The organism is Sungkyunkwania multivorans, assembly GCF_042675645.1.
In the GTDB taxonomy this organism is placed as follows: domain Bacteria; phylum Bacteroidota; class Bacteroidia; order Flavobacteriales; family Flavobacteriaceae; genus Sungkyunkwania; species Sungkyunkwania multivorans.
Map to the genome: position 1 here is coordinate 737,684 of NZ_JBHTJH010000004.1, position 228,001 is coordinate 965,684.

Consider the following 228,001-nt stretch of genomic DNA (forward strand, 5'->3'; position numbering starts at 1 on the left):
AATCACGTAGTTGCTCGTCCAGTCTATATTCGTCTGGGAGTAAATATTCAAATTTCTCGATAGTATGCTCGGCGATCAGTTTTTGGAGATTCTCAGCAAGGCTTTGCGTATTGTCATCATCATTGATGTAATAGTATTTCACCTCATGTCCCTCATCCTTTAGCCAAGAACTGAATTCACGCATCGCAAGGAAGAATGCTACCACTTTTTGTATATGATGTGTGACATAATCGGTTTCTTGTCGCATTTCCATCATTACATAAAGCACATCTTCATCGCTCTTTTTGAACCATGAATGTTTACTGTTGAGTTGGTCGCCTAAAATGAGTCGTAGTGTTTTCAAAATAATACATTTTGTAGCCAAAGCCTTTGAAACTTGCCATGCGGGTCGTATCGCTCTGCTTGCAATTTAGTGTTGAATTTTCTGTCTCGTGGATCGTTGCCTACGCCAGCCACATACATCCAGTTGCCATAGTTGCTATGTACATCATAGTCAAGCAGCATAGATTCGAAGTAAGCGGCTCCGATGCGCCAATCCAACAGAAGGTTTTTAGCAAAATAACTCGCAACATTTTGACGGCCTCGATTACTCATCCATCCGGTATGCTTGATCTCGAGCATATTGGCATTAACAAAATCGTCAGGAGTAGTACCATTTATCCATTGCTCCACCAGCTGTTGGTCGGTTTCCCAATGGAGCTCTCGATGCAGAATGCCTTCTAATTTGAAAATATCGTTACCATGCTTGAAGGAAACAAATTTGAAATAGTCGCGCCAGATCAGCTCAAAGACCAACCAATAGGTACTTTGATTCTTTATAACGGTCTTTTCGTACTTTTTTATTTCCCAATAGATAGTTCTTGGAGAAATGCTCCCATTGGCAAGCCACGGAGAAAATTTAGAGCTATAATCCGCACCTACCAGCCCGTTTCGTGTTTGTTTATAGTACGATAAGCGCCTAGTCCCCCAAAAATAATCATGGAGTCTTTTTAGTGCAGCTCGTTCACCTCCTGAAAAGGGAAATGCGGTTCTATCATCCGTTAGAAAGGGCTCAAACCCAAGATCGGAAATGGAGGGGAGCTCATTATCGACCTCTAATAGATTACTTTTAGGGAGACGTTCAGCGCTTTTAGGTTCGGGGCGAACCTGACTATATTTTTCACATTTTTTTCTAAAATTGGTAAAGGACTGCGGTATCTGTTCAATTTGAAATGGAATATCTTCTGGGTGAAATAAAAATTGGTCGTACGACTCGACCATCTTTACCTTGTCAGAAAGGCTATCGGTAACATTTTGAAGAACCTCTACTTCTTCTGAGGTCCATTCTCCCTGAAGATAAACATGCTCGATCTGGTATTCTTCGACAAGTCTACAAATAATGTTCTCCGGTTGATTAATATAGGTAAGTAAGGTGATATTTAATTCTGCGAGACTCGCTTTGAGATCGGTCACCGTCTCTAATAAAAACTTTGCTCTATATCGCTCTGTTTTTTTAAAACCAAAAGAATTTCTTGTAAACTGACGCGGATCAAAAAAATAAACGGCTATCACATGTCCGCCAGCATCAATGGCTTTGGCCAAAGAAGCATTGTCCCGAATCCGTAAGTCGTTCCGGAACCAAACTAAGCTGTTGTCTTTGTTTTGTTTCGTCTGCATCGTTCACTACAATATTTGACATCTTCCCATACGTCTGTCCATTTCTTGCGCCATTTGAAGGGACGCTGACAAACGGAACACACTTTTTCTGGAAGATGTTGCTTTTTCATTATCCGAGCGCTTCTATTTTTTTTGCTATCTGGTCTGCTTCATAATACTTCTCATCCCCAAGCTTGCGGTTGGTTTGTGAAAGCCGATGCGCATCTGCCATGAGCTTTTGATACTTTTCTTGTAATTGTTCTTTTTCTGACTTCTTTTTAAATAGACCGAACATATTATATTAATTTAGAGTTTAGCGTTTAGCGCTGTTAGTTATTGGATTATTTATTTGCTGGTTATCAGTTATCAGTTATCAGTTATCGGTTGTCAGTGGTTTATTATCAGCAGTTTGTTGTCTTTGTTCTTTTACCAACGCTGGACTCATCATTCTTAATTTCATGATCTATCATCCATCATCCCTGCCTGCGGTAGGCAAGCGTCACTCAACAATCAATTTTCGTTCGCTACTGCCACTGCTCACTGCTACTACTTATTGGTCATGGGTCTTGCGTATGCTTCTCTCTGCAGCATGGTTGGGGTGGCATATCCATCTAGGCCATTGATCGCGACCACCGCATTCTTCCCTAAATCGACAAAGCCATCATCACAAAGCATGTTTTCGTCGACGTGCAACTGTACTATGGTTCCTACCACAAGGATGGTATCATTCTCTTCAATAGGATATTCATTCATATATTTCATCCCAATTTGCAAAGGACATTCTTTTACATATGGCGCGAAGAAACCATTCTTATATTCCGCTTCTAACCCAGTAAAATCAAATTCCGATTCGCTTTCCTCATATTTTGCCGACGTGTGATGCGCATCTTTGACCATGGTACTGGTAAATGCGTTAAGCGTATAGTATCCCATTTGCCTTATATTGGCATAGGTATGTCTTGGTACCGTTGTAGGGCGAAGAATAAATCCATATAGTGGTGGGTGCGCCCCCAAATGCACAATAGAACTAAAGACCGCCACATTTTCAACTCCGTCATCACTCACTGTAGCAATAAGATTCGCCGGTTTAAAACCAGTACTGCTATTGATGAGGTTTGAGCGAAACCTTTTCTCCAAAGCATCGATATCTTCCCTAGAGAAAGATCTCATTTAAGCTACCTTTTTATTGTTTGGAAGATACTTGCGAAAATTATTCACATCGACTTCAGCCTTTAGGTCATGTAAGAGGTTATACAAACCAAAGAAGGTACGATTGATATACAAAAAGTGTTTGGAACCTCTATTACCATTCAATTTTCTCAATTGTGTGTCATTGGAGAATTGCTCACTGAGCGAAGCGATGCGTCCCCAGAAATGGTCATCTGCAAAATCAAAGGTCTCGCTATTGAAAGGTTCCGTGAATAAGCTAAGCATCTGATGGAAGATATCGGTAAAAAATGTGATCTCCTCGGGAGAATCATTAGCGAGTAATATTTCTAGCTCGTACAATTTCTCGGTGAATATCTTCGGATTATTTATGTTGTCGGCTTTGGCCAACTCAAAGTATGGAATATAGAATTCGTCCGGCACTTTTTTGATACAACCGAAATCTATGGCGATCAACTCCTTGTTTGAGTCGATCAAGAAGTTTCCAGGATGTGGATCGGCATGAACCATACGAAGGCCATGCATTTGAAACATATAAAAGTCCCAAAGTGCCTGTCCGAGGATATCACCTTCTTCCTTGGTAAAATCCGTTTTTGCAAACTCCGAAAGATGAAGACCTTCCATCCAATCCATGGTAATGATGCGCTCTGACGACCATTCAGGATAATATGTCGGAAATTTTATATTAGGAATATGACTACAGGCATGCGTGATGCGCTGGCTCTGTTCTACTTCTAAAATATAATCGGTCTCTTCGAGTAATTTATTCTCGACCTCTTTAAAGTATTTCTCCGAGTCTTTCCCCCGAAGATTGAACATTTTTATGGCGATAGGCTTTACCAAGGCAAGGTCCGAAGAGATGCTGTTGGCAACTCCAGGGTATTGAATTTTCACAGCAAGTTTTTTCCCATCCTTCTCTGCTTGATGCACCTGACCGATGCTTGCAGCATTCACAGAATTGGGAGTGAAGTTATCAAAGATCTCTTCGGGGTAATTGCCTATATATTTTTTGAATGTCTTTCGTACAAGAGATGCCGATAGTGGTGGAACGGAAAATTGTGCCAATGAAAATTTCTCTACATATGCATTTGGCAGTAAATTCTTTTCCATGCTCAGCATTTGTGCTACTTTAAGAGCACTTCCTTTCAACTGCTTCAGGCCGTTATAAATGTCTTCTGCATTGTTTTCGTTCAGTCGTTCCTTGGCGTTTTCTGGGTCGACCACTTTGTCGCCATAGTATTTGAGATAGTTGACGCCGATTTTGGCGCCAGTGCCAACTAATTTACTGGCTCTCTCTAATTTGGATGTAGGTATTTTATCTAGTGTCTTCACAGGTCTTGTTTATGCCATTTGTTCTTTCCAGAGAAACTTTCCGAGGTCGATGATGCTATCTAGCGGGGTGTTGTCGAACACATCAAAAGCAGTGTTCACCGATTTTTCTATGGCCGCGTCCGTTTTTTCAAAGCCTGCTGAATTATCTTCCATCCAGAACTTCAATAAGAAAAGAAATTGTAGCCAGGTCGCTTCAGAGAACAAACCTTCTGGTTGCTTTAGGATCTTTATCTGCTTTTGCTCATTTCCTTCTTGAATAAGTCCTTTGGCGAAGTCTCTCATATGCTTGCGAAGACCTTTCAACTGTTGCGCGTTTCTTAGCATATTCTTCTGAGCGCTCAAAGTGTAGAGCACGTAACTTCTGTTCAGTGTTAACAGCTCAAAGAATGTAAAGAAATAGGTGAGGAGTTTTTCCCTGTTGGAATAATTTTCATAGTCCTTGGTCTTTTCTATTAAGTCGGTTGTTTCAATATGAAAGCGATTCCAGATTCCATCTCGCAGTGATTCAAAAGAACCGAAATACTTATAAAATTCCTCTTCTTTGATCTTTTGGGTCTTGCAGAACTTGTAAATGGATTTTGGAACGTCTTCGTTCTCAAGCACATACTCCATATATCTGGAAATGATGTCCTTTTCTGAAATGGGATTTGCTTTTGCCATGATATCTTGCTGTTTTAGACAAAAATAATAAATGTTTAAAGTTTATTGAAATTTGCTAAACAAAAATTGTGTTAATCTTCTTTCAAGAAAAATGAAAAAACCACGAACGCGTAGCATGTCATTCGTGGTTGGTTTAGACAATGCAGTAAAATGAAGAAACTAACATTGCCAGTACTTTAAAGTGATGATTTCTTGCGGCTACATCTCTGGCATGTCATAGAAGAACTGTTCGTTGACGATCTTGCCATCTTTCACCTGAAAGACACAGACTTCTTTCATTTGTGCACGCCCGCGGTCCTTGAAAGTTACATCGTAATCCATGGTGCAGGTAAAGTGATCGCCGGCGATGATAGGATCGCTGATCTTCCCTTCGTGAAACTCCTCAACATTCTCCAACCATTTTTCACTTTTTTCATAAACAGCCTTAATTCCTGAAACGACCGAATCTGGCATTCCTGGCATTTCGCGACTAACGATATCATCAGCATAAAGCTGCTCTATCGCTTCCAAATTTTTACCTTCTCGACACATGCTTACTAGCTTGTCTGCAACCTGCTGTGTGGTCATAAGTTGTTTGTTTTTAATTGATTATCGTATTTGTAAAAATAAGAAATACCAAGTCCTGATGATAGTGGTCGATGTTAATTTTATTGCAACTATGGAATCTTTAGACATAAAAAAGATAAAATCAATTACCTCCAGCTATGGCGTAGATCAAGTTGGTGAACTTAGATGTAAGCCAAAGATGGGAATTGACCAATACGAACGAAGGAAAAGAAATTACTGATTTACCGCCTTTTTATACACTTCTAGACAGCGCTCTCTGGCCATTTTGTGATCGACCATTGGCTGTGGATAGGTGAGCTCTTGAAAGTCGGGCACCCATTGGTTAATATATTCCAATTGTTTGTCGAATTTTTGTATTTGTGAAGTAGGATTGAAGATCCTAAAATAAGGAGCCGCATCCACACCACTTCCAGCCACCCACTGCCAGTTTCCAACGTTGCTGGCCATCTCATAATCCAACAACTTTTCGGCAAAATAGGCCTCTCCCCAGCGCCAATCGATCAATAGGTGCTTGCAAAGAAAACTTCCTACGAGCATGCGCACACGGTTGTGCATGAAGCCGGTTTGATTAAGTTGGCGCATCCCAGCATCGACCAAGGGGAAACCGGTGTTTCCTTCACACCAGCGTTTAAATTCATCTTCGTCGTTACGCCATTCGATACGGTCGTACTTAGTTTTGAACGATTGGTCCTTGGTCTGTGGAAAATGCCATAGGATCTGCATGAAGAACTCTCGCCATATCAACTCTTTGAGAAAGGTTATGTTTTCTTCCTTTCTTGCCTTGTCAACCATCTTTCTAATGCTGACGGTTCCAAACCGTAGATGCGGTCCTAGTCTCGAGGTCTGGTCCTTCGCGGGAAAATTTCTGGTCGCCTCATACTCTTGAATCAATGTTGGGGTCACTTCGCAAGCAGGCACTTTGATCGAAGACGCCGTAAAACCAATGTCGGTAAGGGACAAGAATGGAAGTTCGCTTTGTTGCAGAAGATTGTTTAAATGCTTTTCTGATGGATAAAATTCTAAATCTTCCTTTTCAAATGCGGATAACCATTTCCGCGAATAAGGGGTATATACAACATAAGGTTTGCCATCATCCTTTACAATTTCATCCTTTTCAAAGATCACTTGGTCTTTAAAAGTTTCAAAAGCCACCTCATGTTGTGCTAGAAGAGTGGAAATTTGATGGTCTCGTTCTAAGGCATAGGGTTCATAATCACGATTGGTGATCACTTTTTCAATGCGGAACGCTTCCAGAAGTTTTTGGAATACTTCAATGGGTTTTCCATGATATATTGCAATCCCGCTTCCTTTTTCTTTGAAAGAAGATTGCATTTTGGATAGCTCATCATGGATAAAATTTACACGAGCATCATCTCTAGGAAGTTCTTCCAAGATATCTGAATCGAATATGAATATTGGTAGGACTTGTCGACCATCCGTGAGCGCCTTATAGAAACCTCGATTATCTGCTATCCGTAGGTCTCTTCTAAACCAGAATACAGTCAATGCTTCGGACATGATCACGTAAGGTTCAAGGTAGATATTCCTCCATCAACACCAATCACCTGCCCCGTGATCCAAGAGGCATCATCGCTGAGTAGATAGGTAGCGGCCTTTGCTATATCTTCTGGTTTCCCCACTCGCTTAAGCGGATGGCGTTCATTCATTTTCTCACGCTTATTATCATTGTTGAGCAAGCGTTTTGCTAAAGGCGTGTCTACCAGTGAAGGCGCGATGACATTCACCCTTACCTTCGGCGCATATTCTGCCGCCAAAGAACGCGCAAAACCTTCTATGGCACCCTTGGAAGCTGCCACACTGGTATGGAAAGGCATACCACTTTGCACCGCGACCGTGCTAAAAAGCACCACACTGCTCTGTTGTGCCATTTTGGGCATGACCGCCTTTAGAGAGCGTACCATCCCTAAAAAATTGATGTCAAAATCTTCTTGAAAAGCCTCCAGGTCTAACATCTTGAACGGCTTTAAATTGATGCTTCCCGGGCAATAGACGAAACCGTGAATTTCGTCTGGCAATTTAGTGGAATCGAACGAATCCCGAGAAGCATCGAATTCTATATATGTGAGATTTGGGCTTTCTCTGCCATCAAATGTTCTGGAGGCTGTAAAAATATGATAGTCGTTTCCTAGTTCATTAATTATTGCACTACCGATACCGTAAGAGCCACCGATGATAAGGATGTTTTTCTTCATTCTATTAATTAAATTGATTTCATTTTTATGACCTTACTTTGGTCTCCATATTTACCAAAGAGCTCAATTAAGCGCTGCTCTCGAAATTCGAAAATCTCTTTCAGTTTCTTTCGTACGACCAGCGAATGCATCAGCTGTCCTAAAATTCCAAATGGTAGTTTGTAGTCAACAATATCTTCCATTTCCACGCCGCCGTCGATCTCCTTTAAAAAATGCTTGTGATGCCATAAGGCATATGGACCAAATCGCTGCTCGTCAACAAAATATTGCTTGTCTGCAACATGCGTAATTTCAGTAACCCATTTCATTCTAATCCCAGGGAAAGGAGAAACTAGATATTGAATGATCTGTCCTGGAAACATTGGTCTTTCTACGCCCGACAAGATCTCAAATCCCATGTCTGGAGTGATCTTGGCCAAATTCTTTGGGCTGGAAAGGAATTCCCAAGCCTCTTCTAGGGTGATCGGTAATTGTTGTTTGGTATGTAGTTGATAGAGTTTCATTCTAACTTTTTACCAAAGCTACAATTATTATTTGTTTAATTAAAAAAATAAATAGTTAAACAAAATATAATTTATGGGAGGACGGAATTCTTTATGCTGGTAGCATTCAACTCTGTGACTCCGGAGAGCTTTTTAAGGCTTTCTTTGGCCTCTTCGATCGAAGAATCGAACATTTCGATCACGTCCTCGTCAAAATTTTCGATATGCTCTGCTTCCAATCTCATGATATGCAGTTGATTCAAAAGATTGTTAAGTACATGATGGGCTACATAATTCATGCTTTTGAAAATGTCGCGCTCTGCTTCTATTTTCTTCTTTTTCAATCTGTAGAAAGCAAAATCGATCACTGCCAAAGGCAAAAGAATAAGAAGTACTAGGATGATCTCGTCTATTTCGGTTGACTCTAGTTTTTCCATCTGCATGACGAACTTTTCAAAAAGGTCGATATCAAAGACAAAGTTGAGGGCGAGGTAAAGAGCGGCAATTAAGATACCCATCTTTAATAAGGGGAAATCAATGGTTTTCATTGGGTTGGTTGTCTATGGTTGCAGGTTAAAGATAGGAAAAAAAGGTTTTTGTAGGGTTTTAGTCGCAACATTGGTCATCCTTCACCAATTTACAACTTGCCACAGCCAGCACTGCTCCGATGATCGGCGCGGTCAGATAAAGCCATAAATGTTCAAAGTGCCCAGAAATTAAGGCTGGGCCGATAGAACGAGCTGGATTCATGGAAGCTTTGGTCACAGGACCGGCAAACATGGCCTCGAGAAGAATAACTCCACCAATGGCGATTCCGGCCATCGTACCTACTTCTTTACTTCCTGTAGAGACATTGATGATCACCACCATCAAGAAGAAAGTGAGCAAGAGCTCTAGGATAAACGCTCGCCAAGCATCGATGGATGGAATGGTCGCCCCATACAATTCGGCCTCCGGAAATAGCACCCATAGCGTTGCGCTTGCAGCGATAGCGCCCAAGATTTGAACGGCAATATATTTAGGGACTTCTTTCCATCGAAATTTTTTGGAATACGCAAAAGCGATGGTCACTGCAGGATTAAAATGAGCACCAGAGATTTCACCGAACGCATATATCATGGCCATAACAATGAGACCCCAAGTAATGGCGATTCCCACATGCGATGGATCGCCTGTGAGCTCATTGATGGTCATAGCTCCTGTGCCGCAGAACATTAAAGAGAAAGTGCCGATGAATTCCGATACATAATTTTTCACAGCGAACAAATTTTTGACAAAGCTACGCAATGGTATTTTAAGGATTTGTTAACAATGCAAGCTTGTGTTTCGTTGTACCTTCGTTCAAACTAAATCAATTAACACTATACAAAATGAAAAAACTTGCCTTAGTAGCCTTTATGGCCATCGGCGCTTTTGCACTAAATGCACAAGTGACCACACCACAACCTAGCCCATTTGCAAAGGTGGAGCAAAAGGTAGGATTAACAGACATCACCCTTGAATATTCTCGACCAGGAGTAAAGGGTAGAACTATTTTTGGCGATCTGGTCCCTTATGGCAAAATGTGGAGGACTGGTGCAAATAAAAATACAATGATTTCTTTCAGTACCGACGTTAAGGTAGGAGGTAAAGACCTAAAGGCAGGCAGCTATGCCATCTTTACACAACCGAATGCCTCTTCATGGGATGTATTTTTCTACAGCGACACCAACAACTGGGGAACACCTCAGGAGTGGGATGAGAGTAAAGTTGCTGCGAAGGTCTCTGCGCCGGTTTCAGCGATGCCTATGAGAGCTGAGACCTTCACGATCAATTTTGGCCAACTTACGAACAGCAGTACAGAGCTCGGTTTTATTTGGGCTAACACCTATGCTGGTCTAAAGATTGAAGTACCTACGGACAATGCGGTGCAAGCTAGTATAGAAAAGACCATGGGCGGACCTGGACCTAATGATTATTTTTCTGCCGCTGTTTATTACTTGCAAGAAGGAAAGGATATCAAAAAGGCGATGACTTGGATCGATAAGGCGGTAGAGATGACCAACGATAAGCCACGATTTTGGTATTTGAGACAACAATCGTTGATCCACGCGAAAGCAGGAAAGACCAAGACTGCCATCAAAGCCGCCAAGAAATCTATGGAATTGGCCGAGAAAGCGGGTAACGCAGACTACGTAAAAATGAATAAGGACTCATTAAAAGAATGGGGAGCGTTGTAATTTGAATTACACATAAAGAATTAGGATTGACCTCACAGATCTACAACAGCTGTGAGGTTTTTTTTACGAATAAGACAATCCGATTTTATCGCGGATCTCATCGAGAAGTCGCATCAATTTTAGACTATGATCAAACGGCATCATTGGGCTTTCGGTTTTTCCTTCTCGGATCAATTGACCAAAATGTGCCGCTTCGCGATAATAACCTCTTCCCATTTTTTCAAAGGATAATCGCTCCGTCTTTCCGTCGATTGTAATGCTGACCTCAGAAATTTGATAGAAGTTGGTATGCATGATAAGGGTCGCCTTTTCATATTGAATCACGGCTTGCGTGGGCGTATGTTCTTTAAAGGTGCTGTACAACTTGGAAATTGCCTTATTTTTATGGGTCAGTCTAATGTTCAAGATCTCATCCACCTCCGTCGGTGCAAACTGGGCATCGGCCTCAATTTTTTCGGGGTATCCCAAAAGCGACAGTGCAAGAAAAATAGGGTAGATGCCGATATCCAATAGACTTCCTCCACCCAATTCCTTATTGTAGAGTCGTGAGTTGGCATCAAAAGGTACTTGAAAGCCAAAATCCGCCTCCATCTCTTTGATCTCGCCCCAAGTTTTTTGCCTTGTATGGTGCAACACATATTCATAATTTGGTAAAAAACGCGTCCAGAGGGCCTCCATCAGCAATACCTTATTAGTTTTTGCTTTAGCGATCATTTTCTTTACCTCTTTGGTGTTCATCGCAAATGGCTTCTCACATAGCACGGCTTTGCCATTTTCTAAACAAAGCATGGTATTTTTACAATGGAATGGGTGTGGGGTGGCGATGTAGATGGCTTGTACCTCTGGATCACTGGCCAGTGCTTCATAAGAGCCGTAACTCTTTATTGCTCCGTGTTTATTGCCAAAATCTCGCGCTTTATCAGTATTTCGAGATGCCACGGCATACAATTGGGCATTTGGGACTACCTTTAAGTCTTCGGCAAAATGGTCGGCTATATTGCCACAGCCAAGAATGCCCCATTTGATGATACTATCCTGCTGTTCCATGTTTTCTAGCAAATCCTTGTAAGACAACTGCGATAAGCATCACCAAGGCACAACCAAATAGATTCAGCCATAAGTACGGCATCCAATCGAACCACCATCCGACAACCACGATCAGTTGCGTAATGATGGCGGCCGTAAAAACGGCTCTCGCCTTTACATATCTAACGAAAAAGGCCAGAAGGAAGATTCCTAAGACATTGCCATAAAAGATCGACCCGATGATATTTACCAATTGGATAAGATTTTCTGCCAGACTTGCAAAACAAGCGACAATGATCGCGAGAATTCCCCAGATCAAGGTAAACAACTTCGTCGAGTTCACATAATGATGGTCTTCTTTCGCTCCCTTTAGATTTCTTTTGTAAAGGTCGATAGACGTTATGGTGGCCAAAGCATTTATTTCAGATGCCGTGGATGACATGGCGGCCGATAGGATAACGGCTAGCAGCAATCCGATCAGTCCCTTTGGAAGATTGTTCAAAATAAAGGTGATGAACATATAATCGCGGTCGTTGGTCTCTACCTCTTCATCTGCTTTAGAAATGATCGTCTTGGCCTCGGCCCTCAGCTTCTTTTCTTCGATATTGATCTGAAGAAGTCGTGCCTTGGTCGTTTCATTATTATCGCCATTCACAAAAGCCAAGCTGCGTTCGGCCTTTTCTTTTTCAAGAAGATTCAGTTGCTCTTGAAGCGTTCTGTATTCATCTGCATATTCAGAGGATAATACCACTTCTTCGGCCACAGGATTAAAATTCAAGGGTGTTGGGTTGAACTGATAGAAGACGAACACCATCACACCCACCAGAAGAATAAAGAATTGCATAGGAACTTTCAGCAGGCCGTTAAAGATCATGCCCCAACGCATTTCCTTTACCGACTTTCCAGAGAGGTACCGTTGTACCTGACTCTGATCCGTACCAAAATAGGCGAGGGCCAGGAAGCTGCCACCGATGATACCACTCCAAAAGGTGTATCGATTCTCTAGGTTGAACGAAAAATCAAGTACTTCCATCTTCCCGCTGGCTCCTGCAATATCCAAAGCGTTGGTAAAGGTGATTTCTTCAGGAATTAAATCGAGGGTGATAAAGAAGGCCGCGAACATCCCTGCAAAAATGACAAACATCTGTTGTTTTTGGGTGACGCTTACCGCTTTGGTTCCGCCAGTGACGGTATATATGATGACCAGCAGGCCAATTCCAATGTTTAGCCATACCAAAGGCCATTCTAATACAACAGAAAGAATGATAGCCGGAGCGAAGATAGTGATCCCTGCCGCCAATCCCCTTTGGATAAGGAACAGAATGGCGGTAAGCGTTCGTGTCTTCAGATCAAAGCGATTTTCGAGAAATTCGTAGGCTGTAAAGACCTTTAGTTTGTGATACAACGGAATAAAGACCAAACAGATGACCACCATCGCTATCGGTAATCCAAAGTAGAACTGTACAAAGCCCATTCCGTCGGTAAAGGCTTGTCCGGTAGTAGACAAGAAAGTGATCGCACTGGCTTGCGTGGCCATGACGGATAGTCCTATCGTCCACCATTTTGCCGAGCTTCCTCCGCGGATATAATCGTCGATGTTTCTATTCTTTCGTGTGACCCAGGAACCATAACCTACAATAAAGGTAAGGGTAGTGATAAGGACGATCCAGTCGAGTTGTTGCATCAATACATCATTGCTGTCATTCCTGAGAAGGCAAGAATCCAGATAGATCTCCCTTCATTGAGAATGAATTGTTAGTTAGCTGTTGTTTAGTTGAAAATGGTCATCAAAACGTAAAAGAATATGATGTAAATGGCATTGGCCACCAATACCACGGTATACATCTTCTCCCATGTAAATTTAGTACCCTTGATCATCCTTTTATCTTTTCGGTAGTTTCTACTTGATCTTTACCAATGGACAACATGTTTGCAAACAGCTTATAGGCTCCTGGTACGCCGGCAGGGAGTTCTCTAAAGAAACTAAGTCCGGTGTAGATGTAATGTCCTTCGCCGTATTTTGCAACCAACAAACTTCCATTCTTTGGACTTTCACCTTCATCATTCGTAGAAAGAATAGGCGTGAATTCGCTACCCCATTCATTTGGGAAATAGAGTCCCCGTTCTTGTACCCAACCATCAAAGTCCTTTTCGGTGATCGTATTTGGAAAGTTGACCAGTGAATGGTCTTTTGCCAGGATTCGCACATCGGCATTCTCATCGGTAACGCGATCTCTGGAAAGGCTTAGTTCAAATGGAGCCATCACATCTACACGGCGACTTGTATTGTACTGCGTGATCATAGTGCCACCATTCTTCACATACTCAAGCAAATACTTTTGTTTGAACTTCAATTCATCCACAGTATTATATGCGCGGATCCCAAGGACCACCGCATCAAATTTATCTAAGCTTGTCTCATCGATCTCTTTAGGGTCAATGATGGTCACGTGATATCCAATTTGCTTAAGGCTTTCCGGCACTGAATCACCCGCACCAACGATATAGCCAATATGCTCACCGCTTTTTTGAATGTCCAATCTTACCACCTTCGCCTCTGAAGGCAATAGAACCGATTGAAAGGGAATATGATCGTAATCGATCTCTACCAGTTCTTTGGTGTAGGTCCTGTCACCTACCTTCACGATTGGTGAGATTAGGCCTTCACTTTGGTCTTTAGGTGGCGTCACCGTAAAAACCACGGTTTTTTCTTCTCCTTTTTGATCGGTTTTAAAGTCGATGCTTTTAGGGGAGATGCGCCACCCCTTGGGATGTGCAAGCTGGATGTTTCCATCGATGTCTTCGCCTCCGGCCTTGATCGTGACTGGGATCTCTCTGGGGCCATTGGCAAAGATGATCACCTTCTCCTTGATGCTCGCCGTGACTTCCGGAAGGATCTCAAAAGGCTTGTAAAGTTCACCTTTATCTGGTTTGGAGTATCTGTAGACCACCGGTCTTTCAAATGGAATTACTACATTTTGAAATTTAAGTTTTATATCAGCAACAAGGGCTCTCGGGGTCTCTGGCTTTCCGATCAGCATCTTATCTCTAACTGCGTACATTCCAAGCGAAGCTTTTTCTTGTAGCCAGTAGGGCGCAGTGTTTTCCCATTCGGGATTGACACATACCTCTTTCTTCGTGGTAAATTTTTGATTGTCTTTCAAGGGTTGATTAAAAAGCAAACGGTTTTCCGGACATCCCCGGAAATTCACCTCCAATAATTGGATATTTGCATTGCTTCTGTTCAAGGCCTCAATATTCACTTCGATGCTTCCGCCTTCAGAAACAAAGGAATCAGCTGCTGAAGCCTCCAGATAGAGTCCAGCGCAAGCCGCGATGATCTCTTTGATCTCTTTAGATTTGATCGCTTTCCAGTGTTCGTCCTCCAGTTTACCGATCAATTGATATGCTCTTACCAGTTCTTCAATATGGATTGATGGATTGGCAAAGTTGAAGTTGTCTTCAACCTTTTTTAAGATCATTTGAATGGCCTTACCTCCTTTGACCCTTGTCCAAGTTGTATTGATGCCATCAAAGATGTTGTCTTTATCTTTTGGAAGGTCGCCTTTAAGCAATTCTACATATTCTTCCTGCGTACCGCGCGTGCTGAGGCGACCAAAACCTTGACACAGATGTTGACTGCTGGCGATGGAGGCCAATTCGTTATTGGATAGTCCTTTCATTGGATAATAGACCCCAATGTCCATGCTCAACATATTGGATTTATCCGCTTTCTCAAAATTTTCTTGACTTCCATAAAACCACCATGAGGTATTGAAGAATAGACGTTTGGGCTGCCAAGCGTCAACATGGTCCAACTGACTTGGATATTTTGATCTATCACCTACTAGGTCAAAGGCTTCCATACTTAACATGGCCGAAGCGGTATGATGGCCATGGGTTCGGCCAGGCGTGCGATGGTCAAAACGGTTGATGATCACATCGGGTTTAAACTTTCTGATGGCCCAAACCACATCGCTCAGCACTTCGTCCTTATTCCAAATGGCCAAGGTCTCATCGGGATGTTTGGAGTAACCAAAGTCATTGGCACGAGTAAATAGCTGTTCGCCTCCATCGACACGACGTGCAGCCAACAGTTCTTGTGTTCGAATTACACCTAGAAGTTCTCGTAACTCTGGACCTATCAGATTTTGTCCTCCGTCGCCTCGTGTCATCGAAAGATATGCGGTACGGGCCTTTACATGGTTGGATAGATATGAAATGAGTCGTGTATTCTCATCGTCGGGATGTGCAGCGACATACATGGCGCTTCCTAAGAAATTTAGCTTTTGGATCTTCTCGTAGATGGCAGTGGAAGACGGCTTTTCGGGCCGTTGCGCTTGTACATTGAAGACAAAGCACCAACCAAGGGCCAACAAGAGGAATATTCTGTGCATAACTAGAGTTTGGTTAGAATCCTTCCAAATATATAAAAGAAACGAGCGGAGACTTATTATTTATCTTTTCTTTAACGCTTGCTAAAGGCTATCACTACCATCATCCTGATAGGCATCTTTTTCGACGATTGAAACCGCTTTTTGAAGCAAGAGGTTATTTGGGTAGGTAATGATCTCACCCGCATCTGTTCTTAGCAAAAGATGAAAGGATTTAATGTCCTCAATCAATGCTTCGATCGGATGATCTTTGTCATGGATCTTTATTTTGTCTCCGATCTTATAGGGAAATGAAAAGAATAGGATGACCCCAGCGGTGATATTGCTCAAAATAGACCAGATGGCAAATAAGGCCACACCTACCACAGCGAAAACGGAGGAGAGTATTACGCCGAGCGATTGAAAATTGACACCCCAAATAAGCAGAGCGATGGCAATGGCGGTCAGTAAAAAGAGAAAATTGAAATATTTTCCCATCAGCAGCATACGGGCCTCATTGAAATCACTTCGTTGTCCAATTTTCTTGACCGTTTTTCTGAGAATTACTCTGATCAGTACGATGACGACCAAAATGATACCGCTTTGTATCAGTTGGTCTTTATGGGCAGTGATAAATTCGTTCATATTAGTCCAATCCTAAAGTATCTCGCAAAGATACATAGGCGTTGGAATTTTTTGACCAATAGGGAGATTTTATTGTTTTGATCTTTTTTGCCGTGGTGACCATTTCCTTCGCGTTGGGGCCAAAGCCACTTTTAAAAGTTTCTTTCCAGCTGATGACCTCGTATGGAAATTGATTGTTAAAGAGTATTTCCAAAGACCTGTTGAGCGAGGGATACACGAGCGAATAACGCATGGACGTTTCTTGAGTAGCTTTTTTAATTTCGACCTCGTAAGGCTTTAATTCGATATGCCTTAAGCGTACATATTCGAAGGAAGGAATCATCTTCAATTTGCCTGTTGGTAGGTCATTGGGATTGATTCTGATCTTCTGCCATATCTCATTCTCTAGCAAGGTCTTGTTCAAACTAAAATTCTGATCGCCTTCACTCTGGAAATAGGACCGGCTTTCCACTTCAAACTGCTCGCGATTGTTAAGCTGTGTAAAGACATGTCCACACCATTCTTGCATACTCATGGTAATTTTCATCGCATGTTGGCCATCAGTGACAGGGTAGAAGGTGCTGGTCATTATGGAATAGGGATAGATGCCAGTATTAAAATTTTTCGTAGCATTCAACTTTAATACAGAGGTGCTTTTTTCGTTACTAGGATAATCGGACTTCACTTGATCTTTATCAGAGAACGGCTCAGTGACATAGACAAGAACCGCTTTACCATCTCTTAGTTCGCCATAACGCGCCTGTTTTAGTTCGTAGGAAGTGATCTCGGCCTCACCAGCGTACCAGTATTTTTTAAAGGCTTCCGATACTGGTTTGGCCGCTTCTTTTGAGGTTGTAGCATTCAATTCAGTCGTGGAGGCTTTGGCGACCAAATCCTTCTTTTTCTGTTTCTTTTCTGAACAAGAGACCGCCGTCGCGATCGTTGCGATGATCAGGAAGATCCCTATTTCTAAACGGATATATCTTTTGATGAATGACATAGCTAGAAGTTTATGAGTTTATAGTTGAGCGTTTAAAGTTTAGTAGCGAGAGTCCAGAGTCAAGAATCATGAGCGACTAAAGGCATCAACCCATAAGACAATAAACTCATTTAGCTGTAAAGGTACACTCAAAACCTTAGTCGACCATGCTCATTAACGTTTTGTAAACAAGATGTACTGGCAAGCCCATGACGTTGAAATAGGAACCTTCTATCTTATCTACGGCGATATAACCGATCCATTCTTGGATGCCATAGGCCCCAGCTTTATCGAAAGGTTGGAAGGTATCAACATAGTATTGGATCTCTTTGTCGGTGAGCTCCTTAAAATGTACTTTGGTGATTGCATTCACCGTCTTTTCCAGGGTGGTGGTCGTAAAACAGACCGAAGTGATCACCTCGTGGGTATCGCCCGAAAGCGATCTGATCATCGCAAAGGCCTCCTCGGCAGAACGTGGTTTGCCCAGCGCTTTATCCTTGTGCCAAACAATGGTGTCTGAAGTGACGAGGATATCATTTGTTTTGAGTTCTTCTTTAAAGGGAAGTGACTTCAATTGTGCCAAATAATCCGAGATTTCATAATGCCGAAGTCTTGGAGGGTATTCTTCTTTGATAGGTTTTAGACGGATCTCAAAGTCCAGTCCAAGGTCTTTAAAGAATTGTTGGCGTCTTGGCGAACCAGAAGCGAGGATAAGGTGGTGGTCTTTTAGTTTTTCGGTGAGCATTTGTCAATTCTATTGATATTTATGTTATATCTAGTGCTTTGTGGCAAACCATTTTTGTATTTCTCTATGCAACTCTTCTTCGCTTATCGTTTCATTATTTCTAGATTTTTTGATACGTTCTTCTAATTCATTAATAAAAATTCTATCAAAGTAAGGCATATTAAAGTTTGTTTTTAGCAATTTGTTATGTGGTATTCCTTATGAGAAAAATTAAAGATATCAAGGAAGTTGTATTTAAACTAAATAAGAATCAATTTGTTTCCTTAAAAGCATAATATAAAACGATCACCGAGAAGATACCAAATAACATGACCACCTTTAAGACGGTGCTCAATTTTCTAAAATCCTGTTTCTTCTTGGCATTCCAGCTATTGATCACAAAATAGAACAATGGTCCAAAGACGAAGAGTAAGATATAACTCAACACACCTTGTTTGTCATATAAATATTTATAAACGAACAAAAAGATAACGACCATGACTGCCATCCCCAGTACAGCAACCAGCTTTGCCGTTCGTTCCCGACCCAAAAGAATGGGCAAGGTATTCATACCGCCGCCATAATCTCCATCTATATCTTCGATATCCTTGGTGATCTCGCGAAGTAAATTCACCAGAAAGGCAAAGAGCGCGTAGATGGCGAGCACCTTCAATGTCCATTGAGCCGCGGTCAGGTTGTGCTCATCGATCATTGGATAGATCTCAAAAAGTCCAACGATGAGAATGCTAAAACCGACCAAAGCGGAAACCAAGAGATTCCCAACTAGCAATAGCTTCTTTAAACTGGTCGAATAGATATATAACAAACCTGAGATCAGTACAAAGATGACGGCCATATTGTTCTTTCCGACCGTATTCGAAAGGTAGAGACCGATCACCACACCAACCACATTAAAACCGATAAAGAGATTATTCGCTAAGCTTTCCGAGATGCTTTTAGAAACGATGACCTTTTTGGGCTTGTTTATGAGGTCGATATTGACATCGTTGATGTCGTTGATGATGTTTCCAGCAGCTGCAATACAAATCGTAGCCAATACCAACAAAGCAAACTGCCAATCGTTCAATGCCGAGGCCTTCATCATCGGATCCACCACAAAATACTTGAAGACATACTGCGTGGCAGCGATGATCAGTAGGTTGGGGTAGCGGATGAGGTTGAGGATGGGGAGCATTTGCTAATTGAAGGTTTATAGTTTAGAGTTTATGGGTTTAAGGTTGTTTTGTGATTTTGTCCTTTTGTTTTCCCAATTTAATTCCATTCATGACCACGGTCTAAATTTACCCTGATGGTCAATCCTACCGAAGAACAGAAATTCTTCAATTGTAAGACTTCCTCACCAATTAATGTTTTCAGCTCTTTGTTCATTTCTATTTTTGAAACTAAATATTGCGTGACCGACATCAATAATTCGGAAGGGGTGCTCGAACTATACTTAAAGGATTTTATCATGTTCGCCTCAACCCTATTATTCTGGCCGAGTCTATGTGCTATATCTTCTATATGCGCTAAATAATCCATATCAAAAATCGTAAATCGTATTTCGTTATTTCATTTTCTCACGCCTTATGTAATAGACACTCTAACTGTTTCAGACAGTTTGCTTCACCTCCTTGCCTCGGCGTCGCAAAGACGTTGTTATGAGCAAAATGAAGATGTCATTCGTCTTTTATCTTTGTTCTTTTCTCTTGTTTCTAAACTCTAAATCCATAAACTCATAACCTCAAAAAACATAACTTTCTCAATCGTATCTCGCATCGATATTCCCATTCCATTTGCCTTGCACCTTCATCACCTGCTCGATCACATCCCTTACGGCGCCTCGTCCGCCTCTTTTGTGCGAAATGTATTTGCTGGCATCTTTTATCTCTGCAACGGCATCATTGGGACAGCAGGGCAATCCTACCATTTCCATCCCAGGAAGGTCGGGAATGTCATCGCCCATATAAAGTACGTTCTCGGCTTTGACATTACGTTTATCAAAATATTCCTGCAAGCGTTCGGTCTTTCTTGAAACACCCAAGTGGATATCTTTGATTCCGAGTCCTTCAAGACGCAATCGTACGCCTTCATTGCTTCCACCCGAAATGATACAGATGTTATAGCCTTTGTCCACCGCGGTCTTTAACGCATACCCATCCTTGATGTTCATGTTTCGCAGTTGTTGTCCATCTGTAGTGACCATGATCGTCCCATCGGTAAGGACCCCGTCCACATCAAAGACAAAGGTGGTGATATGTTCCAAGTATTCTTTATAGCTCTTTTCCTCCATAAGTATTGCTGATCGAATTGGTAAGCAATTCGTAAATTTTCCTATAAGTTGAATTGCTCAGCGAATGTACGTGTTTTTTGATAGTTTCTAGATCGTTTCGTTTGGCTGGACCCGTCTGCGCCTGCTTGGGTGATAGCGTCACCACTTTCTCTGCCGTCTCTTGGATGAGCGGTTTTAGCACTTCGAAAGGCACATCGTGCTCCGTACATATGTCACTTCCAATATGATACAGATGGTTCACGAAATTATTGACAAACACGGCCGCTAGATGCAGCGCCTTGCGCTGTTCCGAATCGATATGATAGACCTTTTCTGAAACTGCCTTCGCCAATTTTTCAAGTAGTTGTAGGTCTTTTTCGTCTTCCGCTTCCAAACAAATGGGAATCGTCTTAAAATCAAGGTCCTTTTCCTTAGAAAATGTCTGCAACGGATAGAAGACGCCTTTTCTGTTGTTGCTCGCAAGTCCTTCCATCGCCACGCTTCCAGAGGTATGTACCACCAGCGCGTTCATCGATCTGATCTCCGAAGAAACTTTGGCAACAGCGTCGTCACTCACGGCAATGATATACACATCGGCCATTGGCAACTTAGCGAGATCACTTCTGCTGCTCACTGCGCGAACTTCAACCGCATTTGAGGCTTTGAGTGCTTTATGTAGATGAAAGGCTACATTGCCAGTACCGATGATCACCGTCTTGAACATTCTTCTGTTTTATGCGAAAATAACAACAATTCTGTTAGCCGCTTTAGTATTTTTACGGCAGATCTTCAACTTGCAAAATGCCAAAGAAGAAAATAGAAAATAGAGAAGATGTGTTCTTGTTGGTGTCCAGCTTTTATAAAAAGGTGCGGAAAGACGCCTTGTTAGGGCCGATATTCAATACCCATATTAATGATTGGGACCACCATTTGCAGCATCTCACCGATTTTTGGGAAGGCAATCTCTTCTTTATAAAACAGTTTGAGGGCAATCCGCTCAAAAAGCATATCGAAGTGGATCAAAAGGAGGGTCACACTATTGAAGCACAGCATTTTGGCGTATGGTTGCATCTTTGGTTTCAGACCATCGACGAACTTTTTGAAGGCGAAAACGCCTATATCGCAAAGAACAGAGCCAGAAAGATGGGCACCTTCTTTCACCTTAATATCTTTCAGGCGAGACAGCAAAAGTGATGGTGCAATTGATTTCAATTTTGTTGAAAGAATATTAACATTCCCTTAGATTCTTTCAATTAAAGATTATCCCAAAAAATCCTCCAAATACACTATTTTTGCACACTGATTCCGATACTGGTCGGAATTCTTTAGGGAAACAATACAATGTACAGTTAGCAATGGACAAATTTCTTTCGAAGACCCTTTTTTCTACTCGTTTAATGGCCGTTTTATTTGTAGTCTTTTCAGTGGCGATGATCGTCGGTACTGGCATCGAAAGCAAGTACAGCACAGACACCGCACGCATTTGGATCTATAATGCCAAATGGTTTGAGGCGATCATGGTCTTCTTTGTGATCAATTTTTCTGGAAATATTGTCCGATATCGCTTATATAAAAGAGAGAAGTGGGCCACGCTACTGATCCACCTCTCCTTTATCTTTATCATCGTTGGGGCATTTATCACTCGTTATATCAGCTATGAGGGTATGATGCCGATCGATGAAGGTGCTACAGAAAAGGTATTCTATTCTGAAAAGACCTATCTCACCGTTTGGGTGGATGGCGAGATCAACGGGGAACCGAAGCGTCGCGTACTCCAAGAGGCCATCTTGGTAACGCCTGAAGCCATTAAAAGCAGCTTGCCATGGAACAAAGATTTTAACGGAGTGCCTTTTAGCGTCTCCTACGAAGGTCTTATCGATGGCGCTAAAGAAGGGTTGGTCGAAGATGCAAATGGAAAGCGCTACCTCAAAGTGGTGGAAGCCGGTGGCGGTTCACGTCATGATCACTATCTGGAAGAGGGAAAAGTGTCTAGCATCCACAACGTGCTTTTTGCGCTGAATGAACCTACCCAGGGCGCGATCAACATCACCATCAACGATTCTATATCGACCATCGAATCGCCTTTTGAAGGCAATTTTATGCGTATGGCCGATCAACTGCAAGGGCCATTGGTGAAAGACAGCGTGCAACCTTTGATGTTCCGTTCGTTGTACAATGCCGCGAATATGCAGTTCGTATTTCCAGATCGATTGGTACAAGGACGCTATGATATCGTAGAAATTCCGAAGGAAGAAAAGACCGATAACGACCAAGACGCATTGATTTTAAATGTATCCGCAAACGGAGATTCCCAGCAGGTGAAAGTAATGGGCTCTAAAGGAAATTCCAATCCGCCGAAAACGATGACCATCGGAGGCTTCGATTTTCATATTATGTATGGCTCCCGAATCGAGGAGTTGCCATTTAGCATCACCCTGAATGACTTTATCGCCGAAAAGTATCCCGGTACCGAGCGAAATCCCACACCAAGCTACTCTGCCTTTAAAAGCAAGATCACTGTAAACGACGAACGTCCGTTCGATTACGATATCTATATGAATCACGTCTTGGATCATAAAGGATTCCGCTTTTTCCAAGCATCCTTCTTGCCAGATGAAAAGACGACCATCCTCTCGGTCAATCACGACTTTTGGGGTACGTGGATCACCTATATTGGGTATTTTCTACTCTACGCCGCCTTGATGGCGATCATGTTCTTTGGAAAGACCCGATTCAAGGATCTAAGCAAGATGCTAAAAAAAGTAAAGGAGAAGAAAAAAGGGGTCGTTTCCATCGCGCTATTATTGATCGGCTTTCACGGTTTTTCGCAGGACGGACATCAGCATACCGAAGATGACGGCCATGATCATAGCACACATACGGTGGTAAAAGCACCATCCGAGGCAGAGATCGACTCTGTGCTACTAAAGAATCCTGTGAGCAAAGAACATGCGGCCAAGTTCGGGAAATTGGTCATTCAGGATCTGGGTGGACGAATGAAGCCAGCCAATACCTTTGCATCAGAATTGCTGCGAAAGGTAAGCAAGCGCGATAACTACAAAGGGCTTAATGCCGATCAGGTGTTGCTTTCCATGACCGAGAATACCTTTGCTTGGTACAACGCACCATTGATCTATCTAAAATGGCAAAATGATAGCATCCGTAAGTTGATCGGCGCCGAAGGGAAAGGGAGTCGCTTGTCACTGACCCAATTCTTCACCGAAAAAGGCGAGTACAAATTGGCACCCTACTTACAAGCGGCCTATCAGGCGAAAGTGCCCAACTCGTATCAGAAAGACATTATCGATACCGATCGCCGCGTTAATTTGCTGTATTCGGCCTTGGATGGCAGCATTCTACGTGTGTTTCCAGTGCCTGGTGACGAAAACAATACGTGGGTCTCTTATCCCGAGTTGGACCCTTCCAATATCAAAGGTACGGATTCGCTTTATGTAAAGAACATCTTGCCTTTGTACGCCACCGCTTTGCGAAACGCCAGGAAGACGGGCGATTATAAACAGACGGATGAGTTGTTGGAAAGCGTGAAAGCGTTCCAGAAAAAATACGGAAGCGAGGTATTGCCTTCCGAACAACAAATAGAGACCGAAGTGCTCTACAACAAATTGAACATCTTTAACAAGCTATATCGCTATTATGGGATGTTTGGGCTGTTGCTTTTTGTCTTTCTGATCATGCAGATCTTTAAGGACCGAAAGTGGTTGCGCATCGCGATCAATAGCGGGAAGGCGATCATCATTGCGTTGTTCCTGGCACATACCGCCGGACTCCTTGCGCGTTGGTATATCTCGGGACACGCGCCTTGGAGTAATGGCTATGAGGCTATCATCTATGTGGCTTGGGCCACGATGGGCTTTGGCTTGGCCTTTATCAAGAAATCGAATTTGACGCTGGCAGGAAGTGCCTTTGTCACTTCAATCCTTTTATGGGTGGCCCACCAAAGCTGGACGGACCCAGAGATTGCCAATCTGCAAGCTGTTTTGGATAGCTACTGGTTGATGATCCACGTTGCGGTGATCGTTGCCAGCTATGGTCCCTTTACTTTAGGGGCGATTCTAGGCATCACCTGTTTGTTGCTGATCTTGCTTACCAACAAAGAGAACAAGAAACGCATGAAGCTCAATATCGAGGAGCTGAGCATCATCAATGAGTTGTCGTTGACGGTAGGTTTGGTGATGTTAACCATCGGGAACTTTCTTGGCGGACAATGGGCCAACGAGAGCTGGGGCCGCTATTGGGGTTGGGACCCGAAGGAGACCTGGGCGCTGATCAGCATCTTTGTCTATGCCTTTGTGATTCACATGCGATTGGTGCCAGGACTCCGTGGCCGCTTTGCCTTTAATATGGGCGCGATCATCGCCTTTATGTCGATCATCTTTACCTATTTTGGAGTGAACTTTATCCTCTCGGGGCTGCATTCCTACGCTAGCGGAGATGCGATCATCGGTATTCCCTTCTTTGTTTGGTATACGGTGATCTTTGCAGCCATCGGTGCTGCGGTATATCCAAAGTATCGGAAGTATTATAGGAAGTAAGAGGCTGACTGTATTTGGAAGATAGGAGCTAATTATTATCGAAGAAGGCTTCGTAGTTTTCATCGGTGCGATCCAAGATGACTTCTGAGGCTCGCTTTCTGCTAATTTTCCTGTAAGTAATAAAATAACTGTCATTGGACATTAGCGTGAATCGCGATTTCCCGATCCTTTTGACTTTAAATTTCATCACATCCTCCGAATTGTAGTAATAAATATTTCCCATTCTTATAATACCACTTACTTTACCAATATCTGGAGGTATTCTTATTTCGGTCGTACCGAAGCCGACATAACTGAATTTTAGGATTCTGGTCCTATTGATTCTTGGTAGGTTGAACTCGACAAAGCCGTCAAAATCGGATTGCCAGTTGGCCTCTTCCTTATCTAAATTGCATTTAACTCCAGGAAGAGGATATTTGCTATAAGTCTCGAAGATTTGTAGTCTTATCTTCAACGAATCTGAATCGGTTTTTTCAAGCTTTACATTACGCTGCAGCGTCCCTAGTTTATCGGTGAATCGTAAGTTTAAGGTGTCATTGACCAATTCGTATTCGCCACTTCCAAAACCACTTCCAGTACAACCGAAAATTGAATAATTGAATTGTTGATTAATCTTAAACTCAAAGATTTCGGAAGTGAAGCTGATATCCTTGTTAGCAGTATAATATATACCTAATTTAAAATCTTGGCAACATATTAGGGTTGAATAGAATAAAGCTACTAGCAGGATGGGATTTTTCATGTTGGTTGTTCCAAATTGTCAAGTCAAAACTACTTATTTTGAGAATGAAAAGAAATCATGAATGAGTGAGTGGTGTTTCTAGGTGAGGGAATGAGTTTTCAGCTTTAATTTGGGAATAGTCAAGATTTTACGTATAAAGTCAGTGACCGTTGGGCTCTTTGATGTCCCAATTAAAATTTAACGCTTTGCACTTTGGGCATACGACATACTCACCCGAAAGATCATCCATACCACAACGGTTACATTTCCCATGTGTTCCATTGATGTGCAAAAGAATGAATTTGGCGTTTAGCATAGGCATGTTATCTATAGATTCTATTCTTTCTAGTAACTCGGCAAGTTGATAATTTGCCTTCAAATTCGTCAATGTTCTTTTTTCCTCAAGTGAAAAATCCGGAACATCAAATTCTCTGTCCAAACATCGTTGACATTTCATTTTCATTTTAAATATTTGTAGTTTTTACCGGTTTTGACTGCACTTATTACTAATAAAATTATTAAAAGCAATTGAATGGCCAATAAAACATAATAGGTCGTATTCCATGCATTTCCACCATTTTCTATGATTTCACTGTTTAATGAAGAGTTTTCGAGCTTACTAGGAATAGCTCGTATAGAATGCACTATGGCAATCAGGGTGGTGAAGATCAAGATAAGGATACTGCTTGCACTGATAAAAATTAGATTAGCAATGATGTTCTTAAATTTTTGGCTAAGCATGCGGATCAGATAGACAACGAAAAAAATGAACGTTAAAACAAAAACGAACAGTGCGAACCTTGGAAGGATATAATAGGTGTCATATACGTTAATATCTGTCGTTGAACTTAGGTCGAAATCGCTAAAGCCTGAAGGTGCAAAAAAGAGTGCAAACGCTAAAAGTGTGCTTCCAAGGAGCCAGTATGTTTCTTTTTTTGTCAAGGCTTATGCAGATTTAGTTTTATAGGAAACGTTAATAAGCAACCCATCTGAATCACGCTTTCGGACTCGTTACTTCTAGCCATTCTCATTGCTACTCTTTATTTCAATATTTCATTTAACTTTTCTAATAACCAATTTGAGGCAATTAGGACTGCTTGAAAATCATCATTATTAATTTCTTTTGCATGAGCATCGACTCGATGTCTATTTATTAAGGTTAAGTATATGTCAAATAACTGTTTGTCAATGAAAACCTTTTCGAAAATATTCCATTTTTGAAGTACGAACTTTTTTAAGTCATCTAGATAAATTTCATTTTTACCATCTAAAATTTCATCTAAGTTTAATGCGGATAATCTTTCAAATCTTCTTGAACTAGAATCAATTATTTTAAGGAATTCGATTCTTCCTTTAACATTTCCAAACTGTAGTTTCAAGTTCAATTTGATTAATTCTCGAAGCTTTTGTTCTCCCAACCCTCTTTTTTCGGTTATTTTTTTCCATTTATCTGAGGTCGATATGTCTGCTGGTACTTTTTGAGTTTTATTTTTTATATAGTCTCTTATAATGTCTATTTTTATGAAATAATTGTCATTATCTTTTTCTAATAAATTATAACCAATAAGATGTTCCGTAATAATGTCACTTTCGGATGTTTTTAAATTTGCTTTACCTAAAGCGAAATGCTCCAATAGTTCATACTCCTCTGGGTACCAATTTTTTAATACTTGAATGATTAGGTCGATATAGTCTACTAACCTTTTATCGAAAATTTTTTTCTTTGATTTGTAGTAAAACTTTGTTGCTCTAGTCGGTCTTGATTTTGTCAAATCATTATGCATAAAACTACAAACTTGTCTGATTAAAAAAGGATGACCTCCAAATTCTTCAGTCAAGTAAGTATATATTTCTTCATCATACGTAATCCCCATATAATTACCAATTGTACTCACCATTTCTTTTACTTGCTCTACATTAAAGAAATTCAAATATTTCGGCGTAATCATACGGTAAATTGGATTGTCAAAACCGTTGACCTCACCTGTTTCAATAATTTTTGGATTTACTCCAGAGATAAGAAATGAAAATAAATAATTATTTGCTTGATATGCAGACCTTATAGTTTGCCAAAAACTCATATAATCTTCTCCACTTTTCCAATGCTCTGTAGAACTCAACGAAAATGTTAAGTTTTCTATTTCGTCGAATATTATTAGTAGTCTTTTATTATTTAATGTTTTGTATGCTTTTTTTAAATCAGAAACAAAAGAACTCGAAGCATTTTTTTCTGAGTAGTCAGTCTCTAAGTCTATTTCATAGTTAAATTTAGATTTAAGCTTAGTCGATATTCTATGCATAATATACTCGATTGTTTCATACCATCTTCTTTTATGTAAAGAAGGGTCTTGGCAATCAATAAAAATTGAAAACTCGTCTCTAGCTATAAGCTGTCTTTCTAAAGCATAAAGTACTGATGTTTTACCAATTTTTCGTAAACCAAATAATCCAGAATTTTCACCTGTTCGGTATTTATCATAAAAAAAATGTACAAATTCATTTCGCCCAAAAAAATAGGTGTCGTTTTGAAGTGGTGATTCAAATGAAAATAAATCACGTCCATAAAAATGCTCTTTTAATCTATTCCAAATAGTTTCTTGGGTATTCTCTTGAAAAAACTCGTCATAGTGATATGGTACAATAATTCTTGATTCTGGTTCTCTAAGTGTTAATTCTTTTATTTTTTCTTGAATATTTTGGTCATTACTGACCAAAAGAAAACATAATTTATCGAGTCGGTTTGTATATTCAAACATTAGTTTATCTACAAAATCTAATATTCTCGTATCAAATGTGTCATACCTAAGCATTATGACTAGAATTTCACGTTCCAATCTAAATGCTTCTTGAATTCTTTCAGTGGGTCTTAGAAAAGCAAATGAATAATCAGAGCCTTTAAAATTTTGATATTTAGCAAAAGTTACGAACCAAAGTTGTTTTAATTGCCAAACTAGATGTTTTTCAGACCTAAAAAATCCGGCTTTGTTTAAATCAATATTTCTATGTATTCCTGGTTGTAATTTATCTGACATATTGCGTTTTGGGTTATCTTTAACTATTTTATAAAAGCAATGGCATTTGTTTCGTGGATAATATATTTTGATGAAGTTTATCTACCTGTATAGTTAGGATAAACTCCATTCGTACTTTGTCTCGCCATAAAATTATAAACTTCGCTTAAGCTTTTGTTACGGTTTTCCCGTAATTCCAGGTGATTGTTAATAGTTTATTGTTATTTGTTAATGATTGTCGATTTTCCAAGTTTAAAGTGGATAGTTGATAAGTTTAGTGATATTCCAGCTCCTTTTTGTCGATCTGATTACAAGTTGAACGCAACTTTTATATCTTCTTTTTTGCATTGCCCAAAAAAGAACCAAACCTGCCCGTACCGAGCGGCACGTTCGGGCGGGAAACGCTAGCCTGATGACTCTTCTTCACCCGTTATGAATTCTATTCAAGACCAAACACAACTCGTCTTCGTGGAAGACTCAAACAGTATTTGGTCTGTTTTGAATCTTCATTCATCGGGTCCCGAAGTCGAATCGTAGGGCGGTATTGAATCGTAAATGTTCTATTCTATTTTTTTCTCTCTTTTCTTATGTCCGGTCTCTTGCATCTTGTCGGTTTTTTCCAAGTTTAAAGTTGCCAGTTTATGAGTTTAGCCATATTCTTGTTCCTTGTCGTCAATTTTTAAAAGTAAGCCTCTAAACGCATCAACTCGACACTTTTTAATTGACTATTTTTTTAAGTTTAAAGTTTATGAGTTTAGTGATATTTCTGTTCTTTATCGTCAACCTCTTAAGCCAAACTCCCACACTTATAAACTCATTAATTCTTTCCTATCTCTTTTCTGTTGTCTGTAGTCTGTTTCTGTTTTGCCTGTTAGCTGGTAATTTATGACGGTATTTCAGGATATCTAGTCGCAGCCGCTAAAGCAGCCTCCTTGTTTATCATGGCAGCAAACGCATCCGTCAGAGCAATCGCATAAGATCTTATTCGCCTCATTTTTACAAATACCACAATCGAAGATAGCCCTGCATGCTGTGTATTTTACCATTCCTCTAGCACAGCAAATTGAGAATCCATCACTCGTGCCTGTATGTTCCGAGGAACTCAAAATTTGCACGGCATAGCTCTTCATTAGACCATTCAATCTTGGGTTATCATACGCAACTTTTATAAGCCTTTCTTCATCCTGTTCCCAGTTTGACTCTTTATTTAGTGAACCATCTTTCATTTTCCGAAGGAACATGCCTAGCTTGTCGTCATTGAGTTCCAATAATTTATCGAATGCAAAAGCGACTGCTAGCGTATCCAGTTTCGTAATTCCGTTAGCGTTATCCTCTATCACTTGAGTGTTTTTGTTGCAACCAAAGAAGATCATGGTCAAAATATAAACAATGATAATTTTAGTTTTCATCGTGATTAATATTAAAAGGTTATTTTTCTAGATGGTGTCTCCATTACTTGTCTCTTGTCTATTTTTCAAGTTTAAAGTTTATGAGTTTGGCGATATTCTTGTTCCTTGTCGTCAATTTTTGAGGGTAAGCTCTTAAACGTCTAAACTCCTAAACTCACCCTCAATGCAACACCTGCCCGCCAGCGACCACATTGCGGTTGCGGAGATTGACCTCGGAACTAAAGGTCTCCAACACAAAACTTAGCTTGAGGTTTTGTGCGACGACCAAGCCCAGTGTCAACTGTCCAAAGGTGAAATGGGTCTTGTCCACCCCCAAATTATCCCTGAACACACCGGTGCCATACACCTGACTCATATTAAAGTTAAAAAAGAAACGCAAGGCATTGTTGCTCAAGGAAGCATCGCCATACAGGTCGATACCTACCGAGGCGCTTCCGGCCCAATCTTCGGTGGTGGTGCCAAACTCTGGGAAATCGGCCGTGCCCTTGGCCACCAAACGCGAGATCAGATTGTATTGCTGATTGCTGGAATGCGCATATAATAACGGATATTCAAAGGTCAAAACTGTGTTTCCACCGTAGGTCACCAAGCGTTGAAAGGCTTCCGATTCCTTACTGTCCTGTAAGCTGTCGGAGGTACTGTTAGCGATCATGGTGCCCAAACTTACCCTAAAGACGCCCAGATTTCCGCTTACCAATTCTGAATAGATCGATCCGGTGTTGTCCCCGATATTGAGTCCGGTGTTGTTGAGCACCTTAAAGCGTTTGCCATCGTGATTATAGATCAGGTCAAAGAAAGCGGCAGAACGCACCGGTCCAAATGATAAGGCGTTGAATTTCTTATAAGTAAGATACTCTTGGGTGTATTCGAAATATAGGGAATCGAGTTTCTCCACATCGGTGGCAATCTCCTTTTTTAGATTGCGGATGCTGTCTTCCTTTCTTTTGATCACCGAAGCATTGTAAAAGTTGCTCGGATCGGTTTGTAGCGAATTGTCATACAGCTCCTTGATCAGCTTTTTATAGATCGAGTCTTTGGCCTTTTTCTCGGTATGGAGATAGTTGTACTCGATGATCTCCAAGGTTTTATAGACTTTTTCATCCTTGTCTTCTAATTTTATAGTGGTAGTGTCTCTTATACTTGAAGTCATTTTAGAGAATCGGAAGTCTGGCGATTGTGCATAGGCCGAAAAACTAAGCAGCGAAAGGACGATGAAGATGGTTGTTTTCATGGGATACGGTGATTGATTTTAAAGGCAAATTAGCAATTCTCTTTGTAAGAAAATCAACCGTTTTTGAAATGGGGTGTTTATACGTAGTGAAGGGATTACAGGTTGAATGTTGAATGTTGCCTGCCTGCCGCAGGCAGGGATGTTGGATGTTAAATGTTGGTGATTGAGGAGTTGAGTGTTCGTCTTTGATTGACGACAGATGACAGATGACAGATGATAGATGATAGATGACAGATGACTGATGATGGCAGGGTGGTGACAATTAAGAAAATTGAATGTCTGGTCTTGGACACTTCAAATCACAAAAAGACCACAGCTATGTTAATGTTTTAATAAACAGCCACGTGATGTTTAACAGTTAATTATATTTGTTAAACAAAACTAACTTTATACAGGTCATGAAATCACTTTTCTTCAAATTCAGTTTGCTCACACTCTTAGGACTCTTGTCGTACACACCGGCTCTCGAAGTCCAGGAGTTCCAAGGTCAGGCGACCTACTTTGCGAAATCCTCCATGGAATTGGGAAGGTGGGGAGCACGAATGAGCGAAGCACAAAAGAAGCAAGTACAGGCACGCCTAAAGAATCGTTTGGAAAAAACCTATGTGTTGAATTTCAACAAGGAGGAGTCTGTTTTTAACGAGGAAGAAAAGCTCGATGCCATGTCTGGCGCTACCGATTCTTGGGGAAAGAATTTCTCACCCGGGGAACAATACAAAAATGTAAAGGAAAACAAATTGGTACAGAGTCAGGAGTTCTATGGCAAACGATTTCTGGTGAAAGATGAATTACTATCCTTAGATTGGCAAATGGGTAAGGAGTCCAAACAGATAGGACAATATCTTTGTTTTAAAGCGATGGCCCTTATTCCAAAAACTGACCTCAAGTGGTATGACTTTTCTTGGGGCGACTTACGACGTGCAGCCCAAAAGGAAACCGATTCTACCAGTACCGAATCCACTATGCCCGAAATTGAAATGGTGCAGGTAGAGGCGTGGTACACACCTCAAATTCCTGTTGGTCATGGCCCGGGTGAATTTTGGGGTCTTCCAGGATTGATATTAGAAGTGAGCGCTGGAAATACTACCATGTTATGCTCTAAAATTGTGATGAATCCAAAGGAGAAGCTCAAAATTGAAGCGCCGGAAAAAGGCAAGGTCATCACGAAGAGTGACTATAAAGAAACCATCACGGCAAAGATGCAAGAGATGCGCGACAATCGTGGGCGAAGACGAAGTTAACAACGATCGCATTGAAAACGATCCTCCATTTCCATTCGGCACATTACATTCTCATGAAATATTTATGTTGCATCGCACTGCTATTGATAGCGAGTGTTTCTTTTGCGCAGATCACCTTCGAAGGCGTCGTCCGCGATAGCTTGAACAATCCCTTGGAATTAGCCAATGTCATTGCCATTAATAAAGCCACCAGCGGTTTGGAGTCCTATGGCATTACCAATGGTGAAGGTAAATTTAAATTGGAATTGGGCAAGAATGGTAGCTACGAGATCCAGATCAGCTATGTAGGCTTGAAAACCTTAAAGGAAACCCTTTCGACAGCTGAAAGCGATATCACCAAAGATTATATACTTCAAGCAGAAAATGCCTTAGACGAGGTAGAGTTGGTCTATGAAATGCCAGTAACGGTCAAAGGGGACACTTTGATCTATAACGCCGATTCCTTTCAGAATGGTACCGAAAGAAAATTAGAAGATGTCTTGGAAAAGCTACCTGGCGTGGAGATCAACGAAGAGGGCCAGATCGAAGTAGAAGGGAAGGTGGTCAACAAGTTAATGGTGAATGGAAAGGACTTTTTTGATGGCGACACCAAATTGGCGACCAAGAACATTCCGTCTAAAGCAGTTGATAAGATACAGGTGTTGCGAAATTATTCTGAGGTGGGTCAATTGAGCGGAGTGACCAACAATCAGGATAATGTAGCGATGAATATCAAATTGAAGGAAGGAAAAGAAAATTTCTGGTTTGGCAATGTTACCGCGGGCGGAGGCGCAGCGCCGAATAACGAATTGTACTTGTTGCAGCCCAAACTATTTTACTATAGTCCTGAATACAGCCTTAACTTTATCGGAGACCTGAACAATACAGGAGAAGTGGCATTGACGCGCCGCGACATCAGGAACTTTGGGGGTGGTTTTCGTGCACCGAGTAGGAGTAGCGGGACCAATATCAATCTTGGAGACAATAGCCTTAATTTTTTGACAAGTCAGGGCAATGCGCTGGAAATAGAGAATAAGTTGGCCACGGGTAATTTTAGCTACTCGCCATCGTCCACGCTGGACCTAAGTGGATTTCTGATATACAATAGCGGTCGTATCCTTTCAAAACGCACAAGTCTCATCCAATACACCGATGCCGATCTTGGAATTCCTGATGAAGCTACCGAAGAGTCCAGCAGAGAGCGTTCGGATCAAGGATTGCTGAAGCTCAGCGCCTCTTATCAACCCAATGTGAGCAATCAAATGGATTACGACATTCTGGCGCGTGTCTCAAATGACCGCCAGAATCAGAACCTGTTCTCCTCGGTAATCGGCAATACGCGTCAACTGGACGAGGTGACGCCCTATAGCATCAATCAGAATTTGAATTATTACTATACCCTCGATGAGGACAATATCTTTGCTTTTGAGGCGCAGCATTTGCTAAAGAACGAAGACCCATTTTACAATGCCGTATTGGTCAATGATCCCAATGGTGCCGACGCCTTTGATACGACTGCTGATGCCCTTGGACTGGACACCTCTTTGAATAATTATGACCTTGGACAGAACAGACGTATCAAGTCCAATCAGTTGGATGCCAAATTGGATTATTATCATATCCTGAATACCAAAAGCAACATCAACTTCACCTTGGGTACGATATTGAGTCGTCAGGACTTCGATTCCAATATTTTCCAGTTCCTTGCGGACGGGTCTGAGTTCGATCCAACACCGACCTTCAATGCTGGTCGCGCGACTAACGATGTCACCTACAATTTCAGTGATGTTTATTTAGGCGTACACTATCGATTTAAGACCGGCATATTCACCATTACACCTGGCTTTTCTTTACACGCCTACGGGAATAAGAATACGCAGTTTGGTGAAACCTACAAGGATAATTTCTTTCGATTCTTACCAGATTTTGAGACCCGACTTCAACTAAAGAAGAATGAATCGCTGACCTTGCGGTACGAGATGCGGAATCAGTTCACGGATGTCACACGGCTGGCAGAAGGCTTGGTGTTGAATAATTTCAGTAGCATCCAATTTGGGGAACCCGAACTTCAAAATGCCTTGTCGCACAATGTGAGCTTGTTTTACAGAAGCTTCAACCTTTTTAACTATACCAATATTTTCGCCAGGGCCGCGTATTCGAGCAATATCGATCAGATTCGCAGTTTGACCAATTTTGAGAACGTGATCCGGACAAGTACTTTTTTCAACTCGAACTTTGCCGATGAGAATGTCAATGTCTTCGGTCGCGTGCAGCGCACCTTTGGTAAGATCAGAGCTACTTTGAATGCCAGTTTCAACTATAGTAAGATCAATCAGTTCATTCAAGGACGGCAATCATTGAATGAAGGATTTACGCAGACCTACACGCCTGGCATTCGTACGAACTATAAAATAGCACCCAATGTTAGCTTTCGGTACCGCTACAGCGTGACCAACAACAATCAGGGAGGTCGTGAGACGAAGTTTGTGACGAATGCACCTTCCATTAATTTTGATGCCTATATCTGGAAATCGGTGACCTTGCGATCCGATTATACCTATACCAATCAAGATCTTGGTAATGGTGAATCACAGTCATTCCAAAATTGGGACGCCACGCTTAGTTATAGAAAGGACAGGAATGCCAAATGGGAATACGAGATCAAGGCGACCAATCTTTTGGACATCGACTCTCAAGTGCGAAACAACGCGAATAACTTATCGGTATTTGCTTCAGAGACCTTCATTCAGCCCCGGTTTGTGACCTTTCGGTTTGTGTATACTTTATGATGCAGTCCATTGGAAGAACAGGAAAGTTACAGTTCCATACCCCAATGTCAGTTCGAGTGATTCTGAATGAAATGAGGAATCGTATCGAGAACATTTCGAAACCAACGAAGCTCCGGAGGAACAAATACTTCTCGATACACTTCTCTTCCGAATCTTCGGAATCGAAGCACTCGAAGTGACAATCGACCTCTATGTTAGTTCCTTGCCTGCGCACGGGCAGGGAGTTCACCAAAGGTGAGTATCGAGAACGACGTTGTAGTAGCGTAGTTTCTGATGATAACTTTAATTTAGTTTTGCTTGCGATTCTGTCCTGTGAAATACCCCTTCACGCTACCGATTCCTTCTCCCTGGGGAAGGTTAGGATGAGGGGTCTATCTATTGCCTTATCTTAATTCAGGCAAAACCCCCACATTTTTGAGGAATAAGACGGTTGTTCGTCGCTACCTTTTAGAGGTTATTTGCAACATCAAAAACCAAAAAACAAATCCTATGGCAACCGTAGAGTACATCAAAAAATATGACATCGCCTATTACGGTGGTGGAAACAACAGTAAGAATTATGCGTATAGAGCGATCATCGGCCTAAGGCGCGACAACAATTCCTTGATCGGAGCGGCCTATTTTCATAGAGATGCGGCCACTTTACCTAATACCGATTCTATCAGTACCTCGGGTTATATTTCGGTGCATTATGGCGAATCAGATTTTGAACGTATCGTTGATATGCTTCGCAATGAGGATCCGGTATATATCCGTTATGTGAACGGTTGGGATATGGCATCGATCAATACGTCCTTAGAGCCGGTAGGCGAGGAGGAGTTCAACGCCTAACAATTAGAAAACCCTAACCAATATCTAGATAACGCAATAGTGTTCTTATAAAGCAGTCGGTAGTTGATAAGGATGGGCTGTTTTATAAAAATGACAAAAATTCTTGTCAGTCACTATTGCGTTTCAATTTTTTTGGCTGAAGCTATATCGCTGGTCAATTGTCTCAATTTATGAAGCATCCATAATCCTATCAATAGCCTCATAATGGGTTGATAGATGATGCTGAAGAGTTCTATGGATTGTCCCACTGTTTCGGACATCCAGAATTCATTTCCGAAGGCGATGAGATTACCAACACCCCATACCAATAATAGGTAGGCAAGAATACGGTCTAGTCTGGAATTGTTCAGCAGGCTGATTCCGTAAAAGATGTTTCCCAAGGCAAATGCCACAATGAACAAACCAAACAGTGCATAACCGATCAATCCTGCATGGTCAATATTGATTTGGATCATTTGCTGAACCGCAATATCATCGGTTTCGAGATAGGATCTGCGAAGGTTGTTCATATAGAAAAGAACAAACATTTGTCGAAAGATCTCTGTGAATGAGAACACCGCAAAAAAGACAAAGCCCAACACCGTAAACCCAGGACTCTTTTTATATTGGATGAATAAAAAACCGAGCATAGAGATCAACACAAATAGGCAATGAGCGATTATCCAAAACCGTGTCATCATATAAGTTGAATTTTCAAACAATCTGATGCGCTCCTCGGCACTTAGATCACCCAGATCAAATAGACTCGAATGGATTCCTACTGTAGTGATTACGGACAGCAGGCAGCAAATAATGGCTAGCCATAAGAAGCTGCGATATTGAGTGTTAATTGTCATCGGTCGTTTTGTAAAAAGATACGCATAATTATCCTTTTGAACCAAGATGCTATCTATTGCTGACCAGTTCTCCACAATCTAATGGGCTTCCTTTTCGTTAGCATAACATACCCAACTAGTTTTATGCTTACAAAGGCTTTAAAGTTCTTCCACCATCTTTTGGTTTTGGTGGTGCTCACTATTTTAACGCAGGTCGGTGGAATCATCTATTTGCTATGCTTGTGGCTGTTTAGCCGCATTCCCTTCGATGGATATCACAAATGGCTGCGCAGAGGTGTCAAGCTCTTGGTATTTAGTATCGCCTATATTTTCTTTTCTTTTGCAGTGGTGCCGTTGGTAGCTTCGACTTTCTTTGATAAAGAACCTTTGCCATTTTCGGGAGAACATTTACGTCCGCTGAATGTGGGCACGGTACTCTTAAACCGGCATTATACCACCAAAGATCTTAAAGAGACCATGACGCGAAGTGCTTCAAAGATGGCTACGGCATATCCAGGTACGATTACCTTGTATCTAGATGCCAACTTTCCCTTATTCGAAAAGTTTCCCTTGCTACCACATATAAGCCATAATGACGGTAAAAAGCTCGATTTGGCCTTTTATTATCGCGATTCAAAGACCAAAGAAATGAGGGTTGACTCACCGTCATGGTTAGGTTATGGCGTTTTCGAAGGCCCAAAAGAAGGGGAGTACGATATGCCAGATCAGTGCGCAAAAAGAGGAAAATGGCAATATTCTATCTTAGGGGATATTGTGCCGCAACACCGAAAGGACAATTATATATTCGATGCACAGCGAACTAAAGCGCTGATCAGCATATTGGCAAAGGAAGCTGCGATAAAAAAGATATTTATTGAGCCCCACCTCAAAACACGTTTGGGACTCACCTCAGCCAAGGTGCGATTTCACGGTTGCCAGGCGGTACGGCACGATGATCATATCCATATACAGTTGTGAGTTGCAATGTCAGTTCCCTGCCCGTACGTGCCGTTCGGTACCTGCCCGACTATGTCATTCAGGCGGGTGGGGAGTGATTTTGGCGTATGCCAAAATAGTATCGCGAACAGTATGGAATCCTAGGGAAGGAAGATCTACGACAATCCCAATACCAAAATGAACACTTCAGGAAAAACACCCTTTGGAGAATTCAAATAAAAGTGTGATATTTGGTTCATTATGAAGTTATAAGAATTGATGCCAACCATTGTCTGCATATCAGCATCGCGATTTTTTAGCTAGGGAACACCACTTAGCTTATCCTCTCTTTTTTTATTATCACACGCAATTCTTATAATTATGTCATCCAATAAGCTCTCAATACATCAACTTTTCAAGTATTTTATGACGGCCCTTCGCGGGGAGGAGCAGGAATTCACTTCTGGCAGCATCCGCAAGGCGATCTTCATGCTTTCCATTCCTATGATCATGGAGATGATGATGGAATCGATCTTCGCCTTGGTCGATATCTTTTTTGTTTCTAGCATCAGTCCCAATGCCGCCGCCACGGTCGGACTCACCGAAGCCGTGCTCACCTTGGTCTATGCCATTGCAATCGGATTAAGTATGGGCGCTACGGCTATTGTAGCACGCAGAATAGGGGAGAAAGACGTGGAAGGCGCAAGGCAAGCCGCCGTACAATCGATATTTCTAGGAACCTTTGTCGCTGTTTTGATCAGCATCGTCGGTATCTTATTTCCAAAGGAAATCTTGCAATTGATGGGCGGTGAGCCGGATCTTATCGAAGAGGGCTATGGATATACCCAAGTATTGCTCGGAGGAAATATCACCATTATGTTATTGTTTTTGATCAACGCCGTCTTCAGAGGCGCGGGCGATGCTTCCGTAGCAATGAAAGTGTTGATCCTTTCCAATGTGCTGAATATCATCTTGGACCCGATGTTCATCTTTGGTTTTGGTCCAATACCCGCATTTGGGGTGCAAGGTGCGGCCATCGCAACAACCATCGGACGTGGAAGCGCCGTTATTTTTCAATTCCTGATCCTCTTCTTTGGTTGGAGCCGTATCAAAGTTGGATTAAAGGATATTGTTTTTAGAGTAGGAGTGATGCTCAATCTCATCAAAGTATCGTTGGGAGGGATCTTTCAATTCATTATCGGAACATCGAGCTGGGTCTTTCTAATGCGTATCATGGCCGAATTTGGCAGCGAGGTGCTCGCAGGCTATACCATTGCCATTCGCGTTTTGATGTTCACCTTGATGCCGTCATGGGGGATGAGCAATGCCGCAGCCACCTTGGTTGGACAGAACCTCGGCGCGGGGAAACCAGAACGGGCGGAACGTTCCGTTTGGAAAACTGGAAAGTACAATGCCTATTTTATGGTGGCTGTATCCATTTTCTATTTGGTCTTTGCTGAATTCATATTGAAGATCTTTAGTCCAGAGCCAGAGGTGATCAAATACGGCGCCTTAAGTTTACGGGTTATCGCCGCTGGTTATGTCTTCTATGCTTATGGAATGGTGGTCATTCAGTCCTTCAATGGCGCAGGGGATACGTTAACGCCCACGATCATCAACTTATTTTGTTTCTGGCTATTTCAACTGCCATTTGCCTACGGCGTTGCCATTTGGGCAGATATGGGCGTACTAGGTGTACTACTGGCAATCACACTGGCGGAGATGCTGATTGCGGTCGTGGCCATTATTTGGTTCAAAAAAGGTAGGTGGAAGGCTGTTAAGGTATAGCCATTATGCGAATGTTGTTTTCTAATATTATGCCATTGTGAAATGACAAGCAGTATTCGTAATTTAGTTGCTTCGAAATAAAACTAACCTTTATGGCCAAGCATAAAAGAGGAGTCAATACTATCTGCACACACACAGGTGAAGTGAGGGACAAACAATTTAATGGGGCGGTATCGCCTATCTATATGTCCACTTCCTATGCCTATGAGGATGTGGAGGTAAAACGATACCCGAGATATTTCAACACCCCCAATCAAGAGATGCTCTGCAAGAAGATCGCTGCCCTAGAACATGCCGAAGAGGCGTTGATCTTTGGCTCTGGGATGGCAGCGGTAAGCACTGCCATGCTGGCTTTTTTGCAAAAGGGAGACCATGTGGTGCTGCAGCAGACACTTTATGGCGGGACCATCAATTTTGTCACTAAAGAATTTGATAAATACGGTATTGAATATTCATTCACCAAAGGTTGGGAGACCAAGGATTTTGAGAAGAAGATCAAAGACAATACTAAATTGCTGTATGTGGAGACGCCTTCCAATCCTTTGTTGACCATTACAGATCTTAAGAAGGTTGCCAAGCTTGCGAAAAATCATAATTTGATCACCATGATCGATAATACCTTTGCGAGTCCTATCAATCAGAATCCTATTGATCTTGGGATCGACATTGTTATCCACAGCGCTACCAAGTATTTAGGTGGGCATAGCGATATTCTAGCTGGGGCTATTGCTGCAAGTTCAGAACATATAGATCGTATTTGGAATACGGGTATCAATCTCGGTGGAAGTTTGAGCGATTTTACCGTTTGGATGTTAGAGCGAAGTATGAAGACTTTAGGGCTACGTGTTGAACGACAAAATAAGAATGCAATGAAAATGGCCAAATATCTCAGCAAGCACAAGGAGGTCTCCAATGTGTACTATCCTGGATTAAAGACCCATCCTGGACATGAAATTGCCAAGTCACAAATGAAGGGCTTTGGCGGGATGTTATCGTTTGAGTTGAAGAAAGGAATCGATTCAGAGAAATTTGTGAAATCTTTGAAGTTGATCAAAGCATCGATGAGTTTGGCAGGGGTAGAAAGTACTATTCTGTCACCAACAAAAACCTCTCATGCCCTTCTAACACCAAAAAACAGAGCAAAACAAGGCATCAAGGACGGACTATTGCGTTTTTCGGTCGGGATTGAAGAACCAAGGGATTTGATCGAAGACATTGAGCAAGCCATAAAAAGATGCGGTTAAGTATAGAGGTCAATGTCAACTTAGCAGTACGTAATCAAGAAAGAATATTTTGCGAATGAAATTAGACATACTTGCCTTTGGGGCCCATCCCGATGATGTAGAATTGAGTTGTGGCGCAACGATCGCCAAAGAGGTCGCCAACGGAAAGAAAGTAGGGATCGTAGACCTTACCCGAGGTGAATTGGGTACTCGTGGCAATGCCGAACTTCGAGATAAAGAGGCTGCGAAAGCTTCTAAAATTCTTGGCGTAGCAGTGAGAGAGAATTTAGAGATGGCCGATGGTTTCTTTGTGAATGATAAAGAACATCAATTGGGCATCATTAGAATGTTGCGAAAATATCGACCAGAGATCGTTTTGTGCAATGCTGTAGAAGATAGACATATCGATCATGCAAGAGCCAGTAAACTGGTGAGTGATGCGTGCTTCTTATCTGGATTATTGAAGATCGATACCAAGCTCGATGGGGATGATGAATGGCAGGAGCCTTGGCGACCAAAATTGGTCTATCACTATATCCAATGGAAGAACTTGGAGCCCGATTTCTTGGTGGATGTTTCAGGTTATATCGAAAAGAAGGTAGAAGCTGTATTGGCGTACAGTTCTCAGTTCTTCGATCCAGACAGCGATGAACCCGAAACTCCGATAAGCAGCAAGACGTTTATGGACAGCCTCACTTATAGGGCTCGAGACCTGGGAAGACTTATAGGTGTAGAGCATGCAGAGGGTTTCACGGTAGAACGATATGTTGCTGTTGATTCTTTAGATATGTTGAAGTGATCTACTTGATAATAGAGATTTGAATGTTAAGAGGCGTGTGCGCCGCCTTCATGGAACCATTTTAGCGGACGAAGCCCCGAGGTAATTTACTTTAATAACTTTTTCTTTGTAGAAAAAGTGCAAATGTTTTACATTTGCAACCGCTATTAATATGGTGGTTGTAGCTCAGTTGGTTAGAGCGCTGGATTGTGGTTCCAGAGGTCGCCGGTTCGAGCCCGGTCTTCCACCCAGATATGAGCCTTTCGTTTTTCGAAAGGCTTTTTTTGTTTCTTGAAATGAAAGTTCTGGCTATGATTTTCTGGATGGCTACCAATTGAACATGGTGGGCGAGGAATAAAAAATGCTATTTCGTGATCATTTGAATGACAAGTTCTGGGAAAATTTATACTACGAAGCGGTTCGAAAACCTTTTAGATTTGCGTGTCAATTCTTACTTATAATAGGGGAAAACCGTAGTTTTTAAATAGATAGACAATAAAAATCAAGGGTTTCACCGCATATTCGGCTACTTTGACAACATAATTTTTGAGGAGCGGTATCGTGTAACTACTTTTATATCACCCTACTAAACGACATTTACCCCAAATGTTACCAAGAACTGGCTTATGCTATATAAACCTCTCCCCCAAGAGAGGTTTTTTGTTTTTATATACTTTCTAGAGATAGACTGATCAATTATTTCCTCGCGTCGAGTCAAAAGTAATGTGCTGATACGCACCTAAGTCTGGTGAGGCCGTTCTATCCACACCTAAGATATCTGTCGGAACTTGGGAAGCGGTGGTAGTATCTCCTTGGCCATTGGCTGCAGAATTGTCTCCTATAATAAAATCTTCCTCTTGAGTATTTCTGAAATCTGGGTCCATATTGATGATCTCTCCAGAATAAAGCGCCTCGTTGCTAAAATCGAAAAGATCTGGATTTGCTGGATTGCTCAATCCAAAGCGCAGCAGACAGTTGCTAAATTGATAATTGAAAGCAGCCTCTGGCACCGGATCTAAAAAGAACTCGGTACTATTACTTCCAAATACGATCGTGTTGGCAAAATTTGCTTGAACAAGGTCTTGCGTAAAATTGCTGCCATCTTCCAATTCTAAATAGTTGTTGATCAAAAGGGCGGGGGTATTTCTAAAGCTGTTGTTCCAATAGTTGGCGATGGTACAATGCTTAAAATCATAGTTTCCACCGATCGTCAGTTGTACCGAAGGTTGCCCAGAGCTACCAAAGACCGAGTTTTCTGCCACTATGTGACCTGTACGCGCTAACAATCCAGAAACGGAACTGTTATAGATCTGCACCCCATTTAGCGTAAGCGTAGGGTTGGTGGTGCCATCATTGTTATCCATAAGGAGTCCCACGGTCGCATTGCGTATGGTGGCATGAGAGATGATATTAGCAGTGCTTCCATCGGTAAGCCAAATGGCGCCCCATTGCCCTGGAACATTCGCAAAACCAGGTTCTAAGCGATCGCCTTCGAAAATGACCTCGTTCTCCAAAAGGTCTAGGTCGGTACTTAGTGCACCGTTTACTTGTAACGTTCCGTTGTTTGCTACGATAAGTCCCGAACCCGCATGAAAATGAACACGGGCACCAGCATCGATGGTCAATGTCTCTCCTCCAGGAACCGCGGCATATCCATAGATGACATATGGTTTTTCATTGGTGAAGTTGAGTTGCGTATTGTCTAGAAAGAATCCTTCGATCTCCACAGCATCTTCACCACTACCAAGGATGAGTGTTTCGGTAATGGTTTCACCATTGACCACGGTACGTTCAGGAAAAAGGAAGACCGCATCCTTTATCAATGTTACTAAGTCAACATCCTGTTGGTCAGCGCCTTCATCGAACAATATCTTGTCGGTATAGAGAAACTCTGTTGCCGTTGCCGCAAATTCTGTGATATCCACCGTTGTTTCTACAAAGACAAAAATGCTGTCTTTTGCCAAGATCTCCACGTTGGTGAATGCCTTGCCTGCCTGCCCGTCCACATTTAATCGGTAACGCGAATCATCACCACGTTCCAATCGTACGCTAGGAATACTGATGTCGTTATCACTATTATTATAAACTCTAAGATTATAGGTGCTGGATCCGATATTGGTAAATACAGTATCTAGATAGATGGTGTCTTTAGAGAATCCAAGGTCACCAGTACTTGGCGAAAATTCAAAGTCGTTACGACAGGCGCCAAGCGCTATAATTATGGCTACAAGACCAAGGGCATATAGGTATTGTCTCATCTATCTATTTTCGTTTTTCAATATTAAGATCTGCTGGCGTGGCCAGAGGCAGATAAATTGTTTGTTTTTTGCCTTCTGATTATCGTATTATTCACCAAATTTTATTGATGATGGCACGATCATATGGCATATTGATGAATTTTTGTAAAAGTATGACTTTTTGATGTAACGTTGAGATAGGCTGTTTGTTGTTTTTTGAATACGTGATGAGCAATAAATATAAACCGTTTGTTGCGCGGTCGCGTTAAGGATTGTAGCGGATACCCCGCAGGACCGAGGATTCGGGACGAGGAGTATGAGCGAAAAGCCTGCCCTGTCTTGTGAAAGACAGGGAACGCCCAAAACTTATTCATTTAAGAGATTCCCACAATTATAACAGTGCTTGGCATTGTCCTTATGATGCTCGCTCAAACAATGCGGGCATGCCTGGGTGTTGGTGTCAATATTTTTCTTGGCGCTAGCGTATTCTGCCGAGACGATCCCTGTTGGTACAGCGATGATACCGTATCCCAATATCATGATCACCGTGGCCAACAGCTGCCCAAGCGTGGTAGCTGGAGCAATATCGCCATAGCCAACGGTCGTTAGGGTTACGATACACCAATAAATACTTCGAGGAATACTGGTGAAACCACTTTCGTCACTTTCTATAAGATACATGAGGGTTCCGAAGATCACCGACATGATGAGCATTCCAAACAGAAAGACCGATATCTTTCTCCTGCTTGCTTTTAGGGCATTGAGCAGCTGATTGCTTTCTCCAATATAACGCGCCAGTTTTAAGATCCTAAAGACACGCATCAGTCGGAAGGCCCTTACGGCAATGAGGACTTGGGATCCTGCGATGAAATAGGAGAGGTAGAGTGGGATGGTCGAAAGAAGGTCGATGATGCCATAGAAACTAAAGATATATCTTTTTGGTTTCTTTACTGAAATGATCCTGGCGATATATTCGATGCTGAAAAAAATGGTAATGACCCATTCGGCGGCCAGTAAGAATTGGTGGTGTTGCCGATCAAATGACTTCACACTTTCCAGCATCACCAAGATGATACTAGCAATGATAAGTATGAGAAGAATGATGTCGAAGATCTTTCCTGCATTGGTGTCCGCCTCATAGATGATCTCGTGAAGGCGATGTTTCCAGTTGGTATTTGGTTTGTTGTCTTGCAAAGTCGTTTTTGGTATCTTCTAAGTTAACTATGTTTTTTCTTTAATACAATAGGCTTGCCATTCTGCAGGTCGATGGCTTTTTTAAAGAGTTGTTTTAATTCGAAATATTGAGCTGGTGTGTAGGTGCTTTTCCTGATGGTCAAATTATAACTCATTGCGACCTTGTGATCTGTCTTTTGAATCTTAAATAAAAGAATGGCACTATTGTCTGGCAACCTTAAACCGATTTCCTCGGGCAGTTCTGCAATCTCCCATTGAGGATCGATATTGAGACTTATCTGTTGTCTATACGAATTGGGATATCCAAAATCCACCGGATAGTTTCGCTCGTCCAAGGTAAAGGGGTTCTTTTCAAGCGTTTTTGTGACGAAAGGAAAAATAAAAAGGGTATTCACATCTGGTTTGGTAGGCTCCAAGACAAAATGGAAGGTTTCTTTGAGCAGTGCTTCCCGATTATCTAGATCTACATGCTCGTAGTTTTCTATAGTGAGTTGAGGATTGTCATCTTCTATCTTAGACAGATATCCGTCAATATCGATCTTATTCAACGTTTTACGCTTGTCATAAGCTGCATATTTGCTCTTGCTGAGCCTCATTTTGCCACTGACCTTTCCCTCACTATCGATATCAAGGTTTATGGCAGTAAGATGCGTAGAATGTTCTTTGACCTTGATGTCTTTCCAGAAGCTTCCTTTTTTTAGGTCCATGATACGGGCATAGCCGTTCAATGCCTTAAAGGGTAAGGTTCCAAAAGGAAGGCCTTTATCTGTAATGTCTAAAAAAAACGCTTTCCCATCTATTTCGAGCCACACGACCAGATAGTTGAATTCGGTCAACACTGGAAATAGTTTGCTAGGAACCCCATGGTCGCGAGTTGATAAGAGGGCAAAGTGTGCGTCGAAATCGGCAGCCTTTAGAACATTTAAAAGCACCAGATTCAATTCTGCAATGTTTCCCGACTTTTCTTGCCATGCTCGTTTGGCATTGACATCTTTGAAAATATTATATCTCTTATTCCAGACAAGCTCTTTTTGAAGGTGATAGTAGATCTCTTTTGCCTTTTCCAAGGTGTTGGGACCGGCCAGTAACTCCGATGGTACTTCACGTTTAAAGTATCCTTCGCGCCGAGATTCGGAACCGATCTCTTCGTCCGTTTTTATTTCTCTGTCCACATCGTCCCAAGTTTTTGAGTACTTCTCCTTTGTTCCGTCAAAGCGTTCGACTTCCTTCAATTCGTATTCGATATGAGAAATGAAATTTTCCTTCGAGGTCATATGCTCCTCTTCTTTAAATGCTGGAATGTCCTTCATAACATATTTTTCTACGGCACAGCCAGCATAGCCCACGCCCGAAAATTGGTAGCAGTTTTCCTTTACCTTGCTTTGGTGGTCGTCCAACTTGAGGCTCCCTACAAGTTTTATATTGTATTTGTAGTTTGCGGGAATGGACGTATTGAATTCGCTATAAATTTTGGGAATGTCTTCTTGAAAATACCACGATGTGAAGTTGAAGAAATAAGCGGAGCGCGTTTTGAAATAATAATCGATGATACTGCCTTCTTGTACGTTGGGAACGGTAAAACGTGCCACACTCCAGCGGTCATTTTCTGCTGTGGTGTAGACCTCATTCTTTTTTAGGGCGGTTCGTTGAAGTGTTTCCGGGTCGATGGCTACCGCTCTTGCCTCGATGAGCTTGTCGTTGAACCTGTTGCCAGTATAAAGAGGGATCTCCACATTGGCATGTTCACTCCCAGACTTCTTCAATATTTTGATGCGTACCACATATTCCTCAAAAAGAAAAGTGAGACCGCCATTGCCCTTCTCAATGGAGGATTTACCCCACTCATACAACACGACGGCATTGGCCGTAGAATCTTTTGCGTATGTTTTAAATGCTCGGTGCTCCTCTGTAGGCAGACCAAATTTGAATTGATCCGTATCTTGTGCAAATCCCATTTGTAGGCACATGAGCAGGCCTATACACTTCAATGCTCTCATGAATGTTCAAGCGTTTAATTCTATAATTTTTAAAACTTTTCTTTTGCGCAAATAGGCCTGAATCAAATGACGTACATCAGCGTTATTGGCCATCGGAGTGATGATGGACCTCAATACAGAAAGGTTGTTCACCTGATGGTTGAGGCTTACAAAACCATATCCCTTGTATTCGCCGTTTTGAATGAGGATGGCGCTGCGCTCATCGATATCCCGACCTTTGTCCAAAATTACAATGTCCTTGCTTTGAAAACTGTATTGCTGTAGAACCCTTTCTACTCTGACATTATATTTTTCCACCGGCTCTTCATTGATGCAGGCACCATAGCATTCATCCATATCATATAGCAAACACTGTGCTTCCGACCGATGAAGACCAGTAAGTTTTTGGCAAAGTCCATGCTCTTCCGTGATTTTGAACAAGGTCTTTTTTGCCTCATTGTAATGTTTGAAGGTCGTCAGATACTGAATTTCTTTCCGTGCGCGCTCTACTTGAAGCTGGGTGTATCCTGTACCATTCATAAAGGCACGTAATCCGTAGTTGAAAATGTTGCTTTTTCGAGTGTGATTGTATCTAGGTTGATTTTGTCTTATCTCCTCTTGTTCCTTTAAAAGGGCGATAAGTTCATTACCGGTCTTTTCGAAACTCACGGCATGAACCTCCAATTGTATCTTCTTGGCCTTTTGAGAATTGCCTGTAAAATGCTGGTTGATGGTCTTTCTTATGTTCTTACTTTTTCCAATATAGATGATCTCCCCATCTTCCCTATGAATATAATATACGCCTGTCTCTGATGGAAGGCCATCCAAAATATTCAATAATCTCGTTGAGAGCTTTGTTGGGATATCGGATTTTATAGTATTCTGAATGATCTCCTTCTTGGTGTCTTTGGCCATCAACATTTTAAAGAGCTGCACGGTTGCTAAGGCATCACCATTGGCACGATGCCGATCACTCATCGGAATTCCCAAAGCGCGGACCAGTTTTCCTAGTTTGTAGGATTCTTGCTCGGGCATCAATTTTTGTGAAAGTTCTACGGTGCAAAGACTTTTACGCTCATAATCGAAGCCCAACCTTCTAAATTCGGTACGAAGAATACGATAGTCGAAACTAGAATTGTGAGCAACCAGAATGCATCCTTCTGTGATCTCTACGATGCGTTTGGCCACTTCATAGAATTTTGGGGCATTACGAAGCATCTTGTTGTTGATGCCTGTAAGGTTGACCACAAAGGGTTGTATCGGTTTTTCGGGATTGACCAAAGAGATGAACTGGTCTACCACTTGATGCCCATCGAATTTATAAATGGCGATCTCTGTAATGCCTTCTTCATCAAAGGCACCTCCAGTAGTTTCTATGTCTAATATGGCGTACAAACTTGAGTCTTCGTTGTGAGTTGCTCATCGCAGGATGTGGTTGGTCTGCGATAACAACTTTTGTAAAGTGAATTTAATCGATCTAATAATTTCTCGCTCCAAATATACTACTTCCAATTCTAACCATGGTACTCCCACATTGGATCGCTATTTGGTAGTCGCCGCTCATCCCCATGGATAAAGTCGATAGGTCGCAGTTTGCAGTATTCATTTCTTGTAAGTTATCATACAATGCTTTCAGAAAAAGAAATTCCTTTTTTATCTGTTCTTGATCATCGGTAAAAGTCGCCATTCCCATAAGGCCAACCACCTTGATGTTTTGTAGCATTGCAAAATCTACAGAACCTAGCAACATATTGACTTCTTCTTCGTCCATCCCAAATTTGGTATCTTCCGTTGCAATATGTATCTGTAGCAGGCAATCGATCACACGCTTGTGCTTTTTGGCCTGTTTGTCTATTTCTTTCAATAGCTTCAAACTATCAACACCATGGATCAGCGAAACGAACTCGGCCATATATTTCACCTTGTTGCGCTGTAGGTGGCCTATCATATGCCATTGGATATCTTTGGGCATCTCTTCCCATTTGGCAACCATTTCTTGCACCTTGTTTTCTCCGAAAACCCGATGTCCTGCATCATAAGCCTGCATCAATGTACTTACAGGTTTGGTCTTAGAGACCGCTACCAGGGTCACATTCTCTGGTAATGTGGATTTAATTTTTTGGAGATTCGTTGCTATACTCATGGATTTCTGAATCTAAACTTTTTAAACTATTGAATGTTATTTGTACAATGATACACATAACCTAGAGTTTGAACCCTAGGAACTTATGGTGGTAAGCCAAAATCACTTAATGGATCCAAACCTTAGGGCTAATCGGTCTAAACCCGAGAATAGTAATTATTTAGCTAATATCAAAATTCATAGATCGTTAGACCGCTTCGCATTTTAGGTTCGATATAGGTGCTTTTTGGTGGCATGGTAAGACCTTCATCGGCAATGGCCTTGATCTCTTCTACCGACAGCGGCATCATGCCAAAGCCAACGGCGAAATCACCTTCGTCGATCTGCTGTTTCATCTGCAATAGATTATTCTTGCCGTAGCCGTATTTTATCCTTCGATCATTTTTAAGGTCACTGATTCCCAGAATTGGTTCCAGGATGGTCTTGTAGAGAATTTGTGTGTCCAATTCGCTCAGCGCATCTGTAAATTTATAAACCGTTTTTCTAAGATACAGGGAATAGTATTCGCCATCTAGATACATGCTGAAGTGATGTTTTTTTGAAGGTTTGTACAACTCCAATCCTCTGTTCTCTATGCGAAACCATTTATCGAGCTTAAAGAGGAATTGCTCTTTGCTAAGACCATTTAGGTCTTTCACCATCCTATTGAACTCGTAGATCCTCAGCTCTGACTCGGGGATCAAGAAACTCATAAAAAAATTGTATGCCTCCTTTCCGGTATGGTCGGGATTTTCAGCCTTTAAAGTTTCGGCCAGCAAATAGGAGGAGGCGGTTCTATGATGACCATCGGCGATGTAGAAATTAGGGATCTGTTCAAACTCGTACTGTAATATACTGATGATATCTATATCGGTAATGGGCCAGAGTGCGTGTGTAACCCTGTCTTGTGTCGTAAACTCGTAATCTGGAATGACAGCGGTAACCTTATCGATGGTTTCTTTAATGGTCGCCTTATCAGGATAGGTGAGGAGCACTGGCTCTGCATTGAAGCCGACAGTTTTGAGGTAGTCTTTAAACAACTCTTCGCGCCTTTGCATGGTGTCCTCATGCTTTTTTATCTTATCTTGAGCGTAATCGTCGGCACTTGCCCCAGCAATGATGCCACAAAACGAATTGTTTCTGGTGGTCATCCTATATACATACAAGGCAGGATCCTTATCCTTTACATAGATGCCATCTTCCTTAAATTCCAGATAGCGATTTTTCACTAGTTGGAAGCGCTGCACGCCAGTGACCTCTTTATGATAGCGATACCCAGGATTGATCACATGCAAGAACGTATATGGATTGAATTCGAGCTTGGACTCGAGCTCTCCATCCGAGTAGTCTTCATAAGAACGGGAGGCCACTAGATTGGCAAAGGCACGTGGTGCGCGGATCGCTTTAAAAGGTTGAATCTTTGGCATAAATGTTCAGTTTGCAGTTGTCAGTTCCCAGTGGTCAGTCAGCTGTTTGAAGTTGTAATGAACAACCGGCTCGATGATGACTCAAGAAAATTGTTTAGCCACTATTTCGGCTTTTTTACTTTCGGAATAATCATAAAAACCTTCACCGCTCTTTACCCCAAATTTTCCCGCCATTACCATATTCACCAATAATGGACAAGGTGCATATTTTGGATTTTTGAATCCTTCGTACATCACATTCAATATTGAAAGGCACACATCAAGACCTATAAAATCTGCCAATTGCAAGGGCCCCATGGGATGTGCCATCCCTAATTTCATCACGGTGTCGATCTCGCTGACTCCCGCCACCCCATTGTATAGGGTCTCTATAGATTCATTGATCATCGGCATAAGGATGCGATTGGCGACAAAACCGGGATAATCGTTCACTTCAACAGGAACTTTGTTCAATTTCTTGGAAAGCTCCATAATGGTACTGGTCACTTCGTCGCTGGTATTGTATCCTCTGATGATCTCTACCAATTTCATGATGGGCACGGGATTCATAAAATGCATCCCGATCACCAATTCGGGTCGAGAGGTGACTGCCCCTATCTGCGTGATGGAAATGGAAGACGTATTGGTTGCCAAGATGGTATCGGGCGCGCAAACTTCATCCAGTTGCTTGAATATCTTTAGTTTTAAATCAACATTTTCTGTAGCAGCTTCCACAACTAAGCTTGCGTATTCAACGCCATCCTTGACATTTGTATAGGTCGAAATGTTGTCTAGCGTAGTTTTTTTATCAGTCTCTGATATCTTTTCCTTGGCGACCATCCGGTCGAGATTCTTAGTGATCGTGGCCAATCCTTTTTTCAGAGCTTCCTCCGAAATATCGATCAATTGTACCTTATATCCAAATTGTGCGAATGTATGGGCGATTCCGTTACCCATGGTACCAGCACCGATTACTGCGATGTTTTTCATTGAATTAATATTTGTATTTTCATTCCTGCGTAGGCAGGAATCTATTATTTCTTTCGAACCCGGTAGCTGACAGCCGAGTGCGATAATGTTAATTTTCTTATTCTAAAGTCGATCAGAAACAAGCGATCACCTTTTTGGCGACTCTAAGTGCCTCGGTCGCCTGCTCGAGGGTCACGATTGGTTCGGTGTCATTATTGATGGCGTCGGCAAAGGTTTCCAGCTCGTCCAAGATGGCGTTGTTAGGTGCTACGTTCGGATTGTCAAAGTAGATCTGCTTCTTCACACCTTCGGCATTCTGTAAGATAAGCGCAAACTCATCTGGGGCCTTTGGAGCATCTTTCATCTTTACCACTTCGGCCTTCTTTTCTAGAAAGTCTACAGAAATATATGCATCGCGCTGGAAAAAACGTGACTTACGCATATTCTTCATAGAGATCCGACTTGCGGTAAGATTGGCCACGCAGCCATTCTCGAATTCTAAACGTGCATTGGCGATATCGGGTGTTTCGCTGATGACCGATACGCCACTGGCATTGATATGCTTTACTTTGGAATGCACCACGCTTAAGATCGCATCGATATCATGGATCATTAGGTCCAAAACCACAGGAACATCCGTTCCTCTAGGATTGAACTCTGCCAAGCGATGGGTCTCGATAAACATAGGATTGTCTAATTTGTCCTTCACAGCGGTAAAGGCCGGGTTGAAACGCTCTACATGCCCTACTTGCCCTTTTACCTTGTACTCTTTTGCCAGAGAAATGATATTTTCGGCTTCGGCAACGGTGTTGGCAATTGGTTTCTCTATAAAGACATGTTTCCCCGCCTTGATGGTCTTCTGCGCACAATCGAAATGCGAAAGGGTAGGAGTAACAATGTCTATAACATCAACGGCATCAATTAACTCATCTATACTTCCGAAAAGCTTATAACCATATTCTTTGGCAATTTTCTTGGCATTTTTGGTATCTGGGTCAAAAAAGCCAACCAGTTCGTATTTATCGGATTGCTGAAGCAGTCGAAGATGAATTTTACCAAGGTGACCAGCACCAAGAACACCAGCTTTTAGCATAGGATCTGTGTTTTCAACAAAAATAAAATTAATATGCGATAGTTGCCTAATGAATTATCGTTTTCATCAGGCATATTTTGTGAACTTTACAAATTCTTAGCTACCAACCTCATTCAAATATTCGATTGGATCGAGAATGAACATTTTTTTCCACCCTTGAATGTCAGTGTCTATTTTCCAAAAATAGGGAAGTGGTGTGATGATGGAATAATGCAGATGTGGTGGTTTTCCTTTTGCATTGCCAGAATCTCCTACATCGCCAATGGTTGAATGATGATCTACATATTCAAAACTGGAGGCCGCGATAGTGTCGAGATGGGCAAAATAATGCAGTCGCCATTTTGGGCCAAGTATAAGAACGATGTTTCCGCCCATTTCAATGTTTCCTTGATACACCACAAATCCTTTAACAGAAGATTTGATGGTTGTTCCTTTTTCCGCAAAAATATCCACACCTTTATGGGTCACAGAACGACCCCAAGGATAATACCAAAAGGATTCTTGGTTAAAATCGTTTTGGGTAGCTCCTACTACAGGCATTTGAAAATGCTGTGGAATCATCATTCCGGTGAGCAATACGATCACGAGCGACCAAATAATCTTAAATCTTCGCCTGAGGGGAAACTTCTTCCATAACCACATTTTATCGTATTTGGTCATCGACGATCTTTCCATCGACCATCGTTAACTTTCTGTCGGCCATGTCTGCCAGCTCATTGTTATGAGTGACGATCACAAAGGTCTGCCCAAATTTGTCGCGCAGATCGAAGAATAATTGATGGAGATTCTCTGCGGAGGTGGAATCGAGGTTCCCACTAGGTTCATCCGCAAAGATGATGCTGGGTTGATTCATCAAGGCACGAGCGACCGCAACGCGTTGCTGTTCACCGCCCGAAAGTTCATTGGGCTTATGGTGGTAGCGATTGGAAAGACCGAGGAAATCGAGCAATTCCTTGGCACGCTTCTCTGCTGCAACCTTCTCTGTTCTTTTGATATAGGCCGGTATACAGACATTTTCTAAAGCCGTAAATTCTGGGAGCAATTGATGGAACTGAAAGATAAAGCCGATGTGCTCATTTCTGAAATTGGCCAGCGCTTTTTCTGAGAGTGCACCAATATTTTGTCCGTTGATCTGCAAAGAACTGAGGTCGCTATTGTTGCCTGGTTTGTCCAATGTTCCCAAGATTTGAAGCAGGGTCGTCTTCCCAGCACCGGACGCTCCGACAATGGAAACCACTTCGCCTTTTTTTATAGAGAGGTCGACGCCTTTTAAAACTTCGAGGTCACCAAAGGATTTGTGTATGTTCTTTGCTTCGATCATTACCAAAGTTCACCTACCTCCTGTTTAATGTAACTCAATGCTGCCGATGAGGGTGCAGGCCTTTCCAAAAGGTCGCTTAAGATGGTTTCACGAAGTTTGTCTGCCGAATCAACCTCCTCATTCCTATTGCTCTTTCTAATGAGTTGAATGGTGGCATTCTTGGCCGCGTTGATGATATTCCAACACTCATCGCTGATATATATCTGCTGGGCCAGATTGTGGTCGAATTCGTTTTCTATATGCCGAACCAACAATTGTTCATATTCTTCCTTATCCGAATTTGGAGGAGAGACACGTAGGAGTAATTTTGCCGGGGCAATACGTTCTAAAAACAGTGCCATGCGTTCGTAAGCTTGCAGACGTAGCGGTAAGGCATTCTTTTGCGCCTCTTTATGGATCAAAAAACGTCTTCGCCCTTCTTCATTTTTGGTATGCCCTCTAAAAAAATATAGGGCGATCAATCCAGTAACGATGGCGGGTAATAAATAGAGGAGGAGTTCTACAACGCGTTCTTCATTCATGTTTTCGATATTTTCTTTCTAAAAAGTGAGATGAAAAAATTGATCACAACGATCAACGGTGCTAAAATAAACAAATTCGGTTGACAGTGCTCAGTTTTCAGTTGACAGATTTACTGTTTGTAGCCTCTAAAGGTTTGCCTCCCAAAAACTCGCAATCCTTCAACCTTTGCATGCTTTCGAATCTCACAGGTGCCTTATTATAAAGATAGGTTCGCGAAAGTGTCTGTGTCAGGTTGCGATCTCCGATACTTACATCTACATCTTCCATGGTGAATTGACATGGATGCTCATAACCACAGGCATGGGATATTTCTAACAGTTCCTTTTTGAACGTATTGAAATATTGCGCTAACCTGTCGGATTTCAATGGAATATCGATGCCTTTTTGAAGCCATTTGCTTTGCGTGGCTACGCCGCTAGGACAACGGTTGGTATGGCATATTTGTGCTTGAATGCAACCGATGCTCATCATCGCCTCTCTGGCAACATTGATGCAATCTGCACCCATGGCAAAGGCCATGGCGCCTTTTGCTGGGAACCCTAGCTTTCCACTAGCGATAAAAACGATCCGGTCTGTAAGGTCCAACTCCTTGAAGATGCGATACACATCTGCAAAGCCATATACCAAGGGAAGCGATACATGATCCGCAAAGCTGGGAGGAGCCGCACCAGTACCACCTTCACCACCATCAATAGTAATAAAATCTGGTCCTCTATTGGTATCTTTCATGATGTTGGCCAACTCTTTCCATTGGTCCAACTTTCCGATTGCAGCTTTGATGCCAACTGGAAGTCCTGTTTCCTCAGCAATAGCTTCAACAAAATCAACCAACTCTGGGACGGTGCTAAAAGCCGTATGCGCGGAAGGGGATAGGACGTCCTTGCCAACTTCTACACCGCGTATCTCTGCAATTTCCCTACTGATCTTCTTTCCTGGAAGGACACCTCCTTTTCCTGGTTTAGCGCCTTGGGATAACTTTACTTCGATAGCCTTGATAAATGGGTTGGCTTGGATCAAGGCCTTCATCTTTTCCATGGAGAAGTTGCCATCTGTCCCACGAACACCAAAATAGCCTGTCCCAAAGTGAAACACCACATCGGCTCCGTGGCTGTGATAGGGAGAGAGGCCCCCTTCACCAGTATTGTGAAAGGCATGCGCCTTCAATGCACCTTTATTCAATGATTCGATCGCTCTTGCAGAAAGGGAACCAAAGCTCATGGCCGAAATATTGATGACCGATCTTGGACGATACGGCTTTTTACGTTTATTATAAGCCCCCATCACCTTGGCGCATGGCAGAAAGTGCTTGTCTTCCTTGTTGGGATGTCCGTCTTTTAATTTATACGGAATCATCGCATTATTTATAAAGATGTGCTGATGCGAATAGATATCCTGATCGGTACCAAAGCCTTCGTAATTATTTTCTTTTTTGGCCGAAGCATAGATCCAACCGCGTTCGATACGGTTAAAAGGTAATTCCTCACGATTGTTAGCTACCAGATACTGCCGCAGCTCCGGTCCAATACCTTCTAGCATGTATCTGATGTGTCCGACGATAGGAAAGTTATGCGAAATGGTATGCGCACGTTGAAAAAAGATATCACGAATGGCAATAACGGCTAAAACGATAAGGATCCATGCCCACCATGGTATAGAGGAAATAAAGGATAGCATTTGTGCCATATGTTCTTCTTTTTAATTATCCGTCTCGTAACCAGCAGGACGTTTCCATCTCACGGGAGGTGCTGGTTCTGGTTTTGGTTTGAATTCTTTGGTTTTCAGAAGATCTAATGCTACTTGAATCGCTCTCTCCAACTGTGGGTCTTTTCCTTGCAATACCTGTTTTGGATCTTGGATCACTTGGATATCTGGTGACACGCCTTCACCTTCTACCGCCCATCGACCGTCAAGGTCATAAAATCCCCCGCGAGGTGCTACCATACGCCCTCCATCGATAAATCGTGGCGTATCCCAAGTTCCTACTAGGCCTCCCCAAGTACGTGTTCCAATCAAAGGGCCTATCTTCTGTTGCTTGAACATATAAGGTAGGAGGTCGCCTCCAGATCCTGCACGCTCATTGATGAGCATTACTTTAGGGCCAAAGATACCGGCCATCGGAGTAGTCCAAGGTGTATTGTCATTTGCCTTACTATTGAAGTAACCAAAAGGTTCACGTTTTAAGATATCGATCATATAATCGGCAGCAGAACCACCGCCATTGTTACGCTCATCGATCACGACTCCTTTTTTATCCTGTTGTGAAAAATAATATCGATTGAATGAGGTAAAACCACCACCTCCGGTATTGGGAACATATACATAGGCCAATTTTCCGCCTGAGAGCTGATTTACTTTACGTCGATTGTCCTCTATCCAATTGACCGTTCGAAGGTCTCGCTCACTGGCGACTGGTTTAACCAAGATATCCTTTCCATCGCTTTTATTGGCCGTCTTGCTCACTGTGATATAAATCTCGCGATCGGCGGTCTGTTCCAATAATTGAAACGGATTGGCTTTTTCTGTGAGGTCTTTTCCATTAATAGCCAGCAGGTAATCACCTTCTTTTATGTCAATTCCTGGCAAGGCCAAAGGCGCTCTTGTATCGGGGTTATAGGTCTCCCCAGTATATATTTTAGTGATTTTATATCGGCCGTTTTCCAACTTTAGATCGGCACCCAAGAGCCCAACGGGCACTCTTTCTATATCAGGCATATCGCCTCCAGAAACATACGAATGCCCAATGGCGACCTCCCCGCTCATAATATCTACTACATAATTTAGATCGGTGCGATGCCTCACATGTTTTATCCATGGGTTGTACCATTCGTACACCTTATCCCAAGGGGCACCATGAACATTGTCTACGTAAAGGAAGTCTCGCATATACCGCCACCCTTCTTTGAAGATCTGATGGTATTCTGCCTGTGGGTCTATTTTTATTCGAAGATCGATGTTTATTTTGTCCTCACTCGCATCGGGCTTGCCATCTGTTTTACTTATCATCCAATTGGAGCCTTTTCTTAGCAATATGCTTTTGCGGTCGTGGGATGTGACCATCTCATTGATGCCTTCTGCAAAATCTTCCGCTTTTTGTTCGTCGATCTTATAGCGATGTACCTTGAGACTCTCTTCATTTGGTATGAGCTCGGCGATGAATACTTCATTCTCTTTGGAAGCTGCCAAGGCCAGATAATTGCGCAATGGTAAGTCCATCGGTACGATGCGGTCATAGATACCTTCCTTGTCGATTCGAACCACTATCGTTTTAGCTTCTTCATCTTCATCTTTATCTTTCTTCTTCTTCTTCTTTTTTATCTCTTCTTTCCCTTTTCCCTTTTCCTCCTTGCTTTCCTCATCAGATTCAGGCAAGTTCGGTGCCTTATCTTTATTTGATAATACGATAGCATATAAGCCTCTATCAGTCGTTGGATCGTAAGAGCTCATATCCAACCAGCCAGAGTTTAATCCATAATCTGTACTGACCAGCGTATATAGATACTTCCCTGTTGCATCCCAAACTGGGGTTATGGCATCGGCCAGAGGATGTGTAAGCTGAATGGTGGCCTTCGTGTCGACGTTATATGCAAAGATCGCCTTGAAATGACTCTTTTGCTGTTTCGCATAGGCGATCCATTTGCTGTCGGGCGACCATTTAGGATTCATGGCTCGATTTGGGTGCGCGAAATTATCTGTGGCCACGATCGTTGCCTTTTTGGTATCCACATTAACGATCCAAATATTGTAATGTGTGTCTGTAAAGGCAATATGCTTACCATCAGGGGACCAGTCTGGTTCAAAGTAGAATGTTGGGTCTGGAATGGAGATGGTCTTCTTTTTCTGGCCATATTGGTCGGCAATGATCAATTGGTATTCGCCACTCACATCGCTAAACCATGCAATGGCATCGCCTTTTGGAGACCAAACCGGAGCTCTATCTGCAACGCCAGGTGTATTGGTGATATTTCGCCAGGTCCCTTTTTCCTTGGGGACGCTAAAAATTTCACCACGATGTTCGAACAAAGCGCGCTTGCCATGTGGTGATATTTTGGCATTTTGCAATTGCGAACCCTTTACTTCCTCCCATCTCGGTCTTGAAAAGTTGAGATCTGCATTTACCGCAATATTCAACTGTTGGGACATACCCGTCTTTGGATTGATCGTTTTTAAGTAGCCTCCGTGTTCATAGACGATGAGCTCATCATCGGCGTCTAGGCTCTTTACATCAAATTTTTTGTGAAAGGTGATCTGTTTTTCTTGCTTCGTAGCTGGGTTGTATGACCATATGTTACTGGTATAATCGCGTTCAGATAAAAAATATACGACCCCATCGAGCCATATGGGATCTAAATGCCTTTCCTTATCTGCCTGATCAGTGGTTTGTAATTCTTTGGTCTCCATATTCACGATCCAAATGGGCATGGCCTGTCCGCCTCGGTAATTGCGCCATTCGGCATCCCAGGACGTTATCGGGGTGTAGGCAACATATTTTCCATCATTGGATATCTCTCCATAGGCGGCCCTTGGAATATCTAGGGAAGTAGGGTAGGATTCATTAATTCCGATAGTGTAAAACTTATTGGTCTGTGTCGGCCTTGATTCTCTACTGGAACGAAAAAGCACTTTACCATCTGGGGTCCAGCCTTGTACCAGATCGGCCGAAGGATGATAGGTAAGTCGCTTTGGTTCTCCTCCTTGGGCAGGAATGACAAATACATCAAAATTGCCATCATATTGTGCAGTGAAGGCGATCATTTTGCCATCGTTTGAAAAATGCGGATTCAATTCAAATCCATCATCACTGGTCAATCTAATAGCGTTTCCGCCAGTGGCTGAGACCTTCCATAGGTCGTTGGCATAAACAAAGACGACACTGTTCTTGTGAATGGTGGGTTGCCTAAGCAGTTGTGTGCCTTGTGAAAAGCCTAGAACTGATACAAGCATTAGTGGTAAGAGATACTTCATAATTTGGCTGGTTAATTGATTATTGTTTCTTTTAGGGGGATCTACGTTCAATACGTCACCATCCTTATTTTCATAAAAAGCTAGTTGATCATTCTCCAAGATAGTCCAGTGTCATTTGAACGAAGGCTTTGACACCCAATAACATTCCGCTTTCATCGATATAGAAATCAGGTGTGTGGTGTGGAGCGGCTTCATCTGCGGGAACATCGATGGGTTTTCCTCCTAGAAAGAAGTAAAATCCTGGAACCTCTTTTTGAAAGAACGAGAAATCCTCTGCTCCTGTAATGGCCTTTATAAGATGAACATTTTCAGTTCCCGCCACCTTTCTTAGTGAAGGAAGCATCTGTGCCGTTAATATAGGATCGTTGTAGGTGATGGGATATCCTTTAGCAATATCGATCGTGGCCTCTGCGCGATAGGCTTTTGCAATGGCCGGCACCATTTCTTTCATACGTTGATTGATCTGTGCTTGCATGCCATAATCCAACGTGCGCAATGTACCTACGATGTGTGCTTCTTCGGGAATGATATTGCTGCGAACTCCAGAAGAAATCTTTCCGATAGAGAGTACCACCGCTTCTTTGGTCAATTCCATTTCCCGACTTACCAATGTTTGCAGTCCGTCAATGATCTTTACCGAAGCCATTATCGGGTCCACGCTAGCCCATGGACGCGACCCATGACTTTGCTTTCCCTTCACATGTATTTCAAAGCTTTGAGATGCTGCCATGGTGCCACCAGGTTTGTAAGAAATAGAACCAACATTTTGCCCCGCGCCGATGTGGAGTCCAAAGATGGCATCGACCTTTGGATTTTCTAAGACACCTTCTTTGACCATCAACTCTGCACCGCCTTCTTCTCCTGGAGGTGCTCCCTCTTCGGCAGGTTGAAAAATAAACTTGATGGTACCAGCGAAATCATTGTTTTTGGCAAATAATTCAGCAACGGCCATCAAGATGGCAATGTGGGTATCATGCCCACAAGCATGCATCACTCCAGTCTTAACACCTCTAAATTCGGTGGTCACCTCCGATTTGAATGGAACATCGGTACGTTCGGTAACCGGTAGGGCGTCGATATCTGCTCTAAGTGCTAACGTCTTGCCTGGTCTTTTTCCCTTTAAAAGGCCTACCACACCTGTTTTTGCAACACCTGTTTGTACCTCCAACCCTAATTTCTTTAAGTGCTGTTCAATTTTTTTTGCGGTATTGAATTCTCTATTGGACAACTCTGGATGTTCGTGAAAATAGCGACGCCATTCGATGATTTTGTTTTCTATATCTGCTATTTGCTTTTCATATCCTTGTTGAGCATAAACTCCAAGAGTGGTTAGTATGGTAAATAGTGCTACGAGTTTGGTTTTCATATTGTCGTTTTTGTTTTAAAAGAACCTATCCGTTGTTCATTAGTGAATTTACCATTTTGAATTATAGGATTCATAAACGACTTCTTTTTGAGAAGCGATTAACGAGATAGTTTAAAAATTGATCAGTCGATAGTTGTTGTTTTGAAGTTGGATCAATGCGGTCATGGCAGACAATGCAAATTGCACCTCGGGCAAGACGTCACTTTTTGAAATATTTCTATAGGCAGCCGTTTGTCCACATAAGATAACTTGTACTCCAGCATTGGACAGCGACTTTATTAAAGCGGTATTCGGATTGTCGACACCAAACTTCTTCTGGTATGCTGCATCGGTCAAGATATCTTGAGAGGCACTTCCGTGAATGACCAATGCCACATTCATATGCTCTGCTTTCACTCCATTTTGCGCGTGCAGGTTCAAAAAGCGGGCAGCCGTCTCGATCAAGGGATTGGTACTTTCATTATTCTCAAATGTTCTTCCAACATCAAAGACCACCTTCATCATAGAGGTCACATCTGTCTTAAAGTCTGGAGTGTCTACGTTGAATACTTTTCCATATGAATTGATGATGGGTCCAGCAATAGGAGTGTCTTGTGCAATTCCTTGGAATGTTAAAAGCACAAAGATCAGAATACATATCCTTTGTTTCATTCCTTAAAAATAATTAAAATTTCTTGTTTATAACTCTTTTGTGAACGTTAGTAATTTTGCTTAGGAATGGTTAATTTCACCTTTTGTTTTTTGAAAGAGAGGAATGCAGGATCTACAACAACAATTAAACCTATTAAACGAAGCTCAATACGCCCCAACTGTTCATAAAGACGGTCCATTGATGGTCATTGCTGGAGCGGGTTCGGGGAAGACGAGGGTGCTTACCTACCGGATCGCCTATTTGATGAGTCAAGGAGTGGACGCCTTCAACATTTTGGCCCTGACATTTACCAATAAGGCCGCACGCGAAATGAAAAATCGTATCAGTCAGATCGTTGGTGGTGAGGCTAAAAATCTTTGGATGGGGACCTTTCACTCTATCTTTGCCAAGATCTTGCGTTTTGAGGCTGATAAACTAGGTTACCCGAGTAATTTCACGATTTATGATTCTCAAGACTCTGAACGCTTGTTACGAGCCATCATCCGCGAAATGGGGCTCGACAAGGATATATATAAGTATAAGCAACTTCGCTCGCGAATATCGTCCTTCAAAAATAGTTTGATCACCGTCCGAGCCTATTTTAACAATCCAGACCTTGTCGAGGCTGATGCTATGGCAAAACGTCCACGGATGGGTGACATCTATCAAGAATATTGTGATCGCTGTTTCAAGGCAGGGGCGATGGACTTTGATGATCTTCTATTGAAGACCAATGAACTGCTCAATAGATTTCCAGAAGTTCTTGCAAAGTATCAAGACCGCTTTAGATATATCCTGGTGGATGAGTATCAAGATACCAACCACTCTCAATATCTGATCGTACGTGCCTTGTCGGACAAGTTTCAAAATATTTGTGTTGTGGGGGATGACGCTCAAAGCATTTATGCTTTTCGAGGCGCAAACATCAATAACATTCTGAATTTTCAGCGTGATTATGATGATGTTGCGGTCTATCGATTAGAGCAAAACTATCGATCTACCAAAAACATCGTAGAAGCAGCCAATTCGGTCATCGAACATAACAAGACGAAACTAGACAAGGTGGTGTGGACCGCCAATGAGGATGGCAATAAGATCAAGGTGCATCGCAGCATCACTGATGGTGAGGAAGGACGATTCGTGGCCAGCAGTATTTTTGAGAACAAGATGCAGCAGCAACTGATGAATGGTGATTTTGCAGTATTGTATCGTACCAACGCACAATCGCGAGCGATCGAAGATGCATTGCGCAAGCGCGATATTCCCTATCGTATTTACGGAGGGTTGTCATTCTATCAACGCAAAGAAATAAAAGATGTCCTCGCATATCTTCGATTGGTGGTGAATCCAAAGGACGAAGAGAGCTTAAAGAGAGTGATCAATTATCCAGCTCGAGGAATCGGACAATCCACCGTGGACAAGTTGGTGGTGGCTGCCAAGCATTATGGGAGAAGCATTTTTGAGGTGATGGCCAACATCGACCGTATTGATTTAAAGATCAATAGTGGTACCAAGACCAAGTTGAGCAACTTTGTTACCATGATCCAAAGTTTTCAGATCATGAATGAAGGGGCCAATGCTTTTGAGTTAACAGAGCATGTTACCAAGAAGACAGGTTTGGTCCAAGAATTGAAAAAGGATGGAACACCAGAAGGTGTGGCTCGAATAGAAAACATAGAAGAGTTGCTTAATGGGATCAAAGATTTTGTGGAAGGGCAGAAAGAGGTTGCAGACGCCACCGGGGCGCTTACAGAGTTCCTAGAAGACGTTGCGCTCGCCACCGACCTGGACAATGACAAGGGTGATGATGATCGGGTCGCGTTGATGACCATCCACTTGGCCAAAGGCTTGGAATTTCCATATGTGTACATCGTGGGAATGGAAGAAGATCTGTTTCCTTCGGCCATGAGCATGAATACACGAAGTGAATTGGAAGAGGAACGTAGATTGTTCTATGTTGCACTGACTAGAGCGGAGAAACAGGCCTATCTGACCTACACGCAAAGTCGCTATCGCTGGGGAAAGTTGATCGACGCTGAACCCAGCCGTTTCATAGAAGAGATCGATGATCAATATTTGGATCATATCACACCGGTTGAAAATTACCGTTTTAAACCAATGATCGATACCGATATCTTTGGAGAGGTCGACAAGAGCAAGCTAAGGTTGAAAAAACCCGTTCCTAGCGCGCCACCAAAAATTGGAAAGCCAACACCTGACCAGCTTCGCAAGCTACGAAAGTTAAAGCCAACTACCGAGGCTAATGGCAACGAACCTTCAGCAAATTTGTTCAATAACGAACTGGTGGCTGGAAATAAGGTAGAACATACACGTTTTGGCATCGGTGAGGTCTTAAAGATAGATGGGGTAGGGAACGATAAAAAGGCAGAGATCCGTTTTGAGGCGGGAGGTATTAAGAAATTGTTGCTTCGTTTTGCCAAATTGAAGGTGATCGGGTAAAGGGAGACGCCCATCTGCTGCAGGTAGGGATGATGAGTAGTTGACACGGATGATTTTGTCGTTTTTGGCTACCGCACTTCTGCAATAATTTATTTTTAAAATAACAGACCATTTTGCGCTATTTTATAGAGCTATCATACAACGGTAAAAACTACCATGGTTGGCAGAGTCAGCCCAATGCGATCTCTGTGCAAGAAGTGATCGAAAAGGGCTTGAGCACGCTATACAGAAGACCCATCGAGATACTTGGAGCTGGACGTACAGATACCGGTGTACACGCAAAGCAAATGTTTGCGCATTTTGATAGCGAGAACTTGATCGAAGGGCTTCCATACAAGTTGAATGCTTTTTTACCTCCCGACATCGCCATTCAAGATATTTTTGAAGTGAGATCGGATGCACATGCCCGTTTTGATGCGACCGAGCGTACCTACGAGTATTGGATCACCTTAGAAAAGAATCCTTTTCTCACCGAAAGCGCCTATTGGGTGAAGCGGTCTTTAGACGTTAACAGGATGAATGAGGCTGTCAAAGAGTTATTCAACCATAGAGATTTTAAATGCTTCTCGCGATCCAATACCGATGTAAAGACGTATCATTGCGATATCAAAGCAGCATTCTGGAAGCAGAAGGACCATGGCCTGATCTTTACCATCTCGGCCGATCGATTTTTGCGCAATATGGTACGAGCGGTCGTCGGTACTTTATTAGATATTGGTTTAGGAAAACTCCAAGTTGAGGATATGAAAAGGATCATTGAATCAAGGGACCGAAGCACGGCAGGGGCATCTGCACCAGCAAAAGGGCTTTATTTGACCAGGGTAGTATATCCTGAATCCATAAAAAATAAATAACAAAAAGTTAAAAGTAGGTTTTTGACCGTTATATTCAATAATTTCGTTGAAAATGATCGACACATCAATCACAAAGCATGACTAAAATAGGAGGAAAAGCTTTTGACACAAAACTCTTCAAGAGATTGTTGGTGCATACCAAGCCCTATCGCAGCACGTACTATTTTGTCATGGTGGCGGCGATTCTCCTTACTCTTTTCGGAACTCTTACACCTATTTTATTGAAAGTTGCGGTGGATGAATACATCACAAGTAGCGATGCATCCGGACTACTTACCTTTATCGGTATCATGCTTGGAGTTTTATTGATGGAAGTCACTTTTCAATTTTCATTTGTCTATTTTGCAAACTGGCTGGGGCAGGAAGTAATAAGGGATATTCGCGTGAAGCTCTTCAAGCATATGACCGCTTTTAAAATGGCATATTTTGACAAGTCGGCCGTAGGTCGCTTGGTCACTAGAGCTGTAAGCGATATAGAGACCATTGCCAGTATATTTAGTCAGGGACTTTTTATGCTTATCGCCGATCTTTTGAAAATGCTGGTGGTCATGGTGATCATGTTGGTGCTAGAATGGCGCTTATCGCTGATCGTATTTGCTGTATTGCCACTCATCGTTTATGCAGCCAGACTCTTTCAAAAGGCGATGAAATCTGCTTTCGAGCAAGTTAGGACGCAAGTGGCCAACCTCAATACTTTTGTCCAAGAACGTATCACTGGAATGAATATCGTTCAATTATTTACGCGCGAAGCCACGGAATATCATAAGTTCCGTAAGATCAATGAAGAGCACAAGAAGGCATGGTTGCGAACAGTCTGGTACAACTCGATCTTCTTTCCAATCGCGGAACTCTCTTCTTCAGTAACCATCGGATTGATCGTATGGTATGGTGGTCTAAGGGCAGCTGCCGGGGAGTTGGAGATCGGTACTATCTTCTCATTCATTTTATTGATCGGAATGCTTTTTAGACCCTTGCGGCAAATCGCGGATAAGTTTAATACCCTTCAAATGGGGATGGTAGCGGCCAATAGAGTTTTTGCGATTCTTGATACAGAAAGTACTATCGAAGATCAAGGCGCACTTGAAATTGAGAAGGTACGAGGGGATATCACTTTTGATGATGTTCGTTTTTCGTATGTTGCAGATGAAGAGGTATTACACGGTATTTCTTTTGAAGTGAAAGCTGGCGAAACGGTAGCCATCGTCGGGGCTACTGGTGCAGGAAAGTCCACGATCATCAATTTGTTGAATCGTTTCTATGAAATCGATAGTGGAACGATCGCTATCGATGGTAAAAGTATCAAAGATTTCACCCTCACATCGCTTAGAGCACAGTCTGCCATTGTTTTACAGGATGTATTCTTGTTTGCCGACTCGATTTTGAACAACATCACCTTGCGCGACGATCGGGTCAGTGAGGAGCAGGTGATCAAGGCTGCGAAACAAATAGGCATCCATGATTTTATCAGTTCGCTCCCTGGAGGGTATCATTATAATGTAAAAGAACGCGGCGCCATGCTTTCTTCTGGTCAACGCCAGTTGCTGGCCTTTCTTCGTGCATATGTGACCAATCCTTCGATATTGATCTTAGACGAAGCGACCTCTTCGGTGGATTCGTATTCAGAGCAATTGATACAAGACGCCACAGACACGATCACCGAGGGAAGAACTTCCATTGTCATCGCGCATCGCTTGGCTACAATCAAAAAGGCAGACAAGATCTTGGTGATGGATGCAGGTAATATCGTAGAAGTAGGAACGCACGATGAGTTGCTTCAAAAAGAGGATGGTTACTATCGAAATCTCTACGAAGTTCAGTTCTTGAATGAGGAAGTGGCCTAGTTCACCATCCTATTGGGTAGCTGTTGAATTTCTTCAGGGGTAAGGCCCCCAACGACTGCCAATAAGACACCGAGTACAGCAAATCCTATAAAAACGGCCATCATCAACATCAAAAATATAAAGGTTCTAAGCGCAATACCTGCAAAGCTCAAGACATACATCCTTTTTAAATAGAAGGCAGCAAAAAATATCTGTAAGACGATGGCGAACGGACTTATACTGCCATAGTCACTACCCAACGCGAAAAGAATCATTACAGGGATGAACATCATAATTGATAGCTGGCCAGTGTAATACAGAAAGATCACCAGATGTTCGGTATAATTGTATTTCTTCTTATCGATAAAGACCAATCTTGAGATGATCGCATAAATGGGAATGTAGAACATTACAAATATAGATTGATACTCTTGAACTAGTTTGAACCAATTATTTTGAAATTCTTCCTGTCCTTTCATTGCCATGGCTGAAAGGTCCATCGCTTCGGGAAAAAACTTGCGTACGATGAATATCTGTATACCTGCCAAGGTCAAGGCGATCGCAAAATAACTTATGGGGTTGATATATCTTTTTCTAACACCAGCTATATAACCGCCGATCACCTCTTCGGGTTTGGTGATAAGGTGAGAGAAGGTTTTGAAAAAGGTATTGTCTACATTGAAAAATTGTTCACCAACATGTGCCAACAAATTTCTTATGGTCAATCTGTTCCTTATGATCTTTCCCCCACAACCATGGCAAAAGTCACTTTCGGCAATCAGGAGATCTCCACAATTTTTACAATTCATAGATAGTTATGATTTATTTTTTTGTGCCTCTGCGGCCTGTTTGGCAGCTTCTATCATCGTATCGAAAACTCCCGTCTTATACAAAATGACGCTTATGGCAATAGTTATCAAGAACATAAAGATTCCACCTATCAGTAAGAAAAGTAAGGTCTTTATGATAATATTTTGAACACTTAGATCATAAAGTCGCATTAGCGCATATGCCACATAAAACACCAACAGTATGCTGCTTAGCACACTGATGATCAAGGTGGCCGTGGAGCTCCACAGAAATGCAAGGCTCACGAGATATAAGATGATATTAAAATGTGAAAATGTATATAGGTAGATGACAGCGATCTCGATGAAATTGTATTTTCGGTAATTGAAGAAAACCAGTCTATGAACAACGGCTAACAGCGGAATATTCAAAAAATTAAGCATGGATTGATATTTCCCAGTGAAGTCCATGATGCTTTTAACCATGTCCATATCATTTGGGCCGGTTCCATTATCTGCGCCATTTAGAAAATCGTCTATAAAGAATTCCCCGAAGACAAAAGTGTACAACCCACCTAAGGTTATAGAGATGACGAAATAGCCAAAGGCTGTTATGTATTTCTTACGTGTTCCATTGATGTAGCCATCGATCACTACTTCGGGCTGGGTAAAAAGATGCTTGAATGTTTTGAAGAGGTTACTTTCTAAGTTGAGCACGCGGTCACTAAACTCCTCCCAAAGTGTCTTAAAAGTGATCCTTTTGGTGATGACCTTGGCACCGCAATTGTTACAATAGTTGTCTTCAACTTTTAACTGTAGCTCACAGTTTTTACACTTCATATTATGCTAGATCTGTTTTGAGGATGGTTTCCAATTCCATATCGTCATCGTACATCACGAATTGGCCATCTTTTATATATGAAATTTCTCCAGTCTCTTCGGAGACCACCAAGGCAAGTGCATCGGTCTTTTCGGTGATTCCTACAGCTGCCCGGTGCCTTAGACCAAAACGAAGTGGGATGTGTCTATCATTAGAGACAGGCAGGATCACTCTGGTTGCAGTAACGTAGTTGCCCTCTATGATGGCAGCGCCGTCATGTAACGGACTGTTTTTATAAAAAATACTTTCTAAAATAGGCTGAGTCACTTCTATATTCATCTTATCTCCCGTGTTTTTGACAAAGTCCAAAGAATTGGTTCTTTCGATGACGATGAGCGCTCCCGTTTTGGAGAACGACATTTTATGAAGTGCAGCTAAAATGGCATCTACGTCGGTATCGGTGATGAGCTGGTCTTGCTTCAAAAACTTGAAGTGTCTCACAAAACTTCGCTTAGCCGCAAAGTTGGTCGATCCCAACATCAGCAAAAATTTGCGTATTTCCTGTTGAAATACAACGATCAAGGCAAAGACACCGACACTGATAAATTTCCCCAAAATATTACTTAACAACGCCATGTTCAGAGCATCTGTTAATCGCCAGATGAGATAGATGATCACAATCCCGATAAAGATGTTGATCGCTACTGTCCCTTTAACCAGCTTGTATGCATAGTACATTAGCAAGGCAACCAACAAGATATCGATGATATCAACGAATTTTAAAAAATCAAAGATTTTGAATTCTTCCAAGGATTGGATGTTTTAGTAAATTAATTCCGAGTCAGCCCAAAAGGCTTTCTTAGAATAAATATATTCAATTCTAGGCTTCTAGTCCCCCAAAATTGTTTCAAGTTGGCAAACAAGCCTCAAAGCAACTTGCCTGACATTCATCTGGTACTATTCTTGATCATCAGTAAAAATAGAAAAATATATCACAAGCTACAATTGCAATCGGGTAGGAGCGTCTTATCATAGATGAATATCGTTTCGGAGATATTGATGTTGTTATTCTTAAGTCGTTCCATCATAAGCGTGTTCGTCAGAAAGGTTTGAAAATCGAGTCGCTGATCAAAGTTCAAATAAACCAGAGCCGATTTACCCTCTGCCGAGAAGTCGATATATTCCTTTAGAAAACTTTCCAGTTCATTGCGCTCGATAGTATTCCCGTCTACGGTGATACTGTCTCCCAACTTATAATTGACGGTAACATTAAAGTAGGACATATGCTGGTCTGGGCGTTCTTTAATGTAGAATTTTGAGAAAAGACTATCTCTAAGATATATCTGCTGGGTAAAATCTATAAAGCCAAGGCTTTTGGTCACGGTATCGTTTACCGAAAAATAATTCCGAGCAGATTCGTTCTTGTGAAGACTTGCCTTCTTGCGTTTTTCCTGAAATCTAATGACCTCTGGAATGACGGTCCTTAAGGGCAACCTCTTGTCGATGTGGAATATCCAGTTTGTCGTACTTATCCTGTTGTTTTCATTTACAACCATGGTATCGGAGGAGTGATCATCATAAAAGAAGTAGATTGGAGATACATCCAAGACCTTTTTAACTTCTATCCCATCGACCTTTGGTAATTTTACCGATCGTTTTTCTCCACAGTTAAAAAATAATAACGTAACACATAAAGCAAATAAGCATTGTTTGAAGTAATACGCTATGTTTGATGAAGGATTCAATTTATGTTCTCTATTCTGTCAAAACGCACTGGAGCATAATTTTCTTTCTTTTTACAATTCACTTTGATCGTTTCGAAAAAACATTTGATTCCAAAGCTATCTGTTAGATCCTCGGTATCCTGTAAGTGAAAATGTAAATGTGGTTCGCTGCTATTCCCAGAATTTCCGCACGCTCCAAGCTTTTGTCCTTGCGTTACCTGATCCCCGACCTTTACATTGATACTTCCCTGTTTGAAGTGCGCCAAAAGCACATGCTCCCCAGTCTTTGTTTTTAGTAAAATATAGTTGCCGTAGGGATTACTAGCATCTTTCTGTCCTGGGATATTATCTTTAACACCATCTACATAGTTTACAACGAGAGCATCACAAGGCGCGTAAAGGGATTGACCAAATGCATAGTAATCCTCGTTGGTTTCTCCTGTTCCTTTATGGCTCTTGCCATTTTCATCGAGGATGACCAGATCGAGGGCATATTTTTGGGGTTGACTTTCTGCATGGCGATTTTGTTTCTTGCGGTCGCCACCCGGCGACACAAACCAGGTTCCTTCAAAGGGTAATTGCATTTTGGTCGTATTTCGCAGCATTAAAGGCTGCCTATTCACCTCCTTGTAAGGGGCAAATTTAAATCCGGCGATCTTACCTTTGTAAGGTGCCATCTTCAAGGTCATGGTCGCCTTTTCCATACTAGCTTTATAAAAGAACCAAGGACCATCTTTTTTATAATATTCATGAGAAGTGATCTCACCAAGATTTGCGTAAAACGTTCTTATAAACTCTCTGTTATTCTGAAGTGGAAGCGCGAGACGCATGTCTTCACTGTATTTTGAAAAGAGGCTATCGGCTTTCTTTTCATTGTATAGTCTTACGAAAACATCCGTCATCTGTTTTGCCTCGACCGTCTCTTGGGCAAAAGAAAAGACATTGAACCAAAGGAATAAAATTAGTAAGCACTTTTTCATGTCAACGACTGATATTTGGGCAATATAAAATTAAATTTACAGAATAAATGAATGTGATGAATATAATCCTTTCCCGATCAAAAATTTTCTTCATCGTTGCGATGAGTATAGTTCTTTTTCAATCATGTAAAGAAAATGAATCTACCATAGCGCAAGAGATCATTGATAAGGCTATAGAAAGGGTGGGTGGCGACTCATTTTTTCAGTCCTGTATCAATTTTACCTTTAGGGACGAAGAATATCGGGCTTTCAGAGCTGATGGTGTGTTTGCTCTAGAGCGACTACGACGCGATAGTTTAGGGACGATCAGGGATGTACTTTCAAACAATGATTTTAAGCGTTACCTGAATGATAGCCTAGTAAAAGTGCCTGATTCTATGAAGCAGCGTTATGCCAATTCGATAAATTCGGTACACTACTTCTCTGTATTGCCCTTTGGTCTAAATGATGCGGCCGTGCAGAAGAGATATTTAGGAAATGTAGAAATTAATGATAAACAATATTATAAGGTGCAAGTCACCTTTGCTCAAGAAGGGGGAGGCGATGACTTCGATGATGTCTTCATATATTGGTTTGAAACAAATACGTATTCTCTTGACTATCTGGCTTATGAATTTCATGTAAATGGTGGTGGGATGCGCTTTAGAGAAGCCTTTAACGAAAAGGAGGTCGGTGGTTTTAAATTCGTGGACTACAATAATTATAAGCCCATGGATGAAGAAGTAGCTTTGTCCGATTTGGATAGTCTTTTCCAAAGAGAGCGGCTCCAATTACTTTCTAAGATCGTTCTTCAGGATTTGAGCACTACCTGCGATTATACTTATTGAAGCGTTTTTTATACGGAGTGACCAAATAGGAATGCGTTTTGCCAGACATATCAAAAAGCTCAACCTTTGCAAACTTTAAAAGCACCTTATCTCCGCTGTGTACAGCGATTCTGCCGTAAGGTAGATGTAGTTTAAAATCCCCGTTCTCATCTGTAGTGGTCGTATGGATCACTTCTCCCTTATCGCCCAAAAAGTCAACTCTTACGATCATCCCAAAACAGCAATTGAGATCCACGGAACCACTAATTTTTGTTTTTTCTTGCCCCTTATCATCTCGATAGAACACCAGTGCTTCTATCATAATGCTCATCTTACCAGAGATGGCATCGTAGCCAACAAGAGGACTCAATTGAAATTCGGTAGGTAAGGAGGTGTGATTGCTGTTATTGTCAATGACCACGATAGGTATGTCGAACTTTGATCGGGAGGCACGGTCAGCATTTTTTGTGTTCTGAGCGTGTCCAAAATAAAGTCCGAAGAAAAAAATTGCAATATAGTGGAGCTTTTTCATCGCAGTCGTTAAACAGTCTTACTAAATTAACCAAGGCCATCGACTAGAAGCACCTTTTATAGATAAACGGTAGAAATGATCGACAGCCGTAGTTATTCGATATGCAATCGCGTGACTTTTAATTTTTTATCCGCCATGATCAGCACAAACAAACTGGCATTGTCGTTGTCGTCCATGGCCTCAAATTTCTTTTCGCCTAGGATCTGATTGACAAACATCGGCGTTGTATTGCTATGACCGACGACTAAAATGGTCTTTCCAGCATTTTCTTTAGCGAAACTTGCAGCATCGATATGCTTGGGATCATAAATTTTAATTTCAAGATCATTGTTTTCGGCCGTTGGTCTTGCGGTTTCCATGGTACGCCGATACTTAGTGGAATATACAGCATCGAAGGTTGTCGATCTAAAGGTAGAGGCCCACTTCTTTGCACGTTGACGACCTGCTTCGGTAAGATAAGGATCACGATTTTCGGGATCGGTTCGATCTTTTTCAGCGTGGCGTATAAAATAGAAGGTAGTTATATCCTCGTCTTGAGCGTAGCCACCTACGGCAAAGGCCAAAAGAGCCACCAGCATACATAGTTTTTTCATGATGATCACCAATTTGAATAGAAATATAGCGAAAGCGTATCCTTATAGGTTATAAAATCGTGTTAAATTGTATTTTTGACACATGAGCGAATCACAACCAAACAATCCATTGCATGGCATTAAACTGGCGCAGATCGTAGAGGAACTCCAAGCATATTATGGATGGGATACGATGGCAGAATTTGTTAATATCAACTGCTTCAAGTCAAACCCAAGTGTAAAGTCGAGCTTAAAATTTCTTAGACGTACCCCTTGGGCACGAGACAAAGTAGAAAGGCTTTATTTGCGCTATCTCAAAGCCAAAGAGCGAGACGCCTAGAGAAACAAGAACCTAGGCTAGCTCGAGGGCGATCGCTACCATGTCTTTAAAGGTAGTCTCACGTTCTTTGCTTGTGGTGCGTTCGCCAGTGACCAATGAGTCCGAGACGGTAAGGATGCTCAATGCTTGTGCATTCAATTTGGCGGCGACAGTATATAAACCCGCCGACTCCATTTCCACACATAGCACTCCAAATTTTGCCCATTTCTTATAGTTATCGAAATTATCGGCATAGAATTCATCCGATGTCAAAATATTACCGCCCTTCACTTCAATATTCTTTTCCCTAGCAATTTCAACGGCCTTTATGAACAGCTCGAAGCTTGCTGTGGGGGCATAGTCAGCGCCACCAAATCGCAGTTCGTTGACTCCTGAGGTAGAAGATGCGGCCATGGCCAAAATGACATCGCGCAACTTAACATGTTCCTGATATGACCCACAGCTGCCCACTCTGATCAGGTTCTTTACGCCGTATTCTCGGATCAACTCGTTCGCATATATTGAGATGGAAGGAAGGCCCATGCCAGTACCCATCACGGAAACACGCTTGCCTTTGTAGGTGCCTGTATAGCCATACATGGCGCGGATCTCATTGAAACAAAAAAAGTCTTCAAAGAAGGTCTCTGCAATCCACTTGGCGCGGAGAGGGTCTCCTGGTAGTAAAATGGTTTCTGCTATCTCTCCTTTTTTAGCCGCGATGTGTACGCTCATAGATAATATTTTACGGTTAGTAATCTTCTTTTGTTGCTTGCCCTTTCACGAGTGCTATCCCAGAGGAAGTGCCGAGACGGGTAACGCCCATTTCGATATACTTCTTCGCCGCTTCAGCATCTCGAATGCCACCCGACGCTTTGATCTGTGCGCTTCCGTCGATGGCTTCTTTCATAATTCTTACATCTTCGAAAGATGCTCCTCTTGGACCAAAACCAGTGGAAGTCTTCACAAAATCGGCCTTGGCGCGTACGGCTAGACTCGCGGCTTCCCCAATTTCCTTTTCCGAGAGATAGCCGGTCTCCAAGATGACCTTTAAGACGTTGGTGCCGATAGCTTCTTTGATCGCTCGAATCTCATCAAAAACCGCGGCATGCTGCCCACTTTTAAGCCATCCAATATTAATGACCATATCGATCTCATCGGCACCCTCTTCAATAGCGGTTTGTGCTTCAAATATTTTCACCTTGGTCGACATCGCGCCTAATGGGAAGCCCACGACGCAGCAAACCTTTGTATTGCTATCCTTTAATAAGGAATGAGCCAGCCCGACGTAGCTGCCATTTACACAAACGGAAAAGAAACTGTGTTGGTCAGCCTCTTCACAAAGTTTCGCTATTTCGGCGCTTGTAGCGGTCGCTTTTAGTAAAGTGTGGTCTATGTAGGAGTTGAATTGCATACCATAAAGATAGCTACATTAATGTGAAATCGATGGGTAGTCAAACAAAAAAAGGCGCATCACATCTACTTGGTATAGTGAAGAGCCTTCAAAGATGAAAAGAATAGCTAATTATATTAGCATTTACATGATTGCCGTGATAAGGATCACTGAATAAAAGAATAGGGTTATTGCGATTCCTACCTTTGACAATGCGGTTCTAACGTGTTTTTTTACGATTCTGTGCTTACTGATCTCCATGATGATTGAATTTAATTGGTTACATATATAAGAAGAAACAATTCGCAAAATGTTACACTATTTGCTAAAAAAATTAGCAAAACGAATTATATGGGAGAGTGAAAGATGTCGGAAAAGGCATAAACAAAGGCAACCCAAGCAAAATGAACATTATTAAATTTTTTGCATGGGATTACTGTGACGAAGAGAATATCGTATTGGGCAAAGCGATCTTAAATATAAATAGAGGGGTTGTTGGATTTGAATTGTTCGATACGCTCTTCAAAGGTCAATGCCATGACAGGCTCTGTAATATGACCAAATAGGGTCATTAACGGCTCGCTATGGATCTCCCTTCGTTTTTTTACAAGGTTATAATGTGTAAAACCACACCAGATCACCGCCTTTAAGACGTTTCGTGTTATATCGTACATGCGCATCTCTACAAACAGTTCGCTATCGCTATGACGGATCAGCTGTGATTCTATCAGTAAGGTCTCCATTAATAGCGCTGGACGGAAGTAATGTATTTGAGAGCTGTTGCTTACCCAGCTTTTTCCTTCTTTTCTGGCCATTCCGTAGATATCGAGCTTGTAATGTTCAAGCAACACATCTTCTCTATGATTCATAAAGTAATCGATATAGGCAGCATTGTTTAGGTGATTGAAAGGGTCGCAATCCTGAAAGCGTACTGTGGCCTTGCTGCTCACTATTCGAGGTAGGTCTTGCACTGTTGTCATAATAGCGTACTTAAATACCAAAAGGTATATTTTTTATCAAAAAAAATTTACACTCGAAAGCGCTGGTTGATGGTGTCGCTGATCACGTTGGCCGCATCATGAATATAACTATTGTCCTTCATCGTTTGTGCCATAAATGTTGCGCCTTGTAATAGTGAATAGAACCGCTTGGCATAGGTTTGACTCATTATCGTCTTACGTATTTCACCGATCTCCTTTCCCTCATCTATCAATTTGGCCAAATAATGCTCGATCAACTCGATCACATCCTGAACTTTCTTCATAAAGGCGTCATTTTGGTTGTTGGCATCAACGCCAACATTGATGATTGGACAACCTCCCAATTCTTGGCTGAAGTGATAGTAGTTCCTATAAAAATCAGTCAAAAGCAGCAGTTTCTCCGTGGGGGAATTGCCTTGTTCCATGTGCGCTTCGATACGATTCAACACTTTTTTTATGTTGTATTTCAGGGCAGCCATCGCCAAGTCTTCTTTATTCTCGAAATTCCCATAGATCGCACCTTTTGTGAGTCCGGTCGCACTTGTGATATCGCTCAATGAGGTGGCCGCATAGCCGTTTTGATTAAAGATAGGCGCGACGGTTTCAATGATGTAATTTGTTGTCTTTTGGGCTTTTGTTAGAGACATGGCGTAACTATTTCATCCAAATATAACGAAAAATACCGAATGGTTTAATTTTGAGTGATAATTTTACCTGTGTTAGGACAGCTTTATCACGCAAAACGATTTATTTGCAATATTTTGATTTGAAAATGGTTGTTTCAAAATGAAAAAATCCTTTTTGCTTGGGAATATAGACAGGCATTGGCGAATCATACATTTCTTCCGTTTGTAATATGGGCATTTGAACTACATTATCCATCCTAGGGGCAATGATCGGCAAAAGGGTTTTATACTCTACGCCATCTTCCAATTTTGAGGGGTTATCCGAAAATAACCCGTATTCTCGCTTTGCAAAGCTATCCTGTATGCTCGGAATTGTACCGTCTAATAGTTGTTGGAAATAATCCAAGTTTTCTTTTGTGTTAAAGGTGCGGTCTAACCCTTGACCGATGGCAAAAAGTGGTACAAGTGCGAGCGTGGCAAGTAAAAACGTTCTGTATATTGTTTTCATTGGTTGATTGTTGATTCGAATTTAAACAAATGCATTCAATTTATTAAGACACTTGCGTTATTTTAAAATTTTAAAGCATGGCACGCACATCTTCTAGCATAGATACCTTGCTCATTCTTTCGTAATTGATACAATTTCAGTAACTTGTGAATCGTTAATTAACAATGTGTTTTGACGAAAGGACCAATTGATTCTAAAATTTGGATCATAAATACTAACAAACCAAATTAATAAAAGCGATTTACTATGGCAATTTCCAAACTAACCGCCGGTGACTATATCGGGTACACCTTAGGCGGCAGCAAACCAACCATGTATTTTGAGAATGGACATTACACCCAGGTACATGATTATGCCGATAATGTCGGATGGCATTCAAGTGGTGAGCGTCATCATTATGGAAATATTGGAATCGTTGGCCAATCCATCCTATCGCACATCTTCGAAATGCGGGATAGTGAAGTTCAAAAAGAAGAACTGAATCATTTCATTACAAAATTCAAAGCCGGGAACTATCGGTCTGATGCTCCAGAGGCTCGACTTTTCGAATGTTTTATAAAGGCAGGAGCGTTCTACATGCATGAATCCAGATCAAGATTGATAAGAAAGGATGATGTGGGGCATGACCGCAGATTTGACCTAGCATACATAGAAGATTTACTTTCCAACGGACGGATCGCAGCGAACGAATACTAGCAAAGGCAGCCGATTCTTCGGCTCTATAAATCATCGAGGCAGGGTTTTCCCTGCCTTTTCTGTTGATAATTTTTTGATTTTATGATGCTATTTTAACGCTTATTCATTCACATTCGCTGTATCTTGCGGCTTTATTTCCCCTTTTATGTTAAAATACTTCCTCTCATTAGTTACGCTCTTATCGGTGCAATATTCTATTGGTCAAGTAGTCATCAACGAATTGGACGCCGACACCCCTAGTACAGATACTATGGAGATCATTGAGCTTAAATCTACGACACCGAACTTCTCGTTAAATGGTTATGTCTTGGTGCTATTCAATGGATCGACCAGTGGTGGCGACTCGAGCTATTTTGCTTTGGACCTCGATGGCTTTACCACGGACGTTAACGGAATATTGCTCATTGGCAGTAACGAGGTGGCTCCAGTACCCGAGTTTATTCTTTTTGATAACACCATTCAGAATGGGACCGATGCCGTTGCCATTTACCTAGGAAATGACACCGATTTTCCTGATGGAACCTTGGCAACGACCACGAATCTTATCGACGCTTTGGTCTATGACACGAATGACCCTGATGATACAGTGCTCCAAGGGCTTCTCGACGTCACTATGCAGATCAATGAAGGGCAAAATGGCAATCAGTCCACAGAATCCATACAGCGCAGAAATGATGGCACCTATGAAGTGAAAGCACCCACACCTGGAGCGAACAATGATGGTAGTGGTGTGCAATTCAATGGCATTGCATTTTCAACAACTGCAGACGAATTCAATGAAGGTGATAGTATCGACATCACCTTTACCACGCAGACCAATGTGACAAGCGAATTGAATTTCGATTTCACTTTAGCTAACAGCACCTTTAATACCACAGATTATACCGGGAGTACTTCTGTGACCATCCCAACAGGACAAAATTCAGCGATAAGAACGATTCAGGTGACAGACGACATGAATGACGAGGGTGACGAGATAATGAAGATCACTTTCGGTGCTATTCCGTCTGGTTATAATCGACTGAATGATAACAAAGAGATACGTATCATAGATAACGATTTCACTGTGGCTCCGTGGGGCACTCCATTAAGTCCAACCTTTGGAAATGTGACCAATACAGTACCCGCAGGATATTACGATTCCCTCGATGGTTTGGCAGATGCAGCCTTGGTTCAGGCAGTTCAAGATATCATTGCAGATCCGGTAACGGTACGTGCGCAGACCTACGCAGATGTGATTGATATTTTAAAGGAGGCGGATCAAAGTCCTTTGAACAGCAATCAGGTATGGTTGCTATACACCGAGCAACAAAGAAGAAAGATCGACTTTCAGTCGAGTGGTGGTAGCAGTGTAGGTCTTTGGAATAGAGAACATACCTATCCACGTTCGCGGGGTGGTTTTAATGATATAGAGGCGGACGATATTGCCGATGGAAGGGATATTTTCTTTCCTACAAGGGCAGATTCGCTACGCCATGCCAATTCTGACGCTCACGGTTTACGCGCTACCGATGGCCCCGAGAATAGCACGCGCGGAAACAAGGATTATGGCGAGTACTCAGGACCTACAGGCACTCAAGGCAGTTGGCAAGGAGATGTGGCCCGATGTATTTTTTTCTTGACCATTCGTTACAATGGTTTGGAGGTGGTCAATGGAGACCCAGCGAACAATACGGTTGGGCAATTGGGAGATTTGGCAACCTTGTTGACATGGCATCGTAACGACCCTCCGGATGATTATGAGATGAATCGAAACAATGTGGTATATACATGGCAGTTCAACCGTAATCCATTTATCGACCAACCCGACCTGGCAGAATATATCTGGGGCAATCAAGTAGGTAACACATGGATGAATACCTTGTCTATCGAAGAAAGTGAATTTTCCAATATTGAAGTGTTTCCTAATCCTGTACGCGAAAAGCTGTTTATAAAGGGGCTCGAAAGCCGCAGTGTTTTGAATTTATATAGCGTTGAGGGTAGAAGGGTATATAGTACCGCGTTTGAAAGTGAAACTGAGATCGCACTAAATACCTTGCGCAGTGGGGTCTATATCTTAAAGATCACTGCCCAAGGAAAAAACTTCGTTAGAAGATTGGTGATCGAATGATCGCTAAGTTACTCTGCAACGGCCTCTTGTAGGTCGTCTTCCAAAATGAAGCTTTCGAGCAAGGTGTCACTTTGCACGTAAAGAAGTTCCGCAACAGCTACCAGGTTTTTGATGATATTCTTTACCAAATGACTATCGATTGACAATGAAGATGCCATTTCACTTGTAATTCGTTTTTCTTGTAAGAGCATATTCAGTGTACCACTTGCTAGAACATCTTCTTCCTCTTCAGCGGCCTTTCTGATACGTTCCAATTTTTTAATATGCTTGTCCGAAGACTTATCGATATTTGCAAGATATATTCTACGTAGTGTTTTGGTAATTCGCTGACGGAGCCTATTATATTCTCGATGCATGTCCGAGTTATCTGTCTTTGCATAGGCGATCATATTTTCGTTCAGGGCATCAGCGTCTTTGATGATCTCCACCATCTTGCGATTGGCCACCTTGATCTTATTGATGTCATTCATTTTTTCTTCGGTGAGGGAGAATTTTGTTTGCGCGCGGGTGGCATATGCTATGATCTCACTATAGATGTGCTTTACTTTTTTATAGTAGATCTCATTCACATCAATATCCACAATACCGGTAGATGATTTCACAAGTTTTTTTATTTTCTCACCAGATTTGATATCAGTACGATGAATGTTGAGAACGTGTGCAACGATTTTGAAGACCGGACCTTCGTAGAGGCGTTTAGATTCATCAATAAGGGCTTTGATGGCAGTTTGCGGATATCTCATAGAAGCTTTACTCAAATATTTAGCGACATCCACCGCCGGTTCGGGCATTTCTTTGTAAGGAACTGCACGTTCTACAATTTTCACTATGAGCGGCACGAAGCCTATTAACACTAACATGTTTGTCATATTGAAAGCCGTATGAAAGGCAGACAACGCTACAGGAATTGCCAATGGAGAATCAAAAGCAGAGACGCCCTCATTTTGTGTAATATAGTCGATAAGATTCAAAAACGGATAGAACAAGGCCAGCATCCAAATAACTCCTAGCACTTGTGATATCAAATGTGCACGAGCTGCTCTCTTAGCATTATAATTAGCGACCAATGCTGCTAAATTGGCCGTGATTGTAGTTCCAATATTTTCACCTAGGACCATGGCGGCAGCCATATCAAACGGAATCCATCCTTCGTGGCACATCACCAACGTTAATGCCATGGTAGCACTAGAGGATTGAATAATGATGGTGAGTACGGTTCCAATGCACAAAAAGATAAGTACCGACCAAAATCCCTTATCGGTGTAATTTTGCAGCCAAGAAAGGACCTCTGGGCTATCTTGAATATTGGGAACAGCATCTTTAAGAAATTGAAGTCCAATGAACAAGACGGCAAAACCAACGATAAAGTTGCCCCAATGTTTGGTCTTTATATTTTTAGAGAAGGTCAATAAAAAGCCCAAGGCGACAACGGGAAGAGCAATAGCGCTCATACTCACTTTAAATCCTAGTAGCGTAATGAGCCATGCAGTAACCGTAGTTCCTATATTGGCTCCGAGAATGACCCCAACCGCCTCGGTAAGCGTCAATAAAGAGGCATTTACAAAGCTCACCACCATAAGTGTCGTAGCGGACGAGGATTGAATAGCGGCGGTGATCACAAAGCCTGTAAAAACAGCAAAGACACGATTAGATGTCATCGAGGCGAGAATGTTCCGCATACGGTCACCAGCGGCTTCCATGAGAGAGTCGCTCATCACTTTCATTCCGTATAAAAACAAGCCCAGTGCCCCGAGAAGCGTAAGAATATCAGTAAATCCGTAATTCATTAAAAACGCATTGATTTGTGCTTTAGCAAATCTTAATTCTTATAAGATGGTTTCTTTGGGCGAAATGAAGATAGTGATTTTGTCGCAACTTTGACAGGAAGTAGGACTATCCTGCATGTATGATAAATATCGCGGGTCTTTTGTGTAGATCAACTTTAGTATGTTTCCATTCTTTGATGGGCATCGTCTTAATATATTCGGTTGGTAATGTGATGTCGCAGGCAACGCATAGCAGTGTGTCGTTTTGGAGGTTGGAAGTGATGTCTGCTAACAATTTGTCATTCCGGTATGGGGTCTCAATAAATAATTGCGATTGATTTTTTTCTTTTGAAAGTTTCTCGAGACCTTTCAACGCTCTTTTTCTTTCCATTTTATCAATGGGTAGATAACCATTGAAACAAAAACTTTGTCCGTTCATTCCTGAACTCATCATGGCCATTAAAATAGAGGAGGGGCCGACCAATGGAACTACTTGGATACCTTTCTGGTGTGCCATTCGCACGATGTCCGCGCCTGGGTCAGCAATTCCCGGACAACCTGCATCCGACAAAATCCCCATATGCCGACCTTGCATGCAGGGATCTAAGAAATCCCGCATTTCGATAGGGTCGGTAAATTTATTGATGGTATTGATATTCAACGACGGCTGTGATTTACCCGGGACCATCGCCTTAACAAACGCTCGGCCTACCTTTTCATTTTCCATGATGTAGTCGTCCACGATCTCTACGATACGTTTTATAGACATGGGAAGCACTTCCAAGGGAGGATTCTGTCCTAGACGTGTGGGGATAAGATATAGTTTTCCAAGGGGAGTTGGGGAGGTGTTATCCATAGAACAAACGATTAGATGCTTCTACAAAGAAAACTATTTTACCATTAACTTATTGTAAAACTTACGACCGTTAGCATCCTTTAGGGTTAAGAAATACATCCCTGCCGGTATGTTTGTGACTGTTATGGTCAAATCTTCGATACCATCAAAAGATCTCTGTATCACGGTCTTTCCTGTGATGTCAAACATTATGAAAGACATCTTGTTGGCGATACCCTCGGGAAGTACGATCCGTATTTGTTCTTCAGCTGGATTCGGATAGATGTCAAGTTTGTTCGCGGAGAACTCTTCCGCGCTAAGCACGCTTTGAGAGATCTTATAGACCGTACCGCTTCCTAATCCAGCGATGTAAAGTTCTCCATTCACGTCTTCGCCAAAAGTGGAGAATCCATTACCGCCATATTGTCCGAGAATAGAGAGTGTCCAATTAGGGTCATTGTATGTTAGAATACCGATCTCGTCGCTGCAATAATCTGCAAAGAAATATAGGCCCTGCAAGGCAGGGTTTTCGGTTCCTCTGTAGCGATAACCTCCTGTGATGGAACAACGAAATGGACTTCCGCCGTAGGCATACTCACCTACGGGAGCCAAGGTTGATGAAAATGGTGGGCAACCACTGGTATTAAAATTACTGGATGCTTCATAACATCGCCATCCCATATTGCTTCCGCCTTGGCTTGGTGATACGACACTGATCTCTTCAAAGGAACTTTGACCAACATCCCCTATCCATAGATCACCGTTAGATCGATCGAAGGACATTCTCCATGGATTACGCAGACCATATAGCCAGATTTCATCAGCCCGTGTATCTCCAGTTCCAGCGAATGGATTTCCCGGAGGAATGGCATACGGAGAGCCGCCGTCCACATCAATTCGCAATACTTTTCCTAATAACAAGTTGTTGTTTTGGGCCCTATTTCCGGGGTCACCGCCACTGCCACCATCACCAGAGGATATGTACAAGTAGCCATCAACAGGGCTAAATGCGATGGCACCAGCATTATGATTGGAGAAGGGTTGAGTGTAGCTGAGTAAGACCTGCTCGGAATTTGGGTCAGCAATATCTGGGTTTGCGGTCACCGAAAAACGGGAGATAATGGTATCTCCACCGTTATCGGTATAATGAACATAGAAGAATCCGTTGGTTTGATAATTTGGGTGAAACGCAAGTCCTAAAAGGCCCTGCTCATTACCAGTAGAACGAACACGACCATCGATATCCAAAAAAGGGGTGGTATTCACGCTGCCGTCAGAATTTACAACTCTGATAAATCCGTCTTGTTCAACGACAAATAATCGCGAATCATTCGCATGTTGTATATCAACTGGCTTGGTAAGGCCAGTGGCAAAGCTTTGCAGGTCTATTTGTTGTGCGCTAATGAGCGAGATGCTCAACAGGAAACATAGGTATAAAAATTTCATAGGTAAAAGGTTCTTGGTTACACTAAAGATACGTAAAACCTATGATTTTTAGATGCTTGGGTATACAGTATTGATTTTTTTAGAAGTAATGATATGCATAAAACTTATTGCAATCGCTTCGAGAGTGCCTCACAGGCTTCGTCTAGCATTTTATAGACATTTTCAAAGCCTTGATCACCGCCATAATATGGGTCTGGTACATCCACGTTTTCATCTGGAAACACCAAGTTTAGAATACGGTCGACCTTTGCTCTCTCCTCATCGCTATCGGCCAATGCAATAATATCGTGATAATTGCTATTGTCCATCGCGAAAATATGATCAAACTCTTCAAGGTCTTCTTTGGTAAGTTTTCTGCTGCGCTGATAGGTGATGTCTAGTCCATACCTCTTAGCGACTGCGATCGATCGAGCGTCTGGGAGGTTGCCAACATGGTAACCGGCGGTTCCTGCAGAATCTACATAAAAACGATCTGGGTCTAACTTGGATGCTAAAATACCTTCGGCCAATGGGGAACGACAAATATTACCCAAACATACCATCAATATCTTAGTTTTCATGCTAAAACAATTTTAAAGGGATAGCTTTTTGGTAAGGTCTTCTACGTACTTTCTAAATTGTTTGTCGGTAGAGGAGAGGTTGTCCACTGTCTTGCAGGCATGCAAAACCGTGGCGTGATCTCTTTTTCCTATTTGCGACCCAATGCTGGCCAGTGAAGCCTTGGTGAATTTCTTTGCAAAGAACATGGCCAATTGTCTTGCTTGAACAATATGACGCTTGCGGGTCTTGGATTGTAGTGTCGATACATCCATTTGGAAATAGTCTGAAACTACTTTCTGGATATAATCTATAGAAACTTCACGTTTGGTATTTTTAACAAACTTCTCAACAACCTGGGTGGCAAGTTCTAAGGTCACTTCGCGCTTATTGAAAGACGACTGAGCGATCAATGAGATAATGGCCCCTTCGAGTTCTCTAACGTTCGTCTTTATATTTTTTGCAACATACTCCACGATGTCATCGGGCATGTCAACACCATCTCTATAAAGCTTATTCTTTAGAATGGAAATGCGCGTTTCAAAGTCTGGGTTTTGTAATTCTGCAGAAAGCCCCCATTTAAATCGCGATAGCAAACGTTGCTCGATATCCTGCATGTCCACAGGTGCTTTATCCGAAGTAAGGATCACCTGTTTGCCATTCTGGTGCAAATGGTTGAAGATATGGAAGAAAACATCCTGCGTCCCGGTCTTACCCGAGAAAAATTGAACGTCATCTATGATCAACACGTCGATCAATTGATAGAAGTGTATAAAATCGTTTCGAGTATTCTTCTTTACAGAATCTATGTATTGCTGGGTAAATTTCTCGGCAGAGATGTATAATACCGTTTTCTCTGGGTATTTATCCTTGATCTCCACGCCGATGGCATGAGCCAAATGCGTCTTTCCTAGACCAACGCCTCCAAATACCAACAGCGGGTTAAAAGAGGTGCCACCAGGCTTGTTGGCCACGGCCATCCCCGCGGATCTTGCCAACCGATTGGAGTCACCTTCTAAGAAATTGTCGAAGTTGTAGTTTGGGTTTAGTTGGGATTCGATCTTTACATTCCTGATACCTGGTATCACAAAAGGATTGCGAAGTTCGGGATTCTTGTTCTTTATGGGAACATCGATCTCTTGTGCCTTTACTTGCTCGCGATTGGCACTCGGGATCTTTTCGGTGAACGGTTGACGATTGCCATAGGTGTTCTCCATTTTGATGATATAGACCAGGCGTGCCGTCTCACCCAACTCTTTCCTAAGTGCTACTTTCAAGAGTTTTACATAGTGCTCTTCGAGCCACTCATAAAAAAATTTACTTGGAACTTGAATGCTTAGGGCGTTATCGGTAAGCTTAATGGCCTTGATAGGTTCAAACCATGTTTTATAAGCCTGGGGCTGTATATTATCCTTTATAAAAGAAAGACAGTTATCCCATACCGATTTTGCAGTCACATTCATGCTTTTAATGAGAGATTTTTATTCGTTAGTTAGGTTGCAAAAAAAAAGAGAAAGGATAATTCTCTTAGTTTTCTAGACAGAGCAAATATGTGAACAAAAAATGTAAAAAAAAAATGATTATGCTATTGAATTTCTGGTTTTTTTTCCCCATACTTACACAACGCTAACTTTACGTTATCTTAACAAATCCATTTCCTATCTTGAGTAATAAAATTGGTACAACCCAAGTAAGGGTTCGTTACGGTGAGACCGACCAAATGGGTATCGTTTATTACGGGAATTACCCGCAATACCTTGAGGTTGGACGAGTTGAGTGGCTTAGAAAATTAGGGGTTTCCTACAAATTCATGGAAGAAAATGGCATTATGCTTCCTGTGATCAGTCTTCATGTCAACTACAAGAAATCGGCAACCTACGATGATTTGTTGACGGTGAGAACCATGCTCGTAAAAAAACCCAATGTACGCATAGAATTTGATTACGAAATTATCAACGAAAAAGGAGAGATCGTTGTCACAGCAAATACCCAACTGGCTTTTATAAATATGAAGACTGGAAGACCTACAAAATGCCCCAATTATATTTTAGAAAAACTAGAGGGTGAAACTTTTTAAATTTCAGTTTTTGTTACGACAACCTCATATAAGTTTTTAAAAGCAGCCATCGTCCGTTTCATATCAGATTTTCGAACAGACAGTGTCATTTGACACTTCATCTCCATCTTTTGCTCTTCAATCTCGATCTGTAATTCCTTGATGATTCGCATCACGCTATTTATGTCTTTATAATCGAAAGAAATGTAAAAGACCTCGTTTATCGTCTTTTCGACTATTTCGGCTGCCTCCAAAGACATTTGTGCGGCAGTCCCATAAGCATTGATCAGCCCACCAACACCCAATTTGGTACCGCCAAAATACCGAACCACGACCACAAGTATATCAGTAAGATCAAAAGATTGTATCTGCCGATAGATAGGTTGCCCAGCCGAATTATTGGGCTCTCCATCGTCATTGGCACGAAAATGCAGCTGAGAGGTGCCTAATTGCCAGGCATAGCACCAGTGGCGTGCATTATGATGTTGTTTCTTCAAAGTTTCGATATGCTCCTTTATCGCTTCTTCCGTCTTTACCGGAAAGGCATATGCAAAGAACTTGCTGTTGCGATCCTTATAAAGCACTTCCTCAGAAGACGCTGCTATGGTCTTGTAGGTGTCATTCATTGTGTTCTAGTGGTCAAGCAAGGGTTACGATGATTATAGAAATAATGGCGATCACAATCCCTAACCAGTTTCTTGGAATAAGTCGCTCTTTAAATATGAAGAGCCCAAATAAAGTAGTGAGCATCACAATGGCGACATTGTTTATAGTGAACAAGGTTGAGCTTTCCAATCCTTTGGTCTGCAATGCCTTCAATAAATAGTAGATGGAATAATAATTAGGAATACCCAATGCGATTCCGCCCAAAATGTTCTTGCCGATAAATCTAAAGTTCCCTTTGATGATCTGGAAGGTTATGATGGCGAGTCCTATGATGGCTGCAAAGGCAAAGATCGTTGCAGAAAAGAGTGGTATTCCATCGGAAGGCACATAATTGGTCTCCAAGTATTTGATCGAAGTGTCGATGACACCAGACCCCAAAAATAATAAGACCGGTAGAAGAAGGTTGCCCTTGGTAAAGGAAGCACTTTCCTTGATAGAGGTGAGATATACGGCCATCAACGCCAAAAGAATACCTAATATCTTCACAAATCCCAAATGCTCATCATAGGCCCAAACTCCGAATATCACAGGGATGACCACCGACATTTTTCCAGCAACCGAGGCTACCGATAATCCGTTGCGCTGCGATGTAAGCGCCATCACATTGAATACAGAGATGAACAAAAAACCCAACGCAATGGTCCCTAAAAACCATGGTTGTTCGGGGATCTCCGCTACCTTCGTATTTCCATGGTAATTGAGATATCCGCAGATACAAGCAACGATATAGTTGACAATGATACAATGCAACGTATCTAAGTTGAATTTTTCAAACAACTTGAATATCACAAATAGTGAACTGGAAATAAGTATGCTTAAAGCTAAATAGATCAAAACAAATCTCTTTTTCTAATGAATAGTTCTGTGACATCTTCTTGGCCAGGTATCAAATTCCATGTTTTGATCCCTAGCTTGTCGGCAGCATCTATATGCTCTTTGGTATCGTCGATAAATAGCGTTTCTTCTGCAATCAAATCATTCTTCTCTAAAACAAGATCAAATATTTCAACATCTGGTTTTCGCATCCCTATTTCATGAGATAGATAGAAGCGTTCAAAACAACTTCTAAAGCGTTCATATCTAGCTAGTGTCATACGCTCTTTCACCTTTGTTATATGCAGTGCATTGGTATTGCTTAGGAGGAAGAATCGCAATTGACCATGCAGGGCATGATGTTCCAACCATGCAAGTCGTCTTTCGGGAAAGGATAAGATGATCGCATTCCATGCATCGATCAATTGTTCCTTTGTGGCTTGGGGAAATTGGCGGGCGTAAAAATCGATGAATTCTTCACTGCTAAGCAATCCCTTTTCATATTGCTGATTAAAGAGCATCATCTCTTCGGTGAATTCTGAAATTCCCAATCGCACCAATTCATTGAATGTGGCCATTTTATCAAGGTCGATAAAGATATCGCCAAAATCAAAGAGAATGTTCTTGATCATCGATTAAAATAGGTCTTTAGTGTATCTTCGGCTATCTTTTCTTCAAAATAGGGTGCTGCATCGAGAATAGGCGCCTTAACACCATTTTCGAAGGCCAATGGGCCCGTAAAGACGCTCGCCTCATCCCATAGTTTTTCATCGATAAAAGTTTGTAATGTTTTTGTTCCACCTTCAACGATCAAAGATTGAATGTTATGCTCCGATAGCACCTTACATATATTAGCGGCGATATTCTTGGAAAAATCGATCTTTTCGAAAAGCACGTTTTCTCGCTGTTCCGCCTGTTTATCTTTTATCTGCGTGAGAATGATCGTCTTGACTTTACCGTCGTAAATGGCATAATCATCTGAAATTCTTCTTTTTCTATCTAGAACGATACGAATAGGAGAGGTTCCGTCCCAATCGCGGGTGGATAAGCTAGGATTATCCTGTAATACGGTATTTGTTCCCACCAGGATGGCATGTTCCTGGCTTCGCCATTTGTGCACCAGCTGACGCGAATACTGGTTGGTGATCCATATTGGCGAACGTTCTGCCACGCTTCGCTTTGTGTCGGCCGAGTGATGTATGGATGAGATTTTGTCGTTTGGTGCGATAAACCCATCAATGCTCTGTGCCCATTTTAAGATAATATAAGGCCGTTTCTTGGTATGAAAAGTAAGAAACCGTTTGTGATGTAACTTGCAGGCATCTTCCAAAACGCCTACGATGACCTCGCAACCGGCCTCCTTCAATTTCTTTACACCTTTGCCCGCCACCTTGTCATGAGGGTCAAGCGTTCCTATTACGATCTTGGGTATTTTGTGAAGTATGATAAGATCAACACAGGGAGGCGTCTTTCCATAGTGAGAACAGGGTTCGAGGGTCACGTATAAGGTAGCTTCCCTAAGTAAGGATTTGTCCGTCACTGCGTTGATTGCATTGACCTCGGCGTGTGGCCCACCAAAGGGACTTGTGTAGCCTTCTCCAATGATACGATCGTTTAAGACAATTACTGCCCCGACCGAAGGATTTGGTCTTGTGGTGCCGACACCTAATTTTGCCAATTGAAGGCATCGTAGTATGTATTTCTGGTGCTGCAATTACTTTATTTCAACTTCTTTGGTGATATCGATCGGGTAGTCGTAGGACAGCCCCAGGGTTTTGTAGGTAATTGTTCCCTTGTATTGAACGGTAATCGTTTTGTTCAATATACTATTCAGCAATCCACCTAAGAGGCCTCCTTGTTCCTCTTTAAAGATCCTCTTTGTGGGAATGGTGGCTATCAAAGGAATCGAAAACTCATTTCTGGCTGGGACTTTGAATGTTTCTGATCGTACGTTGCCAACATCGACATCATTGATCAGAATGTCAATTCCCTTACTTTCAAGAGTGCCACCAAGATCGTTTGGGTTTAAGAAAAAAGCTTCGGCCGATACGGTGACCTGTTCCAGTGTTGCTTCGACAACCTTCACCTTTTCTACCTTCACAAATATTGGTTTTTCACTCACGGTGCAACCGAATACCGTGAATATGATCGTTAATAATAAAAGCGTTTTCTTCATGGAGACGGCTATCAATATGCATTATCTTCGTTGACAAAAATAAGACATTTTGGAAGGAGATGAGTACTATGGTCATCAGAGAGATTCAGCCGGAAGATAATGAACAAATTGCGAAAGTCATTCGTAAGGTTCTCGAAGATCTTGGGGTTCCAAAGGTGGGTACCGCCTATGCGGATAAGGCATTGGATAATTTGTTTGAGGCGTATGACAAAGAGCGCGCCGTGTACTTTGTTGTGGTCGAAGGTAATAGCATCCTAGGTGGTGCTGGGATCTCACCATTGGACAATTACGAAGGAAATATCTGCGAACTTCAGAAGATGTATTTTTTGGACGAGGCCCGTGGCTGTGGCGTAGGAGCCAGAATGATGGGGAAGTGCCTAGAGAAAGCCAAGGAATTTGGTTTTGGGGCCGTTTATATAGAGACCATGCCATATATGGAAGCGGCCCAAAAGCTGTATAAAAAAGTGGGGTTTGAATATATCGATGCACCTATGGGTGATACTGGACATTACAGTTGCCCCGTTTGGATGCTAAAGAAATTATAAAAATAAATGCTGTTCCTTCTCCTTTGGGAGAGGGTTAGCGTGAGTGCTAATGAAACTAAAAGATATCAAAGATATTTTTCATAGCGAGCTGGATGCCATTTTCGGAAAGGAAGAGGTATGCAGTTTCTTTTTTATGCTGAGTGAGGATTACATTGGCGCGAATCGGTTGACATTGGCCTTACAACCAGATTTTCCAGTCACGAAAGAGGAGGCGAATCAACTTTTTGAGGCGTTGGCACTATTGAAAAGACAAAAACCGATCCAACAAATACTGGGAAAGACGCTATTTTATGGAAATGAGTTTATGGTTGATGAACATGTGTTGATCCCAAGACCGGAAACGGAAGAGTTGGTCTCATGGATCGTTTCAGATACCGATACACAGACTCCTCTAAAAATACTAGATATCGGCACAGGAAGTGGCTGTATCGCAATTTCCTTGGCAAAGGCACTTCCAAAGGCTGAGGTACATGCCATGGATGTTTCTGAAAAGGCCATTTCACTTGCAAAAGAAAATGCGCTCCATAACAAAATAAAGGTCAACTTTATTGAAGCAGATGTCCTCCAACTTGCATCCTTAGAACAAGAATATGATATCATTGTTTCTAATCCTCCCTATGTAAGAGATATGGAGAAGGAGCATATGAAAGACAATGTATTGAAGTACGAACCCGCTTTGGCACTCTTTGTAAAAGATGAAGACCCATTGCTTTTTTACAGAAAGATAGCAGTTTTGGCCATTGAAAATTTACGGGAAAAAGGCAGGCTTTTTTTTGAGATAAATCAATATCTTGGTAGTGAAACTGAAAAAATATTAAAGGAACAAGGGTTTGACAAGATTGAACTGCGACAAGATAGCTTTGGAGTGGATAGAATGATGAAAGCAACCAAATAACCAACCGATAGTATGAAGAGTATTGTAGTATTTTGTGGAAGTAGCGAAGGCAATGACCAAGTGATCCTGGACCAAGCTTACGAATTGGGAAAAGTGTTAGCTTCAGAAGGGATTACCTTGGTGTACGGTGCGGCAAAGATAGGTATAATGGGCAGTGTCGCCCGAGGGGCGTTGGACCAAAAGGGAAAGGTCGTGGGCGTAGTGCCCGAATTCCTTAAAATGAAAGAAGTGGTTCACCATGGCCTTTCAAAACTCCATACCACAGAAAATATGCATCAGCGCAAATTGCTGATGCACGACCTTTCGGAAGGAGTGATCATGCTTCCCGGTGGGTTTGGGACCTTAGAAGAATTCTTTGAGATGATCACCTGGGCGCAATTGGGCTTGCATCAAAAGCCGATAGGTATTCTCAATACCAACGGATTTTACGACGAGCTGATGTCGATGCTGGAGAAAATGGTAAAGCGTGGCTTTCTCAAAATGGACAATTATAATATGATCCAAGTGGATGACGACATCCCTACGTTGTTGGAGAAGATGAGCGCTTATAAGCCAAAGGCAGTGCCAAAATGGATCAAGAAAGAGTTGACCTAATTACTTATTACCAGAGAATTTTAATAGATGAGTATCGAACAACAACTAACTGAGCTCCGCAAAGAACTTGCAGAGCATAATTATAAATACTACGTTTTAGACCAGCCGAGCATCACCGACTATGAGTTTGATATGAAGCTCAAGGAGTTGCAGGCATTAGAGGCCAAACACCCAGAATTTTTCGATCCAAACTCACCTACACAGCGTGTTGGAGGAGCCGTAACCAAGAATTTTAATACCGTGGTGCACGAGCATCGCATGTATTCGTTGGACAATTCCTATTCCAAAGAGGATCTAGAAGATTGGGAAAAACGCATCGAACGAATTTTGGGTCATAACAATGTGGCATTTACCTGCGAGTTGAAATACGACGGCGCTTCGATGAGTCTTACTTACGAAGATGGCGAACTGGTCAGGGCCGTGACGAGAGGTGATGGTTTTCAAGGAGATGAGGTCACGACCAATGTAAAGACGATCCGTTCGGTTCCTTTAAAGTTAAAGGGTAACTATCCGCCAAAGTTTGATATTCGGGGGGAGATCGTGTTGCCTATTGATGGTTTCGCCAAGATGAATGAAGAACGCATCGCCAATGGTGAAGATGCTTATATGAATCCAAGAAACACGGCCTCAGGAAGTTTGAAACTTCAAGATAGTGCAGAGGTCGCCAAAAGACCGTTGGATTGTCTATTGTATAATATCACCGGAGAGAATATCGGTATTGCCTCACAATGGGAGAGCTTGGAAAAAGCGCGTCAATGGGGCTTCAAGGTGCCGAAAGAGGCTACCTTGGTAAAGTCCGTGGACGAGATATTGGAATTTGTTGATCATTGGGAAAAACATCGACACGAACTACCATACGAGATCGATGGGGTGGTCATCAAAGTCAATGACCTTCAACAACAAGACGAATTAGGCTATACCTCAAAGGCACCGCGATGGGCGATGGCCTATAAGTTTAAGGCAGAACAAGTCTCCACTGTGTTGAATGAGATCACCTATCAAGTAGGAAGGACGGGAGCGATCACGCCAGTTGCCAATCTGCAGCCTGTGCTACTGGCGGGAACGACGGTGAAAAGAGCCTCTTTGCACAATGCCGATCAGATAGCGCTATTGGATATACGGGAGCGGGATACGGTCTATGTAGAGAAAGGTGGAGAGATCATTCCCAAGATCATCGGTGTGGATCTTTCTAAAAGACCTTCAGATTCTGTGCCGACAACCTACATTACCCATTGCCCGGAATGCGATACGCATTTGGTAAGGGAAGAAGGTGAGGCCAAACATTTTTGTCCAAACGTCTTGGGTTGTCCTCCGCAGGTGGCTGGCCGGATCCAGCATTATATTTCCCGAAAGGCGATGGATATTGAAGGCCTTGGAAGCGAGACCGTAGAATTGTTGGTCAAAGAAGGGCTTATCACCGATTACGCCGATCTTTATACTTTAACGAAAGAACAAATTGTTCCACTGGAACGAATGGCAGAGAAGTCGGCCGAAAATCTCATCAATGGGATTGAGAGGTCTAAAGAGATTCCCTTTGAAAGGGTCTTGTTCGCACTTGGAATTCGATTTGTCGGAGAAACTGTGGCAAAGAAGTTGGCGAGACATTATAAAAGTATCGAAGCTTTACAAGCTGCATCTCTTGACGATCTGGTAAATGTTGATGAGATCGGGATCAAGATCGCAGAGAGTGTGCGTGACTTTTTCCAAGATGAAAGAAACAGAAGGTTGATATCCAGATTGTCAGAATATGGGGTGCAACTCAGTATTTCGGAAGAAAAGCTTTTGAATCAGACCGATAAACTATCCGGTAACAGCTTTGTGGTCTCTGGAGTGTTTGAGCAGGTTTCGCGAAATGAACTCAAAAAACTGATCGAGGACAATGGCGGCAAAGTTAGCTCGTCCATATCTTCAAAGACATCTTATTTAGTAGCTGGAGACAATATGGGTCCCAGCAAGCGGACCAAGGCCGAAAGTCTTGGTATCCCGATCATTACCGAAAATGATTTTTTAAACATGATCAGTTAGATGGATGTAAAACCGGTCTCATACTTATTGCTATTTATATTCGGAACCTTTTTTTTGGTCGTTTATACCATAACAAGGGATGACTATTTCTACACCTTCTCTAAACCCCTATTTATAGGTGTCATTTTATGCTTTTATCTAGTGACCAGTTACAGACAAATCGATCTTTGGTTCATTTTTAGCCTGTTGTTCCTTGGATATGCCGGTGCCGCCTTGCTTTACGACAATGCGAATGCCCATTTTCAGACCATCGTAGCAACCTCATTGGGGTATCTGATATTTTTAAGATTTGCTTGGTTAGAATTGAGGAAAATACCAAGACATAGATTTAAGTATAGAGATCTGCCGATCGTATTGCTTCTTATTACGCTACTATTCTATATTGTCTATTCGAATTCTGTAGGCAGTCTTGGCGATCTAAGTAAGGTCGCGTTCATCCATGGGTGCGTGGTCATCACTTTTTCGTCGTTGGCTTTTTTCAATTTTCTAACGATCCCCACCAAAAGGGCCATGTGGTTGATGTTTGTTGCCATCGCCTTCATTCTTGGGGATGTCTTTTTTCTGATCTATGAATTTCAGTCAGATATCTTGTTTATCCGTCAGGTCAATTATATTGCTAGGATCACCTCGCATATATTCATGCTAAGGTTCATTATGGCCAAGTGAATTTACTATATTGAGGTGATATTTGAATGGCCTTCATCGTTGCATGTTCTATCTATTGATTATGAGTAATTGTAAAAAGTTAATTAGCTTTGTGCTAATTGTTTATTAGCCCTAAACCATGAATAAAAAGCTGACCCCATTTTTGGTATTGGCCTTTCTTAATATACTTGTTATCGCATTGGGAATCGATACTTTGGCTAGATTCTTGCAACCGCTACAGCTGCCTTCATTGTTTATTCCATTTTTGTTGGCCTATAGATATTTTAATCTTTGGTTGGTATTGGCCTTGTTGTTGTTTTGGATGACCGATATGGTGTTCCTGTTTGAAGCAGGAGAAGATCTTTTCAACATTTCCATGATATTGTCCGGTTTGGCTCATTTGATCTGTTTAAAGTTTGCTGCAGAAGGAATTGGAAAGCTAAAGCTGAAGAAACTTTTCAGGACCTCCTTTCCTTTGGTGTTTCTATTCACTGTGTATTTTCTTTTTGCTATTCTCGACGTGATGATTCCTGCTATTTCGGGGAACATACTGCTTTGTTGGGCCTATGTGGGTGTGATGAGTCTTTTTGTGATCTTGAGCATATTTAGATTCTACACGAATCCTGATCAGCCCTCTTTATGGATCATCATAGCCGCAGTCTCTTCAGCAGCCTCGGATATCTTAATTGCTTTCAACAGCTTTCTTCTCGAAACGACCTTTTTTAGCATCGCAGCATTTTTGGCCGAATGCATCTCTTATTACTTCATCTTGCGCTATACCTTGGACTATAAATTAACCAAAAGCTATAAGGACAAAGTGCTTTTCACAGGGCAGAATATTAATTAACTTATAAAGTGTAGTATATTTGGGCGTAACTGCCATCACATGAAGTCACATAGATTACTTGCATTCTTGCTTATATCTTCCTTGGTTTTTTATGTCATAGCATCTGCGATGTATGATATTTTTCTAATTCGTTTAAGCAGAGTAATTCTTCTTCCTTCGATCATTCTTTGGTATTTGAATAGAGAGAAATTGATAAGCTGGAGTTTTGTTTCTTTCCTTATATTTTCTCTAATTGGGCATTGTTTTTTGCTAGCTTTGAATTTGGGGCTTACCGATATTTTTGGCTGGACGGTGCTTTTCTACAGTATAGGAACTATTTCGCTACTGCTATCGATCGTTCCATATTTGGACTTCTCGAAACTAAAGAGTGTTGCAAATATTTTTGTGATGATATTGGTTGTGTTCAGTGTGTACTTAATGTATTCGACCATCTTATCGATGAGTTCAAGATTATTGGCCATTGACATTTTCTTTCTGGTAGTCTATGGAATCTCCTTGGTCGCAGTAGGTCTTGGCTCGATCATGTATTACCTGTTATCGGGATCCAATAAGTCGATGTTGATGCTTATTGGGGTAGTAGCCCTTATTCTAGCCGATCTTATTGGGGGAATAGAAATGTATTACTTCTCTCACTTTATGCTCATTGTGCTTACCAGAGCTTTTTATATACTGGCATTGGTGGCACTTTATTATTACGCCATAAGCATCGAGGTCCCAAAATTTGACTCGATCCTTATTGAAGAGGATGAACGAATAACGTCAAACGACGATGGCCCTACCTCCTGAATTTTTTATATTTTTTTCGCTGTCAAAGTAAAAATCCACTCTCCCCAGATTGATACCATAAGCCCCGACCTGATTGACCAACATCTCTTTTTCCGTCTTGTTTTTAACGATGGTGGGACGGTCCAAGAAAGTATGTGTATGTCCACCAATGATGAGGTCGATATTTTCGGTCTTTGAAGCCAATTGCAGATCACTCGGCCTTTCACTATTATCATAGCTATAACCCAAATGTGAAAGACATACGATCAGGTCGCAACGCTCGTCCTGTTTTAGTATCCGCGAGATATCTTGCGCCACTTCAATCGGATCGTTATAAACGGTTTCTTTGTATAGTCGTTGGTCTACAAGTCCCGCCAACTTGATCCCAAGGCCAAATACGCCTATCCTAATATCGTCTTTTACAAATACCTTGTAGGGTCTTACCGCGGTATCCATGACCGTATTCTTAAAGTCATAGTTGGCGGAAAGCAATTCGAAATCTGCATTGGGCAGCTGTGCGAACAACCCATCGATGCCGTTGTCAAAATCGTGATTGCCAATGGTCGCTGCATCATATTTTAGCATGCTCATCAGTTTGAATTCCAATTCGCCTCCGTAGAAGTTAAAATAGGGGGTGCCTTGAAAAATGTCACCAGCATCCAGCAATAAGGTGTTTGGGTTTTCCCTTCTGATTCGCTCGACCAAGGTGGCCCGTCTTGCAACGCCTCCCATATTTGGATTTCGAGGATGGTTGGCATCGAAGGGATCGATGTGGCTATGGACATCGTTGGTATGTAGGATGGTAATGTGCTTTTGCGTATTCTCCGCACAACTCTGAAGGGTCATACCTCCTAAAGATATAAAGGCGCCTGAGGCAGCAGTTCGTTGAATGAAATCTCTTCTTTTCATTGTCAAACTATTTTGTTTTGAGTCTTGTAAAACGCCCATCAAGCTTCGCAGGAATGGTGTCAGTCTTTAAAAAATGATCGATCATCGCATTGCGTATCTTGTAATCGATATTATATAGATTTACCGGGTCTTTAAAAAAAACCATATTATCCCCTCCATGCTGAAGATAATCTGAGGTTGCCACGTAGTAATTTCGATGCTCATTAAAAGGCTCCCCGTTTATTTCAAAACTTTTTATACTGTAGTCTTCGTTCAGTAGGACCTTGACGCCAGATACGGGATGCGCTCGTTTCTTTGATGCCAGGTATTCTAAAAGCTCCTTTACCCTGTTGCCAGCTAATTCTACAACCACAATGGCATTTTCAAAAGGCATCACCTCATATGCGGTGCGCATGGTCACATCACCTTTGCTGATCGGCGCTCGAATACCACCATAATTTAGAAGACTGAAGTCGATATTCTTGGAGGTTCGTTTATTAAAGATCGGATTCCCTTCAAGGATGACAATATCAGCCATAAGGTTTCCTATCGTCGTTTCCAAATCCCCATCCTTTTTATGCATATCTTTAGGCGCATAGCTGATAATACTGTCCATGGCCTTATTCAAATGCGCTCTAAAAGGAGCGATAAATTCATCTATCTCGCTATTGGTAGCTATAGTGTCTTCGATAGGGATTTGTTTACCGATGACCTTCCCAACTTTGGGGCTCTCTTTCTTACATGAAAGAAAGACGCAAATCAAGATCGTTGGAAGAAGATACTTAAATGAGTTTTTTACCACTTTATTAGAGCATTTGTTATTGCGTAAAGATAGGAGGTTTTTTCAGTATTTTTAAGAATGATCCTTCCCATCTCTGGAAAAGCTGACGTTCACAAATAAAATTGGGACGCTCACAAAGTTATTGTCTTGGTGCATGAGGTCGACTTCTTAATTGAGATGAATCTATCTTCCTCTTCTACTTTTAAAATTGTACAGTTGGAAGACCCAAAGAAGGCCTGAAGAAAGAGCAGTTGTTGATACTTGCTTAGCGTAAAATAATATTTTTTATTCAGAGATCCTGAATAGGGTGTTTCCTGATGATAGTCGACTTCCATAGCTAATTTGTTCTATTTATAACAACTTGTTTTATTTTTATAATTATCAAAAGTGAACTAAAATTTCTTAGGGGTTTTTAATTACATTTGCACGACAATAAATAGTTAGATGATCTTCAAAGGCCTGAAACTTAAATCTGCTCAGAAATTCATTAAAAGTCAATTGGCCAAAAAGGCCGATAACAAAGGATTACAGAGCCAACAAATAGACCGCGTGGGATGTATCGTGGATGCTGATCGTTTTCCTGCTGTGGAGAAGTTGGATCTTTTATACGAAGCACTAAATCTAAAATCGAACGCGCTTTCCGTCATCTCGTATTTTGAGGACAAAAAACAATCCCAAGAGTTTTCTGGTCTATCCTTTTGCGATAATGATTTTGGATGGAAGGGAAGTGTAATCGGGGAAGATCTGAAGCAATTTTTGCTTCAGCCGTATGATCTTTTGATCAACTATTATGATGACAATGGGAAAATAGGGTTGCAATTGGCATCAGTGCATACCAAGAAGTCATTTGCGACGGGTTTCTATGGAATAAATGAGTCATTGAACGACATCATCATTCATTCTGATATAGAAAGTTATAAAGATTTTATCTTAGAATTAAAAAAATATTTAGAGATTTTAAACAAGATATGACCATGAATAAACTCCATGGAACAGGGGTGGCCCTCGTAACACCATTTAAGAATGACGGGCACATAGATTTTGACGCGATCCAACGCTTGGTGAATTTTGTCATAGATGGGGGTGTTGAATACTTGGTGGCTCTTGGCACCACCGCAGAGACCGCTACCATTACGAAGGACGAAAAAAAATCGATCTTGGCAGCGATCAAATCTGCTAACGACAATAGGGTTCCAATGGTCATAGGTATCGGTGGAAATAATACGGCGCAGGTGGTCGATGAGATTCAAAATACGGACCTCACGGATTTCGAGGCTGTCCTTTCTGTATCTCCCGCCTACAACAAACCGACGCAAGAAGGTATTTACCAGCACTTCAAGAAAGTCGCTGAGGCGTCCTCAAAGCCGGTAATCATTTATAATGTCCCTGGGCGGACGGCTTCTAACATTGAGCCAATTACCGTCGTTCGTTTGGCAAATGACTTTAAAAATATCATAGGTATTAAAGAAGCTAAAGGCGATATGGTGCAGGCCATGCGCATCTTAAGGGAGGTCCCAAAAGAATTCATGGTGATCTCGGGCGACGATATGATGGCGTTACCCATGGTTTTGGCAGGCGGCGCTGGTGTCATATCAGTGATAGGAGAAGGGATTCCTAAAGAATTTTCAGAGATGATACGGTTGGGGCTGAAGGGTAAAGAAAAGGAAGCCTTTGATATCCAGTACCGAATGATGTCGGGGATCGATATGATCTTTGAGGAAGGAAACCCTGCGGGTATCAAAGCCCTACTCAATAAGCGAGGAATATGTGGAACGGCGGTACGCTTACCATTGGTCGCTGCCAGCGAGGGACTGCAACAGCGAATAGCACACTTCGTCGAAAAATTATAACTCAATTCATACTTTATCAATGGTTCACAAGGATTTTGTGAACCATTTCTTTTATATTTCAACATCAACGTATTAGGTAGTGTGCAATGGCTAAAAAAGTTATAGACCCAGGACTGGGTACGGCATCGGTGGCGGATGCCAAGCGAATGGTGAACAAGGATGGGACTTTCAACATAGCACATGTCAATCACCGTGGGCGTATTTTTTCTGCCTACAAATACCTGATCAGTATTTCCTGGGGGAGATTCTTTTTTATAGTGGTGTTGGGATATATTGTGATCAATTCGATCTTTGCGGCTCTTTATGTCATTGCAGGGATCGAGAACATCATACCCCCAAGTGGTGACGTGTTGAAGGATTTCTTAAATGCCTTCTTCTTTTCTTCCCAAACCATAACTACGGTAGGTTATGGCGCTATGGCTCCAAAGGGACTGGCCGCCGGATGGATCTCGACATTTGAGGCGCTCATTGGCTTGCTAAGTTTTTCTTTCATTACAGGATTGCTATATGGAAGGTTCGCTAAACCTAGGGCGAGTATCGTTTTTAGCAAACATATGATCTACCGTGACTTCAATAATGGAAAGGCCATCATGTTTCGTCTGATGAACCGCAGGACAAATGTAATGATCCAGCCCAGAGTAAAAGTGACACTTTCAATTTCTGAGGAGAAGAATGGAGAATTTTCGCGTAGTTTCTATCAGCTTCAATTGGAAAGAGACGCTATTACCTATATGCCCATCACTTGGACCATAGTTCATCCGCTCGATGATCAAAGCCCACTTTCAAAATTTTCTAAGGAGCAATTGAAAAAGCTGAATGCCGAATTGGTTATCCTGGCAAGTTACTATGATGAAACCTTTAATCAAGTGGTGCATCAAGTACATTCCTATTTGCTGAGCGAAACCGAACTGGACAGACATTTTGAAAAGGCCTTCTATTTTGATGAAGATGGCGTAACAACTCTCGACCATAAAAGGTTGAGCAAAACAACTGCTATCGAACGTTAAAAGTATGATAAAGTCATTTTTTCTCAGGAAATGGACGCTATTTTAGCCATTACAAAAATACTTTTTAAAAATCCGCTTTAAATACCTAATTTTGCCCGATGTTTAAATTTATGAGAAATTTAATTTGTTTAATCGGCATTCTAGTACTTGGCACTTCATGCAGCGAGTATCAAGATGCATTGAAATCGACAGATGTAAAGTTAAAATACGATCTTGCCGAAAAGTTATATAATGAGGGCGATTACAAAAAGGCCAACCGTCTTTTTGAGCAGATCGCTCCCAAGTTTGCGGGCAAACCTCAAGGAGAAAGAGTCGTATATTTTATGGCAGATTCTTATTATAAAACAGAGGACTTTTACCTTGCTGGGTATCAGTTCGACCGTTTTTCAAGATCATATCCAAGAAGTGAGAAAGCTGAGACCGCAGCATTTTTGGGAGCAAAGAGCTATTATCAGTTATCACCGAGATATAGCATAGACCAAAAAGAAACGATTCAGGCGATCGACAAGCTTCAGTCGTTCATCAATAGTTATCCCAACTCTCCCGATCTGCCCGAGGCCAATAATATGGTACAAGAGCTTCAGGTAAAGTTGGAGAAAAAGGCCTTTGAGATCGCTAAACAATATAATACTATCAGAGATTATAAATCGGCCATCAAGGCATTCGACAATTTCATTGCCGACTATCCTGGAACTCCCTATCGAGAGAAGGCGCTGTACTACAAATTGCACTCGTCATATACCTTGGCAATTAACAGTTTTGAAGTACTGAAGCCAGAGCGCCTTAGAGAAGCTAAATTGGCCTACAATAACTTTACTCGTTATTACAGTGAATCGGAATACATGGATGAGGTGGAAGAGATGGGAGCCGATATTGATAAGGAACTAGAAAATATTCAAGATAAAATTTAAAAGCAACGCGCATGGACGTTAAGAATTCTAATGCCCCAGTTAGTACAACGACGATTGACAAGAACAAATTCGACAGACCGACGGATAATATTTATGAAGCTATTTCCGTAGTGTCGAAAAGAGCGACGCAGATCAATTCAGAGATCAAGAAGGAATTGCTTGAAAAGCTAGACGAATTTGCGACCTACAACGACAGCTTGGAAGAAGTATTCGAGAACAAGGAACAGATCGAAGTTTCAAAGTTCTATGAAAAATTACCAAAACCCCACGCACTAGCGGTTCAAGAGTGGTTGGAAGATAAGATCTACTACAGAAATACCGAAAAAGAAGATTAGACCCATGTCTGTGTTTAGCGGTAAGAACATCCTTCTCGGGATCACCGGTGGAATCGCCGCATACAAGACAGCTTCTTTGGTACGACTTTTTATAAAGGCAGGTGCACAGGTGCAAGTCATTTTGACACCTGCCGCTAAAGATTTCATCACACCGCTTACCTTATCCACACTTTCTAAGAGACCCGTATTGTCATCATTCATCGACGAGGAGAATGAGAATGCTGTATGGAACAACCATGTCGATCTTGGTCTTTGGGCCGATTATATGGTCATCGCTCCGGCCACGGCAAATACGCTGTCTAAAATGGTGACGGGAAATTGTGACAATTTCTTAATGGCCGTATATGCCTCGGCAAAATGCCCTGTATATTTTGCTCCTGCAATGGATCTGGACATGTACAAACATCCGTCTACAAAAGAGAATTTTGAAAAATTGGAGCGCTATGGAAATGTGATGATTCCGGCAACCAGTGGAGAATTGGCCAGTGGCTTGATCGGAGAAGGTAGAATGGCCGAACCCGAGGACATCTTAGAATTCATCTCCAAAGATATCCTTAGCAAACTTCCCTTAAGAAATAAAAAAGTGCTAATAACTGCAGGTCCGACATACGAAGCGATCGACCCTGTTCGTTTTATAGGCAACCATTCTTCTGGAAAAATGGGGTTCGAGTTGGCAAAAGAAGCCGCTAATCTTGGAGCTCAAGTATTTTTGGTGACTGGGCCAACGCATCAATTTGTTGAACATTCATCAATCGAAGTGATCCCTGTGGTAAGCGCAGAAGAAATGTACAAAGCGGCGCACGATGTCTATGATGTTGTTGATATTGCCATCTTATCTGCGGCTGTAGCAGATTATCGGCCAAAGAATGTCGCAGCGCAAAAGATCAAAAAGCATGAGGCCGCCATGCGCATCGATCTCGAGCCAACCAAGGATATTCTAGCCTCTTTTGGAGAGAAGAAAGAAAGACAATATTTAGTTGGATTTGCGTTAGAGACCGAAAACGAACTAGCGAATGCCAAGTCCAAACTCAATAAAAAGAATTTAGACGCCATCGTGCTCAATTCGTTGAAAGACAAAGGCGCAGGCTTCGGGAAAGCGACCAACAAAGTGACGATCATCGACAAGGAGCAAGGTGTGCAAGAATTTGACTTGAAAAGCAAAACTGAGGTTGCTCAAGATATATTCAAAACCATCCTAAAAAATATCAATGCGTAAATTCATCCTACTTCTTATTTTTTTTTCAGGCGCTAATATCGCCTTGGCGCAAGAATTGAATTGTACCGTCTCGGTAAATTCAGACTTTGTGAATCAGACCAATCAACAGATATTCAAGACCTTGGAGCGTGAACTTACGGACTATGTGAATAAGACCAAATGGACGGAAACCAAATACGCCACTCAAGAACGGATCAATTGCAGCATGGTCATCAACGTAAGCGAATACCAAAATGATCAATTTACGGCAACGCTTCAGGTGCAAGCGGCAAGACCGGTATATGGTTCTACCTACGAGACGCCGACCTTGAATTTTCAGGATGGCGACTTTACTTTTAGATACCTCGAGTTTCAACCGTTGGTATTCAACCCCAACACCTTCGAGTCTAATCTTACATCGGTCATTACATTCTATGTTTACATCATTTTAGGAATCGATGCAGACACCTTTCAACTCAATGGAGGGCGGGAACATTTTAACCAAGCCCAGAAGATCGCCAACTTGGCACAATCCTCTGGTTTTGGTGGGTGGAATCAAGACGGAAACTTAAGGAATCGCTATTGGCTCATCGACAATCTTAAATCGAACACCTTCAAAGAATATCATACTGTTATGTATCAATATCACAGGTATGGTCTAGACAGGATGCACGATAATCCAAAGCAGGCAAAGCAGAAGATCGCTAGTAGCTTGCGCCTATTTGACATTATCAATAATCGCAGACCAAACGCTTTCCTGATCCAGATATTCTTTGATGCCAAAAGCGATGAAATACAAGGAATTTTCTCCGATGGTCCTTCGATAAACATTGTACAAACAAAGGATATTCTCAATAGGGTAGCACCCTTCTTTGCAAGTAAATGGGAAAGTATCAAATTCTAAACAGCAGGAACTGATAATGCTTGTTTGATTATCCTGTAAACTCGCTTATATTTGATATGCTAATATAATGTATCCTTTATTCTGTGCTGACTACACTTTCTATTAAAAACTATGCGTTGATCGATGATATCAAAGTCGACTTTACCGACGGGCTCACCATCATTACAGGAGAGACGGGCGCGGGAAAGTCTATTTTGTTAGGAGGTCTTTCTCTGGTTTTGGGAAAAAGAGCTGATCTGAACAGTCTGAAGGATACATCTCGTAAATGTATTATCGAGGCCTCGTTTAGGATTGAAAATTATGTGCTAAGATCGTTCTTTGATGAGTGTGATCTGGATTATGAGGAACTCACTATCTTAAGAAGGGAGATTCTTCCCTCTGGAAAGTCCCGTGCCTTTATAAATGATACGCCCGTGACGCTCAACGTCCTAAACGAGCTTGGCGTGCAGCTTATCGATATCCACTCGCAGCATCAGACCTTAGAGCTGACGGACAATCAGTTCCAGTTCAAGGTGTTGGATGCGTTGGCCGACGTTTCGGAAGAACTGGAACGCTACAGGAGCGAAGGCAAAGCCTATAAACAACTGAAGAAGCAATTAAGGGAATTGGTATCCTTCCAACAAGAATCGATAAAAGAGCACGATTATAATACCTTTTTATTCAATGAGTTGGTCGAGGCTAAATTGCAGCCTGGGATGCTCGCCGAACTAGAGGCTGAATTTGAGACGCTGAACAACATTGAAGAGATAGGCGAAGGCCTTTCCAACGTAATGGCATTGCTCAATGAAGAGCAAATAGGGATTTTGACCAATCTAAATATGGCCAAAAATGAACTCTCAAAATTGGTGAATTACTCGATACGATATAAAGAATTATTCGAGCGTGTAAATAGCAGTCTGATTGAGCTAGATGATCTGTTTGCTGAAGTAGAGGATGCACAGGCTGGTTTGGAAGCAGATCCTTCGAGGTTGTCGGTCGTTAACGATCGGTTACAACAGATATATGCCTTGCAGAAAAAGCATGGCGTCCAGGAAATACAAGAATTGCTTCATATTCAGCATCAACTTGAAGAAAAGGTAGGGAAGGCCGAGAACATAGAAGCAGAAATTTCTGAGATGCAAGCCATGGTAGAACAAAAGGAGAACGTCCTAGATACTATTGCAGAAGATATCCATGCAAAACGGAACGCTGCGATCCCTAAGCTAAAGGCACAATTAGAGTCCATGTTGGGCGATCTTGGAATGGAAAACGCGCGTTTTAAAATTGAAGTGACCCTTCAGGATGCGTATCTTGCCAACGGAAAGGATCAATTGATATTTTTGCTTTCTGCAAACAAGGGGAGTAGTTTTGGAGAACTCAAAAAAGTTGCTTCTGGAGGCGAGCTATCGCGAATTATGTTGTCCATCAAAGCCATACTTTCGAGATATACCAATTTACCTTCCATTATCTTTGATGAAATAGACACGGGCGTTTCCGGGGTGATCTCCAATAAGATCGCGGATATTATGCTTATGATGAGTGAGACGATGCAAGTATTCTCTATCACGCACCTTCCGCAGGTTGCGGCCAAAGGGAATAGCCATTTCAAGGTCTATAAGGAAGATAAGAATGATATTACCTCTACTCATTTGAGAAAATTAAATTCAGAAGAACGTATCGTAGAGATCGCACAGATGTTAGGAGGGGAAGCCATTTCAGATGCGGCGATGGCTCATGCTAAACAACTATTGAATTAGATCTTTTTGAGCTATCTTTGACCACATAATACAATTAACTAATCAACTACACATGTCATACAATTTATTAAAAGGCAAACGAGGAATCATCTTCGGCGCACTGGACGAAAATTCGATCGCATGGAAGACGGCGGAACGCGTTCATGAGGAAGGAGGAACATTCGTTCTCACCAATGCTCCAATAGCCATGCGAATGGGGCAGATAGATGCGCTTGCCAAAAAGACCAATTCCGAGATCATCCCAGCAGACGCTACCGATCTTGATGACTTAGAGAATTTGGTACAAAAATCTATGGAGATCCTAGGAGGGAAATTGGATTTTGTTCTTCATTCCATTGGGATGTCCGTGAACGTTAGGAAAGGACGCCACTATACCGATCAGAAATATGATTGGACTACTAAAGGATGGGACGTTTCGGCGGTCTCTTTTCATAAGGTTTGTCAGACCATTTTTAAGGCCGATGCGATGAACGAATGGGGCAGCATTGTGGCCTTGACCTACATGGCTGCACAACGAACCTTTCCAGATTATAACGATATGGCGGATAATAAGGCCTATTTAGAATCTATAGCACGTAGTTTCGGATATTTCTTCGGAAAAGAGAAGAAGGTACGGGTGAACACCATTTCACAATCACCGACCCCAACGACCGCGGGTAAAGGCGTGAAAGGTTTTGATGGCTTTATCAATTACGCCGAAAAAATGTCTCCCTTAGGTAATGCCAGTGCACAAGATTGTGCCGATTATACGGTAAGTCTCTTCTCTGATCTAACCAGAAAAGTGACCATGCAAAACTTGTTTCACGATGGCGGGTTCTCCAATACCGGAGTTAGCCAAGAAGTGGTAGAAGAATTTTCAGAAGATTGATCCATTGAGCGATCGAGTCATAGGCCACTTTTAAAAGTGGCTTTTCTTTTTCGTTTCGCTACATTTGTTTCTTGAGAATCATGACTATGTTAAGACAAATATTGCGTTTCCTATTCGAGGAATTCTTGCGAAAACTGAAAATGAAGATATTCTTGATCTTCTTAGGGGTTTCGCTGATACTCTGGTTCATTACCAAGCTTTCAATGAACTATACAGGGGTGGTAAGCGCCAGAGTTCTTTATAGTCAACTAGCAGGGGATAAACTTTTGCTAAATCGCGATGACCCTGAGATCCCGTTGCTGGTTTCCACTAATGGCTACCGAATGCTGGGATATCTTTTTACACCACCAAAGGTAAAGGTAAACGCGTCTGGTGCCACACAAATACAAGGAGTAAATCATTACATCACCACTTTTGAACAATTCAATGCATTGGCACAGCAACTCCCTGGTGATGTGAAGTTGGAAAGGATCGCACTGGATTCACTTTTTTTGGATCTAGGCGTTAATAAGACAAAACGAATTCCTGTGACCTCCATGCTGGAAGTGAATTTCAAAAAAGGGTTTTCACTCTACTCAGAAATTAAACTGCAACCAGATTCCATTACAGTTTCCGGAGCGGAGAATCTCATTGATAGCTTGCAACTTCTGACGACCGAGGAGAAGCAATTACAGGAAATATCACAAGATTTCGAGGAGCCTTTGCGTTTAGATATTCCAGCCATCTACGGTGGCCTTGATTTTTCTGCGACCAGCGTGGTGGCCAAAGGAGTGGTGGATAGATTTACCGAGAAGTCTGTTGTCGTACCAATTTCTTTAAAAAATGTCCCTGAAGGGAAAGAGGTCAAGCTTTTTCCTGCCGAAGTAACGGTGCGCTACAATGTGGCCTTTCAAGACCTGGAAGCGGTCAATGTTTCACAATTTGTCATTGAATGTGATTTTGCATCGTTGAATGAAAATCAAAATTTAGTGGCAACCATAGTTTCTTCCCCAGAAAAGGCACGTATGCCAAGAATAGTGAACAATGATATAGATTATCTGATCAAACAATGATGGTAGTTGGATTAACGGGTGGCATTGGAAGTGGTAAGACCACAGTTGCTGTAATGTTCGAGAAGCTTGGCGTTCCGATATATATCGCGGATGTCGAGGCCAAGAAATTGATGAATGAAGAAGAGGATGTGAAGCATAAGGTCATCGAACTGCTTGGGCCAGAAGCCTATGTAGAGGGCGAATTGAATAGATCGTATATTGCATCCAAGGTATTTTTTGATAAAGAGCTTTTGGTTCGCTTGAACAATATTGTACATCCAGCGGTCGGCGATCATTTTGATCGATGGAAAGAGAAACAAAAGGCTCCCTACGTGATCAAGGAAGCAGCAGTCCTATTCGAAAATGATGCCTATAAATTATGTGACAAGATCATTACCGTAATGGCACCGGTAGAAGTTCGTATTTCTAGAGTTTTAGAAAGAGATGATACCACACGAGACGCGATAGAAGCACGTATTTCTAACCAATGGACAGATGAAGAAAAGACGGCACTTTCCGATTATGTGATCCACAATGTTCTCCTCGAAGATACCCAAAAACAAGTTGCGAAAATACATGCAGAACTTTTGGATTTAGTAGTATAATTCTTTCAATTTGTTAACAATTTTGTTAACCTTAGGTTAAAACCAAAACAGTCAAGCAGCTAAACCTTTAATTTTGACCAAATGAGTAAACGGTTATTCATTTCTTTAGTGGCGTTAATGAGCTTGTCGTTGATGGGAATCATCTTTGTGCAGGGTTATTGGATCAAAACGACGGTAGACAATAAGGAGGAGCAGTTTTCTATGAATGTAAATCAGGTGCTTAAATCGGTATCTGAGAAGATTAGAAAGAATGAGATCCGAGATTACTATGCCACGCTAGACAAGATGGTAGATAGTTTGAAGATACCTAAGGATTCCGTTTATACCCAAGTATTTCAGTTTATAAGCAGGGATGACCAAAACAACAAAACATACGTGTATTCTCACGGTGTTTTAGAAGAGGATTACAACATCACTGCATCGTTCTTTGACAGCTCTATAGAAGATACCGCGACAGTTAAAGATTATTCCAGTGTGGAGACCACCACGATCATCACAGAGTCTTTCGATGAAGAGATGGGGAATATGTCGATTGCGGAAAAAAATCGTAGGGTCGAAAATCTTTCGGCCTTAGATGAGGTAAAATTTGAAGCTAGCCTAGAACGCGTTGCCAAGCAAAAACCCATTCACAAACGCTTGGATAAGACCAAGCTCGAATTGATGCTGGAAAGTGAATTGTTGGACAGAGGCATTGATACTCACTATGAATATGGCGTTTATAGTAACGGCTTGGCCACAAAAGTAAAAACCACCAACTACACTCCCCAGAAAGAATCAGTTCCTTATGTGATTCCGCTTTTTGTGGATTCTCGAGGTAATAGCGACTTCGATCTGGTCGTTTTCTTTCCAAAGAAAAAGAAGTTTTTGATCTCTCAGATCATTTGGATGGCACTCTTGTCCATCATTTTTACCCTGATCATCGTTATCGCATACTCAAGCGCATTGTACCAGTTGATCAAGCAGAAACAAATTTCGGAGATCAAGACCGACTTTATCAATAATATGACGCACGAGTTTAAGACGCCCATAGCGACCATCAATCTTGCATTGGATGCCATTAAGAATCCAAAGGTGATCGATGATAAAGATAAAGTAAAGCGCTATCTCGGCATGATTCGTGATGAGAATAAGAGGATGCACGCACAGGTAGAGAACGTTCTTAGGATATCCAAACTTGAAAAAAATCAATTGGACATCGGTAAGGACAGAGTACTGATGCACGACCTAGTCAAAGAGGCCATTGCCCATGTCTCCTTGATCGTTCAAGATCGAAAGGGATATGTGAACATGCACCTCGAAGCAGAAAGAGCCGAAGTTTTGGGTAATGACATGCATCTCACCAATGTATTGGTCAATATTTTGGACAATGCTATAAAATATTCGCCAAACGCGCCCAAAATCGATGTATTTACAGAAAATGTAAAAAATCACATAGTAATAAAGGTGCAAGATCAAGGAAGCGGAATGAGTAAGGCAGCACTGAAACGCGTTTTCGAAAAATTCTATAGAGAGCATACAGGAAATATACATAACGTCAAAGGTCATGGTTTGGGATTGGCCTATGTTAAAAGAATCATTGAAGATCACCAAGGCGAAGTATATGCCGACAGTGAAAAAGATAAAGGAAGCACATTTTATATAAAGTTACCTTTGATATAAAATTTGAAAAAGAATTATGGAAACAGCTAATAAGAAAATTTTACTTGTAGAGGACGACCCAAATTTTGGGACCGTATTGAAGGATTATTTATCGATGAACGATTTTGATGTCGTTCTTGCGAAGAATGGCATGGAGGGATTTGAAAAATTCAAGAGAGACAATTATGATCTCTGTATCTTGGATGTGATGATGCCTTATAAGGATGGCTTTACCTTGGCCAAAGAGATAAGAGAACGCAATGCCGACGTGCCGATCATCTTTTTGACGGCCAAAACCATGAAAGAAGACGTGCTCAAAGGATATAAGGTTGGAGCAGATGACTATCTCAATAAGCCTTTCGACAGCGAAGTGCTGTTGTTTAAGATCAAGGCGATCATGCAGCGAAAAGCCAATGATTCTGTGGCAGACAGCAAACAATTTGAATTTCAGATAGGGAATTTCCACCTGAACAGCAAACTGCGCTTCCTTACCTATAAAGACGAAGAGCCGATAAAGCTGTCGCCGAAGGAAAACGAATTGTTACGTTTATTGGCACTACATGAAAATGATCTGATGCCTAGAGAATTGGCCTTGACCAAGATATGGAGGGACGACAATTACTTTACCTCGAGAAGTATGGACGTGTATATTGCCAAACTTCGTAAGTACCTTAAAAAGGATGATCTCGTGGAGATACTAAATATCCACGGTGAAGGATTTAGATTGGTGATCAAGAGCGAGGCGGAATAGCAATGCATTTTACATTTTATATAGAAAAAGCCTGAAATTTATCAGGCTTTTTTTATTGTGAAATGCTCTACATATGCTAAATCCTCTATTTGTAATGTAGATTTGATGTGAATCAGACCACCATACCTAGGACTTAAATCCTAGGCTAGTTTATTTTTTCTTTGCTTGCCAATGTCCAAAACTGGCAAAAGCAGTTTTCCCTTGTTAGCGCTATTCCACTACAATCTCCACCTCGAACAACTTGTCCCAGTTCTTGCCGGTGACAAAAAATGTGTTCGTATCTGGGTTGTACGCTACGCCATTCAACACATCCAAATTGTCATGCTGCGTCACTCTTTTCTTAAGGGCGCTAAAGTCTACAACCGCTTCCACCGCACCATTGGAGGGGTCTATGACGGCCACACCGTTCTTCTGCCAGATGTTGGCATAGATCTTCCCATTGGCATATTCTAGCTCGTTCACACTTTTTATCTTCGCCTTGTTGGTATAAATTTGAATAAATCCTTTTTCCACCAAGGTCTCAGGGTCCAAGGTCCATATCTTCTCGGTTCCATCCGATTTATAGATGACCTTGCCATCGTTGCACAGGCCCCAACCTTCTCTGCTCTTACCATAGGCAAAAGAAGATAGCTTTTCTAAGGTTTCTGGGTCATATACAAATCCGGTCTTCGATTGCCAGGTAAGTTGATATAGTTTATCATTGAGGATGGTGATGCCCTCACCGAAGTAGCGCTCAGATAGGGCTACTTGTTTGAGGATCTCTCCTTTGGTATGATCGATCTTTCTCAAGGAGGATCTTCCGCGTTGCCCTGTTCCTTCGTAGAGATAACCATTATAGAACTCCAGGCCTTGTGTGAAAGCATCTCGGTCGTGCGGAAATTCATTCAATACATGGAAGGTGTATATCTTAGGGGCCGTGTTCGATAGTAGTGTCACTTTTTTTGTGGTCTTTTCAACATTGCCTTCGGAAAATACCGTGGCCGTCAAGATCTTTTCTCCTAATTTTTGGTCGGTAATACTAAAGGTTTCTAGGATGCTTCTACCTTCAAGACTGAACTGTACCGAATCGATGGTCTTTCCCTTCGGATTCTTTATCTCCAGTGATACAGACTCTCCTAATTGAAAGCTGCTTTTCTTTCCCACCAGCTCAATTGTAAAACTCGATATTTTAGATTTCTTATCTCCACCACAATTGGCGAGTACGATGGTTAATATGAACAGTATGAACAGATTGAAAAACTTCATGTGAACAATTTATTTTGAGCAAGGTATTCAATAAAATTAAGACCTAAAAATCGTTGGACAAATATAAAAAGGGTCGTATCTTTGCAGTCGGCAAGTCCTACACGACCAGCTCCCTTTGAATCCCCCAGGGCGGGAACGCAGCAAGGGTATTAGGTTGTAGCGGTGCGATGTAGGTAGCTTGCCTTTTTTTGTACCCCAAACTCAGCGATTTTCTACCTTTTATTTTTCCTAGCTCCCATTTTTTTAATGTAGCTTTGTCTTCATAGAATTTTACATATAAACAACACAAAAAAGAATGAAATTTTTTATCGACACGGCAAATCTAGACCAGATCAAAGAAGCACAGGAGCTCGGGATCTTGGACGGAGTCACAACAAACCCCTCCCTAATGGCCAAAGAAGGAATTACCGGCCATGACAATATCCTTAAACATTATGTTGATATCTGCGAGATCGTCGATGGCGATGTTTCGGCAGAGGTGATCGCTACCGACTTCGAAGGCATCGTAAAAGAAGGGGAGGCCCTTGCAGAATTACATCCTCAAATCGTTGTAAAGGTGCCCATGATCAAAGATGGTGTAAAGGCGATAAAGTACTTCAGCGACCAAGGCATCAAGACCAATTGTACCTTGGTCTTCTCACTTGGCCAAGCGTTGCTAGCGGCAAAAGCAGGCGCAACCTATGTATCACCCTTCATCGGGCGATTGGACGATATTAGCACTGATGGTCTTGGACTGATCGCAGATATCCGAGAGGTATATGATAACTATGGTTTTGAAACGCAAATATTGGCCGCTTCAGTGCGTCATGCAATGCATGTGATCGAATGTGCCAAGTTAGGTTCTGATGTGATGACAGGGCCGCTTTCTTCGATCGTTGGACTTTTAAAACATCCTTTGACCGACATCGGACTAGAAAAGTTCTTGGCAGATTATAAGAAAGGAAACTAAAACAGGAGAAGCAACCGGGAAATTTTATTGATTCATAAAAAACCACTTATCGATAAGTGGTTTTTTCATTAGTATGTTTTTGCGACCATATCGTTTTCCCTAAAGACCTTTAAACGATTTAGGTCGTGAATGTTGGCAAAACCTTCAACGATCGTTCCTTGGCCATCTACAACGATGAGTTTGTTAAGGCTATTGATCACGAGGTCTTTACTCGTTTTATCATAGTCGGTAATACGTAATTGGTCTTCACCGTCCAATTGATAATCACTTAAGCCTTTTAACCAGGCACCGTGATCACCATCCAGATTAATGCCTACGAAGTCCACAGTGGGATACTGCTTTTTGTACTTTTTCACCTTTCTAAGCACATTCTTCATGTGGCGTTTCTGTTTTAGCGACCAAAAATAATAGACCGTTATTCTGTCCGAACGCATTTTGTCTAGATCCGTGATATTAGAACCAGCATTGGCAATCCGCACATAAGGTAGCTTTTGTCCAGGCTGCATGGCTCTAATGCTATGGTACAATTGATTGATCTCTTGATCGTGCTTATTACTTGTCGATGTCTTGAAAAACTTGATCAAGAAGGTCTCGTTTTGGTCGATGTCCTGATTCTCCAACATAAATTCGTAGGCAACGTATCTTAAGAGGTCATTCTTGAGGTCGTCGATCTTCAGCATGCTATCGATCAACTCCAAGCGTCTGGTATTATAATTTAGGGTGTTATCACTAGAGATCTCTTGCGCACAATGGTTATAGGCCAAATTGCTGATATGTGTTAGAAGGTATCTTCTGTAAGGCCTGAAGTAGCTAAGTTCCTTATCATTAAGATTGATATCTTTCCTGTAAGCATAAAAATCCTTAGGAATAACATCGAAATGGTCCAGACCAAGTTTATTCCTGTGAAGATATTGATACCGTTCCTTCAGACTATAATAACGACAGTCTACAGTGGCCCTTGCTATCTTTGTAGCATGATCAGAGAGGTCATTGTTTGCGACCAGATCGTTATATTTCTCTTGCTTGATGCTATAAAGAGAATCTATTTTTTTACTGAATTGATCATGAGGAAGCGAATACAATCCGTTGATGTAGCGGTCTTCCTTCTCATGCATCAAATACATATCGATAAGAAAATTATTTTTCACAGCACCTTTACCAGAAAAAACAAGGGATTCATCAAACTCAATGGTATTGAGTCTCATAAGAACACTATCCCCTTTTTCAATATGTACATATTGATATTCAGGCTCATGATAAAAATTATACAGGCCATCTTCGACAGAATCCAAGGTGATGATAAAGCGATTGTTATCATCAAGTTCTATAGAATCGACGAGATTCTCATCTTTGTATAGAAGTACAAATTTACTGTTGGGTTTAATGATATGTCCGCCAAAATAAGTAGCAGTATCATTGGAAGAACGGTTGTTGCCACAACCAATGATGAGGAGAGATAGAAGTATTCCGTATAGATATTTCATATAGTGTTGTCTCATCTCTGTGGATAAGCCAAATAATTTTTCTTTAAAACAAATCTAAACGCTTCATCCAAATACTGCTGTTAATACGCTGTTAAATTAAAGCCTAAAAAACCCATAGAATCAATCTTTTTTTAAGGCAAATGACTACTTTTGCAGCGTAATTTTAGAAGTTAAAAGAAAATAGATGCTATCAGTTAATAATCTATCCGTACAATTTGGTAAAAGAGTCCTTTTTGATGAAGTAAATGTAACCTTCACTCAAGGAAATTGCTATGGCATCATTGGGGCCAATGGCGCAGGGAAATCGACATTTCTCAAGATATTGTCAGGAAAGCAAGACCCTACGTCGGGACATGTACATTTGGAGCCAGGCAAGCGAATGTCTGTATTGGAACAAGATCACTACGCATATGACGATTTTCCGGTTCTAGAGACGGTGATCATGGGAAACAAGACACTCTACAGTATTAAAAAGGAGATCGATGCCTTGTATGCCGACTATTCTGATGAGAATGCCGAGAAGATAGGGGAGTTGCAAGTGCAGTTCGAAGAGATGGATGGATGGAATGCCGATAGCGAAGCGGCGGCACTGCTTTCCAATTTGGGAATAAAGGAAGATCTTCATTATACCAATGTTGGTGACCTTGATAGCAAACAGAAGGTCCGTGTTCTTTTAGCGCAGGCTCTATTTGGAAACCCGGATGTGCTGATCATGGATGAGCCCACCAACGACCTGGATTATGAGACCATCACTTGGCTAGAGAATTTTTTGGCGAATTATGACAATACAGTCATTGTCGTGTCACACGACCGTCACTTCTTGGATGCGGTTTGTACACATATCTCCGATATCGACTTTGGAAAGATCAATCATTTCTCTGGTAATTATACCTTTTGGTACGAAAGCAGTCAGTTAGCGGCCAGACAGCGGGCGCAGCAAAACAAAAAGGCCGAGGAGAAAAAGAAGGAACTACAAGAATTCATCGCACGATTTAGCGCGAATGTGGCGAAGTCCAAACAGGCCACGGCGAGAAAGAAGATGATCGAAAAGTTGAATGTCGAAGAGATCCGACCTTCTAGCCGCCGTTATCCTGCGATCATCTTTGAAAGGGAAAGAGAAGCTGGAGACCAAATACTAAATGTGGAGGGGTTGACCGCCTCCGTGGATGGCGACCTGCTCTTCAAGGATGTTGATATCAACTTGAACAAAGGAGATAAGGTTGTGGTCTTCTCTAAAGATTCAAGAGCGACGACCGCATTCTACCAGATCCTCAACGGCAAACAGGAGGCTGACGCTGGAAAATATTCTTGGGGTGTTACCACCACACAATCCTATTTGCCGGTTGACAATTCTGAGTTTTTTGAGAATGATCTGACGCTTGTCGATTGGTTGAGACAATGGGCTACCACCGAAGAAGAGCGCGAAGAGGTGTATGTTAGAGGATTTTTAGGGAAAATGATCTTCAGTGGAGAAGAAGCCTTAAAGACGTCTCGTGTATTAAGTGGGGGTGAAAAAGTTCGTTGCATGCTCAGCAGGATGATGATGCTTCGTGCAAATGTGCTCATGCTCGATGAGCCCACCAACCACTTGGATCTGGAATCGATCACCGCTTTTAACAACTCGCTAAAGAACTTCAAGGGGACGGTGTTGCTTACCACGCATGACCATGAGTTTGCGCAAACCGTGGGAAATAGAGTGATAGAGTTGACGCCTTCTGGTGTGATCGACCGATATGCGACTTTTGATGAGTATATGAATGATGCTAAGATCAAAGAACTGAGAGAAAAGATGTATTCCGTAACGGTTTGATCGAGATGTATTCGTCCTTTTAAGGATATGGCAAGGTCACTTATATAGTTGACCATAAATGAAAATATTCTAAATTTCTGTTTTTCAGTTACTTAGTCTTTTTATTCTTTTACTTCATCGAAAAAAGACCATGGTAACACCTTCATTTTTAAGAAAAATTCTATATTTATAAGGAACAGTCAGGTAGCTTTTTCAGACATTTTGAAAAAGCCACTTATATAAGAATTGCTGTTTTTGTCAAGGACATGATATTTTTTTGGTTGTGATTACTTAACTTTAAGGGAACTTAAATTAGTAACCATTTAACCTTATTATCATGAAATTACAAAAATTGTTGTTCGGAATCGTAATATTTTTAATGTCATTCAATGTATTAGTATCGTGTACTGATACAGCAGATGACGATTATCAAGACCAAATAGAGCTCTATGGAACAGATAAAGAGAACATCGATCCCACTAAACAAGGAGGCCAAGGAGGGGAAGACGAGTAAGATCAATTTTATCTCGTTTTTTATTGTTTTCGTTGCTATACTAGGAACAACAGCGCCTTTTGTGCAGATGCTGTTCAGTGACAAGTCTGACGCATTGGAGAAAGCTGAAAATGTTTACCAAATAGAAAAGGAAGAGCGAAAGCAGTTGCGTGAAGCTCTTTCTTTAAAAATAGATGATTTAAGGGAGGGCTATGTCTTGAATAAGGAAGACGTAGCTCTCTTTAATTCCTATAAGGAACAAGAGTTGACTACCTCTTTCGTATATAAGGAATTGCAACAGGCGAGAGTTGATAATAGGATATTTGGATTTATTAATATTCAGGCGTTCTTATTTTCTCTTGGCCTTCCAATATCACTACTGTTCTGCACTATCTTACTTATTCGGGCGGCTTCATATATTGGATTTCGTTCTAGGAGCAGGGATGTGCGGAAGATCAAATTCAGTTTTATCTTGGGAGCACTTGCCTTTTTGTTCACCTCCATCTATTTTATCACTTGGAGCTTGTGGGATGCCCAAGATTTCAATAAAACAGCCTACTATGTTTCGATAGTGTCACTGTCGATCGTGATCTCTGTGGCGGTGGTCTATTACTTCAACGGCATCAAAACAAGCATTGCCAAGCTTTCCTCCATATCTTCCAAACTTCCTGTACTGAAGAGGGATGTGGGAATGGTGACCAATATAGCGAACATCATGCCCGAGAAGGACGATACCGTTGTTTTCAAAGCGATGTTAGACTTTACCGGCGAAGACCTTAATAGAAAGTTAGAGGAGGTAGAACACGAGCTCAATGACGAATAAGAAATTGGACATCGCACAACTTTTAGCTGAACGAAAGATCAGCGAAGAATACCACGAGTCCGATGCCCTAAAGATCTTCTTAGAACTAGAGCAAAAACGAATCGCGGAAAAATTGCATTTTGATGAACTCAAAAAGGCAATGAAAGCGATCAGAGATAGCCAAAAGGATAAATGACCCTTTTCAAATAACCTTTTCGCAGATTAGTACGATCTTTTTACCTTCCTTGTTCGTTGTAAAGAACAGAAAAGTGTCGCCTCCATCTTTAATTCCAATCTTTTTTCTTACGGCCGCCACGCTTTCAGGATAATTGCGGACGGTGACATTCGCCTTTAAATTCTTCAATTTTTTCTTTAAGAACTTCCTTTCGTTCGGAAGCACCTCTTTTATGTGGAAGACCCGCCCTGGGAAATCTACTAGCTCGTCAGAAGTATACAAATGTGTGTGGGGATGCAATTTTTCCAAATGATACGAAGTCCAGATCATGTTGAAGGCCCCAGCCTTCATGATCGCCGAGTTAGGTTCGTATAAATATTGTTTGGGTACAGAATATCGCGGAGTCGTTTCAGCTTCATCTGCCAGCGAAAAACTAAAGTGCTCCTCACCACTTTTCTTGATATTTATTGTTTTCACGAGTGGTTGGGTCGTTATTTTCCTTTGCAACAGCCAGAGCAGTTCTTTGACCTCATTATGCACGGCAACCACATGGATCTCCTTTATGTGGGACAATTCCCTCATTCCGGCTTTGACATCTAACATAGGAGAGGTCTTTATCAAGATATGGTCGCTATGCGAAAATAGGAGGTCCAAATGGGCCACCACATCAGGAAAGCAATCACTAAGCTTAAAAACCTTTCCTTTGATATCGTCTCTTCGCGCGGGGTCCACGTAGATAGCATCAAAAGATACTGTCGTCTTTTTCAAATACTCTAGACCATCAATAGCTACCGTTTCTACATTGTCTACAGAAAGTTGCTTAAAATTGTGAGAAACAATGGCGGACAATTCCTCATTGATCTCGCAATGGATGACCGACTCGAAGGTCTTGGAAAAATAAAGGGAGTCCACCCCAAACCCTCCTGTAAGATCGATCAGTCTCTTGCCCTGCATCAAATCGGCCTTGTAAGCGGCCGTCAATTCTGACGAGGACTGCTCTATCGAAAGCTTTTTTGGGTAATAGATATTCTTCGTATGGTACCAGGTGGGAAGCTTTTTCTCACATTTTATTTTTGACTGTATCTGTTCGATGATCTCGTGAATAGAAACGTGAGCTAAGCTAGGCTTTTTGAGCGCCAGCAAACTGATGTCTGTTTTTAAATGTGCGTCGATAAAGGATTGATTGGCGTTATCTAAGATGTGCTTATTAAAGGGCATCAGAGGTCTTTGGTCAACGATTTGACGATCTTATTATCGGCCAAGAACTCTTTTAGGATGACCTTTATGGCAGTATAGGCCGGTACGGCTACGATCATTCCAATAACTCCAAACAGCAATCCTCCGATAATGATCACCAGAAATATCTCCAAAGGATGGGATCTGACCGAATTGGAAAATATGAAGGGTTGGCTGAAGAAATTATCGATAAGCTGCCCAATGATAAAACCGATCATTACATAAATGGTGGTTGGCAGGATCACCGAACTGAAATCCTCCCCCAAGTTACTGGTCATCGACAAAATGAGCATCAAGAAACCACCGACAAGCGGCCCGATATATGGAATAAGATTCAGTAGTGCACATAAAAAAGCGATCACCACGGCATTCTCTATTCTGAAGATCAACAAAGTGATCGTATAGATCACAAATAGAATCAATATTTGAAAAACAAGTCCTATGAAATACCTTGAAAGCAGATCCTTGATGGTGTTGAAAGACTTTTGTAGGCGTGATTCCTTATTGTCGGGGACGAAGACCATAATGCCTTGCTCAAACAGTTTGCTGTCCTTTAAAAAGAAAAAAGAAATGAATAATACAGAGAATAGCCCAATGGTAAAGCTGCCAAGCGTGCTTCCTACGGTATTAAGAAAATCAGGAATGGCTGAGAAATCCAACTTAGAAAGGATATTGGACTCTTCGATAGAACGCTCTATATCGATACTGCTGATGGCAAAGTAATCGGTCACTTCTCTATATAGGTCTTCAATATTTCCTTTCAATTCATCAATATTCAAAAGCGAAAGATTACGCCCTTGTTCTACTACCAGTGGAATAAACATGAGGATCAGGCCAGAGAGAATTCCGAAGAGTAGGGTCATCGTTACGATCACTGCCAGCGTATTCCTAAACTTCAATTTCCTTCTAAGAAATAATACAATGGGTCGTCCTATTAGGGATACAACGGCCGCAATCGCAATATAGGCAAGGACCGATCGAATTTCATATAGGAAATACCCCAAAAGAAAGACGCTGAAAATTACAGCAACGGCTCTCAAAATTCCATTTGCAATGACTCTTGCACTCATAAATGGTAGTGATCTTTTAATGATTAGTTATTGGTGATATAAGATCGTTACGACCAAGATAGGAATTCCTATTCAAATTCTATCCATCCATTGCCTAGTGATCTCATAAAGACAGACATTGGCAGCTTGTGCGACGTTCATGCTACTGTTTTTTCCAAACATATCTATGTGAACGATGCTATCACATTCTTGCAAGACGGATGTTGAAACTCCGTGATTTTCGCCACCCAAGACCAATGCGATCTTTTCATGTTTTGTAAAATCATATCGATGTACCGGTATGCTGCTGCTGGTAATTTCAATAGCGATCGCAGAATAGCCTTGCTCTTTTAGATCGGCGATCGATCGAGTGAGATCTTTGATACATGCATATGGGATATTCTTTTCGGTCCCTCTTGCCGTTTTTCGCATTCTCGCATTGAATTCTACGGCCTTGATGCCTGAGAAAATGACCTTTGTCACGCCAAAGGCATCTGCGAGCCTAAAGAGTGAGCCCACATTTGCGGCCATCCTAACATTATCGGCCAACAGTACAATAGGAAAGAGACGTTCCTCAAATTTGCTGTTGTAGTGATCAAGCTGTGCTATCGTATGAAGACTTTAAGGTTTAACGTATACCTGATCTAATTCTCAAAGGCATACTGTACAATGTTTGCACCCATTTGAAGTGCTTTTTGTCGGACCGCCTCGGGGTCGTTATGAATTTCGGGATTCTCCCATCCATCTCCAAGATCGCTTTCGAAAGTAAAAAGCAATACAAGACGGCCTTCATGAATTATTCCTAAGGCCTGAGGTCGTAGACCATCGTGCTCGTGTATCTTTGGAAGCCCATTGACAAATCGGAACTTCTGGTCGAAGATGGGATGGCTCGCCGGGAGTTCGATCCATTCATTGTTAGGGAATACCTTCTTCAGCTCCTTTTCAATGTACTGATACATCCCATAGTTGTCATCGATATGAAGGAAACCACCAGAGATGAGATAATTTCTAAGATTTTCTGCTTCCTCATCTGAGAAATAAACGTTTCCGTGTCCGGTCATATGAACAAAGGGGAACTGAAAAAGATCGATACTACCAACATCTACTGTTTGTATGCGTTCATCGATCTTGGTGTTGATATTGGTATTGCAAAATTTCACGAGATTGGGCAAGGCCGTTGGGTTGGAATACCAATCGCCCCCGCCACCATATTTTAGCACTGCCACCTCTTGTGAATTAGTGGTACAAAAGCTAAAAATTATCAAAAAACAACCAAGTACTGTAAGCTTTTGAGAGAAAATCATACTTCAAATGTATAAAACATTTAGCATGCGAAAAGTACTTTTAACGTTTTTGATGGCAATTGTCGTGGCGATGATGTCAGCAAGTCATTTAATACCAAACAACAAATCTGATAACTTCGATCCCATGGTCGTCTTAGAACTATTCACTTCTCAAGGGTGTAGTAGTTGTCCTCCAGCAGATGCCTTGCTCGATGAAGTGGCGGAACGCTATGAGAAAGAAGACGTCTTCGTATTGTCGTATCATGTGGATTATTGGAATTACATAGGCTGGCAAGACCCATATAGCAAGGCTAGCTATACGGAAAAACAACGCCGCTATGGACAAAAGTTTCATGCATCCAGTATCTATACACCTCAATTAGTGGTGAATGGGAAAGAGCATTTCGTGGGTTCTGATCGAAAGAAGCTTCTTCCTAGGATCGAAGCATATATGGCGATTCCCTCGGAGAACCGGATCGATATTTTGTCCGCAGAAAAGAACGGTGATGAATTATCGATGAGCTATAAGGTCAGAGGGGAGCTCTCTGATAAGAAGATCAGAACTGTATTGGTCATCAAAGAGCGCACGACCGATATAAAAAGAGGCGAAAATCGTAACCGAAAGCTTAAAAACACGCATATCGTTGTCGCTGAATCATACGAGCCGGTGAGACCCTCGGGTACTTCAAGAATAGCGATGCCGACCATGGTAAAGGAAAATGATGAACTGCAGTTGATCGTATTGATAGAAGATAGCGAATTGACCATCACTGGAGCATCAAAGTTGAATCTTTGACCCCTTTTTTGGACGTATTGAGTATTATCTCAATTTGGGATATCTTTTCGGAGAAACCTCATGCATAATGCTGTATACCTTTTCAAAGATATCTTCGGCATTGGGTTTGGAAAAGTAGTCACCATCAGTTCCATAGGCAGGTCTGTGCGGTTGTGCGGACAAGGTCTGCGGCGCACTGTCCAGATATTGATAGCCTCCCTGTTTTTCCAAGATCTCTTGCAAGATGTAGGCACTTCCGCCACCAGGCACATCCTCGTCTATGACCAAGAGGCGATTGGTCTTTTGTATACTTTTTACAATATTATGGTCAAGGTCGAATGGAAGTAATGACTGCACATCAATAACTTCGACATCGATATCCACCTCGAGCAGTTCTTTGGCTACTTGTTCTACGATTCGAAGCGTTGATCCATAGGAAACCAAGGTGATATCCGTACCTTCTTTTATCGTCTCCACAAGACCGATCGGAGTCCTAAAGTCGCCAAGATTATTGGGTAATGCTTCCTTTAATCGATAGCCATTAAGGCATTCGATGATCAAGGCCGGTTCATCGCTCTCTAAAAGCGTATTGTAAAAGCCGGCAGCTTTTGTCATATTTCTAGGGACTAAGATGTGCATTCCTCTCAAAAGATGAACGATGCCACCCATCTGAGATCCTGAATGCCAGATGCCTTCCAGGCGATGTCCACGTGTTCTAATGATCAGCGGCGCCTTTTGTTTGCCAACGGTGCGATAAAGTAAGGTAGCGAGGTCATCACTCATTATCTGCAAGGCGTACAGCAAATAATCCAAATATTGGATCTCCGCAATCGGTCTGAGTCCACGCATTGCCATTCCGATACCTTGTCCTAAAATGGTTGCTTCACGAATACCAGCATCTGCAATTCGCAATTCTCCATATTTTGCCTGCAGCCCCTCCAGGCCTTGGTTGACATCACCAATATTTCCGGCGTCTTCTCCGAAAATCAGGGTATTGGGATACTTACCAAATAGACGATCAAAGTTGTCTCTTAGAATAATGCGACCATCAACAAGTTGTGGTTCGTCATCATATTTAGGGGCAACTGCAGCGATGTTCGTTGCCCTATTTTCGTTTTCGCTATAAAGATGAGAGCTATATTTCGGTTGTGTTTTTTCAAAGAAGCGCGCGATCCAATGCTGCAGTTGTTTCTTTTCAGGCAAGTCTTCCGTGGTGAGATACCGCAAGGCCTTCCTAGCGATTCCTACTGCATCTTTACGACCAGGTTCATCGATGGAGATAAGGTCGTGCTTCAGTTTGTTCAAGAAGTTACGGTTAACGCTCTTATTTGCAAGTGCCTCAAGTAGCGCAATCACCTCTTGCTGTTCTTTTTTTATAGGTTTCAGAAAGGCCGTCCAAGCGTCTTTTTTTCCTTCTCGTACTTTCCTCTTGATATCTTTTTCGATGGCGCTGAGCTCTTCGGCAGTAGCAAGCCCATTGTTTATCATCCAATTGCGCATCTGCAGGTTACAGTCGAACTTTTTTTCCCACGATAGACGTTCTTCGCTCTTATAACGTTCATGCGATCCAGAAGTCGAATGTCCTTGCGGCTGCGTAAGCTCCTGCACATGAATGAGGATGGGAACATGTTCTCTACGAGACAATTCCCCTGCTTTTTGATAGGTATCGATCAGGGAAGGGTAGTCCCAGCCCTTAACTCGAATGATCTCATAGCCATCCTGATCTTCATTTCTTTGGAAACCCTTTAGGATTTCTGAAATATTTTCTTTGGTGGTCTGGTGTTTGGCATGTACCGAAATTCCATATTCATCATCCCAAACGCTGATGATCATTGGTACTTGAAGCACTCCTGCCGCATTGAAGGTTTCAAAGAACAGCCCTTCACTTGTGCTGGCATTGCCAATGGTACCCCAAGCGACTTCGTTTCCATTGTTTGAAAACTTGGAGGAATCGATACCTGCGACATTCCTGAAGATCTTGGAAGCCTGTGCCAAGCCTAATAGACGTGGCATCTGCCCTGCAGTTGGAGAGATGTCGGCACTAGAGTTTCGCTGCTCGGTGAGATCACGCCATGTACCATCAGGATTGATACTTTGTGTTAAAAAATGACCTCCCATTTGTCTTCCTGCAGACATAGGCTCGACCTCAATATCTGGATGCGCATAAAGACCAGCGAAGAATTGCTCAATGCTCAGTTCTCCAATCGCCATCATGAACGTCTGGTCTCTGTAATATCCAGAACGCCAGTCACCTTTTTTAAAGGCTCTTGCCATGGCCAGCTGTGGCACTTCCTTCCCATCTCCAAAAATTCCAAACTTTGCCTTGCCAGTCAACACCTCTCTTCGCCCAAGCAAGCTGCACTCGCGGCTTGTAACGGCTATTTTATAGTCATTCAGCACCTGTGCTTTGAAATCTTCAAAGGAAATGTCTTTCTGGGTGTCAAAGTGTATTTGCATAGAGCGTCAAAATTAGCGGCGCACAAATTTAACAAAAAGATTACGGAATGGCAACGTCAGAGCTTCACAAAAAAGTATGAAATATTTAATAAATACACCTTAAAAAAGCGAAATATTCAATAAATATCACTTTTTGGAATTTGAGTTAAGAAATATGCAATAAACCATTAGAACCATTTTCTTGTGAAGAGGTTGATCAGCGTTTTAGGACTCAAGGTAACCGTAAAACGAATCTGTTCTCCATAGTTGGGGAGTCCCGGTTCCCAGCCACGACTGGAGTAGAGAGGAAAATATAGTTCAAAATAGTCCTCTACAAGATTGAGGCGAATGCCGGAGTCATAAAGGGCCTTGAAGGGTTCTCCATCATTTTTGATGACACCAAAGTCGGCATAGGCCTCTATGTAGCGCCAAATACTATAGCTCGTATTCGCGGTTAGCATAAGGTCATTAGAAAAGCGGTCGTCCAATTTTGACTTGAATCCACCTTCGCCAAGAATAAACTGCTGACTTACCAGACCATCATCTTCCGATCTTCCTAGGAAGCTATAATCGAACAAATAGTCATTGGGTCTCGAGAGTCCAAAACTAAAGAAGTCTGTAGATTCGGTATCGTTATATATGAACTTCCCAGCAAATAGGCGTAAATTGAATTGTCTGTTGTTCCTGAAAAGCTTTCTATATTCTATTTCGGCCGAGAACTTTGAAAAATTATTCGATATCTGTAGATCGTTTCTCCAAGAAAAGAAATTAATGGCACCGGGATTGGATATGGTATAACGAGCATTGAAAACACTATAATCAGGCTCCGTGTCAACAGGAGTGCCATCATCTCTGGATCTTTGTATGATGACGTGTCGTAAAGTAAATAGATTCCGTTTGTTAGATCTAAAATCCTTAGTTCTAAATCCAAAGGAAACCGCAGGTGTTATAGAGATATACCTAGAATTTGGAGCAAAATGAAAGGTCGCACCTCCTAATGAATAACGCGCAAAGTATAAACCGTCGTCCTCAAAGTTGTCGGTAAGTGAGATGGAACCGCTTCCCACCAAGGCCTTTTCTTTAAAAGCCCAAGAAGGTTTTATATCATAGACAAAAGGCTTGTTGATGATCGCCTTATTATAAAATCGTAGACCGGGCGTAAATCCGTCGTATACATTGAATGTCGCTATAGGCACAAAGAATATCTGATTATAATGTGGATTTTCCGCATCCTTGAAGAATCGAAATTGAAAAGGTCGGTTGTAGAATGTGAAGCCATTTACAGACTTCCAGTTGTCCCGTTGGTTAAATTCTGGTATCACCTTGTCATAGTTCAACACAAGCTTGTCGGCGTCATTGCTCGGAATGGTAATGGTTTTTTGATCTTGTATTCCTTCCAACCAAATCTTTGAGATGACGGAGTCTTTTTGCAGAGAGAACAAGGTTACAGGGAAATTCTTTTTTGTTTTGTTCTTAATGGTCACTTTTAACGAGTCTCCAAACTTCTTTACCTTTTTTATCTTATAATCGACCTTACTCCGTGTGGAAACAAAATCATCGAAAAACCAAGATATATCCTTGGGTGAGGCTGCACGTAATTCTTTTTCAAAATCTTGTTGGCTTATGTCTTTGAGCTTGTATTCATTATAAAAATTCTTGACCGAATTTTTTATGATGTCCGCGTTCAAATAGGATTCCAAATACTTGAAGCCAACACCAGCTTTATACTTGTTAGCGATCTTCTCGTTGAAACGGATCAGAGAATCCAGAGGACTCGAAAGCGGTTGGTCCAGATTCTTTCTGGCCATCATCATAAAAAAGAAAGGGTATTGTTCGTTAAACTGCATCTTTGCGAACTCATACCGTCGAATACCCCAGAAGTTGGAAAGATTGCCCGCTAGTTTCATATCGGGATAGAACTCTTCTATATATTCCATCATAAGATAGGTCTGCAGCGCATTGGTGACCCACTGTTCTTCTCTTGGGTCCAGCAGCATCGTTTTCTCAAGATAGTTGTTCGTAACGGCCTTTAAGAGTGTGATCTCAAATTGAAAGTCATCTGGAAACGGTCTAAAGAATGAAGGCAATTGGTTGAGGCCATACACCGGATTTTTCCGGTAATCGATTTCCGAGACCAAGAGTTTTTGGTGCGGAAAACTTCCCAGTCGTTCATCCATAAAATACGATATACGGTCGACGATCAATGACTTGGACAATGCCGAAAGCTTTTTATCGTCCATATTGGTGATCAGCGAGAACTTATCGGTCTCATATTCAACAAAATCATTGTTCTTTTTTAGGAATAGTTTAATATCTGTGCGCTTATATCCGATCAGCGTGGTGAACTTTTTTCCGTCTAACTCGCTTTTGGATATGGTTTCCAACTCGGTCACCAATGACAAATTGGAAGGATATTCTAGATTGATCTTGTAATCGGACCCAAGCATATACATGTCATCGAGATCCTTATTGCTGTGCAATTTCCAGTCACCTTCCTTATATACTGGAAAACTTAGATACCAATAGCGCAGCGAATAGTTACCTTGGTCGTCGACGCCATATCGTGTAAAACGGTCACTTGGGAGTTGTACCTCGTAGGATACGTTAAGCGCATACTTCTGGCCAGGATAAACGGGATAATTCAGCTGAAGTTTAACTATGTCGCTTTGTCTCTTTAGGCGACTCCACTCAATATAGTCGTAGTTGTTATCTGAAATGGCGATCAGATCGGTATTTCCCCGGTCTTTGTCCTTTGTTAAGTGAAGACCACGATTGAACTCTTCCGCAAATCTTTTGGCCAATGGTGTATCTCGATTCGCATATGCGTAGGCCCAATCGTTCAGATACAATTGATTTAAAGTATCTTTCGAGCGATTGTGAAAAACCATCAATTGTTGGATCTTCAGTGTTTTATTTTCCACATCTAGCTTGGCATTTATGGTATAATGATTTTGGCCATAGCCAGCATACTGAAACCAGGCAAAGATGATAATGAGTATATATTTATAGCGTTTTTTCAACTATTGCTTGATAAACTTAAGTGTGATGTCGCCCTTGGATGCCACAACTTTCAAGTAATAGACTCCAGAGGGTAGGTTTGAAACGTCAATATCGGCATTTGTTTGATTCTGAATCAATTTTCGTTCCATTTCTTGACCTAAAACATTATAAATGGCCAGTTGGTATACCGAAACGTTATCGGTAAGCGACACGCTGAGAGTATTACCCACGATCGTTCCTTTGGAAAGCCTTACCGTGCTAACTTCTCCGACCTCATCGACGCTCAATAGTTGTTGATCTGTCTGAAGCTCCATCACCACAGGAAGGTGATCGCTAAAATTAAATAGATGATTCCGTATCGTTTGGGAAAAAGTACCGGTGCAGTTCGTATCGTTAACATTGTCATTAAAGCAATTCCCGTTGTTCCCGTAGGCGATGTAAGAGTTTGGAACATATTCCAGCTCCGCATTCCCTAGTAAGTTATCCGAAATCATGATAAAGTCGAACCGGTCATCCATTCCACCTTGTGCGCCATCTGGGTCGCCATTTTCATCAAGCATATGACTATTGCTGGAAAAGGCAGATTGTGTATGGATATCTTGAAAGCTCGAATTATTATTCCAAGCGCCAGGTCTATTGATCGGGTCGATGAAATCGATGCTATTGTTATTCATGCTATCTAAGATCAACTGATAAGCACCTTCGGCAGAAGTATACACGTTGAAGTCTCCAGCGAATAGAATATATCTATTAGAAAAGGTGGTGGCGTTGGTGTTCAAATAGTCCATCAATGCCTGCACTTCAAGCTCTCTTCGTATTGCATTATTGGGGTCGATGGCTCCATTTCCTGCTTTCAAATGCGTCACAAATACCTCTAAATATATGGGATTGGTCGCTGCGTCAGCTGTATTTAGTATAAATGAATACCTATTGATATCTCGCAGATCGGTTGTTACAATATCGCTCTGAAGGGTGGTAGCATTATCCAATATCAGTTTGTTCTTGTTGTAAAACGCCAGCTGCTGCAATTGATTTCCAGTAGATTGATTGGAAACGAATGGGGCCATTATATAATCGTTGGTTACATTTTGAAGCGCATTGTCGAACAAAAATTCGCCACCCTGTTCATTTTCCAGCTCACAGACCAAAAAAAGGTCGGGTTGTATATCATCGAGGATAGCATCTAAATGTGATACTCGGCTTGGTTGGGTCGATGGAAAGTTTAAAAGATTGTAAAACATCGTCTTGATGGTGTCTTGCGCTAAGAGCGACTGCACGCAAAACAAGATGAGCAAAAAAATAGGGGTTCTTTTCAATTTTTACATTTTCAAAGTTAGCAGGGCAAATGTAGTCATTTTCAATAAAAAAGCCCGTTAATTCATTACTAACGGGCTTAATAGAAATTATATCTTTTTTAGTCTAGAAATTTGGACTCAGGTTGTACTCTTTGTAGAATGAATCAAGGATCTCTATGACCTCTTTTTCGGTATCCACCACTTTAAACAAATCGGTATCCCCAGGGCTAATGTTATGAAATTTTTCCAAAAGTGTCTCCTTCACCCAATCGATGAGGCCGCCCCAGAATTCACTTCCAACCAAGATGATAGGAAAACGTCCTATTTTCTTAGTTTGGATCAATGTCATGGCCTCGAACAACTCGTCGAGCGTTCCAAATCCGCCTGGCATCACCACAAATCCTTGAGAATACTTTACAAACATCACTTTTCTCACAAAGAAATAATCGAAATCCAAGCTCTTATCACCATCGATATAGGGATTGTCATGTTGTTCAAAAGGCAGGTCGATGTTGAGCCCCACCGAAGTACCTCCTGCGAGATGTGCCCCTTTGTTACCTGCTTCCATGATACCAGGGCCACCACCAGTGATAACGCCATACCCTGCTTCCACGATGGCCTTTGCAACAGATTCTGCCAGCTTATAATATGTATCCTCTGGTTTGGTTCGTGCCGAACCAAAAATAGAAACGCATGGACCGATGGCGCTCATTTTTTCAAATCCATTGACAAACTCTCCCATGATCTTGAAGATAGCCCACGAATCGTTTGTCTTTATCTCATTCCAGCCTTTGTGACTTTGCTCTTTTCTCATATACGATATTCTTATTTACTTTTAAAATGCCGACTAAAGTAATTCTTTTTTTAAAAATTGAGCGGTATAGCTATTCTTGTCTTTGATAACTTCTTCTGGGGTGCCGGTCGCAACAACTTCACCTCCACCTTTTCCACCTTCATATCCAATGTCAATGATGTGGTCTACCATCTTTATCACATCGAGATTATGCTCAATGATCAGTACGGTATTTCCCTTATCGGCCAATTTGTTCAGAACATCCATCAAAACTCTGATGTCCTCAAAATGCAATCCGGTAGTAGGTTCGTCTAAAATATAGAAGGTATTTCCAGTGTCTTTTTTAGAGAGTTCGGTAGCCAGTTTAATGCGCTGTGCTTCACCGCCGGATAGGGTAGTGGATTGTTGCCCAAGCGTTATGTAACCCAATCCCACATCTTGTATGGTCTTCAACTTTCTATAGATCTTCGGAATATGTTCGAAGAATTCACAGGCCTCATTGATGGTCATATTAAGCACGTCCGAAATAGATTTGCCCTTATATCGGATTTCCAATGTTTCCCTATTGAACCGTTTCCCTTGACAGGTCTCGCATTCCACATAGACATCTGGTAGGAAGTTCATCTCTATGACCCTTAAACCTCCTCCTTGACAAGTCTCACAGCGGCCACCTGTAACATTAAAACTAAAACGGCCTGGTTTATATCCACGGATAGAAGCTTCCGGTGTTTTCGAAAATAGACTTCGTATCTCGCTGAAAACGCCCGTGTAGGTCGCTGGATTACTCCGAGGGGTACGACCAATAGGGGATTGGTTGATGTCGATCACCTTATCGATATGCTTCAATCCCGTAATGCTCTTATAAGGCATGGGTTTCTTAACAGCATTGAAGAAATGCGCATTGAGGATCGGATAGAGGGTTTCATTGACCAAGGTGGATTTACCGCTACCAGAAACTCCTGTGACCCCGATCATTTTCCCCAGAGGAAAAGTTGCCGAAACATCTTTGAGATTATTTCCAGTACAACCCTTTATTGTGATTTTTTTACCATTTCCCTTCCGACGTTTCTTTGGCACTGCAATTTCTTTGGTGCCATTTAAGTAATCTGCAGTGAGTGTATGATGTTTGATAAGTTCTTTAAGATTGCCTTGGGAAATGATCTCTCCTCCATGTCTTCCGGCGCGAGGGCCAATATCGATAACATGGTCGGCCCGCTCGATCATATCCTTGTCATGCTCTACGACAATAACAGAATTGCCAATATCCCTGAGAGATTCCAAAGAATTGATCAACCGTTCATTATCTCTTTGATGGAGTCCAATGCTAGGTTCGTCCAAAATATAGAGCACCCCAACCAATTGCGAACCTATTTGCGTTGCTAACCTGATGCGCTGCGCTTCTCCGCCAGAAAGTGATTTGGAGCTTCTATTAAGCGAAAGGTAAGTGAGCCCAACATCCAATAAAAACTGTAAACGAGCGTTGATCTCCTTCAAGATCTCCTCTGCAATTTTGAATTGTTTATTGGATAGCTTACTGGGTACTTCCTTAAACCAGCTTGAAAGTTCCACAATATCCATTTGTGCTAATTCGGCAATGCTCTTTTCATTCACTTTGAAATAAAGCGATTCCTTTCGCAATCGGGATCCTTTACACTCTGGACAAAGTATCTTGTCCATATATTCTTTCGCCCAACGTTTCAGGGAGGTCGAATTCCCTTCTTTGTAGGTATGCTCTAGGAATGGTATGATACCGTCGTAATCGATCTTGTAATTTCGCGTAACACCTAAGGATTTAGATTCGATAGAGAATTGTTCCTTCCCACCATTCAAGATCATTTCTAATGCCTCGGATGGAATCTCCTTTATTGGGTCGCTTAGCTTAAACTCAAAGCGCTCTGCGATCAATTCCATTTGTTTGAAGGCCCATGACTTCTTAAATTCTCCCAAAGGGGCGATACCCCCATTCTTGATGGAAATGGCGGCGTTTGGGATGATCTTCTGATGATTTACCTGATGAACGCTACCTAACCCGTTACACTTGGGGCACATGCCTTTGGGTGAGTTGAACGAAAAGGTATTGGGTTCTGGATTTGGATAAGAGATACCACTTGACGGACACATCAAATTCCTACTAAAAAATCGTGCTTGTGTACTCTCGTGTTCTAACACCATTAGAACATCATCGCCATGATACATGGCTGTGTTGATGGTTTCCATCAAGCGTTTTTCGATTTCATCTCCAGAATTTATCTGAAGTCTATCGATAACGATCTCAATATCATGGGTCTTATACCTGTCTACCTTCATTCCCTTTTCGATATCGAGGATCTCACCATCAACTCTCACCTTTACAAAGCCTTGTTTTGAAATAGACTCGAAAAGTTCGCGATAATGACCTTTTCTCGATCGGACAATAGGAGAAAGGATATTGATCTTTTTTCCTTCAAAATCTTTGATGATCAATTCTTTGATCTGCTCGTCACTATAGCTCACCATCTTTTGACCGGTGTTATAGCTATAGGCATCGCTTGCTCGTGCAAAGAGCAATCTCAAAAAATCATAGATCTCAGTAATGGTCCCCACGGTAGAACGTGGGCTTTTTGAGGTGGTTTTTTGTTCTATGGCGATCACTGGCGAAAGACCGTCGATCTTATCGACGTCGGGTCGCTCCATACCACCTAAGAATTGTCTGGCATAAGCTGAGAAGGTCTCTATATAGCGTCTTTGGCCTTCGGCGTAAATAGTGTCAAAAGCTAATGAGGACTTACCGCTGCCCGAGAGCCCTGTGATCACTACTAATTTTTCGCGAGGAATAGTGACGTCGATATTCTTTAGATTATGAACTCGGGCACCTTTTACCTCGATATTTTCTTCGTATTCGGTCATAGTTTAGCAAAGCTGCAAAAGTACGATTTTAAGCCTAAAAAAGGAAGGGACCTCCATAATGCTTGCTTATTCATAAAATACCCTTACCAATAGGGAGCATCAAACCGGATCATACTCGTTTCTCCAATTCTATGATCTCTAGGTCACTTATTTTCTCCCCATCTATGGTAAATCGAAGCATGGTTCTCACTTTATGAAAGCCGTGCTTGCCACAAGCTCCCGGATTCATGTGTAAAAGATCCAGTTTCTTATCGAATATCACTTTCAAAATATGAGAATGCCCGCAGATGAACAGTTTTGGAGGATTCTTATGGATCTCCTCGCGGATTCGTCCATTATACTTATTGGGATAGCCACCGATATGGGTCATCCAAACATCGACCCCTTCGCAGAAAAAGCGATCGTTCTCGGGAAATTCCCTTCGCGCTTTGTCATCGTCGATGTTGCCGTACACGGCTCTCAAAGGTTTTAGGGCCTTTAGGGTGTCTGTTACCTTTAGATCTCCGATGTCTCCTGCATGCCATACCTCATCCGCTTGAACAACGTATTTTAAGATTTGTTTGTCGATATGACTATGGGTATCAGAAAGAAGAAGGATCTTTTTCATTGTAAGGATAAATTGTCGTCAAATATACTATGAATAGCGGATTCTGTGTGCCAACATTAGCTATCTTTGTCATTAAGATTATCTCTATATAGATATGAACTCTTTTAGATAGAAATAATGGCCGAATTCATTAGAATATACGAGGAAAACCCAAATCCGAAGGAAATCGCTAGGGTAGTTAAGATTTTACGCGATGGAGGATTGGTCATATATCCAACAGATACAGTGTATGGTTTAGGGTGCGATATAACAAAAACCAAATCGCTAGAGCGCATAGCGCGCATCAAAGGGGTCAAATTGGAAAAAGCCAATTTCTCTTTCATCTGTGCCGATTTGAGCAATATGTCGGACTACGTTAAACAAATAGATACCGCTACCTTTAAAATTTTAAAAAGGGCCTTACCAGGGCCATACACCTTTGTACTTCCCGGGAACAATGATCTACCAAAAGTGTTCAAAAAAAAGAAGACAGTTGGTATTAGAGTGCCGGATAATAATATCGCACGAATGCTAGTGAGGGAGTTGGGCAATCCAATCGTGTCGACCTCGATCTATGACGAAGATGAATTGCTGGAATACACCACCGACCCAGAACTAATTTTAGAAAAGTGGGAGAATTTAGTCGATGCGGTCGTGGATGGAGGTTATGGAGACAACATTGCCTCAACAGTGATCGACCTTTCCAGCGATGAGCCTCAAGTGATCAGAGAAGGCAAGGGAGACGTTTCCGTTATCTACTGAATTCGGTGTCCTAATGACATCCAAATTAAAAGGTTGATAAATAGCCATATACAAAAAACAGCTTTTCCACTACAAGAATACCGAGTTTTACAACAACAATTTTCAAGACTGGGATAATGTCCCGTTCTTAGCCTTGGTTATTTGGTTATTGGTTATAAGTGCTACCGTTATTGTCCCAAATATAACAAGCACTACAATCTTAAAAGGCTCGCGCAGAAGTGCGGAGCCTTTTTTCTTTTTCCAGACCTTCCAGGTCTCGGCTGCTGCCTCCATGGCGATGGTATGGGCGACGAGCATGCCAGTCACAATTCTTTATCCTTCAAGCGCATAAGTACAACAACCTCTAGTTTCGACGACAAAAATGGCGAGTTGACAACAATAATTTTCAAGTAAGGGATAATGTCCCGTTCTTAGCCTTGGTTATTTGGTTATTGGTTATAAGTGCTACCGTTATTGTCCCAAATATAACAAGCACTACAATCTTAAAAGGCTCGCGCAGAAGTGCGGAGCCTTTTTTCTTTTTACAGACCTTCCAGGTCTCGGCTGCTGCCTCCATGGCGATGGTAAGGGCGATGAGCATGCCAGTCACAATTCTTTATCCTTTAAGCGCATAAGTACAACAACCTCTAGTTTCGACGACAAAAATGGCGAGTTGACAACAATAATTTTCAAGTAAGGGATTATGTCCCGTTCTTAGCCTTGGTTATTTGGTTATTGGTTATAAGTGCTACCGTTATTGTCCCAAATTATAACAAGCACTACAATCTTAAAAGGCTCGCGCAGAAGTGCGGAGCCTTTTTTCTTTATAATATCTTTTGGTCTTTAGCCGTAGTTCTCCGCAAGAGTTAGTTTTATGTATTTTCGCTTTATGAAGCAGCAACGCTACTATTACTTGATACGTATTCAATATCTGGGGTTTCGTTTTCATGGTTGGCAAAAACAACCTACACACAAAACTGTGGAAGGGATGATCCAAAGAACGTTGAATTATGTGTTTGAAGGCAACATGAATTTTAAAATTTTGGGAGCAGGACGTACAGATGCCATGGTCTCGGCGACCCATGCCGCTTTTGAGTTATTCGTAGATCATCCCTTGGAAGATATTCCTGTGTTTATGGATCTATTCAATAAAAATTTGCCACCAGACATTCGTGCGACGGATATCAAGATGGTTGATGAACATTTTAATATCATTCAGCATGCGAAACAAAAAGAATATGTCTATCTCTTTTCACATGGAAAAAAGAATCACCCGTTTGCCGCTCCTTTTATTGCAAATATTGTAGACACACTTAATATTGAACAAATGAAGGCAGGGGCCAAACTTTTCGAAGGCACCCATAACTTCAAGGCCTACACGGTAAGACCTTCAAAAAAGACACAGTTTGAAAGAACTATCGATAGATGTGAGATCTTGCCCAATGATTTGCATAGGGCGAGCTTTTTTCCAGATGAGAGTTTTGCCTTGCATGTTCATGGGGCCGGTTTCTTAAGGTATCAGATACGCATGATCGCAGGTGCGTTGATCGCGCTTGGGAAAGGAGAGCTGTCGCTGAACGATATCGAAAGGAGTTTACAAGCTAATAGCAATGTCAATTTGGAGTTTGTTGCTCCCGCCTCGGGACTTTCATTGAATAATTTAGAATTTGAGTGAACTAGGCGAAAAGATCTGAAGATAGGTAGCGGTCACCGCGGTCACACACGATCGAAACGATCACCCCAGACTCTAACTCACTCGCTAATCTTAGAGCAACAGTAGCGGCGCCCCCGCTGCTCATCCCAGAAAAGATACCTTCTTCCTTTGCCAAACGCTTCGCCATGATCGTAGCCTCTTCAGCACTTACTTCAAATATTCGATCCACTTTGTTGCTGTCAAAGATCTTTGGTAAATATTCTTTCGGCCATTTTCTTATACCAGGGATTTTAGATCCGTCGGTAGGTTGGGCTCCTATAATTTGAACATCTTTATTTTGCTCCTTTAGAAAAGTCGAAGTACCCATGATGGTCCCTGTTGTACCCATGGCTGATACAAAATGAGTAATGGTACCATTGGTATCTCTCCATATCTCGGGTCCAGTGGATTTGTAATGAGCTTTCCAATTATCATCATTGGCAAACTGATTTAACATTACGAAGCCTTCATTGGTGACCTTTTCCTCTGCATAGTCTCTAGCCCCTTCGATACCTTCTGGATGCAGCGTCACTTTTGCTCCAAAAGCGCTCATAGTTTGTACACGCTCTTTGGTAGCGTTCTCTGGCATTACCAATTCTATACTTAGTCCAAAGATACCCGCGATCATTGCCAAAGCAATGCCTGTATTGCCACTAGTTGCTTCGATAAGTCGACTTTCTTTATCAATGTCTCCTCGCTCCAGTGCACTTTTGATCATATTGTATGCAGCACGATCTTTGACACTACCGCCAGGATTGTTACCTTCTAACTTAAAGAGCAGTGTTACGTTGGGATTGGTGTTCAATTTTGTAGATCGTACCAAGGGAGTATTGCCGATTTGGTCTATGATGGTAGAATTCATTGCTCTTTAATCGTTGACTTGTGTTTTGATCTTTACCTCGGGATGATGTGTTACAATAGAATTGGCAGGTACCGAGGAGATAAGCCATGCATTCCCTCCAATGATGCTATTGGCTCCTATAATCGTATCTCCGCCGAGTATCGTAGCATTCGCATAAATGGTAACGTTGTCTTCAACGGTGGGATGTCGCTTTATATTTTCCAGTTCTTTGGCAACGTAGAGCGCACCTAATGTTACCCCTTGGTATATCTTTACGTTATTCTTTATAACGGTCGTTTCACCTATGACCACTCCGGTCGCATGGTCGATAAAGAAGGATTCGCCGATCTGGGCACCTGGATTGATATCTACCCCAGTACGATGATGTGCAAATTCGGTCATTAATCTTGGGATCAAAGGAAGACCTATCTTATATAATTCATGGGCCAACCTATATATGGCAATGGCAAAGAATCCTGGATATGAGAGATAGACCTCTTCGATCGACTTTGCAGCAGGGTCACTTCGTGATATGGCGTTAGCATCAAGATTCAATTTCTTCAGGATCTCTGGTAGTGTCTCTAAATAGCGCTGCCATGTTTTGCCACAAGTATGGCGCTTGTCCCAGCAAGCAAGATCTGCGAGTTCGGTAAATTCTATTTCTAGACTGTCTATGTTATCAGCAACCGCAGTATCAGCATCGAACAAGGTGTAGAAAAGTTTTTCAGTGAATTCTTCAGTCTTTGTTTTGAGCTTGAATCGCAGATGTGGACGTTCTTTCTGGTCTTGTATGTTTTTTATGATGTCCTTCTTTTCCATAACCATTATTGGAGGCTGTTTATACGATACATAAAAGTAGAAATTATTGGGTTGTGTACCACGGCAAACTAGTTAAATAAAGGTGAAAATACAGATAGATTAGTTACAATTATAGTAACTTCCTTACCGATGTTCTAAAAAATAGCTTCAGGATAAGTTTGTAATTCAAAACAAAATAAGACCAATGAGTATGACCATACCAAAAAGAGCGCTTCAATTCTTCAAGGAGCTCCATAAAAACAATAATCGAGAATGGTTCGAGGTGAACAAGAAAGAGTTCAAAGAAATCGAAAAAGAGGTCAAAGCTTTTTATACATCCTTACACCATGCCTTGAACAAACATGATGAGATCGATCGCATGAAAATGTTCCGTATTTATCGGGATGTCAGATTTTCAAAGGATAAGACACCTTATAAAACCCATTTCGGAGGAAGCTTTCATCGGATAAAGCCCAGACTCCGCGGTGGATACTACCTGCATATTGCACCGGGTGCATCTTTTATAGCAGCCGGTTTCTGGGAACCACACAAAGATGACCTGTTCAGAATACGAAAAGAATTTGAAATGGACGATGAGGAGATAAGAAAGATCATCAATGAAAAAAAATTCAAGCAGGTATGGGGTGAATTGAAGGGTGATGAAGTAAAGACAGCCCCCAAAGGTTTTAATAAAGAGCACGAAGCGATCGATCTGATCAAGAAAAAGCAATACATCTTCACGAAAGAATTTAGCGATAAAGAAGTCACTGGGAAAAACTTTATCAATGAGGTCGACAGTGCCTTTAACGCCATTAGACCTTATTTCGATTACATGAGTGATGTTCTTACCACTGATCTTAACGGAGTTTCTCTAATCGATGAATAAATGATGAATAGAAAAATTGCATTGGTAACTGGGGCCAATCGAGGTATTGGATTGGAAACAGTGAGACAACTGGCCTCAAACGGTATTCACACCATTCTTACCGCAAGAAATGAAGCGAAAGGTCGCGAAACTGTAGCGTCATTAAAAGAAGAGGGCCTGTTGGTGGATTTTCAAAGGTTGGATGTGACCAACGAACAACAGGCCAAAGCAGTTGCCGCAGCAATCGAAAAGACCTATGGCGGATTGGACATACTTATTAATAACGCTGGAGTGTACCTCGATGAGTCTGAAAGCATTGACGAGGTGACCCCAAAAACATTTGAGGATACGCTTCATGTCAATCTATTTGGGCCATTCTATCTTATCCAGGCGCTATTGCCAATGATGAAAAAGAATAATTATGGGCGTATTGTGAATATCTCCTCTGGCTACGGCTCAAATGCCGCACTACGAAGCGCCCAAGTAGGAAGCTACAAACTCTCTAAAAATGCATTGAATGGTATGACGCAACTGTTCGCTGATGCCGTGAAGGACCTCAATATCAAAATAAATGCCGCAGACCCAGGTTGGGTGCATACCGAGATGGGAGGGAAGGCGGCGCCAAGAAGCCCTGAGCAAGCCGCAGAAGGTATTTTAAAACTAGCGCTACTGAAGGATGATGGCCCAAGCGGTCGTTTTTTCTTCGATGGAGAACCAAAGGAATGGTGAAAGTAAGGGGCTACAAAGTTATAATTCCGATCTCCATATTTCGGTAAGAGAAATCTGTTAGAACGCAATGATCGGCCAACAGATTATCTTTTCTCTTTGGCGAGTCATAATGATCAAACTTTGTTTTTAACCCCTATTTACTAACGTCAATTATAGGCGAAACATTTAGACCTGCGCCATTCCACCATCTACGGCAAGCTCAGAACCTGTGATATAGGAGGATTCATCTGAAAGCAAGAATAATGCTGTGTTTGCCACTTCTTCCGCTTTTCCAAATCTTCCAAGTGGAACCTGTTGAGATACTCCCGAAGCAAACCCTTCGATCTGTTCCTCAGAGAGATTGGTCTTTTCCCAAAGCGGTGTTTCGATTGGACCTGGACTTACGGCATTCACGCGGATGTTGCGCTCGGCCAATTCGGCGGCAAGGGTCCTCACCATAGAACGCAAGGCCGCTTTGCTAGAGCCATAGATGCTTACACCGGGCATTCCTTTTACACCAGAGACGCTGGTGTTGAACAAGATCGAGGCGCCATCATTCAAATGAGGGACTGCTTCGTTCACCAAGAATAGTGGACCTTTTACGTTGATGTTGTAAATACGGTCAAAGGAAGTCTCGTCCAGATGTCCGATAGGGAGCGCCTCAAAGATTCCGGCGTTCAAGAACAAGAAGTCGATCTTGCCAAAGGTCGCTACGGCAGTATTCACCACTCGCTTGTTGTCTTTTAGGCTGGAGGCATCGGCCAAGAGCAATTTATAATTCCCGCTTAGGTCATTGTCAAGCGCATCCATCTTGGGTTGGGTGCGTCCAGTGATCAATACCTTTGCGCCTTCGCCCAATAATAATTTTGCTGTCACCAGCCCCATACCGCTAGTACCGCCGGTTATAATGGCCACTTTGTTTTCAAATCTTTTCATAGTTAAATTATTTTATTGAAACGTTCGTTTCAAATTAAGGTTAAAAAAATATTAAGTAATGGTGTCTATAAACGTGGATGCTAAAGCCTCCAGCTCATTGTGATCATGATTTAATATGCCGGTCATCTTTAATCCCTGCAAAGCTGTAAACACATAGAGTGCATATTGACTCGGACTCTGTTTTTTATTGATACTTCCATCAATTTGACCTTTTGCTACCAGACCCTCTAAAAAGTCGAGCGTCTCTTCCTGAGAATGCTGCAGCCAACTGATGATCTCTTGTTTTCCTGATGAGGCCAATTCAGTCTTGCAGTTGGCTATCATGCATCCTTTTTTTTCTTTGTCATCCAAGATTGTACTAATGTAAAGGGAGAATATCAATTTGATAGCAGAGAGCCCCGAGCGGGACTTTTCAATGACCTTCCGCGTCTGCTCTTTGGTGTGGCTGCTATAATTATCTAAGGCCATGAGATAGAGATGCATCTTGGAGCCAAAAGAATTATAGATGCTCGACCTGTTAAGGCCGGTGGCCTCCACCAGGTCTTGCATCGAGGTTCCATTGAAGCCTTTGGTCTGAAAAACCTCTGAAACTTTGGTAAGTACTTTATCCTTGTCAAATTGAACGATATTGGCCATATTTATTCTGAAATGAACGTTTCAAAATTAGGCAAAGTATCAACAAACATTAGTTAAAGAACTATTAAATCTTATACGACCTCGGCAAGCAAGGGTCGATCGAGCAGTTGTACTTGGTCCTTTAAGCGTTCGATAACGATGTTCATCATACGCTTATTGAGCGATGAAGAATTCTCTATATAAAAAAGATACTCTTCAACGGTAAACATCCCTATGACCATTCCCTTAAGTGAGTTTCTGAATTTGATATCCTTTTGGATGCAATTCTCAATAAAGATCAATTTCTTTTCCAAGCTAAGCGCATAAAAGACGCCTTTGTGCTTATTAACATAATTTCTAAAAACTTCTATCAACAGTGGGTTCTGCAACTTAATGATAGGACGAAGTGTCTTGTTCTGAAAGCGCTCATCGGCACTCATATTGTCAGAAATCCTTGCAGATGGTATCTCTGGACGAATTCTCAGAACGTCGTTAGGTCTGTCGTTCATTGTATGAGTTTTAATAAATTTAAATGAAAAATTATCGCTTTTCCACCAAGATCCAACTTGTTATCAAAAGGTTATCAACAGCTTATTCACAGTTGCACCGCTTGATTCATTGGATCTATGAGCATTGTCTGGCTCTAGGTTTTTTCGGACGTGGCGGTTTCTTTATCTTTGAATAAACTTCCTTTATGAAATTCGGTAAAGTAGATAACCCGCAAGACATTGATTTTACGATTCCGGCAGACCATCCTGATACTGCTGTTGTGCTTTCAAAAAAAGAAGACGGTCCGCTAAAGGTATATGTAGGTTGTGCCAAATGGAACAGACAGGATCTGAAGAATTTTTATCCTAGAGGCACCAAAGACGAATTGGCATACTATTCAACACAATTCAATTCGGTCGAACTGAATGCTACATTTTACCGTATTTTCCCTGGCGAGCAGTTTCAAAAATGGTATGAAAAGACCCCAGAAAATTTTAAGTTCTTTCCTAAACTTTCCCAAGACATTAGTCATTTACGCCGATTGAATGATAAGGTCTATCCTTTTGTCGACGCTTACCTGGACGCTGCGAGTAATCTAAAAGAGAAATTAGGAACGATCTTTCTTCAGATGCATGGGAATTTTGCTCCCAAGAATTGGGATCGCGTAGTAACCTTTGTAGAAAGGTGGCCTAAGGAGTTCGATCTGGCCATGGAATTTAGACATACCGATTGGTTCAATGACGAAAAGGTCGCTGACGAATTATATCATCTACTCGAAGAGCATAAGATCACCAATGTACTTGTTGACACCGCTGGACGACGGGATCTGATGCACATGCGCTTGACGACCAATGAGGCCTTTATACGTTATGTCGGTGCCAATCATGAGAGTGATTATAATAGATTGGATGACTGGGTCGCTCGTTTGAAGAAGTGGGAGCAACAAGGGTTGCGTAACATCCATTTTTTTATTCATCAGAATGTGGAGTTGGAGTCGCCATTGCTCTCGGCGTATTTTATCGAGAAATTGAATAAAACCTTAGGGACCAACTTGACCATTCCGAAAACCTTGGTTAAAAAAGAAGGCACTCAAACACTATTTTAAGTGGTGGTGCGCAAATATTTTTTGTCCACATAGAATGTGGCAAACGGGATCAGAGAGGCGATGAGCACCAATGCAAACGTCCTGTTGCTCCATTTTTGCTCTGGACGGATCGTAAATGCCATGGCAATATATAAAACAAAGAGAATGCCATGTGGCATGCCCAGCATCTTCACAAAGCTCTCATTATTTCCAAGGTACTTAATGGGAACGGCAACAAAAAGGAGTAAAATATAGGAGACGCCTTCAGAGAAGGCGACCAGCCTAAAACTGTTTCTTAGATTCATAGCAATGCTTTGGAGCAAAATTAATAGCTAGCGCCAACTTCTACAAATGTATTCTTTTGGTGAAAGCAAGGATGTTTGGGAGCGGCAATGCAACAAGTGCTGCCCAAATAGAACATGGCGATCTCATCGAGTTGTTTGATGGTAGCATCTATTCTTATCTTTTCCGGTAGTTCGATGGTGCCAACAGCGGGACCACCAACAATGGATATATACCATACTCTATTGTGTGAATCGGTGATATCTATGTTAACACGCTCATTTCTAAATGCAGGCAACGAGGGATTTTGTTTATATATCCATGGTCTAAGTATCACCAGGTCTCCAGGTATATGTTGAATGCGTGTGATCGTTCCTGTGACAGGCGCGTGTATGCGATGATAATTTTTGTTATGCAAAAAAACATTGGTGAAGGTATAATCTCTTGGGATCTCTCCTTTGGCAACACCAAAGACCGTATGAACATAGCGCTCATCACATTTCACTTTGGTGGTTGCGATATCTCGAATCTTTCCCACATCGCATAAAAGCCCCTCACATGGCCATACGGTATCACTCGAATTTGTAGGCATTTCCCTGAATTCTCGTATAAAAAAATCTTGGAAACTTTCAAATTCGGTCTTTCCAAAAGGCGGCTTGAACTTTTCTAGATACTGTTTGTCGCTATAGTTTGCTCTGATGTATGGCTTGATGATATGTTTTGAGATCGGCTTGTCGTAGACCGAACTATACAATCGAGATATCTTTCGTTGTGTCGGGCTCGGAATATTCCCCCATAATTTCACCGAGAGAAATCTATAGAGCGTTGCTCGCCATTGTGGCACTTTGAAAACTTTGAAGTAAGGATCGGAGTAATAGGCGATACTATCATTCATTTCGACCTAGTTTTTGTTTTCTTTACGTGAATCCCAAAGTACGTTGATGATCTTCCACTGGCCATCGATCTTGGCCAAATGCATATAATCGTAGAAGTTGTATTGATTGGTCAACGCCTTGATACTGGCAATGTTTCCATCGATATCTAATATTTTTACAGCTACTCTCAAAGGTTGGTCCTTTTCTTTGGACCATTTTTTCCCATCGAGTTTTGTGAGAGAGACCAGCTCGGTATAGCCCATGTTCTTTATAAGTTGAAAACCCTCGCGTTCCACGACATGTCTCTTAGCTACTTCTTCATGAACGGCACGTTCCATTTGGGACGTATTGGACTCGTAATAGCTTTCCATATAATCGATCGCCGCTTGCTCGATCGCTTTTTCATCAGAGACTTGTGCATGGGATAGTAATGAAACAAGCCATAAAATAATCAGGAAGAGTATTTCTTTCATTGTCTTAAGAGTTGGTTAGGTATTCTTAAAATTATCGGTTTCCCTTTCACCGCGATGGACCCTTAAGAAAAGTTTAGCAAGATTAACATTAATTTGAGAAGAAAGCGGTTGTTTGTTCTATTGAAATACGGGTATCTTTAAACAATTTTAACTTAATGATCTCTTAATTTGTCGATATGAAGCTACCAAAGACAAAGTAAAATCATGGGTAGAGAGCGCTTTGGGAAAAACTTTCGGACAGCAAAGGCTATTGGGATGCCGTCATCACTTTCCTTAATATTTTAGAGAGAACATCGTGATCACTAAATTTGTAAAAAACAGCTACTAAAATTGTCTGTATCCCAATTTAACTCGAATCAAATATCGATAACATAAAAATTAGCGTACGTTCGCTATTTTTAGTGGCTTCATTGTACTTTTATGTTGAACGGAAACATCAAAAGCTATGAGATTTAACACAAGAAAAGCAGTAAAACCCGGCGACCTAAACCCCAATGACACATTGTTTGGAGGGCGCTTATTAGAATGGATAGATGAAGAAGCGGCTTTGTATGCAGTCATTCAGCTGGAAAATCGAAAAGTAGTGACAAAATTCATGTCCGAGATCAACTTTGTGAGCTCTGCAAGATTAGGAGACATTGTGGAGATCGGGATCGAGGTTGTGAAATTTGGGAGATCGTCTTTGGTCCTGAAATGTGAAGCGAGAAACAAAATGACTCACGAGACCATACTTACGGTTGAGAATATTACCATGGTAAATTTGGATGATTATGGCCGACCAAAGGCACATGGCAAGACCAAGATAGAGTTTGTAGAAGAGCGCTTGGCATCAAAGACAAATCAATTGGCTAAACGTAAGGCCGCGACAGTTTAAGGAACTGCTATTTGTATCCGATATTTATGGTTTCTTCCGGTATTTGTGAATTATTACTTACAAGGTGGTGTGGTAAACTTGACAAAGTTCACATTTTGGCAACATTTCTAAGCACTTTCATAACAATTATTTGCACAGGCATAGATATTTATATAATTTTCCTTTCCCAATGTTTACAAACCTAATCTAACGCCCCATATGCTAAAAAATTACCTCTTCATTTTTTTTATTTTCATTTGTGCGTCAATTTCAGCACAGATCAACGATAAAGAAAGTTCGAAAATTGCTCAAACAGATAAAAATATATCTGTGCATCCCAATCCTGCAAAACAAGTATTTCAGGTAGTGGGTATAGAGCACTCCGCAACCCTACGCATGTATAGCGTTTTGGGTAAGATGGTCAACGAAATTGAAAATTATCATGGACAGGAGATCAATGTCCAAGATATGCGCTCTGGTATTTATTTGGTGAACATCCAATTTAGTAACCAGAAAAGCATCACACGAAAGCTGATTGTTGAATAGCATGTCCTTCATGTTATTCAAGAGAAACCGCAGTCGTTATTGGCCGCGGTTTTTTATTTTGAATTCTTTGTGGTTAAAAGAATCTTTTTGTTCTTTAGATGAAATTTTTCTATAACCTTTGGAAGACTTAAAACATAAGATACGCTCCTATACACCTGTGGATGATGAAGACATGAATTTTGGTCTTCAATTCTATCGTAAAATAACACTGAAAAAAGGAGACGTTCTACTTAAACCTGGGCAGTATTGTGATACCTTCTATTTTACGCAACAGGGTTGTATCTCCTATTATTCAATCGAGGACACGATGCCTCAGGTCATGGAGTTTTTTACGGAAGGTTATTTCTTCACGGATCTGTATGCCTATATAGAACAGATTCCGTCCGAATCATATCTAGAAGCTACGGAAGATTCTATTGTTTATGGTATTGCAAAAGAGGATGTGGAACGCTGTTTCGATCATTCCCATCAGCTCGAGCGTTTTGGTCGCCTCTCTATGCAAAAGGCATTTGTTGTCAACTTTCGGCATATCACCGAGCTCAAGAGCTTGTCGCACCAAGAACGATATTTGCACTTGTTAGAACGCCGCCCTTCTCTCTTTCAGCGGGTACCGCAATATCTGATCGCCTCCTATCTGGGATTGACTCCCGTTGGTCTTTCGAAGATCCGAAAGCGACTCAGCAAAAAATGATAATCTCATTTATTAAACTGGTTTAATTGGAAATCTATGAATATTCCCGAACTTTATTGGGATTATGATCAATAAACCAAATTAACTTCAATACCATGGCCAATTACATAGATTTGGAGACCTTGAAATATCTCCTGAATGAAGTACACAATTTAGACGAGGTTTTGAAGCAAGACCGCTTCGCAGACCATGATGCCGAATCATTGGACCTTTTTTTGGACTCGGTAAAAGAGTTTTCTGATAGAGAGCTGTTTCCTTATTTTAAAGAGATGGACGAAAAGCCTGCTTATCATGACGAAGGGACCGTGATGGTGCATGAACAAGTTGATGTGATGATGAAGAAAGGCGGAGAAATGGGACTTATTGCCGGACCTTTCGACTACGACGATGGTGGGATGCAGTTGCCGCTGATGATCCAAACGGCATCGACCTACATCCAAGAGACCGCAAATAACCATTTGCCAGGATACACAGGACTTACCTATGGCGCAGCAGAATTGATCGTTCATTTTGCAAACAAGGAACTCAACGAAGCCTATGTTCCAAAAATGCTTTCAGGCGAATGGGGCGGTACGATGTGCCTGACGGAGCCGCAAGCCGGAAGTTCATTGTCCGATGTAGTGACCAAAGCGACCCCAACCGATGATGGTTATTATAAGATCACCGGACAGAAGATCTTCATTTCTGGTGGTGACCACCAATATGCAGAGAACATCGTTCACTTAGTGTTAGCACGGATCGAAGGTGCTCCTGCAGGTACAAAAGGAATTTCTTTATTCATAGTTCCTAAGAATAGACCTACAGAAGATGGTTTGATATTCAATGATGTTACCACGGTAGCAGATTTTCAAAAGATGGGACAACGTGGCTATTGCACCACGCATTTAGGTTTTGGTGATGCCGATGATTGCAGGGGATGGCTCGTGGGAGAACCGCATCAAGGACTCAAATACATGTTCTTAATGATGAATGGCGCTCGGATTGCCGTTGGTCGAGGCGCGGCCGCCATAAGCATGGCCGCTTACCAAGCGTCACTTCAATATGCAAAAGAACGTCCACAGGGTAGAAAATTGACCAGCTCTGGAAAGAAGAATCTCGATGAAGGGCAAACGCTGATCATCAATCACCCCGATGTTCGCAGAATGCTGCTATTGCAAAAGGTCATTGCCGAGGGTTCTTTGAGCTTGGTACTATTGGCTTCGAAATATTATGACCTTAAATACACGGCGAGCGACCCGGCCGAAAAGGAAAAATATGGACTCTTGCTAGAACTGGTGATCCCTATGGTAAAGACATATCCTTCAGAAAAGGGAGCAGAAGCCGTTTCTAATGGACTTCAAGTGCTTGGCGGTTACGGTTTCTGTACAGATTTCATTCTTCAACAATACTATAGAGACATCCGTATCTTCCCGATCTACGAAGGCACGACTGGAATCCAATCGCAAGACCTTCTGGGGAGAAAGCTGCTGATGGAAAATGGTAAAGCTTTAGAATTGCTTACAACAGAAGTAATGCAGACCATCAAAGAAGCATCAAAATTTGACGATCTTCGTAGCTACGCCAATATACTTGGTGAGAAGCTGCAGCTTGCACAAAAAGTGATCGGTTTTCTAGTTGGCTTTGCCAAAAAAGGAGACTACGAGCGTTTCCTTTCGGATGCGACACCATTTATGGAGTTTTTCAGCAATATCACCATCGGTTGGTTGTGGTTGGATATGGCCACACATGCCAAAAACGCCTTGGTCATTGGTAACAATGCACATTCACAAGACTTTTACGAGAGCAAGATACATGCAATGAAATTCTATTTTAAATACGAAATTCCAAAAACCACCTCGCTAGCCGAAATACTTACAAACGAAGAAGTATTGACCATTGCCGGAGAGAAGGAGATTTTAAATTAATAACGCCAATCATAGCAATGAGTATAAAAAAAGCATTCGATCTAGATGGAAAAGTGGCCGTTGTCACAGGTTCAAGTAAAGGCATTGGAAAGGCCATTGCAAAAGCGCTGGCAGAGCAAGGCGCCAAAGTTGTGATCAGTAGCCGAAGTCAGGAGGCGGTAGAGGAGGTAGCCTCAGAGTTTCAAAAAGAAGGCTACGCGGCCATTGGCATTTCCTGTCATATAGGAAAGTCGGAACAACGTGAGGAACTTATACAAAAGACCGTCAGCCAGTTTGGAGGCATCGATATCTTGGTGAACAATGCTGCCATTAATCCGGTATATGGCCCTATTGAGGATGCTGACGAAGGTATATTCGACAAGATCATGGACGTCAATGTAAAGGCGCCTTGGATGCTTTCCAATCTCGCATTACCAAGCATGAAAGAACGAGGTGGCGGAAGTATTATCAATATTGCTTCGGTAGAAGCTTTGCATCCTGGAGCTGGCTTAGGCTTATATAGCACAAGTAAAGCGGCGCTGTTGATGCTCACAAAGAACCAGGCCAAAGAATGGGGCCAATATGGCATCAGAGCCAATGTACTTTGTCCAGGACTGATCAAGACCAAGTTTAGCGCCGCACTCTGGCAAAATGAAAAGTTGCTTCAAAAATTAGAAAGAACGCTGCCAAGTGGTCGTATGGGAATGCCCGATGAAATGGCAGGGATGGTCTGTCTCTTGGCTTCCGATGCTGGAGCATATATGACCGGAAGCGTTTATAATGCTGATGGTGGATATTTGATAGCAGGGTAACCATTCCAGTTATTAGGCATCATTTGTATCGTACGATATTTAGAGATGAGCCTGACGCACAAAAAAGAAAAAATATGCATTAACCAACGAGAATGGACTTCGATTATACAGATAAGATTAAAGACCTTCAGGAAAAACTCAATGCTTTCTTTGATGAGCATATTCTTCCTGTAGAACGCGAGGTATATGCCTTCAACTACAACCCAAAAAATTATTGGAAACGATGGCCGGGTCTCGATGATCTAAAAGATAAGGCGAAAGCAGCTGGTCTATGGAATCTTTTTCTACCCAAGAATTATGGCGAGCTGAGCCCTGGGCTGACCAACTTAGAGTACGCCCCTTTGGCAGAGATCATGGGGCGTGTACTTTGGTCTTCAGAAGTCTTTAACTGTAGTGCTCCAGATACTGGGAATATGGAAGTCTTGGCAAAGTACGGCTCATCAGAACAGCAGCAAAAATGGTTGAAACCCTTGCTGAACGGAGACATACGCTCGGCATTTTTGATGACCGAACCGCAGGTAGCTTCCTCAGACGCGACCAATATTGAAACCTCGATTCGTGCAGATGGAGATGACTATGTGATCAACGGTAGAAAGTGGTGGTCTTCCGGCGGAATGGATCCCCACTGTAAGATTGCCATCATCATGGGAAAGACAGACCCTGAAGCTCCAAGACACAAGCAGCAAAGCATGATACTCGTTCCGATGGACACCAAGGGACTCAAAATAATTCGTCCACTTTCGGTATTTGGATTTTATGATTCTCCAGAAGGACATGCGGAGATCGTTTTGGATAATGTACGAGTGCCCAAGAAAAACCTGATTTTGGGAGAAGGAAGAGGTTTTGAGATCGCACAAGGCCGTTTAGGCCCTGGCCGTATTCATCATTGTATGCGTTTGATCGGCATGGCGCAACGTTCGTTGGAAATGGCATCTCAGCGCGCCGCTGAACGCATCGCCTTTGGGAAGACCTTTAAGGATTATAGCAGTATTCGACAAGAGATCGCAAAATCAAAATGCGAAATAGAACAAGCGCGCCTATTGACGTTGTCTGCCGCAGACAAAATGGACAAACATGGAAATAAGGAGGCTAAAGACCTTATTGGGATGATAAAGATAGTCGCCCCTCAGATGGCCCTGAATGTGATCGATCGAGCGATTCAGATCCATGGTGGAATGGGTGTAGGCCCAGACACTCCATTGGCGCATTTTTTTGTCGCCGCGCGCATGCTGCGTTTGGCAGACGGACCCGATGAGGTACACATGTACCAATTAGGAAAAAGTGTCATCAACAAATATTCAAGCGAAGGATAAGTATGCAGCAAGTACGCAAGGGCGAAGAGCTCAATGAAGAACCACTAAAAAGACACCTTCAACAGAAAGGACTGATCAATAGCACTTCCAGCGAATTAAAGGTCAAGCAATTCACGCATGGGTACTCGAACCTTACCTATCAATTACAAATAGAGGACAAAGAATATGTGCTACGACGTCCTCCGTTTGGAGCGATCAAGCGCGGGCATGACATGGGCAGGGAATACAAGGTACAATCGGGACTGAAAAAAGCTTTTTCCAAAGTGCCTACCATGTATGCCTATACCGAGGATGCCGAGATATTGGGATGTCCCTTTTATGTAATGGAAAAGATGAATGGCATCATTTTGAATATTCATGAAGTGAAAAAGAGAAAGATGCCCGCAGCCGATTTTCAGGTTATCGCGAATTCTTGGTTGGATACTTTTGTGGAATTGCACAATGTGGATTACAAAGCCGAAGGTTTAGAATATCTGGGAAAACCCGAAGGATACGTAGAGCGACAAGTACTCAACTGGGGAAAACAGTATCTAAAGGCCGCTACGGACGATGTGCCGGCTGCCGAAAAGGTGATGAAGTGGATGGAAGCGAATCAACCAGCGACCTACGATCATTGCCTTATTCATAATGATTATAAGTATGACAATGTGGTTTTTAAAGATGATAGCTGGAAAGAGGTGACAGCGGTGCTCGATTGGGAAATGGCCACGTTGGGAGATCCTTTGATGGATCTTGGAACTACACTTGGTTATTGGACCATGGCTAGTGATCACGAATTCGTACAGCAGGGGATACCATCACCAACAGTGATGGAAGGGAATCCAAGCAGAAGTGAAGTTGTTGAAATGTACGCCGAAAAGAGTGGAAGAGCAATAAACCACTTGGTATTTTATTATGTGTACGGACTTTTCAAGATCGCCGTGATCGCCCAGCAGATATACTATCGCTATAATAAAGGACTGACAACAGATCCGCGTTTTGCACAGTTGAACAAGGCAGCAGAACTCTTATGTAATCTCGGGCTTCATGCCATTCAAAAACAAAAGATAGATTAAATGAGAATGCCTTCTTTTGATCATTTGCAGAACTCGCTTCAACCTATTTAAATAGAAAACAAAAGCTAGAACACATCCTACTTTATGAAGGCCAACGATAACTATGTCCATATGACTGAGGAACAATTTGAAGCGTTCAATGACCTTCCTGTCGTAGGGACTTTTCAAATGTTGAATCTTTTAAAATTCAAAGAGAAAGTGGAGGGCTCCGATATGTCTGGTGCCAAGGCCTATGCATTGTACATGAATGCCGTACTTCCATTCTTTCAAGCTTCGGGCGCAAAAGTGGTCTATCAAGGCAGGTCACAGTTCACCTTAATAGGTCCTGATGATACGGAATGGGACAAAGTGTTGATCATAGAATACGCTAGCAAACAAGATTTTCTAAAAATGATCACTACTGAAGGATATCCTGCTGCGATGCGAAGTCGTGCACTCCAGGATTCCCGATTGATCTTATGTAAGGAATAATAACCATAAAGATTTCCACAGTCTTGGAAATGAAAAATATAAACTAATGAACATGAATGTTAAAGATAAGATCGTCATTGTCACCGGTGCAGGATCGGGTATCGGCGCAGCCACCGCCAAACATTTTGCACAACATGGTGCAAAAGTTGTGGTCTCAGATCTCAAAGAAGAAAAAGCACGATCGGTTGTTGATGAAATTCTTAAAAGTGGAGGAGAAGCTACAATCAATGTTGCCAATGTGGCCAAATTTGAAGATGTTGAGAAACTTATCACGGAAACGGTGAAAAAGTATGGGCAGTTGGATGTGATCGTGAATAACGCGGGCATTGGACCTAGACAGATGGCCAAAACTGCCGAGTATACCTTAGAGGACTGGGATAATGTGATAGCTGTTAATCAAACGGGTGTTTTCTATTGTATGAAACTCGCATTACAGCAGATGATGAAGCAGGGATATGGAAATATCGTGAATATCGCCTCCTTGGCAGGATTGAAGGCGTCTTTGAACAACCTATCTTATTCCGCCAGCAAATTTGCGGTCGTCGGGATGACCAAATCGGCTGCCTTGGAATATGCAACCAAGAATATCAGGGTCAACGCCGTTTGCCCAGGTTATACAGAATCAGCCCTACTGGAAAAATTGCTGTCGGTGCGTCCGGATATGGACCAGATGCTCAAAAGTGTCATCCCCATGAAACGCTATGGCCTGGCAGAAGAGATCGCAGAAGCAGTGGTATGGCTGGCATCGGACAACACCAAATTTATCACTGGACAGACAATTACCTTAGACGGGGGAACGTCTTTGTAGAATTAGGGATCTCAAATTTTTAATTTGAATATCGACTTTTAGATATCAATCCATTAAACAATAATGAAACATAAATAAAAATGATCGTGAGAAGATGCAAACACTCAATATAGAAAGAAAAGAAAACTATGCCGTCATTCAATTGAATCGCGGAAAGGCCAACGTGATCGATCAGCAGATGGTTCGAGAGATCAGGGAAACCTTCGCTCAGCTAGAAAATGACGATTCGGTAAAGGGCGTCGTCCTTACCGGGACACCCCATTTCTTCTCCGCCGGTTTGGATGTGATCGAACTTTATGGTTATGATGAGCAACAGATCAAGGACTTCTTCGTCGATTTTGGTGGAATGTTCATTCAGTTGGCAAAGTTTCCCAAGCCGTTCGTTTGCGGTATTACAGGACATTCACCCGCGGGTGGATGCGTTATTGCCATCGCAGCAGATTATCGTATCATGGCAACAGGAGAGAAGTATACGATAGGCCTGAATGAAGTCGCAGTAAATATTCAGATTTCGAATAATCTGATCAACACCTATGCCTATTGGATCGGCAGTGGGTTGGCCAACCAATATATTTTGGAAGGTCGCCTCCTTAAAGTGGAGGAAGCATTGCAATGTGGTCTGGTCAATGAGGTTTGTCCTTTGGAAGATGTCATAGACAAGGCCGAGTCTAAAATGAAACATTATTTGCGAGCTGACGAGGAGATATTTAAGAATACGAAGTTCAAATTACGTCAGCATTTGTTAGAAAGCTTTGAGACCGACCCGGAGGCAGATCTTGGGCAGGCCATCAAACTTTGGTGGAAACCCGAGATTAGAGCCAAGATGAAATATTTTGTAGAGAGCCTTCAAAAGAAATAATGTCAGTTCGAGTAGTTTTTCCATCGGAAAAATTGTATCGAGAACAAGATAGAACGACAAAAATCAACTAGTAAAAACATAATAACCATGAACAATAAACAACAGATACTCAAAAAACGCCCAGTAGGATTGCCAGACGAAGATACTTGGGAATTACAGAGCAATCCCATCCCTGAACTTAATAAAGGAGAGGTGCTGATCAAGCAACATTATATCTCTTTGGATCCTGCCATGCGCGGCTGGATGAACGATAGCAAATCCTATATAGAACCGGTACAGATCGGGGATGTGATGCGCGCCGGGGCAGTGGGAGAAGTGATCAAGTCCAACGAACACCCAAAATTTAAAGTTGGAGACTATGTAACCGGTTGGAGTGGGGTACAACAATATGCTGTGACGGATGGCACCAACTGGCATCAAGTGGATCCTAGTTTGGCACCCTTACCTATGTACATTGGCACTTTGGGCATGCCTGGAATGACCGCCTACTTCGGAATCTTAGAAGTCGGCAAGATCAAAGAAGGAGATGTCGTTTTGGTATCTGGTGCCGCCGGAGCGGTTGGAAGTATCGTGGGTCAGATAGCCAAGATCAAAGGATGTCGTGTGATCGGTATTGCTGGAGGCGAAAAGAAATGTAAATATATCGTAGATGAGTTAGGCTTCGATGGCGCCATCGATTATAAGGCCGAAAACATTCATACCGCAATTAAACGAGAATGTTCAAAAGGAATAGATGTCTATTTTGATAACGTGGGAGGTGAAATTTTAGATGCGGCTTTAGGCAGGTTAAGGATGCACGCAAGAGTTGTCATCTGTGGAGCGATATCGCAATACAACAATAAAACTGCGATAAAAGGACCTAGCAATTATTTGTCGTTGCTGGTAAATCGAGCCACGATGCAAGGAATGGTAGTGATGGATTACGCGAAAGACTATAGAAAAGCTGCCATGGAAATGGGTGGTTGGATAAAGCAGGGCAAACTGAAGAGCAAAGAAGATATCTATGAGGGGATTGAAAATTTTCGCGAGACCTTCCTTCGCCTTTTCTCAGGTGATAAGATGGGCAAACTGGTGTTGAAGGTGATCGAAGACGCATAGTTTTGATTTACGATTTACGAATTGTCGTGGAAAGAAAAATGTTGAATATAGGCAAATGAATAACGCAATGCGAGGAAGCAATACCAATAAATGTATGATGCCAGATGTTTTTATGAGGCGGTCAATTTACTTCATCATCAAATTTTCAAATCATCTTTATTGACACATTAACTCATTGACTCAACAACCCAACAACCTAACAACCCAATAACCAATAATAATGAAAGCGATCGTTTGTAAAGAATTCGGACCTCCATCCACATTGCGATTAGAGGAAGTTGAAAATCCAAAACCGAAGGCAGGAGAGGTCTTGATCACGGTTAAGGCATGTGGCGTAAACTTTCCGGATACTTTGATCATTCAGGGATCATATCAATTCAAACCCGACCTTCCATTTATTCCAGGCAGCGATATCGCTGGCATTGTGAAAGAGGTGGGAGATGGCATTTCGCATCTTCGGCCTGGTGATGAGGTCTTTGGTTTTGTATTGAATGGCGGCTATGCAGAAGAGGTGGTCGTTCCTGGGAATGCTTGTTTTAAGAAACCACCAATGATGGATTTTCCTGTGGCTGCGTCTTTTATGATGGCCTATGGAACATCGTATCATGCGTTAAAGGATCGTGGAGGGCTTCAAGCAGGAGAGACGCTTTTGGTTTTAGGGGCATCAGGCGGTGTAGGCTTGGCGGCTGTGGAGCTTGGTAAATTGATGGGCGCAAAGGTGATCGCAGCTGCATCTTCTGATGACAAGCTCGACCTATGCAAAGAATATGGGGCGGACGCAGTGATCAATTATTCAACAGAAGACCTCAAGACCCGTATCAAGGAATTGACCGCCAATAAAGGTGTCGACGTCGCATACGATCCGGTTGGTGGACCTTATTCCGAGCCTACCATTAGAGGAATGGCTTGGAAAGGACGTTATCTGGTAGTTGGTTTCGCAGCGGGTGACATCCCCAAGATTCCATTGAACTTACCCTTGTTGAAAGGTTGCGCCATCATTGGTGTCTTTTGGGGAAGTTTTGCCATGAAAACCCCAAAAGAGAACATGCAAAATGCCATGGAGCTCATGCAATGGTATGCCAAAGGCCAACTGAAACCGCACATTCATGATATTTATCCACTGACAGCAGCACCAAAGGCCTTAGAAGCAATGATGAAACGACAGGTGAGGGGGAAGTTGGTCATTCGATGTACCGATTAGATTCCGGGAACGACTGCCTTTATGGTGTCGACAATGGTTCTAATAACAGCATTCTTTAAATGTCCTAATTTGATCTTCGAAGTTCCTGTTTGATAAAGTGCTTGCATGATCAATAGGTCCTTTTGGCTTTTCACCAACCACTCGAAGTCGTCGAGCGTCAAATGCCCATCTGCCAACAATTTGGTCCACGTTTTTAATTTGGTCTTGGAAGCTTCCAAAAATGCCTCCATATCCTTTTTTCCTTCTTTGGTAAAATCAGATACTCGGTCGCCGATCAGCTCAAAGAGGTTAGCTTTTAATTCTTTTAATATGTCTCCAAAATCCATGATCTCTTGTTTTAGTTATTGTTTAAAAAATTAAGGATACCGCTCTCGCCTTCCTTGTCTTTTTGTCCTTCATATTTGATCAAAAGATCGAAGGCTTCCATCACTTGCGGACTTGCTTGATCTACAAATACCTGACTTAATTGTCCTTGATCCTTCCAACGCTTTAACAGTCCTGCCAATAGATTCTTATCTTCATCGGCAAGCACTTCCCACATCTTGTATGTGAAGTTGTTATTCTCTTTGTTCTTTTCATACTCGATCATCTTTTCGACCTCTTTCTTTAGGTCCTCCACCTCTTGTTCATGATCGGTATAGGGTTCTACCGCCTTGTTTAGTAGCGCCTTAGACTCTATTTTGAGCGAAATGGCCTGTTGATAGCTGTATTGGTCAAAAACAGCTGTTTTAAATGCCCCGCACGAGCTCAACACAAATGAGAGTGTCAAGAGGGTCAATGAGATTCTTGTTCTTAATGTTTTCATGCTATTGGTTTTAGTTCTATTTAAATGATTCAATTTCGTTCATCTTAGATGCGAGCAGGTCTAGCTTTTTCTTCACTTCTTCGGTTTCCAATCGTGCTTCGATAGACCTTATGGCAATATTGGAAAGATAGCGACCTAATGGCAATATCGGGGTGATGGGCTCATCCTTTAGTGTAGAATCGTTTTCTTCCGCTTTTGTAGTGATCATTTGCTCCATGAGGTTCTGTTCTGTGTAAATTGGGGTTTTCTTTAGGGTAACCTGCCATGTTTTTCCTAGATCCTCTAATTTTTCCTTGGTATGCCCCGATCGTATGTTGATCAATGTACTTAATGGAGCCTGAAGCTGGGTCATGGGTTTGCTGTGATCAATTTGTTCTTCGTCATCATTATTGATCACGAGATTGATGATCTCGATTTTATTTAAGAGTTCAGGAAACTTCTTCTGCAAAACTTTTCTGAAAATGATCTGTAAATTGATCGAGACCGTTCCTCCTATATTATCATAATAGCCAGCATCGGCGAATTGCCCAACACCTTTAACCTCACCAGCGGGACTCACAAAAGGAAAACGCGCGTTCAATGACATGGCAGTGGAGAGCTTTATACTTTTATTTGGATTTATCTGTTGAAAATCGTCCAGAAAGTCTCGAAAACCTCGACATTCCTGATCTTTTCTAAAATCTACTGGGGAGATAACGGCATACTGACCGGTTTGCGCATGGGTAGTATTGATCATTAATAGCGGTGGCGACATTCCAACTTCGTTCTTTTTGTAGAAAGAGAGTACATTACGAGATAAAAGGCTTCTATCCTCATCAGCTCCAACTTCAGCCAAATGGCCAGCTTCCCATTCACCCTCCAAGGTACTGCCTCTATCTGGGAAATCGGGTAATATTCCAAAAGTACTCTGAAAAAGATCTCTTCCCAACAATGCAGCAAGCGAGGAGGACAAATAATTGTTCTTGTAGACTTCGCTCGCCCTATATTTAAATCTACCATTGGGCTTATCGCTCTTAAAGTTGAATGTCTTGTTTTGCTGGAAAGCCTCATTTGCCTTGCTATAGAACATGGAGTTGCCTACCCCGCCGCCAGAAGCTCCAGAAAGCGAAAACAGGTGGTCGCTATAATATGAAGGTGCTGCATCGTTGAGATAGCTGTGCACCAAAAATGCCCAAAGTCCGGCGCGCGAACCGCCTCCTTCCGAAGAGACAAAAATGATAGGATATTTTGTCGCCGAACTATCGATAATGGCTTTGCGTTCGCTGATCCAATTTTCGATATGTGTGTTCAGGGTGGTCCTCTTTTGCGAGGATTTGGCTTCTACATAGTCTATTTCATAATGCCTGAAATTCTTTCTATTGGCGGTACTCTTGCCATATAAAAAACAGAATACAACAACGATGGCCAACAACGGAATCCTATATTTCTTCCCCAACAGTCCAAGTCCGAATGCCGTCATATAAAAGATGATGAGGCTTACCATGATCACCGAAAGCGGATTGATCTTTCTAGAGAACTCAGGATTAACCGAAAACACAAAAAATAGCATGACGACCACAGCAATCAATACGTAGCTGATGCGATGGATAAAGATCTGTGTCTTTTCGCTGAGTAATTTGTTACTCAAAAATGCATATCCCAAAAAGAGGAAAGCAAGAATACAGTTCGCGATAAAAAGGTTAAGAATACTCTGTTTGTCTTGATTGTTCAACATCCCAAGTAAAATTATGATGACTACGAGCGAGAACGAGGCGAGATAAAAGAACCATTTCTTCTTCGGCAAGGCCGATAAGAACTTTCTGAATTTGGAGTAAATCGTATAATTAAGCATCAAAAGCATGAATATGAAGGTCAATAAAAGGGCAGTTTCGGCTTTCATAATGTCGCTAAGGACATTGTCGATGCCAAATTGCTCCGCTGCATTTAGAATGGCAAGAGCTGAAATAGTGATAAGTAGAAATCCCAGAACTTTTGGCATTGTCTTTCTTACATGAAGTCTTTTTATATGGCTGCTTACTTTGCCAGTGGATGTAGAAGTAGATACATTCTGTGACTTGTGAATATTGCCTTTGATCTGATTTGGTGTCACCGTAAAGGTCTTTTTCACGGTCAACCTATCATACACTTTTCGATCTAGATAATTGGCAGAATACCAAATGAGATAGGCCAGAAGCGTGAGTAGGCTGAAATACAATGGGACCTCTATATTGAAGACCGAATCCACTTGGTTCAAGATAAGCAATAGATCCAGCGTTTGTGGAAAATGCCACAATAAAAAGTAAGTGAGACCTATCATAAGAACTGAAACGATATTGCGTCCCAATTCTTTGAGGACAAGCGAAAACCAAAAAAAGAATATTCTGGCGTATCCAATACTTTTAGACAAGAAAGATTTAGTGAATTGTAAAGCGCTCATTTTGTGGTTGGTTTAGCACTGATCTAAAATATATGTTTTGGTATCATTTTCCTAGCTAATCCCTACAAAAATGATCATTTATTACTATGAATTTATGGGGAAATCTGCCCTTTAGCTTAGGTGATAATACCTTCTGATCGGTACTTTTTAACCTTACCTTTGAAAGTATTAATGACGTTATTGTTAATAATTCAGGGAATCGGTTCAATAAAAAGAGGAATTCAATAGGCTGGGGTGAAGTTCGTATGATATATTTGGAATGTTGAGAAATATTTATACATTTGACATGAGATTTCTTCAAGATGATCATTACGATCATTGAAATGTAGAAATCATCAATTTAACCCCTTCACTATAGCATAAGTCGATCTTTTTTGTCCCTTAACCATAAATAGGGTATATTTTGGTTAATGAACGAAAATCATGTGTTGTGCAACAAATAAGAGCATATTCACAAACATTTTTTTGAAAATAGATAATCAAAATGTACATTTACCCAGAATACTTAAATCTATGAGAAAAATTACCTTTTTTCTAGCTGCTGTATTGACTGCAGGGAGTCTTATGGCTCAATCGATAGAGCGTCAAGTGGTCGCCTCTGCAGGTTCGACTATTTCTAACGGCAGTATCACCATGGATTTCACCGTCGGAGAATTGGCCGTATCGACCATTTCTAATGGTTCAATAACATTAACTCAAGGATTTCAACAAGGCGATGCAATAATGATCCTCCTAAACGCTAGGGTTTTGTTGCAGGGCGCCATGTTGAATAGTGCCGTTGCGGCAGAGATGACCGATGCGATTCGAACTATTGTTCCGACGACGTCTCCGTATACAGACATGTTAACGGTAGATGCTGGTGTCTTTAATGACAATGGTAATAGCGATAATATTGTAGATTGGGTTTGGGTAGAACTAAGAGATGCCAATGATGCCTCAATTATGGTTGATGCCCGATCGGCATTGATACAGAAGGATGGAGACATTGTAGATGTAGATGGTGTTTCCCCAATAACCTTCGAACAACCAGCGGATAACTACTACGCGGTCGTCAATCATAGAAATCATTTAGGAATACGCACAGCTAGTACTATTGCACTTTCTACCACAAATACCTTTATAGACTTATCTAGTAATACAGCCTCAGTGGCAGGAGGGACCAATGCTTTAGCTAGTGTTAGTGGTGGTAAATTTGCACTTATCGTTGGAGATTACAATGGTGACGGACAAGTGCAGAATACAGATATCAATGCAATGCGGGCCCTGCTGGGAACTGCAGGCTATGATGCTGCTGACATGAACATGGACGGACAAATTCAATTAACAGATATCAATTTGGCAGCAAGACCAAATAACGGTAAAGGAGAACAATTCTAAAAATAACCTACAATAATTTAATGCTAATACAATGAAAAAAAATTACAACAGTTTGAAAAATATCGTAGCAGTCGCTTCATTAGTTCTAGGAGGAATGGTATCGATGACGGCACAGGAGATCAATTTCTCTTTTGCCAATGCAACAAATACCAATGATGGTATGAATGATTTCTACGAAGTAGATGTCATGGTCGATAACAATGGTGTCTCTGATTTCAAGATGGGAGAAGGACTTCTGTATTTCGATTACAGTACTGCTGCTTTTGGCTCAAATATCGATGCTGCTGGTACTATCCAGATCACTTATCCTAACGCGGGTGGATACATCTTAGGACAGTTCGTGGATGCTGCTGCTGCAAATTTCTTCGGAACAACACCTACTGTGAATGACAATACTACTTCTAAAGTAGCTGTTTCCTGGACGCAAACTTTTGCCGCTGGAACGATAGCTGCTAATAACGTAACCTCGACACCTACGCAATTGTTTCACATAAGAATTCAATACGCTGGTGCTCCTGTAGATCCGATGTTCTCCTTTGATGGTAGTGCAGGTTTTGACGATCAAACGTTTACGGCTTGTGGTCCTTTCGTCGGCGGTCCTTTTGATAGTGCTGACTGTACTGGCCCGAACGCTCCAACACAAATCACCAGTGATTTTTTCGATAGCACAGGCTCAACGCCTGGGAGTCTTTCTGTAGAAGGAATAAGCGCAGAGGCATTTGAGATCTATCCAAACCCCGCTAAAGGTAAATTCCAGATCAGAGGAATTGAGAACGTAGATGTTACCATCCATGATATCAACGGAAAACTGGTTCGTACTATCGAATCTTATGAGGGTGAAGAATTAAAGACCAATGGAATGCAGAAAGGTGTTTACTTCGTAAAGGTCTCTAATGAGGCATCAAAGGTCACTAAGAAGTTGATCATCGAGTAATCCTTTTAAATAAAATAACAATTAAAAAGCCGAGCGTCTAAACGCTCGGCTTTTTTTATTTACTACATTTTTAATTGGTAATTCCTGGTGTACTCATACCATTCGGTTGGTATTGACGGCTCAAAGAGGATGACAATGATTCGAATCCATCATTTTTTGCCATCATTCTAATGGTCTGCGGTGCAAAGTTACCATTGAGATAAACTATGGTGCTTCTGGAGCCGTTGTTGGTATAGATGATCACCTCTTTGATAACATCTCCTTTTTCTCTTACAGAATACACTGTTCTTGCCAGCCCATCATTCTTTCGGTAGACCTCTACGAATCGGTCGGTGATGATCTGACTCATCTCTGCATTGATGCGTTCGCTTTCGATGAGGGAGATATCCCTTAATTGCATATAACGAAGGTCATTGACATTGTTTAAGAGCCCATTCATCTCTGGCGAAAGCCCCTGGAGGAAGCTAAACATAAAAACAGGAACTCTTACAGCAGATACATTTGGGTCATTCTTATGACGGTTGTAAAATGAATTCATCGACAAGTAGCTACCACAGGAGGTGAATATGACAAGCAAACAAACGAATAACGCTTTTTTCATTGGATTAAATTTGTTTAAAGATAATTAAATACTAAGTGCAGGCGTCCCAAATGGCATCTTTGGGTGGCTCGGCTACAAATCGCATCTCGTCTTTTTTCACTGGATGCACAAAACTGAGGGCCCTTGCATGTAGATGAATGCTACCATCGCTATTACTGCGATCAGAACCATATTTCAAATCACCTTTTATAGGGCAGCCTATCGCCGATAATTGGGCGCGTATCTGATGATGCCGCCCTGTGTGAAGTTCAACTTCGAGCAAATGATAATTGTTTAAGTGCTTTATGACATGATATTCGAGCATCGCTTTTTTGCTATTAGAAACTTCCTTGTCATTAGCGTAGGATTTGTTTTGTTTTGGATTGCGTCTTAGCCAATGGGTAAGCATATCCGTTTTCTTTGGAGGCTGTTCCTTCACTACTGCCCAATAGGTCTTTTTCGCCTCCTTTGTTGCGAAGAGTTTATTCAATCTAGGAAGCGCCTTCGATGTCCTTGCGAACACCACCACACCGCTTGTAGGGCGGTCCAGTCGGTGCACCACCCCAAGAAATACGTTACCTGATTTATGATACTTTTGTGCCAAGTATTCTTTAACAACATCACTTAAAGGGATGTCACCTGTTTTATCTCCTTGCACAATGTCGCCAGGGCGCTTGTTCACCACAATGAGGTGATTGTCCTCGTAAAGTACTTGAAGATTATCTTTATTGGAGAAAACTTTTCTTCCCACAGGCTAACTGATCAATATTGCTCATTTTCATTAGGAAATTCCACAGCCTTTACATCCTTTACGTACTGTCCTATAGATTCGGTCATGTCCTCAAAAAGGTTCATGTAACGTCGCAAGAAACGTGGGTTAAATTCGTGGGTCATCCCTAAAAGGTCGTGCAATACTAGCACTTGTCCATCCACTCCGTTGCCAGCACCGATACCGATAATAGGTATGGAAACACTAGCTGCGACCTCCTTGGCCAATTTCGCAGGGATCTTTTCTAAAACGATACCAAAACATCCCGCCCTCTCAAGCATTTTTGCATCTTCTTTGAGTTGCTGCGCTTCTTGCTCTTCTTTGGCTCTAACCGTATAGGTGCCAAATTTGTAGATCGACTGCGGAGTAAGTCCTAAATGTCCCATTACAGGGATTCCAGCATTTAGGATACGCTTTATAGATTCCTTGATCTCTCTTCCTCCTTCTACTTTTACAGCATGGGCACCACTCTCCTTCATGATCCTTATGGCTGAGCGCAAGGCTTCCTTGGGGTCGGACTGGTAACTTCCGAAAGGAATATCTACGACGACCAAAGCACGCTCTATGGCTCTGACCACAGATGAAGCGTGATAGATCATTTGGTCTAGCGTAATTGGTAGTGTAGTTTCATGACCTGCCATCACATTACTGGCGGAATCACCAACAAGGATCACATCGACACCAGCACCGTCAACGATCTTTGCCATGGTATAATCATAGGCCGTGAGCATGGAGACCTTCTCTCCATTTTTTTTCATCTCCACTAAAGTATTGGTGGTAATACGCTTGTATTGTTTCTTTGCTACAGACATCTAACTATTGTTATTGGTAAGCAAAAATAGGATGTTTTTGTTAAAGTTTTCTTTAATTGAAATTTAGTTTTGAAATTGAAATGCTATTTTCACCAATATAAAAACAAGAAGATGAGATATCTGCTTATTATGTTTGCGATAAGCCTGCCTTTCTTGGCCAATGCACAAAGAAATCCGGAGTTGGATGACATGAAATTGAAGAAGAAAGCCGTAAAACAGGTGGTTCTGGATTTTTTTGAAGGATTTCACGAAGGCGATACAACAAAGATGAAGATGGTAATGCACAAGGACATGATCATGCAGACCATCTATAAGACCAAAGAAGGGGAGGATGTATTGAACCAAGACGATACCTCGAAGTTTCTCAATGCCATTGCCGGTCGGCCTGTAGGACAAAGATGGAATGAACAACTATTGCTTTTCAAAATAGAAGTAGAGGATTATATGGCGCATGTTTGGACACCTTATGAGTTCTACTTGAATGACCAATTCAGTCATTGTGGAGTGAATTCCTTTCAGCTATTTAAAGATAATGGTGCATGGAAGATCATCTATCTTGTAGATACGAGGCGGCGAGCAGGTTGTAAGGACTAATTTGTATCGACTGCACACATGACATGAAAAGAATACTTCTACTGTTTCGCTGACAACCTGTCAGCTATTTTTCAATGGCACGATCATTGCTTTTTGTTGTTCGAGTTTAAAACGAAATTTCACAACAAAAATACATACGTAATGAGCAAAATTATCGGAATTGACTTAGGAACCACCAACTCGTGCGTTTCTGTGATGGAAGGGAATGAGCCAGTGGTGATTCCCAATGCCGAAGGTAAAAGAACTACGCCATCGGTCATCGCATTTGTAGAGGGTGGCGAGATCAAAGTGGGCGACCCTGCAAAGCGTCAGGCCGTAACAAACCCTACCAAGACCATTTATTCTATCAAACGCTTTATGGGTAATAAATACTCCGAGTCTGAAAAAGAGGCAAAGCGTGTACCTTATAAAGTGGTAAAAGGAGACAACAACACACCACGTGTGGATGTTGATGGTCGTTTATATACGCCACAAGAGCTTTCTGCAATGGTGCTTCAGAAAATGAAGAAGACTGCTGAAGACTATCTAGGGCAAGACATCTCCGAAGCGGTGATCACAGTGCCAGCATATTTTAATGATGCCCAAAGACAAGCCACCAAAGAAGCAGGCGAGATCGCAGGCCTTAAGGTGAGAAGGATCATCAATGAGCCTACGGCAGCAGCTTTGGCCTATGGTTTGGACAAGAAGGGACAAGACCAGAAGATCGTTGTTTTTGACTTTGGTGGAGGAACGCATGACGTTTCCATATTAGAATTGGGCGACGGTGTATTTGAAGTGCTCTCTACTGATGGTGATACGCATTTGGGAGGTGACGACGTTGACGAAAAGATCATCAATTGGTTGGCAGAAGAATTCAAGTCAGAAGAGTCTATGGACCTTAGAGATGACGCCATGGCCCTTCAACGCTTAAAGGAGGCTGCCGAAAAGGCAAAAATTGAATTGTCTTCCTCTGCGCAAACCGAAATCAACTTACCATATATCACAGCAACTGCTTCTGGACCAAAGCACTTGGTGCGCACGCTATCAAGAGCAAAATTCGAGCAGTTGATCGATGACTTGGTGCAACGTACCATAGAGCCATGTAGAACGGCATTAAAAGGTGCGGGACTTTCAACAGGTGATATCGATGAGATTATTTTGGTAGGTGGTTCTACAAGAATCCCAGCAGTGCAGGAGGCTGTAGAGAAGTTCTTTGGCAAGAAACCTTCCAAAGGAGTGAATCCTGATGAAGTTGTGGCCATTGGTGCTGCAATTCAAGGAGGTGTTCTCACAGGAGATGTAAAGGATGTGTTGCTTTTAGATGTGACACCACTTTCATTAGGTATCGAGACCATGGGAGGCGTGATGACCAAATTGATCGAGTCAAACACGACGATCCCAACTAAAAAGTCACAAGTATTCTCTACGGCAGCTGATAATCAACCATCAGTTGAAATTCATGTACTACAGGGAGAACGCCCAATGGCTACAGATAATAAGACGATAGGCCGTTTCCACTTAGATGGAATTCCACCTGCGCCACGAGGAGTTCCTCAGATCGAAGTAACGTTCGATATCGACGCGAATGGTATCATCAATGTATCGGCAAAAGATAAAGGCACAAATAAAGAGCAAAACATCAGAATTGAAGCCTCTTCAGGATTGACAGAGGAAGAGATCGAAAAGATGAAGCGCGAAGCCGAAGCCAACGCTGATGCTGATAAGAAAGCGAAAGAGAAGGCCGATAAGGTAAATGAAGCAGATGCAATGATCTTCCAAACTGAAAAGCAGCTCAAAGAATTTGGTGATAAACTTTCAGACGATAAGAAAAAGCCAATAGAAGATGCCTTGGAAGAATTGAAGAAAGCGTTCGAAACCAAAGATTTGGATACCATACAACCGGCGTTAGACAAGATCAATGAAGCATGGAAAGTGGCGTCTGAGGAAATGTATAAGGCGCAGGCCGAAGCTCAGCAACAGGGAGGCCAGGAAACTGAATCTACTGCTGATGACACGAAGGAAGGTGATGATGTGCAAGATGTAGATTTTGAAGAAGTGAAGTAATTAAGGCTATACTTACTATAGAAAGACCGTTTGGAAGATCCCAAACGGTCTTTTTTATTTCCTATGGGTACTTGATAGCGACCAGTCATCACCGACGGAGCGGATATCCTAAGACAAAGACCTATTTGCCGTATAGATTATTTGTAGTATATTTAATACAAGTGTAACCATTTTTGGTGAAGAAAAAATTCACCTCAAATAGCTATTGCATAAAACAGATGTGATACATATGTTTGTTACGAGGCAATTTTTCCCAATATGGCTGATTCGGTAATAAAGATTCATTTGGCAGATGACCATCAAGTTTTAATAGATGGTCTTCTCGCAGTTTTAAAGTTAGACCCAAGGTTTCAGGTCGTTGGTTTTTCGCTCGATGGGGTGGGCCTGCTAGATAGGATCAAGGAGAACGAAGCCGATATTCTTATCATGGATATCAATATGCCAGAGACCGATGGGATCGAGGTATTGAGAACTTTCAGGAAGGAAGGGTTTCCATGCCGTGTCATTATACTGTCTAGTTATGAGGATGTAAAATTGATTCGTGAAGTGATCAAATTGGGAGCCGATGGTTTTCTAGCGAAAAATTGCGCGGGTGAAGAAATTTCGGATGCCATAGAGAATGTTTATGCTGGAAAGCAATACTTCAGCGAAAGCATTCGACAGCGAATACTGGGTTCTTTCTCGGGAACGCCGATCAATGAAGACAGAAAGTATGCAAGTATTGCCGAAGGCTTGGAAAGCATCACGGATAGAGAATTAGAGATCTTAAAACTTATCGGACAAGAATACAGCGGACAAGAGATCAGCGATCAACTCGGCATCAGCAAAAATACCGTAGAGACCCACAGGAAGAATCTTATCAAGAAACTCAAAGTAAAAAATTCAATTGGATTAGTGAAGATGGCCCTAAAATACAATCTTATCAATTAATTTTTTTATTAACCTAAATTTAGAATGCATATGAGTAGACTAGTAGATTACGACTTGAAACAAAATTCAAGTGGACAGTATTGGCTTACATTCGAAGTGACTTCTGGAACGGCAGTAGCTTATTCCAAAGATGGTGACGAAAATATCGTTACCTTGTCACAAGGAAAAGGAGAGATCCGATACAGCAAGCAATACTTTCCTAATGGACAAAACCAAGTTATTGTAGCTTTTCAACAAGTAGAGCAAAGTGGCCGAATGGGACCCAGGAAGCCAAAAGTGATCATTGATGGCTAAGATCTTTACACTAGTAACCATATACCTAATGCTGTTCGAGCTTGTAGCTTCGGACAGCATTTTTTCATCTTATTACCCTCTGGTTTTGCAAGACTCGATAGCACAGCGGAAAATTGTGCTTAAAAAGGAATCACCTACGGTGTTGTTGGAAGCAGCACTAAAACAATACGATCTCTACAAAAAAAATAGCGATAGCGATAGTCAAGTTAGAATTGCCGAGGAGATCGGCGAGTATTTCCGCTTGAACAATGAGACCGCAAATGCATTGAAATATTTTAAGGAAGCCTATCAATTGAGAAGAAGAGCCAGGGATACCTTGGGCATGGCTAGACTGCAGATGTTGATGGGCAACTGCTATACTGCAGACTATTATAACGATGAATCCCTCCCAGATACCGTCCAAGACCGTTTGCTCAATGTTTCTAAATATCATTTTAATAAGATCGTAAAGGATTTTAAGAACTTCAAAGGCATCGATTCCTTAAAAGGTAGGGCACATAGTATTTTATCCGGTCTTTACTCATATTCTAATGATTTCGATAAGGCAAAGGAACATTCCAAGAAGGCGATCGACATATGTACAAAGTCGGGAGATCGTTCAGGGCTGTTAGCGGCCAAGTCCAATTTGGGCGTTATTTATATATCGGAAGGAAATTACAAAAAGGCCGAGGAGATCTACCTTCAAAACCTCAAAGCTTATAAGAGCATAGAGATGGACAGTACGGCTAGGACGAACAACATTTATACGACCACCTTGAACCTGTCCTATGTATATGAAAAACTGGGAGATTTCAAAAACGCCTATAAATATTCTGAAGAGAGTTTTGATTACTACTTTGATGCCAGAGAACTGGAACAGAAAAAACAATTGAATGAGATCGAGGCCCGTTTTAATGTAGAACGCACCGAAAAAGAAGCAGCACTGCAGATCGCCGAGCAAGCCAATAAGAAAGCTCAATTTCAGCGTTGGACCACGGTCTTGAGCATTGTGTTGATGGCGGTCATCGCGGCACTTTATTTCTTATCTAGAAGTGCAATCTCAGAACGACAGAATTTCAAACTGAAACTTACCCAACAAGCCCTCGATCGACAACAGGAATTGGCTTCTTTGCAATCCGAAAATCAACTTAAGGTGATCAATGCCACGCTCGATGGACGAGAGAACGAACGAAAGGCCATCGCACAGACCCTGCATGACAGCGTGAGCTCCTTGTTATCCTCTGCCAATTTACATATGCAGGTAGTGAAACAAAAACTTTCCGATAACCCCGAAGAACTTCAAAAGGCGCAAGGGATCATCAGTGAAGCTTCGGGCAAGATCCGCGACCTTTCGCACCGTCTTATCTCCTCGGTATTGATGAAGTTTGGCCTAGAGTCTGCATTGACCGATATCTGCGAGAAATATTCCAACTCCAGACTTGAATTCACTTTTGACAATAAGACCGCCATTCCGCGTTTCGAAGAAAGTTTTGAAGTAAAAGTGTACAATATGATCGAGGAGATGATGAACAACATCATTAAACATAGTGAAGCCACCAAAGCCATGATCAACTTGACCATGCTTAACGATAAGTTATTCGTCACCGTGCATGATAATGGGAAAGGTTTCGACACTTCGATTTTAGAGAATAGAGGAGGGATCGGGCTTGGTCAAATTCAGGCACGGATCAAGCAATTAAAGGGCGAACTCAAGGTGTCCTCGGGCAATAATAGAGGGACGACCATCAATTTTTGGGTGCCCATACAAGAAAAGTGATCACATACCCATCACTTCACCCATGTCTAGATTTAAAAACAGTATTTTGTGTTTTGTGGGCAAAAGGGTTCCGCTTCTTGTCTGTTTCCAACCTTCCCAAGTGGCTTCTAGACCTCCGACCGGAATGATCTTCACCCACATCTTATAACTCTTTGGCAATCCATTCTCGTTCAATATCCATAAATAGGAATCACCCGGAGTAGTTCCTCCTGAGGTATAGGTCACCAATAACCCTTTGGAACCGTCTTCCAAGGTGACAATGCCACGTTTCGTCCCAGTATCAAAAACCTTGTGCGGTGCTACGAGCCAGAACGAGTCATTGTTAAAATAGGCCAACGCCTTATCTGTCAATTCGGTTTTCATATTACCAATGACCTTGGTCTCATCGGTGAAAGCCTCACTCTTTGAATGATCATTTAGATCGAGGCTAACAACATGATCGTCCCAATAGACTTCGACCTTGCCACTGTTCTTTACCCATTTGTAATGATGCATGTCCTTAAATGTCCATTCTATATAGTTGGTGGCTTTGTAGGCGTCATGCTTCACCGCCTCCAACATTTTCTCGGCCAACGCATCCGCTTCAGATCCAGACGTTGCTTTGGGAAGCGGTTCGTGATAGCTGAACAATACGATAGCCAATACTATCAGCATCAGCAGCACAAAGAGGAAGATACGTTTGATGATCTTGAAGAATGATTTCATTTGGATGTGGTGATTAGTTTTTAAATCTCCTTAAGTCCGAAGGCTCAAAGGTCCATTCTGGTGTAAAGATAGTGCCTTCCTTTAACTCATACCAAGGACTTTTATCGCGATTATTGCGATTCACCAATATTTGGGTCTCCTGAGCCGGCATATAACTCTGAGCCAGCATGTATAATTTTGTCCCGTTTAATGGGTCGACTGCCATATCGACCACGATAACGGCATGGCCAAACGGCCTGCCTTTTTGGATGAATACATCACCGATCTCCATATCCGATAGTTCAACGCCCTTCATTTCATTCAATAGAGAAGCAGTATTGGCATAGGCAAATATGTAATTCATATATTTTCTGAACTTTTTATAACTACGGTTTTCCTTAGCATAGTCCAAATAATATCTTGGCTTGGCATCACTAACAAAATTGAAATGGATCTGATCATATTTCTTTAGTTCATATAGGTATTCGCCACGTAAGCGCATTACCGCATCTGCACACTGCTGAAGATCCCTACTGCCAATCTCCATATCGATGACTCCGCAATAGACGTTGCGGTTGGATTTAATGCTTCCGTCAAAATATTTCACCTCGCTACCGTGTGGTTTCAAGGGAAGTCTACGTAAGTAATGTGCAAACGAATCCTCCGCTTCCGTTGTCCTCAAGAAACCATCGGGAGTACTGAAACGTTCCTCTATTGTTTTCCCCTTTGGGTCAATGATATCCTTGGTGTATGTGTCTACGGTCGAATGTACAAGGGTAGGGGCTTGTTTTTTACAAGCGCAGAATAAAATTAGTAGAATAAAGAACTTTTTCATTTGATGATATTTCGAATGGCCTCTTTACGACTCAGAGGTTTTAAAGTAGTTGAATTTACAAAAGCCAAGACCGCTTCTGGATCCGTCTTGCCAAATTCTCGTAAGGCCCATCCGATCGCCTTTTTGATGAAGAACTCATCAGAATCCGCATGTTTTTTGCATTGTTTGAAAAGTTCCTCTGAATCAGTTTTGGCTTTATAACCCAATTGAAACAAAATGGCCGATCGGTTAAGCCACATATCATGGGCACTGGAGAAGGTGTCTATAACCGTTCTCTTTTCTTCTGGGAATTTCAGTAGATAACCACCTAATATCCACTTCGCGATATAGTCTACCGTATCCCACCAAGAATGAGTGGTGATCAGGTACTTGATCATTGCGATATCCCCAAGCATATATTTTTTGTTCTTGAACTTATAATAGAGTTCCATTCCGCACATATGCAATTCTCGATAATTTTGTGAATAAAGGTCATAAACGACACTGTCTAGTTGCTGTTGCACTTCGTCAACATGGCTTTTAAGCACTTCCTTAAGCAGTTCTCTACGTTTTGGCGTCTTGATGCCGTAAAATTCAAACTTGCCTTTTAGATAGGCTTTCATGGCTTTAGCGTCCGTCGCATTAGAGTGTTCCTGTAAACAATGCGCTAAATGGTACTCAAAGTTCATATCTAACAATCATCATTCCTAAGTCTAATTCCTAATTGAGACGTTGTCAGTATCCAACGGCCGCCTCATCTCCCCGAGGATCAGCACCGGCTTCCAATCTGCCATCGGGTAAAACCAGAATGGCATTGACCTTTCCAATGACCGGCGTTCTCTCTTCATTGATGGTATGTCCTTTCTCTTTTAGTTTCTTAACCACGCGTTCTGGAAATACCCCAGGTTCCATTCTGATCTCATCGGGCAGATGCTGATGGTGAAAACGTGGCCGGTTCACCGCCTCTTGCATTCCCATGTCATATTCATGTACATTTAAAATAGTTTGCAACACCGAAGTGATAATAGTACTTCCACCGGGAGTGCCTACGACCATCCAAAGTTCGCCATCCTTCTCCACTATGGTAGGAGTCATCGAACTCAGCATGCGCTTTTCTGGGGCAATGGCATTCGCTTCCGCGCCGACAAGCCCAAACATGTTTGGTACCCCTGGTTTTGCGCTGAAATCGTCCATTTCGTTGTTCAAGAAAAAACCTAGCTCATCACAATACAGTTTACTGCCATAAGCGCCGTTAAGCGTCGTGGTCACAGAAACAGCGTTGCCTAAGCTGTCAACAATAGAAAAGTGCGTGGTCTCCATACTTTCTACGATTTCAATCTTTCCATGCGAAATCGATTCGGAAGATGTCGCCTTTTCTAAGCTAAAGGAATCCATCCGATCCAATAGATATAAACTATCCAGTAGAGTTTCAGAAGGAATGTCGGCAAAATCAGGGTCGCCAAGAAAGTAATTGCGATCGGCATAGGCGCGGCGCTCGGCCTCAGTGATAACATGGATACTTTCTACGCTGTTATGATTCATTTTTCGCAGATCATAAGGCTCGATCATCTTCATGATCTGTGCCAAGGTGATGCCTCCGCTACTAGGTGGAGCCATCGATATTACCTTGAGTTCGTCATATTGAAAGATAACTGGCTCCCGCCATACCGATTGGTACTTTGCGAGATCTTCCAAAGTGATGATTCCACCGCATTCTTGTAAGAATCGAACCAAAGTTTCTGCGGTTTCTCCTTTGTAAAAACCATCCTGTCCATTTTCTTTGATTGCCTGCAATGTACGGGCCAGTGCATGATATTTGATCGTATCACCTCTTTTAAAATCATTGGCAAAGAGCGTTTGTTTGCCACTGATCTCTATGATCTTCTCTTGATACTTTTTTATGCGTTCTTCTTGCTTCTCTGTCACGATAAGACCTTGTTTGGCAAGATCGATAGCTGGTTGTATAAGAGTTTCCATGGGAAGGCTACCAAACTTTTGATGTACTGCAAAGACCCCAGATACGCTACCAGGCACTCCTACCGCGGTGGCTCCTTCGGTACTTTTACCAGGTATAAAATTGCCCAAGGAATCCAAATACATATCGTGTGTGGCTGTGAGCGGGGCTTTTTCTCTGAAATCCAGTCCACCAACATTGCCATCCTTGTCCCTATAGACCATAAAACCCCCACCGCTGATGTTTCCCGCATAGGGATAGGCGACAGCCAGCGCAAACTGTGTCGCGATCATTGCATCAAACGCATTACCACCTTGCTTCAGGATATCAGAACCTATCTTGGAGGCCTCAATTCTGGCGGAGACCACCATCGCATTATCCGTAATACGTCCTACTGGTTTTTTCTTGCAGGAGACAAAACAGCTAAGGAGCGTCAATATGACCACAATTCTTATCCTTGATTGAAAGCTAAACTTGATGAAATGCGTATTCATAAGCTTTTTAATTTATCTTTAGAATAGGTTATCAATTCACTAAAGAACGACCTGAACTCACTTTCGAATTCCACATAGAATTCCTCCAATTCGATCACTGCAAAGTTCATCCTTGAACGATTTTTGGTCCTGCGGTTCATCCCGTTCAACACGCGAGCGATACCTTCGACCTGAGCATAGCTCAATAGCCAATTGTCCGAGATCATATATGGCATAAACCGTTTGATATTGACAGGCAAAATATCAAATTTGTCTTCGAGCAGGTCATAAAAGTCATTCGTAAAATCTTCCAAAGGAATATCGCTATAATCAAGCCAATTCTTGGCTAAAAAATGATCGTAGAAGATATCCACGATGACTCCGCTATAATGGCTGTAGTTTTTATGCAAACGTTTTGTGCTTTGTCTTACGGTAGGGTGCGCATCGGTAAAAGTGTCGATCGCTCGATGCAGCAAGATACCTCGTTGAATGTCTTTGGGATATTTTTGATACTTCTTTCCTCGAATGCTATCAGCGATAAAATTTCCAAGAATAACGTCGCGGTCGTTTCCAGAAAGATAGATATGTGCGAGAAAATTCATCAGCTAAATTTACGAATTCATAATAAAGAAATCCTATTTCGGAATTGTATATTTGCCAAAAATCACAGCGTTTATGACACTTATAAAATCGATATCTGGAATACGTGGTACCATTGGAGGAACGGTTGGAAATAATCTCACTCCTATTGATGCCGTTAAATTTGCGGCTGCTTACGGAACATGGCTTAAGAATGATCGAAAGAAAGAACAGCTTACCGTCGTCATCGGCCGTGATGCTCGAATTTCTGGAGAAATGATCCAGGATCTGGTCGTCAATACATTGATCGGCCTAGGAATCGATGTCGTAGATCTGGGATTGTCCACAACACCGACGGTCGAAGTCGCGGTCCCAATGGAACATGCTGATGGTGGCATCATTTTAACGGCGAGTCATAATCCAAAGCAATGGAACGCTTTGAAACTACTAAATAGCAAGGGGGAGTTTTTGAGCGGCGCCGATGGAAAGCGCATCTTAGAGATCGCAGACAGTGATGATTTCAACTTTGCGCAGGTAGATGATCTTGGTAATGTGAGAACTAACAATGCATATATCGATCTTCATATCGAAGAGGTCCTAAGTCTCGATCTTGTAGCATCTGCGAAGATCAAAGATGCCAAATTTAAGATAGTGGTCGATGGGGTCAATTCTACAGGAGGTATCGCTATCCCCAGGCTTTTGGAGGCATTGGACGTTTATACGGTAGAATTGTACTGCACTCCAAATGGAGATTTCCCACACAACCCGGAGCCTCTTAAAGAGCATCTTACTGATATTTGCGAGCTGGTTAAAAAGGAAAAGGCAGACCTTGGGATCGTAGTGGATCCAGATGTGGATCGTTTGGCGTTCATCGACGAGAAAGGGGAGATGTTCGGTGAAGAGTATACCCTGGTAGCGGTAGCCGATTATGTTTTGGGCAAAACAAAAGGGAATACGGTTAGCAATCTATCTTCCTCACGTGCATTGCGAGACGTCACTGAAAAGCACGGAGGCAACTATGAGGCCTCAGCAGTTGGCGAAGTGAATGTGGTGCAGTTGATGAAGGATAACAATGCGGTCATTGGGGGAGAAGGGAATGGCGGTATCATATATCCAGAACTTCACTATGGAAGAGACTCCCTTGTCGGAGTCGCATTGTTCTTGTCGCATCTGGCCGAGATGGGTATTTCGGTAAGTGAGCTTCGCAAAAGCTATCCAAGTTATTTCATGAGTAAGCAGAAGATCGAACTTACACCACATTTGGATGTTGATAGAATTCTGGGGCTGATCGCAGAGAAGTACGCTTCGGAAGATGTAAAGACCATCGATGGTGTAAAGATCGACTTTGCCGACAATTGGGTACATCTGCGAAAATCAAATACCGAACCTATAATCAGGATATACACAGAAGCCTCTAGTCAGCAAGAAGCGGATGAACTGGCACATCGTTTCATTGAAGAGATCAAGGCGATCGCAGGCATTTAGAGTATTTATGACACTTATAAGTATTTCTTATGCATAACTGACACTTCATTAATTTTATAAATAATTTAATATTTAATTTTAGGCGGTAGGCGCTTGGCTTTGTATCTTTAGGAAAAAGCTGCATTATGAAAAAGATACTATTACTATTCTGCCTATTTACCTCTAGCCTCATAGCCCAAGAACTTCAGAGTTCGCTCCAGTCTATGAATCTCATCGATAGAGCACAGGCAATAACAGATGTTTACGCCAGTGGCTTGATCTTAGATGGTGAATTAAGAACTAAATTTGAGAAAACAGTGGCGCAATTTCTAGTCAAACGTCGATATATCGAAGAGAGCGATTATAAGCGCGATAAGAAAATAGCGCTGTTACAATCGTTGAGCGATGAAGAAACGCAGCAAATGGAAGCGTTGATCGGGAGCGATCAGATCAAAGCGTATAAAAAGATCAAAGTTACGGTACAACCGCTTTTCGACAGACAGATGTTAAAGCCAGCTTACCTGGATTAGTGTGCCGTTTGAGTTTCTAAGACTTCCGTAGGAACTTTATCACGATGCTTCCATCTCCTATGTGTCCATAGATAATACTCAGGAGCTTTACGGATTTGTTCCTCCAACATTTCGGTGAAAGTATCGGTTATTTGATAGTTTTCATACTCGTTTGGGGTATCCGTGATCACCTTAAAAGTAGTCTGATAGTAACCGCGCTTCACCTTTTGGATATCTAGAAATATGACCGCATGGTCACAAGCTTTTGCCAACTCTTCAGCACCTACAAATACAGGAACGGTCACCCCGAAGAACTTACGCCAATATTTGGCCCTATGTGGCATCGGCGATTGGTCCATCGCAAAGCCGTACATGCTCAGTTCTCCGTCCTTATGATGTTTTACGACTGTTTTAGAAGCTTCCTTCACCGGAATCAAGTAGGCTTCATGTTTCATGCGAATTTTACGCACTAACCGATCAAAGTATTTATTGGCTATGGGCATATAGATACCATATCCTTTGTGCTCGATAAAATAACCCAATGACATCATCCATTCCCAGCTTGCATAATGGCCACAGACCAGACTTACATTTTGTTTCTTTTTTCCATAATGATGCAATACTTCCAGATTCGTGTATGTAAATCGCTTTGTCATCTGCTTCTTTGACATGCTTAGCGATTTCATCATTTCCATGAACAGATCTACCATGTGATGATAAAATTTCTTTTCAATGGCGATGATTTCATTTTCAGACTTTTCTGGAAATGCAATTTGGATATTATTCCTCACTACTTTTTTGCGATATCCAATGACATAATACAACAGAAAAAAGATACAATCCGAGACAAAATAGAAGATTCTAAAAGGTAATATAGAGACCACCCAGATCAGCGGGTAAACTAAGATATAAGCTACTAATTGCATGAAGCGAGTTTTGGCAAATATAATTATATTTGATGCTGAAGCCATTTTTTTATGATGAATTTAAGTGCAATCACCATCGCTATTATTATCGCAAATGTGTTGGTGTCTATGAAGGGTTTTAATGACTTTTCATTCTTTGAGAAATACAAGTTTCAGATTGGACCTATCAAGCGAGGAGAGCAGATACGAATGCTCACTTCCGGCTTCTTGCATGTCGATTCACGGCACCTCCTCTTCAATATGCTTACACTCTATTTCTTTGCGGATATCGTTATCTACGATTTTGGGCAAGGACGGTTTCTAATCGTCTATATGGTGAGTCTGCTATTTGGGAGCTTGTTGGCTCTGGGCTTTCATAAGGATGAGTATCATTATAGCGCCGTAGGCGCGAGCGGGGCTGTAATGGGAATTATCTATGCTGCAATTTTGTTATTTCCAGAGATGCGTATCTATGGTTTTATCCCTGGATGGGTTTTTGGAATTGGATATCTTGTCTATACCATCGTGGGCATCAAAGGTAGATTTGACAACATTGGGCATACAGCACATTTTGGAGGAGCCATCGGAGGATATGTGACCACTTTGATATTCAAACCTAGTCTCATTACCTCAGAACCACTTGTGGTTGGTCTATTAGCAGTGCCTATCATTGTTTTATTCATTTTGGAGAAGGCAGGAAAGCTCAGATAGAAAACGGCATTTTTGGTAGAGCAGAGGGTGACAAATGCCGACTTTTGGCGTAGCATATTTTTTCGACTTACCTCGCCAAATCCTCAGCATAGCGCTTCCTGTTCGGGTGGCCCCGGACCTTTTTGGATTCGCTCACCTTCGCTCGCGCCTCCTGTTCGGGTGGCCCCGAACATAAAATTTCTTTATCGCTACTTTACAAAAGCAAGCTTTTGATTGTAGCTCCTCAGAAATTTTGTGTGGGGAGAGCAGGATGGTATCTCCCTTTCCCGACGTTCTGAAAATACAAAGTCCACATCGCCTTCGCGCTGTGCTTTTTTCGTTTCCTACGAATTTAAGAGACGAGTTTCACCATTCTTTGAAAACTAAAAAAGTCCGCAACCTTGGTTGCGGACCTTGTGCTTATTCGTGGGGAGAGCAGGATTGCATCTCCTTTTCCCGACGTTCTGAAAATACAAAGTCCACACCGCCTTCGCGCTGTGCTTTTTTCGTTTCCTACGAATTTAAGAAACGAGTTTCACCATTCTTTGAAAACTAAAAAAGTCCGCAACCAAGGTTGCGGACTTTGTGCTTATTTGTGGGGAGAGCAGGATTCGAACCTGCGAAGGTAAAAACCAACAGATTTACAGTCTGTCCTCGTTGGCCGCTTGAGTATCTCCCCAAATACTTCAAATTCGGTAAATTTCCTTATCAGAAGCGGATGCAAATATATTATTGTTTTGCTTTCGGCCAAACAAATAATTCAAGTTTATAAATGTCCATTATTAGCATGCTGACAATGAATCAAATAACAACGGCCCCTCAGAGGGAGCCGCCGCACACGATTTATTTTTTGAACAATCCTTCTAGTTTGAAAGTAACTCTTCCACTTTGGCCTCTAACGCTTGTCCCCTAAGGTTTTTTGCCACGATCGTACCATTTTGGTCGAGGATCACGGTATGTGGTATGGATGTCACCTGATATTGCTTGGCAATTGGGTCATTCCAAAACATCAGATTTGAAACGTGACTCCAGGTAAGGCCATCAGCTTGTATCGCTTCCTTCCACTTTTCGCCATCCTTGTCTAAAGAAACGCCTACAATATTCAATCCCTTATCGTGTAGTTTATTGTACATTTTAACCACGTTTGGATTTTCTACTCGACAAGGCTTGCACCACGAAGCCCAAAAGTCGATCACAGTAACCTTTCCCTTCATATCGTTCAAGGCAAGTTCATCTCCTTCGGGGGTCTTCCCGGTAAAATCTGGTGCAGGGCTCCCGATTGCCAAAGGATCCACCTTATTGATCTCTTCTTCAATATTCTGTGCGATCTTCACCTTTTTCACGTCGTCTGAAAGCATCTCATACATTTCTCTGATCTCCTCCTTAGATTTTTGCTTACTCGCCATCACTTGCTGCAGAATAACGGCAGAAAAGTATGCATCTGGATGTTCTTTTATAAAATTCAATTGATAGTCTTGGATCGCAGTTTGTTTCTCACTGAATTCTTTCTTCAAGGCCTCTGCCTTTTCCATGTCATTGTTTCTGCTGGCTTCTATCAATTCCTTTTGCGTACTATAAATGTCCGTGATCAGTGGCTTAATATTGTTCATGAACTCCGTATACTCATCATTTGACTTAGAGCCAGAACGCTGCGCATATTGTAAACTATCCTTGTCTGCTACGATTGCGATTCTGCCCTTTTCCAAAATCACGGGAAGACTTCCCCTAACGCCATCAATAAACATCATATGCATTTCTGGAATCTCTATATCGCCAGTGAAACTGAATTTTCCATTCGCTACTGTCGCCGAATCTATTGTGATAAATGACCGGCCATTTTCCAGTTTTTTCAACAATACCAATTTACCGTCTTCAACATTGATATCCACATTTACCTCATATCCCTTAGGGGCTTTTTCGCAGGCCGCGGCCAGCATAAGCATTGCAGATAGTAAAAAACAAATTTTCTTCATAGGTCTCTAAAATGATTTTGCACAAATGTAACCATTCGCCCTTTAAATGGAAGTTAAAATTTAGGCAAAAAGAAAAGTCCCGCATTGGGCAGGACTTAAATATTCGTTATTATTTTAATGCCTAGAACTGATAGCGAAGTCCAAGTGCAATATCAAAATCTACATCGTCATCAAAGGCGTCATTAAAAATGATCTCTGGCCTAAAATCGAGCGAGATAAGCAATGGAATCTCAAAATTATACTCGATACCGATGTCACCAGCGGCAAAGATAAAGGTCTCACTTCCGCCATCGATACCGGGAACGGGACTTTCAAAATCAACATTACCTATACCACCACCAGCGCCCGCATACCAGTTGAATCCGCCATCAATACGCCATACCCATTGATAAAGCGCTGCTAATTTGAAAGCGTCAAAATTATTGCCATCTCTCCAGCCTAGATCGAACTCCAGTCGGTTATCATCGCCAAGTCCTCGCTGATACGAAATTTCGGCACCAAAACCATCGTTGTCGCCTAATCTAAGCCCAAGCGCATTTTTCGCAATATTTTGCGCTTGCATCATGGCTACAGCAGAAAAGAAAATACCTAGAAATAAAATGTGCTTCTTCATATGTTATATAGTTATTGTTCGATGTGTAAATAACGATATTTTATCAAAAGCATTGTGGCTTTTTTGCTAAAAATATGAACTATTATAGAAATGTTCTTATTCGAGTTAGAGCTTCGAATTATAGAAAGGGGCTATCGATGACATGTTTTATTTGCCGCACTCCTACAATTAATTATTCGTGTGAAGCCATAATAATTCGAGCGTTGTAGTATTTTTGTGTGTCACAGGTCAATACTCGCATTCTTGGAAAAAAAAGTTTTGAAACGACTCGCGGAAACGCTCAGAGGAGAACTTCTTACCGACAGTTTATCGAAGGCTATTTATGCAACGGATGCTTCGGTCTATAGAAAGTTGCCTTTGGCTGTTGCCTATCCCAAGGATGAGAATGATATTGTAATTCTAGTCGATTTTGCCAGAAAGCATCAAACCTCCTTAATTCCCCGGACTGCGGGAACCTCCCTCGCAGGACAATGCGTGGGCGATGGTATAGTGGTTGATGTTTCCAAATATTTCACCAAGATCTTAGCGCTCGATGAGAAATCAGGCAAAGTTAGGGTGCAGCCAGGAGTTATAAGAGATGAACTGAACGATTACCTAAAACCGTTCGGACTGTTTTTCGGCCCTAACACTTCAACTTCTAATCGATGCATGATAGGAGGAATGGTGGGCAATAACTCCTCTGGGACTACCTCAATAAAATATGGGGTTACTCGTGATAAGGTCATTCAATTAAGAACCATCCTCTCGGATGGCAGTACAGCCGTTTTTGAAAGTATTTCTGAAAAAACCTTCAAAAAGAAGGCCGAGGAACATGACTTAGAGGGAACAATTTACAGAACGATCGAAACCATACTTTCACCTACGGCTGTTCGCAAGGAAATAAAGCATCGATTCCCAGATCCACGCATCCATAGGAGAAACACTGGATATGCCATCGATGAACTTATTAAGATGCGACCATTCGAAACAGATGGCGCTAGTTTTAATATGTGTAAACTGCTAGCGGGAAGTGAGGGTACGCTTGCATTCACTACAGAAATTGTCTTGCAGCTGGATCGTTTACCGCCATCGCAGTCGGTGATGGTGGCGGCACACTTTGACAGTATAGAAAATTGCATGAAAGCCGTCGAGCCAGTAATGCAGCACGACCTCTATACTTGCGAAATGATGGACAAGGTAATTTTAGACTGTACAAAGAATAATCTCAATCAATTAAAAAATCGATTTTTCATCCAGGGAGATCCGGCCGCAATACTTATGCTTGAAGTCTGTGCTGATACTTCTGTTGAGGCACTTCAGAAAGCAGCGCAGCTTATTGCCACCCTAGAACTGACAGGGCTTTCCTATGCCTTCCCCATTTTAAAAGGAGATGAAATAGCGATGGCACTCGAATTGCGAAAGGCTGGATTGGGACTACTTGGCAATATCGTTGGTGATAGAAAAGCGGTCGCCTGTATTGAGGATACGGCCGTTGCGCTACCAGACCTTGCTGAATATATCGCAGAATTTACCAAGCTGATGAGTACTTATGACCAGAAGGCTGTCTATTATGCGCATGCTGGCGCTGGTGAGATCCATTTAAGGCCCATTCTCAATCTAAAAAAAGCTGAGGATGTTGGGCTTTTTAGGCGAATTACGTCGGACGTGGCACAATTGGTCAAGAAATATAATGGTAGTCTTAGCGGAGAGCATGGCGACGGAATTGTTAGAGCAGCGTTTATTCCAATGATGATCGGGGAAAAGAATTACCAGCTCTTAAAACAAATTAAAGAAGCTTTTGACCCAAACAATATTTTTAATCCCGGAAAGATAGTTGATGCTGGACCTATGGATGCCAACTTTCGCTACGAAACTGATAGAGAGGAGCCGGTCATCGATACGTTGTTGGACTTTTCCGATTCTGAAGGGATCTTAAAAGCTGCCGAAAAATGTAACGGCAGCGGAGACTGCAGAAAGCTTCCCACCGCAGGAGGGGCTATGTGCCCAAGTTATCATGCCACGAGAAACGAAAAAGATAGCACAAGGGCAAGGGCCAATGCACTCAGAGAATTTTTGACGATTTCTGAAAAAAGAAACATATTCGATCATAAAGAACTGAAAGAAGTATTTGATCTCTGCCTTAGTTGTAAGGCATGTGCTAGCGAATGTCCAAGCAATGTAGATGTGGCAACGCTAAAAGCAGAGTTTCTATATCAGTTTCGTAAAGCGCATGGCTCCAGTTTTAGTGATAAGATCTTTGCGAATAATGCCAAGTTCAATCATCTTGCAAAAAGAACCAATAGCCTTGTCAACCCCATCATTAATAATAAAATAACGAATGGTATATTAAAGAGTTTGCTAAATATTCATCCTCTCAGAGACATTCCAATAACTTCAAGTAAAACTTTAAATAAAAAAGCCGTAACTTCAATAAATAAAGGGTTTAAGATTAAAAAAATCGTAAAGAAAATCTATTTTTTCAATGATGAGTTCACAAAATATCTCGATACAGAGATCGGCCTTGATGCAATCGAATTATTGGTCAGACTCGGTTATGAGGTACAATTAGTAAAACATTGGGAAAGTGGCCGTTCACAAATTTCCAAAGGATTCCTAAAACAGGCGAAACGCGTGGCCAACAAGAATGTGTCTAGGTTCAAATCGCTTATTTCCGAGGATACTCCTCTGGTAGGATTAGAACCTTCTGCGATCTTAACATTTAGAGATGAATATTTACGCCTAGCAGATGACAAGGCCACCGCGGAGAAAATTGCCAAGCACACCTATATGATCGATGAATTTATTGCAAATGAGATCAAACTTGGGAATATTGCATTGTCGCAATTTACAACCAATGAGAAACAGATCAAACTACATGCTCATTGTCATCAAAAGGCTTTGGCAAATCAGGTGGATACCTTTAACATGTTAAATTTCCCAAAGAATTACAGCGTAACAATCATACCGTCTGGATGCTGCGGTATGGCAGGTTCTTTTGGTTACGAAAAAGAACATTATGAGGTGAGCATGAAAGTAGGAGAACAAGTATTATTTCCAGCGGTTCGGAAAGCTCCTGAAGATGTCACCATTGCCGCCAATGGCACAAGTTGCAGACATCAAATAAAAGACGGTACTGGACGCTTCGCGCTTCATCCAGTAACTATTTTGAAGGAAGCGCTACTTATTGAATAGATCGATATTAAATGCAAGAGAATAAAATAACCACCGCCACAACGGAAAAACTAAAGAATCAAAGAAATGTTTACACTGGTCTTATCTATGTTTACTATGCATTGATGGCCATTTATGCAGCAGTTCTGTTTCTTCTGTTCAAAGATTCGGGATTGCAAGGTGCCAATATCCCGTTGGCGATTCCCTTTCTATGTTTGCTTATTTTTCTTCCGATTCTTTATTCATCTAGAAACGCGATCGACAAAGAATTAGAGCGTCGAGAGCATTAAGGCTGTTTTTTGGTAATGGTTATTGCTGCCAAGAGATCCTTATAGTTCATCGATTTCAATTCTTCATCTGCATAAAAAGGGGAGAGATGGTCTTCGCTATATTTATAGAGCCTCCAGCGTTTGTTCTTATATTCGAGCGCCGTAAGGTTCTCTATCCAATCTCCAGAATTTAAATACATACAATAACCCTTGCCGTTTACCTTATTGACCAATTTTGGTTGGTGAATATGTCCGCAAATGACATAGCCATATTTTTGCTCTATGGCTAAGTCGGCCACCACTCTTTCAAAATCGGAAATATATTTGACCGCCTTCTTTACACTGTTCTTTATTCTTTTTGAGAGTGAATATTTCTCTCTTCCCATTTTCAACAAACACCAATTGACGAGCCTATTGCATAGAATGAGGAGATCATATCCCCAGCCACCGAGCTTCGCCACCCATTTGGTATGCTGAATGGAAGCGTCAAAAACATCGCCATGAAAGACCCAGGCCTTCTTTCCGTCTAGATTGAAGAGCATCTTATCAACCACATGAATATTGCCTAACGTCACATCGCTGAAGCGACGCAGCATCTCGTCGTGATTTCCCGTAACATAAAAGACCTCTGTGCCTTTGGTGGATAGGTCGATGATCTTCTTGATGACCTGTAAATGAGATTTTGGAAAATACCACTTCTTAAACTGCCACATATCAATAATATCGCCATTCAAGATAAGTTTGTCAGGCCTTATGCTATTTAGGTAGGCCAGCAACTCTTCGGCATGACAACCATAGGTGCCCAAGTGCACATCAGAGATCACCGCGATTTCTATTCTTCTTTTTCTCAAGAGGGTCCTATTTGGGATTCAAATTAAAGGACCGATCGTTAATTGAAGATTAGCAGGCTCTTATGATATTGTGAGTTGTGCGTTAAATCTATATCAAGTGACAGGTCCAATGTTAACTTGGTATTACCAACTTTTGTTTTTGTTTCTGGGCAAATAGGGTTATTTTCGTTTGCACAAAAACGAACACATGGCAGGAAATTCCTTCGGAACCCTTTTTAAGCTTACTACATTTGGCGAGTCGCATGGCAGAGCACTTGGCGGAATCATCGATGGTTGCCCGTCGGGTATAGCGTTGGACCTTGAAGCGATACAGCGAGAGATGGACCGCAGAAAACCAGGACAATCGGCAATCGTTACCCAACGTAAAGAGCCCGATTCGGTCGAGTTCTATTCGGGTATTTTCGAAGGGAAGACCACTGGGACACCAATAGGTTTTGCCATTCATAATACCAACCAAAAATCAAAGGATTACGGACACATCAAAGACTCTTATCGCCCAAGTCATGCCGATTATGTCTATGACCAAAAGTATGGGTTTCGCGATTATCGTGGAGGAGGACGAAGTTCTGCTCGCGAAACCGCATGTAGGGTAGTGGCTGGCGCGATTGCAAAGCAGTTCCTTAAAGATGTAAGCATCACCGCATATGTGTCATCTGTTGGCGACCTGAAGCTCGATAAACCTTATCAAGAGTTGGACTTTGACCAGATCGAGAAGAATCCGGTGCGCACCGCTGATGCCGATATGGCCATAAAGATGGAAGAATATATCAAACAGATCAGGAAAGAAGGTGATACCGTCGGTGGAATCATCACTTGCGTGATTCAAAATGTACCAGTAGGTTTGGGTGAACCTGTCTTCGATAAACTACACGCAGAACTTGGCAAGGCCATGTTAAGCATCAATGCCGTTAAGGGTTTTGAATATGGCAGTGGTTTTGCGGGCTCTGAGATGAAGGGAAGCGATCATAACGACCAATTCAACCAAGACGGAAGCACCAAAACCAACTTTAGTGGCGGCATTCAAGGAGGTATAAGTAATGGAATGGACATCTATTTCAATATAGCCTTCAAACCTGTGGCAACTTTGATTCAGGCCTATGAGACGATCGACAAGGAGGGAAACAAAGTGAAAACACAAGGAAAGGGGCGACACGACCCATGTGTGGTGCCGCGCGCAGTGCCGATCGTAGAGGCGATGGCTGCTTTGGTACTGGCAGATTTTGTGCTTTTGAATAGAACGATCAAACTTTGAACGAAGCCTAGTAGATAGGAGTATAACTAATTTGGATTCCTGCCCCTGTCTGCCAACAGACAGGTGAGCAGGAATGACAAGAAAAAGTATTAAATGAAAAAACTAGCACTACATTGGAAGATATTGATCGGGATGCTATTAGGTATTCTATTTGGTTTTACAATGACCTTCGTTTCTGGAGGGCAGGATTTTGTCGTAGACTGGATAAGTCCATTCGGAACTATCTTTGTAAAACTACTGAAGCTTATTGCCATTCCACTGATTTTGGCGTCGTTGATCAAAGGAATCTCCGATTTGAAAGATATTTCCAAGTTCAAGGATATGGGAATCCGCACGATCATCACCTATATCGTCACTACAGTGATCGCAATCACGATCGGATTATTGTTGGTCAATGTCTTTCAACCCGGAAATGGCATATCCGAGGAAACAGTGGCAAAGCTCACAGAAACCTATGCACAAGATAGCGGGGTACAGTCGAAAATAGCAGAAGCTGGGGCCCAAAAAGAAAGAGGACCCTTGCAGTTTTTGGTAGATATGGTGCCAGATAATGCCATAAATGCCATGTCCGAAAACGGATTGATGCTCCAAGTGATCTTCTTTACCATCTTCTTTGGGATTTCGATGCTACTTATCGGGGAGGAGGCTGCCAAGCCCCTTAAAAAATTCTTCGATGCATTGAACGATGTAGTTCTTAAGATGGTGGATCTTATCATGCTGATTGCACCAGTCGCAGTCTTTGCGCTTCTTGCAAATGTCGTTGTAAGTTCTGGTGACCCCGATCTACTCTATGCGCTGCTTAAATACGCCCTAGTTGTTGTGGGCGGTCTATTCTTGATGATCGTTTTCTATTCGATCGTCGTTACAATATTTACCAAAAAGAATCCATTTTGGTTCTTAAAGGAGATCAGTCCTGCGCAATTGTTGGCATTTTCGACAAGTTCTAGCGCTGCGACCTTACCAGTTACGATGGAAAGGGTAGAAGAACATATCGGTGTGGACAAGGAAGTTTCCAGTTTTGTGTTACCGGTGGGAGCGACCATAAACATGGATGGAACTAGTTTATACCAGGGGGTTGCTGCGGTATTTATCTCTCAAGCATTGGGCCATCACCTGGGTTTAGGAGATCAGTTGACCATCGTTCTTACAGCACTGCTGGCATCGATAGGGTCTGCTGCTGTTCCTGGGGCGGGAATGGTCATGCTGGTCATTGTATTGGAAGCCGTAGGTTTCCCTGCTGACAAGCTCGCCATTGGTCTTGCATTGATCTTTGCAGTGGACAGGCCTTTGGATATGTGCAGAACGGTGGTGAATGTCACCGGTGACGCCACAGTTTCGATGTTGGTGGCCAAAGCGTTGGGAAAACTCGGAGTTCCGAAAGAGAAACGTTGGGATGACCATTACGAGGAGGTGAAATAATAACTTGCTCATATTTAACTTTTTATACTAACTTTATTTCAAGCTAATCAGATAATCGCTTTACAATGAATATTTGCTTTTTGATGTATCCGTGGGAGCAGATCGACCCAGAAAATGACACCTCGCTCGCATTGATCAAAGAATGTACAAAAAGAGGGCATGGTGTTGCGTTATGTTCTCCGGCCAATCTAACCATCCGAAACAGTGTTACGAATGCTTTTTGTCAGGTGGTTGGTAGAATGGAAAAAGTTCCTGCCACACTTAAGTCTTTTTACAATAAGGCACAACTACGAGAGGAGATGCTTCCCTTGGCAGGTTTCGATGTCCTCTTTATGAGGGCAAATCCGCCCTTAGACCCAATAATGCTCAACTTCCTGGATTCTGTAAAGGACGATGTCTTCATTATCAACTCGTTGCAGGGCATGCGAGAAGCCAACAATAAACTCTATACAGCAGCCTTTGGAGATTCTCATAGCAACATTATACCGGCAACCCATGTTTCGAAGAACAAAAGCTATCTGGTAAAGCAGATAAAAGAATCGAAATCAGAGAAGATGATCCTTAAACCTCTTAACGGTTTTGGAGGCTCTGGTGTGATTCTCATCGAAAAGTCGGCCATGTCCAATATTAAATCCTTGCTTGACTTCTATGTTACCAATGCCGATGGTTCTTCAAACTATGTCATCCTTCAAGAGTATATAGAGGGTGCCGATCAAGGAGATGTTCGTATCTTACTTTTAAATGGGGAACCCATTGGCGCCATGCGACGCATTCCTGGAAGTGAAGACCATCGCTCTAACGTTACCGCTGGCGGAAGTGTTGCCAAGCATCAGCTTACAAAGGCAGAGAAGGCACTTTGCAAACAGATTGGCCCCAAGCTGGTCAATGATGGACTGTATTTTGTAGGAATAGATGTCATAGGAGGAAAACTGGTCGAGGTTAATGTGATGAGCCCTGGTGGGATCACCTACATGAACAAGGTTTATAAGACACGATTAGAATCAAAGGTGATCGATTTTATCGAGAGCAAGGTGATCGATAAACTTCAGGCATTCGACCGAAGATCGCGTTTACGAAAGACAGTCGAAGATGCTTAAGCTTTCCGTTGCAGATATCATTTCGAGGATCACGGCTGAAGAAACCTTCGAGGCGGTCTCAGACGACTATTCTTTCACTATAAAAATATCCGATTACGTGCATTATGCCTGTGGCGCAGTACATGATGGCTCACAGTTTAGAGAATCGTTGTGGGATAATTGCATGCACTCTGCCTACGATCGGTGGTACGAGGAAGATCCCGCCACCAAGCAGATGGTGCAATCACATCCGATTGTCATTGCAGGTTGCGACTCTCGTTTCGAATACGACCTGAATCGCGCCCCAGAAAATGCCATATACGAAGATGCGTGGGGTAAGCGTCTGTGGCATCAACCTTTGTCCGTCAAAGAGCGCGACCTAAGCTTATCCAAACATGCTAATTTTTATAAAGTGGTGTATGCGTTAATATCCAAGTTAGAACAGATGCATGGTCATTGTGTAGTTTACGATATGCACAGTTATAACTGGCGTCGATGGGATCGTCATGTACCAACTTGGAACTTGGGCACGGCAAATATCGACAATGTGCGCTTTGGAAACATGGTTGAAGCGTGGATAAAAAGTTTGTCAGAGATGAGGTTGCCGAATGGTATCGACTCGGACGCCAAAGAAAATGATACATTTCAAGGAAATGGATATTTTTTGAAATTCATCACGCAGAATTTCAAAAATACCTTAGTTTTGGCTACCGAAGTGAAGAAAATTTACTGTGATGAGCTTAAACACATCATGTTTCCAGAAGTGGTCGCGGCAATCGAAAAGGAATTGAAATACCGATTACCAGCTCATGCAGCAAGTTTTATAAAAGCGTTCCCAAAACACTAGAATGATGACCCAAGAGGTGGTGGAGAAATATGCCGATGTTTTTGAGATAGATGCCAATCTATGTCGGTTGGTGCAGCGTATAGAACTTTTGAATTTTGTGAATCCACAAAATATCGAAGCTGAAAAAAGGCGATTCTTTGCCCATAAATACAGCGAGAATCCAAAGTTTCATTATCCCAAGCGGAAATTCGACGCCTATAAATTACACCGATTATTCTATTCCCAACGTCTCGAACGAATTGAAGATGATGAGATACGAAAGCTGTATCAAGATGTCATTTATTTCTATTCTGGCATGATCCAATGCATTGAGAACATCGGGAAAGGGACCAATTTCTATTTCAACAGTCTACGTTCTTATGGCACTCCGAAAGAAAGGAATGTAGAAAATGCCAAGTTCATTTTGCATTTCGAAGATGAAGAAGAGGGCAGCGACATGATACCTGCATTCACTGCTGAAGAAGCAAAAGAATATTTTCAGGCCTTCGCCGAACAATACGATTTTGACCTGAATGTGAAATTGAGCACAAAGTTGGCAGCTGAAGCGATGGTTAGCAATAGTACACAGACCTTATTGCTTAAAAAAAATGTTCTCTTTAGTGAGAATCAATTGAAGACCTTGGCTAATCACGAAATAGGAGTCCATTTGGTGACGACCTATAACGGGCTCGACCAACCCTTGAAGATCTTCTCCAACGGATTGCCAAAGAATGTAGAGACCCAAGAGGGCTTGGCGGTCTTTGCCGAGTATATGAGTGGGGCTTTAACTCTCAAAAGACTTAAAGAGCTAGCGTATCGTGTCATAGCAGTAGATAGCCTGTTAAAAGGTTATGACTTCAAAGACACCTTCGACCTATTGCACAACCAATATAAATTAAATAGGGATAGCGCTTTTACCATTACGCTAAGAGTGCATCGCGGAGGGGGCTTTACCAAGGACTACCTCTATCTAACTGGACTTAAAAAAGTATATGATTATTTTCATGCGGGTAAAGATTTGGGGGTGTTACTTACTGGAAAGACAACGCTGAGCTATGCCGAGACCATCAAAAAGCTCCAAAAACTCGGACTGTCTAAGACCTCCACATATTTTACTTCTGCCTTTGTTGAAAATAACAACCAAAATAAGACGCTCGATTTTATTCTTCAAAATTTAAAATGACCGCCGCTTCGTTTTAGGCCATCGGCTTTGTACGGCATCGGTCATTTTTTTTTATTCTAGAGGTTTGCGTATCTTTCTTTAGGATCCAATGTTAAGAACGTATTCCCCAAGCCCCATTTTTTTTGAATAATGTCACTAGCGCTAAAAGAATGTAAATGGCTAAATGGTTTTCTATTATCGTAATTATATTGTCTGTCTATGTTTTGCTGAACGTGGTATTCTACTTCTTGCAAGAGCGACTTATTTTTAAGGCAGAAAAACTTCCAAAGGATTTCGAATTCAAGTACAAGGACCAGATCTATGATGAATACAATGTGGAAATTGATGATGGCGTAAACATCAACGGCGTGCATTTTAAGGTTCGAAGACCAAAGGGTATTGTCGTTTATTTGAAGGGGAATTCACGCAGTCTAAAAGGTTGGGGCAAATTTGCGATCGACTTTACCCGATTGGGGTTTGATGTCCTTATGGTGGATTATAGAGGTTATGGTAAAAGTACGGGTCGAAGGACGGTTGAAGGCATTAAAAAAGACCTTCAATACATGTATGATGAACTAAAGAAACAAGTGGACGAGCGACATATCATACTCTACGGAAGGTCGCTCGGTTCTGGGTTTGCGACAAAATTAGCATCTACAAACAACCCGAGAATGCTTATCTTAGATGCACCATATTATAGCATGAAGAGTATCGCTAAACGTTACTTGCCATTCATGCCGATGTCATTGGTATTGCGATATCCGATACCAACCTACAAATGGATAAGGTATGTAGCGTGCCCCATAAAGATCATTCATGGCACGAGTGATGGCCTTATTCCTTTCAAAAAGAGTGTAAAGCTTTCAAAGATCAATGCAAAGTGGACAAGACTGTATCCTGTGATCGATGGGCGGCATAACAACCTGCATACCTTTCCACAATATCATCGTTTCCTAGAAGAGATCTTGCATTCGAAGCTTCCTAAGGAGATCGACCCAGAAAAGACCAGTCTAAATTTCAAACGAAAAAAGAGAGCATAGATGTTGAGAAAGGTCATCACGAAATTTTTTCTTCCTGTTGGTGTTTTCTACATGTCCATTGCTTTGTTGATGACCATATTTCAAGAAAAACTACTTTTTATGAGCGATACGCTTCCCAATGAATACCGATTTGGGTTTGCAAACAGCTATAAAGAATTATTTCTAAAAAACGGTGATGATGCTGTTTTAAATGGGATTCATTTTACGAAAGAAAGTCCCAAGGGTGTTATCCTATATTTTCATGGGAATAAGGGCGAACTAGATAGATGGGGTGCTTGGGGAGAACAGCTCTTAGAGAAATATGAGTATGATGTGGTCGTATGGGATTATCGCGGATACGGTAAAAGTACTGGCGAAAGAACGATCGAAGCGATGCTCGAGGATGGACAACTCTTTTATAATTATTGTAAAAGCCTTTATCCCGAATCAGATATTGTCTTGTGGGGACGATCGTTGGGCGGTGCCTTCGCGAGTCATATAGCGCGAAACAATGATCCAAAAAAGCTGATACTCGAGTCTACATTCACAGAAATAGAAGATGTTGCAAAACGAAGGTATGGCTTTCTCCCTATCGATATCTTATTGAGGTATCCATTTCAAAATATTGAGAATATAGAAGGGATCACAGCGGACACCTACATCATCCATGGTAATGAAGATGCGTTGGTTCCCTTTGAAATGGGGAAAACACTCTATCAACGATCGAAGGCAAAGAACAAACACTTTTTTCGTATCGATGGAGGGGAACACAATAAAATGAACAAGCTTCCTCAATTTCACGAAGCGATCGGAGCGATCTTACGCTAGCTGTCGATCTTTAAACGTTTGGCTTGCCCTACCCAATCATCACGTTCAATTCTACCTGGGAAAAATTTGATGAGTTCCGTAACCATTTCAATATCTTCCTTTTCAAACTTGCTTATCTGGTCAAATGTATAGATACCAATGTCGTTCAGTTTATTTTCAATAAAGGGTCCGACTCCACCAATTCTTTTCAAATCGTCCTTCTTCGACGGGTCTGCATGACCAAAACGGTCAAAGTTCAATAGATTCTCACCCTTTTTATCGGCAGGCTCAGTTTTGGCAATGGATGTTTGTGAACTCTCCACGACGGCTCCGCTACGTTCTCTTGTCTTTATCGCTCTAATTCCCTCGCTGCTGCTTGATGCTTCAACGATCGGGGAGTTCCCAGTATGGATAAAATCCTCTTTTTGCCTTTTAATTCTTTCTTTTTCCGCGTGGCATTCATCGAGCTCATTCTTGTATTTCTTTTTAAAATACCATCGGCTGAAAAGCCAGCCGATCAAGAAGCAAATGAGACATAGGACAAATAAAGCGATGTATTCTTTGTTTTCGACAGGTTCTAGTGCTAAAAATCTCATGTTCAGGGATGTTGTTGTTAGTTTATGGTTATCTCTATTCGTCTATTCAAGGACCTTCCTTCTTTGGTGGCGTTGGTAGCAATTGGCGACAATTCACCTTTAGAGTCAGCTTTAAGTCGGGCACTTTCTATCCCTTGTGATATTAAATAGTCTCTAACGTTCTTGGCACGCTGCATTCCAAACCAATGATTGTTGATTTCTTCACCAACACTGTCCGTATGTCCGGTGACCGTCACCATTTTTTCGGGATATTTATTCAGATAGGCTCTCAGCTCTTTTGCATATGCTTGGATAGTATTGTCCGGTTTGAAGGTCTTCGACCCAAAACCTGCATATAATATCTTGTTGGCGATTCCAGCTTCGATCTTGGCCAATCGTTCTTCAGGAATATCTTGGAAGTTCATACCGATGCCGCCACTAAATAGTCCTGAAGAATTAAAACTGAAACTTAGGGTATCGGAAGAAGAATATAGCTTGTCGCCATTAACTCCAAAAGAAATCAACTTCTCTTTAAAGTTCTCGGCACGTAATAATCCAAATCGAGGGTTTTCATCATTCCTATAATATCCGGTCAGCGAAAGTTCCTTCATTTGATTGTTATTCAGGTAGTTGAAGATCCGCAATCGCAAGGTGCTATCAGCGTCTCTAAGGCGAACGATGGTGGAATCCTTTACCAATATCACTTTTCGAAGATCACTCAACGAAAAGTCGTCACCGCTGCGTAAGCGTAAACGATCCTCGAATGAAACTTTTGGGACGACCGCGATCTCTTTCGGTTCAGGAATCGGTTCTGGTCGGTCGCATATGGCTTTGATTTTGCAGGAATAGAACCATATCCCAAAAATAGACCATGCCAAAAAGAGCAAAAAACCAAGGAAGAATTGTTTCATAGCATAGATTATCAGTTAGTTACGCTTAAAATTAAAGAATACATATTCGTTGAACAATTATGTGGTTGCAAAAAGTACCAATTGTAACAATTTTTCGATGAAATGCACCTTTTCGCAACTAAAAAAGGGTGCGAATAAATTGCGCAAATAAATATTATTCCTTTAAATTTGTAACAGAATAGAAATACGAATGCAAAGTAATCAATTACATCATCATCATTTTCATACTTACGCTCAGGCGAGGTGAGAATGTTATGTGTATTTATTAAATCATATACGAACCCGTTTGAGTAGCTCAAGCGGGTTTTTTCTTTAAAGAATTGCTTGACTACTCATAGTCAAATTGAAAATTGAAAATGACAAAAATTAGAATTGCGGTCCAAAAATCTGGCCGACTAAACGAAGATTCTCTTAGATTATTAAAAGATTGTGGTGTATCTATCGATAATGGGAAAGACCAGCTCAAGGCCTCGGCTAGAAATTTTCCACTAGAAGTTTTTTACTTGCGAAATGGTGATATTCCTCAATATCTTAGAGATGGTGTGGTGGACATTGCCATCTTGGGCGAAAACACACTTATCGAAAAAGGGCAAGACCTTAAAATTGTGGAGCGACTTGGGTTTTCCAAATGTAAGGTGTCATTGGCCATTCCTAAAAACGAGAACTATAAAGGCATTGAAGATTTCAAGGGGAAGCGTATTGCCACCTCTTATCCCAATACGGTAAAGACCTTCTTGGCCGATAAGGGCATCGAGGCTGACCTCCATATTATCAATGGTTCTGTAGAAATCGCCCCAAACATAGGGTTGGCGGATGCCATCTGTGATATAGTTTCAAGCGGCAGTACGCTTTTCAAGAACAACTTGAAGGAGGTAGAGGTGATGCTAAGAAGTGAAGCTGTTTTGACCGTGTCCCCAACAATTTCGTCCGAAGCGAAAGAGATTCTGGAGCGACTTCAATTTAGAATACGTTCGGTACAAAAAGGAAGAGAAAGCAAATATGTCTTGCTGAATGCTCCAGATGAAAAGCTAAAGGACATCATTTCCATTCTACCAGGAATGCGCAGCCCTACAGTATTGCCATTGGCAGAAAAGGGTTGGAGCTCAGTGCATTCTGTCATTAGCAAGGATAAATTTTGGGAGATCATCGACGAACTCAAAGCGGCAGGAGCCGAGGGAATTCTAGTATGCCCAATAGAAAAAATGGTTGTGTAGTGGTTTTGCTCTGGCAAAAGCTTAAATCAAACTTTATAAATGATGAAAAAGATATATAGTCCAAATAAGAATACTTGGAAAGATATCCTGAAACGACCCACACAGACCGTTGAAGATATCGAGGCCACAGTTTTGGAGGTGTTTAACGAGGTCAAGACCAAAGGCGATAGCGCGATCAAAAAATACACCTCACTTTTCGATGGCGTTCAATTAAGTGACAATATGGTTTCCGATTCTGAACTCAACGAGGCCGAGTCGGTTATTTCTGATGAATTGAAAAAGGCCATTCAATTGGCCAAATCCAATATCGAAACCTTTCATGCCGCACAGAAGACGGAGATGGTATCCGCCGAAACCATGAAAGGTGTAAAATGTTGGCAAGAAAAACGCCCGATTCAGCGTGTGGGACTTTATATCCCGGGAGGAACAGCACCCTTGTTCTCGACCATTTTAATGTTAGCTATTCCTGCTAAGCTTGCTGGTTGTAAAGAGATCATATTATGCTCTCCTCCGGATAAGAAAGGGAAAGTGAACCCAGCGATCTTATATGCCGCGAGCCTTTGCGGTGTCACCAAGATCTATAAGGTGGGCGGTATACAGGCGATTGCTGGAATGACCTTTGGTACGGCTACGATACCACAGGTGTATAAGGTCTTTGGTCCAGGCAACCAATTTGTTACGGTAGCGAAACAACTAGCAACAAAGTTTGGAGTGGCAATCGATATGCCAGCGGGCCCATCGGAATTGCTGGTGGTTGCAGATGATACTGCCGATGCAGCCTTTGTAGCCTCTGACTTGCTTAGTCAGGCAGAGCATGGCGCAGATAGTCAGGTCATCCTTGTGTCCACCTCGAAATCGTTGATCGAAAAGGTCGAAAACGAGGTGTATGGGCAACTTGCGGCACTTCCACGGAAGGATATTGCATCCAAGGCCATCGAGAATTCTCGTCTTATTTATGTTGAAAATGATGAGACCGCACTAGAATTGATCAACGAATATGGCCCTGAACACTTTATCATATGTGTGAAAGAGGAAGACCTTTATGTAAATGGGATCGTCAACGCTGGCTCTGTGTTTGTGGGTAATTATACTCCCGAGAGTGCTGGTGACTACGCCTCAGGGACCAACCATACCTTACCGACAAATGGGTATGCCAAGCAATATAGCGGTGTCAATCTCGATAGCTTTATGAAAAGTATGACCTTTCAAAAGATATCTGCGGAAGGAATACAGGGAATAGGAGAAGCCATAGAGTTGATGGCTGAGGCTGAGGGACTTTATGCACACAAGAATGCAGTAACATTACGTTTGCAAAGTTTGAAATGATGAAAGCGATTACCTTCAATATAAATGATCTTGTCCGTGAAAATGTCGCGACGCTGAAGCCATATAGTTCGGCTCGTGACGAATTTAAGGACTTCGATAAGGACATGGTCTTCTTGGACGCCAATGAAAATCCATTTGATAATGGTGTTAACCGTTATCCCGATCCACAGCAGCGCGATTTAAAAGAAGTGTTGGCCAAGCAAAAAAGAGTGTATTCTGGTCAAATTCTTTTGGGCAATGGCTCTGACGAGGTGTTGGACCTTATTTTTAGGGCTTTCTGCGAGCCAAAGGTCGACAATATTATTACGTTGCCACCAACTTATGGCATGTACAAAGTACTTGCAGCGACCAATGATGTGGAAAATAGAGAAGTGTTGCTTTCTAAAGACTTTGAACCAAGAGTTGAAGAGACGCTCAACATGGCCAACAAGAACTCCAAATTATTATTTCTATGTTCGCCCAATAATCCTACGGGAAATAGTTTTTCAGCAGTGTGTATCCAACGTTTGCTCAATGGTTTTAATGGACTCGTAGTCATCGATGAGGCCTATATCGATTTTGCCGAAAATGAAAGCTGGGTGTCTAAACTTTCAGACTATCCAAATTTGATCGTTACGCAAACGCTTTCCAAAGCCTATGGGCTCGCAGGAATTCGGTTGGGAATATGTTATGCCTCTAAAGAGATCATCGCCATCCTCAACAAAATAAAGGCGCCATACAACGTTAATGAGCTTACGCAGCAACGAGCGTTAGAACGAATCGCCGATATGTCGGCGGTAAGAAAAGAGGTGTCGAAAATAATCAAGGAAAGGGAAGGTTTGGTCAAAGCATTGCAAGAGGTGAATTTTATAGAAGAAATATTTCCGACGGATGCTAATTTTGTGTTGGCACGAGTTGACGATGCCAACAAACGATACGAACAACTTGTGCAAAAGGGGGTCGTGGTAAGAAATCGAAGTACACAACCGCTATGTGAGCAAACATTGCGATTTACCGTGGGAACCCCCGAAGAAAATAAAAGATTGATTAACGCATTAAAAGAGATTGTATAATGGCCAAACGCGTTTTGTTTATAGACCGAGATGGTACCATGATCAAAGAGCCTGCAGATGAGCAGATCGATAGCTTTGAAAAATTAGATTTTTATCCAAAGGCGCTGACATATTTGGGGAAGATTGCCGAAGAACTCGATTTTGAGCTTGCCATGATCACCAATCAGGATGGTCTGGGAACCGAAAGCTTTCCAGAGGATACTTTTTGGCCAGTTCAAAATTTCATTATCAAAACATTTGAAAGCGAGGGCGTGGCCTTTGATGAGATCTTTATAGACAGTAGCTTTCCCCATGAAAATAGAGACACCCGCAAGCCTGGTACTGGATTGCTCGCCAAATATTTTTCGGACGACTATGACCTAACCAACTCATTTGTGATGGGAGATCGTCTCACAGATATTGAATTGGCCAAGAATTTAGGGGCGAAGGGTATCTTTATCAATGATAACACCAACTTGGGAAATGACGAGCTCACGGTAAAACGAGAGGAGCTCCAAAAGGTCATCGCATTGGAATCCAATGATTGGAAAAAGATCTATGAATTTTTAAAACTTCAAAGTCGTTCTGCCAGCATCAGACGGAAGACGAATGAGACCGATATCGCTATCGACCTGAACCTCGACGGCACCGGAAAGAGCACTATCAACACCGGAATCGCCTTCTTCGATCATATGTTGGATCAAATAGCACGTCACGGGCAAATGGATCTTGACATTAGCGTTAAAGGCGATTTGGAAGTAGATGAGCATCACACCATCGAAGACACGGCCATTGCACTAGGTGAGGTATTCAGCAAGGCATTAGGCGACAAATTAGGAATAGAGCGCTACGGTTTCTGTTTGCCGATGGACGATTGTCTCGCGCAGGTGGCCATTGACTTTGGTGGAAGGAACTGGCTGGTTTGGGAGGCAGAGTTTCAAAGGGAGATGATCGGGAAAATGCCAACCGAGATGTTCTATCACTTTTTTAAGTCATTCACCGACGGAGCAAAGGCCAATTTGAATATAAAGGCAGAAGGACAGAATGAACATCACAAGATCGAAGCTATCTTTAAGGCCTTTGCCAAGGCTATTAAGGTAGCCGTGAAACGGGATGCTGAGAAGATGATCTTGCCATCGACCAAAGGAATGTTGTAAATCATATCCAATGGTCATTCCTACGCAAGCAGGAATTCAAATTCATTATTTTCTTAATCGTAGATGTAATATGAAAATAGTAATAATAGATTATGGCGCAGGCAATATACAAAGTATTCAATTCGCCATTCAGCGTTTAGGATACCAATCGGTATTAAGCAATGACCCAGAGGTTATCCAAGCTGCCGATAAGGTAATATTCCCTGGGGTTGGAGAGGCTAGCAGCGCTATGAATAAGCTTAAGGCAACTGGCTTGGACACTCTGATACCAAATTTGGAACAGCCGGTCTTGGGAATTTGTCTAGGAATGCAATTGATGTGTAATGGTTCGGAAGAAGGAGATACCCACGGGTTGGGGATATTTGATGTAGATGTCGTGAAATTCGACCATGGTGTAAAAGTGCCGCAAATAGGTTGGAATCAGATATCAGATCTAAAGTCTCACCTCTTTGACGGGGTCAAGGAGAACGAATATATGTATCTAGTGCACAGTTTTTATGCTCCGGTGTGCAACGAAACCATCGCGACCACCGACTATGGTCTGAAATATGCCACAGCATTACAAAAGAAGAACTTTTATGGTGTGCAGTTCCACCCAGAGAAGAGTAGTGAGGCTGGAGCGCGAATTTTAGAAAATTTTTTGAAGTTAGAATCTTGACCCTTGTCATTCCTGCGATAACAGGAACCCAACATATTTTAATTATAATTCCGTATCAGCTGCGGAATGACATGAACAATAAGAAATGAGAATTATCCCAGCCATAGACATTATAGACGGCAAGTGCGTACGCTTGTCCAAAGGAGATTACAGCACCAAAAAAGTGTATAATGAGAACCCCTTGGAAGTTGCCAAGGAGTTCGAAGCCCATGGAATTGATCATTTACATCTAGTTGACCTTGATGGCGCTAAGAGTAAACATATTGTCAACCATAAGGTTTTGGAGCAAATCGCGTCCAAAACTAGCTTGAAGATCGACTTCGGCGGCGGCCTCAAATCGGATGAGGATGTAAGAGTCGCTTTTGAAAGTGGTGCCAATCAGATCACCGGCGGAAGTATTGCCGTAAAGGACCCAATAACCTTTAAAAATTGGTTGAAAGGATATGGAAGCGAAAAGGTCATCCTTGGCGCCGACGCTAATAACGAGAAGATCGCCATTTCTGGTTGGCTGGAAGAGAGTGAGCAAGAATTGATTCCTTTTATTCAGGGATATCAAGCCGAAGGAGTTGACTATGTAATATGCACCGACATTAGCAAAGATGGGATGTTGCAAGGCCCATCGTTCGATTTGTATGAAAAAATATTAAGCGCTTGTGACCATGAGCTGAAACTGATCGCCTCTGGCGGGATCTCAACTTTTGAAGAATTACCCAAGCTTGCGGAAATTGGATGTGAAGGCACTATCATTGGTAAGGCCATTTATGAAGGAAGGATTAGCATGAAGCAGTTAGAAAATTATATTTTAGAAGTTTAAAAAGACAAAGGACGAAGGATAGAGATATCCGACAAAACCGAAAGAAGAAAGAATATATAATTCGTTGTTTTGCTCTCTATAATCCTATTTCTCATGGAAGCACAGATCATAGAAGAATTCAAACAAAACGCCATATATCGCCTGGATGAGAGTACACGGATGATAAAAAGAGCGTTGTCCGAAATTGGAGAGGCTGGCGTTTGGGTGCGACCCAACCACGTTTCTAACAGTATAGGGAATCTCATTTTGCATCTCTGTGGTAACATTGGCCAATACGCGATAGCCTCTTTGGGAGAATTGCCAGATGATCGCGACAGAGATGCCGAGTTCAATGCTATGGAGGGTCTCGTGAAAGACGAATTGTTTGAAAAGTTAGATGAGATCGTCAACAAGGCGAAGGCGACCATTCAATATGCCACGGCAGAACAATTGACAAAGAAACGTGAGGTACAAGGCTTTACATTTTCTGGGATTGGAATTGTGATGCATGTGGTAGAACATTATTCCTACCATACCGGCCAGATCGCATTTTGGGTGAAGCAGCTCGTGGCAAAGGATCTAGGTTTTTATGATGGGGTAGATCTCAATATTAAAAATAAGAACTAGATCTTCCAACTTTTGATAGCGGGGAGATCTCAATTCAAAATATATAAATGCTTACAAAACGTATTATTCCTTGTTTGGACATAAAGAACGGGAGGACCGTAAAGGGTGTCAATTTTGTGGACCTGCGAGATGCTGGTGATCCCGTAGCGTTGGCAGACGCCTATTCGAAAGCTGGGGCCGACGAACTCGTATTCTTGGACATATCCGCCACCGAAGAAAGGAGAAGGACCTTGGCAGATTTGGTGCTTCATGTGGCCGAAAAGGTAAATATCCCATTTACCGTAGGTGGTGGCATCAGTTCTGTAGAAGATGTGGACATATTGCTCAAGCGAGGGGCGGACAAGGTCTCCATTAATTCTTCAGCTGTAAAAAATCCTCAGTTGATCAACGATCTAGTGGCCAAATTTGGGTCACAATGTATCGTCGTGGCGATCGATGCCAAAGAAATAGAGGGTGAGTGGAAAGTGCATTTGGTCGGTGGTAAGGTCCCAACAGAACTCGACTTGTTTGAATGGGCAAAAGAAGTCGCGGAACGCGGCGCAGGAGAAATTCTGTTCACCTCCATGAATCACGACGGCACGAAGAATGGTTTTGCCAACGAAGCTTTGGCAAGGCTTTCAGAAATGTTGAATATTCCGATCATCGCTTCAGGTGGTGCAGGCAATACACAGCATTTTGTAGATACTTTCAAAGATGGAAAGGCGGACGCTGCACTTGCAGCAAGTGTTTTCCACTTTAAGGAAATAGAAATTAAAGATTTAAAAAAGGAACTGAGGGACAACGATATTCCCGTACGACTCTGATTGTCATTCCTGCGAACGCAGGAATGCAAAATAGGAAATAGATCAATTAAAAATAGAATCCTGCTCCTGTCTGCCGAAAGGCAAGTTCGCAGGAATGACCGAAAAGCAATGAATATAGATTTTAACAAAAATACCGATGGGCTAGTGCCGGCAATCGTACAAGATGCCGAAACTAAAAATGTGCTGATGCTCGGTTATATGGATCAGGCAGCCCTTGACAGGACGATGGAAACTAAGAAAGTGACCTTCTTTAGCCGAACCAAGCAACGCCTTTGGACCAAGGGAGAGGAAAGTGGTAATTTTTTAGATCTGGTAGCTATGAAACTGGATTGCGATAATGACACTCTTCTTGTTATGGCAAAACCGTCAGGGCCGACCTGTCATAAAGGAACAGATACATGCTGGGCAGAGGATAACAAGCAACATTTTGGTTTTTTATCTCAACTCGAAACAATAATTACAGACAGAAAGGAAAACTCTGAAAATCAGCAAAGCTACATTGCCTCCCTATTTAGAAAAGGCATTAACAAGGTGGCTCAAAAAGTAGGCGAGGAGGCTGTAGAAGTCGTGATCGAGGCAAAAGATGACAATGAAGAACTCTTTCTAAACGAAAGCGCGGACCTGTTGTTCCATTATCTGATACTGTTGCAAGCCAAGGGCCATACCTTGAATGATGTTGTTGAAGTTTTGAAAGTGCGACACTGATGAATTTTTTTGATCAATTATTTTATAAAGTGCTTCGCTATTATCAAGAGCGGGCAAGGAAGGGGCATTTTAAAAAGGCCATTTCCAAAGCTGTCTTATACATCTCTTTTTTGCAGATCAGCACCTTATTACTGGTCGGTTTAATTCTAGTAAAGTTGATCGGACGGTCCTACGCTTTTTCAATGACCGAAACCAATGGGTGGACCCTTTTTATCCTCTCTTCCATCGGAATCTATTTTTATAATACGCTGCATTACAATGGTCGTAAAAGAATGAAGATAAAGAGTGAAATGATAGGGGGGCATAAAAAAACGACCCAAATATGGATATATTGGGTCGTTCCGTTTGCCATGCAGGCGTTAATAATTATTTTTCTTCAAGCTTTTTAGGCGGTCTTTTTTTTGGGTTTGTTATCATCAACCCATTTACCGTTCTTTGATTCTCCTAAAATAACCACTTCTTTTGTAGCCTCATATGCTTTCGCACTTTGTAACATTTGCTTTTCGGTATCCCTTCTAAGTACGATTCCAGTTCTAGAGCCCTTATTTCTGATCTCGATATAAAAACCATCTTTAAAACTGGTAAGAGGCTTGGTTGCTGGTCTTCCCATAAATTATACTTCAATATGTGGATGTAAACATCCGTTTCTGTTAAATTAAATGCAATTATACTATTATTTTAACAATTCTTTGCAAAGGATATGTTAAAGATTCTATCGCTTCTCCTTATCGAGATATAGTCAAATTGCATAATGTGCAAAGTATGTTCATATCTTCTTCCCCTTCGCATCTGAAAATTCATTAATTATGCAACCCAATTTATGAACTAACATATGACGACCATCACTACGATCCCGGTGTACAATAGACGGGGCAAACGCGTTACCAGTATTCACCGTGACGATTTTGTAAAGATCAACGATCCCGAGGAGGCTTTCTTCGATGTTCAGGAGAATTTCGTCATTATTAGAGATCGCTTTTTTCGCCCCCCTCACTTGGTAATGCCATGGACATTTTGGATTCAAGGTGAGAAGGTCTCTTCACAACCATTGCAAAAGCACTGTAAAAAAGTGCTTTTCATATTAGCATCCCCCAATCGATATGAGTTCGATTATTCGAACGAATTCAAAGCGGGGCGGCCATTGTCCAAAAAGTCTTTCGCCAACTTTAGGGAGACCTTTCCGCAACTGATGCAACATCTGGATGGATCTGGAGAGGAATGTTTCGAAGTGACCTTCTACAATATGGTACCGTTCCAAACCTCTCTTTTCCTCCTGTTTAAAAAAAGTGCAGATAAATTGACCCGTTTTAATTGTTGGCTCCATGGTTGGTATGGGATGAAATACCAGAGAGAATTCGAGGCCTTTATCAAAAAGAACCGTTTTGACTATTGCTTCAATGCAAGCACCAAAATGTTCAAAAAGATGGTGTCCCAAGAATTATCGAGACATCTCTCGTGCGAGTACCAATTACATCATCCGGCAAGTAGTTACTGGAGCAGAAAGAAGCTAAATCTAGGGCTCAAAAAGATCATTCACAAAGAGACACAGGAAATGGCACAATGGGAGCAAATCGATTTCGACGACAATACTTTTATAAGTCGCTAAATTTCCATAAATTAAGGGTGTTTAACTGGAAAAGAAAATATCAAAGTTCAAATCATGAGACCAATAATCTTCACATCGTTCAGACATACTATTTCGGTGCAACTATCGACACTGTTTTTAGCTGCACTGCTTCTAGGATTTCAAAATGTAAAAGCGGCATTTTTCCAACAAGAGGAGAGCCAGAATTATGAACAGTACAAAGGAGTGGTAAAAGATAGTGAATCGAAGGATATTCTGGTATTTGCCACGATCGCCATCGAAGGGACCAATATCAGTGTGATCACTAATACCGAAGGGGAGTTTTTATTGAAAGTCCCATCTTCGATGACCGATGCACGGGTAAGAATATCGCATCTGGGCTATGACGATAAAATAATTCCCTTGTCAGAACTTAAATCGTCGAATAACAAGATATACTTGGACATCGCAGTGACCGAACTTTCCGAGGTAGAGATCTCCATGCCAAAAGATGCAGCGGAGGTGGTGAGAAAGGCACTATCAAAAAAAGGAGACAACTATCTTGGTGATCATTCAATAATGACAGCCTTCTATAGAGAATCGATCAAGAAAAGAAGACGGAACGTTTCGTTGTCCGAAGCCGTTGTTAACATTTACAAGCAGCCATACAGTTCTAGCAGAAAGGACGTGATGAAGCTGTATAAGGCGAGAAAGAGCACAGATTATTCAAGATTGGATACCATAGCTCTAAAATTCCGTGGAGGACCATTCAATACACTTTATATCGATTTTATGAAGTATCCTGAGTTCATGTTTGAAAATGGACAGTTGGATTATTACGACTTCAGCTTTGGCCGTACCACCCTTATCAATGAAAAACCCGTATATGTTATCAATTTTAAGCAGCGTCCAGACATTTCGCTACCCTTGTTCTATGGGAAACTTTATATCGACGCGAATACCTACGCGTTGACAAGCGCGATCTATAATTTAAATGTTGAGAATAGAAAGGAGGCCAGCGAGATCTTTGTGAGAAAGAAACCTGCAAGGGCAGAGGTGTATCCCACTCAGGCCGCTTACAGAGTGGATTATCGACAGAATGATGGTAAATGGTACTATGGGTATAGTAATGTGCAAATGGTATTCAAAGTGAAGTGGAAAAATAAGCTCTTCAGCTCTACTTATGCCATCTCTGGGGAAATGGCCATTACCGATTGGAAAAAGAACACCGCAAAGGAATTTGTGCAACCACGTGAACGTCTTCGACCCTCTGTGGTTTTATCAGATGAAGTTTCAGGATTCTCCGACCCTAACTTTTGGGGGGATTACAACGTCATAGAACCAGAAAAGTCTATCGAAACCGCCATCAACAAGATTCGCAGAAAATTAAGGCGGATCAAATCATAGCACTGGCCCGGAAAAAATGTAAGGCATTCTTTTATTTTACTACCAAGGTCCCTGTTAGGCATCATTTTTGTTAAACTATAATTTGTCCTGACATTTATGTTGTTTTTAACGGTCAGAAAAATAAAATGTTGTTATTTTTCGCCCTGTTTAATGAGCTATGATGAAACACCTCTTTATATGGTTAATATTCTGCGCACCGATCATGGTCGTGAGCGCGCAGGATACCATCGTTCTAGATGGTGATAAGAACGGCACCTCTTTTTCCATAGACTCCCCTAAGGGCACTCCAAGCCTGCTATTACCAAAAGAGGAAGAGGCAGCACCTCGAAGTTTTAGGTCCGATGAGGATCAGAAAGCGATCATGCGTACCAATGACCTTGGGTTTCCAGAATATAAGGTAGACCAAAAATTCAAACAAAAGTCGAATGCCCAAAAAGATGACTATAAAGGTATTTACAGACGTAATCAATACCTGGGAGACCTCAGAAACAATGGTGAATTCGTAAAAATACTGTGTAGAGACCATCAATTTGTGGACGGCGACCTGATACGGATCAAAGTCAATGATGTCGTAGTGCAAAGTCAAGTGTATCTCATTGGGGATTACAAGGCGATCAAGGTGGAACTACAATCTGGATTTAACAAAATAGATTTTGAGGCACTCAATGAAGGACAATCTAGTCCCAATACCGCAGAGCTCAGAGTTTTGGATGACCAAGGTAATATCGTGTCTTCCAATTATTGGTTCTTGGGAACTGGCTTCACCGCCTCGATCGTAGTGATCAAAGAATAGCCTCTACTTTTACCTTTTCATAAGAATACGTTCGTATCTCCTTTTATTTTATTTTTCAAAAGCATCTTTATTTTTGGAAAACTAGAATTTAAATGTGATTTTTTTATACCCTTGGATACTAATTGTTCAAATCATTAGCATTCTATGAGTAAAGAAGAGCAGTTCACAAAGCTCATTAAGGATAACGAGGGTATTATCTTCAAGATCACTACGGTCTATACCGACAATCGAGAGGACCAACAAGACCTGTATCAAGATATCGTGTTTCAGCTCTGGAAATATTTTGAAAGTTTTAGAAACGAGTCCAAGATATCGACATGGATGTACAGAGTTGCCTTGAACACAGCCATTACCAGGATAAAAAGAGAAAAAAGAAACGGGCAGAAGGTCGCCATCGATAAAGTAGTGTTACAACAAACAGAATATTATGATGCTGACTTTGAGGAGCGCCTAAAGCTCATGTACGACCATATACAAATGTTGAATGATCTGGAAAAGGGATTGATACTTCTTTTGCTCGAAGGAAAGAAATACGAAGAGATGGCCGCCATCACTGGATTGACCACGAGCAATGTTGGGACTCGAATTTCTAGGATAAAACAGAAGCTAAAATCGACAGTAACAGAAAAACAAGCGAGATGAATATCGAAGAGATGAAAGACATTTGGTCGCAGATGAGCGATCAACTAGAGAAGCAAAAGAAGCTAACTGATAAACTGATCATAGAGATGACAAAAGAGAAATTTAAGAACAGATTCAATGCTATTTCAATGTATGAAACGGCTGGTGCAGTGATTTGTTTTCTAATGGCACTGTTTGTAATTATCAACTTCAATAAATTAGATAGTTGGTATTTGTCACTTTTTGGCCTAATTGTGGTGCTATTTTTAGTGATATTGCCTATTTTATCCTTAAGATCCATCAAGCGAATGAAGACGATCGACATCGTGAGGAATAACTATAGGCAGACAATTGTTGATTTTACAAAAAGGCGAAAATCGTTTTTATTGATTCAGAAGATATCAATGGCCTCAAGTTTTATTTTAATGTTGGTCTCGGTGCCTGTGGCATCTAAGCTGATCGGCGATAAGGATGTATTTCTGATGAATGGCACAAAATGGTTATGGTACTTTGCTATTATGGGAATATTCCTATTCTTCTTTTCTAGATGGGTGTATCGATGCTACAATGGCATATCGAAATCGGCTGAAGAGGTTTTGAAAGAACTAAAAGATTCTTAGCTTTATATACCGATATTAATGAATTATATGTTTTGGCAAATAAATTTTCTTAAAAGATGAAACGATCGATGGTCCTATTCTTAACTGTATCGTTCCTTCTGGGCTGTTCTTCAAGTGACGATGTGAGGAAAGCTGATTATGTTGGGAAAACATTTGACCACCGCTTTTTTGATACATTACAAGAGTGTCTTGATGCACAACCAGATCCGAACTTTTTTATAAATTGCCATCAGCAATTGAGTTTCATTGATCTTGAAACAGCAGAAATTTCACTTACCGATATCATTTACAGAGTAGATTATTCAGTATTTGGTAATAGGGTAACCTTGCGCTCTGGACCCAATACTCTAGAATTTCAGCAGGATATTGTATTTGAGCGTATAAGCGACTCCTCGCTAAGACGGATCTCTGACAACTCGGTCTGGTACGAGCGTAACGGAGACGATATTTGGGAATGATCGCTTGGTTTGATGATCATCTTACCTAAAGAATACTTTGGTACCTTGCTTAAAATAAAGATAACAGATGCAAAATGACGAATGATGCAGGATATTCCGGTACTCCATTAAGTAAGAAACTAGGTTTGAAGGACGGCTTTTCGGTACTGCTGGTCAATCCGCCCGATCACTACTTGAAACTGTTGGGCGACCTCCCTTCAAATATTCACTTTCTAGAAGACCTAACATCCGAGAAGGCGGACTTTATACATTTGTTCTGTACATCCTTATCGCAGTTAGAAAAAAAGGCATTAGCGCTCAAACCTATTCTAAAGAAAACAGGAATGCTTTGGGTGAGTTGGCCAAAAGGTAGTTCAGAAATTCCAACAACATTAAAAAGAGAACCAATAAGAGATCGTTTGACTGCCATGGGATTGGTAGACATCAAGGTATGTGCGGTCGATCAGGACTGGAGCGGACTCAAATTTGTATATCGTGCGAAGGATCGTAGGTTTCTTTGAGTAAGTACAAAAAAAAAGCCTCCTGTAGGGAGGCAGTACTTTTATTTATTCGTTATCAGTCAATAGCTTGATCAACGGTGCCTGTATAGTTCCCCTGCACACGAATACCTCCTGAAACGGTGCAATCCCAGACAAATGTATATTCACCCTCATTAATTTCAACAGTAAGCGTACCACCTGTGATCTGTGCCGTGGTAGTGGCTTGCTCGGTCATGGGATCATAGCCTAAAACCACTTCTCCAAAAAAGGTAAATGCTGTCGCATCATCCAAATTGAATTGGTATGTGCCGGCTTCAATATCAGTTTGATTTTGTATGTCAAAATAGACATAGTCAACTGTACTATCTGCGAGCACATTATTGCCAGTAACACTCATATTGACACCCTTTCCTATCCATACCCTGTTACTGGTCCTGAAAAAATCGATGATCAGTGTGTTCAATTCTACAGTAGTGTCAACATACTCGAAGACATTGTCTGCCTGAAGGTTTGTATCTTGATCGTTATCATCATTACTACACGAGGCGAACATAGTAAAAACTAGAATTGGTAGTAGAATAAGAGGTCTTTTAAAGAAATAGCTCATGATATTAAGTAGTTTTTGTTTTTCGATATTAGGAAAAAGAACTTGAAAATCAAAATTTTATTCAAATTTCCCTTATCAGTTGGGCAAATGGATACTTTAACAATTTGTCAGAAAATTAGGCAAAAAAATGCCGCCTTTGGGGAAAGCGGTATTTTCATCAACCTAACCAAATGGTTATGTCAAGTGCAATTATTCGTTGGTTGCCATAAGGGCTAAGAACTTATCTAAATTAGGAAGAATGACAATTCTAGTGCGGCGATTGCGCGCTTGATTCTCTGCATTGTCATTTGGTACCAAAGGAACAAAACTTCCCCTACCGGAAGCGATCATCTTCGACGGATCTACACCATGTGTCTTTTGAAGCTTTCTTACCACCGATGTCGCGCGTTTTACACTCAGGTCCCAATTGTCCAATAGGTTGGGTCTGCTGTAAGGTCTAGAATCGGTATGACCTTCGACCATCACATCAATGCTGGGTTCAGATTTGATGACTTCCGCAATTTTCGAAAGAACCTCATCTGCCTTTTTGTTGATTCGGAAACTACCAGATTTGAATAAGAATTTGTCCGATAGATTGATCATCACCACAGTCTGGTCGATAGAAATATCGATGTTCTCATCGTTTTTGATATCGTCCGTTAATGATTTGGTGAGATTATAGGTGATGGCAAGATTCATGGAGTCCTTTAAGGTAGAGGCAGTGCTAAGTTGTGAAGCGCTAACGTTGCTCAAGGTCGCACGCATTTTTTCCTTGGCAGCATTGGACACGACAATGGTTCCATCGTCAGACATCGACATTTTCTCGTTGACCTCTTCTTTCAAAGAATTGATCTTGTCGTAATAGGCTTCAACACGCTGCTCTACGTTGGTCATTTTAGACTTTAACTCGTCACGTTCAACAGCAGTCTTTTGTAGTAGGCTTCTGGTTTCTGCGTGCTCTTGCTCTAGAGCGACGTACTTTTTTTTAGAAACACAAGATGCTAGGGCAATCGTTGCTGCGAGTAAAATAACTTTTTTCATTTTTAGGTTATTAGTTATAAATAGAATATGAATAAAAAATATATAATAATTTACGTACCGAAATAGCCATATGGTTCACGTAGCAAACCAGAAAACCTTAAAAAAGTACCCACAGCATTTATAGTTGTTTGATTTTATGAGCGTTACGAATGGATCATTCTTCGATAAGCGATAGATGTTTGTAAATATTAGGGAGGATCAGTATCCGTATACGTCTATTCTTTGCTCTATTTGTTCTATTGTCATTTTCCACCAAAGGCATATAACTGCTTCTACCAGAGGCAATCATCTTCTTAGGGTCGACCTTGTGGGTCTTTTGCAGTTTTCTAACTACCGAGGTGGCGCGCTTCACACTTAGGTCCCAGTTGTCTGCTATACCAGGTCTGCTTATAGGGATGTTGTCTGTATGACCTTCCACCATGATGCTTACGCTATCATCTTCATTGACGACCGAAGCAATTTTGGCAAGAATATCATTTGCGCTCCGTTTGATGCGATAACCACCAGAATTAAACAGTAAATTATTGGCAAGCGATATGGAGATGACTTCTTGGTCAACATATATGTTCACATTGTTGTTATCACGAACTTCACTTCCTAGCGATGCCAATAATCGCTCTGCAAGCTCATTATTGCCTGTCGCATAGCCAACTCCGTTACTACCAGGGGATTCCTCGATGGACGCTTCATCGCCAACTACTTCTTTCTTTAAATCGTTGATCTTGCTATAATACGTGCTTATACGCTTTTGTATATGTCCCATTTTCTCATTCAGCGCATCGCGTTCTTCAGTGATGGATTTTAATTGGGTTTTGGTTTCCTCGAGATCGTTTTGAAGTGCAAGATGCTCCTTTTGGGATACACATGAAGATAAGGCCGCAGCGGCGACCGCAAATATTGCGATTTTTTTCATTAATTAATTAGGTTATTGGTTGGACGCCTAAAATTAACACTTATGTCTTACTTTTCATAGAAAAAACCGAAAGTTATAATTTCGTTTCTTGCGGGCCATTTTCTATTTGCCCAAGCATAAGTTTCACCCAAAAGAGGTCATGAGAGGGAACTCATATTTTTTCTCAGGTCTATCAGATAAATACCAACGGATGATTCTCTGTACGTCTTCATTGTCTTTTTGCGGTAGTATATATCCCTCAATATCTTCGAGAGAATTGATCGTGGCAGATTTTTCAATGTATCCATAACCCACATATCCTCCGTTCTTTACCAAAACTACTGCATCCTCATTCGCATGTCGTCCTTTTTCTTTGATGATAAAGGTTTCTTCGAGGATTGTTAAAGAATCAATGGCCTCAAGGACCCTTTGGTTATAGGTAGTGATGGCCTCTTTATTTTCACAAACACCAGCACAATTTTGAATAGAAAAGTGACTTCCACAGTTTCCATTTTCCATAAGCTGCGTATACTTTGGGCAAAGCTGATATTCCCGACAAAGATGCTCGATAAAAATCCTGACCGAAGTGATACTGTCAAAAGCCGCTATCGAGTTTTGCGAAAGTCGCAGGTCATTGTAGGCGATCCTCAAGATGCCGTTGCGATCCTCATAAGTAATTAGGCCAAATCGTTTGTTGTTACGTTTCTGGGCAGCATTGTGTCTGGGGTAATGGTGTTTGATCTCTGCAGACTCCAATAGCAAGGCGATCAATTCGTTTCCGGTCTCACAGTGGTCGATATTGTAAATCTCTCTTCGGATGGCTGATTCTTTCTTCGATTTTGAATAAAAATGCTGAAGTACCCGTTTTTTAATATTGATCGCCTTTCCTACGTAAATGATCTTTGCGTTCTCATCCCGAAAATAGTACACGCCTGGCTTTTCTGGGAGCTGATCGATGATTGATGCTTCAAGATTCGCTGGGAGCGTAGCTTGCTTGCTTCTGGGATTGAGGAAGTTCTTAAACACTTCTGCAGCATTTTGCTGTTTCAAAAGCAACTCAAACAACAAAACTGTGGCATGCGCATCACCACGGGCACGGTGCCGATCGCTCAATGGAATGTTGAGGCTGTTGCATAGTTTTCCCAAGCTGTATGATCTAAAACCTGGAATCAGCTTGCGCGATAGGCGCACAGTGCACAACTTCTTTCGCTGAAAGTCGACCCCAATGCGGCTGAACTCTTCTTTTATTACATTAAAATCGAAATTGACGCTATGGGCAACAAAAATGACATCTTCGGTCATCTCTAGCACTTTAGGGGCAATTTCTTCGAAAAGAGGTGCATCATACACCATACCGTTATCGATACCCGTAAGGGCTGTAATGTAGAAAGGGATCTCCGACTGTGGATTCACCAGCGTGCAATATTCGTCTACGATCTGATAGCCATCGTGCTTAAAAATGGCGATTTCTGTGATGCGATTCCCTCTTAAGGTGCTTCCTGTGGTCTCGATATCGATGATGGCATACATGAATTCAAAAATACGCAAAGAAAATATTAAGGAAACTATCTATGACAACGTTTTCGTAATTAGGATTTTTCATTTTAAGGATACTCCAGGCCCTGATAATTGAGGATTTAGCATTTGTTAGAAAGGCTGATAATTATCATTTAAATCCTTGTATTAGTTAAGGAAATTTGCTTACAACAATGACTATTAAAGCAATAACTAAAAAATGCAACTATGGACACCATTAAAAAAATTCTAGTTCCAATTGATTTCACGGTAACTTCTAGAGGTGCTTTGAAGTGTGCTATGGAATTTATCAAAAAGGATAAGATCACCCTTCAATTTCTCTATACGACCGCTACACCCATAAATAGCGAAGAGACCAAAACGATGAACAAGAAGTTTAAAGAGTTTATCCAAGATCTTCGTGTGGATTCAAAGGTCAAATATGAATTCCTCATAGCATCGGGACCGTTGGTACCAACCATATTAAAAATAAAGGAATCCAATGGCGCCGACTTGATCATCATGGGCACCAAAGGTTCTACCCTTAGCGAAGAGATGACCGTTTCTAATACAGTTGACTTGGTTCTTGAGGCCGATTGCCCTGTGCTTGTGATTCCCGTAGGCACTATCGATTTTAGTGTAAAGAAAATTGCCCTGGCCATAGGAAAGAACGAGATCGATGATTCGTCTGCCCTTCAGGTACTGCTCGATGTGGCAAGATGCTTCAATGCAGAGGTGCATGTGCTTACCGTAGACCCAGACTTGACGGGATACAGTAAAGTGGATGAGAAGAATGAAAATATTCTTGAGTATTACCTAGAGAACTTCTATGCGCATCATTCATTCCCTGAAGAGACGGATATTGAAAAGGGGATCTTTGATTACGTCAAGAATAAAGATATTGACATGCTGGCCATTCTGCCTCGAAATCATTCCAAAAATGGAAAGCCTTCAGAGGGTAGACTTACCAAATTGTTAACGATGCATACCAAGGTGCCATTACTAACGATTGATTAATTCGTAATTGCGTGTATCGCATTACTTAAAATGTATGGTAACATTATTGTTAGTGATCTTGTTCATCACCATCGGATTGTTCATATGGGGCAAGTTTCCGCCAGATGTAGTAGCATTGATGTCAATGCTCAGTTTATATCTCACAGGAATCTTGGACGTAAGTGAAACATTCAGCGGATTTAGCAATACGACGGTAATCATGATCGCAGCCCTGTTTATTATAGGCGAAGGTCTCTCCCAGACCGGATGGACAGCGATCGCAGGAAAGAAATTTATAGAATGGTCCGGGAAGAGTGTAAAAAAGTTATTAGTCATTGTTACGCTCGGATCTGGTTTCTTATCAGGATTTGTAAGTAATACAGGAGCAGTTGCTACACTTCTTCCCGTGACCATATCAGCAGCTTGGAGTGCTGGCACATTACCTTCAAAACTATTGATGCCGGTGGCCTTCGGGTCAAATACAGGAGGATTGTTGACCTTGACAGGGACCCCTCCGAACATCATCGCCAGTAATGCGCTCTTGGAGCAAGGTTTTGAAGAGTTATCGTTCTTTGAATTTAGTTTGATTGGAGTACCGTTATTGATCTTAGCGATTGTATACTTCAGATATATTGGTTTTAAGATGTTGCCCAGTTATAGGACGAAGAATCGTCCAGTAAACATCGATTCGGAAATGCACAAATGGATCGAAGCCTATAGACTGGACAATAATTACTTTAAACTACGTGTTCGTTCCCTTTCTCCGCTCATTGGCACTAAAATGAGTGATTGGAATTTTGAAGAGGACTTTGGCGTCTCGGTCATCCGACTTAAAAGAAGGTATCCAAATCTTCTCAAAGGGAATCCGGCCAACATTGAATTTCCAGCTGCAGAGACCGTCTTTCAATATCATGATATCCTCACAGTACAAGGAGAGACGGAGGCTATCAATAAATTGATGATCAAATTTAGACTAGGTCTGTGGAGGTTGGAGGACATCAATGAAGAGTTGAAAGATAATCTGATCAATCAAGAAGTGGGAATGGCAGAGGTGATCGTTACGCCCAAATCCTTGTTCGTCGGCAGAAAGATCAAATTGGGCAATTATTTCAAAAGATTTGAGATTCAGCTTTTGGCCGCATCTAGAAATAACAAACCTCTAGAAGACAAAGAGATCAAAGTAAAGGCAGGCGATGCTTTTTTGATCCGTGGTCGATGGGAAAGCATAGGAGAGCTCAAGTCGCTTTATGAAAATTTGGTCATTTGTGGTAGTCCAGAAGGCATGGCCAAAAATGTTGAAGAGTTGACCCCAAGATCATATATCGCTATGGGCTCTTTGATCATGATGATCTTACTTTTAGTGTTCAAAGTGGTTCCAGGTGCCGTAGCAGCGATGATTGGCGCAGGTATCATCTTGTTGTCGGGATGTGTACCCATCAGCAAAGCCTACAAGGGAATCAGCTGGGTAAGCGTTGTGATGATCGCCGCCATGATTCCGATGGGATTGGCATTGCAGAAGACCGGGGTCGCGCAGATGGCCGCGGATGGTTTGGTCGATCATTTGGGAAAATTACACCCCTTGATGCTGTTGGGAGGCGTATTTCTTTTGACCACGATCTTCAGCCAAATGATCAATAATTCGGCAACTGCGGTATTGATGGCACCCATTGCAATCCTAGCGGCAACTTCGCTGGGGCTGTCGCCAAAACCTTTTATGATAACAGTGGCCATCAGTGCTTCAACCGCTTTTTTAACCCCAATTGCGACCACGACCAACGCCATGGTGATGTCTGCTGGAGGTTACAAATTTGTAGATTATCTAAAAATAGGAGGGCCATTACTGGTACTCTTCTTTATAACAACATTGACGCTTGTGCCATTGATTTGGCCGTTTTAAGAAAATTGAAATAACTTTATTATTTAACAACTATTATGGAAGATATGACAATGACCGCAAAAAAACTGAACTTAGATGGGTATGGCATTAAAAATGCCACAGCTCATAGGAATCTCCCTGCCGAAGAGCTTCAACGAATCACCGTTGAAAAAGGTATGGGTGTAGAGATTGCAAATGGCACCTTGGCCATCAACACTGGTAAATTTACTGGAAGATCGCCACAAGACCGTTTTCTCGTAAAAGACGAGTATACAGATGGTAAAGTATTCTGGAACAAGATCAACAAGCCGATCTCTACAGAGAATTTTGACAAGTTGCAGAACGAGGTAGTCAAATACCTATCTGGCAAAGAGCTTTACGTTTGGGATGCCGCAGTGTGTGCAGATCCTAAATATCGCTTAAATGTTAGAACCGTAGCTGAATACCCTTGGTCCAACTATTTTGTGAAAAATATGTTCCTGCGATTGAATGAGGAGGAACTCGCAAACTTCGATGAAGACTGGTTGATCCTTTGTGCACCAGGCTATGAGACACCAAGCCCGAAGGAACATGGTATCCGACAAGGAAATTTCTCCATTTTGAATTTCACTAAAAAGATCGCCTTAGTTGGCGGGTCGGCCTATGCTGGCGAAATGAAAAAGGGAATCTTCTCTGCTTTGAATTTGATTCTCCCAACGGAACATAATGTGCTACCGATGCACTGCTCGGCAAACGTTGGCGATGATGGAGAAACCGCTATTTTCTTCGGCCTTTCCGGTACTGGAAAAACAACCTTATCGGCTGATCCAAACAGGAAATTGATCGGAGATGACGAACACGGCTGGACTCCCGAGAATACCATATTTAATTTTGAAGGAGGTTGCTATGCAAAGGTGATCGACCTCACCGAGGAAAAAGAACCAGACATCTATAGAGCCATTCGACCTGGCGCGATGTTAGAGAACGTCATCATCGATGAGAAAGGTGAAGTTGATTATTTTGACAGTTCGATCACCCAAAATACTCGAGTGAGCTATCCTCTAGATCATATCGACAATATTCAATTGCCATCATACGCAGAGAACCCTAAGAATATTTTCTTCCTTACTTGTGATGCCTTTGGTGTACTTCCACCGGTATCGAAGCTGACTCCTGGGCAGGCCGCCTATCATTTTATTTCAGGATATACTGCAAAAGTAGCAGGTACAGAGGCCGGTATTACTGAACCCGTCCCGTCATTCTCCGCATGTTTTGGCGAGCCGTTCATGCCGTTGCATCCTACGAAGTATGCTGAAATGCTTAGCGAAAAGATGGAAGAAAACGGAGTCAATGTGTGGTTGATCAATACGGGTTGGAGTGGAGGCCCTTACGGTGTTGGAAGTCGTATAAAATTGAAATACACCCGTGCGATGATCACGGCGATCCTCAATGGAGAGCTTCAGGATGTCGATTATGAGCAACATCCGATCTTTGGACTATTCATGCCAAAATACTGTCCTGGAGTACCTTCCGAAATGCTGGACCCAATGAATACTTGGTTGCAAAAAGGTGCCTACGTGAGCAAATCGATTCAATTGGCGCATTCATTCCATTTGAATTTTGAAAAATTTGCTAGCGAAGCGTCTGAGCAGATCATTGAGGGTGGACCGCTGATCGATGAGCATCATCATCTTGGAGACCACGTCTAAATAATAGTTATATGTTGAAGTTAAGGGCACTGAAAAGTGCCCTTTTTTTTGATCAACATTTCATTGATGAGATTTGCACGACCTCTCCCGAAACCATTCCATCAATGGTTTCCTCACCAATTCTATACCTTACCAAACGCAGCGTGGGAAAACCTGCAGCCGAGGTCATCTTGCGCACTTGCCTGAACTTTCCTTCTGTGATGGTGATCGAAATCCAAGAAGTTGGGCCATGCCTGTCATCGCGAATCTTTTTACCTCGTGCTGGAAGCACTGGGGTATTACCTAGTTTCACTGCTTTTGCGGGTCTAGTCAAATAGGGAGCTCCATCGACCGTAATAGTAACACCGGTCTCTAAATGGCGAATAGCCTCGGAGGTGATGGCTCCATCGACTTGTACGTAATATTCTTTTTCTATAAACTTACTTCGTATACGTTGACTTAGCTTCCCATCTGTTGTGAGCAACAGTAGACCTTCCGATTGTTTGTCCAAACGGCCAATGGCCATGAGGCCTTCGGGGAAGTCATAAAGGTCACCAAGCATCTTTCGTTTGCCTTGCCGCTGTTCGTTGTTCACAAATTGGCTTAGAAAGCCGAAGGGTTTGTAAATCTTATAATGGGAGTGTATGACTTTAGACATAGTTCATCAATGGCGGTGATCTTTCGCTATAAATTGATAAAATTATGAAGTTTTTCTTCAGCCGAACATAAAAAAAAAGGCCAAATGATACTAAATCTCATTTGGCCTTACAGTCACTGATCTAATTTCAAAAAGCATAACGTTTGTTCTTTATGAAGAATATTTTTTCTTGGTGAAGCTGTTCGCTAATACTACACTTGAGTGCCTCTTGCCGCTGCATCTCAAACTCGATACGCCTTCTGATGTTTTGCAACGTTCTCATAACGGTCTAATTTTTGTTGATTGATAAATACTACTTATCGGTAGCGTCTCTTTGCATTCCATGCATAACTCTTAGAGTTGATCGGCTTGCTTGTAATTTGGTTGTTGTCCAGTGTTCTCATGATGTTTGTTTAAAATAGATTGATTAATTGATTTGTCACTTATCTGTAACGTCTCTTTGCGTTCCAAGCATAACTCTTAGAGTTGATTGGCTTGCTTGTAATTTGGTTGCTGTCTAGTGTTCTCATGACTAAAAATTTATATGGTTTTTAACTTGTTTACACTCAATAGACGACGGGAAAACATTTTTGTTACAGTACTATGCATAACAAAGTAGTAATTTAACGATTGTTTAACTTTCAACGCTGTAGATATTAGTGGTATCGCAGCGATAGCTATCTAAAATAAATATCTTTGCGTAAAGGATATTTAGGTTTCATTGAAAACAGCTAGCTTTGCGGTATGGGATTGAGTAACAATGATATTTTTAAAAAGCTAAGGGTAGCACATAAACTACGCGACGAGGATATTGTAAAAATATGTGCTTTGGTAGACTTTAAAGTCACCAAAAGTGAATTGGGCGCGATTTTCAGGAACGAGAACCATCCAAAATATGTGGAATGTGGGGATCAATTCCTTCGTAACTTCCTCAATGGTCTTGTGATTCATTTGCGAGGGCCGATGCCCAAGAAAAAATAGTACTTCACTTAGTTGTTTATCTGTAAAAGCCTATCTAATGGATTCTTTTGAAAGCTTCAATCTGTCAAAACAACTGCACTACGCCATTGACGACCTAAAATTTGAAAAGCCCACCCCAATCCAGAGTGCCGCTTTTTCGGTGGTGCTTTCGGGCAGGGATGTCGTTGGTATTGCACAGACAGGTACGGGCAAGACCTTGGCATACATGCTGCCAATTTTGCACGAGTTGAAGTTTTCTAAACAAGTTACACCACGGATACTGATTTTAGTTCCAACTAGAGAACTGGTGATACAAGTGGTTGAGAAGATCGAGAGCTTTGCCAAGTATATCAACCTTCGGGTATTGGGAGTCTATGGAGAAGCAAATATCAATTTGCAGCACCAGGCCATAGCACAAGGAACAGATATTATTGTGGGCACACCTGGTAGACTATATGAGTTAGTAGTGACCAGGGCGTTGAAACTGAAGGCTATAAAAAAGCTTGTGATCGACGAAGTGGATGTGATGTTGGATCTTGGTTTCAGATTTCAACTGGCCAATATTTTCGAATTGCTTCCCGAAAGACGACAAAATATTATGTTTTCTGCTACGATGACCGATGATGTAGCGATGTTGATCGAAGATTATTTCATAGAGCCGGCGAAGGTATCGGTAGCCGTAAGTGGCACTCCACTTGATAATATCGCACAATCTTGCTTCTTTGTTCCTAATTTTTACACCAAAGTGAACCTCTTGTCACACTTGCTTCAAAATAAAGAGGTTTATAGCAAAGTATTGATTTTCGTTGCTACCAAAAAACGCGCAGATAAATTGTTCGAAGCCATAGAAGACGATTTTGGTGCGGAAACTTGTGTGATTCATTCTAATAAGACCCAGAACTACAGAATTCGCTCGATCGAGCGGTTTGATGAAGGTATTGACAGGATACTGATATCAACTGATGTGATGGCACGCGGGCTAGACCTTGACAGGATCACGCATGTCATCAATTTCGACACACCCAATTTTCCAGAGAACTATATGCATAGAATTGGAAGGACCGGTCGCGCAACACAGGAAGGAGCAGCTATTTTATTTTCAACCGAAAAAGAAAAAGCGGCTAAATTGCGTATCGAATCTTTGATGTCGTATACCATTCCCAAGAATGACCTTCCCGAGGAAGTGGAAATTTCGGAGAAGCTGCTGCCCGAAGAAATGCCAAATGACGATAGCATGGAAGGGTTTACCGTGGAAGGAGAAACTCCAAAACCTCATGTTCATGAGAAAAAGGAAAAGAATAAAAAGACAAATCAAGGTGGGTCTTACAGAAGAGAGGTTGCTAAGAAATACAAGAAGCCCAAGACCAGAGGTGATAAGAACTTCAATCGTCGAAAAAAGAATAGAAAATGATCACCATCGATTCTAGCAAAGGATAACTAGAAATTTGTACTGTAGATCTTAGAATCCACTATTGAAGAAAGAATCAGCGAAGTGGTCAATTCTCCATAATGAGCGAGTTTAAGATTCAATGCTTCTAAGTGTTTCGGATCTCTAACATATCCCTTCATCAACATACAGTCATTGCCAGTAAGTTTGTGGCACTCCAAGATCTCTGGAACGGTCTTGATGTATTCTGTGAATTTTTCCACTTGACCAAAGCGTATCTTAATAGAAATATATACCCCAAGCGAGTAACCCAGAGATTCCATATTCAATTTAGCAGTATAGCCATCGATTATACCTGCATCCTCCATCTTTTGTATACGCTCGGCAACAGAAGGCGAGGAAAGTCCTACTTTCTTTGCAATTTCGGTGAGTGAGGCCCGTGCATTTGACTGAAGTTGTCCTAAAATTAGCCAGTTTAATTTATCAACCTTCATTTTTAAACTTTTTAAATTAAAAGATATTCAAAATTAAGGTAAAAAATTCTATTTGCCATTTTATCGAATTGTAGACTTGTGATTTTCTGAATATCTTTGAATAGACCAACACAATAAATACATGACCACAAAAGATTTACAACCAAATGAGTTTCACGAATACTACGGAAGGTATATCGACAAGGTCGATGATAACTGTCCGTTAATTGAAGCTTTCGAAAATGGGAAGGCGAACGTCACAGATTTCTTCGGCACGATACCTAAAGCCAAACAACAATTTCGATATGCAACCGACAAATGGAGCATCAAAGAGGTCTTTCAGCATTTGATAGATACCGAGCGGATCTTTATGTACCGATGTTTTCGAATCGCAAGAAATGATAAGACGCCTTTGGCAGGTTTTGACCAGAATGTTTATATAGCACCCTCCGCTGCCGATCAAAAATCGATGTATGCGTTGCTGGCGGAATTCGAAGCGGTCAGGGATCATTCGATATCGTTACTTAAGAGCCTGTCCGAAGATGATCTAGCATCTATAGGGAATTCCAATGGCAGTCCAATGTCGGGCCGAGCGGCTGCCTTTGTGATTCCAGGACATGAGATCTGGCATATGGATGTTGTTAAAGAAAAATATCTATAAAATGTTGGAAATAAGACCTCATTGCGAACATTGTGGCAAAGCGCTTGCGAATACGTCCACCGAAGCGATGATCTGCAGCTTCGAATGTACCTATTGCCAAGCTTGCGCAACACAGATCTTTAAAAATGTGTGCCCGAGTTGTGGTGGCAATTTTGAAAAACGACCAATAAGACCCTCCAAAATGGTCGCTAAGTATCCTACATCCGATAAGCGATTACATCTACCAAAGGACTTGACAAAAGCCTTACAACTTATCGAGAAATATGGCCACCTAAAACCCGAAGAACGATGAAATACCTTGAAAAATATAAAGATCGTGCTATTGACTTCTATGGCGTTGTGAATGTTGATGATTGGTCAGTGAAAACATACACGTTGACCAAGGAGCAGCAATTTGGTGCTGATGACGTACGCAACAAAGTACTGGTACAATTGCCAAGTTGGACGAAAATTGCAGATGATACATCCCTTGAAGTTTACAAGGTGGGCATATTAATGATTCACGAGGCTAGGGAAGGGGTTTGGATGCTGTTCAATTGGTGGACCGGCGGTGAAATGTTGGACACCCGATTGTTCTTCGCTGATTATGAGACCAAGTGCATACAGACCTCAGAACACGGAAACGCACTAAAGTGCATTTGGGAGTATGAGATTCTAACGCACGAGCGACAATCATGGATCGACCATGTTCTCAGTAGCCCAGAACATCCCGATTTCCATGCCTATATAAATGATGGCTATTTAACAAAAATATGAGAATCGCACCAACGATTCGCTTTGCAACTAAAGAGGATATTTTACAAATAGTGGAATTGTGCGAAGCGCATGCCGATTATGAAAAAGCAGTATATGATGCCGAAGGCAAGGTTCAACTATTGGGAAAAGCGCTCTTTGGACCATCTCCTAAATTTTTCTGCCTAGTGGCGGATAAGGAGGGAACGCTTGTTGGTTATGCGACCTATATGAAACAATTCTCTACCTGGGATGCAGCGGCCTATGTCTATATGGACTGTCTATATCTTAAGGAATACGTACGAGGTCTTGGTATTGGCGCAAAATTCATTGACCGGATCCGTGACGAAGGAAAAAAAATAGGCTGCGACACGATGCAATGGCAAACACCAACATTCAATGTCCGTGCAATTAACTTTTATGAACGACTGGGAGCACATTCTAAGACCAAAGAGCGATTTTTTCTCGATATTTAAAGCATGAGACCATGCTTGAAACCAATACGACCACTATTGCTCTTACTACTTCCTTTAGTGATAGCCTGCCAACCGCATCCAAACGCCAAAGCCATAGTCGACCGTGCGATTGAGCAACATGGCGGCACAGAAACTTGGCAGCGAATCAAAACCATAAAGTTTGATAAGACCAGCATTCTGTACTTTCCCGATGGAAAAGTGGAATCTAAGGTCACACAACACCAATCATTTCAATACCATCCAACTTATATGATATCTATTCGCTGGGAACAAGATGATAAGGACTTCTTGATCACTTCAAATGGTGATCATGTAGCTAAATCCGTGAATGATTCAATTGTGACCGATCCAAAAGCATTGGATGCTGCTAAAAAATCGGTATTGGCTTCGGAATATGTGATTTTTTTGCCCTTTAAATTAAAGGATGATAATACGGCATTACACTATGCCGGTACTGCAACATTCAATAATGATGAAGCACACCTGATCAACACCACATTTTCAGAGAAAAGAGATAATGCAGACCAATGGACCTTCTATTTTGAAAGAGACAGCTACCAACTTTTAGGGTATAAGGTGGTCCACAATGGTAAGATCAGTCTTGTGGAATCATTGGAAACCAACACAGATACAGGTCTGCTGTTGGATGCTCATCGCAAAAGCTATTTCTTGGATAGTTTAGGAAACAAAGAATATCTCAGGGCCGAATTCTTCTATGAAAGCTTTCAAATTTTGTACTAGGCCTTCTTATCCAAATAATTGCCCAATCTTCCAATAGCGTCATCCCAGAATTGCTCGTAGAACTTCATCCACTCATTTACTGCTTTCAATGGTTTCGGATCGGCGTAGCAAAAGCGCTCTCGGCCTTGTGTATTGATGTGGACCAATCCCGCATCTTCAAGTGTCTTTAAATGTTTGGTAACCCCTTGCCGAGTCATTTCGAACTGACTGGAGATATGGGTTATTGGCAATGCGGTAGCAGCCATGACCAAGGCGTGAAAGATCTCACGCCTGGTTGGGTCTGCAATGGCCTTGAGTACTTTAGTGATCTTATCCTGCATGTACAGCCTCTTTTAGGTAGCCTTCTAAGTCCACGATGCAATTGGACCAGCCTTTATCAAAGCTATTAAAAAAGGATACGGCACTAGCATCTGGATAATTGGCAATACCAGAATGTTCCAAATAGAGTTTTGTGCCGTTCTCTACAGTTTCCAACATCCATTTTACCGTGGTCTCTGCAGACGTCTTTTTCACTATCCAGGTGTACACCAATGTATAAGGGTTCGCTTCTTTGACGACACCAGTGATCTCTGCACAGCCGTTTTCTTCACTCGCTTTGAAGGTATACTTGTACCCAGCTTCAGCCTTAAAGTCGGCCTTGATGAACCATGCCGAGATCTCTTCGGCCTTTGAGATGGCATCCCATACCTTATCGATAGGATGGTGAAAGATGTGTTCTTTTGTGATCAGGTCATTCATAATGATTCGTTTTATTGATTAATATGCAACTTTATGGTTGCTAATATATGAAACATATTTGAATGCGCAACTAAAAAGTTGCATATACTTACTTTAAGGGTTTCTTAAGAGTAGGGAAGTGGCTATTTCTTTATCTTTCATCTATGAAAGCTAACCCAACTTTGTTATCCGCCTTTTTAGTTCTTTTGATTCAATCTTGCGGCTATGGTCAATATGTTGAAGATGATTGGACAGATCGCGATACTTGGATGGATGTGGAAAATTTATTTGAAGCAGTTGGATTAAAGCCTGGAAACCAAGTTGCCGATATTGGCTGTCATGAAGGGTACTTGACCATTCACTTGGCAAAGAAGGTGGGTACCACAGGAAAAGTATTTGCCGTGGACGTAAGAGCCGATCGTCTTAAAACCTTGGAAAATTACTTGAAGCACCATCAGTACAGCAATATAAGAACGATTCTAGGAGACTATGATAATCCTAAACTACCAAGAACTACGCTTGATGCTGTCTTTATTGTGGACACCTATCATGAGATGAAAGACTACATGACCATACTATCCCATGTAAAGAGATCACTAAGACCGGGAGGACGCATTTTGATCTTAGAAAAATTGAAAGACCGCATCAAAGGTAAGAGTCGTGCCGAGCAGACCGCAGCACATTCTCTTGCCATGCACTATGTAAAACAAGAATTACATGAGGTAGGATTCACTATCCTAAAGGAGGTCGATGATTTTGGCGAATGGGAGAATGACCCTACTAAGATTATGTGGTTCTTGGTGGCTGTAAAAAACCCAACAACGGATTGATTCATTCTATATAAAAGGACAACTTTCGTTGCTTAGCCTGCATAGCCGTTTCCCGGTCCTTGGTGATCTCGCTATCAAAAAGTCGCATCAAATTATTACCTGCTAGGTCATCTAATTTTTCATCGATAAAAAGTTGGTAGTTTCCACCAACCCAAGGACTTTCGGGTTCGAATATTAATCTACGATCGCTGCCACCAACCATCCATGTGCCTCTGACCCTTCTTTCATTTGGGTCAATAATTAAAATTTTATTTGTAACGCTGACATAATCCAACTGATCATCACAATCGATGACTAGGTGTATGCTACTATTTTTTGCTGGAACCTTTATCTTCCATGATCTGATATCTGGTTGTATCCTATCGGCCTTTCCAATAGTGAACCTATGCTCAAAGTCCTTAAACAGAGGCACACCATTTTTATCTTTTAGCTGTTTAGAAACGATCATCGAATACGACTTTCCTTCTTTAAATACTACTCCCAACGCTTCATTTGGCGACAAGCCACGTTTTTGTCGGCCAGGTTCGATCCAAAGAGTTAATAAAGTTTCATCCTCAGACACCAGAACATTCTCCAAAGGAAGAATGGCTTGAGACATCGGAGTACCACCTTCATCAAAAAACTGAATATGCCGATAAACATCGACAAGATTAATGGGCCCTGAGAATTGGATATGAACCTTTAATATATTCGATGGAAGGGTCTTTGCTGTTGGATAAATGCTTTTGACTGTGATGTGTTTATAATCTTCAGGTATCGCAACTTTAAGGTGAAATATTTGATGGTTGTAGACCATCGAGTATTCTTGCCCTAAAGAAAAGGGAACCAGCGGTTGAAAGAGGCGTGATCCATCGGCCTCTTTTAGCACACCGACGATTGGCGTCGCCAATGCCGTTTCCTGTAACGAGAGTTTCCCCTTGAAGACCAAGGGTGCAACTTTGGTTGTCGAGCTATCCAAAAAGACGATTCCCTGTCTCTTAAATGTAAAAGCTGGGGAATCTTGTGAAAGTACTCCCCAACAAATACATACTATAATAGTTACACTTAATAGGTTATTCAAAATAAAAGAAGCAACATTAATTGATCCACCAACTGCTACCTTTCTTTAAGGCGAGGTTGCCATCCGATTCGCGCTGCACCATGACAAAACCATCTTCGAGATTGGCCAACTGTTGCACATTTACAAAAGGCATGTTTACATATGGTACTCCTTCTGCAGCGCCTTTAACAGTGACCGGCTCGGTCATGGATGCCTTAAAGTTCTCGAGGTCCGAGAAGGCCATTCGCATCAATGGACGGTTGGTATTCGCAATAAGCAAATATCGTTTGTCTCCTTTGCCAACTTCGATCATATCCACTGGCGAATTACCGCTTCCCAGTTCAGCGACAGTTCGTCCTTTGTTATGTTTTCCAAACTGTATCTTCGACATTGGAAACAATACCAAAGGTGTACAGGTATACCCAGCAACCAAATAAGGGTCTCCACCAACTTTGGTAGTGATAAAGGCTTTGATAGGAGCATGCGTTTCATACTTTCCATGCGCGGCATGATATATTTCCAAGCTCGCTTGGGCCTGTTTTTTCTTAAAAGGAAATTCGATCACTCTAAAAGTAGATGCGAACTCTTGATTGCTCAAGCCAGAAAGTAGCACCTTACCATCGAAATAGTGAATGTCGGCTACCGCCCATTTACGCAGTGATCGTTCCCGCCTGTCTTTTGCATCCTTCGCCACCGGATCTTCGAGCGCCATCTTGCTGAAGGATACTTTTTCCAAAGGAATCTGTTTGAGTTTATTATCAGCCACCCTGAAAAGCAGTGCCTTTCCCGAACTATGATTTACCCCTACATAAATATTATTATTCGAGGGGTCAACCGCCATATCCGAGATCTGTAGCTCATCGATAGGCGTGCCTATCATGTCTGCCAATATATGATCTAGCTTATCAATTCTCAACTCGCTATGGTCGGACTTAGGTTGCTTGCTTAGGTCGATCGCTATGACTTGTGCCGATCTGCTATCGCCGATGAACAAAATGCCTTCAGGCCCGAAGGTCATACTATTTATGGCATTGATCTCTGGATTCCCAGTGACAAAATTTGCCTTCAACGGATGGTTTTCACTGGCGATCGCAAAGGATAATGCCAGCATCATTCCCAAAAAGGAGGTTAGAAGCTTTTTCATAATGATGATGTTTTCAGTTAGTCAATACCCTTAAAATTACTGAAAATGACCAAGGGGCTGCGTTAAAGAAATGCCAATTGACATTTACTGAAGAGCAGACATCCGGAATTTTCAAAAAGGGTCAATTTCCCTCTTGAAAAGAATTACATGCCCATTACTTTAGCGTAAACCAACAACTTCAGTTGTTCAAAATCGATGACATGGCCGTATTGTTTCTTGGCAGTTGTGATAAGGGAAGTGTTCCTTCTAGTCCAAAATCGTTTCTTTCACCGTATCATATGGATGGCCTTTTAAAGCGGGTGGTCTCTTTTAGGGATGACGATCGCAGCAAATGGCGACGCTTTAGAGAAACCGATACTAAAGACGTGGTTGTCCTACAGACTTTTCTCAAGGACGCCGGTTTTATGCCACGCGCTGCTTTGGATGGTGTTTTTGGCTATGTGACTCAGGCAGCGGTGCGCTTGTTTCAGGAATATGTTCGTACGATTGAAGGCGTTGCCACAATGAAACCAGACGGTATTGTTGGAAATGGCACTATGCAACATATCAATCGATGGAAGGCCGCCGGCACCGTATCTGAATGGGGGCTTGCAGATTCGAATAATGCTTCCTCTGAATATAAAGATTGGATTCGACTATTGCAAAAGGCGAAAACACATTATACCAATCAGCCTGGGCCCATCCTCAAGGAAATCAACAACTTTAGTGATCTGGGAGCTTCCATAAAAGTCGCTGATTGGAACTTTGATACCAACGACATTCATTTAGTGGGTATTAGAAGAGAACATGGAAACAGACAACATAAGCGTCCTAATGATGACATCTTTGTATTATTGATCAAAGGGATGGTCTTCAAATTTTGGGGGTCGACCGATCCTAGCGTGGCCATGGCCAATAGAAAGCACGAGGCATTTTTGGTTGAGGGGCAACATCTGTATCGTTTCGGTTGGCACAAGATCACCGACGAAAGAAAGATATATCGCGCTTTAAAACCGCATGATGCCAGAGGTGTATTGGTTTTGCGCGATTGGGACAACGACAATGCGCTAACGACCAACGACCTTTTAGCGACCGACCGTTTTGGTAACAAGAGAGGATTACATGTGAACCCAAGCATCAACATTCATTGGTCGGGCATTGGCAGCACCAATTTCTCGGCAGGTTGTCAGGTGATCGCTGGGAAAAGCTATATCAACAATCACGATTCGGTGATCGATTGTTCCAAATTCGCGTCGCGAAGCTATAAGGACTTGAGCGATGCTGGTAAAAAGACCAAAGGCGCCTACAATATACTAACCGACCTTATCCTATGTTATGCCAAAGCTGGCGTACAGCATTTATATTACACTTTAGGAAGGGAGGAATCCTTGGATTTGGATGCTAGTTTTGGAAGTGGTCATGCAAAGAAGACTTTGGAGCGAATGCAATAGGGTCGAATGTTGAATATTGAAAATTTAGAGCTTAGCGTTTAGAGTTAACAGGTGACCGTTGATTGTTCAAGATTGAAGATTAGTGGCTTTCTATTATGGGTTGTAAACTGATAGTCGATCCGTTTGAGCAGTTGCAACCTTTACTTTTTGGTTCTTTTTGGTCAAGTAAAAAGGACGAACGTCATTTCAAAAGAATGGTGGCTTCTCACGTTATTTGTTGTATCGTTTTTTGCTGGTTGAATGTCGAAAGTTTAGAATTGAATTCTTTGCAATCTCTATAATATTGGAGCAAGATGCATTCCAATAAACATTGAAATGACTGAAAGCATCTTAATGTTCTCTTGTTCGGCTTCGAAGCTTAGATTAGAAACGACCTACTATCCTTTATACTTTTCATTACTCATTACTATTAACTATTTTTTACCTAGTTTTACCGCTTTCAAAAAAAATGATCAGTAACAGAATAACCCCAAGAATGATCACGAAACTAACACCTAACAAACACTTTCTATGACAGATCTAAATTTTCCGATCAAATTCGACTTTAACATCTCAACCCTTGCCAATGATTTTACCGCGACCGACAATCAAGGGAAGACCTTGGCCTACGTACGCCAAAAGATGTTCAAGCTCAAAGAGGACATCGTTATCTATCAAGACGCCTCCAAGACCAAGGTAAATTATACCATTAAGGCGGATAAGTGGCTGGATTTCTCTACTTCGTATAGCTTTAAGGACCCACAGGGCAAAGAACTTGGTAAAGTAGCGCGAAAAGGATGGGCCTCTTTGTGGAAAGCCAATTACGACATTATAGATCAACATCAGAAACCACAATACAAGATCCAAGAGGAGAATGCTTGGGTGAAGGTAATGGATGGTGTGTTGGGAGAAATTCCAATTTTAGGATTCTTTACGGGTTACCTCTTCAATCCAACCTACAAAGTAATGGACCCTCAGGGTAAGGTCGTTATGCGATTAAAGAAGGAACCATCATTCTTTGGACGTAAGTTCACGGTTTCAAAAGTTGAGGAAACAGATGCCGATGACGATCATCGACTTATGCTAAGTCTTATGATGTTGGTCCTGTTAGAACGACGTAGGGGATAACTGGCACACTTTGAAGGCCTCACCAAATAAGTTTTTGATGCTCGGGGGTTTAACCTCTTGTGGAAAGTAGATATTCCCGTATCGCGGTGTTATTGGATTCTCTAGGTTTGCTTTGATAACCATAAAACCACATATAATGGCATTTAAAGTACACAAGGTAACGAAATACAACTATTCGTACAGTGCAAACACAGGAAGACCATCAAGACTTCAGCTTTGGGGAGCTTCTGGCAATATCGCTCAAATTCGATTCGTAGATGATGCTGCAGCGGTACCTGCGCCAGTAATTTCTGCAGACCTGAACAAGGCAACAGCTTATTTTAAAGACAAGTCACAACAGGGAATCATTGATATGTTACGCAATGAAGACCCTGTAAGTGTCACTATCAATAATGGCGGTGCTGGATTTGTTTTCATTCATACAGGAATCGAACCTGTTGGGGAGGGAGAATGATGGCTTTATAACAAAGAGAATAAAAGGCCGCTTTATGCGGTCATTTTTCATTTTATTATGGCCTTATCCGAGTTTTAGATAAGTACGCTATTGAGAACAAGTAACCGCAACTGACTAAGAGTTCAACTTCTTACGATATCTCCTATCTATAAATGGCTGTATAATAAATATCAATACAAATGCAAATCTAGAGACCCAGAAGAATGTAAATGCACAAATAGCGGCAAATATCCACACATAGACTACGTTAAGAGCGCGCCACTTTAGCCATTTCGCTGTTATGGTGTCTAAACCCAGAGCTACTCCTTCTTTTTTGGACACGTAGCGAATCATTAAATAGTTAAAGATACCGATGATGGC

General features: G+C 41.8%; 233 protein-coding genes, 2 tRNA genes and 1 other RNA gene (2 of these 236 cut by a window edge). 113 read left to right on the plus strand and 123 right to left on the minus strand.

Translation table 11 applies throughout. The features are described 5' to 3' along the window. The 13 genes from ACFQ1M_RS06165 to ACFQ1M_RS06225 form a co-directional block, all read right to left on the minus strand. A protein-coding gene (locus ACFQ1M_RS06165; RefSeq protein ID WP_386405453.1) for a cryptochrome/photolyase family protein crosses the window boundary here: on the minus strand, window positions 1–343 show its 5' portion. Its footprint begins 1,190 nt before the window's first position; 343 of the gene's 1,533 nt are visible here — the first part of the coding sequence; it begins with the start codon at window positions 341–343; its stop codon lies beyond the left edge, outside the window. Next, window positions 340–1,656: a DASH family cryptochrome gene (locus ACFQ1M_RS06170; protein WP_386405456.1), complete on the minus strand. Its 1,317-nt coding sequence runs from the start codon at window positions 1,654–1,656 to the stop codon at window positions 340–342. Before ACFQ1M_RS06170 ends, ACFQ1M_RS06165 begins: the two co-directional genes overlap by 4 nt. Beyond that, window positions 1,623–1,766 (minus strand): DUF2256 domain-containing protein, encoded by a 144-nt coding sequence (locus ACFQ1M_RS06175; protein ID WP_386405459.1) that lies wholly within the window; start codon window positions 1,764–1,766, stop codon window positions 1,623–1,625. The genes ACFQ1M_RS06170 and ACFQ1M_RS06175 overlap by 34 nt, the downstream gene beginning before the upstream one ends. Further along, window positions 1,766–1,930, minus strand: a complete 165-nt coding sequence (locus ACFQ1M_RS06180) for a Lacal_2735 family protein (protein ID WP_386405462.1) — start codon at window positions 1,928–1,930, stop codon at window positions 1,766–1,768. The genes ACFQ1M_RS06175 and ACFQ1M_RS06180 overlap by 1 nt, the downstream gene beginning before the upstream one ends. Before the next feature lie 251 nt (window positions 1,931–2,181). Further along, window positions 2,182–2,805 (minus strand): flavin reductase family protein, encoded by a 624-nt coding sequence (locus ACFQ1M_RS06185; RefSeq protein ID WP_386405465.1) that lies wholly within the window; start codon window positions 2,803–2,805, stop codon window positions 2,182–2,184. Further along, the gene (locus ACFQ1M_RS06190; RefSeq protein ID WP_386405468.1) at window positions 2,806–4,134 is read right to left on the minus strand and encodes an ABC1 kinase family protein; all 1,329 of its coding nucleotides are present in this window, start codon (window positions 4,132–4,134) and stop codon (window positions 2,806–2,808) included. A gap of 9 nt (window positions 4,135–4,143) precedes the next feature. After that, a complete protein-coding gene (locus tag ACFQ1M_RS06195) occupies window positions 4,144–4,794 on the minus strand; it encodes a TetR family transcriptional regulator C-terminal domain-containing protein (RefSeq protein WP_386405471.1) in 651 nt (216 codons plus the stop codon). A gap of 198 nt (window positions 4,795–4,992) precedes the next feature. Next, a complete protein-coding gene (locus tag ACFQ1M_RS06200) occupies window positions 4,993–5,361 on the minus strand; it encodes a SnoaL-like domain-containing protein (protein ID WP_386405473.1) in 369 nt (122 codons plus the stop codon). Between the two features lie 213 nt (window positions 5,362–5,574). Continuing rightward, window positions 5,575–6,879, minus strand: coding sequence for a cryptochrome/photolyase family protein (locus ACFQ1M_RS06205; RefSeq protein WP_386405476.1), 1,305 nt, complete (start codon window positions 6,877–6,879; stop codon window positions 5,575–5,577). 2 nt (window positions 6,880–6,881) lie between these two features. After that, window positions 6,882–7,574 carry an SDR family NAD(P)-dependent oxidoreductase gene (locus ACFQ1M_RS06210; RefSeq protein WP_386405479.1) on the minus strand — a complete coding sequence of 231 codons (693 nt, stop codon included), beginning with the start codon at window positions 7,572–7,574 and terminating at the stop codon, window positions 6,882–6,884. 8 nt (window positions 7,575–7,582) lie between these two features. Next, complete coding sequence (locus ACFQ1M_RS06215) at window positions 7,583–8,077, minus strand: SRPBCC family protein (RefSeq protein WP_386405482.1); 495 nt, start codon at window positions 8,075–8,077, stop codon at window positions 7,583–7,585. Window positions 8,078–8,148: 71 nt separating this feature from the next. Continuing rightward, window positions 8,149–8,604, minus strand: a complete 456-nt coding sequence (locus tag ACFQ1M_RS06220) for a hypothetical protein (RefSeq protein WP_386405485.1) — start codon at window positions 8,602–8,604, stop codon at window positions 8,149–8,151. A gap of 58 nt (window positions 8,605–8,662) precedes the next feature. Then, entirely contained in the window at window positions 8,663–9,313 is a 651-nt protein-coding gene (locus ACFQ1M_RS06225; protein WP_386405488.1) for an MIP/aquaporin family protein, read from the minus strand. A 113-nt stretch (window positions 9,314–9,426) separates the two neighbouring features. On the opposite strand from ACFQ1M_RS06225, the gene ACFQ1M_RS06230 reads away from it, so the two are divergent. After that, entirely contained in the window at window positions 9,427–10,275 is an 849-nt protein-coding gene (locus tag ACFQ1M_RS06230; protein WP_386405492.1) for a DUF2911 domain-containing protein, read from the plus strand. A 63-nt stretch (window positions 10,276–10,338) separates the two neighbouring features. Here the strand turns inward: ACFQ1M_RS06230 and ACFQ1M_RS06235 are convergent, their stop codons facing one another. The 10 genes from ACFQ1M_RS06235 to ACFQ1M_RS06280 all read right to left on the minus strand — a co-directional run bounded on the left by ACFQ1M_RS06235 (window position 10,339) and on the right by ACFQ1M_RS06280 (window position 20,997). Beyond that, window positions 10,339–11,322, minus strand: a complete 984-nt coding sequence (locus ACFQ1M_RS06235; RefSeq protein WP_386405495.1) for a Gfo/Idh/MocA family protein — start codon at window positions 11,320–11,322, stop codon at window positions 10,339–10,341. Then, the gene (locus ACFQ1M_RS06240; RefSeq protein WP_386405498.1) at window positions 11,306–12,985 is read right to left on the minus strand and encodes a sodium:solute symporter; all 1,680 of its coding nucleotides are present in this window, start codon (window positions 12,983–12,985) and stop codon (window positions 11,306–11,308) included. Before ACFQ1M_RS06240 ends, ACFQ1M_RS06235 begins: the two co-directional genes overlap by 17 nt. 190 nt (window positions 12,986–13,175) lie before the next feature. Continuing rightward, a complete protein-coding gene (locus ACFQ1M_RS06245) occupies window positions 13,176–15,698 on the minus strand; it encodes a PIG-L family deacetylase (protein WP_386405501.1) in 2,523 nt (840 codons plus the stop codon). 81 nt (window positions 15,699–15,779) lie between these two features. Further along, entirely contained in the window at window positions 15,780–16,319 is a 540-nt protein-coding gene (locus tag ACFQ1M_RS06250) for a mechanosensitive ion channel domain-containing protein (RefSeq protein ID WP_386405504.1), read from the minus strand. Window position 16,320: 1 nt separating this feature from the next. Next, window positions 16,321–17,298: a septum formation inhibitor Maf gene (locus ACFQ1M_RS06255; protein ID WP_386405507.1), complete on the minus strand. Its 978-nt coding sequence runs from the start codon at window positions 17,296–17,298 to the stop codon at window positions 16,321–16,323. Between the two features lie 136 nt (window positions 17,299–17,434). Beyond that, complete coding sequence (locus ACFQ1M_RS06260) at window positions 17,435–18,022, minus strand: Maf-like protein (RefSeq protein ID WP_386405510.1); 588 nt, start codon at window positions 18,020–18,022, stop codon at window positions 17,435–17,437. A 250-nt stretch (window positions 18,023–18,272) separates the two neighbouring features. Continuing rightward, a complete protein-coding gene (locus ACFQ1M_RS06265) occupies window positions 18,273–19,196 on the minus strand; it encodes a geranylgeranylglycerol-phosphate geranylgeranyltransferase (RefSeq protein ID WP_386405513.1) in 924 nt (307 codons plus the stop codon). 77 nt (window positions 19,197–19,273) lie between these two features. Next, window positions 19,274–19,543 (minus strand): hypothetical protein, encoded by a 270-nt coding sequence (locus ACFQ1M_RS06270; RefSeq protein ID WP_386405516.1) that lies wholly within the window; start codon window positions 19,541–19,543, stop codon window positions 19,274–19,276. A gap of 220 nt (window positions 19,544–19,763) precedes the next feature. Further along, window positions 19,764–20,294, minus strand: a complete 531-nt coding sequence (locus ACFQ1M_RS06275) for a KdsC family phosphatase (RefSeq protein ID WP_386405519.1) — start codon at window positions 20,292–20,294, stop codon at window positions 19,764–19,766. Beyond that, a complete protein-coding gene (locus ACFQ1M_RS06280) occupies window positions 20,275–20,997 on the minus strand; it encodes a Rossmann-like and DUF2520 domain-containing protein (protein ID WP_386405521.1) in 723 nt (240 codons plus the stop codon). Before ACFQ1M_RS06280 ends, ACFQ1M_RS06275 begins: the two co-directional genes overlap by 20 nt. Window positions 20,998–21,074: 77 nt before the next feature. On the opposite strand from ACFQ1M_RS06280, the gene ACFQ1M_RS06285 reads away from it, so the two are divergent. Beyond that, complete coding sequence (locus tag ACFQ1M_RS06285; RefSeq protein ID WP_386405524.1) at window positions 21,075–21,467, plus strand: group III truncated hemoglobin; 393 nt, start codon at window positions 21,075–21,077, stop codon at window positions 21,465–21,467. A 161-nt stretch (window positions 21,468–21,628) separates the two neighbouring features. Continuing rightward, window positions 21,629–24,826 (plus strand): cytochrome c biogenesis protein, encoded by a 3,198-nt coding sequence (ccsA, locus tag ACFQ1M_RS06290; protein ID WP_386407072.1) that lies wholly within the window; start codon window positions 21,629–21,631, stop codon window positions 24,824–24,826. Between the two features lie 28 nt (window positions 24,827–24,854). Here the strand turns inward: ccsA and ACFQ1M_RS06295 are convergent, their stop codons facing one another. From ACFQ1M_RS06295 to ACFQ1M_RS06320, 6 genes are all read right to left on the minus strand, one after another. After that, window positions 24,855–25,568: a hypothetical protein gene (locus ACFQ1M_RS06295; RefSeq protein WP_386405527.1), complete on the minus strand. Its 714-nt coding sequence runs from the start codon at window positions 25,566–25,568 to the stop codon at window positions 24,855–24,857. A 139-nt stretch (window positions 25,569–25,707) separates the two neighbouring features. Further along, window positions 25,708–26,010, minus strand: a complete 303-nt coding sequence (locus ACFQ1M_RS06300; protein ID WP_386405530.1) for a hypothetical protein — start codon at window positions 26,008–26,010, stop codon at window positions 25,708–25,710. Continuing rightward, window positions 26,007–26,489, minus strand: coding sequence for a hypothetical protein (locus ACFQ1M_RS06305; RefSeq protein ID WP_386405533.1), 483 nt, complete (start codon window positions 26,487–26,489; stop codon window positions 26,007–26,009). The genes ACFQ1M_RS06300 and ACFQ1M_RS06305 overlap by 4 nt, the downstream gene beginning before the upstream one ends. Window positions 26,490–26,587: 98 nt before the next feature. Beyond that, window positions 26,588–28,579 carry a hypothetical protein gene (locus ACFQ1M_RS06310; protein ID WP_386405536.1) on the minus strand — a complete coding sequence of 664 codons (1,992 nt, stop codon included), beginning with the start codon at window positions 28,577–28,579 and terminating at the stop codon, window positions 26,588–26,590. Between the two features lie 884 nt (window positions 28,580–29,463). Continuing rightward, entirely contained in the window at window positions 29,464–29,967 is a 504-nt protein-coding gene (locus ACFQ1M_RS06315; RefSeq protein WP_386405539.1) for a hypothetical protein, read from the minus strand. Between the two features lie 160 nt (window positions 29,968–30,127). Next, window positions 30,128–31,198 (minus strand): hypothetical protein, encoded by a 1,071-nt coding sequence (locus tag ACFQ1M_RS06320; protein WP_386405543.1) that lies wholly within the window; start codon window positions 31,196–31,198, stop codon window positions 30,128–30,130. Between the two features lie 398 nt (window positions 31,199–31,596). On the opposite strand from ACFQ1M_RS06320, the gene ACFQ1M_RS06325 reads away from it, so the two are divergent. The 3 genes from ACFQ1M_RS06325 to ACFQ1M_RS06335 all read left to right on the plus strand — a co-directional run bounded on the left by ACFQ1M_RS06325 (window position 31,597) and on the right by ACFQ1M_RS06335 (window position 36,038). Next, a complete protein-coding gene (locus tag ACFQ1M_RS06325) occupies window positions 31,597–32,439 on the plus strand; it encodes a GLPGLI family protein (protein ID WP_386405546.1) in 843 nt (280 codons plus the stop codon). 53 nt (window positions 32,440–32,492) lie between these two features. Beyond that, window positions 32,493–35,207, plus strand: a complete 2,715-nt coding sequence (locus tag ACFQ1M_RS06330) for a carboxypeptidase-like regulatory domain-containing protein (RefSeq protein ID WP_386405549.1) — start codon at window positions 32,493–32,495, stop codon at window positions 35,205–35,207. A 489-nt stretch (window positions 35,208–35,696) separates the two neighbouring features. Beyond that, window positions 35,697–36,038: a hypothetical protein gene (locus ACFQ1M_RS06335; RefSeq protein WP_386405552.1), complete on the plus strand. Its 342-nt coding sequence runs from the start codon at window positions 35,697–35,699 to the stop codon at window positions 36,036–36,038. Window positions 36,039–36,151: 113 nt separating this feature from the next. Here the strand turns inward: ACFQ1M_RS06335 and ACFQ1M_RS06340 are convergent, their stop codons facing one another. Further along, the gene (locus tag ACFQ1M_RS06340; RefSeq protein WP_386405555.1) at window positions 36,152–36,874 is read right to left on the minus strand and encodes a hypothetical protein; all 723 of its coding nucleotides are present in this window, start codon (window positions 36,872–36,874) and stop codon (window positions 36,152–36,154) included. 123 nt (window positions 36,875–36,997) lie between these two features. On the opposite strand from ACFQ1M_RS06340, the gene ACFQ1M_RS06345 reads away from it, so the two are divergent. From ACFQ1M_RS06345 to ACFQ1M_RS06365, 5 genes are all read left to right on the plus strand, one after another. After that, complete coding sequence (locus ACFQ1M_RS06345) at window positions 36,998–37,831, plus strand: hypothetical protein (RefSeq protein ID WP_386405558.1); 834 nt, start codon at window positions 36,998–37,000, stop codon at window positions 37,829–37,831. Between the two features lie 339 nt (window positions 37,832–38,170). Next, window positions 38,171–39,577, plus strand: a complete 1,407-nt coding sequence (locus tag ACFQ1M_RS06350; RefSeq protein ID WP_386405561.1) for an MATE family efflux transporter — start codon at window positions 38,171–38,173, stop codon at window positions 39,575–39,577. Between the two features lie 92 nt (window positions 39,578–39,669). Then, window positions 39,670–40,821 (plus strand): trans-sulfuration enzyme family protein, encoded by a 1,152-nt coding sequence (locus tag ACFQ1M_RS06355; RefSeq protein WP_386405563.1) that lies wholly within the window; start codon window positions 39,670–39,672, stop codon window positions 40,819–40,821. Window positions 40,822–40,876: 55 nt separating this feature from the next. Continuing rightward, on the plus strand, window positions 40,877–41,599 hold the full coding sequence (gene bshB1, locus ACFQ1M_RS06360; RefSeq protein WP_386405566.1) for a bacillithiol biosynthesis deacetylase BshB1: 723 nt from the start codon (window positions 40,877–40,879) through the stop codon (window positions 41,597–41,599). Between the two features lie 153 nt (window positions 41,600–41,752). Next, a tRNA-His gene (locus tag ACFQ1M_RS06365) sits at window positions 41,753–41,828 on the plus strand. A gap of 442 nt (window positions 41,829–42,270) precedes the next feature. Here the strand turns inward: ACFQ1M_RS06365 and ACFQ1M_RS06370 are convergent. From ACFQ1M_RS06370 to ACFQ1M_RS06440, 15 genes are all read right to left on the minus strand, one after another. Beyond that, complete coding sequence (locus ACFQ1M_RS06370) at window positions 42,271–43,836, minus strand: hypothetical protein (protein WP_386405569.1); 1,566 nt, start codon at window positions 43,834–43,836, stop codon at window positions 42,271–42,273. A gap of 345 nt (window positions 43,837–44,181) precedes the next feature. Further along, window positions 44,182–45,009 carry an ion transporter gene (locus tag ACFQ1M_RS06375; RefSeq protein ID WP_386405572.1) on the minus strand — a complete coding sequence of 276 codons (828 nt, stop codon included), beginning with the start codon at window positions 45,007–45,009 and terminating at the stop codon, window positions 44,182–44,184. A gap of 23 nt (window positions 45,010–45,032) precedes the next feature. Beyond that, window positions 45,033–47,006, minus strand: coding sequence for a hypothetical protein (locus ACFQ1M_RS06380; RefSeq protein ID WP_386405575.1), 1,974 nt, complete (start codon window positions 47,004–47,006; stop codon window positions 45,033–45,035). Between the two features lie 6 nt (window positions 47,007–47,012). Then, window positions 47,013–48,380 carry an exonuclease domain-containing protein gene (locus tag ACFQ1M_RS06385; protein ID WP_386405578.1) on the minus strand — a complete coding sequence of 456 codons (1,368 nt, stop codon included), beginning with the start codon at window positions 48,378–48,380 and terminating at the stop codon, window positions 47,013–47,015. Window positions 48,381–48,462: 82 nt separating this feature from the next. Then, window positions 48,463–49,128, minus strand: coding sequence for a YggS family pyridoxal phosphate-dependent enzyme (locus ACFQ1M_RS06390; RefSeq protein ID WP_386405581.1), 666 nt, complete (start codon window positions 49,126–49,128; stop codon window positions 48,463–48,465). A gap of 170 nt (window positions 49,129–49,298) precedes the next feature. Continuing rightward, a complete protein-coding gene (locus ACFQ1M_RS06395; RefSeq protein WP_386405584.1) occupies window positions 49,299–50,534 on the minus strand; it encodes a DUF1015 domain-containing protein in 1,236 nt (411 codons plus the stop codon). Between the two features lie 81 nt (window positions 50,535–50,615). Continuing rightward, window positions 50,616–51,503, minus strand: coding sequence for a 3-hydroxybutyryl-CoA dehydrogenase (locus tag ACFQ1M_RS06400; protein ID WP_386405587.1), 888 nt, complete (start codon window positions 51,501–51,503; stop codon window positions 50,616–50,618). 112 nt (window positions 51,504–51,615) lie between these two features. After that, window positions 51,616–52,575, minus strand: a complete 960-nt coding sequence (locus ACFQ1M_RS06405) for a Gfo/Idh/MocA family protein (protein WP_386405590.1) — start codon at window positions 52,573–52,575, stop codon at window positions 51,616–51,618. Between the two features lie 96 nt (window positions 52,576–52,671). After that, on the minus strand, window positions 52,672–53,250 hold the full coding sequence (locus ACFQ1M_RS06410) for a M23 family metallopeptidase (protein WP_386405592.1): 579 nt from the start codon (window positions 53,248–53,250) through the stop codon (window positions 52,672–52,674). Further along, window positions 53,219–53,896, minus strand: a complete 678-nt coding sequence (locus ACFQ1M_RS06415; RefSeq protein WP_386405595.1) for an ABC transporter ATP-binding protein — start codon at window positions 53,894–53,896, stop codon at window positions 53,219–53,221. The genes ACFQ1M_RS06410 and ACFQ1M_RS06415 overlap by 32 nt, the downstream gene beginning before the upstream one ends. Beyond that, window positions 53,896–54,417: a DUF7935 family protein gene (locus ACFQ1M_RS06420; RefSeq protein WP_386405598.1), complete on the minus strand. Its 522-nt coding sequence runs from the start codon at window positions 54,415–54,417 to the stop codon at window positions 53,896–53,898. Before ACFQ1M_RS06420 ends, ACFQ1M_RS06415 begins: the two co-directional genes overlap by 1 nt. A gap of 97 nt (window positions 54,418–54,514) precedes the next feature. Then, the gene (locus ACFQ1M_RS06425; RefSeq protein WP_386405601.1) at window positions 54,515–56,101 is read right to left on the minus strand and encodes an FMN-binding glutamate synthase family protein; all 1,587 of its coding nucleotides are present in this window, start codon (window positions 56,099–56,101) and stop codon (window positions 54,515–54,517) included. Window positions 56,102–56,113: 12 nt separating this feature from the next. After that, on the minus strand, window positions 56,114–59,380 hold the full coding sequence (locus tag ACFQ1M_RS06430) for a S41 family peptidase (protein ID WP_386405604.1): 3,267 nt from the start codon (window positions 59,378–59,380) through the stop codon (window positions 56,114–56,116). Between the two features lie 88 nt (window positions 59,381–59,468). Next, window positions 59,469–60,746, minus strand: coding sequence for an amidohydrolase (locus ACFQ1M_RS06435; RefSeq protein WP_386405607.1), 1,278 nt, complete (start codon window positions 60,744–60,746; stop codon window positions 59,469–59,471). A gap of 111 nt (window positions 60,747–60,857) precedes the next feature. Further along, window positions 60,858–61,397, minus strand: coding sequence for a DsrE family protein (locus ACFQ1M_RS06440; RefSeq protein WP_386405610.1), 540 nt, complete (start codon window positions 61,395–61,397; stop codon window positions 60,858–60,860). Between the two features lie 103 nt (window positions 61,398–61,500). Here ACFQ1M_RS06440 and ACFQ1M_RS06445 point away from each other — a divergent pair, with 103 nt between their 5' ends. The 3 genes from ACFQ1M_RS06445 to ACFQ1M_RS06455 all read left to right on the plus strand — a co-directional run bounded on the left by ACFQ1M_RS06445 (window position 61,501) and on the right by ACFQ1M_RS06455 (window position 66,532). After that, the gene (locus ACFQ1M_RS06445; RefSeq protein WP_386405613.1) at window positions 61,501–63,837 is read left to right on the plus strand and encodes an ATP-dependent helicase; all 2,337 of its coding nucleotides are present in this window, start codon (window positions 61,501–61,503) and stop codon (window positions 63,835–63,837) included. Between the two features lie 113 nt (window positions 63,838–63,950). Continuing rightward, entirely contained in the window at window positions 63,951–64,691 is a 741-nt protein-coding gene (gene truA / locus ACFQ1M_RS06450) for a tRNA pseudouridine(38-40) synthase TruA (protein WP_386405616.1), read from the plus strand. 77 nt (window positions 64,692–64,768) lie between these two features. Continuing rightward, window positions 64,769–66,532, plus strand: coding sequence for an ABC transporter ATP-binding protein (locus ACFQ1M_RS06455; RefSeq protein WP_386405619.1), 1,764 nt, complete (start codon window positions 64,769–64,771; stop codon window positions 66,530–66,532). On the opposite strand, the gene ACFQ1M_RS06460 is transcribed toward ACFQ1M_RS06455, so the two are convergent. The 5 genes from ACFQ1M_RS06460 to ACFQ1M_RS06480 form a co-directional block, all read right to left on the minus strand. Next, window positions 66,529–67,320 (minus strand): DUF3667 domain-containing protein, encoded by a 792-nt coding sequence (locus ACFQ1M_RS06460; protein ID WP_386405622.1) that lies wholly within the window; start codon window positions 67,318–67,320, stop codon window positions 66,529–66,531. The genes ACFQ1M_RS06455 and ACFQ1M_RS06460 overlap by 4 nt on opposite strands. Window positions 67,321–67,326: 6 nt before the next feature. Continuing rightward, entirely contained in the window at window positions 67,327–68,139 is an 813-nt protein-coding gene (locus ACFQ1M_RS06465) for a DUF3667 domain-containing protein (RefSeq protein WP_386405625.1), read from the minus strand. A 1-nt stretch (window position 68,140) separates the two neighbouring features. Beyond that, complete coding sequence (gene cdaA / locus ACFQ1M_RS06470) at window positions 68,141–68,929, minus strand: diadenylate cyclase CdaA (RefSeq protein ID WP_386405628.1); 789 nt, start codon at window positions 68,927–68,929, stop codon at window positions 68,141–68,143. 182 nt (window positions 68,930–69,111) lie between these two features. Beyond that, window positions 69,112–69,726: a hypothetical protein gene (locus tag ACFQ1M_RS06475; RefSeq protein ID WP_386405631.1), complete on the minus strand. Its 615-nt coding sequence runs from the start codon at window positions 69,724–69,726 to the stop codon at window positions 69,112–69,114. 134 nt (window positions 69,727–69,860) lie between these two features. Then, a complete protein-coding gene (locus ACFQ1M_RS06480) occupies window positions 69,861–70,823 on the minus strand; it encodes a M23 family metallopeptidase (protein WP_386405634.1) in 963 nt (320 codons plus the stop codon). Between the two features lie 56 nt (window positions 70,824–70,879). Here ACFQ1M_RS06480 and ACFQ1M_RS06485 point away from each other — a divergent pair, with 56 nt between their 5' ends. Continuing rightward, a complete protein-coding gene (locus tag ACFQ1M_RS06485) occupies window positions 70,880–71,650 on the plus strand; it encodes a DUF6503 family protein (protein WP_386405637.1) in 771 nt (256 codons plus the stop codon). On the opposite strand, the gene ACFQ1M_RS06490 is transcribed toward ACFQ1M_RS06485, so the two are convergent. Together ACFQ1M_RS06490 and ACFQ1M_RS06495 are read right to left on the minus strand one after the other, a co-directional pair. After that, complete coding sequence (locus tag ACFQ1M_RS06490) at window positions 71,628–72,161, minus strand: hypothetical protein (RefSeq protein WP_386405640.1); 534 nt, start codon at window positions 72,159–72,161, stop codon at window positions 71,628–71,630. The two genes, ACFQ1M_RS06485 and ACFQ1M_RS06490, sit on opposite strands and share 23 nt — an antisense overlap. Window positions 72,162–72,253: 92 nt before the next feature. Beyond that, complete coding sequence (locus ACFQ1M_RS06495) at window positions 72,254–72,754, minus strand: SixA phosphatase family protein (RefSeq protein WP_386405643.1); 501 nt, start codon at window positions 72,752–72,754, stop codon at window positions 72,254–72,256. 82 nt (window positions 72,755–72,836) lie between these two features. On the opposite strand from ACFQ1M_RS06495, the gene ACFQ1M_RS06500 reads away from it, so the two are divergent. Next, on the plus strand, window positions 72,837–73,073 hold the full coding sequence (locus ACFQ1M_RS06500; RefSeq protein WP_386405646.1) for a VF530 family protein: 237 nt from the start codon (window positions 72,837–72,839) through the stop codon (window positions 73,071–73,073). Window positions 73,074–73,085: 12 nt separating this feature from the next. Here ACFQ1M_RS06500 and deoD read toward each other — a convergent pair whose 3' ends face one another. The 5 genes from deoD to ACFQ1M_RS06525 form a co-directional block, all read right to left on the minus strand. Further along, complete coding sequence (gene deoD, locus ACFQ1M_RS06505; RefSeq protein WP_386405649.1) at window positions 73,086–73,784, minus strand: purine-nucleoside phosphorylase; 699 nt, start codon at window positions 73,782–73,784, stop codon at window positions 73,086–73,088. 16 nt (window positions 73,785–73,800) lie between these two features. Further along, window positions 73,801–74,463: a deoxyribose-phosphate aldolase gene (deoC, locus tag ACFQ1M_RS06510; RefSeq protein WP_386405652.1), complete on the minus strand. Its 663-nt coding sequence runs from the start codon at window positions 74,461–74,463 to the stop codon at window positions 73,801–73,803. Window positions 74,464–74,915: 452 nt separating this feature from the next. Further along, on the minus strand, window positions 74,916–75,422 hold the full coding sequence (locus ACFQ1M_RS06515; RefSeq protein WP_386405655.1) for an acyl-CoA thioesterase: 507 nt from the start codon (window positions 75,420–75,422) through the stop codon (window positions 74,916–74,918). Window positions 75,423–75,469: 47 nt separating this feature from the next. Then, window positions 75,470–76,069, minus strand: coding sequence for a TetR/AcrR family transcriptional regulator (locus ACFQ1M_RS06520; protein ID WP_386405658.1), 600 nt, complete (start codon window positions 76,067–76,069; stop codon window positions 75,470–75,472). 100 nt (window positions 76,070–76,169) lie between these two features. Next, window positions 76,170–76,556, minus strand: coding sequence for a hypothetical protein (locus tag ACFQ1M_RS06525; RefSeq protein WP_386405661.1), 387 nt, complete (start codon window positions 76,554–76,556; stop codon window positions 76,170–76,172). A gap of 246 nt (window positions 76,557–76,802) precedes the next feature. Here ACFQ1M_RS06525 and ACFQ1M_RS06530 point away from each other — a divergent pair, with 246 nt between their 5' ends. Together ACFQ1M_RS06530 and ACFQ1M_RS06535 are read left to right on the plus strand one after the other, a co-directional pair. Then, on the plus strand, window positions 76,803–77,252 hold the full coding sequence (locus ACFQ1M_RS06530; RefSeq protein ID WP_386405664.1) for a hypothetical protein: 450 nt from the start codon (window positions 76,803–76,805) through the stop codon (window positions 77,250–77,252). A gap of 145 nt (window positions 77,253–77,397) precedes the next feature. Beyond that, window positions 77,398–79,362, plus strand: coding sequence for an endonuclease (locus ACFQ1M_RS06535; protein ID WP_386405667.1), 1,965 nt, complete (start codon window positions 77,398–77,400; stop codon window positions 79,360–79,362). Window positions 79,363–79,370: 8 nt separating this feature from the next. On the opposite strand, the gene ACFQ1M_RS06540 is transcribed toward ACFQ1M_RS06535, so the two are convergent. From ACFQ1M_RS06540 to dnaA, 5 genes are all read right to left on the minus strand, one after another. Continuing rightward, window positions 79,371–81,149 (minus strand): Na/Pi cotransporter family protein, encoded by a 1,779-nt coding sequence (locus tag ACFQ1M_RS06540; RefSeq protein ID WP_386405670.1) that lies wholly within the window; start codon window positions 81,147–81,149, stop codon window positions 79,371–79,373. Window positions 81,150–81,255: 106 nt separating this feature from the next. After that, window positions 81,256–81,984, minus strand: a complete 729-nt coding sequence (locus ACFQ1M_RS06545; RefSeq protein ID WP_386405673.1) for an SAM-dependent methyltransferase — start codon at window positions 81,982–81,984, stop codon at window positions 81,256–81,258. 33 nt (window positions 81,985–82,017) lie between these two features. Further along, window positions 82,018–83,409, minus strand: a complete 1,392-nt coding sequence (locus ACFQ1M_RS06550; protein WP_386405676.1) for a PQQ-dependent sugar dehydrogenase — start codon at window positions 83,407–83,409, stop codon at window positions 82,018–82,020. Between the two features lie 104 nt (window positions 83,410–83,513). Beyond that, complete coding sequence (locus tag ACFQ1M_RS06555; protein WP_386405679.1) at window positions 83,514–83,969, minus strand: low molecular weight protein-tyrosine-phosphatase; 456 nt, start codon at window positions 83,967–83,969, stop codon at window positions 83,514–83,516. Between the two features lie 12 nt (window positions 83,970–83,981). Then, window positions 83,982–85,409: a chromosomal replication initiator protein DnaA gene (gene dnaA / locus ACFQ1M_RS06560; RefSeq protein ID WP_386405682.1), complete on the minus strand. Its 1,428-nt coding sequence runs from the start codon at window positions 85,407–85,409 to the stop codon at window positions 83,982–83,984. A 197-nt stretch (window positions 85,410–85,606) separates the two neighbouring features. Between dnaA and ACFQ1M_RS06565 the strand changes: the two genes are divergently transcribed. Further along, window positions 85,607–86,023, plus strand: coding sequence for an acyl-CoA thioesterase (locus ACFQ1M_RS06565; protein WP_386407075.1), 417 nt, complete (start codon window positions 85,607–85,609; stop codon window positions 86,021–86,023). On the opposite strand, the gene ACFQ1M_RS06570 is transcribed toward ACFQ1M_RS06565, so the two are convergent. Genes ACFQ1M_RS06570 through ACFQ1M_RS06590 form a run of 5 tightly spaced genes read right to left on the minus strand, consistent with a single transcriptional unit; the run spans window position 86,020 to window position 89,657 of the window. Then, window positions 86,020–86,628 (minus strand): IMPACT family protein, encoded by a 609-nt coding sequence (locus tag ACFQ1M_RS06570; RefSeq protein WP_386405685.1) that lies wholly within the window; start codon window positions 86,626–86,628, stop codon window positions 86,020–86,022. The genes ACFQ1M_RS06565 and ACFQ1M_RS06570 overlap by 4 nt on opposite strands. Window positions 86,629–86,641: 13 nt before the next feature. Next, window positions 86,642–87,502 (minus strand): EamA/RhaT family transporter, encoded by an 861-nt coding sequence (locus ACFQ1M_RS06575; RefSeq protein ID WP_386405688.1) that lies wholly within the window; start codon window positions 87,500–87,502, stop codon window positions 86,642–86,644. After that, on the minus strand, window positions 87,499–88,113 hold the full coding sequence (locus tag ACFQ1M_RS06580) for an HAD family hydrolase (protein WP_386405691.1): 615 nt from the start codon (window positions 88,111–88,113) through the stop codon (window positions 87,499–87,501). Before ACFQ1M_RS06580 ends, ACFQ1M_RS06575 begins: the two co-directional genes overlap by 4 nt. Continuing rightward, window positions 88,110–89,195, minus strand: a complete 1,086-nt coding sequence (gene ribD / locus ACFQ1M_RS06585) for a bifunctional diaminohydroxyphosphoribosylaminopyrimidine deaminase/5-amino-6-(5-phosphoribosylamino)uracil reductase RibD (RefSeq protein ID WP_386405694.1) — start codon at window positions 89,193–89,195, stop codon at window positions 88,110–88,112. Before ribD ends, ACFQ1M_RS06580 begins: the two co-directional genes overlap by 4 nt. Then, on the minus strand, window positions 89,196–89,657 hold the full coding sequence (locus ACFQ1M_RS06590) for a hypothetical protein (RefSeq protein ID WP_386405697.1): 462 nt from the start codon (window positions 89,655–89,657) through the stop codon (window positions 89,196–89,198). A gap of 59 nt (window positions 89,658–89,716) precedes the next feature. Between ACFQ1M_RS06590 and ACFQ1M_RS06595 the strand changes: the two genes are divergently transcribed. From ACFQ1M_RS06595 to ACFQ1M_RS06625, 7 genes are all read left to right on the plus strand, one after another. Next, window positions 89,717–90,202 carry a GNAT family N-acetyltransferase gene (locus tag ACFQ1M_RS06595; RefSeq protein WP_386405700.1) on the plus strand — a complete coding sequence of 162 codons (486 nt, stop codon included), beginning with the start codon at window positions 89,717–89,719 and terminating at the stop codon, window positions 90,200–90,202. A gap of 49 nt (window positions 90,203–90,251) precedes the next feature. Next, a complete protein-coding gene (gene prmC, locus ACFQ1M_RS06600; protein ID WP_386405704.1) occupies window positions 90,252–91,097 on the plus strand; it encodes a peptide chain release factor N(5)-glutamine methyltransferase in 846 nt (281 codons plus the stop codon). 12 nt (window positions 91,098–91,109) lie between these two features. Then, window positions 91,110–91,691, plus strand: coding sequence for an LOG family protein (locus ACFQ1M_RS06605; RefSeq protein WP_386405707.1), 582 nt, complete (start codon window positions 91,110–91,112; stop codon window positions 91,689–91,691). 27 nt (window positions 91,692–91,718) lie between these two features. Beyond that, window positions 91,719–93,716: an NAD-dependent DNA ligase LigA gene (ligA, locus tag ACFQ1M_RS06610; protein WP_386405710.1), complete on the plus strand. Its 1,998-nt coding sequence runs from the start codon at window positions 91,719–91,721 to the stop codon at window positions 93,714–93,716. Next, complete coding sequence (locus ACFQ1M_RS06615; protein ID WP_386405713.1) at window positions 93,717–94,382, plus strand: hypothetical protein; 666 nt, start codon at window positions 93,717–93,719, stop codon at window positions 94,380–94,382. It abuts the gene before it with no gap. 118 nt (window positions 94,383–94,500) lie between these two features. Then, window positions 94,501–95,208 (plus strand): lysoplasmalogenase family protein, encoded by a 708-nt coding sequence (locus ACFQ1M_RS06620; protein WP_386405716.1) that lies wholly within the window; start codon window positions 94,501–94,503, stop codon window positions 95,206–95,208. Between the two features lie 39 nt (window positions 95,209–95,247). Further along, entirely contained in the window at window positions 95,248–95,994 is a 747-nt protein-coding gene (locus ACFQ1M_RS06625) for a hypothetical protein (protein WP_386405719.1), read from the plus strand. On the opposite strand, the gene ACFQ1M_RS06630 is transcribed toward ACFQ1M_RS06625, so the two are convergent. The 3 genes from ACFQ1M_RS06630 to ACFQ1M_RS06640 all read right to left on the minus strand — a co-directional run bounded on the left by ACFQ1M_RS06630 (window position 95,968) and on the right by ACFQ1M_RS06640 (window position 97,977). Beyond that, a complete protein-coding gene (locus ACFQ1M_RS06630; protein WP_386405722.1) occupies window positions 95,968–96,882 on the minus strand; it encodes a bifunctional metallophosphatase/5'-nucleotidase in 915 nt (304 codons plus the stop codon). The genes ACFQ1M_RS06625 and ACFQ1M_RS06630 overlap by 27 nt on opposite strands. A 7-nt stretch (window positions 96,883–96,889) precedes the next feature. Continuing rightward, entirely contained in the window at window positions 96,890–97,663 is a 774-nt protein-coding gene (locus tag ACFQ1M_RS06635) for a 5'-nucleotidase C-terminal domain-containing protein (protein WP_386405725.1), read from the minus strand. A gap of 110 nt (window positions 97,664–97,773) precedes the next feature. Then, window positions 97,774–97,977, minus strand: a complete 204-nt coding sequence (locus tag ACFQ1M_RS06640) for a hypothetical protein (protein WP_386405728.1) — start codon at window positions 97,975–97,977, stop codon at window positions 97,774–97,776. Between the two features lie 109 nt (window positions 97,978–98,086). On the opposite strand from ACFQ1M_RS06640, the gene ACFQ1M_RS06645 reads away from it, so the two are divergent. The 13 genes from ACFQ1M_RS06645 to ACFQ1M_RS06705 all read left to right on the plus strand — a co-directional run bounded on the left by ACFQ1M_RS06645 (window position 98,087) and on the right by ACFQ1M_RS06705 (window position 110,473). Beyond that, window positions 98,087–98,614, plus strand: a complete 528-nt coding sequence (locus ACFQ1M_RS06645) for a DUF6913 domain-containing protein (protein ID WP_386405731.1) — start codon at window positions 98,087–98,089, stop codon at window positions 98,612–98,614. 2 nt (window positions 98,615–98,616) lie between these two features. Beyond that, on the plus strand, window positions 98,617–99,492 hold the full coding sequence (gene dapA, locus ACFQ1M_RS06650; RefSeq protein ID WP_386405734.1) for a 4-hydroxy-tetrahydrodipicolinate synthase: 876 nt from the start codon (window positions 98,617–98,619) through the stop codon (window positions 99,490–99,492). Between the two features lie 86 nt (window positions 99,493–99,578). Then, window positions 99,579–100,499 (plus strand): ion channel, encoded by a 921-nt coding sequence (locus ACFQ1M_RS06655; RefSeq protein ID WP_386405737.1) that lies wholly within the window; start codon window positions 99,579–99,581, stop codon window positions 100,497–100,499. Between the two features lie 110 nt (window positions 100,500–100,609). Continuing rightward, window positions 100,610–101,410, plus strand: a complete 801-nt coding sequence (locus ACFQ1M_RS06660; protein WP_386405740.1) for an outer membrane protein assembly factor BamD — start codon at window positions 100,610–100,612, stop codon at window positions 101,408–101,410. A gap of 11 nt (window positions 101,411–101,421) precedes the next feature. Further along, the gene (locus ACFQ1M_RS06665) at window positions 101,422–101,745 is read left to right on the plus strand and encodes a DNA-directed RNA polymerase subunit omega (RefSeq protein WP_386405743.1); all 324 of its coding nucleotides are present in this window, start codon (window positions 101,422–101,424) and stop codon (window positions 101,743–101,745) included. Window positions 101,746–101,749: 4 nt separating this feature from the next. Continuing rightward, the gene (gene coaBC / locus ACFQ1M_RS06670) at window positions 101,750–102,961 is read left to right on the plus strand and encodes a bifunctional phosphopantothenoylcysteine decarboxylase/phosphopantothenate--cysteine ligase CoaBC (protein WP_386405746.1); all 1,212 of its coding nucleotides are present in this window, start codon (window positions 101,750–101,752) and stop codon (window positions 102,959–102,961) included. Further along, window positions 102,954–103,844 carry a type IX secretion system protein PorD gene (gene porD, locus ACFQ1M_RS06675; RefSeq protein ID WP_386405749.1) on the plus strand — a complete coding sequence of 297 codons (891 nt, stop codon included), beginning with the start codon at window positions 102,954–102,956 and terminating at the stop codon, window positions 103,842–103,844. The genes coaBC and porD overlap by 8 nt, the downstream gene beginning before the upstream one ends. Window positions 103,845–103,927: 83 nt before the next feature. After that, window positions 103,928–105,580, plus strand: a complete 1,653-nt coding sequence (recN, locus tag ACFQ1M_RS06680; protein ID WP_386405751.1) for a DNA repair protein RecN — start codon at window positions 103,928–103,930, stop codon at window positions 105,578–105,580. 52 nt (window positions 105,581–105,632) lie between these two features. Beyond that, a complete protein-coding gene (locus ACFQ1M_RS06685; RefSeq protein ID WP_386405754.1) occupies window positions 105,633–106,448 on the plus strand; it encodes an enoyl-ACP reductase FabI in 816 nt (271 codons plus the stop codon). A gap of 86 nt (window positions 106,449–106,534) precedes the next feature. Further along, window positions 106,535–107,500 (plus strand): hypothetical protein, encoded by a 966-nt coding sequence (locus ACFQ1M_RS06690; RefSeq protein ID WP_386405757.1) that lies wholly within the window; start codon window positions 106,535–106,537, stop codon window positions 107,498–107,500. Further along, on the plus strand, window positions 107,497–108,084 hold the full coding sequence (gene coaE / locus ACFQ1M_RS06695) for a dephospho-CoA kinase (RefSeq protein ID WP_386405760.1): 588 nt from the start codon (window positions 107,497–107,499) through the stop codon (window positions 108,082–108,084). Before ACFQ1M_RS06690 ends, coaE begins: the two co-directional genes overlap by 4 nt. Window positions 108,085–108,165: 81 nt before the next feature. Continuing rightward, entirely contained in the window at window positions 108,166–109,743 is a 1,578-nt protein-coding gene (locus ACFQ1M_RS06700; protein ID WP_386405763.1) for a sensor histidine kinase, read from the plus strand. Between the two features lie 16 nt (window positions 109,744–109,759). Continuing rightward, the gene (locus ACFQ1M_RS06705; protein WP_386405766.1) at window positions 109,760–110,473 is read left to right on the plus strand and encodes a response regulator transcription factor; all 714 of its coding nucleotides are present in this window, start codon (window positions 109,760–109,762) and stop codon (window positions 110,471–110,473) included. A gap of 210 nt (window positions 110,474–110,683) precedes the next feature. Here the strand turns inward: ACFQ1M_RS06705 and ACFQ1M_RS06710 are convergent, their stop codons facing one another. Further along, window positions 110,684–111,718, minus strand: coding sequence for a glutaminyl-peptide cyclotransferase (locus tag ACFQ1M_RS06710; protein WP_386405769.1), 1,035 nt, complete (start codon window positions 111,716–111,718; stop codon window positions 110,684–110,686). 88 nt (window positions 111,719–111,806) lie between these two features. Here ACFQ1M_RS06710 and ffs point away from each other — a divergent pair. Continuing rightward, window positions 111,807–111,905, plus strand: an RNA gene (ffs, locus tag ACFQ1M_RS06715) — signal recognition particle sRNA small type. 108 nt (window positions 111,906–112,013) lie between these two features. Continuing rightward, complete coding sequence (gene fsa, locus ACFQ1M_RS06720; protein WP_386405772.1) at window positions 112,014–112,667, plus strand: fructose-6-phosphate aldolase; 654 nt, start codon at window positions 112,014–112,016, stop codon at window positions 112,665–112,667. Between the two features lie 68 nt (window positions 112,668–112,735). On the opposite strand, the gene ACFQ1M_RS06725 is transcribed toward fsa, so the two are convergent. Beyond that, window positions 112,736–114,151 (minus strand): TlpA family protein disulfide reductase, encoded by a 1,416-nt coding sequence (locus tag ACFQ1M_RS06725; RefSeq protein ID WP_386405775.1) that lies wholly within the window; start codon window positions 114,149–114,151, stop codon window positions 112,736–112,738. Window positions 114,152–114,335: 184 nt separating this feature from the next. Between ACFQ1M_RS06725 and ACFQ1M_RS06730 the strand changes: the two genes are divergently transcribed. The 4 genes from ACFQ1M_RS06730 (at window position 114,336) to ACFQ1M_RS06745 (ending at window position 117,431) form a co-directional block, all read left to right on the plus strand. After that, on the plus strand, window positions 114,336–115,961 hold the full coding sequence (locus tag ACFQ1M_RS06730; protein WP_386405778.1) for an ABC-F family ATP-binding cassette domain-containing protein: 1,626 nt from the start codon (window positions 114,336–114,338) through the stop codon (window positions 115,959–115,961). 316 nt (window positions 115,962–116,277) lie between these two features. Beyond that, window positions 116,278–116,454, plus strand: coding sequence for a hypothetical protein (locus ACFQ1M_RS06735; RefSeq protein WP_386405781.1), 177 nt, complete (start codon window positions 116,278–116,280; stop codon window positions 116,452–116,454). Beyond that, entirely contained in the window at window positions 116,390–117,256 is an 867-nt protein-coding gene (locus tag ACFQ1M_RS06740) for a hypothetical protein (protein WP_386405784.1), read from the plus strand. The genes ACFQ1M_RS06735 and ACFQ1M_RS06740 overlap by 65 nt, the downstream gene beginning before the upstream one ends. Continuing rightward, window positions 117,246–117,431, plus strand: coding sequence for a hypothetical protein (locus tag ACFQ1M_RS06745; protein ID WP_386405787.1), 186 nt, complete (start codon window positions 117,246–117,248; stop codon window positions 117,429–117,431). Before ACFQ1M_RS06740 ends, ACFQ1M_RS06745 begins: the two co-directional genes overlap by 11 nt. Window positions 117,432–117,437: 6 nt before the next feature. Here ACFQ1M_RS06745 and ACFQ1M_RS06750 read toward each other — a convergent pair whose 3' ends face one another. From ACFQ1M_RS06750 to ACFQ1M_RS06765, 4 genes are all read right to left on the minus strand, one after another. Further along, on the minus strand, window positions 117,438–118,628 hold the full coding sequence (locus ACFQ1M_RS06750; protein WP_386405790.1) for a THUMP-like domain-containing protein: 1,191 nt from the start codon (window positions 118,626–118,628) through the stop codon (window positions 117,438–117,440). Continuing rightward, window positions 118,628–119,716 (minus strand): AI-2E family transporter, encoded by a 1,089-nt coding sequence (locus tag ACFQ1M_RS06755; protein WP_386405793.1) that lies wholly within the window; start codon window positions 119,714–119,716, stop codon window positions 118,628–118,630. Before ACFQ1M_RS06755 ends, ACFQ1M_RS06750 begins: the two co-directional genes overlap by 1 nt. A gap of 72 nt (window positions 119,717–119,788) precedes the next feature. Then, a complete protein-coding gene (locus tag ACFQ1M_RS06760; protein ID WP_386405796.1) occupies window positions 119,789–120,244 on the minus strand; it encodes a TrmH family RNA methyltransferase in 456 nt (151 codons plus the stop codon). A gap of 95 nt (window positions 120,245–120,339) precedes the next feature. Continuing rightward, entirely contained in the window at window positions 120,340–120,999 is a 660-nt protein-coding gene (locus tag ACFQ1M_RS06765; protein ID WP_386405799.1) for a DUF4159 domain-containing protein, read from the minus strand. Window positions 121,000–121,024: 25 nt separating this feature from the next. Here ACFQ1M_RS06765 and ACFQ1M_RS06770 point away from each other — a divergent pair, with 25 nt between their 5' ends. Beyond that, entirely contained in the window at window positions 121,025–121,774 is a 750-nt protein-coding gene (locus ACFQ1M_RS06770; protein ID WP_386405802.1) for a DUF1223 domain-containing protein, read from the plus strand. Window positions 121,775–121,798: 24 nt separating this feature from the next. Here the strand turns inward: ACFQ1M_RS06770 and ACFQ1M_RS06775 are convergent, their stop codons facing one another. The 6 genes from ACFQ1M_RS06775 to ACFQ1M_RS06800 all read right to left on the minus strand — a co-directional run bounded on the left by ACFQ1M_RS06775 (window position 121,799) and on the right by ACFQ1M_RS06800 (window position 132,770). Continuing rightward, window positions 121,799–124,210 (minus strand): alpha-ketoacid dehydrogenase subunit alpha/beta, encoded by a 2,412-nt coding sequence (locus tag ACFQ1M_RS06775; RefSeq protein ID WP_386405805.1) that lies wholly within the window; start codon window positions 124,208–124,210, stop codon window positions 121,799–121,801. Between the two features lie 167 nt (window positions 124,211–124,377). Further along, complete coding sequence (locus tag ACFQ1M_RS06780; RefSeq protein WP_386405808.1) at window positions 124,378–127,209, minus strand: metalloprotease; 2,832 nt, start codon at window positions 127,207–127,209, stop codon at window positions 124,378–124,380. Then, window positions 127,210–128,505 (minus strand): T9SS type A sorting domain-containing protein, encoded by a 1,296-nt coding sequence (locus ACFQ1M_RS06785; RefSeq protein WP_386405811.1) that lies wholly within the window; start codon window positions 128,503–128,505, stop codon window positions 127,210–127,212. A 103-nt stretch (window positions 128,506–128,608) separates the two neighbouring features. Next, complete coding sequence (locus ACFQ1M_RS06790) at window positions 128,609–129,298, minus strand: LOG family protein (protein ID WP_386405814.1); 690 nt, start codon at window positions 129,296–129,298, stop codon at window positions 128,609–128,611. A 33-nt stretch (window positions 129,299–129,331) separates the two neighbouring features. Further along, window positions 129,332–132,163, minus strand: a complete 2,832-nt coding sequence (gene uvrA / locus ACFQ1M_RS06795; protein ID WP_386405817.1) for an excinuclease ABC subunit UvrA — start codon at window positions 132,161–132,163, stop codon at window positions 129,332–129,334. Window positions 132,164–132,272: 109 nt separating this feature from the next. Then, window positions 132,273–132,770, minus strand: coding sequence for a metallophosphoesterase family protein (locus tag ACFQ1M_RS06800; protein WP_386405820.1), 498 nt, complete (start codon window positions 132,768–132,770; stop codon window positions 132,273–132,275). 117 nt (window positions 132,771–132,887) lie between these two features. On the opposite strand from ACFQ1M_RS06800, the gene ACFQ1M_RS06805 reads away from it, so the two are divergent. Continuing rightward, window positions 132,888–133,511 carry an L-threonylcarbamoyladenylate synthase gene (locus tag ACFQ1M_RS06805; protein ID WP_386405823.1) on the plus strand — a complete coding sequence of 208 codons (624 nt, stop codon included), beginning with the start codon at window positions 132,888–132,890 and terminating at the stop codon, window positions 133,509–133,511. Between the two features lie 102 nt (window positions 133,512–133,613). Here the strand turns inward: ACFQ1M_RS06805 and ACFQ1M_RS06810 are convergent, their stop codons facing one another. Both ACFQ1M_RS06810 and ACFQ1M_RS06815 read right to left on the minus strand, forming a co-directional pair. After that, entirely contained in the window at window positions 133,614–133,808 is a 195-nt protein-coding gene (locus ACFQ1M_RS06810; protein ID WP_386405826.1) for a hypothetical protein, read from the minus strand. An 88-nt stretch (window positions 133,809–133,896) separates the two neighbouring features. Beyond that, window positions 133,897–134,091, minus strand: coding sequence for a hypothetical protein (locus tag ACFQ1M_RS06815; protein ID WP_386405829.1), 195 nt, complete (start codon window positions 134,089–134,091; stop codon window positions 133,897–133,899). 273 nt (window positions 134,092–134,364) lie between these two features. Between ACFQ1M_RS06815 and truA (ACFQ1M_RS06820) the strand changes: the two genes are divergently transcribed. After that, window positions 134,365–135,165, plus strand: coding sequence for a tRNA pseudouridine(38-40) synthase TruA (truA, locus tag ACFQ1M_RS06820; RefSeq protein WP_386405832.1), 801 nt, complete (start codon window positions 134,365–134,367; stop codon window positions 135,163–135,165). Window position 135,166: 1 nt separating this feature from the next. Here truA (ACFQ1M_RS06820) and cysM read toward each other — a convergent pair whose 3' ends face one another. Beyond that, window positions 135,167–136,045, minus strand: coding sequence for a cysteine synthase CysM (gene cysM, locus ACFQ1M_RS06825; protein ID WP_386405834.1), 879 nt, complete (start codon window positions 136,043–136,045; stop codon window positions 135,167–135,169). A gap of 6 nt (window positions 136,046–136,051) precedes the next feature. Then, window positions 136,052–136,843 carry a serine O-acetyltransferase EpsC gene (gene epsC, locus ACFQ1M_RS06830; RefSeq protein WP_386405837.1) on the minus strand — a complete coding sequence of 264 codons (792 nt, stop codon included), beginning with the start codon at window positions 136,841–136,843 and terminating at the stop codon, window positions 136,052–136,054. 184 nt (window positions 136,844–137,027) lie between these two features. Between epsC and ACFQ1M_RS06835 the strand changes: the two genes are divergently transcribed. Both ACFQ1M_RS06835 and ACFQ1M_RS06840 read left to right on the plus strand, forming a co-directional pair. Continuing rightward, window positions 137,028–137,708, plus strand: a complete 681-nt coding sequence (locus tag ACFQ1M_RS06835) for a DUF2461 domain-containing protein (protein WP_386405839.1) — start codon at window positions 137,028–137,030, stop codon at window positions 137,706–137,708. Continuing rightward, on the plus strand, window positions 137,709–138,416 hold the full coding sequence (locus tag ACFQ1M_RS06840) for an SDR family oxidoreductase (protein ID WP_386405842.1): 708 nt from the start codon (window positions 137,709–137,711) through the stop codon (window positions 138,414–138,416). A 165-nt stretch (window positions 138,417–138,581) separates the two neighbouring features. On the opposite strand, the gene ACFQ1M_RS06845 is transcribed toward ACFQ1M_RS06840, so the two are convergent. From ACFQ1M_RS06845 to ACFQ1M_RS06855, 3 genes are all read right to left on the minus strand, one after another. Next, window positions 138,582–139,331 (minus strand): glucose 1-dehydrogenase, encoded by a 750-nt coding sequence (locus tag ACFQ1M_RS06845; protein WP_386405845.1) that lies wholly within the window; start codon window positions 139,329–139,331, stop codon window positions 138,582–138,584. 51 nt (window positions 139,332–139,382) lie between these two features. Then, a complete protein-coding gene (locus ACFQ1M_RS06850) occupies window positions 139,383–139,967 on the minus strand; it encodes a TetR/AcrR family transcriptional regulator (protein WP_386405848.1) in 585 nt (194 codons plus the stop codon). A 71-nt stretch (window positions 139,968–140,038) separates the two neighbouring features. Beyond that, a complete protein-coding gene (locus ACFQ1M_RS06855; protein WP_386405851.1) occupies window positions 140,039–140,455 on the minus strand; it encodes a glyoxalase in 417 nt (138 codons plus the stop codon). Between the two features lie 185 nt (window positions 140,456–140,640). Here ACFQ1M_RS06855 and ACFQ1M_RS06860 point away from each other — a divergent pair, with 185 nt between their 5' ends. Then, window positions 140,641–141,540, plus strand: a complete 900-nt coding sequence (locus ACFQ1M_RS06860) for a DUF72 domain-containing protein (RefSeq protein ID WP_386405854.1) — start codon at window positions 140,641–140,643, stop codon at window positions 141,538–141,540. Here ACFQ1M_RS06860 and ACFQ1M_RS06865 read toward each other — a convergent pair. Genes ACFQ1M_RS06865 through ACFQ1M_RS06875 form a run of 3 tightly spaced genes read right to left on the minus strand, consistent with a single transcriptional unit; the run spans window position 141,537 to window position 143,149 of the window. Beyond that, window positions 141,537–141,824: a DUF3817 domain-containing protein gene (locus tag ACFQ1M_RS06865; protein ID WP_386405857.1), complete on the minus strand. Its 288-nt coding sequence runs from the start codon at window positions 141,822–141,824 to the stop codon at window positions 141,537–141,539. The two genes, ACFQ1M_RS06860 and ACFQ1M_RS06865, sit on opposite strands and share 4 nt — an antisense overlap. Window positions 141,825–141,844: 20 nt before the next feature. Next, on the minus strand, window positions 141,845–142,696 hold the full coding sequence (locus ACFQ1M_RS06870; protein WP_386405860.1) for a phosphatidylserine decarboxylase: 852 nt from the start codon (window positions 142,694–142,696) through the stop codon (window positions 141,845–141,847). A gap of 6 nt (window positions 142,697–142,702) precedes the next feature. After that, window positions 142,703–143,149 (minus strand): nuclear transport factor 2 family protein, encoded by a 447-nt coding sequence (locus ACFQ1M_RS06875; protein ID WP_386405863.1) that lies wholly within the window; start codon window positions 143,147–143,149, stop codon window positions 142,703–142,705. A gap of 445 nt (window positions 143,150–143,594) precedes the next feature. Between ACFQ1M_RS06875 and ACFQ1M_RS06880 the strand changes: the two genes are divergently transcribed. From ACFQ1M_RS06880 to ACFQ1M_RS06935, 12 genes are all read left to right on the plus strand, one after another. Continuing rightward, window positions 143,595–144,023 (plus strand): acyl-CoA thioesterase, encoded by a 429-nt coding sequence (locus ACFQ1M_RS06880; RefSeq protein WP_386405866.1) that lies wholly within the window; start codon window positions 143,595–143,597, stop codon window positions 144,021–144,023. A gap of 198 nt (window positions 144,024–144,221) precedes the next feature. Continuing rightward, complete coding sequence (locus ACFQ1M_RS06885) at window positions 144,222–144,548, plus strand: T9SS type A sorting domain-containing protein (RefSeq protein WP_386405869.1); 327 nt, start codon at window positions 144,222–144,224, stop codon at window positions 144,546–144,548. A 118-nt stretch (window positions 144,549–144,666) separates the two neighbouring features. Beyond that, the gene (locus ACFQ1M_RS06890) at window positions 144,667–145,239 is read left to right on the plus strand and encodes a Crp/Fnr family transcriptional regulator (RefSeq protein ID WP_386405872.1); all 573 of its coding nucleotides are present in this window, start codon (window positions 144,667–144,669) and stop codon (window positions 145,237–145,239) included. A 95-nt stretch (window positions 145,240–145,334) separates the two neighbouring features. Next, window positions 145,335–147,143, plus strand: a complete 1,809-nt coding sequence (locus ACFQ1M_RS06895; protein ID WP_386405875.1) for an acyl-CoA dehydrogenase — start codon at window positions 145,335–145,337, stop codon at window positions 147,141–147,143. A gap of 17 nt (window positions 147,144–147,160) precedes the next feature. Beyond that, window positions 147,161–147,934: a glucose 1-dehydrogenase gene (locus ACFQ1M_RS06900; RefSeq protein WP_386405878.1), complete on the plus strand. Its 774-nt coding sequence runs from the start codon at window positions 147,161–147,163 to the stop codon at window positions 147,932–147,934. Window positions 147,935–148,026: 92 nt separating this feature from the next. After that, on the plus strand, window positions 148,027–149,247 hold the full coding sequence (locus ACFQ1M_RS06905; RefSeq protein WP_386405881.1) for an acyl-CoA dehydrogenase family protein: 1,221 nt from the start codon (window positions 148,027–148,029) through the stop codon (window positions 149,245–149,247). 2 nt (window positions 149,248–149,249) lie between these two features. Continuing rightward, window positions 149,250–150,302: a phosphotransferase family protein gene (locus ACFQ1M_RS06910; protein ID WP_386405884.1), complete on the plus strand. Its 1,053-nt coding sequence runs from the start codon at window positions 149,250–149,252 to the stop codon at window positions 150,300–150,302. An 84-nt stretch (window positions 150,303–150,386) separates the two neighbouring features. Further along, window positions 150,387–150,773: a hypothetical protein gene (locus ACFQ1M_RS06915; protein WP_386405887.1), complete on the plus strand. Its 387-nt coding sequence runs from the start codon at window positions 150,387–150,389 to the stop codon at window positions 150,771–150,773. A gap of 52 nt (window positions 150,774–150,825) precedes the next feature. After that, window positions 150,826–151,581 (plus strand): SDR family NAD(P)-dependent oxidoreductase, encoded by a 756-nt coding sequence (locus ACFQ1M_RS06920; protein WP_386405890.1) that lies wholly within the window; start codon window positions 150,826–150,828, stop codon window positions 151,579–151,581. 94 nt (window positions 151,582–151,675) lie between these two features. After that, the gene (locus tag ACFQ1M_RS06925; protein WP_386405893.1) at window positions 151,676–152,440 is read left to right on the plus strand and encodes an enoyl-CoA hydratase/isomerase family protein; all 765 of its coding nucleotides are present in this window, start codon (window positions 151,676–151,678) and stop codon (window positions 152,438–152,440) included. Window positions 152,441–152,527: 87 nt separating this feature from the next. Beyond that, complete coding sequence (locus tag ACFQ1M_RS06930; protein WP_386405896.1) at window positions 152,528–153,538, plus strand: NADP-dependent oxidoreductase; 1,011 nt, start codon at window positions 152,528–152,530, stop codon at window positions 153,536–153,538. A gap of 220 nt (window positions 153,539–153,758) precedes the next feature. Next, on the plus strand, window positions 153,759–154,739 hold the full coding sequence (locus tag ACFQ1M_RS06935; RefSeq protein ID WP_386405899.1) for an NADPH:quinone oxidoreductase family protein: 981 nt from the start codon (window positions 153,759–153,761) through the stop codon (window positions 154,737–154,739). Here the strand turns inward: ACFQ1M_RS06935 and ACFQ1M_RS06940 are convergent. The 3 genes from ACFQ1M_RS06940 to ACFQ1M_RS06950 are packed head-to-tail and all read right to left on the minus strand — an operon-like array spanning window position 154,736 to window position 157,960. Further along, a complete protein-coding gene (locus tag ACFQ1M_RS06940) occupies window positions 154,736–155,065 on the minus strand; it encodes a hypothetical protein (RefSeq protein ID WP_386405902.1) in 330 nt (109 codons plus the stop codon). The two genes, ACFQ1M_RS06935 and ACFQ1M_RS06940, sit on opposite strands and share 4 nt — an antisense overlap. Before the next feature lie 11 nt (window positions 155,066–155,076). Next, window positions 155,077–155,544: a hypothetical protein gene (locus tag ACFQ1M_RS06945; RefSeq protein WP_386405905.1), complete on the minus strand. Its 468-nt coding sequence runs from the start codon at window positions 155,542–155,544 to the stop codon at window positions 155,077–155,079. Between the two features lie 16 nt (window positions 155,545–155,560). Further along, window positions 155,561–157,960 (minus strand): hypothetical protein, encoded by a 2,400-nt coding sequence (locus ACFQ1M_RS06950; RefSeq protein ID WP_386405908.1) that lies wholly within the window; start codon window positions 157,958–157,960, stop codon window positions 155,561–155,563. Window positions 157,961–158,473: 513 nt separating this feature from the next. On the opposite strand from ACFQ1M_RS06950, the gene ACFQ1M_RS06955 reads away from it, so the two are divergent. Together ACFQ1M_RS06955 and ACFQ1M_RS06960 are read left to right on the plus strand one after the other, a co-directional pair. Beyond that, window positions 158,474–159,337 carry a dockerin type I domain-containing protein gene (locus tag ACFQ1M_RS06955; protein WP_386405911.1) on the plus strand — a complete coding sequence of 288 codons (864 nt, stop codon included), beginning with the start codon at window positions 158,474–158,476 and terminating at the stop codon, window positions 159,335–159,337. A gap of 31 nt (window positions 159,338–159,368) precedes the next feature. Continuing rightward, a complete protein-coding gene (locus ACFQ1M_RS06960; protein ID WP_386405914.1) occupies window positions 159,369–160,271 on the plus strand; it encodes a T9SS type A sorting domain-containing protein in 903 nt (300 codons plus the stop codon). 70 nt (window positions 160,272–160,341) lie between these two features. Here the strand turns inward: ACFQ1M_RS06960 and ACFQ1M_RS06965 are convergent, their stop codons facing one another. Genes ACFQ1M_RS06965 through panB form a run of 3 tightly spaced genes read right to left on the minus strand, consistent with a single transcriptional unit; the run spans window position 160,342 to window position 162,432 of the window. Beyond that, entirely contained in the window at window positions 160,342–160,872 is a 531-nt protein-coding gene (locus ACFQ1M_RS06965) for a DUF4252 domain-containing protein (RefSeq protein WP_386405917.1), read from the minus strand. Window positions 160,873–160,903: 31 nt separating this feature from the next. Beyond that, complete coding sequence (locus ACFQ1M_RS06970) at window positions 160,904–161,602, minus strand: RluA family pseudouridine synthase (protein ID WP_386405920.1); 699 nt, start codon at window positions 161,600–161,602, stop codon at window positions 160,904–160,906. 11 nt (window positions 161,603–161,613) lie between these two features. Continuing rightward, window positions 161,614–162,432 (minus strand): 3-methyl-2-oxobutanoate hydroxymethyltransferase, encoded by an 819-nt coding sequence (panB, locus tag ACFQ1M_RS06975; protein ID WP_386405923.1) that lies wholly within the window; start codon window positions 162,430–162,432, stop codon window positions 161,614–161,616. Window positions 162,433–162,543: 111 nt separating this feature from the next. Here panB and ACFQ1M_RS06980 point away from each other — a divergent pair, with 111 nt between their 5' ends. The 5 genes from ACFQ1M_RS06980 (at window position 162,544) to ACFQ1M_RS07000 (ending at window position 168,049) form a co-directional block, all read left to right on the plus strand. Further along, the gene (locus ACFQ1M_RS06980; RefSeq protein WP_386405926.1) at window positions 162,544–163,026 is read left to right on the plus strand and encodes a nuclear transport factor 2 family protein; all 483 of its coding nucleotides are present in this window, start codon (window positions 162,544–162,546) and stop codon (window positions 163,024–163,026) included. 141 nt (window positions 163,027–163,167) lie between these two features. Beyond that, window positions 163,168–165,069, plus strand: a complete 1,902-nt coding sequence (gene dnaK, locus ACFQ1M_RS06985) for a molecular chaperone DnaK (RefSeq protein WP_386405929.1) — start codon at window positions 163,168–163,170, stop codon at window positions 165,067–165,069. A gap of 258 nt (window positions 165,070–165,327) precedes the next feature. Next, complete coding sequence (locus tag ACFQ1M_RS06990; RefSeq protein WP_386405932.1) at window positions 165,328–165,999, plus strand: response regulator; 672 nt, start codon at window positions 165,328–165,330, stop codon at window positions 165,997–165,999. Between the two features lie 30 nt (window positions 166,000–166,029). Continuing rightward, window positions 166,030–166,293 (plus strand): hypothetical protein, encoded by a 264-nt coding sequence (locus ACFQ1M_RS06995; protein WP_386405935.1) that lies wholly within the window; start codon window positions 166,030–166,032, stop codon window positions 166,291–166,293. After that, window positions 166,286–168,049, plus strand: coding sequence for a tetratricopeptide repeat-containing sensor histidine kinase (locus ACFQ1M_RS07000; protein WP_386405938.1), 1,764 nt, complete (start codon window positions 166,286–166,288; stop codon window positions 168,047–168,049). Before ACFQ1M_RS06995 ends, ACFQ1M_RS07000 begins: the two co-directional genes overlap by 8 nt. Here ACFQ1M_RS07000 and ACFQ1M_RS07005 read toward each other — a convergent pair whose 3' ends face one another. From ACFQ1M_RS07005 to ACFQ1M_RS07025, 5 genes are read right to left on the minus strand one after another with little or no spacing between them, the layout of a single operon-like run. After that, window positions 168,050–168,754, minus strand: coding sequence for a hypothetical protein (locus tag ACFQ1M_RS07005; RefSeq protein ID WP_386405940.1), 705 nt, complete (start codon window positions 168,752–168,754; stop codon window positions 168,050–168,052). A 13-nt stretch (window positions 168,755–168,767) separates the two neighbouring features. Then, window positions 168,768–169,568 (minus strand): DUF4846 domain-containing protein, encoded by an 801-nt coding sequence (locus ACFQ1M_RS07010; protein WP_386405942.1) that lies wholly within the window; start codon window positions 169,566–169,568, stop codon window positions 168,768–168,770. Further along, window positions 169,565–170,236 (minus strand): DNA alkylation repair protein, encoded by a 672-nt coding sequence (locus ACFQ1M_RS07015; RefSeq protein WP_386405945.1) that lies wholly within the window; start codon window positions 170,234–170,236, stop codon window positions 169,565–169,567. Before ACFQ1M_RS07015 ends, ACFQ1M_RS07010 begins: the two co-directional genes overlap by 4 nt. Before the next feature lie 46 nt (window positions 170,237–170,282). Continuing rightward, window positions 170,283–171,995, minus strand: coding sequence for a gamma-glutamyltransferase (ggt, locus tag ACFQ1M_RS07020; protein ID WP_386405948.1), 1,713 nt, complete (start codon window positions 171,993–171,995; stop codon window positions 170,283–170,285). Then, on the minus strand, window positions 171,992–172,576 hold the full coding sequence (locus ACFQ1M_RS07025; RefSeq protein WP_386405951.1) for an acyl carrier protein phosphodiesterase: 585 nt from the start codon (window positions 172,574–172,576) through the stop codon (window positions 171,992–171,994). Before ACFQ1M_RS07025 ends, ggt begins: the two co-directional genes overlap by 4 nt. Before the next feature lie 73 nt (window positions 172,577–172,649). Between ACFQ1M_RS07025 and glmM the strand changes: the two genes are divergently transcribed. Beyond that, entirely contained in the window at window positions 172,650–174,038 is a 1,389-nt protein-coding gene (gene glmM, locus ACFQ1M_RS07030) for a phosphoglucosamine mutase (protein ID WP_386405954.1), read from the plus strand. Between the two features lie 125 nt (window positions 174,039–174,163). Continuing rightward, window positions 174,164–174,547 carry a hypothetical protein gene (locus ACFQ1M_RS07035; protein ID WP_386405957.1) on the plus strand — a complete coding sequence of 128 codons (384 nt, stop codon included), beginning with the start codon at window positions 174,164–174,166 and terminating at the stop codon, window positions 174,545–174,547. Here ACFQ1M_RS07035 and ACFQ1M_RS07040 read toward each other — a convergent pair. Then, window positions 174,544–175,452, minus strand: coding sequence for a lysophospholipid acyltransferase family protein (locus ACFQ1M_RS07040; RefSeq protein ID WP_386405960.1), 909 nt, complete (start codon window positions 175,450–175,452; stop codon window positions 174,544–174,546). The two genes, ACFQ1M_RS07035 and ACFQ1M_RS07040, sit on opposite strands and share 4 nt — an antisense overlap. Window positions 175,453–175,503: 51 nt before the next feature. On the opposite strand from ACFQ1M_RS07040, the gene ACFQ1M_RS07045 reads away from it, so the two are divergent. Beyond that, window positions 175,504–176,142, plus strand: coding sequence for a rhomboid family intramembrane serine protease (locus ACFQ1M_RS07045; RefSeq protein WP_386405963.1), 639 nt, complete (start codon window positions 175,504–175,506; stop codon window positions 176,140–176,142). Window positions 176,143–176,717: 575 nt separating this feature from the next. Here ACFQ1M_RS07045 and ACFQ1M_RS07050 read toward each other — a convergent pair. From ACFQ1M_RS07050 to ACFQ1M_RS07060, 3 genes are all read right to left on the minus strand, one after another. Then, window positions 176,718–176,800, minus strand: a tRNA-Tyr gene (locus tag ACFQ1M_RS07050). Window positions 176,801–176,984: 184 nt separating this feature from the next. Next, a complete protein-coding gene (locus tag ACFQ1M_RS07055) occupies window positions 176,985–178,094 on the minus strand; it encodes a redoxin domain-containing protein (RefSeq protein WP_386405966.1) in 1,110 nt (369 codons plus the stop codon). Between the two features lie 121 nt (window positions 178,095–178,215). Continuing rightward, window positions 178,216–178,707 carry a hypothetical protein gene (locus ACFQ1M_RS07060; protein WP_386405969.1) on the minus strand — a complete coding sequence of 164 codons (492 nt, stop codon included), beginning with the start codon at window positions 178,705–178,707 and terminating at the stop codon, window positions 178,216–178,218. 243 nt (window positions 178,708–178,950) lie between these two features. Between ACFQ1M_RS07060 and ACFQ1M_RS07065 the strand changes: the two genes are divergently transcribed. Together ACFQ1M_RS07065 and ACFQ1M_RS07070 are read left to right on the plus strand one after the other, a co-directional pair. Then, window positions 178,951–181,878: an FAD-binding and (Fe-S)-binding domain-containing protein gene (locus ACFQ1M_RS07065; RefSeq protein WP_386405972.1), complete on the plus strand. Its 2,928-nt coding sequence runs from the start codon at window positions 178,951–178,953 to the stop codon at window positions 181,876–181,878. 11 nt (window positions 181,879–181,889) lie between these two features. Next, window positions 181,890–182,147, plus strand: a complete 258-nt coding sequence (locus ACFQ1M_RS07070) for a hypothetical protein (RefSeq protein ID WP_386405975.1) — start codon at window positions 181,890–181,892, stop codon at window positions 182,145–182,147. On the opposite strand, the gene ACFQ1M_RS07075 is transcribed toward ACFQ1M_RS07070, so the two are convergent. Continuing rightward, window positions 182,144–182,977 carry a UDP-2,3-diacylglucosamine diphosphatase gene (locus ACFQ1M_RS07075; RefSeq protein ID WP_386405978.1) on the minus strand — a complete coding sequence of 278 codons (834 nt, stop codon included), beginning with the start codon at window positions 182,975–182,977 and terminating at the stop codon, window positions 182,144–182,146. The genes ACFQ1M_RS07070 and ACFQ1M_RS07075 overlap by 4 nt on opposite strands. Window positions 182,978–183,164: 187 nt before the next feature. On the opposite strand from ACFQ1M_RS07075, the gene aroC reads away from it, so the two are divergent. From aroC to ACFQ1M_RS07110, 7 genes are all read left to right on the plus strand, one after another. Beyond that, window positions 183,165–184,229: a chorismate synthase gene (gene aroC / locus ACFQ1M_RS07080; protein ID WP_386405981.1), complete on the plus strand. Its 1,065-nt coding sequence runs from the start codon at window positions 183,165–183,167 to the stop codon at window positions 184,227–184,229. Between the two features lie 93 nt (window positions 184,230–184,322). Continuing rightward, window positions 184,323–185,648 (plus strand): dicarboxylate/amino acid:cation symporter, encoded by a 1,326-nt coding sequence (locus ACFQ1M_RS07085; RefSeq protein WP_386405984.1) that lies wholly within the window; start codon window positions 184,323–184,325, stop codon window positions 185,646–185,648. Window positions 185,649–185,713: 65 nt separating this feature from the next. Then, window positions 185,714–186,745, plus strand: a complete 1,032-nt coding sequence (gene gshB, locus ACFQ1M_RS07090; RefSeq protein WP_386405987.1) for a glutathione synthase — start codon at window positions 185,714–185,716, stop codon at window positions 186,743–186,745. Continuing rightward, the gene (locus ACFQ1M_RS07095; RefSeq protein WP_386405990.1) at window positions 186,738–187,571 is read left to right on the plus strand and encodes an N-formylglutamate amidohydrolase; all 834 of its coding nucleotides are present in this window, start codon (window positions 186,738–186,740) and stop codon (window positions 187,569–187,571) included. The genes gshB and ACFQ1M_RS07095 overlap by 8 nt, the downstream gene beginning before the upstream one ends. A 1-nt stretch (window position 187,572) precedes the next feature. Continuing rightward, complete coding sequence (locus ACFQ1M_RS07100; RefSeq protein ID WP_386405993.1) at window positions 187,573–188,733, plus strand: flavohemoglobin expression-modulating QEGLA motif protein; 1,161 nt, start codon at window positions 187,573–187,575, stop codon at window positions 188,731–188,733. Window positions 188,734–188,888: 155 nt separating this feature from the next. Next, the gene (locus tag ACFQ1M_RS07105) at window positions 188,889–189,752 is read left to right on the plus strand and encodes an alpha/beta hydrolase (protein ID WP_386405996.1); all 864 of its coding nucleotides are present in this window, start codon (window positions 188,889–188,891) and stop codon (window positions 189,750–189,752) included. Continuing rightward, on the plus strand, window positions 189,753–190,559 hold the full coding sequence (locus ACFQ1M_RS07110; RefSeq protein ID WP_386405999.1) for an alpha/beta hydrolase: 807 nt from the start codon (window positions 189,753–189,755) through the stop codon (window positions 190,557–190,559). Here ACFQ1M_RS07110 and ACFQ1M_RS07115 read toward each other — a convergent pair. Further along, the gene (locus ACFQ1M_RS07115; protein ID WP_386406002.1) at window positions 190,556–191,134 is read right to left on the minus strand and encodes a hypothetical protein; all 579 of its coding nucleotides are present in this window, start codon (window positions 191,132–191,134) and stop codon (window positions 190,556–190,558) included. The genes ACFQ1M_RS07110 and ACFQ1M_RS07115 overlap by 4 nt on opposite strands. Before the next feature lie 17 nt (window positions 191,135–191,151). Then, window positions 191,152–192,024, minus strand: coding sequence for an OmpA family protein (locus tag ACFQ1M_RS07120; RefSeq protein WP_386406005.1), 873 nt, complete (start codon window positions 192,022–192,024; stop codon window positions 191,152–191,154). 356 nt (window positions 192,025–192,380) lie between these two features. Here ACFQ1M_RS07120 and hisG point away from each other — a divergent pair, with 356 nt between their 5' ends. The 10 genes from hisG to ACFQ1M_RS07170 all read left to right on the plus strand — a co-directional run bounded on the left by hisG (window position 192,381) and on the right by ACFQ1M_RS07170 (window position 200,727). Beyond that, complete coding sequence (hisG, locus tag ACFQ1M_RS07125) at window positions 192,381–193,238, plus strand: ATP phosphoribosyltransferase (protein WP_386406008.1); 858 nt, start codon at window positions 192,381–192,383, stop codon at window positions 193,236–193,238. 42 nt (window positions 193,239–193,280) lie between these two features. Beyond that, a complete protein-coding gene (hisD, locus tag ACFQ1M_RS07130) occupies window positions 193,281–194,564 on the plus strand; it encodes a histidinol dehydrogenase (RefSeq protein WP_386407078.1) in 1,284 nt (427 codons plus the stop codon). Further along, entirely contained in the window at window positions 194,561–195,616 is a 1,056-nt protein-coding gene (hisC, locus tag ACFQ1M_RS07135) for a histidinol-phosphate transaminase (RefSeq protein WP_386406011.1), read from the plus strand. Before hisD ends, hisC begins: the two co-directional genes overlap by 4 nt. Further along, window positions 195,616–196,752, plus strand: coding sequence for a bifunctional histidinol-phosphatase/imidazoleglycerol-phosphate dehydratase HisB (hisB, locus tag ACFQ1M_RS07140; protein WP_386406014.1), 1,137 nt, complete (start codon window positions 195,616–195,618; stop codon window positions 196,750–196,752). The genes hisC and hisB overlap by 1 nt, the downstream gene beginning before the upstream one ends. 70 nt (window positions 196,753–196,822) lie before the next feature. Beyond that, complete coding sequence (gene hisH, locus ACFQ1M_RS07145) at window positions 196,823–197,410, plus strand: imidazole glycerol phosphate synthase subunit HisH (RefSeq protein ID WP_386406017.1); 588 nt, start codon at window positions 196,823–196,825, stop codon at window positions 197,408–197,410. Between the two features lie 85 nt (window positions 197,411–197,495). Further along, window positions 197,496–198,224 (plus strand): 1-(5-phosphoribosyl)-5-[(5-phosphoribosylamino)methylideneamino]imidazole-4-carboxamide isomerase, encoded by a 729-nt coding sequence (hisA, locus tag ACFQ1M_RS07150; protein WP_386406020.1) that lies wholly within the window; start codon window positions 197,496–197,498, stop codon window positions 198,222–198,224. Window positions 198,225–198,317: 93 nt separating this feature from the next. Continuing rightward, complete coding sequence (locus ACFQ1M_RS07155) at window positions 198,318–198,830, plus strand: DinB family protein (RefSeq protein WP_386406023.1); 513 nt, start codon at window positions 198,318–198,320, stop codon at window positions 198,828–198,830. Between the two features lie 47 nt (window positions 198,831–198,877). Then, entirely contained in the window at window positions 198,878–199,633 is a 756-nt protein-coding gene (hisF, locus tag ACFQ1M_RS07160; protein WP_386406026.1) for an imidazole glycerol phosphate synthase subunit HisF, read from the plus strand. A 66-nt stretch (window positions 199,634–199,699) separates the two neighbouring features. After that, window positions 199,700–200,338, plus strand: coding sequence for a bifunctional phosphoribosyl-AMP cyclohydrolase/phosphoribosyl-ATP diphosphatase HisIE (hisIE, locus tag ACFQ1M_RS07165; protein WP_386407081.1), 639 nt, complete (start codon window positions 199,700–199,702; stop codon window positions 200,336–200,338). Continuing rightward, on the plus strand, window positions 200,338–200,727 hold the full coding sequence (locus ACFQ1M_RS07170; RefSeq protein WP_386406029.1) for a hypothetical protein: 390 nt from the start codon (window positions 200,338–200,340) through the stop codon (window positions 200,725–200,727). Before hisIE ends, ACFQ1M_RS07170 begins: the two co-directional genes overlap by 1 nt. Here the strand turns inward: ACFQ1M_RS07170 and ACFQ1M_RS07175 are convergent. Continuing rightward, window positions 200,724–200,948, minus strand: coding sequence for a hypothetical protein (locus ACFQ1M_RS07175; protein ID WP_386406032.1), 225 nt, complete (start codon window positions 200,946–200,948; stop codon window positions 200,724–200,726). The genes ACFQ1M_RS07170 and ACFQ1M_RS07175 overlap by 4 nt on opposite strands. 222 nt (window positions 200,949–201,170) lie before the next feature. On the opposite strand from ACFQ1M_RS07175, the gene ACFQ1M_RS07180 reads away from it, so the two are divergent. The 7 genes from ACFQ1M_RS07180 (at window position 201,171) to ACFQ1M_RS07210 (ending at window position 206,301) form a co-directional block, all read left to right on the plus strand. After that, on the plus strand, window positions 201,171–201,944 hold the full coding sequence (locus tag ACFQ1M_RS07180) for a hypothetical protein (RefSeq protein ID WP_386406035.1): 774 nt from the start codon (window positions 201,171–201,173) through the stop codon (window positions 201,942–201,944). A gap of 54 nt (window positions 201,945–201,998) precedes the next feature. Then, window positions 201,999–203,309: a carboxypeptidase-like regulatory domain-containing protein gene (locus ACFQ1M_RS07185; RefSeq protein ID WP_386406038.1), complete on the plus strand. Its 1,311-nt coding sequence runs from the start codon at window positions 201,999–202,001 to the stop codon at window positions 203,307–203,309. A gap of 157 nt (window positions 203,310–203,466) precedes the next feature. Next, window positions 203,467–204,102, plus strand: coding sequence for a hypothetical protein (locus ACFQ1M_RS07190; protein ID WP_386406041.1), 636 nt, complete (start codon window positions 203,467–203,469; stop codon window positions 204,100–204,102). Between the two features lie 144 nt (window positions 204,103–204,246). Beyond that, window positions 204,247–204,744 carry an RNA polymerase sigma factor gene (locus ACFQ1M_RS07195; protein WP_386406045.1) on the plus strand — a complete coding sequence of 166 codons (498 nt, stop codon included), beginning with the start codon at window positions 204,247–204,249 and terminating at the stop codon, window positions 204,742–204,744. After that, entirely contained in the window at window positions 204,741–205,343 is a 603-nt protein-coding gene (locus ACFQ1M_RS07200; protein ID WP_386406048.1) for a hypothetical protein, read from the plus strand. The genes ACFQ1M_RS07195 and ACFQ1M_RS07200 overlap by 4 nt, the downstream gene beginning before the upstream one ends. Window positions 205,344–205,399: 56 nt before the next feature. Further along, window positions 205,400–205,801 carry a hypothetical protein gene (locus ACFQ1M_RS07205; protein ID WP_386406051.1) on the plus strand — a complete coding sequence of 134 codons (402 nt, stop codon included), beginning with the start codon at window positions 205,400–205,402 and terminating at the stop codon, window positions 205,799–205,801. 74 nt (window positions 205,802–205,875) lie between these two features. After that, on the plus strand, window positions 205,876–206,301 hold the full coding sequence (locus ACFQ1M_RS07210) for a DUF3052 domain-containing protein (RefSeq protein ID WP_386406053.1): 426 nt from the start codon (window positions 205,876–205,878) through the stop codon (window positions 206,299–206,301). A gap of 55 nt (window positions 206,302–206,356) precedes the next feature. On the opposite strand, the gene ACFQ1M_RS07215 is transcribed toward ACFQ1M_RS07210, so the two are convergent. The 4 genes from ACFQ1M_RS07215 to ACFQ1M_RS07230 form a co-directional block, all read right to left on the minus strand. Next, a complete protein-coding gene (locus ACFQ1M_RS07215; protein WP_386406055.1) occupies window positions 206,357–206,887 on the minus strand; it encodes a hypothetical protein in 531 nt (176 codons plus the stop codon). A 189-nt stretch (window positions 206,888–207,076) separates the two neighbouring features. Then, complete coding sequence (locus tag ACFQ1M_RS07220) at window positions 207,077–207,907, minus strand: OmpA/MotB family protein (RefSeq protein ID WP_386406057.1); 831 nt, start codon at window positions 207,905–207,907, stop codon at window positions 207,077–207,079. A 154-nt stretch (window positions 207,908–208,061) separates the two neighbouring features. Continuing rightward, window positions 208,062–208,820 (minus strand): OmpA/MotB family protein, encoded by a 759-nt coding sequence (locus ACFQ1M_RS07225; RefSeq protein ID WP_386406058.1) that lies wholly within the window; start codon window positions 208,818–208,820, stop codon window positions 208,062–208,064. A gap of 123 nt (window positions 208,821–208,943) precedes the next feature. Further along, complete coding sequence (locus ACFQ1M_RS07230; RefSeq protein WP_386406060.1) at window positions 208,944–210,329, minus strand: exonuclease domain-containing protein; 1,386 nt, start codon at window positions 210,327–210,329, stop codon at window positions 208,944–208,946. Window positions 210,330–210,542: 213 nt separating this feature from the next. Here ACFQ1M_RS07230 and ACFQ1M_RS07235 point away from each other — a divergent pair, with 213 nt between their 5' ends. Genes ACFQ1M_RS07235 through pckA form a run of 3 tightly spaced genes read left to right on the plus strand, consistent with a single transcriptional unit; the run spans window position 210,543 to window position 214,874 of the window. After that, a complete protein-coding gene (locus ACFQ1M_RS07235; protein WP_386406062.1) occupies window positions 210,543–211,331 on the plus strand; it encodes a universal stress protein in 789 nt (262 codons plus the stop codon). A 34-nt stretch (window positions 211,332–211,365) separates the two neighbouring features. Beyond that, the gene (locus ACFQ1M_RS07240; protein ID WP_386406064.1) at window positions 211,366–213,207 is read left to right on the plus strand and encodes an SLC13 family permease; all 1,842 of its coding nucleotides are present in this window, start codon (window positions 211,366–211,368) and stop codon (window positions 213,205–213,207) included. Window positions 213,208–213,242: 35 nt separating this feature from the next. Further along, window positions 213,243–214,874, plus strand: coding sequence for a phosphoenolpyruvate carboxykinase (ATP) (pckA, locus tag ACFQ1M_RS07245; RefSeq protein ID WP_386406066.1), 1,632 nt, complete (start codon window positions 213,243–213,245; stop codon window positions 214,872–214,874). A gap of 52 nt (window positions 214,875–214,926) precedes the next feature. On the opposite strand, the gene ACFQ1M_RS07250 is transcribed toward pckA, so the two are convergent. Together ACFQ1M_RS07250 and ACFQ1M_RS07255 are read right to left on the minus strand one after the other, a co-directional pair. Next, window positions 214,927–215,511 (minus strand): pseudouridine synthase, encoded by a 585-nt coding sequence (locus ACFQ1M_RS07250; RefSeq protein ID WP_386406069.1) that lies wholly within the window; start codon window positions 215,509–215,511, stop codon window positions 214,927–214,929. Window positions 215,512–215,638: 127 nt separating this feature from the next. Beyond that, on the minus strand, window positions 215,639–215,773 hold the full coding sequence (locus ACFQ1M_RS07255; protein ID WP_386406072.1) for a hypothetical protein: 135 nt from the start codon (window positions 215,771–215,773) through the stop codon (window positions 215,639–215,641). A gap of 461 nt (window positions 215,774–216,234) precedes the next feature. Between ACFQ1M_RS07255 and ACFQ1M_RS07260 the strand changes: the two genes are divergently transcribed. Together ACFQ1M_RS07260 and ACFQ1M_RS07265 are read left to right on the plus strand one after the other, a co-directional pair. Continuing rightward, the gene (locus tag ACFQ1M_RS07260) at window positions 216,235–216,471 is read left to right on the plus strand and encodes a DUF1456 family protein (RefSeq protein WP_386406075.1); all 237 of its coding nucleotides are present in this window, start codon (window positions 216,235–216,237) and stop codon (window positions 216,469–216,471) included. Window positions 216,472–216,508: 37 nt separating this feature from the next. Further along, window positions 216,509–217,861 carry a DEAD/DEAH box helicase gene (locus ACFQ1M_RS07265; RefSeq protein ID WP_386406078.1) on the plus strand — a complete coding sequence of 451 codons (1,353 nt, stop codon included), beginning with the start codon at window positions 216,509–216,511 and terminating at the stop codon, window positions 217,859–217,861. Between the two features lie 26 nt (window positions 217,862–217,887). Here ACFQ1M_RS07265 and ACFQ1M_RS07270 read toward each other — a convergent pair whose 3' ends face one another. After that, a complete protein-coding gene (locus tag ACFQ1M_RS07270; RefSeq protein ID WP_386406081.1) occupies window positions 217,888–218,331 on the minus strand; it encodes an Lrp/AsnC family transcriptional regulator in 444 nt (147 codons plus the stop codon). Between the two features lie 121 nt (window positions 218,332–218,452). Here ACFQ1M_RS07270 and ACFQ1M_RS07275 point away from each other — a divergent pair, with 121 nt between their 5' ends. From ACFQ1M_RS07275 to ACFQ1M_RS07295, 5 genes are read left to right on the plus strand one after another with little or no spacing between them, the layout of a single operon-like run. Beyond that, a complete protein-coding gene (locus tag ACFQ1M_RS07275) occupies window positions 218,453–218,971 on the plus strand; it encodes a DinB family protein (RefSeq protein WP_386406084.1) in 519 nt (172 codons plus the stop codon). A gap of 1 nt (window position 218,972) precedes the next feature. Next, entirely contained in the window at window positions 218,973–219,263 is a 291-nt protein-coding gene (locus tag ACFQ1M_RS07280) for a DUF1272 domain-containing protein (RefSeq protein WP_386406087.1), read from the plus strand. After that, window positions 219,260–219,727: a hypothetical protein gene (locus ACFQ1M_RS07285; RefSeq protein WP_386406090.1), complete on the plus strand. Its 468-nt coding sequence runs from the start codon at window positions 219,260–219,262 to the stop codon at window positions 219,725–219,727. Before ACFQ1M_RS07280 ends, ACFQ1M_RS07285 begins: the two co-directional genes overlap by 4 nt. Continuing rightward, entirely contained in the window at window positions 219,724–220,179 is a 456-nt protein-coding gene (locus ACFQ1M_RS07290) for a GNAT family N-acetyltransferase (RefSeq protein WP_386406093.1), read from the plus strand. The genes ACFQ1M_RS07285 and ACFQ1M_RS07290 overlap by 4 nt, the downstream gene beginning before the upstream one ends. Before the next feature lie 3 nt (window positions 220,180–220,182). After that, on the plus strand, window positions 220,183–220,920 hold the full coding sequence (locus ACFQ1M_RS07295; protein ID WP_386406096.1) for a DUF6503 family protein: 738 nt from the start codon (window positions 220,183–220,185) through the stop codon (window positions 220,918–220,920). Here ACFQ1M_RS07295 and ACFQ1M_RS07300 read toward each other — a convergent pair. Both ACFQ1M_RS07300 and ACFQ1M_RS07305 read right to left on the minus strand, forming a co-directional pair. Continuing rightward, window positions 220,917–221,240 carry an ArsR/SmtB family transcription factor gene (locus tag ACFQ1M_RS07300; protein ID WP_386406099.1) on the minus strand — a complete coding sequence of 108 codons (324 nt, stop codon included), beginning with the start codon at window positions 221,238–221,240 and terminating at the stop codon, window positions 220,917–220,919. The two genes, ACFQ1M_RS07295 and ACFQ1M_RS07300, sit on opposite strands and share 4 nt — an antisense overlap. Further along, window positions 221,230–221,658 carry an SRPBCC family protein gene (locus ACFQ1M_RS07305; protein ID WP_386406102.1) on the minus strand — a complete coding sequence of 143 codons (429 nt, stop codon included), beginning with the start codon at window positions 221,656–221,658 and terminating at the stop codon, window positions 221,230–221,232. The genes ACFQ1M_RS07300 and ACFQ1M_RS07305 overlap by 11 nt, the downstream gene beginning before the upstream one ends. 143 nt (window positions 221,659–221,801) lie before the next feature. On the opposite strand from ACFQ1M_RS07305, the gene ACFQ1M_RS07310 reads away from it, so the two are divergent. After that, window positions 221,802–222,467, plus strand: a complete 666-nt coding sequence (locus ACFQ1M_RS07310; RefSeq protein ID WP_386406105.1) for a class I SAM-dependent methyltransferase — start codon at window positions 221,802–221,804, stop codon at window positions 222,465–222,467. Window position 222,468: 1 nt separating this feature from the next. On the opposite strand, the gene ACFQ1M_RS07315 is transcribed toward ACFQ1M_RS07310, so the two are convergent. Both ACFQ1M_RS07315 and ACFQ1M_RS07320 read right to left on the minus strand, forming a co-directional pair. Next, window positions 222,469–223,527, minus strand: a complete 1,059-nt coding sequence (locus tag ACFQ1M_RS07315; RefSeq protein ID WP_386406108.1) for an Ig-like domain-containing protein — start codon at window positions 223,525–223,527, stop codon at window positions 222,469–222,471. 16 nt (window positions 223,528–223,543) lie between these two features. Then, on the minus strand, window positions 223,544–224,650 hold the full coding sequence (locus ACFQ1M_RS07320) for a hypothetical protein (protein WP_386406111.1): 1,107 nt from the start codon (window positions 224,648–224,650) through the stop codon (window positions 223,544–223,546). Window positions 224,651–224,850: 200 nt separating this feature from the next. Here ACFQ1M_RS07320 and ACFQ1M_RS07325 point away from each other — a divergent pair, with 200 nt between their 5' ends. From ACFQ1M_RS07325 to ACFQ1M_RS07335, 3 genes are all read left to right on the plus strand, one after another. Then, window positions 224,851–226,080, plus strand: a complete 1,230-nt coding sequence (locus ACFQ1M_RS07325) for a peptidoglycan-binding domain-containing protein (protein ID WP_386406114.1) — start codon at window positions 224,851–224,853, stop codon at window positions 226,078–226,080. A gap of 510 nt (window positions 226,081–226,590) precedes the next feature. After that, window positions 226,591–227,187, plus strand: a complete 597-nt coding sequence (locus ACFQ1M_RS07330; RefSeq protein ID WP_386406117.1) for a hypothetical protein — start codon at window positions 226,591–226,593, stop codon at window positions 227,185–227,187. 136 nt (window positions 227,188–227,323) lie between these two features. Next, entirely contained in the window at window positions 227,324–227,641 is a 318-nt protein-coding gene (locus tag ACFQ1M_RS07335) for a hypothetical protein (protein WP_386406120.1), read from the plus strand. 114 nt (window positions 227,642–227,755) lie between these two features. On the opposite strand, the gene ACFQ1M_RS07340 is transcribed toward ACFQ1M_RS07335, so the two are convergent. Further along, on the minus strand, window positions 227,756–228,001 hold the 3' portion of the coding sequence (locus tag ACFQ1M_RS07340) for a TMEM175 family protein (RefSeq protein ID WP_386406123.1). Its footprint extends 369 nt past the window's final position; 246 of the gene's 615 nt are visible here — the last part of the coding sequence; the start codon falls outside the window, past its right edge; the stop codon is at window positions 227,756–227,758.

What these genes read in the sequence shown, in the direction of transcription:
- ACFQ1M_RS06300 (WP_386405530.1), bottom strand. Translation starts at nt 26,010, where the DNA reads ATGAAAATGAAATGTCAACGATGTTTGGACAGAGAATTTGATGTTCCG.
- ACFQ1M_RS06895 (WP_386405875.1), top strand. Translation starts at nt 145,335, where the DNA reads ATGGCCAATTACATAGATTTGGAGACCTTGAAATATCTCCTGAATGAA.
- ACFQ1M_RS06940 (WP_386405902.1), bottom strand. Translation starts at nt 155,065, where the DNA reads ATGGATTTTGGAGACATATTAAAAGAATTAAAAGCTAACCTCTTTGAG.
- ACFQ1M_RS06900 (WP_386405878.1), top strand. Translation starts at nt 147,161, where the DNA reads ATGAGTATAAAAAAAGCATTCGATCTAGATGGAAAAGTGGCCGTTGTC.
- epsC (WP_386405837.1), bottom strand. Translation starts at nt 136,843, where the DNA reads ATGGAAAAGAAGGACATCATAAAAAACATACAAGACCAGAAAGAACGT.
- ACFQ1M_RS07010 (WP_386405942.1), bottom strand. Translation starts at nt 169,568, where the DNA reads ATGAAAAAGTTCTTTATTCTACTAATTTTATTCTGCGCTTGTAAAAAA.
- ACFQ1M_RS07215 (WP_386406055.1), bottom strand. Translation starts at nt 206,887, where the DNA reads ATGAGCTATTTCTTTAAAAGACCTCTTATTCTACTACCAATTCTAGTT.
- ACFQ1M_RS07085 (WP_386405984.1), top strand. Translation starts at nt 184,323, where the DNA reads ATGAAAAAACTAGCACTACATTGGAAGATATTGATCGGGATGCTATTA.
- ccsA (WP_386407072.1), top strand. Translation starts at nt 21,629, where the DNA reads ATGGACAAATTTCTTTCGAAGACCCTTTTTTCTACTCGTTTAATGGCC.
- ACFQ1M_RS07035 (WP_386405957.1), top strand. Translation starts at nt 174,164, where the DNA reads ATGAAAAAGATACTATTACTATTCTGCCTATTTACCTCTAGCCTCATA.
- ACFQ1M_RS06530 (WP_386405664.1), top strand. Translation starts at nt 76,803, where the DNA reads ATGGCAATTTCCAAACTAACCGCCGGTGACTATATCGGGTACACCTTA.
- ACFQ1M_RS06170 (WP_386405456.1), bottom strand. Translation starts at nt 1,656, where the DNA reads ATGCAGACGAAACAAAACAAAGACAACAGCTTAGTTTGGTTCCGGAAC.
- ACFQ1M_RS06605 (WP_386405707.1), top strand. Translation starts at nt 91,110, where the DNA reads ATGAAGAGTATTGTAGTATTTTGTGGAAGTAGCGAAGGCAATGACCAA.
- ACFQ1M_RS06840 (WP_386405842.1), top strand. Translation starts at nt 137,709, where the DNA reads ATGATGAATAGAAAAATTGCATTGGTAACTGGGGCCAATCGAGGTATT.
- ACFQ1M_RS06710 (WP_386405769.1), bottom strand. Translation starts at nt 111,718, where the DNA reads ATGAAGTTTTTCAATCTGTTCATACTGTTCATATTAACCATCGTACTC.
- ACFQ1M_RS06275 (WP_386405519.1), bottom strand. Translation starts at nt 20,294, where the DNA reads ATGGAGGAAAAGAGCTATAAAGAATACTTGGAACATATCACCACCTTT.
- ACFQ1M_RS06965 (WP_386405917.1), bottom strand. Translation starts at nt 160,872, where the DNA reads ATGAAAAAAGCGTTATTCGTTTGTTTGCTTGTCATATTCACCTCCTGT.
- ACFQ1M_RS06270 (WP_386405516.1), bottom strand. Translation starts at nt 19,543, where the DNA reads ATGGATTATTTAGCGCATATAGAAGATATAGCACATAGACTCGGCCAG.
- ACFQ1M_RS07070 (WP_386405975.1), top strand. Translation starts at nt 181,890, where the DNA reads ATGCAAGAGAATAAAATAACCACCGCCACAACGGAAAAACTAAAGAAT.
- ACFQ1M_RS06615 (WP_386405713.1), top strand. Translation starts at nt 93,717, where the DNA reads ATGGATGTAAAACCGGTCTCATACTTATTGCTATTTATATTCGGAACC.
- ACFQ1M_RS06705 (WP_386405766.1), top strand. Translation starts at nt 109,760, where the DNA reads ATGGAAACAGCTAATAAGAAAATTTTACTTGTAGAGGACGACCCAAAT.
- ACFQ1M_RS06745 (WP_386405787.1), top strand. Translation starts at nt 117,246, where the DNA reads ATGACGAATAAGAAATTGGACATCGCACAACTTTTAGCTGAACGAAAG.
- ACFQ1M_RS06335 (WP_386405552.1), top strand. Translation starts at nt 35,697, where the DNA reads ATGGCAACCGTAGAGTACATCAAAAAATATGACATCGCCTATTACGGT.
- ACFQ1M_RS07235 (WP_386406062.1), top strand. Translation starts at nt 210,543, where the DNA reads ATGGACACCATTAAAAAAATTCTAGTTCCAATTGATTTCACGGTAACT.
- ACFQ1M_RS06355 (WP_386405563.1), top strand. Translation starts at nt 39,670, where the DNA reads ATGGCCAAGCATAAAAGAGGAGTCAATACTATCTGCACACACACAGGT.
- coaE (WP_386405760.1), top strand. Translation starts at nt 107,497, where the DNA reads ATGATGGTAGTTGGATTAACGGGTGGCATTGGAAGTGGTAAGACCACA.
- ACFQ1M_RS07205 (WP_386406051.1), top strand. Translation starts at nt 205,400, where the DNA reads ATGAAACGATCGATGGTCCTATTCTTAACTGTATCGTTCCTTCTGGGC.
- ACFQ1M_RS06405 (WP_386405590.1), bottom strand. Translation starts at nt 52,575, where the DNA reads ATGCTAAAAGCTGGTGTTCTTGGTGCTGGTCACCTTGGTAAAATTCAT.
- ACFQ1M_RS06810 (WP_386405826.1), bottom strand. Translation starts at nt 133,808, where the DNA reads ATGCTCGTCGCCCATACCATCGCCATGGAGGCAGCAGCCGAGACCTGG.
- ACFQ1M_RS07155 (WP_386406023.1), top strand. Translation starts at nt 198,318, where the DNA reads ATGGAAGCACAGATCATAGAAGAATTCAAACAAAACGCCATATATCGC.
- ACFQ1M_RS06980 (WP_386405926.1), top strand. Translation starts at nt 162,544, where the DNA reads ATGAGATATCTGCTTATTATGTTTGCGATAAGCCTGCCTTTCTTGGCC.
- ACFQ1M_RS06835 (WP_386405839.1), top strand. Translation starts at nt 137,028, where the DNA reads ATGAGTATGACCATACCAAAAAGAGCGCTTCAATTCTTCAAGGAGCTC.
- ACFQ1M_RS06315 (WP_386405539.1), bottom strand. Translation starts at nt 29,967, where the DNA reads ATGAAAACTAAAATTATCATTGTTTATATTTTGACCATGATCTTCTTT.
- ACFQ1M_RS06925 (WP_386405893.1), top strand. Translation starts at nt 151,676, where the DNA reads ATGCAAACACTCAATATAGAAAGAAAAGAAAACTATGCCGTCATTCAA.
- ACFQ1M_RS06460 (WP_386405622.1), bottom strand. Translation starts at nt 67,320, where the DNA reads ATGAATTGTAAAAATTGTGGAGATCTCCTGATTGCCGAAAGTGACTTT.
- hisH (WP_386406017.1), top strand. Translation starts at nt 196,823, where the DNA reads ATGAAAATAGTAATAATAGATTATGGCGCAGGCAATATACAAAGTATT.
- ACFQ1M_RS07335 (WP_386406120.1), top strand. Translation starts at nt 227,324, where the DNA reads ATGGCATTTAAAGTACACAAGGTAACGAAATACAACTATTCGTACAGT.
- ACFQ1M_RS06525 (WP_386405661.1), bottom strand. Translation starts at nt 76,556, where the DNA reads ATGAAAACAATATACAGAACGTTTTTACTTGCCACGCTCGCACTTGTA.
- ACFQ1M_RS06380 (WP_386405575.1), bottom strand. Translation starts at nt 47,006, where the DNA reads ATGAGAGCATTGAAGTGTATAGGCCTGCTCATGTGCCTACAAATGGGA.
- ACFQ1M_RS06520 (WP_386405658.1), bottom strand. Translation starts at nt 76,069, where the DNA reads ATGTCTCTAACAAAAGCCCAAAAGACAACAAATTACATCATTGAAACC.
- ACFQ1M_RS06920 (WP_386405890.1), top strand. Translation starts at nt 150,826, where the DNA reads ATGAATGTTAAAGATAAGATCGTCATTGTCACCGGTGCAGGATCGGGT.
- ACFQ1M_RS06555 (WP_386405679.1), bottom strand. Translation starts at nt 83,969, where the DNA reads ATGAAAACTAAGATATTGATGGTATGTTTGGGTAATATTTGTCGTTCC.
- ACFQ1M_RS07025 (WP_386405951.1), bottom strand. Translation starts at nt 172,576, where the DNA reads ATGAATTTTCTCGCACATATCTATCTTTCTGGAAACGACCGCGACGTT.
- coaBC (WP_386405746.1), top strand. Translation starts at nt 101,750, where the DNA reads ATGTCTGTGTTTAGCGGTAAGAACATCCTTCTCGGGATCACCGGTGGA.
- ACFQ1M_RS06175 (WP_386405459.1), bottom strand. Translation starts at nt 1,766, where the DNA reads ATGAAAAAGCAACATCTTCCAGAAAAAGTGTGTTCCGTTTGTCAGCGT.
- ACFQ1M_RS06420 (WP_386405598.1), bottom strand. Translation starts at nt 54,417, where the DNA reads ATGAATGAAGAACGCGTTGTAGAACTCCTCCTCTATTTATTACCCGCC.
- ACFQ1M_RS06280 (WP_386405521.1), bottom strand. Translation starts at nt 20,997, where the DNA reads ATGTTCAAGACGGTGATCATCGGTACTGGCAATGTAGCCTTTCATCTA.
- ACFQ1M_RS06435 (WP_386405607.1), bottom strand. Translation starts at nt 60,746, where the DNA reads ATGAAAACCAAACTCGTAGCACTATTTACCATACTAACCACTCTTGGA.
- ACFQ1M_RS06620 (WP_386405716.1), top strand. Translation starts at nt 94,501, where the DNA reads ATGAATAAAAAGCTGACCCCATTTTTGGTATTGGCCTTTCTTAATATA.
- ACFQ1M_RS06490 (WP_386405640.1), bottom strand. Translation starts at nt 72,161, where the DNA reads ATGAAAAAGCTCCACTATATTGCAATTTTTTTCTTCGGACTTTATTTT.
- ACFQ1M_RS07190 (WP_386406041.1), top strand. Translation starts at nt 203,467, where the DNA reads ATGATGAAACACCTCTTTATATGGTTAATATTCTGCGCACCGATCATG.
- ACFQ1M_RS06455 (WP_386405619.1), top strand. Translation starts at nt 64,769, where the DNA reads ATGACTAAAATAGGAGGAAAAGCTTTTGACACAAAACTCTTCAAGAGA.
- ACFQ1M_RS06180 (WP_386405462.1), bottom strand. Translation starts at nt 1,930, where the DNA reads ATGTTCGGTCTATTTAAAAAGAAGTCAGAAAAAGAACAATTACAAGAA.
- ACFQ1M_RS06885 (WP_386405869.1), top strand. Translation starts at nt 144,222, where the DNA reads ATGCTAAAAAATTACCTCTTCATTTTTTTTATTTTCATTTGTGCGTCA.
- ACFQ1M_RS06630 (WP_386405722.1), bottom strand. Translation starts at nt 96,882, where the DNA reads ATGAAAAGAAGAGATTTCATTCAACGAACTGCTGCCTCAGGCGCCTTT.
- ACFQ1M_RS06800 (WP_386405820.1), bottom strand. Translation starts at nt 132,770, where the DNA reads ATGAAAAAGATCCTTCTTCTTTCTGATACCCATAGTCATATCGACAAA.
- ACFQ1M_RS06640 (WP_386405728.1), bottom strand. Translation starts at nt 97,977, where the DNA reads ATGGAAGTCGACTATCATCAGGAAACACCCTATTCAGGATCTCTGAAT.
- bshB1 (WP_386405566.1), top strand. Translation starts at nt 40,877, where the DNA reads ATGAAATTAGACATACTTGCCTTTGGGGCCCATCCCGATGATGTAGAA.
- ACFQ1M_RS07220 (WP_386406057.1), bottom strand. Translation starts at nt 207,907, where the DNA reads ATGAAAAAAGTTATTTTACTCGCAGCAACGATTGCCCTAGCATCTTGT.
- ACFQ1M_RS06240 (WP_386405498.1), bottom strand. Translation starts at nt 12,985, where the DNA reads ATGCAACAACTCGACTGGATCGTCCTTATCACTACCCTTACCTTTATT.
- ACFQ1M_RS06815 (WP_386405829.1), bottom strand. Translation starts at nt 134,091, where the DNA reads ATGCTCATCGCCCTTACCATCGCCATGGAGGCAGCAGCCGAGACCTGG.
- ACFQ1M_RS07295 (WP_386406096.1), top strand. Translation starts at nt 220,183, where the DNA reads ATGAGACCATGCTTGAAACCAATACGACCACTATTGCTCTTACTACTT.
- dnaK (WP_386405929.1), top strand. Translation starts at nt 163,168, where the DNA reads ATGAGCAAAATTATCGGAATTGACTTAGGAACCACCAACTCGTGCGTT.
- ACFQ1M_RS06580 (WP_386405691.1), bottom strand. Translation starts at nt 88,113, where the DNA reads ATGATCAAGAACATTCTCTTTGATTTTGGCGATATCTTTATCGACCTT.
- ACFQ1M_RS06880 (WP_386405866.1), top strand. Translation starts at nt 143,595, where the DNA reads ATGAGATTTAACACAAGAAAAGCAGTAAAACCCGGCGACCTAAACCCC.
- ACFQ1M_RS06700 (WP_386405763.1), top strand. Translation starts at nt 108,166, where the DNA reads ATGAGTAAACGGTTATTCATTTCTTTAGTGGCGTTAATGAGCTTGTCG.
- ACFQ1M_RS06370 (WP_386405569.1), bottom strand. Translation starts at nt 43,836, where the DNA reads ATGAGACAATACCTATATGCCCTTGGTCTTGTAGCCATAATTATAGCG.
- ACFQ1M_RS06790 (WP_386405814.1), bottom strand. Translation starts at nt 129,298, where the DNA reads ATGAGAAAAGAGCAAAGTCACAAAGGCTGGAATGAGATAAAGACAAAC.
- ACFQ1M_RS07260 (WP_386406075.1), top strand. Translation starts at nt 216,235, where the DNA reads ATGGGATTGAGTAACAATGATATTTTTAAAAAGCTAAGGGTAGCACAT.
- ACFQ1M_RS06950 (WP_386405908.1), bottom strand. Translation starts at nt 157,960, where the DNA reads ATGAGCGCTTTACAATTCACTAAATCTTTCTTGTCTAAAAGTATTGGA.
- ACFQ1M_RS07305 (WP_386406102.1), bottom strand. Translation starts at nt 221,658, where the DNA reads ATGAATGACCTGATCACAAAAGAACACATCTTTCACCATCCTATCGAT.
- hisA (WP_386406020.1), top strand. Translation starts at nt 197,496, where the DNA reads ATGAGAATTATCCCAGCCATAGACATTATAGACGGCAAGTGCGTACGC.
- ACFQ1M_RS06495 (WP_386405643.1), bottom strand. Translation starts at nt 72,754, where the DNA reads ATGAAAAAACTATGTATGCTGGTGGCTCTTTTGGCCTTTGCCGTAGGT.
- ACFQ1M_RS06860 (WP_386405854.1), top strand. Translation starts at nt 140,641, where the DNA reads ATGAAATTCGGTAAAGTAGATAACCCGCAAGACATTGATTTTACGATT.
- ACFQ1M_RS06945 (WP_386405905.1), bottom strand. Translation starts at nt 155,544, where the DNA reads ATGAAAACATTAAGAACAAGAATCTCATTGACCCTCTTGACACTCTCA.
- cysM (WP_386405834.1), bottom strand. Translation starts at nt 136,045, where the DNA reads ATGAATTCTACCATCATAGACCAAATCGGCAATACTCCCTTGGTACGA.
- ACFQ1M_RS06310 (WP_386405536.1), bottom strand. Translation starts at nt 28,579, where the DNA reads ATGTCAGATAAATTACAACCAGGAATACATAGAAATATTGATTTAAAC.
- hisD (WP_386407078.1), top strand. Translation starts at nt 193,281, where the DNA reads ATGAAAAAGATATATAGTCCAAATAAGAATACTTGGAAAGATATCCTG.
- ACFQ1M_RS06415 (WP_386405595.1), bottom strand. Translation starts at nt 53,896, where the DNA reads ATGATCGAAGCAAAGAACATACACAAATCCTTTGGTGACCTCGAAGTT.
- deoC (WP_386405652.1), bottom strand. Translation starts at nt 74,463, where the DNA reads ATGCAATTCAACTCCTACATAGACCACACTTTACTAAAAGCGACCGCT.
- ACFQ1M_RS06905 (WP_386405881.1), top strand. Translation starts at nt 148,027, where the DNA reads ATGGACTTCGATTATACAGATAAGATTAAAGACCTTCAGGAAAAACTC.
- ACFQ1M_RS06845 (WP_386405845.1), bottom strand. Translation starts at nt 139,331, where the DNA reads ATGAAAAGATTTGAAAACAAAGTGGCCATTATAACCGGCGGTACTAGC.
- ACFQ1M_RS07290 (WP_386406093.1), top strand. Translation starts at nt 219,724, where the DNA reads ATGAGAATCGCACCAACGATTCGCTTTGCAACTAAAGAGGATATTTTA.
- ACFQ1M_RS06425 (WP_386405601.1), bottom strand. Translation starts at nt 56,101, where the DNA reads ATGGCACAAATGCTATCCTTTATTTCCTCTATACCATGGTGGGCATGG.
- ACFQ1M_RS06740 (WP_386405784.1), top strand. Translation starts at nt 116,390, where the DNA reads ATGGAACAGATAAAGAGAACATCGATCCCACTAAACAAGGAGGCCAAG.
- ACFQ1M_RS06500 (WP_386405646.1), top strand. Translation starts at nt 72,837, where the DNA reads ATGAGCGAATCACAACCAAACAATCCATTGCATGGCATTAAACTGGCG.
- ACFQ1M_RS07185 (WP_386406038.1), top strand. Translation starts at nt 201,999, where the DNA reads ATGAGACCAATAATCTTCACATCGTTCAGACATACTATTTCGGTGCAA.
- ACFQ1M_RS06765 (WP_386405799.1), bottom strand. Translation starts at nt 120,999, where the DNA reads ATGATTTTCTCTCAAAAGCTTACAGTACTTGGTTGTTTTTTGATAATT.
- ACFQ1M_RS07015 (WP_386405945.1), bottom strand. Translation starts at nt 170,236, where the DNA reads ATGAACTTTGAGTACCATTTAGCGCATTGTTTACAGGAACACTCTAAT.
- ACFQ1M_RS06340 (WP_386405555.1), bottom strand. Translation starts at nt 36,874, where the DNA reads ATGACAATTAACACTCAATATCGCAGCTTCTTATGGCTAGCCATTATT.
- ACFQ1M_RS06220 (WP_386405485.1), bottom strand. Translation starts at nt 8,604, where the DNA reads ATGAAAACCATTGATTTCCCCTTATTAAAGATGGGTATCTTAATTGCC.
- ACFQ1M_RS06690 (WP_386405757.1), top strand. Translation starts at nt 106,535, where the DNA reads ATGTTAAGACAAATATTGCGTTTCCTATTCGAGGAATTCTTGCGAAAA.
- hisG (WP_386406008.1), top strand. Translation starts at nt 192,381, where the DNA reads ATGACAAAAATTAGAATTGCGGTCCAAAAATCTGGCCGACTAAACGAA.
- ACFQ1M_RS06230 (WP_386405492.1), top strand. Translation starts at nt 9,427, where the DNA reads ATGAAAAAACTTGCCTTAGTAGCCTTTATGGCCATCGGCGCTTTTGCA.
- ACFQ1M_RS07310 (WP_386406105.1), top strand. Translation starts at nt 221,802, where the DNA reads ATGAAAGCTAACCCAACTTTGTTATCCGCCTTTTTAGTTCTTTTGATT.
- ACFQ1M_RS07105 (WP_386405996.1), top strand. Translation starts at nt 188,889, where the DNA reads ATGGCTAAATGGTTTTCTATTATCGTAATTATATTGTCTGTCTATGTT.
- ACFQ1M_RS06285 (WP_386405524.1), top strand. Translation starts at nt 21,075, where the DNA reads ATGCCAAAGAAGAAAATAGAAAATAGAGAAGATGTGTTCTTGTTGGTG.
- ggt (WP_386405948.1), bottom strand. Translation starts at nt 171,995, where the DNA reads ATGAATACGCATTTCATCAAGTTTAGCTTTCAATCAAGGATAAGAATT.
- ACFQ1M_RS06960 (WP_386405914.1), top strand. Translation starts at nt 159,369, where the DNA reads ATGAAAAAAAATTACAACAGTTTGAAAAATATCGTAGCAGTCGCTTCA.
- ACFQ1M_RS07270 (WP_386406081.1), bottom strand. Translation starts at nt 218,331, where the DNA reads ATGAAGGTTGATAAATTAAACTGGCTAATTTTAGGACAACTTCAGTCA.
- ACFQ1M_RS07210 (WP_386406053.1), top strand. Translation starts at nt 205,876, where the DNA reads ATGACGAATGATGCAGGATATTCCGGTACTCCATTAAGTAAGAAACTA.
- ACFQ1M_RS06770 (WP_386405802.1), top strand. Translation starts at nt 121,025, where the DNA reads ATGCGAAAAGTACTTTTAACGTTTTTGATGGCAATTGTCGTGGCGATG.
- ACFQ1M_RS06850 (WP_386405848.1), bottom strand. Translation starts at nt 139,967, where the DNA reads ATGGCCAATATCGTTCAATTTGACAAGGATAAAGTACTTACCAAAGTT.
- uvrA (WP_386405817.1), bottom strand. Translation starts at nt 132,163, where the DNA reads ATGACCGAATACGAAGAAAATATCGAGGTAAAAGGTGCCCGAGTTCAT.
- ACFQ1M_RS07200 (WP_386406048.1), top strand. Translation starts at nt 204,741, where the DNA reads ATGAATATCGAAGAGATGAAAGACATTTGGTCGCAGATGAGCGATCAA.
- ACFQ1M_RS07000 (WP_386405938.1), top strand. Translation starts at nt 166,286, where the DNA reads ATGGCTAAGATCTTTACACTAGTAACCATATACCTAATGCTGTTCGAG.
- ACFQ1M_RS06540 (WP_386405670.1), bottom strand. Translation starts at nt 81,149, where the DNA reads ATGAATTACGGATTTACTGATATTCTTACGCTTCTCGGGGCACTGGGC.
- ACFQ1M_RS07100 (WP_386405993.1), top strand. Translation starts at nt 187,573, where the DNA reads ATGATGACCCAAGAGGTGGTGGAGAAATATGCCGATGTTTTTGAGATA.
- ACFQ1M_RS06410 (WP_386405592.1), bottom strand. Translation starts at nt 53,250, where the DNA reads ATGGAAAGATCGTCGATGACCAAATACGATAAAATGTGGTTATGGAAG.
- ACFQ1M_RS07175 (WP_386406032.1), bottom strand. Translation starts at nt 200,948, where the DNA reads ATGGGAAGACCAGCAACCAAGCCTCTTACCAGTTTTAAAGATGGTTTT.
- ACFQ1M_RS06185 (WP_386405465.1), bottom strand. Translation starts at nt 2,805, where the DNA reads ATGAGATCTTTCTCTAGGGAAGATATCGATGCTTTGGAGAAAAGGTTT.
- ACFQ1M_RS06485 (WP_386405637.1), top strand. Translation starts at nt 70,880, where the DNA reads ATGAATATAATCCTTTCCCGATCAAAAATTTTCTTCATCGTTGCGATG.
- ACFQ1M_RS06350 (WP_386405561.1), top strand. Translation starts at nt 38,171, where the DNA reads ATGTCATCCAATAAGCTCTCAATACATCAACTTTTCAAGTATTTTATG.
- ACFQ1M_RS07005 (WP_386405940.1), bottom strand. Translation starts at nt 168,754, where the DNA reads ATGAAATCATTCTTCAAGATCATCAAACGTATCTTCCTCTTTGTGCTG.
- ACFQ1M_RS06930 (WP_386405896.1), top strand. Translation starts at nt 152,528, where the DNA reads ATGAACAATAAACAACAGATACTCAAAAAACGCCCAGTAGGATTGCCA.
- ACFQ1M_RS06255 (WP_386405507.1), bottom strand. Translation starts at nt 17,298, where the DNA reads ATGTCATTCATCAAAAGATATATCCGTTTAGAAATAGGGATCTTCCTG.
- ACFQ1M_RS06550 (WP_386405676.1), bottom strand. Translation starts at nt 83,409, where the DNA reads ATGAAATTTTTATACCTATGTTTCCTGTTGAGCATCTCGCTCATTAGC.
- ligA (WP_386405710.1), top strand. Translation starts at nt 91,719, where the DNA reads ATGAGTATCGAACAACAACTAACTGAGCTCCGCAAAGAACTTGCAGAG.
- ACFQ1M_RS06205 (WP_386405476.1), bottom strand. Translation starts at nt 6,879, where the DNA reads ATGTCCGAAGCATTGACTGTATTCTGGTTTAGAAGAGACCTACGGATA.
- dnaA (WP_386405682.1), bottom strand. Translation starts at nt 85,409, where the DNA reads ATGAATGTGACTGCAAAATCGGTATGGGATAACTGTCTTTCTTTTATA.
- hisB (WP_386406014.1), top strand. Translation starts at nt 195,616, where the DNA reads ATGGCCAAACGCGTTTTGTTTATAGACCGAGATGGTACCATGATCAAA.
- pckA (WP_386406066.1), top strand. Translation starts at nt 213,243, where the DNA reads ATGGAAGATATGACAATGACCGCAAAAAAACTGAACTTAGATGGGTAT.
- ACFQ1M_RS06915 (WP_386405887.1), top strand. Translation starts at nt 150,387, where the DNA reads ATGAAGGCCAACGATAACTATGTCCATATGACTGAGGAACAATTTGAA.
- ACFQ1M_RS06955 (WP_386405911.1), top strand. Translation starts at nt 158,474, where the DNA reads ATGAGAAAAATTACCTTTTTTCTAGCTGCTGTATTGACTGCAGGGAGT.
- ACFQ1M_RS07250 (WP_386406069.1), bottom strand. Translation starts at nt 215,511, where the DNA reads ATGTCTAAAGTCATACACTCCCATTATAAGATTTACAAACCCTTCGGC.
- ACFQ1M_RS06665 (WP_386405743.1), top strand. Translation starts at nt 101,422, where the DNA reads ATGGACGTTAAGAATTCTAATGCCCCAGTTAGTACAACGACGATTGAC.
- ACFQ1M_RS07055 (WP_386405966.1), bottom strand. Translation starts at nt 178,094, where the DNA reads ATGAAGAAAATTTGTTTTTTACTATCTGCAATGCTTATGCTGGCCGCG.
- gshB (WP_386405987.1), top strand. Translation starts at nt 185,714, where the DNA reads ATGAATATTTGCTTTTTGATGTATCCGTGGGAGCAGATCGACCCAGAA.
- panB (WP_386405923.1), bottom strand. Translation starts at nt 162,432, where the DNA reads ATGTCTGTAGCAAAGAAACAATACAAGCGTATTACCACCAATACTTTA.
- ACFQ1M_RS07280 (WP_386406087.1), top strand. Translation starts at nt 218,973, where the DNA reads ATGTTGGAAATAAGACCTCATTGCGAACATTGTGGCAAAGCGCTTGCG.
- ACFQ1M_RS06545 (WP_386405673.1), bottom strand. Translation starts at nt 81,984, where the DNA reads ATGGATAACACCTCCCCAACTCCCCTTGGAAAACTATATCTTATCCCC.
- ACFQ1M_RS07325 (WP_386406114.1), top strand. Translation starts at nt 224,851, where the DNA reads ATGGCCGTATTGTTTCTTGGCAGTTGTGATAAGGGAAGTGTTCCTTCT.
- ACFQ1M_RS07170 (WP_386406029.1), top strand. Translation starts at nt 200,338, where the DNA reads ATGAATTTTTTTGATCAATTATTTTATAAAGTGCTTCGCTATTATCAA.
- ACFQ1M_RS06250 (WP_386405504.1), bottom strand. Translation starts at nt 16,319, where the DNA reads ATGAACGAATTTATCACTGCCCATAAAGACCAACTGATACAAAGCGGT.
- ACFQ1M_RS07040 (WP_386405960.1), bottom strand. Translation starts at nt 175,452, where the DNA reads ATGCAATTAGTAGCTTATATCTTAGTTTACCCGCTGATCTGGGTGGTC.
- ACFQ1M_RS06320 (WP_386405543.1), bottom strand. Translation starts at nt 31,198, where the DNA reads ATGAAAACAACCATCTTCATCGTCCTTTCGCTGCTTAGTTTTTCGGCC.
- ACFQ1M_RS07060 (WP_386405969.1), bottom strand. Translation starts at nt 178,707, where the DNA reads ATGAAGAAGCACATTTTATTTCTAGGTATTTTCTTTTCTGCTGTAGCC.
- ACFQ1M_RS06775 (WP_386405805.1), bottom strand. Translation starts at nt 124,210, where the DNA reads ATGCAAATACACTTTGACACCCAGAAAGACATTTCCTTTGAAGATTTC.
- ACFQ1M_RS06465 (WP_386405625.1), bottom strand. Translation starts at nt 68,139, where the DNA reads ATGAAGTGTAAAAACTGTGAGCTACAGTTAAAAGTTGAAGACAACTAT.
- ACFQ1M_RS06325 (WP_386405546.1), top strand. Translation starts at nt 31,597, where the DNA reads ATGAAATCACTTTTCTTCAAATTCAGTTTGCTCACACTCTTAGGACTC.
- hisC (WP_386406011.1), top strand. Translation starts at nt 194,561, where the DNA reads ATGATGAAAGCGATTACCTTCAATATAAATGATCTTGTCCGTGAAAAT.
- ACFQ1M_RS06735 (WP_386405781.1), top strand. Translation starts at nt 116,278, where the DNA reads ATGAAATTACAAAAATTGTTGTTCGGAATCGTAATATTTTTAATGTCA.
- ACFQ1M_RS07180 (WP_386406035.1), top strand. Translation starts at nt 201,171, where the DNA reads ATGACGACCATCACTACGATCCCGGTGTACAATAGACGGGGCAAACGC.
- ACFQ1M_RS06990 (WP_386405932.1), top strand. Translation starts at nt 165,328, where the DNA reads ATGGCTGATTCGGTAATAAAGATTCATTTGGCAGATGACCATCAAGTT.
- ACFQ1M_RS06995 (WP_386405935.1), top strand. Translation starts at nt 166,030, where the DNA reads ATGAGTAGACTAGTAGATTACGACTTGAAACAAAATTCAAGTGGACAG.
- ACFQ1M_RS06195 (WP_386405471.1), bottom strand. Translation starts at nt 4,794, where the DNA reads ATGGCAAAAGCAAATCCCATTTCAGAAAAGGACATCATTTCCAGATAT.
- ACFQ1M_RS06910 (WP_386405884.1), top strand. Translation starts at nt 149,250, where the DNA reads ATGCAGCAAGTACGCAAGGGCGAAGAGCTCAATGAAGAACCACTAAAA.
- ACFQ1M_RS06210 (WP_386405479.1), bottom strand. Translation starts at nt 7,574, where the DNA reads ATGAAGAAAAACATCCTTATCATCGGTGGCTCTTACGGTATCGGTAGT.
- ACFQ1M_RS06655 (WP_386405737.1), top strand. Translation starts at nt 99,579, where the DNA reads ATGGCTAAAAAAGTTATAGACCCAGGACTGGGTACGGCATCGGTGGCG.
- ACFQ1M_RS06750 (WP_386405790.1), bottom strand. Translation starts at nt 118,628, where the DNA reads ATGCCCTTTAATAAGCACATCTTAGATAACGCCAATCAATCCTTTATC.
- ACFQ1M_RS06725 (WP_386405775.1), bottom strand. Translation starts at nt 114,151, where the DNA reads ATGAAATATCTATACGGAATACTTCTATCTCTCCTCATCATTGGTTGT.
- ACFQ1M_RS06515 (WP_386405655.1), bottom strand. Translation starts at nt 75,422, where the DNA reads ATGACAACAGTGCAAGACCTACCTCGAATAGTGAGCAGCAAGGCCACA.
- aroC (WP_386405981.1), top strand. Translation starts at nt 183,165, where the DNA reads ATGGCAGGAAATTCCTTCGGAACCCTTTTTAAGCTTACTACATTTGGC.
- dapA (WP_386405734.1), top strand. Translation starts at nt 98,617, where the DNA reads ATGAATAAACTCCATGGAACAGGGGTGGCCCTCGTAACACCATTTAAG.
- ACFQ1M_RS06345 (WP_386405558.1), top strand. Translation starts at nt 36,998, where the DNA reads ATGCTTACAAAGGCTTTAAAGTTCTTCCACCATCTTTTGGTTTTGGTG.
- ACFQ1M_RS06865 (WP_386405857.1), bottom strand. Translation starts at nt 141,824, where the DNA reads ATGAATCTAAGAAACAGTTTTAGGCTGGTCGCCTTCTCTGAAGGCGTC.
- ACFQ1M_RS06570 (WP_386405685.1), bottom strand. Translation starts at nt 86,628, where the DNA reads ATGAATGACACCTACAAGACCATAGCAGCGTCTTCTGAGGAAGTGCTT.
- ACFQ1M_RS07275 (WP_386406084.1), top strand. Translation starts at nt 218,453, where the DNA reads ATGACCACAAAAGATTTACAACCAAATGAGTTTCACGAATACTACGGA.
- ACFQ1M_RS06390 (WP_386405581.1), bottom strand. Translation starts at nt 49,128, where the DNA reads ATGAGTATAGCAACGAATCTCCAAAAAATTAAATCCACATTACCAGAG.
- ACFQ1M_RS07320 (WP_386406111.1), bottom strand. Translation starts at nt 224,650, where the DNA reads ATGAAAAAGCTTCTAACCTCCTTTTTGGGAATGATGCTGGCATTATCC.
- ACFQ1M_RS06330 (WP_386405549.1), top strand. Translation starts at nt 32,493, where the DNA reads ATGAAATATTTATGTTGCATCGCACTGCTATTGATAGCGAGTGTTTCT.
- ACFQ1M_RS06260 (WP_386405510.1), bottom strand. Translation starts at nt 18,022, where the DNA reads ATGCTCACCGAAAAACTAAAAGACCACCACCTTATCCTCGCTTCTGGT.
- glmM (WP_386405954.1), top strand. Translation starts at nt 172,650, where the DNA reads ATGACACTTATAAAATCGATATCTGGAATACGTGGTACCATTGGAGGA.
- ACFQ1M_RS07120 (WP_386406005.1), bottom strand. Translation starts at nt 192,024, where the DNA reads ATGAAACAATTCTTCCTTGGTTTTTTGCTCTTTTTGGCATGGTCTATT.
- ACFQ1M_RS07265 (WP_386406078.1), top strand. Translation starts at nt 216,509, where the DNA reads ATGGATTCTTTTGAAAGCTTCAATCTGTCAAAACAACTGCACTACGCC.
- ACFQ1M_RS07240 (WP_386406064.1), top strand. Translation starts at nt 211,366, where the DNA reads ATGGTAACATTATTGTTAGTGATCTTGTTCATCACCATCGGATTGTTC.
- ACFQ1M_RS06440 (WP_386405610.1), bottom strand. Translation starts at nt 61,397, where the DNA reads ATGAAACAAAGGATATGTATTCTGATCTTTGTGCTTTTAACATTCCAA.
- ACFQ1M_RS06215 (WP_386405482.1), bottom strand. Translation starts at nt 8,077, where the DNA reads ATGAAACTCTATCAACTACATACCAAACAACAATTACCGATCACCCTA.
- ACFQ1M_RS07255 (WP_386406072.1), bottom strand. Translation starts at nt 215,773, where the DNA reads ATGAGAACGTTGCAAAACATCAGAAGGCGTATCGAGTTTGAGATGCAG.
- ACFQ1M_RS07300 (WP_386406099.1), bottom strand. Translation starts at nt 221,240, where the DNA reads ATGCAGGATAAGATCACTAAAGTACTCAAGGCCATTGCAGACCCAACC.
- ACFQ1M_RS06805 (WP_386405823.1), top strand. Translation starts at nt 132,888, where the DNA reads ATGGCCGAATTCATTAGAATATACGAGGAAAACCCAAATCCGAAGGAA.
- ACFQ1M_RS06200 (WP_386405473.1), bottom strand. Translation starts at nt 5,361, where the DNA reads ATGACCACACAGCAGGTTGCAGACAAGCTAGTAAGCATGTGTCGAGAA.
- truA (WP_386405832.1), top strand. Translation starts at nt 134,365, where the DNA reads ATGTATTTTCGCTTTATGAAGCAGCAACGCTACTATTACTTGATACGT.
- ACFQ1M_RS06445 (WP_386405613.1), top strand. Translation starts at nt 61,501, where the DNA reads ATGCAGGATCTACAACAACAATTAAACCTATTAAACGAAGCTCAATAC.
- ACFQ1M_RS07110 (WP_386405999.1), top strand. Translation starts at nt 189,753, where the DNA reads ATGTTGAGAAAGGTCATCACGAAATTTTTTCTTCCTGTTGGTGTTTTC.
- ACFQ1M_RS07330 (WP_386406117.1), top strand. Translation starts at nt 226,591, where the DNA reads ATGACAGATCTAAATTTTCCGATCAAATTCGACTTTAACATCTCAACC.
- ACFQ1M_RS07045 (WP_386405963.1), top strand. Translation starts at nt 175,504, where the DNA reads ATGATGAATTTAAGTGCAATCACCATCGCTATTATTATCGCAAATGTG.
- ACFQ1M_RS06395 (WP_386405584.1), bottom strand. Translation starts at nt 50,534, where the DNA reads ATGCCAAAGATTCAACCTTTTAAAGCGATCCGCGCACCACGTGCCTTT.
- ACFQ1M_RS06685 (WP_386405754.1), top strand. Translation starts at nt 105,633, where the DNA reads ATGTCATACAATTTATTAAAAGGCAAACGAGGAATCATCTTCGGCGCA.
- ACFQ1M_RS06590 (WP_386405697.1), bottom strand. Translation starts at nt 89,657, where the DNA reads ATGAAGAAAACGCTTTTATTATTAACGATCATATTCACGGTATTCGGT.
- ACFQ1M_RS06245 (WP_386405501.1), bottom strand. Translation starts at nt 15,698, where the DNA reads ATGCACAGAATATTCCTCTTGTTGGCCCTTGGTTGGTGCTTTGTCTTC.
- fsa (WP_386405772.1), top strand. Translation starts at nt 112,014, where the DNA reads ATGAAATTTTTTATCGACACGGCAAATCTAGACCAGATCAAAGAAGCA.
- ACFQ1M_RS06400 (WP_386405587.1), bottom strand. Translation starts at nt 51,503, where the DNA reads ATGAAAAACATCGCAGTAATCGGTGCTGGTACCATGGGTAACGGAATC.
- ACFQ1M_RS06480 (WP_386405634.1), bottom strand. Translation starts at nt 70,823, where the DNA reads ATGAAAAAGTGCTTACTAATTTTATTCCTTTGGTTCAATGTCTTTTCT.
- ACFQ1M_RS07115 (WP_386406002.1), bottom strand. Translation starts at nt 191,134, where the DNA reads ATGAGATTTTTAGCACTAGAACCTGTCGAAAACAAAGAATACATCGCT.
- ACFQ1M_RS07195 (WP_386406045.1), top strand. Translation starts at nt 204,247, where the DNA reads ATGAGTAAAGAAGAGCAGTTCACAAAGCTCATTAAGGATAACGAGGGT.
- ACFQ1M_RS06730 (WP_386405778.1), top strand. Translation starts at nt 114,336, where the DNA reads ATGCTATCAGTTAATAATCTATCCGTACAATTTGGTAAAAGAGTCCTT.
- ACFQ1M_RS06595 (WP_386405700.1), top strand. Translation starts at nt 89,717, where the DNA reads ATGAGTACTATGGTCATCAGAGAGATTCAGCCGGAAGATAATGAACAA.
- ACFQ1M_RS06855 (WP_386405851.1), bottom strand. Translation starts at nt 140,455, where the DNA reads ATGAACGACAGACCTAACGACGTTCTGAGAATTCGTCCAGAGATACCA.
- ACFQ1M_RS07095 (WP_386405990.1), top strand. Translation starts at nt 186,738, where the DNA reads ATGCTTAAGCTTTCCGTTGCAGATATCATTTCGAGGATCACGGCTGAA.
- ACFQ1M_RS06755 (WP_386405793.1), bottom strand. Translation starts at nt 119,716, where the DNA reads ATGAGTGCAAGAGTCATTGCAAATGGAATTTTGAGAGCCGTTGCTGTA.
- ACFQ1M_RS07285 (WP_386406090.1), top strand. Translation starts at nt 219,260, where the DNA reads ATGAAATACCTTGAAAAATATAAAGATCGTGCTATTGACTTCTATGGC.
- ACFQ1M_RS06295 (WP_386405527.1), bottom strand. Translation starts at nt 25,568, where the DNA reads ATGAAAAATCCCATCCTGCTAGTAGCTTTATTCTATTCAACCCTAATA.
- ACFQ1M_RS06935 (WP_386405899.1), top strand. Translation starts at nt 153,759, where the DNA reads ATGAAAGCGATCGTTTGTAAAGAATTCGGACCTCCATCCACATTGCGA.
- prmC (WP_386405704.1), top strand. Translation starts at nt 90,252, where the DNA reads ATGAAACTAAAAGATATCAAAGATATTTTTCATAGCGAGCTGGATGCC.
- deoD (WP_386405649.1), bottom strand. Translation starts at nt 73,784, where the DNA reads ATGAGCGTACACATCGCGGCTAAAAAAGGAGAGATAGCAGAAACCATT.
- ACFQ1M_RS06535 (WP_386405667.1), top strand. Translation starts at nt 77,398, where the DNA reads ATGTTAAAATACTTCCTCTCATTAGTTACGCTCTTATCGGTGCAATAT.
- ACFQ1M_RS06625 (WP_386405719.1), top strand. Translation starts at nt 95,248, where the DNA reads ATGAAGTCACATAGATTACTTGCATTCTTGCTTATATCTTCCTTGGTT.
- ACFQ1M_RS06265 (WP_386405513.1), bottom strand. Translation starts at nt 19,196, where the DNA reads ATGCTCCCCATCCTCAACCTCATCCGCTACCCCAACCTACTGATCATC.
- ACFQ1M_RS07225 (WP_386406058.1), bottom strand. Translation starts at nt 208,820, where the DNA reads ATGAAAAAAATCGCAATATTTGCGGTCGCCGCTGCGGCCTTATCTTCA.
- ACFQ1M_RS06870 (WP_386405860.1), bottom strand. Translation starts at nt 142,696, where the DNA reads ATGAATGATAGTATCGCCTATTACTCCGATCCTTACTTCAAAGTTTTC.
- ACFQ1M_RS06235 (WP_386405495.1), bottom strand. Translation starts at nt 11,322, where the DNA reads ATGGAACAGCAGGATAGTATCATCAAATGGGGCATTCTTGGCTGTGGC.
- hisF (WP_386406026.1), top strand. Translation starts at nt 198,878, where the DNA reads ATGCTTACAAAACGTATTATTCCTTGTTTGGACATAAAGAACGGGAGG.
- ACFQ1M_RS06660 (WP_386405740.1), top strand. Translation starts at nt 100,610, where the DNA reads ATGAGAAATTTAATTTGTTTAATCGGCATTCTAGTACTTGGCACTTCA.
- ACFQ1M_RS06875 (WP_386405863.1), bottom strand. Translation starts at nt 143,149, where the DNA reads ATGAAAGAAATACTCTTCCTGATTATTTTATGGCTTGTTTCATTACTA.
- ACFQ1M_RS07230 (WP_386406060.1), bottom strand. Translation starts at nt 210,329, where the DNA reads ATGTATGCCATCATCGATATCGAGACCACAGGAAGCACCTTAAGAGGG.
- porD (WP_386405749.1), top strand. Translation starts at nt 102,954, where the DNA reads ATGCGTAAATTCATCCTACTTCTTATTTTTTTTTCAGGCGCTAATATC.
- ACFQ1M_RS06430 (WP_386405604.1), bottom strand. Translation starts at nt 59,380, where the DNA reads ATGAAGTATCTCTTACCACTAATGCTTGTATCAGTTCTAGGCTTTTCA.
- ACFQ1M_RS06645 (WP_386405731.1), top strand. Translation starts at nt 98,087, where the DNA reads ATGATCTTCAAAGGCCTGAAACTTAAATCTGCTCAGAAATTCATTAAA.